This is a genomic window from Microbacterium salsuginis (assembly GCF_012524205.1).
In the GTDB taxonomy this organism is placed as follows: Bacteria; Actinomycetota; Actinomycetes; order Actinomycetales; family Microbacteriaceae; genus Microbacterium; species Microbacterium salsuginis.
On the sequence record NZ_JABACI010000004.1, the window covers coordinates 749128 to 912295 of the forward strand.

The window sequence follows — 163168 nt, forward strand, 5'->3', positions numbered from 1 at the left end:
GGGCTGCAGCGCGGGGTCGCATAGAACGCGCTCATCCGCACGCCGGATGCAGCCAGCCGGTCGAGGTTCGGGGTCTCGATCTCGCCGCCGAACGCACCGGCATCCGAGAAGCCGAGGTCGTCGGCGAGGATGACGATGATGTTCGGTGTGGTCATGCGGCCGTTCCGCCGCTGTCGAGGAGCGCCGAGCGATACGGGGCGATGAACTGTTCGAGCGCACTCCGCTCGGATTCCGAGCATGGTGCGAGGGGCGGCGCCACGTGCGGCGGCAGCAGGCCGAGCATGTCCAGGATGGCCTTCACCGTAGGGACGCCGGGCCGGATGCCGTGCATGCCGGTGAGGGCCGTCGTGATCCGCTGCGCCTCATCTGCTGCGGCGTCGTCGCCCGCGCGGAGGGCGGCGACGAGCCGGAGCGACAGCGCGGGTGCCACATTGCCGGTGCCCGGCACGATGCCGTCCGCGCCGCGGCGCAGCCCCGCCACGAGTGCGGTCTCACCGCCCTGGCTGACGCCGAAGTCAGGACGCGACTGCTTGAGGGCGACGAATCGCTCCAACGTGGCGAGGTCGCCGGAGCTGTCCTTCACGCCGATGACGTGCGCAAGTCCCGCGAGCTGCTCGATGACGGCCGGGCTGATCTCGCTCGTGTAGCGGGGCAGGTTGTAGACGATGACCGGGATGCCGAGTCGTTCGAACCGGCGGTAGTGGTCGAAGATCTCGTCGTCCCGGTGCCGGAAGTAGAAGGGAGGACACAGGGCGACGGCATCCGCCCCCGCATCGACCGCGATCGCGCCGCGCTCGAGCGCCTCCGTCGTCGCGGGCGCGGTGGCATTGACGACGACGACTCCGTCTGGCACGCGCTCGCGCCAGGCGGCGACCATCTGGGCGACGTACGGCGAGAGGCTGCTCGTGGCGAGCAGCGGTCCCTCGCCGTTGCTGCCGAGCAGCATGAGCTTCGTGACGCCGGCGGCGGCCATCGCGTCCAGCAACCGCGTGCTGGTGGAGGCATCCGGCATCCCGTTCTCGTCCAGGCCTGTCACCAGCGGGACGACGAGCCCGTCCAGCAGTTCGGTGCCGTTCATCAGTAGGGCCGCACTTCCGGCAGATCGGGCCACGCCAGCTCGATACCCTCCTCGACGAGCCGCGCCTGGAACCGCGCGAGCTCACCGGCGTCGTTGCGCACTCCGGACGGCGTCAGTCCGCTCTCGAGGCAGTGAGCCGCGAGAAGCCCGGCGACCTCGCCGACGTTCCACTCCACGGGGTGAAGGCGGAAGCACCCGTTGGTGATGTGGGTCGTGCCGATGTTCTTGCCCGCGGGCAGCAGATTGGTCACGCGCTCGGGGATGAGCGCCCCGAGCGGGATCTGGAACGGGCAGCTCGCGACGTCGATGTAGTTGTCGCCGCCCGTCGAGGGGTGCAGGTCGATGCGGTACATGCCGATGCCCACGCTATCCGGGTAGTCGACCGCGCCGGCCTCGCCCCGGACGGCGTACGAGAGGTCCTGCTCGACGACCGTGTACTCCGCGCGGATGCGGCGGGACTCGCGGATGTACGGCGCCTTCGCGAACCCGTCCTGCGTTCCCATGACGTCGGGGCGCAGGCGCAGACCCGGCCAGCCGCGGCCGCCGTCGGGGCGCGGCGCCTCGGTCTGCAGCCAGTAGAGCATGCTCGAGGCCAGCTCGCGGCTGCCGTCCAGATGGCGCTGCTTCTCGTCGTCCTCCACTCCGATGAGACCGCCGTCGAGGTAGTCGATCATCGGCCAGTTGACGATCGTCACCTCGCTGTCGCAGAACCCGGGCTCGAAGACGTCGCGAGACACGATGCGGCGGAACGCCCACAGTTCGCGGTCGCCGGGATCGACGCTCTGATCCGCGACCACCTCGCCGGCCTTCTCGTGCGGCACGAACCGACGTTCGAGCGGCTCGAGCGTGCGCGGGTCCGGAGCGGTGAGGCCGAGCAGCGGCCCGGGCCAGTAGTCAGGTCGGTACGAGCGCCAGTAGTCGTAGCCGGCCGGGCGCTCGATCGTATGATCCTCGCCCTCGCGATACTCCAGCGCGAACACCCACGAGAAGGCCTGCATGTTGTCGGGCTGCGGCGCATCGGCGGCGCTCGGCTCACCCGTCTGCTCGCGCGACTCGAAACCCGTGACGAACTCTGTGCCGGTGAGGGGCAGCAGGTCGCCGAGCTCGGTCGCATCCAGGAAGTACCGGGCCTTCACCGTGACATCGCCGGCGGGTCCGCGCAGGGTCACCCCGGTGACCTCGTCCCCGTCCGTGTCGGCGGCCACCGGGGCGTGGTTGTACAGGACGCGCAGGCGTCCGGAGGTCAGGTAGGGCGAGACCAGGGATTCGAGGACGGATGCCGCGACCCGCGGTTCGTGACAGAGCCGGCTGACGCGTCCGCGGCCGGGATTGAGCTCGGGGTCGGCCATCGCCTCCTCCGTGAGCGGGTACCAGCGGCGGTAGTGCTCGCGGATGCCGTCACGCAGGGCGCGGTACGTGCGAGTCGCCCCGAACCGCTCGATCCAGGGGTGCTCGTCCGGCGGAACGCCCTGGCTCGTCAGCTGACCGCCGATCCAGTCGGTCTCTTCACTGACGATCACCCGAAGCCCGCTGCGCGCGGCGCTCAAGCCTGCCGCCACACCGCCCAGTCCCCCTCCCACGATCAGCACATCGCACGTCTCGACCCCGATTTCAGCCAACGCATTCCCTTTCATCGTGCTCATGTCGCGGCATCCGCTCATGCCTCCGCGCCGGACAGATCCAGCGCGGCGGCCAGCAGATTCCGCGTGTACTCGTGCTGCGGGGCGCCGAAGATCTGCGCGGCGTCGCCGGATTCGACCAGCTCGCCGTGGCGCATGACCACGACGCGGTCCGCGATCTGCCGCACGACACCGAGGTCGTGCGAGATGAACAGCATCGAGAGTCCGTGCTCCTGCTTGAGATCCACCAGCAGGCGCAGGATCTGGGCCTGCACCGAGACGTCGAGCGCCGAGACCGCCTCGTCGCACACCAGCAGGCGCGGCTTCATCGCGAGGGCCCGAGCGATGCTGACCCGCTGGCACTGCCCGCCCGACAGCGCGGACGGCCGACGATCGGCGACACCCGAGTCCAGCCCGACGTCGTCCAGCAATGCGGCCAGGGCCTTCTCGCGGTCACGCCCAGGTGCGATCGCGGGATTGGTGCGCCAGACCTCGTTGATGATCGCGCGCACGCTCATGCGGGGATTCAGCGATGAGCGCGGATCCTGGAAGACCATCTGAAGCTCGCGCTTGAGGGCGGCGGGGCGGCGCGACACCACGTCGAGGGGAGTGCCCCCGAACGTCATCGAGCCCTCTTGCGGATGCTGCAGGCCGACGACGCAGCGGGCGACGGTCGTCTTTCCCGACCCTGACTCGCCGACGAGCGCGAGGGTCTCGTTCTCGCCGAGGGTGAAGGAGACCTCGTCGACCGCACGGCGCGCGGGCGGCGCCCCGGGCTTCTCGCGGCGCTTGCGGCTGAAGTCGACGACGAGGTCGCGGACCTCGAGCAGGGCGCCGCTCATGCCGGCACCTCCTCGGCGAAGTGGCACGCACTGCGGCGGCCGGGACCGACTTCGAGCAGCGCCGGGTCGACGTCGCGGCAGATGTCGCGCGCCATCGGGCAGCGCGGGTGGAAGGCGCAGCCAGTCGGGCGTGCGCGAGGGTTCGCGGGCGCACCGGGGAGCGGGTCGGCGATCGCGCTCTTCGCGCTGACCGACGGCACGCTGTGCACGAGGGCGCGCGTGTACGGGTGCTTCGGTCGTCGCAGGAGCTCGCGCGCGGGCCCGCGCTCGGCCACTCTGCCGGCGTACATCACGACGAGGTGGTCGGCGACGTGTGCCATGACGCGAAGGTCGTGGCTGACCAGGAGCATCGCGGTGCCCTCGTTGTCGCGCAGCGAGCGCAGCAGGTCGAGGATGCGCGCCTGCACGGTGACATCGAGGGCGGTCGTCGGCTCGTCCGCGAGGATCAGCTGCGGCGTGCCGGCGAGTGCGAGCGCGACCATCGCGCGCTGGCGCATGCCGCCCGAGAACTGGTGAGGGTAGTCATCGGCGCGGGCGGCCGGGTCGGGGATGCCCGCGCGGTCCAGCAGTGCGACGGCGGTCCGCTGGGCCTCGGCGCGGCTCGATCCGTTCGCGCGGAGGATCTCGCCCACCTGCTTGCCGATCCGCTGCGTCGGATTCAGGGCAGCGAGCGGATCCTGGAAGATCATCGAGATCTCACGACCACGCACCTTGCGCCGTTCGTCCTCGTTCATGCTCAGCAGGTCGCGGCCGCGGAAGCGGATGCTCCCGCCCGTCGTGGAGCCGGGAGGCAGCAGTCCGAGGACGGCCATGGCCGTCATCGTCTTGCCGCTCCCGGACTCCCCGATCAGACCGGTCGTGGTGCCCGCCTGCATCGAGAACGAGACGTCGTCGATGATGCGCACGGGACCGTCCGCTCCCGGGACGTCGACCGTCAGGTGCTCGACCTCCAGCAGCGGCGGTTCGGTGCTCCGTGCATCAGTCATCGACGATCCCCGTTCCTACTCGGCTGCGATCGTGATGCCGGAGAAGTCCACGCGACCGTCCGGCGCCGGCACGAATCCCTGGACGTCACTGCGCCAGACGTATGCGGTCTCGGGGAACATCGGGAACATGCCCACGGCGTCGCCCCAGATGATCTCGATCGCGTCGGCGTAGAGTGCCTCGCGCTCCTCGACGTCGCTGATCGATCCCGCCTCGGCGAGGAGCTCGTCCAGCTCGGGGTTGCAGTAGCCCATGCGGTTGGCGGCACACGTGTAGAGGCGGCCGAGGTTCGTCGCGGCGTCGAAGCCGGCCGAGCCGATCTGCTGGATGTTGATGTCCCAGTTCAGGGCGAGGAGGTCTTCGAGGAACACGGCCTGTTCCTTCTCGAGCACCTCGACCTGCACTCCGATCTCGGCGAGGTCGGAGGCCACGGCCTTCGTCACCTCGGCGAACTGCGGCTGCGAATACTGGAAGCGCAGCACCGTCGAGTAGTCGAAGCCGGCCTCATCCAGGGCCGCCTTCGCCGCGTCGGGATCGAACTCGACGAGCTCCTGCGGCGCATAGCCGAGGACATTCGGTGCCACGGGAGAATCGGCGATCGTCCCCGTCTCGGGGAACAGGCTCGCGACGATCGTCTCGAAATCGACCGCCTGCCAGATCGCCCGACGTACCTCGGCGTCCGCGAGAGCCGGCGTCGAGCTGTTCATCCACATCGTCAGGACCGCTGCCGTCGGCTCGGTCTCGACGACGAGTTCGCTGTCTTCGCGGAGCATCGTCACCTGGTCATCGGGCATCCCCCACGCGGCCTGGATCTCACCGGTCTGCAGTGCCGTGATCCGTGCCGCCAGCTCGGGGATCGTGCGCAGCTCGAGCGACTCGAGAGTCGGCACCTCGCCCCAGTAGTTCGGGTTGGGCACGAGCTGGAGCGACGAACCGGGCACGAACTCCTCCACAATGAAGGGGCCCGATCCGACCGGCTCCGCGAAGCTCGACTCGTCCACCCCCGCGGGCGTGACGGAGAAGTTCACCAGCTTGCCGAGCAGCGCGGCATCGGAGGCCGGGGGAGTGAAGACGACCGTGCGCTCGTCAGGAGCAGCCACGGTGTAGTCCTTGAAGTTGCCCGCCAGCGGACCGGCCAGCGCCAGGACGCGTTCGAAGGACGCCACGACATCCTCCGACGTCACGGGCGTCTCGTCCGAGAACACGATGTCGTCGCGAAGCGTGAAGGTCCATTCGCTGGCGTCTTCGTTGGCCTCCCATGACTCCGCGAGCTCGCCCTCGAATTCACCGGCGCCCGTCGTCTTGATCAGGTTGCTGTAGATCGACTCGGCCGCAAGGCCGGTGCCGCCGTCCTGCGACAGAGCGCCGTGCGGGTCGAGACCCTCGATCGGGAACTGCACGCCGACGACGAGTTCCTGCTCCTCGGCGAGTGGCGCCTCCGATTCCGCGGGGGGCGTGGCTGTGGTGGTGCACCCGGCGAGCGCGAGGACGGCGATCGCCGCGCCCACGACGGAGAGTGCGGTTCTGGTGCTGTGCATGTCTTTCTTCTCCTTGTGTGACTTCGTTGTCGGGTTCATCTGTGATCACCGCTGGTGAATCGGGCGGTGAGCCGATCTCCGAGGAGTCCTGCGCAGATCACGAGTCCGCTCAGGGCGATGCCGGGAAAGGTCGAGATCCACCACGCGCTGCCGAGGTACGTGCGTCCCTCGGCGATGGTCTGTCCCCACGACACCGAGGACGGCGGCAGACCGAGGCCCAGGAAGCTGAGCCCTGCCTCGGCGAGGACCGCGCCGGCGAATTCCGTGGTGGCGAGGGCGACGATCGGCCCGAGGACGAACGGAGCGATGTGGCGGCCGAGCAGCAGCGGTGTGCGCACCCCGATCAGCCGTGCGGCGTCGACCCACGGGCGTTCGCGCAGCGTCAGGGCGAGCCCTCGGGACAGGCGGGCGAAGCCGATCCAGTTCGCCACCGAGAGCGCGAGGATCACGACCAGCATGCTGCGGTCGAAGACTCCGGTGATGATGATGGCGAGGAGGATGCCAGGGAACGCGAGCAGCACGTCGATCAGGCGCGACACGGTGACGTCGATCCATCCGCTGAAGTAGCCCGCGATGGTGCCCAGCAGCACCCCGATGAACCCCGAGATGGCCACGACGCTGATGCCGATGATCAGGGACGTGCGGGTGCCGTAGACGAGCTGGCCGACCATGTCGCGACCGAGCCCGTCCGTGCCGAGCGGGTAGAAGTCGCCATCGGTGCCGACCGAGCCGGGCGGCAGCAGGCGGTCGCCGACGGACGTGAAGACGGGGTCGTACGCGATCACCAGCGGGCCGATGAGCGCCACCAGCACGTACACCCCGATGATGCCGAGCGGGATCAGACCGGCGGTGGCGCTCATTCGCCGTCCACGGCCCGCGAAGACACTGGTCAATGAGATGGCGGTCATGAGCGCACCAGCCGGATCCTCGGGTCGAGCTGCGCGTAGAGCAGGTCGACGGTGAGATTGAGGACCACGACGATCGTCGCGGCGACCAGGGTCCCCGCCTGGACGATCGCGTAGTCACGATTCGAGACGGCCGACACGAGCAGCGTGCCCAGGCCTGGCCACGCGAACACGTTCTCGACGATCACGGCACCGCCGAGGAGCGCGCCGACCTGCAGTCCGAAGATCGTCACGATCGGGATCGACGAGTTGCGCATCACGTGGCCGGTGAGCACGCGACGCTCCGACAGTCCCTTCGAGCGCGCGGTCTGCACGTACCCTTCCGACATCGTCTCGACGACGCTGCTCCTGGTGATGCGGGTGAGCAGCGCGATGAACGGCGCGGCGAGCGTCACCGCCGGGAGGACGAGGTGGGCCCAGCTGCCGGTCCCCGAGCTGGGCAGCAGCTGCAGCTCGAGTGAGAACAGCAGGATGAGCATGATGCCGACCCAGAACGTCGGCATGGCCTGCAGTGTGAGTGCGAGGCCGGAGATTCCGCGGTCGCGCAGCGAGCCCGGACGAGACCCCGCGAGTGCGCCCAGCACCAGGCCGAGCAGCGCGATGGCCGTGGCGGCGAGAGTGAGCTCGATGGTGGCCGGAAGCCGGCTCATCACGAGCTCGAGTGCGGGCTGGCCGAAGCGATACGAGTCGCCGAAGTCGAGCTGCAGCACCTTGAGCAGATACAGCCCGTACTGCACCGGCAGCGGTGCGTTCAGGCCGAGCTCCTCCCGCAGCGCTTCGACTTCCTCGGTGGTCGCGTCTGGTCCGAGCAGGATGGTCGCCTGGTCGCCCGGCACCATGCGGACGATGATGAACACGAGCGTCACGGCGCCCCAGATGATGAACAGTCCGCTTCCGAGGGCACGGAGCAGGTATCGGGTCACGTGTACACCGAGACGGACGAGGCGAGGGCGATCGAGTTCCCGTCGACCGGTTCGCAGGGCAGCAGCTTCTGCAGCGGCCCCGCGTCGCGGTCCTCGAGAAGAGTGACGAGCATCCGGACGGCTTCCTGACCCATCTCGGCCCGTGGCAGCGCGAGCGAGGTCCAGATCCGGGTGGGCGTCGGGGCGGGCGCTTCACCGAGGAAGGCGACCGAGAGATCGGTGGGGATGCGGATGCCGGCGGTCGCCGCCGCCTGCTCGAGCGCAAGGCCGATGTCGTCGGCCTCGCGGGGCTCCACGAGGATCGCGGTGATACCAGCATCCGTCCATGAACGCAGCAGGTCGGCGTCGATCTCGGATCCGTCCCCGACCTGGTGCACGAGATCGGGGGTGAAAGGGAGCCCGGCTGCTTCGAGACCCTCGCGGTGACCGGTGGCGCGGTCGATGCCCGGCTCGGCGCCCTCGGCGCGGCGCACCAGCAGGATGCGGCTGTGCCCCATCGCCGCGAGCCGCTGCACCATCGTCTTGGTGGCGTCGGCGTAGTCCGCACCGACGTACGAGAGATCGACGCCCTCGACCTCGCGTCGGCCGATGAACACGTACGGGAAGTCTTCGCGTGACAGGCGCGCGAGCTCGTCACGCGCGAGGTGACGACCCAGGAGCACGCATCCGTCCGACTTGAGCAGCCGGTTGGATCCTCCGGCGTAGATGCTGCGCTCGGCCGATCCGCCGGCCGACGTGAACAGCAGCATGTCGTAGCCCAGGAGTGCGGCCTCCGCCTCGACGCCCTGGAGGAACGGGAAGTAGAAGTCCCGCTCGCTCACCGGGAACACGGGCTCGAACGTGTAAAGGCCCAGGATGCGGTTGCCCTTGCCGCGAAGACTGCGCGCGGCGGTGTTGACCGTGTAGCCGAGTTCCGCGATGACGGCCAGGACCGCCTCACGCCGGTCGGCCGACACCTGTGAACCGTGACCGTTGATCACGAGCGACACCGTCGCCTGCGACACCCCCGCACGTCGCGCGATCTCGACCTGTGTCGGACGGCGGCTTCCCTGTCGTGTCCCCAACTGACGCTCCGTTACGTGTGAGAAGAATGCCCGTTACGTATTAGAAAGTGGGCGGTCCTGACTGTATATGAGCCCTCTCCGAGACGTCAAGCGGCGGTTCCGAGCCCAAATCCGATCGAGATTCGCCCTTGCAGGGCTGTTCCGGATGCCGCTACCCTGCCAATCACTAATACGAAACGAAACGCGGACCGGAACGAGCGAAGGAGCTCAGTGAAGCTCGCCACATTCCTGCACGAGGACTCCGAGCGGTGGGGTTTCGTCATGCCCGACCCCGTCACGTCGGCGCCGCGCATCGTCGAACCCGCGCGTGCCGAGGCCGCGCTGGCCCGCAGCGGAGGCGCGACGAGCGGCTACGCCGCGAGCAGGCCGAGCTTCCTGGGCGACTGGCCGGACACTCTGGCGGAGTTCCTCGCGTCGGGTGACGACGGGATGGCCGTGCTCGGCCGCCTGGACCGATTCCTCGAGCGCTTCCTCGCGCAGTCCGACGCCACGCTCCTCGGCACCGTCTCGCACGCGGTCGCCGATGTCGAGCTGCTCGCACCCGTCCCTCGCCCGCGGCTGTGCCTCGGGCTTGTCAGCAACTCGCCGTCGTTCGCCCGCGCCAACCCGCGCATCGGGCACCTGAACCTGTTCCCCGTGGCGCATCAGCGTCCCCAGGGGAGCATCGTCGGTGCGGGCGCCGCCGTGCTGATGCGCAACGGTCATCACGATCCCGTCATGTCGTTCAACGTCGAGCTCGGCGTGATCATCGGCCGGGGCGGGCGCGATATCCCGCTCCATGAGGCGATGCGCCACGTCGCCGGCTACGCGAACGTCACCGATGTGGCGGGCACGTACTACTACGGCCGCGTGCCGGGGAACGCCGGCCGAGGCTACAGCCTGCCACCCGAGTACGGCGACTGGTTCTTCCAGGCGACCGCGTCGTGGGGCGGCAAGATCGCCGACACGCTGTGTCCGGTCGGGCCGTTCCTGGTCACGAAGGACGAGGTCGGCGATCCGTACGACCTCTTGGTGTACACGCGGCAGGACGGGCTCCGGCGCGACCGCGCGCACACGTCCGCGACCATCCTCGGCGTCGAGCGGGTCATCCAGTGGTACTCGTCGTTCGCGACGCTGCAGCCGGGCGACATCCTCCACCTCGGCACGCTGGGCGTCGACGGATTGTCGATCCCGCGCGAGGTGATCGAGAGCCGCGAGGTCGTGATCGAGTCCGAGATCGAGCAGCTCGGTGTGCTGCGCAACCCCGTCCAGGCGGTGCCGGTGGGTGAGCGCGTGCCGTTCGACCAGCATCCGTCGTATGCGATCCGGCGTGCGGCGCAGGAGCCGCCGACGGATGCCGCGACCTGGCGTCCCGGCGACGCCCGGCATGTGTTCACGGCCTTCGGCAATCACTCCGGCGCGCCGGACGAAGGGCTTCCTCGGCTGGAGATCCCCCGCTTCTTCACGGGACCCGCGACCTCTCTCGGCGCGGACGGATCCCGCGTGGTGCTGCCGGCGCGCGCGACCGTGGTGGACGTGACGATCGAGCTCGCGGCGGTGGTCGGCCGGCTCGCGTCGGACGTCGACCCCGGCGAGGCCGAGTCATACCTCGCCGGGTTCGCGCCCGTTGTCTCGCTGTGCGACGAGTCGTTCCGCGACGCCGTCGCCGAACCGGCCCGGTTGGGCGAACGGCACATCCCCGCCGTGTACGGCCGGTGGGGCGACGGGTTCAACGTGGTCGGCGCGGTCCAGCCACGAGCAGGGACGTGGCGCGGCCGCCGCATGAGTCTGGAGGCGGGCGACGCGTCCGCCTCGGGCTCCACCGACGACTACCTCGACGGGGCGGCCGAGCTGCTCGCGACGATCTCGGCGGTGACGACGCTCTTCCCCGGCGACGTGATCCTGCTCGGGCGCACCGCTGCCACGCTCCGGCTGCCGGCGACCGGCGGCATCGTCGCGGGAGAGATCGAGGGCCTCGGACGCGTGGGCACCGAGATCGTCCGAGCCGGTTCAGACGGGCCGACGGGCGGGGAGGCTTCCGCATGACCGCGGGGCGCGGCATCCGTCGGAACCTCCTCTTCTTGCACTGTCATGACCTCGGCCGCTTCCTCGGCACCTACGGCGTGGCGACCGTGTCGACGCCGAATCTCGATGCCCTCGCGGCACGCTCGGCGGTCTTCGACCACGCGTTCGCGACCGCGCCGCAGTGCAGCCCCGCGCGCGCCTCGCTGTTCACGGGGACTTATCCGCAGCGCAACGGCGTGCTCGGCCTGACACATTCTCCGTTCGACTGGGACCTCGCCGATCCGTCTTCCCACCTCGCGTCGCGGCTCAAGGCGGAAGGCTTCCGCACCCACCTGATCGGCGTGCACCACGAGTCCCGTGTGCTCGAAGAGGACGTGGTGGCGCAGCGCCTGGGGTTCGACCGGGTGGAGTCGACCGGCGTCGGAGGAACGCGGGCCGACCGGTCGGGAGCCGTGGTGGCCGACCGGGCGATCGACGCACTGACACGGTACGCCGGCGAATCCGAGCCCTTCTATCTGCAAGTCGGATTCTTCGAACCGCATCGCGCGCCGGATCCTCGGGACTCGCCCGGGGTCGTGGGATTCCTCGGCGACGGCATCGATCCCGATTCGTCGCGCGGCCACACCGTCCCCGGCTACCTGCGCGACGACGACGGCGCGCGCGCCGAGATCGCCGAGCTGCAGGGAGCGGTGCGCTACCTGGACGAGCACGTCGGTCGCGTGCTCGACGCACTGGAGAAGCTCGGGCTCGGGGACGAGACGATCGTCGTCTTCACCACGGATCACGGTCTCGCCCTGCCCCGCGCGAAGTGCACCCTCTACGACTCGGGGCTGGAGGTCGCGCTCATCCTGCACGTGCCCGGAACGGACGCGTGGACCGGTGTTCGCGTCGACGGACTCGTGAGCCACCTCGACGTGCGGCCCACCCTGCTCGAGCTGCTCGGCCTTCGACCCGACGACGACTCGGACGGGTCGAGCCTCGTGCCGGTGGTCGAGTCCGCGGCCGCAGCGCACCGCCACGTCTTCGCGCAGCTGACCTACCACGACTACTACAGCCCTCGACGCTCGGCGCGGTCGGACCGATTCAAGCTGATCGTCAACTTCGACAACGCGCCGAACCCGATGGACGCCAGTCAGTCCTGGCTGCGGCGCAGCTCGCCGCACGACCTGGCCAGGGGCGGCATCCGCACCAGCCGGCTCGTCGAGCTCTACGACCTCGAAGCCGATCCCGGCGAGGAGGTCGACGTCGCCGCGACGCCTGAGAACGCCACCGTCCGCGACGAGCTGGCCGCGGCGATGCTCGCGTGGATGCGCGACGTCGGCGACCCGCTGACTTCCCAGGGGCCGCGATCCCCGCACCATGCCGCGGCCGTGCAGTTCCTGACCACCGCAGGTGCATGAACCACTGAAGGAGAAGTACGAGGAATGTCAACGCTCAGTAGACGCCACGTGATCGGTGCGGCAGGCATCGCCGCTCTCGGTGCGACCATGGCCGGACAGCTGTCCCCCGCACAGTCCGCAGCGGCGGCCGAAGCCACCGCCGACGCGGTGATGGGGACGACTCCGCAGGAGTTCGGTGCGGTCGGAGACGGCGTCGCAGATGACACCGACGCGATCCAGAAGGCGATCGACGCGCAGCTCACGCGCCCCAACAAGATCGTGTTCTTCCCGCCCGGGACCTACCGCATCACGCGCACGCTCGTCGTGCCCGACGTCGAGGGTCTCGGCGGTGACAACTTCAACCGCATCGTGCTCGCCGGCGCCAGCACGATGAGCTCGCGGGTGTCGATCATCGACGTCGACTTCGACGGCACCGGGCTCGAGATGCGGGCGCCGCTCGCCGCCCTGCGGGGCCTCTGCTTCGTCGCTCCGGCGAGCCTCAAGAACACCGTCGCGGTCCAGTCGGCGCGCGACGCCAATCGGGTCGGTGCGAACACCGACGACGTGGATCTCGTGGTGACCGAATGCACGTTCATCGAGTTCTACCTGGCCCTGAGGCATGTCGGCCGCGGGCTCGTGTTCACGAACAACCTGGTCGCCGTCGGGGATTTCGGCATCGACATCTCGTGGCCGACGGCCGGCGTATCCGGTACGGGCGTGCATCTGCTCCCGTACGGCATGCGCAAGTGGCTGATCGAAGGCAACCACTTCCACAGCATGGGCACGGCCATCCGCACCACCGGAGAGAACGCGGCGAGCTTTCGCGGGGCGATCATCGCCAACAACGTGCTCGATATCGGGCGCCGGCTGTTCGAGGGCGGCATCATCAACTCCACGTTCTCAGGCAACGTCGTCGAGAACGGCTCCGGCGGACCGCTGATCAACGTCACGGCCGGGGGCACCAATCTCACCTTCACGGGGAACGTCCTGGGCGGCGGCGAGCCGACGGGAGGCGGGCGGCCGCCGTACTCGATCGCCTTCGACACGGCGGTGCAGGCCCGCAACGTCACGATCACGGGGAACACGTTCAACTGGCTCACGCGTTCGCCGGTGTACTTCGCGGCAGCGGCATCCGAAGTCACCGTGTCGGCCAACTCGTTCGACAACTGGAACCTCGATCAGGACGATCGCTGGGGTGCCGTCCGCATCAACGGCGACGCCACGGATGTGTCGATCCTCGGCAACATCTTCGGGGCGAACCCGGTCGCCGCAGCACCGCCGGTGCGGGTGATCGGGACGATCACGCGTTCCACGATCACCGGCAACACGTTCGAGAACACGGCGGGAGTGCTGTGGGCCGGCGCTGTCGGCGCCGACAACGTCATCGAGCGGCGTCGCGCCGGCGCGATGGAGCAGGAGCTCACGGCGGCCGCCAACGGCGCGCTGATCGTGCGGGCGACGACGACGGGGGCACACCAGGTCGGGGCAGACGCGTACGGTGCGTTCGTGGCGGCGTCCGATCAGAGCGGCGGTGCCGGACCCGGCGTGAAGGGCGGCATGCGCATCGTCCCCGTGAACGAGGTCGGGTCGACCGCCGTCGACCTGCTCTGTTCGACCGACGACGAGAACGGCGTGGCCGCCATGCGCGTGGGCATCACCGGCATCACGCCGACGGCCGACAACGCCCGCGACCTCGGCTCTGCTGAGAACCGCATGCGCACGGTGTTCGCACATGGCGTCCAGTTCGCAGCGGGTCCGAGGCCGCAGCCCGTCGCCGGTGCGATGGCGATGGTGTCCGACGGTGCCGGCGGCAGTGTGCTCGCGGTGTCGGACGGAACCACCTGGCGGCGGATCGTCCTGGGCAACCCGGTATAGCCGCGCTCGCTGCGGCGTGACCAGCGCCCTCGCCCCCGACACCCGTGCGACGGGTTCGGGGGCGAGGTGCGTTCGGCGGAACGCCGAGGCTGCGACTGTTCAGAGGACGATGACGGTGCGCTCGCCCGGTTCGTCGACGTGCGCCCAGGCCTCCTCGACATCTGCCAGTGCGTAGCGGCGCGGCCGTACCACCAGAGCCCCTGATGCGACCGCGGCCGCGGCGTCGGGCAGCTCGTTGCGGTAGACGGACGGCGACACCGACCCGAATCCGCTGCCGCTGATCCGCAGTGCGTGCGAGCGGATGGCGGCGCCGTCGAGAGCGATGGCGTCGCCACCCGTGCTCCCGATGTGCACCCAGTCGAGCACCTGGGCGGGGTCGGTGCGAGCCGACAGGATCGCACGCATCGCGTGCTCGGCGGGCGCACCCCACACATAGTCGAGCACGACATCCACGTCTGCGGCGGAGGCGGCCAGTGCGGTGCCGGTGGCCTCGAGGTCGGAGGTGAGCGGCACGACGTGGTCTGCGCCGTCGTCCACGAGAGCGTCCAGTCGCGCGCGGTTGCGCCCGGCGGCGACGACGCGTCCTGCCCCGAGGTGCTGGGCGACCTTGACGGCCATGGAGCCGGCGTTGCCGGTCGCGCCCAGGACCAGCACCGACTGGCCAGGCGTGAACGGCACGCGGGCTCGCAGTACGACCCACGACGACATGAGCGGATTCATGGTGGCGGCGACGATCGCCGGGTCGGCGCCGCCGGGGACGGGGATCGCGCGGGCGGGGTTGAGCAGGATCCGCTCCGCCAGGGTTCCGGTGTCGCGCGCGATGACGAACGCGAGCGAGCCGTCGGCGCGGCGCACCACGCCGTCCACACCGGGCACCATCGGCAGCCGGTCGGGGCTGGCGTAGTGAAGTCCCGCGGCGGCACCTCGTGTGACGGGGTGCACGCCCACCGCCAGCACGTCGACGACCTCGCCGCCCGCTTCCGGATGGGGTTCGAGGATGGAGCTGTAGCGGGGCGGTTCGCCGTAGGTCTCGACGAGCGCGGCTCGGATGGTGTTCATGGCGTCTCCTGTCGATCGGAAGGGATGAGTGGTCGCGGGGTGGTCGGGCGTGTGCCGGTTCAGGCGGTGGTGTCGCGGGCGTCCGCGCGGTCCGGGAGGGGCATGAGTCGCCGGTAGGTGAGGATGGCGATCGTGATCGTGGTGACATGCATGCACATGAGGACGGCGGCGTAGAGCCATCCGTCACCCGTGCCGGTCGAGACGCCGATGAGGATGTCCGGGATGAACGACACAGCGAGGAACGACGGGACCAGCCAGCGCATGACGCGGCTGGGACGGTTCGCGAACCGGGCGATCAGGTGCCAGCCGACCGCACCGCCGATCGCTGCGACGACGGTCAGACTGAGATAGGCGATCGGCTGCAGCCCGGGTCCGGTGGCGCCGATGGCGCCGCCGACGAGAGCCAGCACGGCGTTGACGGCGCTCGCGAGGACGGCGACGATCGCGATGGACAGTGGGACCGCGACGGTCGGACTGTAGGTGCGGGGCAGTGTCGTGGACATGCTCTCCTCCTGGATCGGATGCCGTCGCGAGACGTTCTGCGACGGTGAATCCAGGCTCGCGGCGCAGCGACGTGCGCGCGTCCCCTCGACGGCGTATCCCGGGTACCGCGCTCGCGGTATTCCGGCTGGGATCAGGAGGCGCCTGGGCGGAGCAGGCCGCTCTCGTACGCGAGGATCACCAGCTGCGCCCGGTCATGCGCGTGCAGCTTCATCATGATCCTGTTCACGTGCGTCTTCGCCGTGTGCGGCGAGATGAACAGATCGGTCGCGATGTCGGTGTTGGACAGCCCGCGCGCGACGAGGACGAGCACCTCGCGCTCGCGGTCGGTGAGCTGGTCGAGCTCCGGCGGCGTGCGCAGCGGCCGGTGATCGGGGGGACTGCCCGGTGCGCGCACGTACTTCTCGATGAGTGCCTTGGTCGCGAGGGGTGAGAGCAGCGACTCGCCGGCGTGGACGGCACGGACGGCGCGCGCGATTTCATCGGGCTCGGCACCCTTGCCGATGAAGCCGCTGGCGCCGGCGCGCAGGGCGGCGAGCACGTACTCATCCTCTTCGAACGTCGTCAGGATCAGCACGCGGGTCTGGGTGAGCGCCGGGTCGCTGCAGATCGATGCGGTGGCGTCGATGCCGTTGAGCTCCGGCATCCGGATGTCCATCAGCACGATGTCGGGCAGGAGGAGCGCCGCCTGAGCGATGGCGGCCACACCGGTGGCGGCCTCGCCGACGACCTCGATCCCGTCGGCCTGGTTCAGGATGCCGGTCACGGCCTGGCGGATGAGCGGCTGGTCGTCCACCACGAGCACGCGGGTCATCAGGGTCGCTCCTTCGCAAGAGGGAGGGTGGCCGCGAGGCGGTATCCGCCCGCTGTCGTGCCGGTCTCGACGACGCCGCGGACCGAGGCGACCCGTTCGCGCAGGCCGATCAGGCCGTGGCCTGCACCGGTACCGCCGACCTCGGCGCGGCCGGCGGAAGGGACAGTGGGATTCGTGACCACCACCGTCACGTGCTCGTCCGCGACCTCGACGAGAACGTGGGCGCGCTGGTCGGTGCCGTGCTTGAGGGCGTTCGTGAGCCCCTCTTGGATCACGTGGTACGCGACGAGGTCGACAGCGCCCGAGACCCGGCCGGGATCGCCCTCCACGCGGAGATGGACCGCCAGCCCGGACCGCGCGAACTGCTCCACCAGATCGTCGAGCCGGCCCAGACCCGACGGCGGCGTCATGGTCTCGGCATCCGGATCCTCGGCGCGGAGGAGGGCGAGCAGATCGCCGATCTCGCGCAGGACGGTGCGGGAGGCGCTGCGGATCGTGCTCAACGCCTCTTGTGCCCGCTCGGGTGACTCCAGCGACGACGACGCGACGCCGGCGTTGAGGCTGATCACCGCGATCTGGTGTGCGACGGTGTCGTGCAGGTCGCGGGCGATGCGCAGGCGCTCCTCCGAGACGCGGCGCCTGGCCTCCGCCTCACGGGTCTGCTCGGCGCGCTCGGCGCGCTCGGTGACCGCGACGATGTACTCGCGCCGGGAGCGGGTGGCGTCGCCGGCCGCCGCGGCGAACGCGACGGCGAGCGTGAACTGCACCATCCGCGGGTCGGAGGCGCTCACGACCGCGCCGAGCACGCTGAGCAGGAACACCGCCCCCGCAGTGATGGCGGCCGCGAGGATCGTGACGCGACGCGTTGACCGGTTCGCGAGCCCGAACATCGCGATGGCGACCGCCAGGATGATGCCGGGAGCGACGGTGCCGGTCACGGCGGCGAGGCCGTAGAGCGCGACGCAGCCCGCGAGGACCGGGATGGGCCATCGTCGCCGGAGGAGAAGCAGAAGGGCAGCGGCGACGACGGCGATCACCGCCACCACCGACGCCGAGCGGGGTGCCTGCTGCGGGCCGTGCAGGAAGGCCGACGAGACGACGAGGAACACCGCGAGAGCGTCTCCCGTCCATCGCAGCACGCGCCTGGCCAGCATCGGTCTTCTCGTCGGCGACCAGGGATCTCGCCCGTCCGTGGTCGCGTTCACGTGTCCAGTGTGGGGCAGTGCAGGGCGGTGCGCATCATCCCGCGGGGGCACATGGGGTACCGCAGCCGCGGTATCGAAGTGCCCGCGCCCGGGGGACGTGCTGCGAACGCGGCCGGACGACGCTGGAGTCCCACCCCGATCCTGAGGAGTCCCATGAGCATCCCGATCATGTCGGTCACCGACGTGCACAAGTCCTACGGCCGCGGCCAGAACCGATTCGACGCCCTCCGGGGCGTGAGCTTCGACGTCCATGAAGGCGAGAGCGTCGCGATCGTCGGCAAGAGCGGATCCGGCAAGTCCACGCTCATGCATCTCATGGCCCTGCTGGACGCTCCCTCGTCCGGCACGATCGAGCTGGAAGGCGTCGACACCGGCACGCTCCGGGGCAGCCGCCTCAACCGGGCGCGCAACCGGACGTTCGGCTTCGTCTTCCAGCAGTTCTTCCTCACCGGCGACACCACGGTGCTCGACAACGTGGTCCTGCCGATGAAGATCGCCGGCTACGGGCGAGCGGAGCGGAGACGCCGCGGGCTCGCCGCTCTCGAGCAGCTCGAGCTCGAGAACAAGGCCGGCAGCAAGGCCGCCGATCTGTCCGGAGGGCAGAAGCAGCGCGTCGTGATCGCCCGAGCGCTCGTGAACAATCCGCGCATCCTCTTCGCCGACGAACCCACCGGAAACCTCGACAGCCAGACCGGCGCCGTGGTCGAAGACATCCTGTTCGCCCTCAACCGCGAACACGGCATCACCCTGATCGTCGTCACGCACGACGAGGACCTGGCCGCACGCTGCGACCGCCGGATCTCGCTCAAGGACGGGCTCGTCGTCCACGACACGATGGCGGTGGCGGCATGAAGGCGCTCGATCTCGTCCGGTCGGCCGTGTCGAACACGTTCCGCTCCAAGACACGGACGACCCTGACGGTCCTTGCCATCTTCGTCGGCGCGTTCACGCTGACGCTCACCAACGGGCTCGGCACCGGCATCAACGCCTACATCGCCGACACGCTCACCGCGGTGGGCGCGCAGGACGTGATGACCGTGACCAAGAACTCCGAGACGGCGGCGGCGTCGGCTGAGGAGGACTCCGGACCTGCCGAGTACGATCCGGATGCCGTCGCCTCCGGCGGCTTCGACGATGCCACCGTCTCGGCGCTGACACCGGCCGACCTCGACACACTCGCCGACGTGGACGGCGTCCTGGACGTTCAGGCCACCAAGTCCATTTCGCCCGACTACATCCAGGCCGGCGAGGGCGACCGGTTCGTGCTGAGCGTCGGCGCGCTCGTGGAGGGGCAGTCCGTGCAGCTGGCCGCCGGTGAGGATCTCGACGACGCGTCGGGCGAGCTGCAGGTGCTGATTCCCGTCTCTTATGTCGAGCCGCTGGGATTCGAGACCGACGAGGCCGCGGTGGGGCAGACGGTGTCGATCGCGGTGACCGACGCCGACCGCGCCCAGCACGTGATCGATGCCATCGTGGTCGGCGTCGCTGAGGAGGCACTGGCATCTCCGGCCGGCGTCTCGGTGACGACGAACGACGCCCTCACGGACGCGTTGTACACGGCACAGGGCACCGGGCTGCCCGCCGACGAGACCGAGAGGTACGCGCAGGCCAGCATCTGGTTCAGCCCCGATGCCACTGATGCTGAGATCGCGGCGCTGAAAGATCGGCTCGCCGACGCCGGTTTCACCGGCACCACCGTGGCGGATCAGCTCGGCGCCGTCACCGCCGTGATCGACGGCATCGTCCTGGTGCTCAACGCCTTCGCGATCATCGCGCTGCTGGCGGCCGGCTTCGGCATCGTCAACACGCTGTTCATGTCGGTGCAGGAGCGCACCCGTGAGATCGGGCTCATGAAGGCCATGGGGATGGCCAGCGGCCGGGTCTTCTCCCTGTTCAGCCTCGAGGCGGCCTTCATCGGCTTCCTCGGCAGCGCCCTCGGCGTGGTCATCGCGATCCTCGTCGGCGGGGTGGTCAGCTCGGCGCTCTCGGGCGGTCTTCTCACCAGCCTGCCCGGCTTGACGCTGATCGCCTTCGATCCGGTCTCGATCGCGCTGATCATCGTGGCGGTCATGGGCATCGCCTTCCTCGCCGGCACGCTGCCTGCGGCCAGGGCCGCGCGCGCCGATCCGGTGACCTCACTCCGATACGAGTGAGGCGGGATGCCGGGCGCCCCAGCGGTTCGGGCGCCCGGCATCCGTCTCCGCATCGCCCATCGAGAAAGGAACGATCATGGCCCTCGCGTCGAGCATCGTCGAGAAGATCCTGTGGTCCCTGGCCATCTCGGTCTTCCTCATCGCGGCCGCGATGTTCACGGTCGTCTACGTCGTCGTGATCGGCGTCGCCGGGCTCGTGCGATGGCGCCGCGCTCAGTCGGAGCGGAGCGCGGCCTCGTGGACGTGATCCCGACGCCCTCGCGACGCTGGCGGCGGTGCTCGTCGAAGCGGTCTCGTCGCCGTGCATGCTGCTCGTGCTGTTCCTGGTCGCGGTCATCGCCGGTGTCGTCGTGGACCGGATGCGTGCGGTGTTCAGGCCAGTGCCGGAGCGTGGCGTGTCTGGCGCCACGCCGACGGCGGCATCCCGACGCTGCGGCGGAACGCGCGGCTGAAGCCCTCGTCGGAGGCGTACCCCAGCTCGCGCGCGATCGTCGACACTGGCAATCCCGATTCGAGCATCCGCTTGGCCGTGCTCATCCGCACTTCGGTGACGTAGCTGGCCGGGGTGCTTCCCACCGTGGCGCGGAAGCGCTCGGCGAACACCGAGCGCGACATCGCACCCACCGACGCGAGCAGTTCGACCGTCCAGTCCCGGCCGGGCTGTTCGTGGATCGCTTCGACGACGCGGTCGAGGAACGGATCCTTCGCAGCGGCGGGCCAGCCCTCGGGTGCGCACCCGTTCTCGGCCCACGCGCGGATCACCGAGAGGAGGACGGTGGTCGCCATCATGCGGCAGATGACGGGGTCGCCCGAGCGCAGAGCAGCGGTGGCGCGGTGCGCGAGGCCCATGTTGGCCGCCAGTGCGGCCGCGGCCGGCTCGAGGCCCGCGAAATCCGTCACGGTGACCACATCGGGAACGACCGTGGCCAGCCCGTGTGCGACGTCGGACAGCTCGAACTCGAAGACGACGAGCGATGCCGAGGCGTCCGGTTCGAGCACGAACCGCCGGCTGCCGAGCGTGATGAGGGCATCGCCGGCGACGAGGCGCGAGCGGTCCCCGGCGGCGGTGGCCCAGATCCGCTGCGACGCGCGATCTACATCGAGGCGGCATCCGTCTCCCAGCGGGGGATGCCCGTGGACCACGCCGTCAGCGACGTAGACGAGCGTCACCGCATCAGCGGCGATCGGCAGCGTGCCGGCGGGCTCGAGCGTCAGACGTCGCGCGATTCCCATGCGCACCTCGATGGACGAGAGCACCTGGGCCAGGGCATCCGAATCGACCACCGTCATGCGTAGCCGCAACGTGCGGGCGGCGCCGGCTATTCCTGGGCGGCGGGGATGCAGTCACCCCTCGCCGACGATGGGGCGGGTGCTTTCGCGCACCAGCAGCCTGTGGGGCGCGACGATCTCTGTGGCCGGGAGCGTAGGGTCTTCGATCCGTGCGATGATCCGGCGAACGGACTCTCGCGCGATGAACGGGGTATCGAGCGAGATCGTGCTGAGCGTCGGCCGCGAGAAGCGCCCTTCCTCGACGTCATCGATGCCGATCACGGCGATGTCCTCGGGTACACGCAGGCCCGCGTCGAACACGGCGCGCATGGCGCCGATGGCGAGCAGGTCGGAGAAGCAGAAGATCGCGTCCGGCGGGGTGGGGAGCTCGAGCAGCGCGCGGGCAGCGGCGTAGCCGTCACTGCGGCTGTAGTGTGCGGCAGTCGTCACGTAATCGGGGCGCCGTTCCAACCCGGCAGCTGCCAGCGCTGTCTCGTATCCGGCCGAGCGTTGCAGCGGAGTCGCGTACTCTTCGAGCGGCTGGGAACCGATCGCTGCGATGCGGGTGCGCCCGATCGCGATGAGATGGTTCACGGCATCTCGCGCGGCGGCCACATTGTCGATGGCCACGTGGTCGTAGCGCCCATCGAACTCGTGCTCGCCCAGCAGGATCAGCGGCATCCGCATCGATCCGTGCATCGCGAGCAGCTCCGACTTGGTGACCAGCGGACTGAACAGCAGGCCGTCGAAGAGCATCGTGCGATCCTCTCCGGTGAGCAGTTGCCGCTCGCGCTCGTGGTCGTGTCCGGTCTGGTCGATCATGACGCGGTATCCCACCTCGGCGGCGGCGTCGATCACGTCACGGGCGAGTTCGCTGAAGTACGGCACGTCGATTTCCGGCACCACGAGTGCGAGCATCCCGGTGCGTCCGGTGCGCAGTGTCCGAGCGACCGGGTTTGGCCGGTAGTCGAGCTCTTCGATCGCCGCCAGCACTCTCGTGCGCATGCGCTCGCTGACGTGGGCATATCCGCTCACCACGTTCGACACGGTGCGCATCGAGACCTGCGCGCGTTCTGCGACATCGCGGAGTGTGGCCGGCATCCCGCCATCCTATCGTTTGCAACGTGTGCAAACATGGGTTACAGTTTGCATACGTTAGCAAACGAGGGTCAGCAGCCGAGCATTGCGAACCGCTGAAGACCACCACGCCTCACCCGAAGTTCCACGCACAGAAGTTCCACACACAAAGGAGTGTCCATGAACCGCCACCCGAGCCGGACCGCTCTCCGCGTCGTCGTGACCGGCAGCTTCGCCGTCGTCGCACTTGCGCTCACCGGCTGCGGCCCCGACATCACGGCCGGCGACGGGTCGGCATCCGACCGGCTCCAGGCACCCACCGCTGAGCAGCCGGCAGGCGAGATCACCATCTGGGACCGCTCAGGCGACCTCTACGAGGTCTTCGACGCGGTGATCGACGACTTCGAGGCGAAGTACCCCGAGATCACGGTGAACCACGAGGCGGTCGACATCAACGCCAAGCTGCAGAACACCCTCATCACCGGCACCGACGTGCCGGATGGCGTGTTCCTCGACGACGCGCTGGTAGGCGGCTACGCCGAACACCTGTGGGACGTCACCGACGTGCTCGAGCCGTACATCGACGACATCGCTCCGCAGAAGATCGACGCCACCACGGTCGACGGCGGCATCTATGGCGTGCCCTTCGACCTCAACCCGGGATTGCTCTACTACAACGCCGCAGCGCTCGAAGCGGTCGGCATCGACGCGGCGACGATCGAGACGTACGACGATCTGCTCGCGGCCGCCAAGGAGTATCAGGCGGCGAAGCCCGGCTCGAAGCCGATCCACCTGGAGCAGAGTCCCTTCCTCGGACAGCTTCAGCTCGAGATGTATGCGAGCCAGCTCGGCACCTCGATCGCGGATTCCGACGGGGAACTGCGCCTCGACAGCGACGAGTACGAGCAGATCCTCACCTTCCTCGACACCGTGCAGAAGGAAGGTCTCGGCACGCGGGCCGAGTACCTCAGCCCGACCGACATCGCCGAGCTCGAGAACGGCAACCAGGTCTTCTACCCCTGGGCGATCTGGTTCGACTTCGCTCCACAGCAGCTGCTGCCCGAGACGAGCGGCGACTGGCGGGCGATGCCGCTGCCGGCGTGGGCGGAAGGTGGCGCGCGCAGCGGCGCGATGGGCGGCTCGTCGTTCGTGCTGCCGAAGGACGGGGAGAACGCCGACCTCGCCTGGCTGTTCTACGAGTTCCTCATGTACGACGAGGCCGGCTACAGCGCGGTCTGGGGCGTCAACGACATCTACCCGACCGGGCTCAACACGTCGATCCCCGCGTACTCGCCGGCAGCCGATCCGTCGAGGCCCCTGTTCGAGCCGATCGAGGCGCTGGGCGGCCAGGACCTGTGGGCCGTCGCCACCGAGGCCGGTGCGCAGATCCCGAGCGGCACGGCGATCCCGTCCTGGTGGAACGGCGCCGTCGACTACCTCGGCAACGACCTGCAGCGGATGCTCGACGGCGACCTGACGCCCGCCGAGGTCGTCAGCAGCTCGACCGACGGCATCCAGACCAACCTCATCGACAGGCAGTGACGGGCTCTCCGAGATGACGACCTCCGCCCTCCCCTCCGCGCTGCCGCAGCGCGCGCATCGCCTCGGCGCGGCGAAGCTGCGACGACGCTCGGCGCCGTACCTCTTCGTGCTGCCGTTCCTCGTGATCTTCGTCGCCTTCAGCGTGTACCCGCTGATCTTCACGGCGCGGCTGAGCTTCACGAACTGGCGGGGCGCCGGTGCCGCGGAGTGGGTGGGCTGGGGCAACTACGCGTACCTCCTCACGAGCGAGGCGTTCTGGAACTCCCTCGGCAACTCCGCCCTGCTGTGGCTGCTGATCGTCCCGGTGCAGCTCGTGCTGGGCGTTGTCGTGGCCGTGCTGCTGAACTCGGCGAAGCTGCGGCTCCGCGGCCTCTACCGGGTCGCGTTCATCGTGCCGTTCGTCACTCCGCTGGTGGCAGTCGCACAGATCTGGGTGGTGCTCTTCGACCAGCAGTACGGGGCGATCAACGCGCTCCTCGGCGCGTTCGGCATCCCCGATATCGGCTGGCTCACGACGAGCGCCTGGGCGAAACCGACCCTCGCGCTGCTCTTCCTCTGGAAGACCACCGGGTTCATCGTGATCATCCTGCTCTCCGGGCTGCAGTCCATCGACCAGTCGATGTACGAGGCGGCCGAGCTCGACGGCGCCTCGCGGTTGCGTCAGCTGTGGAGCATCACGGTGCCGCTGCTGCGCCGCACCATCATGTTCGCCGTGGTGCTGCAGACCCTCGCGGTCTTCCAGATGTTCGCCGAACCGTTCGTGGTCACGCAGGGCGGGCCGTACAACTCGACGACGACTGCGGGCTACTACCTCTACAACCACATCACGCGCGGAGATCTCGGCACGGGAGCGGCGAACTCCTTCCTCCTGGTCATTCTCGTGATGGTGCTCTCGCTCTTCTTCGTCCGGATGCTGCGAGCCAAGGACTGATCATGACCGGCACTCTCCTCCGTCCCGCAGCCACTGCAGCGGCATCCATCCCTCCCGAGCGTCGCCCGCGCAAGACGAGTCCCCGGATCGGCTCGCACGCGTTCCTGATGCTCCTGCTGATCGGGTTCCTCGCACCGGTCGCGTGGGCGATCGTGTCGTCGTTCAAGCAGCCGAACGACATCATCCGCGACCCCCTGGGTTTCGACGTGACGACTTTCACGCTCGACAACTTCACGGCGATGTTCCAGGACGTGCCGATCGCTCACGGGTTCCTCAACACCGCGATCGTGCTCGTGGTCAAGGGCGGCATCACGCTGTTCTTCGCCCCGCTGGCGGCGTTCGCGTTCGCCAAGTACGACTTCGTCGGCAAGAACCTGATCTTCGGCACGGTCCTGGTCACGCTGATGCTGCCGACGATCGTTCTCATCATCCCGCTGCTGCTGGAGATGAAGACGCTCGGATGGGTGAACACATATCAGGCGCTGATCCTGCCCGGCGCGATCGATGCGTTCGCGATCTTCTGGATGCGGCAGGTCATCAGCGCCGTGCCCGACGAACTGCTCGACGCGGCGCGCGTCGACGGCTGCAGCGAGTTCGGGATCTTCTGGCGGGTGATCGTGCCGGTGATCCGCCCGGGCCTCGCGGGTCTGGCCGTGCTCACGATCATGAACATCTACAACGACTTCGTGTGGCCCGTGATCGTCGCGAGCTCCGAGCAGATGGCGACGCTTCAGGTCGTGCTGTCGACACTCGCGCAGAACATCACCGGCAACCGGATCGGCGCCGACTACGCCACCGTCACCGGCGAGCTCCTCGCCGCGAGCTCCATCGCCCTCATCCCCCTGCTGGTGCTCTTCATCGTGCTCCAGCGCCACTTCATCAACGGCATCCTCGCCGGCAGCGTGAAAGGCTGAATGTGTCACTTACCACCACGTCCTCTCCTCTCGAGGCATCCGTTCTCGAGGAGATTCCCCGCCCCGAGTACCCGCGTCCGGATCGCGACCGATCGGAGCGTTGGCTGACGCTCAACGGGCGCTGGGACTTCGAGGCCGACGGCATTCAGGCGCCTATCATCGTGCCGTTCGCTTGGGAGAGCGAGGCGTCGGGCATTCGCCGCCCATGGCTGGAGCGCGGGAGGTACCGCCGCTCCGTGCTGGTGCCAGCCGAGTGGGGCGACCGCCGGGTCGTGCTGAGCTTCGGCGCCGTGCATCACCGTGCTGTCGTGCGGATCGACGGCACGCTCGTCGGCGAGCACGTCGGAGGCTATGAGTCGTTCGAATTCGACGTGACGGAGTTCCTGGTCCCGGGGGTTGCGTCCGAACTCAGCGTCGAGGTCGAGGCGCCGGCCGACAAGCGTCACATCGTTCACGGCAAGCAGCGGTCGATCCCCCGCGACGACTACGACGGAGTCTCGTTCACGCCCACCTCGGGCATCTGGCAGTCGGTATGGCTGGAAGCGCGCGGGCGCACCTACGCGCGTTCGGTGTCGCTGCGCGGAGACAGCCTGACCGGAATCGATGTCGTGGTCTCGGTCGCGGGTGATGCGGTGGCCGGTGCCGTCGTGCGCGCGCGGGCGGGGGAGATCTCGGTCGAGTTGGTGACGGATGCTGCGGGCCGCGCGATCGGACGGATCGAACTCGCGGAGCCACGGCTGTGGCAGCCCCACGATCCGCACCTGTATCAGGTGGAGATCGTCGTCGGAGAGGGCGTGACGGCAGACCGAGTGGTCGCGACGACCGGACTCCGGCGCATCGAGACCCGCGGCGAGGAGCTGCTGCTGAACGGGTCACGGTTGTACGTGCGAGGCGTGCTCGATCAGGGCTACTGGCCCGACACGGGTCTGACCGCTCCGGATGCCGAGGCGCTTCGGCGAGACATCGCCCTTGCGGGCCAGCTGGGCTACAACCTGGTGCGCAAGCATCTGAAGTTCGAGGATCCGATCTGGCTGCATGAGGCCGACGTCACGGGGATGCTCGTGTGGGCCGAGCCGGCCTGCCCCAGCCGCTTCTCGGATGCTGCGGCCGCAGCGTTCGAGGCGCAGTTGCCGGCGATGGTGGAACGCGACGGGAATCACCCGAGCATCGTCATCTGGGGTCTCTACAACGAGGAATGGGGTCTCGACTGGGACATCCCCGGCAGCGCCGCGCGGGCGGATGCCGCGGTCCGCGCATACGACCTGCTGCGTGCGCTCGACGACTCGCGGCCGATCGTGGAGAACTCCGGCTGGGCGCATGTGAAGAGCGACCTCGTCGACTGGCACTACTACGAGCCGGACATCGCGACGTGGAAGCAGGCTGTGGCCGAGCTCGCCTCCGGGGCGCGCGAGACGTTCCCGGTCCGGCTGGGCCCGGACTTCGTCGTCGACAAGTCGTTCTACGGTTCTGACGACTTCGCGCGAAGCGGCGTGCCCATCCTGAACAGCGAGTACGGCGAGGGGTTCACCAGCCTGGAACGGGCTTGGCATCTACGGTGGGAAACACAGGAGCTCCGCCGTCACGACCGGTACTCCGGGTACGTCTACACCGAGTTCTCGGATGTCGAGCACGAGTGCGCCGGGCTGCTGACCGAGGATCGGCGCACCAAGGACTGGGGCGGATGCGTCCCCGCGCATGTGAACGCTGAAACCGTGCTCGTGCTCGACCTCGTTCCCGCCCAGGCGGGAGCCGATCTGGGGCTGCCGGTGGCCGAGTTCGGACTCGACGTGCACGTCTCTCATCATGGGCGCTCTTCCGTCACCGCGACTGTGCACGGAGCTTGGGCAGCCGCCGGGACTCCGGCCGGCTCAGTCCGTGCGCCCGCGGTGTCGTCCGCTGTCGTGACGGCGGAGCCCTTCGAGCTGTCGGATGCCGTGACGCTCGCTGTTCCCGCATCAGCGGGTCCGGGACGGTTCCTCATCTGGGCGACGGATGACGCGGGCACCGTGATCGCGCGGACGTTCCTGGATGCAGCCGACGTCGAGGCGCCGAACAGGCGCGGCGCGCGGGCGGAGAAGTAGCGGACGGGAGGCGGGCGCCGGCGGCTGTTCCGCAGAGTCAGCTTCGGGCGCGGTTGGAAGCGCCGAAGAGGCCTGCTCCGACGACGAGCATCCCCGCGCCGATCACGTACACCAGCTCCACTCCGACGGTGTCGACGAGGAATCCTCCAAGCGCCGCGGCGATCGCGATGGCGCCCTGGAAGCCCACGACGACGAGGCTGCCGCCGGCCTCGAGGCGGTCGGGCATGCGGTGCCCGATCCACGTGTTGACGACGATCAGCCAGGACGCGAAGAAGAAGCCCCACACGAACGCCACGACGGCGATCCCGGCCACCGAGCCCGACAGCAGCAGCATCGCGAGCACCGATGCGGCGATGACGAGCGGCGTGAGCACCGCGAAGAACGCGAAGGAGCGGTCGACGATCATGCCGATGACGATGTTGCCGATCAGGCCGCCCGCGCCGAACAGCGCCAGCAGGAGCACGACGGTTCCGGCATCGACGGATGCCGCCTCCTCACCGATCCGCATGCGTTCGAGTGCGAGCCGGATGTAGGTGTACGCCAGGAAGTGACCGAGCACGACGAGGACGTGGCCGACGAGGCCCAGCGTGATCCCGGGCCGGCGGGCCGTGTCGGCGAGGATCGCGAAGCTCGACGCCGGCGCGGGCGGCACCGACGGAAGGAGCACGCGCATCGCGATCGCGAGCAGCCCCGTGACGACGCCCGCGAGTGCGAAGACGACGCGCCAGTCGAGCATCGTGCTGAGCATGACTCCGATCGGAACGCCCGCGACGGTCGCGAGCGATGCGCCGGCCGACGAGAACATCACGGCGCGACCCAGTCGGTCGGGGCCGGCGATGCGCGCGGCGACCGTGATCGACATCGCCCAGAACGCACTGATCGCCGCGCCCAGGAAGAAGCGGGCGAGCAGCACGATCACGAGGTTCGGGGCGATCGCAACGACGAGGTTCGAGACCGCGGCGGCGACGGCCATCCACGCCAGCAGGGATCGGCGGTCGACGCGAGGGAAGACGAGCCCGACGGTGGGAGCGACGACCAGGCCCACCAGAGCGGTCACGGTGACGGTCTGGCCGGCTTGCCCCGGACTCACACCGAGCCCTGCGGCCATCTCGGTGAGTACGCCGTTGGGAAGGAACTCCGCGGTGACGAGCAGGAAGCTCATCAGCGTCATGGCGATGAGCCCGCCGTAACGCAGCTTCTCAACGGACGACGCGGGGGCGACGGGGATGGAGGCGGTGGTGGGCATGATCCCACCGTCGCATCGACGCGGACGCTCCGCCCGACCGGTCGTCCGCGGCATCCGACCGATCGTCCGCGGGAGGCCGTCCCGTCGGCCGACCGATCGGGCTTGCCTTCGAGCGCGCTCGAACCCCTACCGTGTGGGGCATGACCACGAGCGACGAGACGAAGACCTGGCTCATCACCGGAGCGAGCTCGGGCCTCGGCCTGGCCCTGGCCGAGGCCGCCCTCGAGGCCGGCGAGCATGTCGTGGGCACCGCGCGCCGGGCGGACCGCTTCGATGCGCTCAAGGCCGCATTCGGCGATCGCATCGTCCCGATCGAGCACGATGTGCGTGACACCGCGGGGGCCGCGGCCGTCGTGGCCCGTGCCGTCGACGCGTTCGGACGCATCGACGTGCTCGTCAACAATGCCGGCGCCGGCCAGGTGGGCGCCGCGGAAGAGGTGACGGATGCCGCTCTGCGCGACATGCTCGACCAGCATCTCTTCGGTCCGGCGGCGTACGTGCGGGACGTCCTCCCGCACCTGCGTGCGCAGCGGTCGGGTGCGATCGTGCAGATGAGCAGTCAGGGAGGGCGGATGTCGTTCCCCGGCGTCGGCAGCTACTCCGCCGGCAAGTTCGCACTCGAGGGGTGGTCGGAGGCGCTCGCCGGCGAGGTCGCCCCGTTCGGGATCCGCGTGCTCATCGTCGAGCCCAGTCGTTTTCGCACGGCGTTCAACGCCGCCGGCGTGCTCAGCACGGCCGAGCCGCATCCCGGGTACGACGACGTCATCGGGGCGATCCGAGCCAACATGGCCGACGTCGACGGGGCGCAGGAAGGCGACCCGGCGCGCGCGGCGAGGGTGATCCGCGACGTGCTCGCGCGGCCGGACGCGCCCATGCGTCTGCCACTCGGGGCCGAGGCGGTCCGCAACCTCACCCGGGCATACGAGCGTTCCCTTGCCGACGTCGTGGGGTGGGCCCCGGTGAGCGAGTCAGCCGACTTTCCGGGGCTGCCTCCTGCCGTGCGCGCCTTCTGATCGACGTAGCATGACGCACATGGCCACCGGAACTCTCACCCAAGAACGGTCCGCCCTGTCGGTGACGGCCGCCGCGCAGGTGATCGGCGTCTCGCCTCACACGCTCCGGTACTACGAGCAGCAGGGATTGGTGCGGCCCGCCCGCAACGCCTCCGGTCATCGTGAGTACGGCGAGGCGGACCTGCGACGGCTCGTCTTCCTCACCCGCATGCGGCTCTCGGGCATGACCATGCGGGATCTCACTCGCTACATCGCTCTCGTCGAGGAGGGGGCTTCGACCGTCCCCGATCGCCGGCAGATCATGCACGCTCAGCGTGACCGACTCACGCGCCGGATCCGCGAGCTCACGCTCGCGCTCGAGACCACGGAGTACAAGCTTCGCGTCTACGACGGCCACCCCGAAGGCTGAGCCTGCTTCGTGAGTCTCATGCCATGTGCATGATGTGCTCGCCGCCGGCCGCTGGGAGGATCGCCTCGCAACCGGCGGACGAGGAGACGACATGGCGCTTGACGGAACCACGAAGGCCGGGCTCTCGGCGGAGAACCTCGCGGAGGAGGTCTCGCACGTCTCGACGCAGGATCGGCTGTCGACGCCGTTCGGCGAGTTCGAGTTCTTCGACGGGGTGCCCAAGCCCGCATCCGTGCAGTCGATCTTCGACGGCCTCGATCTGGTGCGTGGGATCACGGCGTTCTTGAACGCCGTTCCCGGCGCCTCTCTTGTCGCGATGAGGCGTGGCCTGCGCGTGGCCGGCGTCGATTCGCCGGACAAGATCGGCTTCACCGACCCGAGGTGCACCTCGACCCCCATCTTCCTCACGCCCAACACCGAAACCACCTACGGAGTCACCTTCCTCGACCTCAAGGCATGGGGACCCACGGTGATCGAGGTGCCGCCCCAGTCGTTGTGCGTGGTCGACGACTTCTGGTTCCGCTACGTCGCCGATATGGGGATCGCCGGTCCCGATCACGGGGAGGGCGGCGCGTACCTCTTCCTGCCTCCGGGGTACGAAGGCGAGCGCCCGGACGGGTACTTCACCTTCGAGAGCCCGACATTCACGAACTTCGTCGTGATCCGCGCCCTCGCAGGAGTGTCCGCGATCAAGCAGTCGCGCATCTATCGATTGAGCGATGCGGATGCCGCGCCTCAGAACACGTTCGTGAACATCGGCGAGCAGGCCTTCAACACGGTCCACTCGAACGACTTCTCGTTCTTCGAGGAGATCGCCCAGCTCGTCGCAGAGGAGCCGACGGCTGCGCTCGACCCCGAGCGAGCGGGCAACCTGGCGTCGCTCGGCATCGCTCACGCGCGGCCCTTCGCACCCGACGAACGCCTGCGGGGGATTCTCGATGACGCCGCCCGGATCGGGGCAGCGATGGCACGAGCGACCCTCTACGCCGCGCGCGACCCGCAGTCGTTCCGCTGGGACGGGTCGTCGTGGAAGAACGGCTTCGTCGGCGGCAGCTACGAGTTCCTGAACGACGGCGCCCGCAACCTCGACGCGCGCACGCTCTTCCACTACGCGGCGACCGTCATCACTCCCGCGATGGCGCACGCGCAGGTCGGAGCGGGGTCGGCGTACCTCTATACGGCCGAGGACGCCGACGGCGCTCTCCTGGACGGCGCCGCCACCTATTCGCTGCGGATCCCGGCGGATCCGCCGGCAAAGAACTTCTGGTCGGTCGACGTGTACGACACCCAGACGCGCTCGCTGCTGCAGTCGGCGCCATTCCCCGCGGTCTCGAGCCTCACCGGAGAGCTTCAGCTCGAGGCGGACGGCTCGTGCGTGCTGTGGTTCGCTCCCGTCGCACCGGAGGGCAAGGAGTCCAATTGGATCCCGACGCTCGCCGGCAAATCCTGGTGGCCGCTGCTGCGGCTCTATGGTCCGCTCGAACCATGGTTCGACATGTCGTGGCAGATGCCCGAGATCGTCCACGAGCAGGACTGAGCCGCTCGGCTCGCGCGGACTCCGACGATTCAGAGGAAAGGACCTTCCATGAGCAATTCCACGTTGGACGAGCTGGGACCTGTCGACTACATCGTCGTCGAGTTCCCGCCCGGCCAGTCCCACTTCACCGGTGAGATGGCTGCCGAGCTGCTCGAGCTCGTCGACGCCGGCACCATCAGGATCATCGACATCCTCGTCCTCACCAAGGATGCGGATGGCGAGATCGAAGCCCTGGAGTTGTCCGAGCTGGAGGACCTGGGCCCGCTCGCCCGACTCGAAGCGGATCTCGCGGAACTCCTCGCCGCCGACGACGTCGTGCATCTTGCCGCCGCGATGGACCCGGGCACGGTAGCGGGTGTGCTCGTCTACGAGAACGTCTGGAGCGCGGGATTCGCCTCTGCGGCTCGCCGTGCCGGGGGGCAGCTGGTCGCGAACGGGCGCATCCCGATCCAAGCCATCATCGCCTCGATCGAGGCCGAGGACCACGCCATGCAGATGGGAGCCTGACATGCTCGGAAGACGAGTCGGACGCGTAGGAGTCATCGGGGCGCCTGTCGCCAGGGCGGCCGTGGTCGGCGCCGCCATCACACCGGGGCCCTCGCCCGTCGCCAAGGCGGCCGCCGTCGGCGCCGCGGTCTCGCCGGGCCGCAACCCGGTGGCGAAGGCCGCCGTGGTCGGTGCGGTCGCGACGCCGCGTCGTCGCCGGATCTAGCCCAGTTCGTCGGCGAGCAGGGACTGGTAGACCTGCTGCGCCTCGGCGTGGACCTTGGCGCCCTTCTCGGTCACGGCGACGAACATCGAGCGACGATCGAAGCCGCACTCCATGCGCTGCACGAGGCCGGCCTTCTGCAGCCGGTCGACGATGCGCGACAGCGCGCTCTGCGTCATCGGCGTGCGCTGCACGAGATCACGCATCAGGCACGGGTCCTGCCGCTCTTCGGCGACCAGGTCGAGGATCTCGAACTCGCTGAGCCCGAGATCGCAGCGCTCGCCGAGTGCCCGCTCGAGGACTGAGGCCGTCGAGAGGTACGCCGACTGCAGCGATCGCCAGCGCTCGACCACATCGTTCTGAGCCATGTCCAACATGGTACCCGCAGAATCGATGTCGGAGCATTACATGCATCAGAATTCAATGTTGACGCAACCTATGACGAAGCATGTATCTTGACCGAGTGACTTCAACGACCCCGCGGGTGATCCCCGCCCCCGCCTCCTCCCCGGCCTCCGGCATCCAGCCCTGGACCACGCGCACGTGGCTGCTGCTCCTCGTCGTCTGCATCGTCATCGCCCTCGACGGACTCGATGTCTCGATGGTCGGCGTCGCGCTGCCCGCCATCGGCACCGAACTGTCGCTCGAGACCGGCACCCTGCAGTGGATGGTCTCGGCGTACGTGCTGGGCTACGGCAGCCTGCTGCTCCTCGGCGGGCGTCTCGCCGATCTGCTCGGCCGGCGCCGCATCCTCCTCATCGCCCTCGCCGTGTTCGCCGCGGCCTCTCTGGCCGGCGGGCTCGTGAGCGACCCGGCGATCGTGATCGCCTCGAGGTTCGTCAAGGGCATCGCGGCGGCGTTCACGGCGCCGGCCGCCTTCTCGCTCATCACCACCAACTTCGCCGAGGGACCGTCGCGCAACCGGGCGATCTCGATCTTCACGACGTTCGCGGCGAGCGGCTTCTCGCTCGGACTGATCGTCGGCGGACTGATGACGTCGCTCAGCTGGCGGTGGACGTTCCTGTTCTCGGTCCCGTTCGCTGTCACCGCACTGGTCCTCGGACTCTTCTTCATCCCGCGGGATCGCGTGGCCAAGACCGGCGGTCACGACGTGTGGGGTGCGCTGACCCTGGCGGTGGGCATGCTCACCCTCGTCTACACGGTCGTCTCTGCGCCCGACGTGGGCTGGAGCTCCGCGCAGACGATCATCGGTCTCGTCGCCGCAGCCGTCGTGCTCGCAGCGTTCGCGATGATCGAACTGCGGGTGCGGCATCCGCTCATCCGATTCGGAATCCTGCGCGAAGGGTTCGTCGCAAGGGCGAACATCAGCGCCATCGCCCTGTTCGGCTCGTATGTGAGCTTCCAGTTCATCCTCACGATCTACCTGCAGTCGGTGCTCGGGTGGCCGCCGCTGAGCATGGCGCTCGCGCTGCTGCCGGCGGGTCTGGTGGTCGTCGCCACGGCGCCGTTCGCGGACCGGCTGATCGACAGGTTCGGCTCGCGGCTGCTCATCACCGTGGCACTCGGCGCGCTCTCGCTCGGCTACCTGCTCTTCCTGAGGGTCGGGACCGATCCCCTCTACGTCGTCGACATCCTGCCGTCGGTCCTGCTCCTGGGCGCCGGTTTCGCGCTGGGCTTCCCGGCGATTCAGGAACGCGCCACCGCGGGGATCTCGAACGACGAGCAGGGTCTCGCCGCGGGTCTCGTGCAGAGCAGCTCGCAGGTGGGCGCCGCGCTCGTGCTCGCCGTGACGACGGCGCTCATCGCCGGCGGTGAGCACACCGCCGATGCCGGCGCCGCGCAGATGCTCGACGCCTTCCGGCCAGGACTCGTGCTGTCGACGGCGGTCGCACTCGCCGGGTTCGCGGTCGCCCTGGCACCGGTGCGGCGAGGCGCTCGACGCAGGTAGGGCGGCAGTCCGAGTCGGGCACGCCAGGACGGCTGCCGTATGTCGGCGGACGCGGGTACCCTGCCGGCATGACCACGGATCAGCGTGTTCTGGACTGGCTGCTCGACTCGGACCCCGCTCTGCGCTGGCAGGTCGAACGCGACCTCGGGGGTGCGCCGCCCGAGGTGTGGCAGGCGACGCGAGCGCGCGTCGCGACGGAGGGTTTCGGCGCCCGGCTGCTGGCCGAGCAGGGCGACGACGGTCAGTGGGCCGGGGGAGCCTTCTTCCCCGCAGGCTTCTTCGGCAGCCCTGAGGCCGAGGAGCCAGGGCAGCCGTGGGTCGCCACGACGTGGGTGCTCAAAGACCTCCGCGAGTGGGGAGTGGATGCCGCGGCCCTCGCCGATACGTCCGACAAGCTCGCCGCGAACAGCAGATGGGAGTACGACGACCTGCCGTACTGGGGCGGCGAGGTCGACGTCTGCATCAACTCCTACACGCTCGCGAGCGGTGCGTGGCTCGGGGCGGACGTGTCGCGACTGGTCGCCTGGTTCCCGGAGCACCGCCTCGCCGACGGCGGCTGGAACTGCGAGGCGGAGGAAGGCGACTCGGTGCGTTCGTCGTTCCACTCCACGCTGAACGCGGCGCGCGGCATCCTGGCATACGAGCGCATCACCGGCGACACGTCGATGCGCGACGCCCGCCACGGCGGCGAGGAGTACCTGCTGTCGCGCCGCCTGATGTTCCGAGCCACGACGGGTGAGCCGGTGGGGGAGTTCGTGAGCCGCTTCGTCTACCCGAACCGCCATCGCTACAGCGCCCTCGCGGCACTGGACCATTTCCGCGATGTCGCCCTGCACGAAGGCACGCCGCCCGACTCGCGGCTCGCCGAGGCGGTGGACCTCGTGCGATCTGCACGGCAGCCGGACGGCACCTGGCTGCAGACCACACCACTCGCCGGCCGCACGTGGTTCGACACCGACGTCCGCGAGGGTCAGCCTTCGCGCTGGCTCACGCTGATCGGCACGCGCGTGCTGGACTGGTGGGATGCCGCGGCCTGAAGCCGCCGGGGGTGGCCGGGCCGCGGCATCCGTCACCCGTCGGGTACCTCGCTACTCGACGAGCTTGCCCGCCACCGAGACCTCGTGCATGAGGTCCGCGATGTGGGCGGGGATCGGCGGGATCTCCTCCCGCACGACGCCGGTCGTCGGCGACCACACGAGGTTGACCTGCAGCTCGGGGTCGAGCTCGGGGTAGTCGCTGCGGTTGTGGCAGCCTCGCGTCTCGCGCCGTTCCAGGGCCGCCTCGAGGGTGGCTCGCGCAGCGAGTGCGGCGGCCTTCAGATCGAACGCGTGGGCGAGGTCGTGATACCCGGCGATGTCGGGGTGCACGCCGATGTCGGCCATGCGCGCCTCGATCGCGTCGAGCTCGGCCAGCCCGGTGAGGAGCCCCTGCTCGTCGCGCACGACGCCCGCGTACTCGGTCATGGTGTCGCGGATCGCACGCTGCAGCGCGCGTACGTTCTCGGTTCCGGATGCTGCGAGCAGCTGTGCGATCTCGTCCCTGGCCTGCTCGACTGCGGTCTTGGAGCGGGTCTGCGCCGGAAGCGACGCGGAGTACTCGGCCGCGGCCTGACCGACGATGCGTCCGAACACCAGCAGCTCGATGAGCGAGTTGCCGCCGAGGCGATTGGCGCCGTGGAGTCCCGACGACGCCTCGCCGATGGCGTAGAGACCGGGCACGTCGGTGGAGTGGTCGGACGAACGCACCCACACGCCGCCCATCGAGTAGTGCGCGGTCGGCGCGATCTCGATCGGCTCCTTGGTGATGTCGAGCATCTGCAGCTCGAGCATCGTCTGGTACACGCGGGGGAGGCGGGTCATGATGACCTCGCGCGGCAGGTGCGACACGTCCAGCCAGACGCCGCCGTTCGGGGTGCCGCGGCCTTCCTTGATCTCGGTGTAGCACGCGAGGGCCACGCGGTCGCGGGTCGACAGCTCCAGGCGCTCGGGGTCGTACCGGTGCATGAACCGCTCGCCGAGGCCGTTGCGGAGGATGCCGCCCTCGCCGCGCGCCGCCTCCGAGATCAGGGTTCCCGCCGCGTTCTCGGGCTCGATGATGCCGCTCGGGTGGAACTGCACGAGCTCGGGGTCGCGCAGCCGGCCGCCCGCTTCGACGGCGAGGCGGAACGAGTCGCCGGTGTTCTCGTCGCGCCGCGACGAGGTCCGACGCCAGATCCGGTTGTGCCCGCCGGCCGCCAGGATGACGGCATCCGCGTGGATCAAATAGCGCGTGCCGTCTTCGAGGTCGAACCCGTACGCACCGAACACCGCGCCGTCCTCGTTCACGAGGATGCGCGTGACGTACACCGTGTCGAGGATGGGAACCTGCAGCTGGGCGGCGCGATTGATCAGGGTCCGCTGGATCTCGAGCCCCGTGTAGTCGCCCGCGAACGCCGTGCGGCGATAGGTGTGTGCGCCGAAGAAGCGCTGCGAGATCCGGCCGTCGTCCTCTCGGGCGAAGGGCATGCCGTAGCGCTCGAGGTCGTCGATGCCCTGGGCGGCGCCTTTCGTGACGGTCTCGACCGTCTCGGGGTTGGCGAGCAGGTAGCTCTCCTTGAGCGTGTCGGCCGCGTGCTGCTGCCAGGTGTCGGCGGCATCCATCGTGCCGAGCGCCGCGTTGATGCCGCCGGCGGCCAGCGATGTGTGGGCATCGGACTTGGGTCGCTTGCCGAGGGCCAGGACGGCGACACCGGCTTCAGCCAGTTCGATGGCGGCTCGCAGCCCCGATCCGCCGGTGCCGATCACGAGGACGGTGGTGGAAAGCTGACGTTCTGAAGTGGTCACCCTTCAACGGTAGGTTCGCATGTTCGATAACTCCAATGCATCTTTATCGTCGCCACGATAGCGGTACGCTATCGTCATGAATCTCGAGCAGCTGCAGAGCTTCGTCACCGTCGCCCGCCTGGGCAACTTCACACGCGCGGCCGAGCAGCTGCACCTCGCGCAGCCGTCGCTGAGCCGCCAGATCTCGGCGCTCGAGCAGGAACTGGGAACTGCACTGTTCCATCGGGCACGCGGCGGCAGCACGCTGACCGCCGCCGGCGAGTCGCTCCTGCCGCTGGCCCGCCGCATGCTGGCCGACGCGGACTCGGTGCGACGTGAACTCGCCGAGATCGCGGGACTCGAGCGGGGGCGAGTGCGCCTCGGCGCGACGCCGACGCTCTGCATCAGTCTCGTCGCCGAGGCGCTCAGCGTGTTCCACGCAGCCCACCCCGGCATCGATCTGCACCTCTCGGAACAGGGGTCGCGGCGCCTGCTGGAGGAGCTGGCCGCCGGCGAGCTCGACCTCGCGCTGATCACGACCTCGGGCGGGGCATCCGTCGATCGCTTCGTCGTGGTGCCGCTGCTCGTCGAAGAGCTCGTCGTGGTCTCGTCGAGCACCTCACCGCCCCTGACGTCGAGCGAGTCCATGCGGCTCGAGCAGGTTGCGCGCCTGCCGCAGATCGTCTTCAGTTCCACCTACGACCTGCGCCGGACGACCGATGCCGCGTTCCGCGCCGCCGGGCTCACGCCCGAGACGGTCATCGAGGGTGCGGAGATGGACGCCGTGCTCCGGTTCGTCGAGCGGGGGATCGGAGTGGCCATCGTCCCGGCGATGGTGCTCATCGATCGACCGGGCCTGCGATCAGTGCGGCTGGCCGAGCCGACGCTCACGCGGACGATCAGCATCGCTCGCACGGCCGATATGGTGCCGTCGATTGCGGTCGAGATCATGCAGCAGACCGTGGCCCGCACCGCGACCGCGCTGGCGGTGCGGGCCGGAGCGACCATGCGACTGGCGGATTCGTGACCTGAGCTACCGGCGGGGTGGCGGCGGCGGCACTTCCTTGGCGGCGATGATGTCGGCCACCGCGATGCGCTCGACACCGCGCTTGCCGTCGACGACGACGGTCTCGGCATCCGCGCTCAGCAGCTCGCCGAGCGCATCGGTCGCCTGTCCGGACGGCAGCCGGTAGCGCACGACCACGCGGTGCCCGGGCGCGGGCAGGTTCACCATGCGCCGGGGGCGTAGTCCTTGAGGAAGACGCCGAAGAGGTCTTCGCCCGCCTCGCCGCGAACGATCGGGTCGTAGACGCGGGCGGCGCCGTCGACGAGGTCGAGCGGTGCGTGGAACCCCTCCTCGGCGAGGCGCACCTTGGTGGGGTGCGGGCGCTCGTCGGTGATCCAGCCGGTGTCGACGCTGGTCATGAGGATCCGGTCGGTCTCGAACATCTCGCGGGCGCTCGTGCGGGTGAGCATGTTGACCGCCGCCTTGGCCATGTTGGTGTGCGGATGCCCCGGCCCCTTGTATCCGCGACCGAAGACGCCCTCCATGGCGCTGACGTTGACCACGTAGGTGCGCCGGGCGCTGCTTGCCGCGAGCGACGCCCGCAGTCTGGACACGAGGAGGAACGGGGCAGTCGTGTTCGCGAGCTGCACTTCGAGCATCTCGAGCGGATCGACCTCGCCCACGCGCTGGGTCCACGAGTTGACGTGATCGAGGTCGGGGATGAGCCCGCCGGCGTCGATCGCGGTGCCGGCTGCCAGGCGCTCGAGCGAGCTGGAACCCGCGGCCATCGCCTGCTCGGTCAGCTCGTCGGCGCGCGCCGCCGCGGCGGCGAGGATCGGGTGGGCGCTCACCGAGCGCTCGAGCGCGCGTGGGTGCTGATCGTTGGTGTGGCCGAACGTCACCAGTTCGGGGAGCGGTCCGTCGGGGAGCGGAGCGAGCTCGGCGTCGACGAGAGGCTGGTAGGCGCCCGGCGAGCGGCGCACCGTCTGGGTGGCGTTGTTGATGAGGATGTCGAGGCTGCCGGCCGCCGCGACGTCATCGGCGAGCCCGATGACCTGCGCGGGATCGCGCAGATCGATGCCGACGACCTTGAGCCGGTCGATCCACTCCGGCGCGTCCGGCAGGCTGCTGAAGCGGCGCACGGCGTCGCGCGGGAACCGCGTGGTGATGGTCGTGTGCGCGCCGTCGCGAAGCAGCCGCAGCGCGATGTACATGCCGATCTTCGCGCGGCCGCCGGTGAGCAGCGCCCGCTTGCCCGACAGATCGGTGCGGGCCTCGCGCTTGGCGTGGCTCATCGCCGCGCACTCCGGGCACAGCTGGTGGTAGAACGCGTCGACGAGCGTATAGGGCTGCTTGCAGATGTAGCACGCGCGCGCCTTGATCAGCGTGCCGGCGACGGGCGCGGTGGTGGAGGTGCTGATCGGGATGCCGCGCGTCTCGTCGTCGATGCGATCCGCCGCGCCCGTGGCGGTGGCCGCGACGACGGCCTTGTCGGCCTGCGCGATCGCCTCGCGGATCTCGCGGCGACGCTCCTTCTTGACGGCCTTGAACATCTTCGCGGTCGCCTGGCGCACCGCGACGAAGTCGGGATGAGTCTCGTCCAGGCCTGCCATTCCGCCGAGGACCCGAAGGGTGGCCTCGAGGTCCGCGGGGTCGATGCCGCTCGGCGGGAGGTCGGAGGAGGCGGAGATCTCGGGAGGCACACGCGATTCTACGTCGGCCGACATGGGCGGAGCCTGTTACCGTGCGACGGTGGGCTCTGCGAACACCGATCAGACCGCGCCGCTGCGGATCCGCGTCTCGGCGGCGGTCATCCTCGACGGCGATGGACGGCTTCTGCTGGTGCGCAAGAACGGGACGACGGCGTTCATGCAGCCGGGCGGAAAGCCCGAACCCGGAGAGACCGCGAGCGAGACGCTCAGCCGCGAACTGGCCGAGGAGTTGGGCATCCGGATCGCCCCGCACGACCTGCGTCCGCTGGGCGAGTTCACGGCCGCCGCGGCGAACGAGCCGGGTTTCGTCGTCGTCGCGGATGTGTTCGCCGCTGACATCGGCGCGCAGCGTCCCCGTGTCGCCGCAGAGATCGCAGAGCTGCGCTGGGTCGACGGGTCGGATGCCGCGACGCTCGAGATCGCACCCCTGGCCAGGGAGAACTTCCTTCCGCGCTGAGCCTGCCGCGACCCACGGCATCGCCGCGCAATGAGATTCGCCATCGAGAGGAATCGCACATGACCACCGGTATCCCCGAGGTGATGAAGGCCGCCGTCTGGGACGGTGAAGAGGCGCGTCTGCGGATCGAGCAGATCCCGACGCCCGCGCCGCTGCGGGGCGAGGTCCTCATCCGGGTGGCCGCGTGCGGCGTGTGCCACACCGATCTGCACGTGCTGAAAGGCGAGGTGGCCTTTCCGGGGCCGGCAGTCCTGGGCCACGAGGTCAGCGGATCGATCGTCGCGATCGGCGACCAGGTCGAGGGCTTTGCGGTCGGCGACCGTGTGATCGGCGCCTTCATCATGCCGTGCGGCACATGCGACCTCTGCCGCCGGGGCCGTGATGACATGTGCTCGACCTTCTTCCGTGAGAACCGCCTCGGCGGCAACCTGCTCGACGGCACGTCGCGGCTGCGCCGTGCGGACGGGAGCCGGCTCTCGATGTACTCGATGGCCGGCCTGGCCGAGTACTCCGTGATCCCCGCAACGGCGATCACGCGGCTGCCGGACGGACTTCCGCTCGAGGAGTCGGCGGTCCTCGGGTGCGCCGCTTTCACCGCCTACGGGGCGCTCGCGGCGTCGGGCCTCGAGCCCGGCGAATCGGTCGCGGTCGTCGCGACGGGCGGGGTCGGCTCGAGCATCGTCCAGCTGGCCTCTCACCTCGGCGCCGCACACGTCATCGCGATCGACGTCAGCGACGACAAACTCGCCGCGGCGACCGAACTGGGCGCGACAGCCGTGGTCAACTCCGCGACGACGGATGCCGCTGCGGGCGTCCATGCGGTCGTTCCCGGCGGTGTCGAGGTCGTCTTCGAGGCGCTCGGGCGCAGCGAGACGTTCGAGCAGGCGATCACGCTCCTGGCCGACGGCGGACGCATGGTCGCGGTCGGCATCGCGGCCGGCGCCGCCGTCGCCCGGGTGCCGATCACCCCGCTCGTGCGCCGCGGGCACACCGTTCGGGGTTCGTTCGGCGCCCGCACGCGGCGCGACCTGCCGCGGGTCGCGGCGCTCGCGGCGGAGGGCGGCTACGACGTCCACCGCGCCGTGACCCGGCGATTCTCGCTGGACGATGCGGATGCCGCCTACCAGGCGCTCGCGCGTGGCGAGATCACCGGTCGCGCGATCATCGTGACCGGCTGAGCCCGCCCGCGTCGACGTATCTCGCCACCGCGAGGCCGGCCTCTTCTCTCGCGCGGATGTCAAGGCCCGTGTCCTATCGGGCCCCGCGACCTACGGTGTGGGCATGAAGCACGTGATGTACGCCGAGAAATCTCTGCTGATGGGCGACGACGTCGCCGACGCGCTCCTCGAGTACGCGCGGCTTCTCGCCGAGACTTCGCACGCCGATACGGTCACCGTGCGGGCTATCGGGATGGACGGGAACACGGTGGATGCGGCGTTCCTGCTCAATTCCACCAGCACGATGATGGTCGAGTCCACCAACTCGACCGTCGTCCCTCCTGACAACGAGGAGGCGGTTCGGTATCTTCAGGGACGTATCGAGCGCATGCAGCGCCCACCGTCGGTGCAGGCGGAGGAGGACGGCAGCTTGTTCCACCATGACGATATCGACCTCCGAGAGGTGTGAGCGTGGGGACACTGATCTACGGCGTCGCCCCCGCGATCGGGATCGACGACTGGGCGCTGGAGCACTTGCGCTTCGTCATCGTGACCAAGCTCCGGCGCGACGAGAGCTTCAGCTTCAACTGGGAGAACGAGCCCGACGTGGACGGAGACGTCTCGCGTGAGAGACCGGGGATCTACGGCACGGTGTGGATCTCGAAGAGCTCCTCGCTGTACTTCAGCTTCGACAAGCCTCGCTCGCGGGAGCTGAACCGGCACTGGCTCGACGCGCTCGCGGCGACCGCGAACAGCGCGAGCGGGCTGCGACTGGTGCCCGAACCCTCCCTACCGGACTGAGCGGCGGCCGGACCCGGCCAGGTCAGCCGGTCGTGCGGAGCTGCCGGGGAGGCGGCCCGCTCGGCTCGCGAGACAGCGAGCCCACCGTGCGGGACAACGCGCCCCGCAACCACACGATCGCGGGATCCTCTTCGTCGCGAGGATGCCAGTACATGCACTCGGTCATCGGCATCCGCAGGTCCTCCGGCATTTCGAAGACCGACAGCCGGAGCGTGCGGGACGCCTTGGCCGCGAGCATCCGGGGCACCAGAGCCACCATCTCGGTGCCCGAGACCAGCAGTGGAAGGGCCGCGAGGCCGAAGAGCCGCGCACCGACGATGTAGTCGACGCCGGCCCGACGGAGGAGATCCTGCAGGTCGTCGTGGTCGGGATCGTTCAGATAAGCGGTCGCATGCGGCACGGCGGAGAGGTCGTCCACCGTGGGCTCCGGCGCCGACAGGACGGAGTTGTCGGGGTCGGCGATGAGCACGAAGTCGTCGGTGAACAGCTCCTGGCTCCGCCCCGGGAGGTGGAAGCCCACCGGACCCACGATGAGATCGAGCTGGCTGTACGGTGCGAGTGTACCGTCGCGCACCGGCTGCGGCGCGAAGTCCACCGAGGCGCGGGGCGCGTCGAGGGCCAGCGTGCGCAGCAGCGGGCCGGCCAGGATCGCGGTCATGTAGTCCGTCGCGCCGATCACGAACCGGCGCTCGGTCTGCGACGGATCGAACGACTCCTTGCGATCTATCACCGGATTCAGCTCCGCCACGGCGTGGGCGACGGCGGGGAGCAGGTCGCGCGCGAAGGGCGTGAGCTGCATCGTGCGCCCGGTGCGCACGAGCAGCTCGTCGTCGTAATGACGCCGGAGCCGCGCCAGTGCCGCGGAGGTCGCGGGCTGGCTCAGGTGCAGGCGCGCGGCTGCGCGGGTGACACTGCGCTCTTCGAGCAGCACGAGCAGCGGGCGCAGCAGGTTGAGATCGAACGCGGGCACGCGGCTCCTCGGAGGTATATATCCATGGCATGGATGTGAGTCATGGCAGATACGAGATTGCGTGGATAGTACCGCGTTGAGAGCATGTGACTTCGGCCACCCGAGGCCGAGACGGCTTTCAATGTCGAAAGAGAGATGTTCATGACGCAGACAGTGACCCCGGACGAGGGGACGGTCGCCTCCTCTCGCAGCGAGTTCCGGCGCGGATGGCCGACGCTGGTGTTCAGCACGATCGGCGCCGGTGTGGGGCTCAGCGCGCTGGGCTACATCCTGGGCACCCTCGTGGTGCCGCTGCAGGAGGAGTTCGGATGGGGCCGGGGCGAGATCAACCTCGCCTCACTGGTCAGCTCCCTCGGGCTGGCAGCCGCCCTGCCCTTCGTCGGCCGGTTCCTGGACCGGTTCGGAGTCAAGCGCGTCGCCCTCGTCTCGATCCCGCTCTTCGTGATCATGCTCATCCTGGTCAGCACCCTCACATCGAGCCTGGCGACGTTCCTCGCGTTCTACGCGCTCGCCGGACTGCTCGGCGCCGGCACCTCCGCAGTCACCTACTCCAAGGCCGTCATCGACAAGTTCGACAAGAGCCGCGGCATCGCGCTGGGCATCGTCGCGGGCGGGCTCGGCACGGCGGGGCTGCTGCTCCCGCCGCTGATGGGCATCGTGATCGCCGGCAGCGGATGGCGTGCCGCGTACCTGACGATGGCCGTGCTCGCCGCGCTGCCGTTCGTGCTCGTGTTCTTCGCGCGCCTGAGCACTCCCGCGGCGGTGGCCGCCGTCGACCGCTCCACGCTGCCGGGCCTCACGATCCGCACGGCTGTGCGCCGACGCGAGTTCTGGAGCCTGTGCGTCGTCTTCTTCCTGCTGGGCTGGGCGCTGCTGACGATGGTCCCGCACTTCGTCCCGCTCCTCATCGACTCCGGCGTCGATCCGGTGCAGGCGGCGTTCCTGTCGTCCTTGGTCGGCGTCGGCACGGTCATCGCCCGCCCCGTGATCGGGTGGCTGTTCGACCGCTTCTACGCGACCTACGTCGCCGTCCCGCTCTTCATCGCGGCGGCGTTGGGATGCCTCCTCCTGCTGTGGGCAGGGCCGGCCGCGGCACCGCTGACCGCTCTTCTGATCGGCATCGGCTTCGGCGCCGAGATCGACCTGATGTCGTACCTGAGCTCGCGCTACTTCGGACCGCGTGCCTTCGGCGCGCTCTACAGCATCGTCTACAGCCTGTTCATGATCGGGAGCGCCTTCGGCCCGGTGATGGCCGGATTCGCCTTCGACGCGAACGGCAGCTATACCGTCCCGCTCATCCTCGCGGCATCCATGATGGCCGTCGCGGCCGTCGTGCTGCTCACGCTGCCGCGGTTCCAGAGGAGTGCGGTCTCGTGACCTCGGCACCCGAACTGCAGCAGGTCGCCGCCGGCGTGTGGGCCTACGTCCAGCCCGACGGCGGTTGGATGGTCAACAACATGGGGCTCGTCACGGGACCCGACGGCGCCACGAGCATCGATACGACCTCGACCGAGAAGCGCATGCGCGACTACCTGGAGGCGGTCGCCGGCGTCACCGGTGATCCGGTGCGCCGAGTGGTGCTGACGCACTCGCATCCCGACCACTGCAACGGCGCCTCGCTGCTGGCCGAGGCCGAGATCATCGCGCATCGCACCGTCGCCGACGACCTGCGACGCCCGCACGCGCTGGCGCCGCACATCTTCGCCCCGTTCGATCAAGGGGCGGCGGAGCCGCGCCTGCCGACGATCCTGTTCGAGGACGCGCTCACGATCGACGCCGGCGATCGGCGGGTCGAGGTGCGTCATCCCGGTGGCCCGGCGCACACTGCGGGCGATGCGTACGTGTGGCTGCCGCAGGAGCGCGTGCTGTTCACGGGCGACCTGGTCTTCCACGGCGGCACGCCGTTCGCCCTGTCGGGCTCGCCCGCGGGGTGGCTGCGGGCACTGGACGAGATGGCCGCGCTCGAGCCCGAGACGGTGGTGCCTGGCCACGGAGAGGTGGGCGGACCGGAGCTGTTCGCACCGGTCGCCGACTATCTGCACTTCCTCATCGACGCGGCCGAGCGGGCCCACCGCGGCGGACTGTCGCCGCTGGAGGCGGCGCGGCGGCTCGACCTCGGCCGGTTCGACGGCCTCCTCGAGAGGGAGCGCATCGTGGGCAACCTGCACCGGGCGCTGGCCGAGCTGAACGGCACCGATGTCGACTTTCCGCAGGCCTGGCAGGACATGTACGACTACAACGGCGGCCGTCCGCTGGAGTGCCACGCGTGACGGCGCCGGCCGGCGCACGGCGCGAACGCCGACCGTATCGACGAACGGAGACCCGCACATGAGAATCGCCCGCTGGACTCATCGGCACGCCGTCGGCGAAGGGTTCGTCGTCGATGACCGCGTGGTGCCCTTCGGGGACGGCGCGACGGTCGCCGACATGCTCGCGGCCGGACTGGATGCCGCGCACGACGCGCACGAGCGGATCCTCCGGGACGACGCGGCCATGTCCGCCGGCATCCCGCTGACCGATGTCGTCCTTCTCCCGCCCGTCGTTCCCGCGTCCATCCGGGACTTCGTCGCGTTCGAGGAGCACGTCGAGGGCGTCTCGGCCGGCGTCGAGGGCAAGAGTCACGTCGCACCGGAGTGGTACGAGGCGCCGACCTTCTACTTCACCAACCCGCACACGGTGCTGGCCTCCGGTGAGGAGCTGCGTTCGCCGGTCACCGAGCGGCTCGACTTCGAGCTCGAGCTCGCCGCCGTGATCGGCGCCGCGCCCGACGGCGCCGAAGCCAACCTCACGCCGGAGGAGGCGGCATCCGTCATCTTCGGCTACACGATCATGAACGACTGGTCGGCGCGCGATCTGCAGGCCCGCGAGATGAAGGTGCGCCTCGGACCGGCCAAGGGCAAGGACTTCGGCACCGTGCTGGGTCCGTGGATCGTGACGGCCGACGAGTTCGACCGGTACGTCGACGACGACGGGTTCCTGGCGATCCGCGCCGAGGTCCGGGTCAACGGCGAGCTGATCGGCGAGGACCTGGTCTCGAACATGGGCTGGCCGTTCCCCGAGCTCGTGGCCTACGCCTCGCGCAACTCACGGGTCGTTCCCGGCGACGTGCTCGGGTCGGGAACGGTCGGCAACGGCGGATGCCTCGGCGAGCTGTGGGGCCGCAACCAGGGGCTCGTGCCGCCACCACTGCAACCCGGCGACGAGGTCGCGATGACGATCGAGGGCATCGGTGAGATCGTCAATCGCGTGGGCGCGCCCGTGCCCGCCCCTGCGATCCCGCCGGCGCGCACGCGGCCACGGGCGCGGACGCGCTGACCGGCGCTGACCGGCCCGCGCATATCGCGCGTGTATCGAAAAGCGCATACGAGGTGACAACGACCCGACGCGTTGGCTGGACTCATGGTCGTCCCCCCTCCCACGCGGTCCGGCAGCCGCGGGATGCTGCCGCCGTCGTTCCTCGTCGGATCCGCCCGCGCGGGGAGTGAAGTCGGTGGCGATCGCCCGTCCCGCCGGCTGGACGTCACCGTCTTCGGGTGCGATGTCGACGAGGCGGTGCTGTTCCGCGAGAAGGCGCCGGCCCTCGGCATCACGCCGGTCATCACCGGCGCCGCCGTCTCCCAAGCGACGATCGAACTCGCGACCGGCAACCGCTGCATCAGCGTCGGCCACAAGACGGACGTCACGAACCCGCTCCTGCTGGCGCTGAGCCGCGCCGGTGTGGAGTACATCTCGACGCGAAGCATCGGCTACAACCACATCGACGTCGCCTTCGCCGAGAGCATCGGCATCCGCGTCGAGAACGTGGCCTACTCGCCGGCGAGCGTCGCCGACTACACGCTGATGCTGATGCTCATGGTGCTGCGTCACGCGGCATCCGTCCTCCGCCGCGTCGCTTCGCACGACTACCGGCTGCCCGAGGTGCGGGGTCGTGAACTCGGCGATCTCACGGTCGGGGTCATCGGAACGGGGCGGATCGGCGCGGCGGTCATCGAACGCCTGCGTGGATTCGGATGCCGCATCCTCGCGCACGACGAGCGGCACACGCCGGGTGCCGATTACGTGCCGTTCGACGAGCTGCTGCGCGAGAGCGACGTCGTGACCTTGCATGCGCCGCTCACCGCTGACACGCGTCACCTTCTGGATGCCCGTCGCATGAGCCTGCTCAAGCCCGGTGCCGTCCTGGTCAACACCGCGCGCGGTGCGCTCATCGACACCGACGCGCTCCTCCACGCTCTGGAGACCGGCCGACTGGGCGGTGCTGCTCTGGACGTCGTCGAAGACGAGGAGGGCGTCTTCTATGCCGACCATCGCGACCGGCCCGTCGAGAGCGAGCGCCTGCGGCGCCTCCAGCGTCTGCCGAACGTGATCATCAGCCCACATGCCGCCTATTTCACCGAGCGGGCGTTGAGCGACATGGTCGAGAACTCGCTCCTGAACTGTCTGCGATTCGAAGGGAGAAACCATGGCTAGAACCCGGATCGGCGTCTTGTTCGGCGGTCGGTCGGAGGAGCATCCGATCTCGCTCAAGTCCGCCCGGGAGGTGGCTGCGCACCTGGACCTCGAGAAGTACGAGCCCTTCTACGTCGGAATCACGCCGGAGGGCGCCTGGCGCCTGTGCGACGGTCCCGACGACGGCTGGGATTCCGGCTCGTCGCGCCCGGTGGTGCTGTCGCCGGATCCCGGGACGCGGGGGCTGCTGGTGCTGGGGGAGAACGGCTACGAGACGGTCGAGCTCGATGTCGTGCTGCCGGTCCTGCACGGCAAGTTCGGCGAGGACGGGGCGATCCAGGGCCTGCTCGAGCTGTCGGGCATCCCGTACGTCGGCTGTGGCATCCAGAGTTCCGCCGTGTGCATGGACAAGTCCCTCGCCTACGTCGTCGCGCGCGCCGCCGGGATCGCCACACCGGACTTCTGGGTGCTGGCGCGGGGGGACGACATCGATCCGCGGGCCATCCGCTACCCCGTGTTCGTGAAGCCCGCGCGCTCCGGGTCATCGTTCGGGGTGAGCAGAGTCACCGGTCCCGGGGAGTTCGGTGCCGCCGTGGCGGAGGCGCGACGCTACGACGAGAAGGTGCTGGTCGAAGCGGCGGTCGTCGGCAGCGAGGTGGGGTGCGCCGTCATGGGGAGCGGCCGCGAGCTGACGGTGGGCGAGGTCGACCGCATCGCGCTGTCCGGCGGGTTCTTCCGCATCCATCAGGAGAGCACTCCCGAGACCGGTTCCGAGAACTCGACGCCGATCGTGCCGGCCGACATCCCGGACTCCTCTCGGCGGCTGGTGCAGGCGACAGCAGAGGCCATCTACCGGGTGCTGGGGTGCACCGGCATCGCCCGGGTCGACATGTTCCTCACCGAGGAGGGAACCGTGATCCTCAACGAGGTCAACACGATGCCCGGCATGACCTCGTACAGCCGCTACCCGCGCATGATGGCCGCGGCCGGCATCCCGCTCTCCGAGCTGCTCGACCGACTAGCGACCGCCGCGATGGCGGGATCCCGGCGATGAACCGCGACTTCGCCTTCGTCGACGAGCTGGTGCCCGGCATCCGGTGGGACGCGAAGTACGCCACGTGGGACAACTTCACCGGCAAGCCTGTCGAGGGTTACGCGGCCAACCGCATCGTCGGCACACGTTCCGTCTGCGAAGCGCTGCGCACGGCGCGGGCGAATGCGGCCGAGCTCGGATTCGGGCTGCTCCTGTGGGACGGGTACCGCCCGCAGCGCGCGGTCGACAGCTTCACGCGCTGGGCGCAGCGGCCCGAGGACGGCCGGACGAAGCCGCGCCACTATCCGAACATCGACCGGGACGCGATCTTCGAGAGGGGGTATGTCGCGACGAAGTCGGGGCACAGTCGCGGCAGCACCGTCGACCTGACCCTCTTCCACCTGGACTCGGGGGACCTGGCCGCCATGGGGGGCGGCCACGACCTCATGGATGCCGTCTCGCACCATGGGGCGCGCGGACTCACACGCGTCGAGTCGGGCAACCGGAACCGGCTGCGTGCCGTGATGGAGGCATCCGGATTCCTCCCTTACGACACCGAATGGTGGCACTACACGCTGCGCGATGAGCCCTATCCCGACACATACTTCGACTTTCCGATCGGGCAGCCGGGGGGCCGAGCATGATCCCGCTGAGCCTGGGCGAGATCGCGCGGATCGTCGGTGGCAGGGTCGAGGGCGACGCCGCGGTGACTGTGACGGCGCCGGCGGTGCTCGACGGGCGGCGCGCAGAGCCTGGGGGGCTCTTCGTCGCCTTCGCGGGGGAGCACGCCGACGGTCACGACTTCGCGGAGCAGGCCGCGCGAGCCGGGGCGGTGCGGTCCTCGGCACCAGGCCCACGGGGTTGCCGACGGTCGTCGCGGGCGATTCGGCGATCGCGCTGCAGGCGCTCGCCACGCACGTCGTGGCGGGGCTTCGCCCGGAGCTCTCGGTGGTGGGGATCACCGGCTCGCAGGGCAAGACGAGCACGAAGGACCTGACGGCCGCGGTGCTCGGCTCGGTCGCCCCGACCGTCGCGACCCTCGGCAACTTCAACAACGCGCTCGGGGTGCCGATCACGATGCTGCGAACCCAGTCGCGCACGCGGTTCCTCGTGGTGGAGATGGGCGCGCGCCGAGTCGGTGACATCGCGAAGCTGACCGGCATGGTCGCCCCCGATGTCGCCATCGTGCTGAACGTGGGCAAGGCGCACCTGGGGGAGTTCGGGTCGCGATCGGCGATCGCGAGGGGCAAGGGAGAGCTCGTGCGCGGCCTGGTGCACGGCGGCACCGCGATCCTCAACGCGGATGACGCGCGCGTGCGGGGAATGCGCGCGCTCACCGACGGGCCGGTGCTCACGTTCGGTCGCGCCGAGGGCGCCGACGTGCGGGTGGAGGGGGTGAGCCTGGATCGACTGGGTCGTCCCTCATTCACGCTTCGGGCGGCGGATGCCACGGCCTCGGTCACGCTGCCGCTCGTGGGCGCTCACCAGGCCCTCAACGCCGCAGCCGCCGCAGCGGCAGTACTCGCTCTCGGGGTTCCGCTCGACCAATCCGCCGTCGCGCTCGCCGCCGCGTCGCTGTCGGGGCAGCGGCTGGATCTGCGGGAGCTCGACAGTGGAGCGACTCTGCTCGACGCCTCCTACAACTCGAGCCCGGGCTCGGTGCGCTCATCGGTCGACGCTCTCGTCTCGATCGCCGGTGCGCGCCGCATCGCGGTGCTCGGCGAGATCCTCGAGCTGGGCGACCACAGCGAGGCCGAGCATCGCTCCGCCGGAGCCTACGCCGCGGAGCGCGTGGACATCGTCGTCGGTGTCGGTGCGAACGTGCGGCCGCTCGCCGAGGCGGCCGGCGACCGCGGCGTCGCGGTGCCCGACAACGCCGCGGCCGTCGACTGGCTGCGCTCGAACCTCACGCCCGGAGACGTCGTGCTCGTGAAGGCCTCCCGCGGCGCCCACCTCGACGAGGTGGTGGCGGCGCTGGTGTAGCCGGGGAGGGTAGTTCACGCGCAGGCGGGTCCTCCGGAAGGGTCGCGCCCGCTTCGCTTCTCGTGTCCTTGCCCCACCCCCTCGCCCGCTGGCACTCTGATCGCCGGATCCGGAAACCGGACTTCGCGCTCATTTCCGGAGCTCGCGCGGCCAGCGCTCCGGAGACAGCGCGAAAGTCCGGTTTCCGGATCCGATTTTCGCGCGGTGCCTCGCGCGGCGGCGGGATGCGTCGCTGCGCACTTCTCCCGCCGGTCCGGACTTGGCAACGTTGTACAACGACGCTACCCTGAAATCCAGAATTGTTGTTGACGAGAACAAATATCCGGAAGGTCAAGGATGACACACCCGACGGACGTCGTGGCGGCTCCCGCGTGGGCTGATCCCACGGCAGACATCGACGCCCGCGTCGAGGCGCTGATGGCCGAGATGACACCCGCCGAGAAGATCGCGCAGCTGGGCAGCTACTGGGCCGACAAGCGCGACTCGACGCAGATCATCGCACCCATGCAAGACGTGCTGTCGAAGGGGCGCCCTCCGTTCGACGAGGCCGTCGCCGACGGCATCGGCCACCTCACGCGCGTCTTCGGCACCACACCGGTGACCGCTCGCGAAGGCATGGGCAAGGTCCGCGATTCGCAGCGCCACCTGCTGGAGAGCACGCGACTGGGGATCCCGGCTGTGGTCCACGAGGAGTGCCTGACCGGCTTCACGACTCTGGGTGCCACGGTGTATCCCGCGTCGATGGCGTGGGCGGCGACGTTCGACCCCGAGCTCGTGCGCGAGATGGCGGACGCGATCGGCTCCGACATGGCCGCGGTCGGGGTGCAGCACGGGCTCTCGCCGGTGCTCGACGTGGTCACCGACTACCGCTGGGGCCGCGTCGAAGAGACGCTCGGTGAGGACCCGTACGTGGTGGGCACGCTCGCGACCGCTTACGTCGAGGGACTCCAGGGCGCCGGCGTCATCGCGACTCTCAAGCACTTCGCGGGGCACGCCACGTCGCGCGGTGGGCGCAACCACGCGCCGGTGTCGATGGGCGAGCGCGAGCTGCGCGACCTCGTGCTGCCGCCGTTCGAGATGGCGGTGCGCGTCGGCGGGGCGCGGAGCGTCATGAACTCGTACACCGAGCTGGATCGTGTTCCCGCGGGCGCCGATCGGTGGCTGCTGACCGAGCTGCTGCGCGATGAGTGGGGCTTCGACGGCACGGTCGTGTCGGACTACTGGGCCGTCGCGTTCCTCAAGTCCAAGCACGGCGTCGCCGAGACGATGGCGGATGCCGGGAGGCTGGCCCTGCACGCGGGCATCGATGTCGAGCTGCCCGACATCGCCGCGTACCGCCTCCTCGACGAGGCGGATCCCGACCCGGCGCGCACCCGGGCCGACATCGACATCGCGGTGCGGCGAGTGCTCACGCAGAAGATCCAGCTCGGGCTGCTCGACGAGGGCTGGGCGCCGGCCGAGCCCGCAGACGTCGATCTCGACAGCGCCCGCAACCGCGACATCGCGCGGCGTCTCGCGGAGGAGTCGATCGTGCTCCTCGACAACGACCGCGGCGCGCTCCCGCTCGACTCCGGCACCCGGCGGATCGCGGTCGTCGGCCCGTGCGTCGAAGACCCGGGCGCGCTCATGGGCGCCTACTCGTACCCGATCCATGTCATGCCGCGGCATCCCGAAATGGGACTCGGCATCGACGCGACGTCGATCCCCGACGCGCTCCGCGCCGCGGCGCCCGGTGCTGAAGTCGTGGTCGAGCGGGGCACGCCGCTCGTCGACCCGGCCGACGACGCGGAACTGGCCCGCGCCGTCGCGGCGGCGGCGGCCAGCGACGTCGTCATCGCGGTCGTCGGCGACCGCGCAGGGATGTTCGGCAAGGGCACGTCGGGGGAGGGATCGGATGCCCCGAGCCTGGACCTTCCCGGAGACCAGGGCCGCCTCGTCGAGGCGCTGCTGCAGACCGGCACGCCCGTCGTGCTCCTGGTGCTGTCGGGCCGGCCCTACGCGCTCGGCGCCTACACCGGCCGCGCGGCGGCCATCGTGCAGTCGTTCATGCCCGGGGTTGAGGGCGCCGGCGCCATCGCGGGTGTCCTCACCGGCACCGTGAATCCCAGCGGACACCTGCCGGTGCAGATCCCGCGCACGAACGGCGCGCTCCCCCACACGTATCTGGCACCCCCGCTCGGCCAGGACGGCGACCGCATCAGCAACCTGTCGATCGCGCCGGCGTTCCCGTTCGGCCACGGTCTGTCGTACACGACCTTCTCGCTCGGCGACGTCACGCTCGACCGTGACGCCATGCCCAGCGACGGCACCGTGGTCGCATCCGTCGCGGTGACCAACACGGGCGACCGTGCCGGCGCGACCGTGGTCCAGCTGTACAGCGCCGATCCCGTCGCGCAGGTGACCCGGCCCGTCCAGCAGCTGGTCGGCTACGCCCGGGTGTCGCTCGAGCCCGGTGCGACGGCATCCGTCTCGTTCGCACTGCATGCCGACCGCTTCTCGTTCACGGGGCTCGAGCGCCGCCGCATCGTCGAGCCCGGCGTCGTGCACCTGACCGCGGGGCTGTCGCTGACCGATGTCACGGCGCCGGCCGACCTCACGATCACCGGCCCGACGCGCGTGGTCGACGATCCGGTGCTCGTGACCGGGATCCAGATCGAGACGGGGGATGCCGCATGACCGGCCTGACGGCGCAGAACTGGCCGATCGCGGCCGCGGCCCTTCCGTTCCCTGGACGCCTGCCCGACGGTCGCAGTGTGACCGAGGCCGGACCCGAGGCGTGGCGCGGACCGTTGACCGACGTGGCAGACGCCGGCTTCGACCGCCTCGACATCACCGACTCCTGGCTGCGCGTCGGGGACCTGACCCCCGGGCGTCTGACGGATCTCAGTGCGCTCGCCGCCGAGGTCGGCGTGGTGCCGACGTCGATCTCGGCGATCCGGTGCAGCGTGATCGACCACGCGAACGGCGAGGCGAACCTCGCCTACAGCCACCGGACGCTGGATGCCGCAGCCTCGCTGGGCATCGAGACGGTGTCGTTCGGTCTGCACCAGGCGCTGACGCCCGCGCAGCAGGAGCAGCTGTGGTTCTGGACCGTCGAAGGTCACCAGGACGATCCCGCGGACTGGGAGCTCGCTGTCGGCAGGCTGCAGGAACTCGGCCGTCACGCGTCGGAGCTCGGCATCCTCGTCTCGCTCGAGATGTACGAGGACACGTTCCTGGGCACCGCCGACTCGGCGGTGCGGCTCGTGCAGGACATCGGCATGGACAACGTGGGACTCAACCCCGACATCGGGAATCTGGTGCGGCTGCACCGTCCCATCGAGCCGTGGTGGGAGCTGGTCGAGAAGACCGTCCCCTACGCGAACTTCTGGCACGTCAAGAACTATGCACGCGACGAAGACGCCGCGCGGGGCGCCTACTTCGCGGTGCCGGCGCCGATGCAGTACGGCCTCATCGACTACCGCCGTGCCTTCGCGTACGCGATCGAGCAGGGCTTCCAGGGCGTGATCTGCGTCGAGAACTACGGCGGCGATGGACTGAGCGTCTGCGCCGACAACCGTGACTACCTGCGCCGGCACGTGCTGCCCAAGCGCGAGGGGTACGCGCTGGGTACCAGCAGGGTGCGCCAGCCGCGCCAGGACGGCGGTGCCGCATGACCCGCATCGCGAACGACGCCGCGGACTTCGTGCCGCAGGCCCTCGCCGGATTCGTCGCCGCCCACGGCGACCTCGTGCGCGCCGTCGACGGCGGCGTCGTGCGGGCGAGCCCGGCCCCGCGCGGCTCGGTCGCCGTCGTGGTCGGCGGCGGTTCCGGCCACTATCCGGCCTTCGCCGGAGTGGTGGGTGCCGGCATGGCGTCCGGGGCGGTCTGCGGCAACATCTTCACGTCGCCGTCGGCGGGGCAGGCTTATCGTGTCGCGAAGGCCGCGCATCGCGGCGGCGGAGTGCTGTTCAGCTTCGGCAACTACGCCGGCGACGTGCTGCATTTCGGCGAGGCCCAGGAGCGGCTGCGCGAAGAGGGCATCGACGCGCGCACCGTGCTGTGCACCGACGACATCGCCAGCGCGCCCATCGATGAGATCCACAAGCGCCGCGGCATCGCGGGCGACTTCACCGTCTTCAAGATCGCGGGCGCCGCTGCCGAACGGGGCGATTCCCTCGATGAGGTCGAGCGGCTCGCGCGCCTGGCGAACCATCGCACGCGCACCCTCGGGGTCGCCTTCGGCGGATGCACCTTCCCCGGTGCCGACGAGCCGCTGTTCACCGTGCCCGAGGGGATGATGTCGATCGGGCTCGGCATCCACGGCGAGCCCGGCATCCGCGACGTGCCGCGCACGAGTTCGGCCGAACTGGCACAGACCCTCGTCGACGCGCTGCTCGGCGATGTGCCCGAGCATCGTGGCGATCGCGTCGCTGTGATCGTCAACGGCCTCGGCACCGTGAAGTACGAGGAGCTCTTCGTGCTCTTCGGGGATGTCTCGAGCAGGCTCGAGGAGGCCGGCATCACCGTCGTGCAGCCCGAGGTCGGCGAGCTCGTGACGAGTCTCGACATGGCAGGGGCATCCGTCACCTTCCTCTGGCTCGATGACGAACTCGAGCCGTTGTGGGCTGCCCCCGCGTACACGCCCGCCTACCGCAAGGGCAGGGTCGAGATCGTGACCGCGGACGCCGTCGACGACGAGGCGGAGGTCGATGTCGACGCCGCGGTGGACGTCGTCGAGGCGTCGCAATGGTCTCAGCACGCGGCGGCGGTGGCGCTGACGTACCTCGAGGTCGTCCGCACGACGATCCACGAGCACGAGACCGAACTCGGCCGCATCGACGCGATCGCGGGTGACGGCGACCACGGGGTGGGCATGCGCACGGGCATCGATGCCGCGACGGATGCCGCGGACCCGGCTGTCGGACTGTCGGCCATGCTCACCGCGGCCGGCGATGCCTGGAGTGAGAAGGCCGGGGGCACGTCCGGCGCGCTGTGGGGTGCGATGCTCCGCGCGATCGGGCGCGCGCTCGATCATGACGATGCCGACCTGCGCCACGCCGTTGCCGACGCCGCCCGCGCCGCGCTCGACGCCGTGACCTCACGCGGCGGCGCGCACGTGGGCGACAAGACGATGGTGGACGCCCTCGACCCGTTCGCGCGCACCCTCGCCGCACGCCTCGACGCCGGCGCCGGCGCCGGCGCCGAGATCGGCGCCGCGCTCCACGCCGCTGCGCGGGCGGCGACCGAAGCGGCGGCGGCCACGTCCGGGTTGCGGCCCGCTCTCGGGCGAGCGCGGCCGCTCGCCGAGAAGAGTCTCGGACACCCGGATGCCGGCGCCACCTCGCTGGCACTCATCGCGACGGCGATCGCCGAGGCATCCACATCCCGCCCCACCCGAGAGGAAGAACGATGACCGAGCCAATGCGGATCGTCGTCGGCAGCGACGACGCCGGCTACGAGTACAAGTCTGCGCTGAAGGCCCTGCTGGAGGCCGACCCGCGCGTCGCGTCCGTGGCGGACGTCGGGGTCGCCGGCGATGAGCACACCGACTATCCCCATGTCGCTGTGGAGGCCGCGCGCCGTGTGGCCGCGGGAGGGGCCGACCGTGCGCTGCTCATCTGCGGCACGGGTCTCGGCGTGGCGATCTCGGCGAACAAGGTTCCGGGCATCCGCGCCGTCACTGCGCACGACAGCTACTCGGTGGAGCGCTCGGTGCTGAGCAACAACGCGCAGGTGCTCACCATGGGCCAGCGCGTGATCGGTCTCGAGCTGGCCAAGCGGCTCGTGTCGGAGTGGCTCGGCTACCGCTTCGACCCGGCATCCGCTTCTGCCGCGAAGGTCGCGGCGATCGATTCGTACGACAACCACGGCGAGACCGGCCACGGCGTCGATCAGAACAGAGAGGCATGCTCATGACCCGGATCGCCGTCGTCGGCAGTGGCTACATGGGCGGTGGGATGGCGCAGGTCTTCGCGCTCGCCGGCCACGACGTCGTCATCTCGGACGTCACCGCCGAGATCGCCGCGTCGAACCTGGAGCGGATCCGCACCGAGACTGAGGAGTTCGAGCAGCAGGGCCTCTTTCCGGCAGGCGCGACCGCGGTGATCGCCGAGCGGATCACCGCCGCGCAGAGCATCGAGGATGCCGTCGCGGACGCCGAATTCATCGAGGAGGCGGTGCCCGAGCGCATCGAGATCAAGCACGAGACGCTTCGCCGCATCTCGCGGGCGAACCCGACCGCGGTCATCGGCAGCAACACCTCCACGATCTCGATCGCGAAGCTCGCCGAGGCCGTCGAGCACGCCGGGCGATTCCTCGGCGTGCACTTCTCCAACCCGGCGCCGTTCGTGCCCGGCGTGGAGCTCATCCCGCACCCCGCCACCGCCGAGAGCGCCATCGTCGCCGCCGAAGAGCTCGTCGCCGGAAGTGGCAAGATCGGCGCCCGCGTGAAGGACGCGACCGGATTCGTGCTGAACCGGCTGCAGTACGCGCTCTTCCACGAGGCGACCCAGCTGGTCGACGAGGGCGTCGCGACGCCGGAGGACATCGACGCGATCGTCCGTTCGACGTTCGGTTTCCGCCTTCCGTTCTTCGGGCCGTTCGCGATCGCCGACATGGCCGGGCTCGACGTCTACGCCTTCTGCTACGCGTCGCTGCAGGGCGACTTCCCGGAGCGCTTCGCGACGCCGGCCATCCTCGCCGAGCGCATCGAGCGCGGCGAGCTGGGAACCAAGACCGGCGGCGGCTTCCGCGCCATCGACCCGGAGCGCATCTCGGAACTGGTCGCGTACCGCAACCGTGCCTACGCGAAGATGAAGGAACTGCTGGACGAGCTCGGCCCGTCGCCGTTCGACGAGCCGGCAGGGGAGGCGCGGTGAGTGTGACGACAGGGCTGGTCGGAGAGCGCAACTGGGCGTCCAACGTCGTCTACGGATCCGAGCGGATCGTGGCGCCGCGTTCGATCGAGGAGCTTGCGGATGCGGTCCGCTCCGCGTCACGCGTAAAGGCCCTGGGCAGTCGCCACTGCTTCAACACGATCGCCGACACCGACGGCGTGCACATCGTCGCTCGGGAACTGCCGGCGGACGTGACGGTCGACAGCGAGCGACGCGTCGTGCGAGTGGCCGCGGGCCTGCGATACGGGGATGTCGCGCCCCGACTCGACCGCGAAGGGTGGGCGCTTGCCAACCTCGCGTCGCTGCCGCACATCTCGCTCGCCGGCGCGGTGGCGACCGGGACCCACGGGTCGGGAGATGCCGTGGCGTCGCTGGCAGCATCCGTCGCCGCCGTCGAGCTCGTGACGGCTGACGGAGAGACGCTCCGATTCGCGCGAGGCGACGCGGACTTCGAAGGCGTGGTGGTCTCACTCGGGGCGCTCGGCATCGTGACCGCCGTCGAGCTCGACATCGTCCCCAGCTTCGACATTGCGCAGACCGTCTACGAGCGGCTGCCGCTGGACGCCGTGCTCGACGACCTCGACGCGGTCACCGGGCTCGGCTACAGCGTCTCGATGTTCCACACCTGGCGCGATCCCGCTGTCGTCGACCAGCTGTGGGTGAAGAGACGAGCGGATGCCGCCGGCACTGCGCCCCACGACGTGCTGGGCGCTGCGCGGGCGACCGTGAAGCGGCATCCGCTGCCCGACGTCTCCGCCGAGAGCTGCACCGATCAACTCGGCGAGCCGGGCCCGTGGTTCGCCCGCCTGCCGCACTTCAAGCTGGAGTTCACCCCGTCCAATGGCGAGGAGCTGCAGTCGGAGTACCTCGTGCCGCGCGGCAACGCGGTCGCCGCCATCTCCGCGCTGCGCGAGCTCGCTCCGCGCGTCGCTCCGCTGCTGCAGGTGTGCGAGCTGCGCACCGTCGCACAGGACGACCTGTGGCTGTCGCCGGCGTACCAGACCGATGTGGTGGGCCTTCACTTCACGTGGAAGCCCGATCAGCCGGGCGTGGAGGCGCTGCTGCCGACCATCGAGGCGGCGCTTGCGCCACTCGGTGCGCGTCCGCACTGGGGCAAGCTGTTCTCCCTCGACGGTGCGGAGCAGCGGATGCCGCGGCTCTATCCCCGCTGGAACGACTTCGCCGCGCTGCGCGAGCGCCTCGACCCCCGTGGAGTCTTCCGCAACGACTTCCTGGCCCGACTCGGACTGTGAACCGGGGCCGCGCGTGCGTCTGGTCGGCTAGGTCGCCGCCTCTTCCTCGTCGGCGGCGAAACCGGCGCGGAAGCGCCGGGCCGACTCCTCGACGTGGCGCCGCATGGCGTATGCGGCGGCATCCGGCTCACGCGCGCCGATCGCGTCGATGATCTGCTGATGCTCCTCGATCGCCTCGGCGGTGATCGACAGGGTGCTGCTGAGACGGAAGAGGTGAACGTGAGGATGGAGCCTGGCGAGCGAGTCGCGGATGTACAGATTCGAGCTTCCGAGCGCGATCGCATCGTGCAGCTGCGCATCGATCTGCGAGAAACGGGCGTACGAGGTCAGGCCGTCGGAGCCTCGTTGCTCATGCAGCTGCAGCATGTCCGCTTCGAGGGCCGACAGCAGAGCGATGTCGTCCGGTGACATCCGTTCGGCTGCCCGCCGTGCGGCCGCGGGTTCGAGGAGCAGACGCACTTCGACCATCTGCTCGAACTGGTCCCGTGTCATCTTCGGCGCGACGCGGTAGCCGGCCAGGTGATTGCGGACGACGATGCCCTCTGCGTCGAGTCGATGCAGGGCTTCGCGTACCGGAGTCTGCGAGACGCCGAGCTCCCGTGCCAAGGCGTCGATCGTGAGCCGATCTCCCGGGCCGAGGTCCGAGGTGAGGATGCGGGACAGCAGGGATCCATAGATCTCGGTCCCCAGCGGGGAGCGCGCGGCGCCATCACGCGGGGAGGCGGAAACGCCCCTGGTGTCCAAGGGCAGGTGCGCGCGATGGGCCATGTTCGTCTCCCGCGATCCGATCTGATCCGATGACTGATGAAGTTCTAGTCTGCCGCACGTTGCACGACCAGCGCCACTACGGAGACAACGCGCGGAACTCGCGGCGCCGCGGAGCCTGGTATTCCTCGAACCTCGAGCTCGGATTGACAAGTCGCGGTCACGCCTCCTACTGTCGAATCAGATCGTATCGGATACGGTCGTTGTTCCAACGGAGGATGCTCGGATGTACGCGGTGCTGCGATCACCTGGAGAGATCGTGTTCGGACGTGGCGCGCGGCGCGCGGTGCCCGCGCTCGTCGCGGCCCGCGGATCGCGTGCCCTGATCATCGCCGACCCGTTCCTCGCCGACTCCGTGGAGATCGGCGAACTGCGGACCGAGCTCGAAGCCGCTGGACTTCGATCGGCGCTCTTCACCGACGTCGTGCCGGAACTGCCCGTGAGCGCGATCCTCTCGGCAGTGCGCGCGGCGGCCGACTTCGAGGCGGACATCTTCATCGCGATCGGCGGAGGCAGCAGCATCGACACCGCGAAGATGGCCGCGGTGGTCGTGGCGCACGGGGGGGACGTTCCCGACTACTACGGCGAAGGCAACGTGCCCGGCCCGATCGCGCCGATCATCGCGGTACCGACGACCGCGGGCACCGGCTCGGAAGTCACCCCCGTGGCCGTCGTGACCGATCCCGCCCGCGAGTCCAAGATCGGCGTCTCGAGCCCGTATCTCATTCCGGCAGTCGCCGTCTGCGACCCCGAACTCACCCTGAGCTGCCCGCCGTCTGTCACGGCCGCATCGGGCGCCGACGCGCTGTCGCACGCCATCGAGTCGTACACAGCCCGCAAAGGCGAGGTGGGAGACCTGGCATCCAGCAGAGTCTTCATGGGCGCCTCCGCGCTGACCGACCTGCTCGGGCTCGAAGCGATTCGCTGTCTGGCGGCAGGCCTGGCTCAGGCTTACCGACAGCCCGACGACATCCAGGCACGTTCTCTGACGATGTTCGGTTCCCTGCTCGCCGGGCTCGCGTTCGGCACGGCGGGAACCGCCGCCGCCCATGCCCTGCAATATCCCATCGGTGCCATCACGCACACGTCGCACGGAGTAGGGGTGGGGCTGCTGCTTCCTCACGCGATGGCGCTGAACGCGCCGGCGCGACAGCAGGAGCTCGCGGACGTCGCTCGCGCGATGGGCGCCGGAGACAAGCCGGTGAACGAACTGGCGGATGCTGCGCCTCGGCTCGTCCGCGAACTGATGACGCAGATCGGCATCCCCCTGTCACTGGAGGAGCTCGGGTTCCCGCGCGATCGTCTCGACTGGGCGGCCGAGCAGGGCACGCACGCGAAACGGCTCGCAGACAACAATCCCGTGGTGCTCACCGTCGAGGCCGCTCGCGCGGTCCTCGAGGCGGCGTATGCGGGCACCCTCAGCTTCGACCCCGAGACGTTGGGAGCATCGCGATGACCATTCTTTCCGCTGACCGTGCCGTGACCGGCACTGCCAAGGCGTTCGCCGTCCTGAACCCGGCCGACGAGTCCGTCATCGCTGCGGTGGCCGATCACGGGCCCGACGACGCCGACCGCGCCGTCGCCGCCGCGAGCGAAGCGGCAGGCGCCTGGGCGGCCCGTCCCGCCCGGGAGCGCGCTGCCGTGCTGCTGCGGGCGTTCGACATCATGATGCAGCGTCAGCGTGAGCTCGCGGACCTGATCTCGCGTGAGAACGGCAAGTCACACGCCGACGCGATGGGCGAGGTCGCCTACGCCGCGGAGTACTTCCGCTGGTACGCCGAAGAAGCGGTCCGCGTGCGCGGCGAGCTCTTCGACAATCCAGCGGGCACGAGCAAGGTGCTGGTCTCGCACGAGCCGATCGGCGTGTGCGTGCTCGTCACCCCGTGGAACTTCCCCGCGGCGATGGCCACCCGCAAGATCGGGCCGGCGCTCGCCGTCGGCTGCACCGCCATCCTCAAGCCGGCGGCCGAGACTCCGCTCACGGCGTTGGCGATCGCCGAGATCCTGGCCGAAGCGGGGCTCCCGGAGGGAGTCCTGACGGTGCTGACGACCAGGTCCGCGAGCGCGGTGGTCGACCGGCTGCTCTCGCACGACAGCGTGAGGATGCTGTCGTTCACGGGATCCACCGAGGTCGGCCGGCATCTGCTCGAGCGTGCGTCGCACCGCGTGCTCCGGACGGCCATGGAGCTCGGCGGCAACGCGCCCTTCCTCGTCCTGCGGGACGCCGACCTCGATGCCGCCCTCGAGGGCGCGATGATCGCGAAGATGCGCAACGGCGGGCAGGCCTGCACGGCGGCGAACCGGTTCTTCGTGCACGAGAGCGTCGTCGAGAGGTTCGCGAGCGAACTGGCGACCCGCATGGGCGCGCTGACGGTGGGCGATGCCGCGGATGCGTCGGTCGACGTCGGCCCGTTGATCAATGAGGCGGGCCGCCGCAAGGTGCAGGAGCTCGTGGACGACGCGGTCGCGCGGGGGGCACGTGTCCTGACCGGCGGCTCGACACCCGACGGTGCGGGCTACTTCTATCCGCCCACCGTGCTGGTCGACGTTCCGCGCGATGCTCGGATCCTGCATGAAGAGGTGTTCGGGCCCGTCGCCCCCATCGCCGCTTTCTCCACGGAGGAGGACGCGATCGGCGTCGCGAACGACACGATCCACGGCCTCGTCTCCTACCTCTATACGGAAGACCTTCGCCGTGGCCTTGCGCTCGCTGCGCGGCTGGAGGCCGGGATGGTCGCTCTGAACCGCGGCCTCGTCTCCGACCCGGCGGCGCCGTTCGGCGGCGTGAAGGAGAGCGGCCTGGGCCGCGAAGGCTCCACCGAGGGCCTGCACGAATACCTCGAGACAAAGTACGTCGCCACCAACTGGTGAACGACGAGGAACCTCACACAAAGGAAGGCAGTAGTCCGATGGATTACCCCGAAATCAAGAAGCTGTACGACGGCCTGCGCGTGTCGGACGTGCGCGACGGCATGGACTGGATCGGTCTGTTCAGCAAGGGCAGCGTCGCGCGCGACATCCGTCCCCTGTTCGACGGCGCCCGCCTGTGCGGTCCCGCACTCACCGTGCGGCTCGTGGCGAGCCACGAGCAGGCGCCGCCGCTGACACCGGACGAGTACACCGAGTGGGCGAAGCAGTACTGGTACAAGGAGAAGCACATCGAGCCGTACGTCAGCGAGATCGTGCAGGGTGATGTGGTCGTCATCGAGTCGCCGTACCTCGGAGTGGGCCAGCTCGGGTCGTGGAACACCCTCAACTTCTTCCTCAACGGCGCACAGGGCGTGGTCTCCAGCGGTGGCGTCCGGGACGTCGACGAATGCCGGCTTCAGAAGGTGCCGATCTTCACGCAGTTCATCGGTCAGACCATGACGCAGGGCCGCATCGAGTATCTCGAGCACAACACCCCGATCACGATCGGCGGTCAGCGCGTGAATCCGCGCGACCTGGTCGTCGGCGACGGCGACGGTGTGATCGTCGTGCCCCACGAGCACATCGAGGAAGTCGCCAAGTACGCGTGGCAGGAAGCCGAGAACGACAAGCGCGGCCGCCGCAAGATGTACGAGCAGCTCGGGTGGGCACTCGACGACACCGTCCAGGTCGACTGACGTCGGACCCGGACGAGAGCGCATTCGAAGGAGATTGCCATGCGAGTCGGATTCATCGGGCTCGGCGACATCGGGATGCCGATGGCGCTCAACCTCATCGACCAGGGATTCGATGTCGTCGGATCAGACCTGGCCGAGGACAAGCGCGCCCGGCTCGAGGAGGGGGGCGGCCGGCTCGCGTCCGACCTGACCGACTTCGCTGACTGCGAGGTCGTCTGCCTCGCCGTTCCCGACGACGCCGTGGTCGAGTCGATCCTGGTCGATCAAGGTCTTGCCGGCATCGTCGCGGCAGGGGCGACCTTCCTCATCCACTCGACGGTTCTGCCGACGACGGTGGAACGACTGGCGTCCGCCGACGGGCGCGTCCGGATCCTGGACGCGCCCGTCAGCGGCGGCGCCGCCCGCGCGCGCGACGGCTCCCTCACCGTCATGCTGGGCGGCGAGCCGAGCCGCGACGCTCAGCGCGTGCTCGACGCGCTCGGCACGACCGTCAGGTGCGGGAGGGTCGGCGCCGGCGCCGCCGTGAAGCTGGCGAATCAGCTCGCGATGCTCGCCTCGCTCCAGGCGCTGTACGAGGGCCTCGAGCTGACCGCCGCCTTCGATGTGGCGGACTCCCTCGTCCTGGACGTCCTCCAGTCCTCGACGGGAGACAGCTGGACCGCACGGAACTGGGGGTTCTTCGACGACTTGGCGAAGGCGTACGACCGCGCCGACGTCGACGTGTCGTACCGGCCGTGGAGCAAAGACCTGTGGGACGTCGTCGCCGCGGCGAGGCACGCCGGCACCCGCGCGCCGCTGGCCGCCCTGTTGTCACAGATCCTCGCCGACGAGGTCGAGGATCACGCCCGGAAGGCGGTCGATCCGTCATGACCCAGCAAGCCATCCTCGAGCAGATCCCCGAGCAGAGCTCGTTCGGCGCCGATACGCTCGCGACCGACCCGGAGCGCAGGCGCGCGATGAAGCGCAATCGCCGGCGCAACGCGCTGTCGGCCTACGGCTTCCTGTCGCCGTGGCTCATCGGAATGGTGGTCATCACCCTCGGGCCGATGATCGCATCGCTGTACCTGTCCTTCACGCGCTACGACTTGATCGGCTCGGCGGACTGGATCGGGCTGGACAACTACGTCCGCATGTTCGAATCCGACCCCCGGTATCTCAAGTCCGTCGGCGTGACGATCATGTACACGGTCCTCAGCGTTCCGGGCATCCTGATCTTCTCGCTGCTGCTCGCTGTCTTCCTCAACCGGGGCATGAAGTTCCTCTCGGTCTACCGAGCGCTGTTCTACATCCCGTCGCTGCTGGGAAGCAGCGTGGCTATCGCCGTGCTCTGGCTGCAGGTCTTCGGTTCGAGCGGGATCTTCAACGCCTTCCTCGGGCTGTTCGGCATCGAGGGCCAGAGCTGGATCGGCAACCCGAGCACGGCGCTGTATACCGTCGTGGCGCTCGCGATCTGGACCTTCGGAAGCACCATGGTGATCTTCCTGGCGGGATTGCGCCAGATCCCGGCCTCGTACTACGAGGCGGCCCAGCTGGACGGCGCCAATCGCTGGCAGCAGTTCTGGTCGATCACGTTTCCGCATCTCACGCCCGTCATCTTCTTCAACGGCCTGCTGGTCGTCGTCAACTCCCTCCAGTCCTTCACGCCGGCCTACGTGATCAGTGGGGGCACGGGGCAGCCGGCCGACTCACTGCTGCTCTACACCGTGTACCTGTACCAGAAGGGCTTCGTCGACTTCCAGATGGGATACGCGTCCGCGATGGCATGGGCCCTGCTGGTCGCCCTCGCCCTCATCACCGGGGGGATCTTCTGGAGCTCCCGCTACTGGGTTTTCTATGGGGAGGACTCATGACCGACACCTACACCATCACCACGGGCCGGCGCCGGCGAGTGAGACTCTTCCCGACCCGGCCGACGAAGAGCCGCGTCCTCGCATCGTGGGCACGGCATGCGGTCACGATCGCCGTCCTGGTGATCATGCTCTACCCCGTCGTGTGGATGATCGATGCCTCGTTCCATCCGAACGCCGAGATCGGCAAGACCTTCCTGCCGTTCACAGGCTCGTACACGCTGGAGAACTACGCCGCCGGCTTCACCGCATCCTCGACGCTGAACTTCGGGGTCTTCTTCGTCAACTCGTTCATCATCGCGGCGCTGTGCGTGGTGGGGAACCTGTTCGCGGCGACGCTCACCGGCTACGCCTTCGCGCGTCTGGACTTCCCCCTGAAGCGGACGCTCTTCGCCCTTCTCATGGTCACCCTGCTGCTGCCGTACCAGGTGACGATCGTGCCGCAGTACATCCTGTTCAACGAACTCGGCTGGCTGAACACCTACCTGCCGCTGATCGTGCCCAAGTTCCTGGCGACCGACGCCTTCTTCATCTTCCTGACGGTCCAGTTCATCCGCGGCCTGCCGCGCGATCTCGATGAGGCGGCTCGCCTCGACGGCTGCGGCAACTTCGGCATCTTCCGGCGCATCATCCTGCCGCTTCTCGGACCGGCGATCGCGACGACGGCGATGTTCACCTTCATCGCCACGTGGAACGACTTCCTCGGTCCCCGGCTCTACATCTCCGACACCAACCTCTACACCGTCCCACAGGGGCTGGTGCAGTTCGTCGACTCGACCGGAGAATCCTCGCTCGGCGCGCTCTTCGCCATGGCGACCCTGTCCATCACTCCCCTCATCGGCTTCTTCCTGGCGGCCCAGCGACTGCTCACTCAGGGCATCGCGACGACCGGCCTGAAGTAGCACCTGCCCGAACACAGAAAGCGAACACATGCACCGGAACATCCGAATCGCGGCGATCACCGCCGTGGCGCTCGCGTCGACGCTCGCGCTCTCCGCTTGCGGCGGCGGCAACGAGGCACCCCCGAGTGCCGAAGGCGAGATCGCCGGCGAGATCCAGTACGCCTGGTGGGGCGGCCCCGCGCGGAACGACAAGACCGAGGCCGTCATCGACCTCTACGAGGAGGCCACCCCGGGCGTCACCGTCAAGGGCACCACCTCCGAGTTCGGCGCGTACTTCGAGAACGCGAGCGTGCAGGCCGCGGGCGGGAATCTGCCCTGCGTGCCGCAGATGCAGAACCGCTTGATGGCGGACTACGCCGATCGGGGCGCGCTGCTGCCGCTCGACGACCTCGTCGAGTCCGGTGCGATCGATGTCTCGGCGATTCCCGAGAGCGTCCTGGACAGCGGTCGCGGATCGGACGGCAAGCTCTACATGATCCCCTACGGCGCCGCGTTCGGCTCGCTGCTGGTCAACGCCACAGACATCGAGGCGCTCGGACTGCCGCTGCCCCCCGAAGGCTACGACTGGGAATGGCTGGCGGACTGGCTGACCGAGATCTCGGAGAAGACCGGCGGCCGAGCGACGGGCATCGTCGGCAACCAGCAGGACGTGCTGGAGGCCTGGCTGCGCAGCCATGACGCCGACTATTACGACGAGGGATCGATCGGGTTCGAGGCCCAGGACGTCGCCGACTTCTGGGACTACGCGGCTGCCCTGCAAGACGCCGGCGTGACGATCTCGGCCGAGCGCGCGTCCGAGACGCAGGGTCTCCCGCTCGAGCAGAACGACTTCAGCCAGGGCACGGTGCCCACGCTCTTCTGGCCCGCCAACGGACTGGGCACCGCGCAGGCGACGATCGATCAGGTCGACCCCGGTCACGAGCTGCAAGCCTTCCCTCTGCCGAGCGGCCCCTCCGGAAACGGCAGTGCGTTCTGGCTGTCGGGCCTGTCGATCGCCGAGACGTGCGAGAACGTGGCCACCGCAGCGGACTTCATCGACTTCTTCGTGAACGACCAGGACGCCGCCCTCGTCTACGCGTCCGACAACGGGGCGAACACGCAGACCGACAACCTGCAGGCCATCCTCGACAGTCCCGACACCACCGCGGCGAAGAAGGCCGAACTGTCGCTGTACCAGACCCTCGCCGATGAAGGCGTCGCGCCCAGCGTGTACAGCAAGGGCTACGCGAGCGTCTTCCAGCAGGCGGTGACCCGCTACTTCCAGCAGGTGTCGTTCGGAGAGATCACCGTCGAAGAGGCGGCCGAGCAGTTCACCGACGAAGCCGAATCCGCGATCGGCTGATCCCGTGGGGGCGGGACCGGACGGTGCCGCCCCCACTGCTGGACCCCGACCCCAAGAGAGTGGACATGCTTCCTGTTGCCCTTGACGGAATGAAAGTCGTCGACCTCACCCAGGTGATGGCCGGCCCCTTCTGCACGATGCTCCTCGCGGACTTCGGCGCGGACGTGATCAAGGTCGAGCCGCCCGGCGGCGGCGACCAGACCCGCCACTCCTGGGGTCGCTCGGGCAAGGGCGAGGACGGGCCGGCCTTCTTCGCGTTGAACCGCAACAAGCGGTCGGTCGTGCTCGACCTGCGCTCCGAGCAGGGACTCGCCGACTTCCGTGCGCTGGTGGCCGACGCCGACGTCGTCGTGGAGAACTTCCGTCCCGGCGTCACGACCCGCCTCGGGATCGACTACGAGTCGGTGACGAAGATCAACCCGTCGATCATCTACGCGAGCATCTCCGGCTTCGGCTCGACGGGACCGTACGCGGACCGTCCTGGGTACGACCTCATCGCGCAGGGCATGTCCGGCGTGATGGGAGTCACGGGGCATCCCGATGCCCCGCCGGCCAAGGCGGGCGTCCCCGTCGCCGATCTCGGCTCGGGGCTGTTCTGCGCGTACGGGATCGTCACCGCCTACGTCCACAAGCTCAGGACGGGCGAAGGGCAGCGCATAGAGACCTCGCTCTTCGAGGCCGCGCTGGGCTTCACGGTCTGGGAGGCCACCGAATACTGGGCCAGCGGTGAGGTGCCCGCGCGGACCGGGTCATCCCACCGCATGTCGGCGCCCTACCAGGCGTTCCGCACGCGCGACGGCTGGATGACGATCGGGGCGAACAACCAGCGCCTGTGGGGGTTCCTGTGCGCGGCGCTCGAGCGGCCGGAGCTCGAGAACGACGAGCGTTTCGCCACGAATCCGCTGCGGATGAAGCGCAAGAAGGAGCTCGCCGACGAGATCGAGTCGGTGCTGATCGAGAACGACACCGCGTACTGGGTGGACAGGCTCCTCGCCGGCGGCGTGCCGTGCGGGCCGATCCTGGCGTACGACGAGGTCCTGCGCGATCCGCATACGCGGCATCGAGAGATGGTCCAGAGCATTCCCCATCCGGTCGAAGGGGAGGTGCAGACGCTCGGCTTCCCGGTGAAGATGAGCCGCACCCCGGCGGCCGCGCGTCGGCACCCACCGCTGCTGGGCGAGCACCAGCAGGAGCTGCTCGGCTCCGAGAGCAGCGAGAGTCCGGCGTGAGCGAGGAGGTCCGCGCGTCGACGGATGCCGGGGTGGTCACGGTCACGTTGTCCAACCCGGGCCGGCGCAATGCGATCACCCGCGACATGTACGCGGAGCTGGAGCGGGTGCTGACGGATGCCGCCGCCGACCGATCGGTGCGGGCGCTGGTGCTGCGGGGGGCAGACGGTGCTTTCGCGGGAGGCACCGACATCCGATGGCTGCAGCAGATCCGTACCGGCCCGCAAGGCGTCGACTACGAAGCAGACATGAGGCGGGTGCAGACGCGGCTGACGGATCTCGATGTTCCGATCGTCTCGATCGTCGAGGGCGCGTGCGTCGGCGGAGGCCTGGTGCTGGCCGCCTTGAGCGACATCGTGGTGTGCACGCCGTCATCGATGTTCGGCTCGCCGATCGCTCGGACGATCGGCAACACGCTGTCGCCGACATCCATCGCGCGCCTGAGCGCGACCTTCGGCCGGCACCGGACCGCCGAGATGCTCTTCACCGCACGGCTCTTCACCGCCGATGAGGCGCTCGCCGCAGGGTTCGTCAACGACGTGGTGGAGCCGGACCGGATCGAGGAGCGCCTTGCCGGCATGCTCGACGCGATCCGGGCCTGCGCTCCCCTCACGCTCCGGTCGTTCCGCATTCTGTGGCGGCGTATGGACGCCGTGCTCGGTGAGATCGAGCACGACGACGTGTATCGCGAGATCTACGGCAGCGCCGACTTCGCCGAGGGCGTCGAGGCGTTCCTCGGCAAGCGCCGGCCGCGATTCGAAGGACTGTGATGACGAAGGTCGACTCCCACCACCACCTGTGGCCGGCGGATGTGATCGGGCGCCAGGATTGGCGACCAGCGGAGGACGAGGTGCTGCGGCGCGCGTTCGACGTCGCCGAGTATCACGCGGCGCTGGATGCCGCCGCGCTCGATGGCAGCATCCTGATGCAGTCCGTCGACGCGATGGATGAGAACCAGCGGCTCGCCGACTACGCGGCCGCAAGCGAGCGTGTGCTGGGCTGGGTGGGATTCGCGGATCTGCCGGACCCGGCGCGGGCGCTCGGCGACATCGGCGCCCTGGTGCGGATGAGAGGAGTTCCCGGCGGCGACAAGCTGGTCGGGCTGAGATGCCTCGTGGGCTCCGATCCCATGAGCTGGACGGCCGAGGCGTCGGGCATCGCGGCCTTGCAGCGCGCCGCAGACGAGGCACTGGTGTGGGACACCGTGCCCATCACGGACGCGCAGACCGATGCCGTGGCCGCGGTCGCACAGCGGCTGCCGCACCTCCGCATCGTCGTCGACCATCTCGCCTCCCCGCCGATGACCGATGACGCGTTCGGTGCGTGGCGCGACCGGCTGCAGCGCCTTGCGGCCCACCCCAACGTGGCCGTCAAGCTCTCGGTCGGAGTCGCGGTGCTGCAGAGGTGGGAACGGTGGGATGCGGCAGCCCTGCGCCCGTACGTGCAGACGGCGATCGAGCTGTTCGGAGCGCGGCGCTCGATGCTGGCCAGCAACTGGCCGGTCGTTCTGCTGCGTGCTTCGCACGCCCAGGCGTGGAGCGGCGTCCTGGAGGCGCTCGGCGATATGGATGTCCAGGACCGCGCTCGCGTGGAGGGCGGCACAGCACTCGACTGGTACGGAGTCACACGATCATGACCGACAAGCTACGACTGGGACTCATCGGCACCGGGTGGGTCGCCAATCAGCACATGGCCGGCGCGAGAAGCGTGGCGGCTCACGACCTCGAGGTGACGGCCGCGTGCGACCCGCGTCGTGACGTCCTCGACGACTTCTGCGACCGCCACGGGATCGGCGCTCGCTTCGCGAGTGCCGGCGAGCTCATCTCCTCAGGCACCGTCGACGCGGTCGTGCTGCTCACCCCGCCGGCGGTGCGCCATGAGGTCATAGACCCCGCGCTCGAGCACGGACTCCACGTCCTCGTCGAGAAGCCGTTCGGTGAGAACGGGCATGACGCCGTGACGTTCACCGAATCGGCCGAGGCCGCGGGAGTGACGATGGCGGTGAGTCAGAACTTCCGCTGGTTCCCGGAGTACGCGTGGTTGAGCGACCGACTCGGACGCACGGATGCCGGCGGTATCGCCTTCGTCGAAGCCCGGACTTTCCAGAATCGACCGCAGGCGCCCGGCGCGTGGCGGGCGGAAGAGACCAAGCTCGAGATGGCCATCTTCAGCGTCCACCTGATCGATCGCGTGCGATGGATCGCCCGGACGCCGCCGGTGTCGGTGCGCGCGGTGACCAGGCGCCGTCGTGGCAGTTCGCTCAGGGGAGAGCAGTTCAGCTCACTGCTCATCGAGTTCGCCGGGGGAGCGGTCGGGACCGTCACGTCGTCGTGGACGAGCAGGACGCTTCCCGTCAACACGTTCCGTGTCGACACCGACCTCGGCTCTGCCTCGGTGGAGCGCACCGCCCCGATGTCCGGAGACGCCACCGGAACGGCGCACTTCGGTGCCGAACCCGAACGCCTGACCTTCGCCGAGACGCAGCCGGGTGAGCACGCCGCGCTGTCGTACGGGTCGAGCCTTCGCGAATTCGCGGTCGCGATCGCTGAGCGGCGAACGCCGCAGCACAGCGCTCGCGACAATCTTCAGACGATGGGCATCATGGAGGCGGCCTACCGCTCGGCGGCACGCGGCGGCACGCCGGTCACGATCGAAGAAGCGCTCTACGGGCATGTCGCCTACGCGTGAGCCCGACCCCGTGCGGGTCGGGCTGGTGGGCCTCGGCAACAGTGGACGCCACTACCACCTGCCGCTCTTGACACGCGATCCTCGGTTCCGGCTGGTCGGCGTCGCGACCGAGAGCGGGGCCGCAGATCCTCACCCCGTCGACGTGCGTGTGCACCGCGGCTGGCGCGACCTGCTGGACCGCGAGCCCGTCGATCTGCTCGTCGTGGCCACACCTCACCACCTGCACCACGAGATCGCCGCGGCGGCGCTCGACCGTGGCGTGAACGTCCTCGTCGAGAAACCCATGACGGTCACCGTCCGCGAGGCGGACGACCTGATGCGGCGGGCGGACCGGGCGGGCGCTGTTCTCGCCGTGCACCACCAGCGTCGCTGGGAAGAGGACTTCCAGGCCCTCCTCGGCATCGTGCGTTCAGGTGAGATCGGTGCGCCGTGGCGTGTGGTCGCGACAAGAGGACATCAGGGCGACTACGTCAACGCGACAGCATCCCGCCCTCACGCCGGACCACGGCCCCTGCGCTGGGCTCGAGAGCGCTCCGCGGGAGGTGGGGTGCTGCGGGTCATCGGTCCGCACCCCGTCGACCATGTGCTTCGTCTCGCGGATCGATCCCCACTGTCTGTTGCAGGTCGGGTCTCGGTGGCAGCGGGCGAGCAGGTCGAACGATGGGCTGGACTCGAGCTCGACTTCGGCGACGGCCTCACCGGCAGGGTGGAGGTCTTCCGCCGGCAGGGGGTGCCAGGTGCGCGATTCGCCGTGTGGGGGGAGGACGGCATGGCCGTCGCGAGCGACGGTGCCGGCGTCGTGGTGCGCCGACATGATGGTGTCGAGCGGGTCGTGAGCGGCCTGGCCAAGCCCGGCATCCTGGGAGGCGAGATCTACGATGACGTCTACGCCGCCATCCGCACCGGCGCCGGCCTCCGGGCGACTGCCGCTGAGGCTCGAGAGGTCGTCCACGTGATCGAACTGTGCGAACGCTCCGCGGCCGAAGGTGGCCGGCCGTTGCCCGCGTGACCGGACCGCATGGCCCAGGCAGAGGAGGGGGCGCCGGTTGCAGACCGGCGCCCCCTCCTTCATGTCAGGATCAGCCCAAGGTCCCCTCCGCCTCGGCAATGAACGCGTCGGCAGCCTCCTCCACGGTCATCTCGCCGAAGGCCACCTGCTGGTAGTAGCGGTTGAGAGCGTCGAGGAAGATGCTCTGGTACGCCTTGCCGTAGACCACGGGCGCGATGTCGGACTCCGCGAGGTAGGCGTAGAGCTCCAGCTCCGTCTTCTTCGATTCGGGAGTGTCTGGGCTCTCGAGAAGGGCCGCGAGGTTCGCGTTGTTCGTGTTGGCGCCGTTGTCGGACTCGTACGCGAGGGCAGCTTCCTCATCGTTGATGAAGAAGTCGATGAAGTCCGCGGCCGTCGCGACGTTGTCGCAGTCCTCTGCGATCGACAGGCCCGACAGCCACAGCGCGTTGCCGGGTCCGCCCTCGCCGCTCGGCATCACGTACGCGGTGAGCGTGGATCCCGGCGCGACACCGTCGATCGTCGCCTGCGCGCTGGAGAGCCCGTTCGCCGGCCAGAAGAAGGCCGCCTGCTGGCCCCGGCTGAAGGGCATCTGCTCGAGCGGCACTCCCATGAGCTCCGACGCGCGCTCGGCCGAGATCGTCACACCCGCCTCACGGAGCTCCTCGCTGTAGTTCCAGAACTCCACCAGATCCTCGCGGTCGAATCCGAGCGCACCGTCCTCGTACAGGTTGCCGCCGCGGCTGCGCACCCAGCCCTCGAGCTGATCGTCGTTCGCGCCGATGAGGTCGATCGAAGGCTGCCCCGCCGTCTCCGTCAGATCGGTGAGCCACTCTGCGAGCCACTCCCAGTCGTAGCCGTTCTCGGGGAGGTCTTCCCCCGCCTGCTCGACCTGCGTCTGATTCACCATGAGTGAGCCGAACGCGGCGCCGTAGGGAATCATGTAGAGCTGGCCGTCTGCGCCGCGACCGCTGTCGAGGACGCCCTCCGGAATCTCCGAGACATCGATCACGCCCTGCTCCACGAGATCATCGAGCGGTCGCAACGCGCCGCGGTCGGAGTAGTCGGCCATCACCCGGTTCTGCATCTGCGGCACGCAGGGCAGGTTCCCGCCCGCAGCCTGAACGCTCGCGCCTTCCCAATACGCGTTGTAGTCGGTGGTGGTGCCCTTGACGGTGACGTCCTCGTTCTGGGCCATGTAGAGGTCGATCACCGCCTGCGTGCGCTCGTTGCGCGCGGTGCCTCCCCACCAGGCGTACTGGATCTCCCCGCCGACCTCGCCGAGATCGGCGGTGGTCGTGGATTCGGCGGCCTCACCGCCGCCGCCACAGCCGGCCAGCCCGATCGTGGCCGCGGCGACCGCCGCCACGGCGAATGCTCGCTTGCTCTTCATCTCATTCCGCTCCTGTCTCCGTTGACATTCCCGGGTGCGTCGTCCGTCTCGACGACGTCGGGCGTCAGTCCACCTGGACTGTCTCGTCGAGCGCCCAGCCGAGCTGCTCGTACATCTTTCGGCGTCCGCGCTTGTCGTTGAGCGCCTCCTGCCACGCATACTTCGCGACTTCTTCGATGTGCTCGTGCGGCACGACGATCACGCCGTCGCCGTCTCCGACGACCAGGTCCCTCGGATTCACGCGCTGACCGCCGATCGTGACGGGCACGCCGTGCTCGAGGTACTCGATGCGGCCCTGCGTCATGGTCTGGCTGATGAACTGGGCGAACACCGGAACCTTCTGCAGGCGGCACTCGTCGACGTCGCGCACGCCGCCGCTGGAGACGACACCCTGTGCGCCCAGCGTCTTGAACGCGAGAGTGTTGTTCGAGCCGAGCTGCCCGACTCCGAGATCCGGAGCTTCGATCACCACGACGTCGCCGCGGGTGATGTCGGCCTTGTACGGAGAGATGTGCTTGCTGCCGTACCAGTGCTCGTAGGCCCATGCCGTGTACTCGTCCGGGGTCCTGGGAGGGGCCTGCTCGTGCGTGGCGACGAGGCGCACCGTCAGGGCCGGCCCGCAGAGGCGCGCGCCTTCATAGAGCGGGCGGATGTCGCGGTGAACGCTGCCCTTGCTGAACAGGCCGACCCAGTCCATGCCGTCCCTGACATCCGAGACGCGGAGTCCCGCGTACAGCTTCTCGATCTCGGTGTAGTCCGTCATCGCACTCCCTGGTATCGCCGTCGACTGGATCCGATCCGATCCAATTTGAAGGTAGCGACAACAAACGACGCCGTCAAGGCTGGGGATGTGGCGCGGAGATGTCACGATCCGGCGAACCGAAGCCACCCGGCTCGGCGCCTGATCCGATCTGATGATGTGAAAGGCGTGGAAGATCGCGCGTTGGCGCGCACCGGCTCGACCGGAGATATGGAGAGCGAGGGCAATATCAGATCGGATTACATCCTTCCGATGAGTGCAAGAAAGCCCCGCGACGCCATTGCGTCGCGGGGCTGACCCCGGTCAAGGTCGCACGGGCCGGTAGACCATGTGTGTCACGAGCGACGTCGGGCGCACCGAGACACGCTCGAGCTGCTGTGGCGGGACTCCGTCGAACACGCGTTCGCCGGCGCCCACCACGCAAGCAGTGACATGAAGCCGCAGCTCGTCGATGAGCCCGGCGGCGAGGTATTCGTTCACCGTCGTGGGTCCGCCCGCGACGGAGATGTTGCCGTCGCCGGCAGCGGCGCGGGCCTGTTCCATCGCGGCGTGGATGCCGTCGGTGACGAAGTGGAAGGTCGTCCCGCCCTCCATCTGGATCGGGTCGTGCGCGTAGTGGGTGAGGACGAACACCGGGCCGTGGTAGGGCGGGTTGGGTCCCCACCAGCCGCGCCAGTCGCGGTCCCACTCGCCTCGGACGGGGCCGAACATGTTGCGGCCCATGATGGTCGCTCCGGAGTCGAGGATCGCGTCGACTTCTGCCTTGTTCTCCTCCTGCGCGTGGAACATCCAGCCGTGCAGCCAGTTCTCGTCGACGTCTCCGAACGGCGCCTCTTCGCGCTGGTTGAGTCCGGTGGCGAAGCCGTCGGCCGAGACGGCGAGGTCGCTGAACACGATGCCCATGATCTGATCCCTTCAACTGGTTGTCGATTGCAACTGGTTGGCAGGCTAGCTCAGACCAGTTGTAGACTGCAAGTGGTTGTTTCGAAGGAGGCCGGCATGGATCACCGTTCAGGGTGCCCGATCAACCTCTCGCTGGAGGTGTTCGGAGACCGATGGTCCCTCATCGTGATCCGCGACATGATGTTCGGCAATCGCCGGCACTTCAACGAGCTGCTCGCGAAATCCGACGAAGGGATCGCCTCGAACGTGCTCGCAGACCGCCTTCAGCGGCTGGTGAGTCTCGGCATGATCTCGCGCGCACCCGACCCGAGCCACAAGCAGAAGGTGCTGTACAGCCTGACCGAGCCGGCGATCCAGCTGGTGCCCGTGCTGGCTCATCTGGGGGCATGGGGCCGCCGGCATCTCCCGGTCAGCCGCGAGCTCTCGGTCCGCGCCGAGCTGCTCGAACGTGGCGGGCCGGAGTTCTGGGACCGCTTCATGGACGAGCTGCGCGAGCAGCACCTCGGCATCCCCCGCCCGCCGGGAGAGCCGTCGGCATTCGGCGAGCTGCGCGCGGCCTACGAGGCCGAACTCGCCAGGGCATAGCCGCCGAGAGCGGCTGTCAGCGGGATGCCGCGACCGCCGGCATCCACTTCTCCAGCAGCGCGAGCGTGTCGGGCGCGAAGCGACGACTCGGGTCCGCGATCATCGCCCGCAGCTCATCGAGCGCCACCCACGCTCCCCACGCGACCTCCTCGGGCTGCCAGCGGATCGGGCCGTCGTAGTCGGCGAGGTACCCGAACGCGTGATACCGGGCCACGTCGTCTTCGTACTCGGCCTCGCCGAGCGGGAGGAGCGCGACACCTGTCACGCCGAGCTCTTCCTCGACCTCGCGCAGCGCCGCGTTCATGGGGGTCTCGCCCGGCTGCAGCACGCCCCCCGCCATCACGTCGTAGTGACCGGGGTAGACGTCTTTGGTCTCGGTGCGCCGGTGCAGGTAGACCTCGCCGGAACCGTTGCGGACCACCACGGCGACGCAGGCATGACGCAGGTTCCGTGCGCGCACGACCGATCGCGGCGCGGTCTCGGTGAGTCGGCCGTCCAGAGCGTAGACCGCGACGATCTCATCCACGACCGGCTGCTCGCTCTCGGGCTGTGCCTCACCGCTCACGGGGTTCCGCCCTCTCATCCGTGTCTGCGACGGTAGCGCACTTCGCCGTCACCGCTTCGTGACCTCTGACAGCACGGCCTCACGCCTGGGAGGCATCGGCTCGACGAGCCGGTGGAGGAAGAGGAGACCGATCGCCGGCATCCCGATCAGGGGGACCAAGCCGATCTGCAGGGTCGTCGTGTCGGCGATCCAGCCGAAGAGGGGGGTGGCCAGGCCGCCGACGCTCACGGTGAGCCCCAGCGTCACCCCGCTCGCCGTTCCGACGCGCTGAGGGAGGTAGTCCTGTGCCAGGGTCACGTGCAGCGAGAACGGCACATAGAGTCCGGCCGAGGCGAGGGCGACGAAGACGTAGATCGCGGGTCCGGGCACCCACACGATGCCGGCGACCGCGACGATCGTCGCCGCGTACGACCAGCGCACGATGGCTATCCGTGGCCACCGCGCGGCGAGGTAGCCGCCGAGCAGGGTGCCGGCGGCGCCGCCGGCGTAGAGGATGAACAGCGCGACCGCTCCGCCGACGGCGCCGTCGCCCGTGCGTTCCGCGACATAGAGGGCGACGAATGCCGACAACCCGACGAAGACGACGGATCGGCACATCACCGCGGCGGTCAGCCGGCCGAAGGAGCCCCAGTCATTCGGCGGCGGCTGCTCGCCCGGGGCCTCCTGGCGCGGCCGGCTGCTGGCCGGCGTTCGCAGGGCGAGGAGGCACACGACCGCCCCGGCGACAGCTGGCACGGCGAGGAGAGGGGACGCCTCCAGTCCGCCGAGCGACATGACGCCGACGACGAGGAGCGGCGCCAGGGCGAACCCGACGTTGCCGCCGAGTGAGAACCAGCTCATCGCCCTCGGATCGGACGGACTGACGGCCCGGACAGCGACGGCGGCCGCCGGGTGGTATGCCGCGACCCCGAAGCCCGAGATGCCGACGGCGATCACGGTGAAGACGTAGACGTCGCCCACGCCGGCCAGGGCGATACCGGCTCCCGCGACCAGCGTGGACGCCGGCAGAAACAAGCGCATCGGCCGTCGGTCGATCACGGCGCCGAAGATCGGCTGGACGACCGAGGAGAGGAGGGATGCTGCGAGCACGATCGTCGCCGCGGCCGCGTAGGTGTACTCCCGCTCGAGCACGAAGAACGGCACGAGCGCGGCGACGGCACCCTGGTAGACGTCGACGAAGGCGTGGCTGATCGAGAGCAGGGCGATCGGGGTCCGGCGCCGGCGAGGGAGCGGATGCGGCATCCTGCCATCGTCGTTCTCCGCAGGCCTGACGGCTTCCGATATAGTGCCGACTTGTGTCGAAGATCCGCCATCGGCCGGCCGCGCCCACCGAGCGCCGGAACGTCGCCCCGCGTCAGACGACGGACGTGCACACACACGACGATCATCAGATCCTCTTCGCCGATTCGGGCGTCCTCGAGGTGATCACCGATGTCGGCACGTGGTTCGCGCCGGCCACGCGCGCGATCTGGATCCCGGCCGGCACGGCGCACTCATGGCGCGCTCACGGCCGCCTGACCGTGCACATGCTCGGCCTGCCGCTGTCGGACAATCCGCTGCACCTGGACTCGCCGGCGGTTCTGGCGGTGTCTCCGCTCCTTCGCGAGTTGCTGCGGGAGCGGACCGCGGACGCGACGGCCTCCACGCCGGAGAGCAGGCGGCTTCACGCCGTGCTGCTCGACCAGTTGCGGGGCTCGCCGCTGGAGCCGATCCGGCTGCCCTCGCCGGCGGACGAGACGCTCGCCCGGGTATGCCGGGCGATGCACGCCGACCCGTCCGACTCGCGAAGCCTCGCTGAACTGGCCGCCGACGTGAGCGTGAGCGAGCGGACGCTGTCTCGTCGATTCCGGTCGCAATTGGGCATGACGTTCCCCCAGTGGCGGACCCAGTTGCGCCTCTTCCACGCCCTGAAGATGCTCGCGTCGGGTGCATCGGTCACCGCGACCGCTCACGCGTGCGGGTGGTCTTCGACGAGCGCCTTCATCGACGTGTTCCGGCGGGCGTTCGGTGTCACGCCGGGCGCCCACCGGCGCGAGTGAGCCGCGCGGACGGCAGGGTCGGTCGAACGACGGTCAGGAGATCCTCGCGGCCATCACGCGCAAGGCATCCGCGAGGTCTGGCCCCGAGAGCGACCGGTCGGCGTCGAGCAGCCATTGGAGCGCGAGGCCGGAGAGCAGCGCCTGGTAGATCGATCCCAGCTTCCACTCCTCGTCTTCGCTGAGTCCGGTGGGGTGGAGGAGCCGGGCCAGCCCGACGCGCGCGCGGGCGAGCGCGGCCGACAGCTGGGTGCGCACCTCCGCGGGGTGGTCGGTGCGCGAGAAGGCCTCGAGCGTCGCCGCCCACAATCCCGGGTGCGCGACCATCGAGTCGACGATGCGCGACCAGACGGTCTCGAAGTGTCCGCCCGCCGGCCCCTCCTGCGAGACCGCGGCGACGGCGGCGTCGACCTCTGCCCCCCACTCCAGCATCGCCTCGATGAGCGCTTCGTTGAGGAGAGCCTCCCTCGATCCGAAGTGGTAGCTGATCGCTCCCATGCTCACGCCGGCGGCGTCGGCGATCTCGCGTGACGTCGGGCGTGTGTACCCGCGCTCGTAGAGACAGCGCTTGGCGCCGGCGAGGAGCGCCTCGCGGTTTCCCATGGCGATCACGATAGGCCAGCGGCTCCCCATCCCCGAGTTGCGCGCTTGCGCAATCAGTTCTACGCTCGGATTTGCGCAGATGCGCAAATCTCGGATCGTCAGGAGGAATGCCATGGCCATAGCCGTCACCGGAGCGACCGGCAAGCTCGGCTCCCTCGTCATCGAGGCGCTGCTGCGCCGGGTTCCCGCCGGGTTCATCACGGCCGTCGCGCGAGACTCCGCGAAGGCCACGCCACTGGCCGACAGAGGCGTGAGAGTCCACATCGCCGACTATGACGAGCCCGGGACCTTCCGTGATGCCTTCGCGCCGGGCGACCGGGTGCTCCTCATCTCCTCCGACAGTGCGGGTGCGCGTCACACCTTCCAGCACACCACCGTGATCGGCGCGGCGAAGGCGGCGGAGGTCGAACTCCTCGCCTACACCAGCGTGCTGGCCGCGCCGGCGGCCACCTATTCGATCGGCCGTGACCATCACGCCACCGAGGAGGCGGTGCGGCGGGCGGGTGTGCCCTATGCCTTCCTTCGCAACGGCTGGTACAACGAGAACTACACCGGCCACCTCGACGCCATCCTCGAGGTCGGGCAGGTCTTCGGCAGCGCCGGCCCGGGTCGCATCGCCGCGGCGGCGCGCGCCGACTACGCCGAGGCGGCGGCGGTCATCCTGACGGGCCCGGTCGAACCGGACGCGATCTACGAACTGAGCGGAGACAGCGCCTTCACGCTCGCCGACCTCGCCGACGAGATCTCGCGTCAGACCGGCAGGCCCATCGCCTCCCCGCATCTCACGCCGGCCGAGTACCACGCGTTCATGGTCGGGCAGGGCGTCGATGCGGCCGACGCGACTCAGCTCGTCGAGGCCGACAGCGCCATCTCCCGCGGCGAGCTCGCCCACGCGAACGGTGATCTGCGCCGGCTGCTGGGTCGCGCCACCACCCCCATCGCCGACTCGGTCGCCGCCGCCCTCGCCGCGATCGGCAGCGTTGCGCGATGAGTCGCGTTGCGTCTATACGTGTCCGGATAATAGCGTGGGCTCGTGACGCAGACCGAGACGGATGACATCGTGAGCCCCCTCGTCCAGGAGGTCGTCGGCGTCCATCGCAGCGGGTCCCACGACTTCAGCAAGCGGTCGCAGCCCTTCGTCGACCTTGTGGAGGGTCTGGGAGTCGAGGGTGACGCCCACTTCGGCGCCACCGTGAAGCACCGGTCCCGGGTCGCGGCCGATCCCTCTCAGCCGAACATGCGCCAGGTGCACCTGATCCATTCCGAGCTCTTCGACGATCTGCGCGGGGCGGGGTACGACGTCGCCCCCGGCGAACTGGGCGAGAACATCACCACGCGCGGCGTCGAGCTGCTGGAGCTGCCGGTCGGCACGCGGCTGACGATCGGGGATGCCGTCATCACCGTGACCGGTCTGCGCAATCCCTGTCAGCAGATCAACGACTTCCGCGAGGGCCTGCTGAAGCACGTCGTGCGGCGCGACGACGACGGGAACGTCGTCCGCCTCGCAGGTGTCATGGGGATCGTCTCGCGGTCAGGACGGGTCCAGCCGGGCGCATCCATCCGCGTCGACCTGCCCCCGGAGCCGCATCACCCACTGACGCGCATCTAGCGTGCCGCGAAGGGTGCCGGCGCTCATGGCGCGGCGGGACCAGTGGCGCGACCGAGGATGAGCGTCGCCGCGTCGGCGAGGACCTGGTTGCGGGTACGGCCGGCGTGGTCGGCGGCGATGAGATGGCGCCCGATGGCGAGACAGAAGGCGGCGAGGCTCCGAGCCTCGACCTCGTCCGGGTCCGGGCAGTAGCTGCTGATCGCCTCCCGGAGCACTTGCATCCGCCGGTTGTCGACCGTGTGGAGACGCTCGGCGACGACCGGGTCGCGGCGCGCCCACGCGCGCACGGCGAGGTCGATCGGCAGCAGCCGGTCGTTCGAGAATGTCAGCTGACCGGCGATGCGGGCCTGGTCCACGATGTCGCCCTCCGCCTTGCGTGCGCGCTCGAGCACGTCGTCGACGCTTTCGCGCTCCCACGCGTCGAGCATCGCCGCCAGCAGAGCGTCGCGATCGTCGAAGTATCCGTAGAAGCCGCCCTTCGTCACACCCAGCGCCCGCGCGAGCACCTCGACGCGCACCGCGTCCACGCCCTGCTCGGCGAGAACGCGCAGGCCCTCCTCGATCCACTTCTCGCGTGGTGTCCGCAACGAGCCCATTCCAACCCCTTCGATCGACCGGTTGTGCGGCAGCGTACAACCGGTGTACATTCAAACTATTCGGCATCGTATAACGCCGGGATGACCATGACACGGCACACCTCGGCCCGTCGGCAGAAGGAGATCTCATGATCACGTGGGCAGGATGGCTCATCGTGCTGTTCGGAACGGCGCACACCGTCGGCGCGCTCACGGTCCTCGGAGCCGGGGAGCACGCCGGCACGTGGCTCACAGGTGGGCTCTGGGACGACAGCCTGTTCACCATGGGGCCCGCGCTGAGCGCGTACTGGCTGAGCATCAACAGCTTCGGCCCGGCACTCATCGTGGTCGGCTTCGTCGTCCTCTGGCTCGCGCGGCGAGGCATCACGCCTCCCGCGTTCATCGGGTGGGCGCTGGGAGGCTGGACGATCGTCGACAACGTGCTCTCCGGTGTCGGTTTCGGGCAGGGCCTGATCGTGCTCGTGGCGGCGGGCCTGCTGGTGGCCGCCGCGTTCCGCGCGAAGCGACTCGACCGCGCTGCCGCCGCCGACAGGCGCCTCGAACCCGTCGCATCGTGACCGCACCCACGACGGTGGCGGCACCGCAGACCGCGGCGCGGCCAGGCGTGCGTCCCGGCCTCGACAAGCAGCCGGACGCCGTCGCCGCCATGTTCGACCGCGTGGCGCCCCGCTACGACCTGCTCAACGTGCTCATGACCGGGGGCTACGTCGGTCGGTGGCGACGGGCCACCACGTCGGCGATCGACCCTCGCCCCGGACAGTGGATCCTGGACGTGGCCGCCGGCACCGGCGCGTCGTCGGTCCCGCTGGCACGGGCCGGAGCCCGCGTGCTCGCGTCGGATCCCGCGCCCCGCATGCTCGAGGTCGGGCGCCGTCGGCATCCGAGCCTCGACTTCGCCGCCGCGGACGCGCTCGAGCTGCCGTTCGAGGACGAGACGTTCGACACGGTCACGATCTCTTTCGGGCTGCGCAACATCGCGGACCCGCCGCGTGCGCTGCGCGAGATGGCCCGGGTCTGCCGCCCGGGCGGGCGCCTGGTGGTGTGTGAATTCTCCACGCCCACATCGCCGCTGCTGCGCGCGGGGCACCGACGGTTCGTCCGCACGATCCTGCCGTTGCTGGGTCGTCTCGCCTCGTCGGATCCGGCCGCGTACCACTACCTCGCCGACACCGTCCTGGACTGGCCAGACCAGCGCGAACTCGCCGCACTCATCGGGCACAACGGATGGCGGAACGTCGAGCATCGCGATCTGAGCGGCGGCATCGTCGCCGTGCACCGCGCGACGCGCCCGGGTCCACGACCCCTCGCGACTCGAACGGAGAACCATCGATGACTCCTCCAGGACCAGCGGCGAGAACGCTGCGGATCCTCATCCGGCTGTTCGCGCTGAACGCCGTCGCCACAGGTCTGGCGTGCGTCGTCTTCGGCCCCGAGCTGCTCTCGGGAGGCGACAGCGTGATCGCGCCGGACCTCGCTCAGGAATTCCGGTTCCTGTCCGTATGGTGGCTCGCGGTCGGTGTCTACCTGTGGATGCTCGCCGCGCGGGCGCACACCGCGACGGCCGAGTTCCGCATGGTGTGCATCGTCCTGTTCGCTTCGGGCGTGGCACGGTGGGTCACCTTCGCCACGCATGGTTGGCCGGCGCCCCTGTTCGTCGTGGTCGCGACGATCGAGATCGTCGCTCCCGCTCCGCTGTGGTGGCTCCAGGCGCGAGTGGCCGCCCGCTCCGCGGTCCGACCCGAGGCGATGGCTTCGACGCCTTCGCCGGGCCATGCGGACCGATCCGTCTCGTAGGCGCGGGGCGCGCGTGGCGCCGCGACCCGCCCGCGCGTACTCGGCGCCCGCGTGGCGCACCGCTCTGCTGCGCGCCTCCGCCATCCGCGGGGACTGGACGAGCCGTCAGCGTCAGCCGGTGACGGCGCATGCGTCCACGGACCCCGCGGTGTGGACGACCGTGCTCTTCCACGAGCCCTCGGCGACGATGACCGCCGTGCTGGCGGTGCGCGACCGCCTGGTGGCGCTGGTGGGGCTGCGGCCGTCCTCGCGCGACAGCTTTCGCGTCCTGGCTCGGACCGGGGACGAGGTGCTCGTCGGCAGCGACGATCGGCATCTCGATTTCCGGGCGTCCGTGCGCCGGACGCGCCACACTGTAGACGTCGTGACGTACGTCGAAGTGCACAACCTGCTCGGCCGGTTGTATCTGGTGCCGGTGCGGATGGCGCATGCGGCGATCGTGCGAGGCATGCTCCGCCGAGCGGCGAAGCGGCTGGATCCGGTATGACCGTGCTGGATCCGGTGTGACTGTGCTGGATCCGATGTGACGATGGAGACCCAGTGAAGACGGATGCCGCAGCGCAGGGCGCGTTCGAACGCACCGCGATGGCCGCTGCATGGGTCGGCATCGCCGTCCTGATCGTGGTGGTCCTGGTGTTCGCGTCGCTGCGGGCCGCCACCGACCTTCCGCTGCTCCTCGGTGCGGAGCATCCTGATCCGGACGCGTTCGAGGCGCGATACGTCGCGGCGCCATGGCTGGCGTATCTGCACATCGTGCCGGGCGTGCTCTATCTGCTCGGCGCTCCGCTGCAGCTATGGCGAGGGTTTCGTCAGCGGCACATCCGCGTGCACCGGCTCGTGGGTCGCATCATCCTTCCCGCCGGCATCGTCAGCGGCATGTTCGCACTCGCGTTCGGCGTGCCGTTCTCGTTCGGCGGGACGTTCCAGTCGCTGGCCACAGCCGTGTTCGGCTCGTGGTTCCTGGTCTCGCTGCTCGTCGCATTCGCCGCCATCCGGTCGGGGAACGTGCGGGTCCACCGGCGGTGGATGATCCGCGCGTTCGCCGTCGGGCTGGGCGTGGGCACGATCCGCCTGTGGATCGGCCTCTTCGTCGCGCTCACCGACATCACGATCGTCGACACCTTCGCCCTGGGCTTCTGGCTCGGGCTGGGCACCAACGTGCTGTTCGGTGAGCTCTGGCTGTGGTGGCGCGGCGATCCCGGGTCCCCGCGAAGGCAAGGACCCTCATGAATCCTCTCCGTCCGCTCGTCGTCGCCGCGCAGGGCTGGTGGGTGCGCCGCACGATCCACCTCCTGCCGCCCGCCGGCGGGCCGGCGTCGGGTCTTGTCGGCGATTCGCTCGCCGAGCCGCTGCGAATCGCCGTGGTGGGAGAGTCCACGGCGGCAGGCGCCGGTGTCGCGGTCCATCAGGACGGATTCGCCGGCGCGCTGGCGCACGGCCTCGCCGAATCGACGGGACGGGCGGTGCTGTGGAGCGTCGTCGGACAGTTCGGCGCGACCGCACGGCGCATCCGGCATCGGCTGATACCGCAGCTCGGCCCGCGATACGACCTGGTGGTGCTGCTCGCCGGCGCCAACGACGTGCTGAGCGGGCGGTCGGCGGCCGAGTGGCGTGCGGACCTGACCGCGATCCTCGACCTCCTCGCGCTTCGGTCCGGGCGGACGATCGTGGTCGGCACACCCCCGTTCGCTTCGTTCCCGTCGCTGCCGCGCACCCTCCGGCGTCACCTCGCCGAGTCCGGGCAGGCGCTGGACGAGGTGGCTCGGCAGGTGTGCGCGACTCGAGAGGATGCGGAGTGGATGCCGTCGGCAGACGATCAGGTCGGGCCCGACTTCTTCGCCGCCGACGGCTTCCATCCCTCCGCGATCGGCTACCGCCGCTGGGCCGAACTCGTGCGGGAGAAAGTCGAGGCGTCCTCGCTGGCGGCCGCACCGCCGGCCGCCGGCGAGCCCCGACCCGTCACCGCGAGCGAATCGACTCCGTGAGCACACGCCCGTCAGCGCCCGCCGGACCCTCGAATCCGAGGAGAGCCGCGATCGTCGGGGCGACGTCGATGTGACGCGGGTCCTGCGGGGCGGCATGCGGACGCACGCCGGCTCCGGCGATCACGAGCGGCACGTGCAGCTCCCGCGTCGTGCCGTGCGCCCCGGCGGGGTCGGCCGGTGTCGCTCCGAGCGACCACCCCGCCTCGGGCTCGATCACGAGCTCGCCGTGCTTGGCCGACATGTGCATCGCCTGCTGTTCCGACTTGTCGTACACCGCGGCGACGTGCGGGAGCGCCGACACCGCCGTCTCGATCGCGGCAGCGGCCACGGCATCGCCGGCCGCTGCGCCGACGAGATGCAGCGAGCCCACTCCGCCCACCACGACGACCGCGTCGGTCTCGGGCTGAGGCGCCTGACCGGAGGAGAGCATCTCGGCGTCGTAGCCGGCCGCCTCGATCGCGGCGAGGAGCTCGTCGCGCATCCCTTGCGTGAAGGTGCCCATGCCGTGGTCGCCGGTCACGACGAAAGCGGTGCGTCCGTAGATGCCGGCGTCCTTCGTCGCCTGCACGAGCCGGCCGATCTGGGCATCCACCTCGGCCAGGGCCGCCGGCATCCCCTCCGCCTCTGCGCCGTCGGCGTGGCCGAGGGCGTCCAGGCGATCGCAGTACACCGCGATCAGGTCGGGCACGCCCGCCGTCTGCACCGGCACTCCGCCGCTCATCACGGGCTGTCCGTTGATCACGGCGATCGCATCGTCGGCTCGCCGGGCGCAGTCCCCGCCCGGCTGGGTGTACAGGCCGTTCGCGTCGCCGAAGGTCACGCCGTAGTTCTGCAGGATGAACCACTGGGCCGACATCACGGTGCCGCCCTGTTCGCGGATCGCCTGCGCGATCGTGGGCACGGCGAGATCCCGCTGGGAGCTGCGTGCCACGCCGGTGGCCGTGTCGAACCAGAAAGCGGTGTTGCCGTGGGTCGCCGGCCACGCGCCGGTGGCGATCGAAGACCACGAGGGGTTGGTGATGGAGGTCATCACTCCCGTCGAGACGCTCAGGCTTCCCCGCTTGGCGAGCGCCTCGAGGTTCGGCATCGGAGCGCGGTCGAGGTACTCGACGTCGAAGCCGTCGAGGGCGATGAAGACGACGTGCTCCGCGGGCGGGGGCGCCGATGCGGCCTCGGCGGAAGCGTCGCCTCGAGCAGCGGCCGGGAGCGCTCCGGCGCTGAGCGCCGCGACGGCGAGCAGCGCGGCGGCGAGGCGGGCGGGGTGGCGGAATCTGGCGGTGGAGCGCATCTTCGGTTCCTCTCGCGAGTCGGCGGCGGGGCCCCGGCGTGCCCGGGAGCCGACTGCCTTCGACGCTGACGGCGGGGAGGCCGCGCAGGCAACAGCCTCCTCGCCGCGTGCAAGGAATCACCCATCGCGGCCCCTCGCGTGCGGGGAATCCGCCACACCGGCCGGAGGTCCTCGAAGGGTCGACGGTTTCTTGCGCCACGACCGCTGCCCGTGTCGATCCCTCGCAATTCGGCGCGTGGCGCTTGGCCGGGGCCGCGGCATCCGGATTGTGTGCTCGTCGTAGGCACGACGTGAGGAGTGGCACATGGCGGATGCGGCAGACGCGGCAGGGCGAGGTGCGGGGCTCAGCCGCCGCGGGTTCCTCGGTCTCTCGGCGATCGGGGTCGGGCTCGGGCTCGGCGGCACCGGCTGGGGACCGTGGCCGGGTGGTGCGGTCGCGGCGCCGCGTGGCGCAGGGGATGCCGCGCTGAGATTCGTCGTGCTCACCGACACACACGCGAACCCGGAAGAGGCGGCGCGAATGGAGAACCTGCGCCGGGTCTTCGCCGCCGTCGATGCCGAGCAGCCGCAGTTCGTGCTGCACTGCGGTGACATCACCGACTACGGCAGCGACGAGGAGTTCGCGGCCTACCGTGCCGCGATTCCGGACGGACTGTGGGATCGGGTGCGGCACGCGCCCGGCAATCACGAGATCCGGTGGGACACGAGCGCGCGCGAGCGCTTCCAGCGCTGGTTCGGGCCGACGAGCTACAGCTTCGATGCCGGTGGGGTGCACTTCGTCGCGCTCGACCCGACCCAGGCGCTGCAGGAGCCCGGCCTGTTCGGGGACGATCTCGAGCGGCTCCGCGAAGACCTCGATGACGTGGGCGACACGCCCACGGTCATGTTCCTGCACTATCCCCTGGCAGGACGCAACTACTACGTCAACGACGCCGACGCGTTCCTTCGAACGATCGATCCCTACCCGGTGCGGGGCATCTTCGCCGGTCACATCCACCGCAACGAGATCGACCGCTTCAACGGGCTGACGCAGGTCGCCGCGGTCGCCACCCGCAGCGGACCCTTCTACCTGCGCGTCACGCAGGTCGACGACGGCGACGGTCGCCGTCTGCTCGTCGAGCAGGTCACCCTCGGCGCGACCGACGCGGACGCGGCGACCGTGCAGCTCATCGGCGAGATGCCCCTCGATGCACCGCCCGCGGGCGAGGACCCGATCCGCATCGCCGCGCGACCGGGCGACGCGGCCATCGCGCTGACGGCGGTCGCCGGCCACGACGCCGGCGCCGTCGAGGCGCGTGTGCACCCCCAGGCGGTGTTCGGCGCGGTCGACGACGGCGTATGGACCCCGCTGTCGCCGCGGGGAGCCTCGTGGCATGGCGACCTCGACGCGAGCACCCTCGCCGCAGGAGTGCATCGCGTGCAGGTGCGGGCGACGGATGCCGCGGGCGGACGCCGCTACGACACGACCGAGATCGACCGCCGCGGTGCGACGCGCGCTCGGCCCGCGTGGGAGCTGGCGATCGGGGGACAGCTGCAGGGCGCGCTCGCCGCGCACGAGGGCACGGTCGTCGCCACGTCGACCTCGGGCCGCGTCGTGGCGATCGAGGTCGAAGGCGCCTCGCGCCACCGTCGCCGGTGGGCGGCCGACCTCGGACCCGCGCACCGCGGAGCCGCGTTCACCACCGACGGCGCCCTGGTCTGCGTGCCCGGCGCCGACCACCGCCTCACGGCGCTCGACGCCCGCACCGGCGACGTCTCCTGGATCAGCCGCTTCGACAAGCCGGTGATGTCGACGCCCGCGGTCATCGCCACGGGCGAGGGCGACCGCATCCTGATCGCCGCGGAGGACCGGCTCCGAAGCCTCGATGCGCACGGGCGCACGCTGTGGGAGGCATCCGTCCCGGTGCGCACCGCGGGTCGTGCTGCCAGCGACGGCGCGCGCGTCTTCGTCGGCGCCGGCGACGGTCGCGCATACGCCTACGATCTCGCGACCGGCGCGCCGCTGTGGTCGTTCCTCACCAACGAGCGGCCGGACTCGTACCGGCAGCTCATCTACGGTCCGTGGGACGACTGGATCGAGGTGCTTCCGACCGGGGCGGTGCTCATCAGCACCGTGACGCACGCCATCGCCGTCGACCCCGCGACGGGCGCCGAGCTCTGGCGCGTCGCCGGCAGCCACATCTTCGCCCCCAGCCTGATGCTTCCCGACGGCGGTCTGCTGCTGACGACGGAGTGGGGCGTCGTGAGCGTCGTCGACCCCGCGACAGGCGCTCCGCGCTGGAGTGCGCAGGCGGTGCCGCGGGTGGTGAACGCCGGCCCGGCGCTCGACCCGCGCGATGGCACCGCGTGGCTGGTGTCGGTGGGCGGGCTGCTCGCCGCGATCGATCCCGTCGCCGGCGCGGTGGCGGTGGACCGGCAGCTGTTCACCGCCAACACGTTCGCCACTCCCGTCGTGGTGGGCGAGCAGCTCATCGTCGGCGCCCAGGACGGGGTGCTCCGCGGCCTCACGGTCTGAGCCTCACGGTCTGAGCCTCGCGGGCTCGTCAGCCGACGGCGGCGAGCTCGCGGGTGCGTCCGGCGCGCTTGAGCGAATGCAGGGCGACGGCGACGTCGGCGTGCTGCAGCCCGGGCAGTCCCCCGATCGTCTCGGAGATGAAGCCGTACAGCGCCGCGTCCGAGGTCAGCGCGACCTCGCCGCAGAGGTTGCGGTCTCCGGTCGTCGCCGAGATCATCAGCATCGACGGATGCTGTGCCAGCAGCTCGCCGGCGCGGCTCAGCTGCGTCGGGTTCACGCTCAGAGCGACGAACGCGTTCACCGTCAGTCCGATGCGTTCCGGCTCGACCACCGTGCGCATGCGGAGCGCGCCCGACGACATCATCGCCTCCGCGCGCCGCCGCACCGTGACAGGGCTCGCATCGCACAGCTCTCCGAGGCGCTGCCACCCGAGCCGGCCGTCGGAGGCGAGGGCGGCGGCGATGCGCTCGTCGAGGGCGTCGGTCTTGACGCGGCTGTCGGGCAGCGGGTCGCTCCACGGGTCGAGGCGCTGAGCCCGCAGCTGCTCCACGACGTCGGGAGGCAGCAGATCGGGCAGCCAGCTGTGCGGCGTCGCGAAGCGCCGGATGACCTGGTTGCTCCACACGGCCAGCACGCCGTCGAGCGCCGGCAGCTGCTCGAGCGTGATCGCCAGCAGATGGTCGTTCGAGGTGTAGCTGATCTCGGCGATGCAGTCGACGCTTCCGGTGAGCAGCTTCACCGATCCGCACTCCGGCCAGGTCGCCAGCCGCTGCGCCGACCGGTGCGCTTCGCCGGGCCGGCAGCGCAGTCGCACGAACAGCGACCGCGATCGCCCCGTCGCCTCGCCGTCGAGCACGCCGATCACCCGCGCGGTGCCGTCTCGCACCAGGCGTGCGACTCTCCGGGACGCGGTCGCCTCGGACGTGAAGACGGCCTCGCTGATCTGCGCGTTCGTGGCGCGCGGATTGGCGAGGAGCGCGCCGGTGATGCGCAGGTCGAGGTCGTCCACGCAATGCACCATACATTCAGGAGTAGCGTCAAGATAGGTGCTTTGTTGCATTCTCCGGCCCGATCTCATCGAGTTTGCTCGCAAACGGGCAGGATCGCAGCACCGCGAGAGCACCGACGCTGCGCCGGTCTCGCCCCCGTTCCGGCGCTCGTCGCCACGAAGATGAGGAGTGATGCATATGACCCGATCGTCCACCGCGCGCATCGCGGCCCCCCTCGCGGCGATAGCCGCGCTCGGCCTGCTGGCCGGCTGTTCCGCCGATACGAACGGCGGGGGCGGCGGCGGCGAGCCTTCGGCCGAAGACCAGAGCGTGGTCTTCTGGACTCCGCAGACCACGCCCGAGCGACTCGCCGCCCAGGAAGCGGTCGCCGCCGCATTCACCGAAGAGACCGGCATCGAGGTCGAGGTCGTCCCGATGGCGGGAGCGGATCAGGACCAGGCGCTGGTGACGGGATCCGCCACCGGCGACGTGCCCGATGTCATCCTGCACGCGTCGCCGCAGACGGGCGCCTGGAGCTCCCAGGGCCTGCTCGACACCGAAGCAGCCACCGCGACCGTGGATGCGCTCGGCATCGACACCTTCAACGAGCACGCCATCGAGGCCGTCACGATCGACGGTGAGATCTCGGCGGTGCCCAGCGACGGCTGGACCCATGTGATCGCCTACCGCAGCGACCTGCTCGAGCAGGCGGGCGTGGAGGTTCCCACCACCGTCGAGGAACTGGCCGACGCCGCCACGACGATCAAGGAGGAGCTGGGCATCACGGGGCTGGCCTTCGGCACCCAGGCGGGGACGGCGTCAGCGACCGAGGGGATCCAGTCGATCTTCCACAGCGCCGGCTGCGAGCTCGTCACCGACGGCGAGGTCGTCATCGATTCGGATGCCTGCACCGACGCCGCCGAGCAGTTCCTGCGCCTGCGCAACTCGTCGGTGGCCGGTGACTTCGATGTCACGAGCGCTCGCGCCGCGTACATGAACGGCGACGCCGCGATGCTGCTGTTCTCCACCCACATCCTGGACGAACTGGCCGGCCTGGACGAGGCGACGCCCGCGACGTGCCCCGAGTGCGCCGAGCAGCCGGCCTTCCTGGCGGAGAACACCGAGTTCGTGACCGTTCTGGGCGAAGACGACCCGGCGCAGTTCGGCGCCATCCTCAGCTACGGCATCCCGACCGGTGCCAACGTCGAGGCCGCCCAGCAGTACATCGAGTACGTGCTGGACGCCGGCTACGTCGACACCCTCGCGGTGGCGACGGAGGGCCGCATCCCGCTGCGCAACGGCACCGCCGACAACCCGACCGAGTTCATCGAGGCGTGGGGCGGCCTGGGCATCGGACCGGCACACGAGCTCACCTCGGTGGAGATCTACGGCGAGGAGTTCGTGAGCGAGATGGAAGAGGGCATCAACGCCGTCTCGCTGTGGGGCATGGGAACGCCCGACGCGACGCTCGCCGGACTCGTCTCCAGCCAGGGCGTGCTCGCCGGTCAGATCGAACAGCTCTACAACGGCGTGCCCGCGGCCGACGTGACAGCCGCGATGAAGGCGGCCGTCGAGGAGGTTCAGGCGGGCCTGTGAGCAACGCCGTCACGCGTCACCGCTGGGGGCGGCCTCTCAGCCGCTCCCAGCGGGACAACCGCAACGGGCTGCTCCTGACGACACCCACGCTCGTCGTCGTGGTGCTGGCCTCGATCATCCCCCTGATCCTCGTCGTGGTCTTCGCCTTCAGCGAGATCCGGCTGGTCGACATCCCGCGTCTGGGGACGGAGCCGATCGAATGGACGCTCGACAACTTCCGTCGTGCGCTGAGCAACCCGTCCTTCTGGCAGGCACTGGGCACGACGCTGCTCTACGCGTCGCTCACGATGGTCGGCTCCGTCGGGGTCGGACTCGCACTGGCCCTGGCCCTGCGGCGTCCGTTCCGGGGCCGGGGCATCGTCCGGGCTCTGCTCCTCGTGCCGTACGTGCTGCCGATCATCGCCGCCGTGACGATCTGGCAGACGATGCTCAATCCGCAGTACGGACTGGTCAACGCGTTCGGTCGCGAGGTGCTCGGCTGGGAGCAGTCGATCGGCTTCCTGAACACCACGACCGCGCAGGTGTGGGGCATCCCGATCCCGCTGTCGCTGCTGGTGGTCGTGGTCTTCGAGATCTGGACGTCGGCGCCCCTGTCGTTCCTGTTCATCACGGCCCGACTGCAGGGGGTCTCGCCCAGCATCGAGGAGGCCGCCGCCCTCGACGGGGCGAACGGGAGGCAGATCCTCGGCCGCATCGTGATGCCGCAACTGAAGGGCGTGATCCTGCTGCTGTGCCTGCTGAGGTTCATCTGGACGTTCCAGAGCTTCAGCGAGGTGTATCTGCTCACCGAGGGCGCCGGGGGCACGCAGGTCATGGCGCTCAAGGTCTACACCGAGCTGGTGACCAGGGCCGACATCGGCAGCGCGGCCGCGTACGGCCTGCTCATGTCCGTCGTGCTCGTCTCGCTCCTGGCCGTCTACGTCGCGCTCTCGCGGAGAAAGGTGGATGTCGAATGAGCCGCCGCCGCTCTTCGCTCCGGCCGCATCCGGTATCCACCGCCGGGCGGTTCGTGTTCATCGCGCTGGCGCTGATCTTCGCGCTCGGGCCGGTGCTGTACGGCTTCCTGCTGTCGCTCCGCCCGTTCAACGCGATCGTGCAGGAGCCGCTGAACCTCATTCCGTCGCTGGGCGAGATCGACTTCTCGGCGTACACGACGGCGATGCTCGATCCCGAGCAGGGCGGGTTCGGGCTGGGCCGGTTCGTCATCAACTCGCTCGTGGTGGCGCTGTGCACCATCGTCCTGTCGATCGTCGTGTCGATCCTGGGCGCGTACGCCGCTGCCCGGCTGCGGTACCTCGGCAGGGGCGTCGTCAACGCGATCATCCTCGGGGTCTACCTCTTCCCCGGGATCGTGCTGTCGGTGCCGCTGTTCGTGCTGCTGGCCAAGGCCGGTCTGACCGGATCGCTGGTGGGACTGTTCCTGGTCTACGTCGCAACGACCGTCCCGGTGTCGATCTACATGTTGCGCAACTACTTCCAGGCGCTGCCCGAGAGCATCGAAGAGGCCGCGATCGTCGACGGCGCGTCGCTGTGGCAGATGCTGCGCAGCGTCGTGCTTCCCGTCGCGCTCCCCGGCGTCGTGGCGACCGCGGTCTACGTCTTCATGATCGCGTGGAACGAGTACTTCTACGCGCTTCTGTTCCTCGTGCAGGACCGTGCACTGTGGACCGCGCCGCTCGGCATCTCACAGCTGGCCGACTTCAACGTCCCCGTGACCGTGCTGCTGGCCGGCGCGCTCGCCGTCACCGCGCCGGTGGTCGTGCTGTTCTTCATCGCGCAGCGCTACCTCGTCGACGGACTCACCGCAGGAGCCGAGAAATGACCCGACCGCAGCGCCTCGTCGTGATCGGCGCGGGCGGACGAGGCCGCGACGCCTACGGCCGCTGGGCGATCGAGCACCCGGACCGCGCCACGATCGTCGCAGTGGCCGATGTCTCGCCGGTGCGCCGATCGGCGCTGGCGGCGGAAGCGGGCGGCGCCGCCGAATACGGCGACTGGCGCGACGCGGTCGCCGACCTGGGCGCGCTCGCCGCCGACGGCGTCATCATCGCGGTGCCGGACGCGCTGCACGTCGACGTCGCGACGGCCGTCGCCGACGCGGGCGTCCCGTTCCTGCTCGAGAAGCCCGCCGCGCCGACTCTTTCCGAGCTGGCACGTCTGGCCGGCCACGCGCGCCGCACGGCTTCGCGCCTGGCTGTCGGCCATGTGCTGCGCTTCACGCCGTTCTGGCGCTCGGTCAAGCGCATCGTCGACTCGGGCGCGATCGGGCGCACGATGACGATCGAGGTGCGCGAGAACATCGGGTTCTGGCACTTCGCCCACTCGTACGTGCGCGGAAACTGGCGCAACACGGCCACCTCGAGCGCGATGGTGCTGACCAAGACGTCGCACGACCTCGACCTCATCCGCTGGATCGCCGGTGCCGCGCCGGTGAGCGTGTACAGCATCGGCGAGCTGACCTGGTTCCGCGCCGAGAACGCGCCTCCGGGCGCGCCGGAGTTCTGCCTCGACGGATGCCCGGTCGCCGCCAGCTGCCCCTTCTTCGCACCGCGCTACTACGTGGACGCCCTCGCCGACGTCACAGGCCACCCGGTGCATCTCCTCGGCGCCGACATCTCGCCGAGCGGCCGGCTCGCCGCGCTGCGGACCGGGGACTACGGGCGCTGCGTCTTCCGCAGCGACAACGACGTGGCCGACCACCAGCAGACCTCGATGATGTTCCCGGGCGGCGTGACCGCGACGCTCACCGCGTCGGCGTTCACGGCCGAGAACACGCGCAACGTCACGATCACGGGCTCGGCGGGGCAGCTGACGGGCCACATGGAGAGCGGCGAGATCGTGGTCGACCTGTTCTCTCCCACGGCATCGCTGCCCGAGGGGCTGCCCCTGGCGGCACACGACGTGGAGGTCAAGCCACCGATGAACCACGAGCGGCATACCGTGCGGGTGCTCATGCCGAACGCCGACCTCGGCGATCACGCCGGCCATGCGGGTGGTGACGCGGCCCTGATGTCGGAGTTCGTCGACGCGCTGCGCGACGGCACGGTGGGCGAGGGCGAGCTGTCGTTCGAGACCGCGCTCGACAGCCACCTCATCGCCTTCGCGGCGGAGGAGTCCCGGCTGACGGCCGGGCGGATCGATTTCGCGGCGTGGGTCGCGCAGCTCGGCATCGCCGATGCGCCCGTGCCCGCCCACGAGAGGCCGACCGTGTCATGACCGAGCCCGCCTTCGCCGACGCGCTGCGCGGCCTCATCTCGCGGATGGGGGGCGATGCGAGGGGCGTACGGATCGAGCCGCACGAGAGCCGGACGGATGCTGCCGCCGCTGCCGCCTTCGACGCATCGGGCGGGATCCTCACCCTCCAGGGGACGGACCTCGTCGCCGCCGCGAGCGCGCTGGCCGCGTACCTGCGCTCCCAGGGCCGCCGCATCACGTGGGAGACACCGCGACTCGAGCCGGCGTGGGATGGGTGGCCCGATGCCCCGAGGACGACCCTGCGTACGCCGTTCGCGATCCGCTACCACTTGAACGTGGTCACGCACGGGTACTCGACGCCCTTCTGGGACTGGGACCGGTGGGAGCGCGAGCTGGACTGGATGGCGCTGCACGGGGTGACGCATCCGCTCGTGCTCACCGCCTACGAGGTCGTGCTGCACGAGACGCTCCGGCGCGCGGGCGTCGACGAGAACGAGGCTGCGGCCTGGATCGGCAGTGCGCCGCACGTGCCGTGGATGTCGATGGGCGGCATGCACGACTTCGGCGGACCGCTCCCGGCGCGCTGGGCGGAGCGCCGGCTCGACCTGGCGCGGAGGATCCTCGCGCGGGCACGCGAGTACGGCATGACGCCGGTCCTCCCCGCGACGGGCGGGCACGTCCCCGCGGCGATCGCCGGCGCGGCTGCCGCGGACATCGAGTGGCAGGGGTGGCGCACTCCCATGCTCGACCCGTCGTCGGCCGAGTACACGGCACTGATGCGAACCTTCCTCGAGGTCCAGCGCGAACTCCTGGGTGATCCCGGAGCCGATCCGGTCTTCGCCGTCGACCCGTACATCGAGTCGCTCCCGCCGTCCGGCGACCCCGCCGCCCTCGCGGCGGCGGGCCGCGGCATCCATCAGGCGCTCGCGGCGGTGCACCCGACCGCGACGTGGCTGCTGCAGGGCTGGCCCTTCCACTACCACCGCGGGTTCTGGACGCCCGAGCGGGTGGCCGCCTACCTCTCCGCGGTGCCGCACGACCGGTTGCTTCTGATCGACCTGTGGGGCGAGCACGCTCCGATGTGGCGTGAGGGCATGCACGGGCGGCGCTGGATCTGGACGGCTGTGCACAACTTCGGCGGGCGCTTCGCACTCTTCGGCGACGTGCGTGGGCTCGCGCGCGACATGTCGGAACTCGCCGAGCTGCGACCGGAGCGTCTGGAGGGCGTCGGCCTCGCGCCCGAGGCGATCGAGAACAACACCGTCTTCTACGAGGCCGCCGCCGACCTGGTGTGGGGTCCGCGCGACGCCGACGCATGGCTCGCGGACTTCGCGCGGCAGCGCTACGGACTCGACGACGACGACGCCCGTGAGGCGTGGCGCCTCCTCGGCGACACGCTCTACGGTCCTGGGCGCACCCGCTCGATCCCGTCGCCGGTCATCGCCCGGCCGTGGAGTGCCGCCGCTCCCTTCGCCGGCCAGCGCCTCGCCGGCGAAGCTCTGCCGGAGCCGGCACGGATGTCGGCGAACATCGATGCCGAGAACGACCCCGCCGTGCTCGGCGACCTGCCGTCGATCGCCCGCGCCGCTCGCCTCCTCATCGGACTCGGCGACCGCTCACCGCAGCGAGAGCCGCTCGAGCGCGACGTCGTCGAGCTCACCGGACATGTGCTGGCACAGCAGGCGCGGCAGCACATCCGCGGCGTCCTCGCCGCATACGCGGCCCGCGACGCAGACGCAGCGCGCGGTCACGCCGAGCGCCTGCGCGCCGATCTGCTCGCCCTCGATGCGCTTGTGGCCACACGCCCCGACTCCCGCGTGTCGACATGGGTCTCGGAGGCTCGCTCGTGGGGCGACACCCCGGACGAACAGGACGTCATGGAGCGTGACGCGCGGAGCCTGGTCTCGGTGTGGGGGCACCAGACGAGCGGTCTGCACGATTATTCGGGCCGGCACTGGGCCGGGCTCATCCGGGACCTCTACGTGCCGCGGTGGGCCGCGTGGACCGACTGGCTCACCGAGGCGATCGACCGCGGCGGTGAGCCGGACGAGGCGGTCCTCCGGCGGCGCATCGTCGAGATCGAGGAATCCTGGCGCGCTGCCCGCGGGAGCGCCGACGAGTCGGGGAGCGACCCGCTCGACGCAGCGGCACGGGTCCTGAACAGCATCGGATACTGAGAGCCAACCGCCGGAGCGATCCATGAGCAGCCGCCCGAACGTGATCCTGATCGTCACCGACCAGCAGCGCTGGGACACGCTGTCGTGCGACGGCGGGTTCGTCCAGACCGCGAATCTCGATCACCTCGCGGCAGCCGGAACGCTCTTCCGGCGTGCGTACTCGTCCACGCCCTCGTGCACCGCGGCGCGGGCGTCGCTGCTCACCGGCCGCGATCCGTGGAGCACCGGCATCCTGGGCATGGGCGCCGGACAGCCGCCGCTGGCAGGCCTCACCGACACCTTGCCCGAGGTGCTGGCGCGGGCGGGCTACCAGACGTTCGGCGTGGGCAAGATGCACTTCACCCCGCAGCGAGCGCGATACGGATTCCACGAGACCGTCATCGACGAGTCGCTGCGGGTGCAGGACGAGCGCTTCGTCTCGGACTACACCGCGTGGTTCGAACGGAACGCGCCGGCGGACGTGCGCCAGGCAGACCACGGACTCGACTTCAACTCGTGGATGTCACGGCCGTTCCACGCGCCCGAACATCTGCATCCCACGACCTGGACCGTGACCGAGTCCATCCGGTTCCTCGAACGCCGCGATCCGACCAGGCCGTTCTTCCTGATGACGTCGTTCGCGCGGCCGCACTCCCCGTACGACCCGCCGGCGTTCTACTACGAGCACAATGCCGAGCGCGCGAGGGCGGGTGCCATCCCCGATGCCGCGGTGGGCCCCTGGGCGTCGGTGCACGATGTCGGCGGTCCCGAGGCCGCCGACGTGAACGCCTGGCGAGGGCGTCGCTCGGGCGACGAGATCCGTCGAGCGCGGGCCGGCTACGCGGGGCTCGTCGAGCACATCGATCACCAGATCGGGCGGCTGATGCGATTCCTGCGGGACCGCGGACTCGACGCCGAGACGTTGATCGTCTTCACCTCCGACCACGGCGACATGCTGGGCGACCATCACCTCTGGCGCAAGACGTACGCATACGAGGGCTCCGCTCATGTGCCGCTCATCGTGCGCCTGCCGGCTGCCCTTCGCGCCCGGGGCGATGCGCGCACCGCTGATTCGCCGGTGTGCCTGCAAGACGTGATGCCGACCATCCTCGACGCGTGCGGCCTCGAGGATCGGCCCGAGATGGAAGGCCGCAGTCTTCTGCCGCTCATCCGGAACGAGGACGTGGCGTGGCGCGAACGCGTCCATGGTGAGCATTCGATCTGCTACGACGCTTCCCAGGAGATGCAGTATCTGACGGACGGCCGCTGGAAGTACATCTGGTTCCCGCGGCACGCGGACGGTGCCCCGGGCGAGCAGCTCTTCGATCTCGACACCGACCCGTATGAACGGCACGACCTGGCCCGCCGTCCCGAGCGCGCCGACGAGGTCCGGCTGTGGCGCACCCGGATGGCCGAGACGCTCGCACGGCGGAACGCGGGTCTGGTTTCCGGGGGACAGCTCGTTCCGCAGCACGGCAGGCCGCCGCTGGTGTCGCCTGCGGCAGCGGAACGACTCGCGACGCTCGTCTGACGATCCCGCCGGCGCGGCCTGCCGCCCAGTACAGTGCAAGCGCGACGCAGATCGCACCGGGGGAGCTGTCTGGAAGGAACGTCCATGTAAGCCGTCATCGAGGGCGCCATCACGCTCGTGCTGTCGAACTTGACCGTCACGCTGTTCCTGCTGGGGCTGCTGACGGCGGGAATCGGGATGCTGCGCACCCGGCGCCGCCGCGGCAGGCTGACCGCCGCAGACGTCTGGGAGAAGCTTCTCAACCACTTCCTGCTGCTGTCGGTCGGGATCAGCTACCTCTACAACTTCGTGATGCACAGTGTGTTCGGCGACTTGACCGCCGAGATCATCGGCTGGGATCAGAGCCCCTTCCAGCTCGAGGTCGCATTCGCCAGCCTGGGCTTCGCCGCCGTCGGATTCCTGGCGTTCCCGCGGCGCCAGGGCTGGATGGTCAAGCTCGCCGCCCTCCTCGGCCCGGCCCTGTTCCTGTGGGGAGCAGCGGGTGGACACATCTACCAGATCGCCACGGCCGGCAACCAGGCGCAGGGCAACGCGGGCAGCATCCTGTACACCGACATCCTGCTGCCCGTGGCCGGCTTCGTCTTCCTCTGGGGCTACGTCGCGGCGACTCGCCGCGAGCGAGAAGCGGAGCCGGCTGACGTCGTGCTCGAGGTGGCAGAGGCCTGATCGGATCCGCCGAGGGATAGCCCTCGTTCGACGAGGCAGCTAGCCTCACGCTCATGGCACCCATGGGGGACGACGGCATCGAGACCGTGCGGGCGATGCTCGGAGCGAAGGCGCGCCCGGTCGGGTGGCTCGAGCGCAGAGCGCGGATCGCCGAGGTCGGCGGGGCATGGCCGCTCGCCGACGACATCGAGCTCGAGACGGTCGATGCGGGTGGCGTGCCTGCGGAGTGGTCCCGCGCACCCGGTGTCGGAACGGCGGGGGTGCTGCTGTTCCTGCACGGCGGAGGCTACTGCTCGGGTTCCCTCGCCAGCCACCGGACGATGGCGGCCGAGGCGGGCCGCGCGGCCGGTCTGCCGACCCTGGCGGTGGACTACCGCCTCGCACCGGAGCATCCGTTCCCGGCGGCGACCGACGACGCGGCGACGGCCTGGGAGTGGCTTCTGGCAGAGGGGCACCGGCCGGACGAGATCATCGTCGGCGGCGACAGCGCGGGTGGCGGGTTGAGCCTGGCGCTCTGGCAACGGCTCGTGCGTTCCGGACGTTCCGGACCCGCGGGGCTGTGGCTCGTGTCGCCGTGGACCGACCTGACCCTCTCGGGGGCGTCCATCGACGACAACGACGCCGTCGATGCCCTCCTGCACCGCCCGTACCTCGAAGAGCTCGCGACGGCGTACGTGCCGCCGGATGTCGCGCGAGACGATCCCCGGGTGTCGCCGCTGTTCGCCGATCTCGCCGGGCTGCCGCCGACGCTGGTGCACGTGGGCACCGACGAGACACTGCTCGACGACGCCGTCCGGCTGGTCCGGGCCGCGGCCCTCGCCGGGGCGGACGTCCGGTTTCACGTGTTCCCTCGGATGATCCACGCCTTCCCGCTGTGGAACGCCGTGCTGGCAGAGGCGCGTCGCGCGCTCGCCGAGTTCGGGGATTTCGCCCGGGCCCGACTGCGCTGAGGGCTGTCAACCGAGGCCTGAAGTGCCCTTCGTGCCCGCGCCGGCGTCGCGGTCGCGCACCAGCGACGGCAGATGGTGGTCGAGGAAGGTCAGCACGACCGCGATCATGATGCCGATCACCAGGACGATCGCCGAGTTGCGGACCGACTCGGCGAAGCCGATGGTCGTGACGTCGAGGAACGGATACGGGTACCACCCGGTGACGGCGCCGTGGATGAACGTGTACACCAGCCACAGCAGCGGCCAGATGAACGCGTAGGCGGTGGTCGACCACGTCATGCGCGGGCGCGGACCGAAGATGAGCCAGCCGATGAGGGTCGCCCACGGCGAGATGTAGTGGAAGCCGATCGTCGCGACGAGCGCCCATCCCTGCGGGTCGACGAGCGGCGCGAGGATCGTCTCGTAGACCAGCCCGGTGATGATGATCCCGAGCAGGGCATCGAAGCGCAGCACCCGCCAGAGCTTGCCGTCCCGGAAGATGTTGAGCGCCAGGGCGATCGACGTGCCGAGCACGAACAGGTTGCTCTGGATCGTGAAGAAGCTGAAGAGGCGCACGAGACGCGTCCCGATCGGGCCGGTCGCGTTCGCGCCGGAATTGGCGTCCTGGCCGCCGGTCAGGATCAGCACGATCTGGATGACGAGCGCGATCGCGACGACGACCGCGATCGTGCCGAACCAGATTCGGGCGACCCGCTCCCGGACATGTGTGGACTCAGTTGTCGCGATCGTCGCGCTCATGGCGTGGCCCCCCAAGGTCGTATGCGCCCGCGCTCATGCTAGTGGCGCCGCTAGGGTATGCGCCATGGACGTCGTCTGGATCGTCGTCGGGGTGCTGCTGCTGGGTGTCACGCTCCTCGACGCTTTCCTCGCGGTGCTCAACTACGACCAGTCGGGTGTGTTCGTCGACCGTCTCGTGCGCGGGCAGTGGGTGCTGCTGCGCGCGGTGACCCGGCGGGTGGGACGCCGGTGGCGGCCGCTCGTGCTGCGCCAGGTCACCGGCATCCTGATCCTCATCACGATCCTGTGGTGGGTCGCAGGAGTCGTCTTCGGGTTCGCGTTCGTCTATCTCGGGGCGATGGGGATCAGCGGCGCGATCACGACCTCGACCGGCGTCGCCCCGGACTTCCTCGGCGCGCTCTATCTGAGCCTCGGGCAGTTCGCGACGGTCGGCGTGGACAACATCGGACCGAGCGTCGCCTGGATGAACCTCATCACGGTCGCCGAGGCGATGATGGCCGTGGTGATGCTCTCGTTCATCATCACGTTCCTGGGCAGCGTGTACGGCGTGATCCAGTCGCTGCAGTCGCTGTCCGCCAACTTCTTCCGGGCGGGCCGGGGTATCACCGACCCGATCGATTCGCTCACCCCCTTCTTCCTGGACGGACGGTCGCGCTGGCTCGATGGGCAGCTGGACTCGATCCTCGGATCGCTCAGCGCGTACGCCGACGGCCTGGCACAGAACCGGGCGGCGTACTACTTCCAGAGCGGCCGCGACCAGTTCTCGCTCCCGTTCTCGCTCTACATGACTTCCGGCGTCATCGGCGCGCTCCGCTGGGGTCTTCCGACGGGGAGCGACCCGTCCACCGAGCCCGGCGTCGTGCGGCTCACCGACGTGTTCGAGGACTTCCGCGCGCGTCTGGAGCAGGCTCTGCGGCTGTCGCCAGAACCGACTCCCGCGCCGGTCTCGCGGTCGGAGTTCGACCAGATCGTCGACGCCTTCTCCGGCCCCGGCACGAGCGCGCCCCTCGATCCCTGGGTCGTGCGCTTCCTCACGGTGGATCGGCGCATGGCCCAGCTGACGCGATCGGATGCCGCGATCGATCGCGCCGATGCGCACGAGCGCTACACGGCCTGGCTGCCGTTCGAGTTCCAGGCGCAGGCGCTGCTGGCGGCGGTGGCGCGCGACCTCGACTACCAGCCGATCTACCGCCGGACCGCGGCGGTCGACGGCGGCGCATATGAGCTGCTGCCCGCAGACGTCGCGCCGGCCGCGCGCGTGCGGGAACCGTCGCCGCGCCGCCGCCTCACGTCGTGGATGAGACGGCGCGCACTGTTCGTCGACCCCGGCTTCGTGCGACTGAGCGGCGCCGCACGGACCCTCGCGGCGGTCGCCGTCGCCGTCGCCGTCGTCGTCCCTCTCGCGCAGCTGACCGGATCGAAGCCCGTCTACGGGGCCGTGCTCGCGGGGCTGATCGCGCTGTTCGCGTCTCCCGCCGCGGTCGGCGCGCCTGCGGGCACACGCCGCTGGCTCGGGATCGTCGCGATCGTGCCGACGGCGGCGGGGGTGGCGCTGGGTTCGCTGCTGCCGCGAGACCCCGTCGTGACGGTGGTCGCGATCGCGCTCGTCGCGGCGGCCGCCGTGTGGCTGCGACGGTACGGCACCCGCGCCGGCGGTCTCGGGCAGCTCGGGTTCATCGCGTTCTACTTCAGCCTGATGCTGGGGCTCGGCGTCGCGAACCTGTGGGCGGGACTCGTCGCGGCCGGAGTCGGCCTGGTGTGCAGCTGGGCGGCGAATCTGCTGCCCGGACCCTCGCTGCACCGCCGGCTGAGCAGCGGCATCGCCGCGGTCAGCGAGCGCACCGGGTCGCTCCTGGGCACGATGCTCGATCTCGTGTCGTCGGGGCGTCACGACCCACGGCTGGTGCGCATCCTGCGGCACGAGCTGGCGTCGCTGCAGGCGGCGGCCGAAGTGACCGCCGGGCGCCTGGATGGCGCGGTCACTCCCGGACTGCCTGCCGACCGCGCGCTGGCGCTGCGCGTGAGGATCTTCGACGTGCAGCTCGCGGCCGAGAACCTCGCCGCGCTCGTCCCGGTCGTCGGCGGCGTCGCCCTCACGATCGATCAGCGGGCGACCCTGTCGGGCGAGCTCGCCGACGCGCAGACTCATCTCGCCTCGTACCTGCCTCGTCCCGGTCGTGACGCGCCTCCGGCCTCGCCGCCTCCGCCTCTGGCCGACGCGCCATCTCCGGCCGGCTGGCCGGTCGACGCCCGCCGCACCCGTGCGGCGATCGCCGAGCTGCGGGCCGCTGTCGATCGGCTCCACGACGTGGGCCACCACGCGGAGGCCGCCGTCGAAGAGAGCACCGAGTATCCGGATGCCGCGGCCGCCGCGGCCGGCGGCGCTCCGACGACCGCGGGCAAGGGGCGGCCGACCGTCGCGTCCGGACGGCTTGCGGTCCAGGCGGGCATCTCCACCGGGCTCGCGCTCCTGCTGGGAAGCTTCGTGTCGACGAGCCACCAGTACTGGGCCGCGATGCCGGCGTTCTCGGTGCTGAGCGGTTCGGACGGCGAGACCAGGACCAAGGCCGTGCAGCGGGTGCTCGCCACGCTCGCCGGCGCGACGGTCGCTTTCGGGCTCGCGATCCTCGCCGGCCATTCCCCGGCCGTCGCCTTCCCGCTGCTGATCGCGAGCGCCTTCTTCATCGCGTTCCTGCGTCCCATCGCCTCGGTGTGGACGGTGTTCTGGCAGACGATGCTGCTGGCGACGATGTACGACGTGCTCGGCACGCTCAGCGTCGAGACCATCCAGGTGCGCGTCGTCGAGACCGCGATCGGCGCGATCGTCGCGGTCGTGGTCTCGGCCGTCATCCTTCCCACTCGCACCAGGGTCCGGCTGCGTCAGGGCATGGGCGCCGTCGTGGGCGCCGCCCGCTCAGTGGCGGACGAGCTGTTCGCGAAAAGGGCGGACGGCACACCCGCGCGGGGCGACTCGGGCGTTCGCATCCACGGCGCCGTCCAAGATCTCACCGCCCTCGAGACGCTCGCCCGGCCGGTGCGCCGCAACCCGGGCTCGCTGCGCCGCCGCGGCATCGAGGCCCAGCTGACCGCGCTGTGGTCGGTGCTGTACTACGAGCGTCGCGCCTGGGCACAACTGCGGGATCTCGACACCGATGCGATTGCGGGCGTCGACCTGCCTCGGCTCGCGCTCGCGACGTCCGACAACTTCGCCGCCGTCGAGGCGGTGTTGTCGGGGGAGCTCCCGCTGCGGCTCCAGCAGGCCGAGCAGCTGGATGTCTCCGGGCCCGGCACCTCGGATGCCGCACGCCGCTGCGTGCTTCTCGTGGTGCGGCTGAATCAGGCGCTGCTGTCGCTCATCGAGGCCATCCGGCCGGGGACGGTCGCGGCGATGACGACGGCACATCCCGCCTCGCAGGTCGTCGAGTCCAGATGAACCTGGAAAAAACTTGCGGTCCATGCCTCGCCAGACATGCGACGGCCATGCCAGTATGACTCGTGGGGAGTCCCGTTCGGGGTGGCCGGGACCCATGATGCAGGAGTTGACATGGATCTGTCTCCGCGCGAGATCGACAAACTGCTCGTCTATCAGGTCGCGGAGCTGGCGCGACGCCGCAGGGATCGCGGCACCAAACTGAACGTCAGCGAAGCGCAGGCGCTCGTGACCGAGGCGATCCTCGAAGGTGCGCGCGACGGCAAGACCGTCGCGGAGTGCATGGAGCTGGGCAAGACGATCGTCACGGTCGACGAGTGCATGGACGGTGTGCGCGAGCGCATCACGCTGCTGCAGGTGGAGGCCACCTTCCCGGACGGCACGAAGCTCGTGTCGTGCCACGACCCCATCGGCGGCTGAGCCGTGGGCCCAGCCACCGCCGTGCGCGTGGTCCTCGTCGGCGGGCATGAGAGCTCCGATGGCGCCGACCTCGTCCGGTTCGAAGACGTCGGCGAGCGTGTGAGCGTGGCGGCGCCCGGCCGCGGACTGCACAACGCCCTCACCGCGTTCCTCGACGACGGCGAGACAGTCGTGGTGCTGCCGATGACCTTCGGCCGCAACCCGACGATGGTCGCCGACACCGCGAAGACGCTCAAATGGCTCGCGCCGCGGCATCCGGGTCGTCTCGCGCTCGCGGCGCCGTTCGGACAGCCCGACCATCTCATCGCCTGGTTGCGCACCGCTGCCAACCGCGCGCGGTCGGTCGACATCGACACCGCGCTGCTGATCGTGGCGCCGCGTTCGAACACGTTCGACGAAGCCGAGCTGCATCGCATCGCCTACCTGGTCGCTGCGCACGGCGCGCTGCCCGAGGTCGCCGTGGCGATCGCCGACGACGCCGACACGCTGTCGGGTGCGGTGCAGCGGCTGCGCCGGCTCGGTGCGACGCGCGTCGCCGCGGTTCCCGCCGGCTTCGCAGAGAGCCTGCCGGTGACGGATGCCGAAGACCTCGCTCCGCTCATGAGCCACAGCGCCGTCCGGCGCGTGGTCCGCACCCGCGTCGCTGATGCGCTGACCGCGCTCGCCGCGGGGAGCGACGGCATCGACCAGGGCCTTGCCGCGGACCACGGTCACGGTTACGCGCACTCCCACGCCTTCGAGGAGAGCCAGGGCCACGGCCACTCGCATTCCCATCCGCACCCCCACACCCACGCGGACGGCGCGGCGCACACCCACGGACATCCGCACGAGCACCACCCGCACGAGCACCACCAGCTTCAGCACTGAACCGGCAGCCGGAAGAAGGAACATCATGGTCAGCAGAAGGCCGAAGTATCTGCACGGTGACGACGCCATCGAGATCAACCGAGGCCGCGCGTCGGCCACGCTGCGAGTCACGAACACCGGCGACCGGCCGGTGCAGGTGGGCTCGCACTTCCACTTCTTCGAGGTCAACCCCGCGATGCGGTTCTCACGCGAGCAGGCGTGGGGGATGCATCTCGACATCCCCGCCGGCACGGGCGTGCGGTTCGAACCGGGCGAGACCAAGGAGGTGACCCTCGTCGACTTCGCCGGCGCACGTCGGGTGGTCGGCTTCAACGGACTGGTCAACGGCGGGCTCGACTCCGCGCAGACCCGTGCCGCCGCGCTGCGGCTGCTGACCGAGCGGGGCTTCGAGAACGGCGAGCCGACCACAGCGCCGGCCGCAGGAACTGGATCCGACACGACGAAGGCGAGCAGCTGAAATGGCCGTCATCCCTCGCAAGCAGTACACCGACCTGTTCGGGCCGACAGTCGGCGACAAGGTGCGGCTCGCCGACACGAATCTCGTGATCGAGATCGAGAAGGACTACGCGGCCGACAGCTACGGCGACGAGATCGTCTACGGCGGCGGCAAGTCCGCCCGCGACGGCATGGGCGCCGATCCTCTCGCCAGCCAGACGCAGGGTGCGCTCGACCTCGTCATCACGAACGCCGTGGTGATGGACCCGATCATCGGAATCGTCAAGGCCGACATCGGCGTCAAGGACGGACTCATCGTCGGCATCGGCAAGTCCGGCAACCCGCAGACCCAGCACGGCGTCGACCCCAGGCTCGTCGTCGGCCCCGGCACCGAGGTCATCGCGGGCGAGCACCTGATCGCCACCGCCGGCGCGATGGACCCGCACGTGCACTTCATCTCGCCGCAGCAGGCATACGCCGCGCTGTCGAACGGCATCACCACGCTCTTCGGCGGCGGCACCGGTCCGACCGACGGCACGAACGGCACCACGTGCACGCCGGGGGCATGGAACATCCACCGGATGCTGCAGGCCTGGGACGAGCTGCCGGTCAACGTCGGCATCCACGGCAAGGGCAACGGATCGCTCCCGCAGGCGCTGATCGAGCAGATCGAAGCAGGCGCCGGTGGGCTCAAGGTGCACGAGGACTGGGGGAGCACGCCGGCCGCGCTCGACCAGGCGTTGCGCGTCGCCGACGAGTATGACGTCCAGGTCGCGATCCACACCGACAGCCTCAACGAGGCCGGCTTCGTCGAAGACACCATCTCGGCGATCGACGGTCGCACGATCCACACGTTCCATACCGAGGGCGCGGGCGGCGGGCACGCGCCCGACATCATCAAGATGGCCGGGCAGAGCAACGTGCTGCCCTCGTCGACCAACCCCACCCTGCCGTACACCGTCAATTCCATCGACGAGCTGCTCGACATGGTGATGGTGTGCCACCACCTGTCATACGACAGTCCAGAAGACGTCGCGTTCGCCGACTCGCGCGTGCGCGCCGAGACCATCTCTGCCGAGACCGTGCTGCACGACCTCGGCATCATCTCGATGTTCTCGTCGGACTCGCAGGCCATGGGACGCATCGGCGAGTCCGTCACCCGCGCCTTCCAGACCGCGCACCACTGCAAGGACAAGCGCGGCAAGCTGCCCGAGGACGCGGAGGGCAACGACAACTTCCGGGTGCTGCGCTACCTCGCCAAGGTCACGATCAACCCCGCGATCACACACGGGATCTCGGACTACGTCGGCTCGCTCGAACCGGGCAAGATGGCCGACATCGTGCTGTGGCCGATCGACACGTTCGGCGCCAAGCCGAAGATGGTGATCAAGGGCGGGCTCATCAACTGGGCGCTCATGGGCGATCCGAACGCATCGCTGCCGACGCCGCAGCCGGTGTACTTCCGGCCGATGTTCGGCGCGCTCGGTCAGACGCTGCACCAGACGCGCGCGACGTTCGTCTCGAAGGCCTCGATCCAGAAGGGCGTGCCCGAGCAGCTGGGGCTGAAGAGCCGCATCCTGCCGGTGACCGGAACCCGCTCGATCGGCAAGGACGACATGGTCCGCAACAGCGCCGCGCCGGTCATCGAGGTCGATCCCGAGACGTACAAGGTCACCGTCGACGGAGAGCCCGCTCACATCGAGCCGGCCCAGTCGCTGCCGCTGACGCAGCTGTTCTACCTGGTCTGACCGCATGACGGCAGCGCACGAGGAGTCGCCGGTCGCCCGGCTGCTGGTGAGCCTGCAGCTGAGCGACTCGGCGTTCCCGAGCGGCTTCTACACGATGTCGCACGGTCTCGAGGGGTTCCACCAGCAAGGACTGGTCCGCCCAGCCGGCGTCGGCGACCTGCTCGCGGATCTGCTCACGTCGGCCGTGGGGCCGGGTGATGCCACCGCGCTCGCGCGCGCACACGAAGCGGCCGGCGCGCGGGATTGGGATGCCGTCGCCGAGGTCGACAGGATCCTGTTCGCGTCGAAGCTCAATGCCGAGCTGCGCGTCGCCAGCACTCGCAGCGGCCGCCAGCTGGCGGACATCGCGAGCGAGGCGTTCGCGGACGGGCCGGGTGCGGACGACATCGCCGCGTGGGCGAAGCGCGTGAAGGCGAAGGAGTCGCCCGGGTGCCAGCCGGTGGTCACGGCCGTCTGCTACGCGGCCACGCGCGTGCCGATCGTGGAGGCGGTGGCATCCGACCTCTTCGCGTTCGCGGTGAGCTTCGTCGGAGCCGCGCTGCGACTGCGGCTCACCGATCACCGAGGGGCGCAGGTGCTGCTGCGCCGCGCGCAGCCCGTCATCGAGACGGTCACGCGGGACGCGATCGCGCGGCCGTTGCGCGACATCGGCGGTTTCGCCCCCGTCGCCGACATCATGTCGGCGGGCCACGAACGCGCCGAGGCCCGCCTTTTCACCAGCTGATCGGCGCCGGCGCACCGCCGGCGTCCCTACGAGAGGAAGCATCGCGACATGAGCGAAAAGGTTCTGCGGGTCGGTATCGGCGGGCCCGTCGGCTCGGGCAAGACGGCGCTCACCGAAGCCCTCGTTCCCATCTTCCTGGCGGCGGGCCGGACGCCCGGCGTCATCACGAACGACATCTACACCCAGGAGGACGCGCAGCACGTACGGCGCGAGCTCGCCGGCATCCTGGATCCGGAACGCGTCGTGGGCGTCGAGACAGGTGCCTGCCCGCACACCGCCGTGCGGGACGACCCCACCATGAACCTGGCGGCGGGTGAGGAGATGCTCGAGCGGTTCCCCGACATCGACACGCTGATCTACGAGTCCGGCGGCGACAACCTCACGCTCACCTTCTCTCCGGCGCTCGCGGACGTGTTCGTCTTCGTGCTCGACACCTCGGAGGGAGAGAAGATGCCGCGCAAGCGCGGTCCCGGCATCACCGAGAGCGACATCCTCGTCATCAACAAGATCGACATCGCGCAGTACGTGCGCACCGACCTCGGGGTCATGGAGCGCGACGCGCATCTGGTGCGCGGCGGCAAGCCGGTCGTGCTCACGAATTCGCTCGACGGCACGGGCGTGCACGAGCTGTTCGACACGATCATGGCGGTGTGGCACGCGTCGAAGGGTGAGCTGGTCGCGTGAGCGCGGTCGCGCCGGTGCTGACGGCGTCGGATGCCGGCGTCACGGTCGCGCCTGCGCTGTACGGCGGTCCTCGGCTGCAGCCGGCCCATTTCGAGCCGGCGCATGTGCCGTCGGAGGTGGCGCGGTACGGCACCGAAGCGCACACCCTGCCGGTGGGCAGTCCCGGCAAGGTCGGCGTCCTCGAGCTGGAGTTCGCCCTGCGCGGCGCAGGCGACGCACGTCGCACCGAACTCGTGCACCACTTTCAGAAGTCGCCGCTGCAGATCATGCAGCCGCTGTACTACAACGCAGCCCGGCCCGACATGCCGTACACCTACCTGATGACGGCGGGCGGTGGCATCCTCCATAACGATCGCCACCGCACCGACCTCGTCTTCGGGCCCGGCACGTCGGCCCACGTGACGACGCAGGCGCACACCAAGGTGTACCGGATGGAAGCGGGCTACGCGACATCGCTGGTGAATCTGGAGGTCGGCGACGGCGCGTACGTCGAGTACCTGCCCGACCCGCTCATCCCCTACGTCGATGCCCGCTTCTACCAGCGCACGGCCGCGACCGTCCATCCGGACGCGACCCTGATCGTAGGAGAGACCATCTATGCGGGCCGGCTCAGCCGGGGCGAGCGCCACGCGTACGCGGTGCTCGCGAGCGACCTCGAGGTGACCCGGCCCGGTCCCGGGGCCCTGCCGGTCGCGTTCGACCGCGTGCGTCTCGTGCCACGCGACGGGCGGGTCGGCGGGCCCGCCGTGCTGGGAGGCCGGGATGTCGTCTCGAGCCTGTACGTGGTCACGCCGCGCGTGCCGGCTCGAGAGGTCGCCGACGCCCTGCACGACGCCGTCGGCGCGGTGCTCGCCGATTCGCCGGATCAGGCGGCGCGCGCGGGAGTCAGCGTGCTGCCGCACGACGCCGGGGCGTGGCTGCGGTTCGTCGGCGACGACACCGTGACCTCCGCGGCGGTCTCGACGGCGGCGGCCGCGGCGATGCACGAGCTGATCACGGGATCGCCGGCGCCGGCGATCCGCAAGTGAGCCGGAAGGGGACCGTGGGATGAGCACCGTCGCACTCGGGACCGGACGTACCTGGGCGTTCGGCCTGGTACGCGGGTCGTCGCAGATCTACTTCCAGCAGAACCTCGTGAGCGGACTGCTCGTGCTCGCGGCCTTCTTCGTCGCCGATTGGCGGATGGGACTGCTGGCCCTGCTCGGTGCGATCGGCGGCATGCTCGGCGGCCGCGCGGTCGGCTACCGTCGTGGCGACATCTCCACCGGCATGCAGTCCTTCTGCGGCACGCTCGTCGGAGCCGCGGTGTTCGCCGCACTCGGCGGCGACGCGTGGTGGTCGTACGTGCTCGCCTTCGCCGGCGGCCTCGCCACCGGGCCGGTGACGCGGCTCGTCGACGTGCTGTTCACCCGCACACCCCTCAAGCGATACCGCCTGCCCTACACGACGGCTCCGTTCGTGATCGTCGCGACGGTGATCTCGCTGACCACGACCGCACTCGCGGCGCCGGCTGCGGCATCCGATCTTCCTGATGATCCGGTGCCGGCGTTCCTGCTGTCGATCCTCACGAACGTGTCGCAGGTGGTGCTCATCGACGATCCGCTCTGCGGGGCGCTGATCCTCGTGGCGCTGTTCGTCGCCGGCTGGCGCGTGGGACTCGCGGCCCTGATGGGCAGCGTGGTCGGCTCGTTCGTCGCCGTGGCGCTGGGCGAGCCGTGGAGCGAGATCGCCAACGGCCTGGCGAACTACTCCGGAGTGCTCACGGCGATCGCGCTGTCGGTGACGTTCCTGAAGAGCTCGACCGCGTCCTGGCTCTATGCGCTGCCGTGGGTCGCGGTGACCGCGCTGGTGACGCTGTTCATGCACCGCGCGGGACTCGTGACGTACACGTGGCCGTACATCCTCACGACGTGGGTCGCCCTCGTCGTCGCGTCCTACATCCGGGGATTGACCCGACCCGACTGATCGGGCGCCGGGATGCCGGTGTGCTCGTGGGCCTCGGTGTGCTCGTGGGACTCGGTGTGGTCGTGGGTCTCAGTGTGATCGTCGGTCTCGGTGTGATCGTGGGCGAGCGGCACGCCGTGGGAGGGGGCTCGGAACAGCAGCTGCAGCCGTCCGTCGCCGGCGCGCACGGCGTCGACGCGGATGCCGTAGACCGGCTCGAGCACCGCCGCGTCGAGCACCGCTTCGGCGTCACCTGCGGCGACGACCCGCCCGCGGTCGAGCAGCACCAGACGATCGCAGTACCGCGCGGCGAGGTTGAGGTCGTGCAGCACGACGATCGTCGTCACGGCCAGTTCGCGCACGAGCCCGAGGATCTCGTGCTGAAAGTGGATGTCGAGGTGATTCGTGGGCTCGTCCATCAACAGGTGCGTCGCCTGCTGGGCCAGCGCCCGCGCGATGAGCACCCGCTGCCGCTCGCCGCCGGACAGGTCACCGAGGTCGCGGTCGGCCAGGTGCTCGGCCCCCACGCGTCGCAGGGCGTCGGCGGCGATGTCGACGTCGGCCGCGGATTGGCGCTGCAGCGCACCCTGATGCGGCGATCGCCCGAGCAGCACGGTGTCCGCCACGGTGAGGGGCAGCTCGCCGTGGGCTTCCTGGGTCACCACCGCGACCGTGCGGGCCAGAGCGCGCGGCGAGTAGGCGCCGACCCTTGCACCGTCCACGGTGATGTCGCCCCGGTCGGGGGTGAGCGCGCGGTAGAGAGTGCGCAACAGCGTGGTCTTGCCGCTCCCGTTCGGCCCGATCAGGCCGACGACCTCGCCCTCCGCGGCCGCCAGTGCGACGTCGCGTAGGACGGCGGTGCCATCGTAGGCGTGGCTCACGCCCTCGGCCGAGATCATGAGCCGAACCGTTCCACGATGAGCTCGAGCCCGGTGACCGACAGCGGTGTGGGCGGCTCGGTGAAGTTGAACAGCTGCGGCAGCACGTCGCCGTCGCGGAGTGCCCGCAGCGCCTCGCTCCCCGGCAGGCTCGCGATCGCGGCGGCCACGCCGTCCTCGTCGCCCTGGTGGAGGAGGACGAGCACGTCGGGGTCCCGCGCGATGAGCTCCTCGACGCTCACCTCGAACACGCGCTCCGCCGTGTCGGAGAACACGTTCTCGAACCCCGCCGCGGTCAGCTGCGGCTGGGCCATCGATCCCCGCCCGTAGGCGTAGAGCGGACCGCCGCCCACCGAGGGATAGAGCACCGCCGCCGAGCGGGGCGCGGCATCCGCCGTCTCGGCCTCCACCGCGGCGACGCGAGCCTGCAGCTCACGCACCACAGACTCGGCCTCGTCCGACCGGTCGAAGATCCGGCCGTACATCCGCACCTGGTCGTACAGCGTGTCGAACGACGCGTCGCCGACGCCTGACGGGCAGTACACCGGATGGATGAGCGCATTCACCCCGCTGTCGCGGAGGGCCTCGCGCGTCACGCCCTCGGGCAGGCCCAGTGCGAGGTCGGGTTCGTGGGCGAGGACCACTTCGCTGGACATCGTGAGGTGTCCCGAGGTGTCGATGTCGTCCGAGAGGGAGTCGATCGCGTCGATGCGGGCGGTGAGGTCCTCGTCGTAATAGCCGCTCGGGAACGACCCCGCGCGGGCGACCACGCGGTCGAGCACGCCGAGCCCGTCGAGGATCGTGACCGGTGCGCTCTCGAGCAGGATCACGCGCTCGGGAGCAGCGTCGAAGACCACGTCCTCGCCGCAGTTGGTCACGGTGAGGGGGTAGCGGGTACCGCCGCCCGGCGCGGCGTCGTCTGCCCGTGGCGACGATGTCTGCGCGCACCCGGCGAGGGTGACGACGATCAGCGTGAGGGCGGCGGCGAGCAGGCGACGGGGGCGTTGCACGATTCTCCTCGGACGGTTCAGCGTCGTCGCGCGTACATGCGGCGGACGAGGACGAGCAGGAAGGGAGCGCCGACGATGGCGGTGAGGATGCCGATGGGCAGCTCGCGCGGCTGCATGACAGTGCGGGCGAGGGCATCCGCCCACACCAGGAACAGCGATCCGAGGAGCGCCGTGACCGGCAGCATCCGGGAGTGCACCGAGCCGACGAGCCGTCGCGCGAGGTGCGGGACGACGAGGCCGACGAACCCGATCGCTCCCGCCGCCGCGACCACGGCGCCGGTGCACAGCGAGACCATCACGAGCAGGACCACCCGGGTGCGGTCGGGCGCCACGCCCAGCGTGAGGGCCGTCTCGTCGCCCGCCGCGATCGCGTCCAGCCGGCGTCCCGTCACGAGGAGCGCCCCGAGGGTCACGGCCACGACGACCAGCACCACGACCAGGACGGCATCCCATCGGGCCAGGGCGAGAGAGCCCAGGAGCCAGAACATCACCGATCGCGAGCCCTCGGCCGAGTCCGACGCGAAGATGAGGAAGCTCGTCGCGGCTGACAAGGCGTAGCCCACCGCGACGCCCGCGAGCATGAGGCGGATCGAGGTCACGCCGCCGCCGGTGCGCGCGATGAAGTACACCAGGAGTGAGGCGGCGAGCGCTCCGAGGAACGCGCTCGCCGGCAGTGCGTACTCGCCGAGCACGGCACCGAAGCCGAAGAGGATCGCCCCCGCGGCGCCCGTCGACGCACCGCCCGAGATGCCGAGGACGTACGGGTCGGCGAGCATGTTGCGCACCATCGCCTGCAGCGCGGCGCCGCACAGTGCCAGGCCCGCACCGACGGCGATGCCCAGCAGCACGCGCGGCACGCGGACATTCCAGACGATCGCCTCCTCGGCGGACGTCCATGCCTGCTCGGCGGGGAAGCCGAACACGTGGTGGCTGACGATGGGCACGATCGCCCCCGGGGCGATCGGCACCGGGCCGATCCCGATCGCGAGAACGGCCGAGGCGATGAGGGCGATCGCGAGGCCGGCGGTCCACAGCGTCGTCCGGGTGCGCGTACCGCGTGCGGCTCTCGCGAGGGTCATGTGCTCGCGCGGCGCGACCTCGACGATCGTCCTCACGGCTGCTCCCCCCGGCTCGGTCCGCGGTAGGTGCGACGGTATCGCATCCCGACGACTCGGGGGGAGTCAGGCGCCTTTCCTGCTCACGCGGCTCGGGTCAGGGCGGCGTTCACGGCGGCGGCCGAGTACTCGCGATCGACGACGAGAGCCGCCAGGCCGACCGTCGCCGCCCGCGGGCCGAGCGTCGACACGCTGACGGTCAGATGCCGGGTCGCGCGCGGCAGTGAGCGGGGGTACAGCGATTCGCGCACGCCCGCCAGCAGCGGCGCCGAGGCGAGCATCCCGCCGAGCACGACATCGGCGGGGTTCAGCAGCGAGACGACCGTCGCGACGACCTCGCCGATCACTCGCCCAGCCGCCTGTGTCAGGCGGGCGGCATCGGGGTCGCCTCCGGCGAGGTACCGCCCGACATCCGATGCCGAGCTCGCGGGCTTTCCGAGGTCGGTGAGGGCTCGGGCGACGGCTCGGCCGGACGCTGCCGCGGCGAGGCATCCGTGCGCTCCGCACTGGCACACGAGGTGGTCGTACCCCGCGATCTTCACGTGGCCGATGTCGCCCGCGCCGCCGTCGGTTCCGCTGTAGACCTGCCCGTTGAGCACGATCCCCGTCCCGATGCCGGACGAGACCTTGATGAAGCACAGCGACCGGGAGTCGGGGTGCGCCCTGCGCTGCTCGCCGAGCGCGGCGGCGTCGGCGTCGTTGGCGACGAGCACCGGCACCCCCAGCGCGTCGCCGAGGTGATCCGAGATCGGATAGGCATCCCAGCCCGGCATGATCGGCGGCTGGCTGGGGCGTTCGGTCTCGGGGTCGATGGGTCCGGGCACGCTGATGCCGACCGCCGCGATGCGGTCGATGCGTGGAGTGTCGTCCCGCAGCTCACGTGCCGCGGCGGCGATCGCGTCGAGCGTGTGGTCCGGCCCGTCGGCCACGGCCACGTCGATGCGCTGCTCGGTGAGGACGCGGCCGGCGAGATCGGTGAGCGACACGGTGGTGTGGGTGGTGTCGACGGATGCCGTGATCACAGCCGCGTGCGAGGGATTGAACTCCAGGCGACGAGACGGCCGTCCACCTGTCACCCGGTCGGCGCCCGTCTCGACGATGAGCCCCGCGTCCAACAGCGCGTCGATGCGGCCGGCTACCGTCATCCGCGACAGTCCGGTGAGCTCGAGCACCTCGCCGCGGGTGAGCGCGCCGTGCTCGCGGATCAGTTCCAGAACATCGCCGGATCCTGGCATCGGGTGACTCCTGTCTCGCCGTTCGAGTCTAATTATGCTTGACAGTTAGACATAATGCATCTAATTTCTGTACATATCCGGTCGCGGAACCGCGTCCGCAATCGCAAGATCAAGCGCAAGGAGGCGTACGGTGAAGATCCGTTCCACAGCAGTGACCATCACGGCGGTCTGCGCGGCCGCGCTCGTGCTGACGGGCTGCACGGCCGGCGGTGACGGCGGGGATGACGCCGAAGGCATCACCTTCTGGCTGCAGGAGGACCTGCCCGACCGGGTGGCGGCGACGGAGGACATCGTCGCGGCATTCGAAGACGAGTCCGGCGTCGACGTCGAAGTCGTCTCTGTGGCAGAGGACCAGTTCGCCCAGCTCATCACGTCCGCCGCGGCAGCAGGAGACCTGCCCGATGTGATCGGCGGCATCTCACTGCCCCAGGTGCGCACGCTCTCGGCGAATGAGCTGGTCGACACGGATGCCGTGGGGGCCGTGGTCGATGCGCTTGATGCATCCACCTTCTCGGAGCGGGCACTCGAGCTCACCGCGGACGGCGACGCGCAGTTGGCGGTGCCCAGCGAGTCGTGGCTGCAGATGCTGTTCTACCGCACGGACCTGTTCGAGGCCGCCGGGCTGGACGCCCCGGACAGCTACGACAAGATCCTCGAAGCGGCTCAGGCTCTCAATTCCCCCGAGCTGGCCGGCTTCGTCGGGGCGACGGCACCGGGCGATGCGTTCACCGAGCAGACCTTCGAGCAGGTCGCACTCGGCAACGGCTGCGAGCTGGTCAACGAAGACGGCGAGATCGAGCTCGACTCCGCGCCGTGCGTCGAGGCGTTCGGCTTCTACGGCGACCTCACGAGCAACTACTCGGTTCCCGGTGCGCAGGATGTCGACACCACGCGCGCGACGTACTTCGCCGGCGACGCGGCGATGTTCATCTGGTCGAGCTTCGTCCTGGACGAGATGGCCGGCCTTCGCGAGGACGCCAAGCCGAACTGCCCCGAGTGCGCCGCCGACCCGGCCTTCCTGGCCGCGAACACCGGTGTCGTGACGTCGATCTCGGGGCCGGACGGCGACAGCCCCGCGCAGTTCGGTGAGATCACCTCGTGGACCATCACCGACGGCGCCAACGTCGAGGACTCGCAGGCGTTCATCGAGTTCATGATGGGCGACGGATACGAGGACTGGATCGCGATCGCTCCCGAAGGCAAGGTGCCGGTGCGGTTCGGCACCGCGGACGAGCCGACGGTGTTCTCCGACGCATGGGCCACGCTGCCTGCGGGCGTCGACACGAAGGCACCGCTGTCGGACTTCTATTCCGCCGAGGTGCTCGAGGCCGTGGCGGCCGGGCCCGAGGACATCGCGCGCTGGGCGATCCCGCAGGGGCAGGGCGACCTGCTCGGCGCACTCCAGGGCGAGCAGCCCGTCGCCACGGCGGTGAGCGAGGTGTCACAGGGTGCCGACGCCGAACAGGCAGCTGCCGCCGCAGCCGAGGCGGCGCGATCGGTGCAGGAGTCGATCCAATGACTCAGCTCGCCGGGGGTTCGGGCCTGGCCGGCCCGCCTCCGGTTCCGGGCGACGTCGAGGACGCGCGGGCGGGGGAGCACCTGCTCCCCGCCCGGCGCGGCCGGTCGCGTCGCAGCCGCGAGGAGAATCGCGCGGGACTGCTGCTCATCAGTCCGACGCTGGTCATCATCACGGTCGCGGTCATCATCCCGATCGTGTGGGCCATCGCCCTGGCCTTCCAGCAGGTGCGGCTCCTCAACATCCGCGACACCGGCATCATCGGCGAGTACACGCTCGAGAACTTCATCGAGGTCCTCACCTCGCCCGGGTTCTTCGGCGCGCTGTGGACGACGATCGTCTATTCGGTGTGCGGCACCGCCCTGGCGATCGGCATCGGGCTGATCGCCGCGCTTGCTCTGCGCAAGCCGTTCCGCGGCCGCGGGCTGATCCGCGCGTCACTCCTGCTGCCGTATGTCGCTCCGGTCGTCGCCGCCACGTTCGTCTGGTCGACGTTGCTCAATCCGCAATACGGGTTCGTCAACTGGTTCGGCACCACCCTGCTCGGCTGGGAGGAGCCCGTCGCCTTCCTGTCGCAGAGGTGGCTGCCGGTCTCGGTCTTCGGCTGGCAGATCGAGGTGCCGATCGCGCTCGTGACGGTGATCTGCTTCGAGGCGTGGCGGTCGTTCCCCTTCGCCTTCCTCTTCCTCACGGCCCGGCTCCAGGCGGTGCCGGACGTTCTCGACGAGGCCGCCCGGATCGACGGGGCCACGCCGACGCAGCGCTTCTGGCACATCCTGTGGCCGCAGCTGCTGCCCACCATCGCGGTGCTGAGCGTGCTGCGCTTCATCTGGACGTTCAACAACTTCGACGACATCTACCTGCTGACCGGCGGCGGTGCGGGCACCGAGGTGGTGTCGGTGCGCGTCTTCGACTACATGACCGCGCGGGGCGACATCGGTGCCGCAGCGGCGCAGGCGCTCGTGTTGGCCGCGATCCTGGCCGTCCTCGTCGGCATCTACCTCAAACTCTTCGGACGACAGGAGGAGCAGGCATGAGCGTCGCGACTGCCGGTAAGACGGGGACGACGGCCCGGCGGGGCGTGGGACGCGACCGTTTCGAGAACGGCCTGTTCGCAGTCCTCAAGCCGATCGTGATCGTGCTGCTGCTGATCGTGGCGGTCTTCCCTTTCTATTACATGGTGCTGCTGAGCTTCCGGTCGCTCGACTCGCTGCTGCAGAACCCCGGGGCGCTGTGGATCTCGATCGAGGAGCTCGACCTGGCGACCTACCTCGAGGTGCTGGCACCCGTCTCGGACGGCGGCCAGGGCTTCGTCGTCTTCATGCGCAACTCGCTGCTGGTGGCACTCAGCACGGTCGTGCTGACGCTGCTCGTGGCGATCCCCGGCGCCTACGCCGTCAGCCGGCTGCGGTTCTTCGGTCGGCGGCAGGTCTCGGCGCTGTTCCTCGCGGTGTACTTCTTCCCCGCGATCCTGCTGGCCGTCCCGCTGTTCGTCTTCTTCACGCAGTTGGGGCTCCGGGGATCGCTCGTCGCGCTCGTCGTCGTCTACGTGTCGCAGGTCGCGGCGGTGTCGATCTACACGCTGCGCAACTACTTCGCGACGGTGCCGGTCTCGCTCGAAGAGGCAGCGGCGATCGACGGATGCGGGCGGCTGCAGACCATGTGGAAGATCAGTCTTCCGCTGGCCATGCCGGCTCTCGTCTCCAACGGGCTCTTCATCTTCATGATCGCCTGGAACGAGTTCCTGTTCGCGCTGCTCTTCCTCGTCGAGAAGCGCGACTCCTGGACCGTGTCGCTCGGTCTCTCGCAGCTGTCGGGAAGCATCGAGGTGCCCACGACCGTGCTCATGGCCGGATCGGTCATCCTGACCCTCCCGATCATCATCCTGTTCTTCGCGTCGGAGCGTCTTCTCGTCGGCGGTCTGACCGCGGGCGCCGAGAAGGGCTGACGCGCGGCATCCGTTCGTCCACCCATTCCATCCGTCGTCATCGCCCCGAAGGAGCGCAGGCTCGTGCCGCACATCGTCCAATTCACCGAACCCCGGCGGGTCGAACTCGTCGAGACCGATCCCGCACCGCTCGTTCCCGGCTCGGTGCGTGTCGCGACCTGGTACTCGGGGATCTCGGCGGGCACCGAGCTCACCGCTTACCGGGGGACGAATCCCTACCTCACGTCGACGTGGGACGCGCAGCACCGCCTGTTCGTCCCGGGTGAGCCGAGCTTCGGCTACCCCGTCCAGGGCTGGGGCTACTCCGAGGTGGGCCAGGTGGTCGAGGTCGCCGACGATGTGACGTCCCTGCGCCCCGGCGACGTCGTGCACGGCATCTGGGGCCATCGCAGCGACGCGGTGCTGCCGGCATCCGCTCTGGAATGGCGACGGATGCCGGACCAGGCCGATCCGCTGCTCGGGACCTTCGCGCGGGTCGGGTCGATCGCCCTGAACGGCGTGCTCGCGGCGGATGTGCGGCTGGGCGAGCGCGTCGCCATCTTCGGGCAGGGCGTCATCGGTCTGCTCGCGACCCGGCTGGCCACACTCTCGGGCGGGCGGGTGTACGCGGTCGACACCGTGGCAGGACGTCTGGCGATGGCCGAGAGCTTCGGTGCGGTGGCGTCGATCGACGCGCTCCGCCCCGGTGGGGCCGGCGCCCACATCCGAGAGCTGACCGGGGGCGGAGCCGACAGCGCCATCGAGCTCTCAGGCTCGGATCGCGCGCTCCATGAGGCGGTGCGCTGCGTGGTGGTCGAGGGCCTGGTCGCGGCATCCGGCTTCTATCAGGGCGGGGCGGCCGAGCTGCGCCTGGGTGAGGAGTTCCACCACAACCGCGTGCGCATCGTGGCGAGTCAGATCTCGGGAGTTCCGGTCGGGATGGGAGGGCGCTGGGACCAGCCCCGCCTGGTGCGCACGGTGATGGAGCTGATCCTCTCGGGCGCCGTCGACGCCGGCGCGCTCGTGAGCGACGTGGTGGCCGCCCCGGACGTGGCCGGCGTCTTCGAGCGGCTCGACGCGGGCGATCCCCAGATCCTCCAGGCTGTCCTGCGGTTCGATGCCGCACCGGAGCGCGCCCGATGACGGATCTGCCCGACTACCGGCCGCGGATCCCTGCGCAGCCCGCACGCGTCGGGCTCGTGGGCGCCGGCGCCATCGCCCGATCCGCGCACCTGCCGGCATACGCGGCGTGGCGGATCCCCGTCGTCGGGATCGCCTCCCGCACCGCCGGACATGCCCGGGCACTGGCGGCGGACTTCGGCATCGCGACGGTGCACGAGACCGTCGACGACCTCCTGGCGGATCCCGACATCGACGTGGTCGACATCGCAACGGGACCCGCCGGACGGCTCGATCTCATCGAAGCCGCCGTGCGCAGCGGCAAGCACGTTCTCGCGCAGAAGCCGCTGAGCGTCGACGCGGCCGAACTCCCGCGGCTGCGCGCGGTCCTCGCGTCGGCCCGTGAGCGAGGACTGCGGGTGGCGGTCAACCAGAACGCGAGATGGGCGCCCGCGTGGCGACTGGCCACGCTCCTGGTGCGCAGCGGAGCGGTGGGCGAGGTCGTCGGTGTCACGCACCTGCACGACAAGCCCCTGCCGCCGCTCGCGGGCACCGCGTTCGACGATGTGCCGCACATGCTCATCGCCGACTACCTGGTGCATTGGATCGACATCACCCGCTGCTGGCTCGAGGGCGCTCATGTGGTGTCGGTCACGGCGCAGGACTCACGGGTGCCGGCTCAGCCCGACGCAGCACGCAACCCGTGGCACGCCGGCATTCAGATCGGGACGTCCACGGGTGCCAGCGCGTCCCTCCGCATCGTCGGCGATGCCCGCACGCAGTCCGGCGGCTGCCCCTTCTGGATCCACGGCACCGAGGGCACGCTCCGTGGCAGCGTGCTGCTGGGCAGCGACTTCCTCGAACTCGAGCGGGGCGATGCGCGAACCCGGTTCCCCCTCGAGGGCCAATGGTTCACCGACGGGTTCGCCGGCGCGATGGGAGAGCTGCTCACCGCCGTGGCTGAAGATCGTGAGCCCGAGAACGCCGCCGAGCACGTGCTGGCCACCGTCGAACTGGGCCTGGCCGCCGTGGCATCCGCGGACGCAGGCGGCGTCCCCGTGCATCCGATCGACCTCGTCCTCACGCGCGCCTCCGACGGAAAGGCCTCCACGACATGACGATCATCGACGAAGTGCCCGTCGCGCCGTCCGCACGTGTCTACGCGGAGGGCTGGCAGAGCTGGAGTCCCACCGCCTGGTATCACCGGGACGCGCCGGCGCATCGACCGGACGAGCCGTGGCAGCACCTGATGCGCTTCCGCCCCGGCACGCCGCTTCCCGACGCCGGGGTGCAGGGCGAGGGCCTGCTGGTGGTGGATGCGGGAGAGGGCGCTCCGGCGCGCGTGTACGCGAGCATGGACGCGTCGACGCATGTGCCGACGATCCGCGCGCACTGGCAGGGGGATCGTGTGCTGGTGCACGCGGATGACCCCGTCGAGCAATGGACGACGGATGCTGCCACCACTGCAGGCGACGACGCTCTGGCGGCGTTCGGCGAGCGCTTCGGCGCGGCGGCCGGCGCCCGTGCCGAGGCATCCGTCCCGCGTGTCTGGTGCACGTGGTACCGGTACTTCGAAGAAGTGACGGCCGACGACGTGCTCGAGAACCTGCGAGCCATCGACGAGAGGGATCTCGCGGTGGACGTCGTGCAGATCGACGACGGCTGGAGCCTCGGAACGGGGGAGTGGACGAGGCCGAACCCCCGGTTCGGCTCGCTGCCGGCGGCCGTCGACGCGATCCGCGAGAGCGGCAGGCGGGCGGGCCTCTGGCTGGCGCCGTTCTCGGTCGGCGCGCGATCAGATCTCGCCCAGCAGCACCCTGACTGGCTGACCGGACCCGCCGGCTACAACTGGGGCGACGACCTTGTCGGACTCGACCTCACCCACCCGGGCGTACGGGACTATCTGACCGAGGTCTTCACGGCCGTCCGCAGCCTCGGCGTGGATTACCTGAAGCTGGACTTCCTGTACGCGGGGGCCGTTCCCGGAGGGCGGCACGCTGAGGACGCCACCCCGATCGCCGCCTACCGCTCGGGCCTCGCGCTGATCCGCGACATCATGGGCGAAGAGGCCTACCTCCTCGGCTGCGGTGCTCCCATCCTTCCCAGTGTGGGTCTGGTGGACGCGATGCGGGTCTCGCCCGACACCTTCCACGAGGGCGGCGAAGACGGGTCGCAGGGCCTGCGCGGGCGGATGTCGCTCGAAGCGAGGGCATGGCAGCACGGCCGGCTGTGGACCACCGACCCGGACTGCCTCGTCGCCCGCCCGGCATTCACGCTGCGCGACGAATGGGCGGACGTGGTGCTCGCGGCGCCCGGCATCCGGGGGTTCTCGGACCGGATCGCCGAACTCGACGCGCACGGGCTGCGGCTCGTGGAACGACTGCTGAAGGAGCCCTCCGCATGACCGTTCCCGATTTCGCCGTCCTGCGCGATCGGCTCGAGCCTCTGGTCCGCGAGCTCTACCCGGGCGCGGTGGACGAGGTTCTCGACGCGCTTCTCCGACTCGCGCAGCGGTGGGCGCCGCAGCTCGGTCCGGTCGGCAAAGGGCGACCGGACGAGGCCACGGCGTACCTGATCACTTACGGCGACGCGTTCCGTCGCGAGGGCGAGGCCCCACTTCACACGCTGGCGGAGGTGCTGCGGACGCATGTGCGCGACGCCGTCACCGATGTCCATCTGCTTCCCATCTATCCGTGGACCTCGGACGACGGTTTCGGTGTCGTCGACCATCGCGAGGTGAATCCCGAACTCGGGACGTGGGGCGACATCGCCGACCTGCGGGCCGACCACGCACTCGCCCTCGACTTCGTCGCGAACCACCTGTCGAGCGCGAGCCCGTGGTTCGTCCACTGGCTTGCGGGTGATCCTCGCTACGCGGGGTACTTCCTCGAGCCGGGGCCGGAGTTCGACACGTCCCACGTCGTGCGACCGCGAACGACGCCGCTGACGCACGAGTACGTCCGGCCGGACGGAACCGTCGCGCACGCGTGGACCACCTTCGGCCCGGATCAGGTGGACGTCGATCCGAGCACGCCGGCCGTGCTGCTCGATCTCACCGATGTGCTGCTCGGATACGTCGCCCACGGCGCCACGACGGTGCGTCTGGACGCGATCGGCTTCCTCTGGAAGCAGTCGGGCACGACCTGCATCCACCTGCCGCAGACCCACGCGATCATCCGGTTGTGGCGAGTCCTCGTCGACGCCCTCGCCCCTGGCACGCTGCTGCTCACCGAGACGAACGTGCCGCATGCCGACAACATCACCTACTTCGGCGACGGGTCGGACGAAGCGCACATGGTCTACCAGTTCGCACTGCCTCCCCTGGTCCTGCATGCCTTCGTGACGGGCCGGGCGACGGCGCTGACGGAGTGGGCGTCGCGGATCGGTCCGGTCAGCGACACGGCCACGTGGTTCAACTTCCTCGCGAGCCATGACGGGATCGGCATCCGGCCGACGCAGGGGCTGCTCGGCGACGACGATCGGAAGCTGCTCGTGGAGCGCACCCTCGCTCGCGGCGGCCGCGTGTCGATGGCGCGCCACCCCGACGGGTCGGAGGGCGTGTACGAGCTCAACACGAACTTCCTCGATGCGCTCGTGGCGCCGGGGGACCCGGATCCGGATGCCTCGGCCGTGGTCCGCGGTCTCGCCGCGCATGCCATCCTCCTCTCGCTGATCGGTGTGCCGGCGGTCTACTACCACTCGCTTCTGGGGTCTGGTCAGGACCGCGCGGGCATGGAGGAGAGCGACATCGCGCGTCGCATCAACCGTGAGGTGCTCGACGCGGACCGGCTGGCGGCGGAGCTCGAATCCTCGCCGCGGCGCTCGGGCATGCTCGAGGGGCTGCGCCGGCTGTTCGAGCTGCGGCGCACGCTGCCCGGGTTCTCGCCGTTCGCCGATCAGGCGGTCGAGCACCTCGATGCGCGGGCGTTCGTCGTCCGACGTGCTGCGGGCACGCCCGACGAGATCGTCGCCGCCGTCAACGTGAGCGCCGAGACGGTGCAGCTGCCTCTGGCGGGCGCCGATGTCATCTCTGGCCGCCAGGTCGAGCGGCTCGAGCTGGAGCCGTTCGGGTTCGCATGGCTGAGACCGTCCGCACGACCCTGACGCTCGCGCGGACGGCCTCTGGTCTCACGCGCCGGACGCCAGCCAGGAGCGTGCCGAGAATGCGCCGAAGGCGACCGAGAACTCCTGCTTCGCAGGGCGGCCTCCGCCGTGGAACGTGACCTCGGCGGTGACCTCGCCCGGCGCCAGCACCTCGCTCTCCGGAGCGAACACCTCGGTGTGAGTGGAGCCGGGCGGGATCGACGCGATGCGGCGGCTGCCGTGAGGGGTACTCAGGCTGGCCGAGACCTGCCGTGACCCGTCATTGGTGATCTCGACCACGAGCTCTGCCGCGGATCCGTTGCGGCGCGGCTGCACCGAGAGCATGCCATCGGCGACCTCGGTCCCGAGATCGGCGCCCACGAGGTCCAGACCGTAGTAGACGCGGGGGGCTCCGTCGAGCGTGACCGTCGCATAACCGGACGATGCGAGCACCTCCGTGCGCTGCCCGATCGAATCGAGCTGGGTCACCGTGCTGTCCGTGGCGGGCAGCGAGACCTGCGTCTTCGTCGGCCACGGATCGACCCACACTTCGGGCGCCGGGAAGTGCCAGTCCGCCGGGTCGTGGTCAGCGTTGAGGAGATAGCCGTCGGAGCGATTCCACAGCACGGCGGCGTGACCGGTGGGAGTGTCGAAGAGCAGACCGCGCGAGTGCTCGTCGCCGAGGTCTAGCCAGCCGAGGAACGTCGACGAGTCCAGCACCGCGGCCGCATTGGCGAAGGCCAGGAGCGAGGGCTTGGCGCTCAAGTCCCGGTTCATCAGGCCGAAGTGGTACTCGACGTTCTCGGGATTGGCCACCTGCGGGTTTCCGAGCACGCTGTCGTGGAACTGGTACCAGCAGACAGTGCGGATGCCCTCAGCCCTCGCGAGGGCGAGTGTCAGGAAGATGTTCTCGGCCGCGTGCCGGTACGTGTCGTTCCACCACGCGTTGGGACGCGTGCAGGCGTAGGCCTCGGTCAGCCAGATCTCCTTCTCGCCGTGCTGGGCCATGATCGCCTTCAACTGCTTCAGGCCGCCGTAGAAGTTCCAGTACTTGCCGGTGGCTCCCGCTTCCCACTCCTCCCCGCCGGGGACATAGTCCGGCGTGAAGTTGCCGCGACCCGGGTGGTAGGCGAAGGCGTCGATCATCTCCCACCCGCCCCCGGCGATGAAGTTCTCGACCCAGGGCTTGTCCATGCCGGCGAGACCGTTGTTCATGATCTTCACCGTCGCTCCCGTCGCGGCGGCGCGGTCCACCACCGGCCGCAGTGCCTTGTCGATGTACGCCTGCGCCGCGACGCCGGTGTTGAACGGCCGGTTCAGCTCGTTCCCGACCTCGAAGTACTGCGCGCCTGCCGCGACGGCCGTGCCGAGGTTCGTGGCCGCCCACTGCGCCGCCACGGCGTCGGTGACCTCGAGCGAGGGCTGCAGCTCGATGTTGTGGAGGATGCCGCGCGCGTCGTACTCCGACGGAGGCAGGCCCGGCCCGCCGTCATAGGCGATCCGCACCCAGCTGATCCCCACGCGCTGCCACAGGTCGAGCAGTGCCGTGCTCGACGGACGCAGCAGCCAGGGGTAGTTGGCGATGCCGAACATGCTCTCCGCGCTCGGGTCGAGCGAGCGGGGCGGCAGCACTGCAAGGGTGGTGCGGGCGAACGCCTCGTCGCCTCCGCGCGTCGCCGCGACCTCGGCCAGCGCGATGCCCTGCCCCGGTGCCGGGACGGTGAACGTGTGCTCTGCGGTGCTCGCGGCGGCGATGCTGAGGGTGACCGTCTGCGCCGCCAGCTGCCCGCCGTTGAAGTCGCGAACCCACCAGCTCACATCGACGGCGCCGTCCTGATCGCTCCCGTTCGCCACAAGAGCGGTCACCGACATGGTTTCGCCCGCCTGCCAGATGTTGAAGTCACGGTCGGTCCGCAGCTCGATCCCGAGCTCCTGCCCCAGTCCGATGGTCGCCGTCGCCGCTGGGCGGGTCGAACTGAAGAAGAAGTCGGCCTCACTGCGGTGACCGCCGGTGGGCAGCGGCACTCCGGGCGAGTGGATCCAGGTCGCATTCGTCCACGCCGGACGCGACCGGTCCAGGAGGAACATGCCATGCAGGTCGCCCCACGTGGAGACATGCGCGATGCCGGCGGTCACCTCATAGGGGATTCCGCCCCGATCGTCTCGAACCCACTCGGTGACCGCGACGAACTCGTCCGGCTCGGTCGCTCCCAGGATCGCCCGGCTGAAGAGGAAGCCGTCGGGCAGCAGCGTCGGTGCTCCCTGCACGTCCCACTCGAGGTGCGCGTGGTTGGCCGACACCGTGATCAGGCCCACGACCGACGTCGGTCCTGCAGCGGCGGCGAAGGTGTACTCCATGCGGATCGCCGGCGCCCCCTCGGGTGTGGTGACGAGGGTGGGAGTGCCGCCCGTGGAGACGTGGATGCCCGAGACGGTGTCCTTGACCTGGAAGCGCGATCCCTGAGAGCGGACGACTCCCGAACCGTCGCGGATGGCGATGCGGCCGCCGACGCTCGCGAGGACGCTGATGCCCGTCGCGGTGAGGGTCACATCGCCCACGGCGGCGTGGGCTTTCGCGGAGCCGAACTCACTGGCGGCGAGGACGCCGGCGGCGAGGGTGGCGCCCAGGAAGGTTCGGCGGGTGAGGCGGGGTCCATGACTGCGGTCTGACGTCATCGTCGCTCCTGAGGGGTGAGGGTACGAATCTGCTAATGCGTATCTGCAGATCCTGCGGCCCCATCCTGGATTGCCGTCAATGCACCTGTCAAGCAAAGTTGAGTTTTTTGCGAATGCGTATTAGCTTCCTGCCAATAGGCATTATCAGCAACCGGGAGTGCACATGGCATCGAAGCCGCGCAAGGTCACTCAGCGAGAGATCGCTGAGATCGCAGGAGTGAGCCAGACGACGGTGTCGATGGTTCTCAACGACCGCGACGGGTCGAATGTGCGGATCCCGGAGGCGACGCGGGCTCGGGTCAAGGAAGCCATCGAGAAGTCGACCTACGTCGCCGATCCGGCCGCGCGCCGCCTCGCCGGGCTCGACAACCACATCATCGGGGTCTTCACGTACGAGGCTGCGCTCTCGCCCGAGAGCATGGACTTCTACGGCCCGCTGCTGAACGGCCTCGAGCGGGCGGCCGAGCGCGTCGGTTGCGACCTGCTGTTCTTCACCAGCTCTCCGGTCGAGAACGGCGCACGCAGCCTGTTCCACCGGAAGACCCGCCTGCGGCTGGCCGACGGCTGCATCCTCCTCGGTCAGCAGATGGAGGGCGACGACCTCGCGCGACTGGTCGACGAGCAATTCCCCTTCGTCGCCGTCGGACGCCGGGACGAGACCGACGCTCTCGTGCCGTATGTCGGGCTCGACTACGTCACTCCGACCACGACGCTCATCCAGCGGGCCGCAGACCTCGGACACCGGCGCGGCATCTACGTCCACCACGACCGGCAGAGCCCCACGGCCACCGATCGACGCAACGCCGTTCAGGCCGCTGATGAAACCGGGCTTGTGAAGTTCGACTACCTGACCGACGCCGACCTCGGCGCGCTCCCCGAGGTGATGCGCGGCGCGACGGTGATCTTCGCGGAAGATGCCTTCCTCGCCGAGGACGTCATCCACGCGCTGACCAAGACGGGGGTGAGCGTTCCCGCGGGGGTCTCGATCGCAGCGTTGGCGGAGGTGCGTGGGCATCGGGCCGCCGGCGGCGCGCTCACAGGCTTCCACGTCCCTCGCGAGCGCGTTGCTGCAGAAGCCCTCGAGCTTCTGCAGCAGTTGGTGTCGACCCCCGCCGACGACTGGCCGCTGCTGGACCGGCAGCGTCTGCTGAGCGCCGAGGTCGAACTGGGCGAGACGTTGGTCGGCCGGAGCGACGCGTGACCCTCGAAATCGAAGTCGCCGTCGTCGGCGGCGGCGTGGGTGGCGTCGCGGCCGCCCTGGCGCTCCTCGATCGCGGTCATCGTGTGGTGCTGACCGAGGAGCACCCGTGGCTCGGCGGCCAGCTCACCTCTCAGGCGGTGCCGCCCGACGAGCACATCTGGGTCGAGCAGTTCGGCGTGACGGCTCGGTACCGCGCACTCCGCGACGGGATCCGCCAGTACTACCGCGACCACTATCCGCTGTCCGAGCAGGCGCGTGCCGATCGGCAGCTGAACCCGGGTCGAGGGCGGGTGAGCAGGCTCTGCCACGAACCCCGCGTCGCGGTCGCCGTGATCGATCAGCTGCTGGCGCCGTACCGCTCGAGCGGCCGGCTCGTCGTGCTGCAGCACGTGGTGCCTGTGTCGGCGGACGTGGTCGCCGACGTCGTACGATCCGTCACCGTCCAGGACACCCGCGACGGGTCGCAGGTCGTCATCTCAGCGGAGCTCGTGCTCGACGCCACCGAGACGGGCGACCTGCTGCCGCTCACCGGCACCGAGTATGTCGTCGGTGCCGAGGCGAGATCCGAGACCGGCGAGCCCAGCGCCCCGCAGGTCGCGGACGCGGAGAACGTGCAGTCGATCGCGTGGTGCTTCGCCTTCGACCACGTCGACGGCGATCACACCATCGAACGCCCCGCCGACTACGACGAGTGGAAGCGATTCGAGCTGCCGTTCTGGGGTGCTCCGATGCTGTCGTTCGTCGCGCCCAATCCGCGGACCCTCGAGCCCGAGGAGCGCACGCTCGACGTGAATCCGGAGTTCGAGCGCAACGGTGACCCGCGGTTCGATGCGGGCGACAGCGATCTGTGGACGTTCCGCCGGATCGCGGCGAGACAGACGTTCCGCGACGGTTTCGCGTCGAGCGACATCGTCCTGGCGAACTGGCCGCAGCTGGACTACGTGGGCGGGTCGATCATCGACACCGCCGAGCGGGAGCGTCATCTGGCGGCGGCCAAGGCGCAGGCGCGCGCGTACTTCTACTGGCTGCAGACGGATGCCCCCCGACCGGATGGCGGTTTCGGCTGGCCCGGCCTGCGACTCCGCGGTGACGTGCTGGGAACGGAGGACGGCTTCGCCCAGGCTCCCTACATCCGGGAGTCGCGTCGCATCCGAGCGCGTCGAACTGTGCGCGAGCAGGACATCTCGGTGGCAGTACGCGGGCACGCGGGGCCGGCGACCTTCGACGATTCGGTGGGCGTCGGCATGTACCGCATCGACCTGCATCCGTCGACCGGCGGCGACAACTACATCGACGTGGAGTGCGCGCCCTTCGAGATCCCCCTCGGCGCTCTTGTTCCCGTCCGCACCGTCAACCTGCTGCCGGCAGCGAAGAACATCGGCACCACCCACATCACGAACGGGGCCTACCGGCTCCACCCCGTGGAGTGGAACATCGGCGAGTCCGCCGGCGAGCTTGCGAGCTTCTGCCTCGAACTCGCGATCCGCCCGGGCGACGTCGTGGACGACCCCGTGCTCACCGCCCGATTCCAGGCCGGCCTCACCGCGGCCGGCGTCGAGCTCCACTGGCCCGAGATCCTCGGCTACTAACAGAAGGAAGAACCATGAACACAGCAAGGAAGCTGTTCGGCGTCGTCGCGCTGACGGCGTCGGTCGGTCTGGCCGCGGCGGGATGCGCCGCGTCACCGCCTGCTCCGGCGGAGACGACCGCTGCGCCCGGCAGCGTCGATCTGCGCATGACGGTCTGGACCTCGAACGAGGATCACCTGGCACTGTTCGACTCGATCGCGGAATCGTACGCGGCGGATCACCCCGAGATCGGCTCGATCACGTTCGAGAGCCTGCCCTTCGGTGACTACAACACCACCCTGACCACGCAGATCGCGGGTGGCAACTCTCCCGACCTCGCGTGGATGGGCGACCTGTCGGCAGACCTCATCGCCGCCGGCGCGCTGGTTCCGCTCACGGATGCGCTCCAGGCGACCGAAGGCTGGGACTACGACGACCTGCTGGGCAGTGTCACCGCCGAGTACTCGGTCGATGACGAGCTGTACGCGTACCCGTTCTCGAACTCGCCGTTCGCGCTGTACGTCAACACCGACCTGCTCGCGCAGGCCGGGCAGACCCTGCCGGCGGATCCGACGTGGGACGACATCTCGGCGATCGGGTCTGCGGTGAACGCCGCGACGGGTAAGGGCGGCTTCGTCATCCGCGACTTCGACTTCTCGTCGTGGAACACCCTCGCCACCGTGTGGACCGGCTGGGGAGCGTCCGCATGGTCTCCCGACGGCGAGACCTGCACGTTCGACAGCCCCGAGATGACCGACGCCTTCCAGTTCCTCCACGACGCGGTGTTCGTCGACAAGTCGATGCCCGGCCCGGGGACCACGGCCGACTTCTTCGCGGGAGATTCCGCATTCACGATCGCGCAGGTCTCGCGCGCATCGCTTCTGGACGGCTCGTTCGCGTACGACGTGGTCCCCCTTCCGGCCGGGCCGGAAGGCGAGTACTCGGTGATGGGTCAGGCCGGAGTCGGCGTCCTGTCCTCGAGCGCACACACGCACGAGGCGACCGACTTCCTGGCCTACCTCACCAATCCTGAGAACGCGGCTCTGCTCGCTCAGTTCTTCCCGCCGCCGCGTGAGTCGCTGCTGACCGGCGAGAAGCTCGCCGAGAACAACGCCAAGCTGACGGCCGAGCAGCTGCAGAGCGTCGTCGTGGACCAGATCGCCGAAGCGGTGACGCTGCCGAACCACGCGAACCCGGCCGAGATCGCTCAGAAGGCCAAGACGGCGCTCGACGCGATGTGGGTGCCGGATGCCGACGTCGCGGCCGTCCTCGGTACCGTGTGCGACGCCATCCAGCCCGTGCTCGCGGACTGAGATGACGGGCTCGATCACCCTCACCCGGGAGGCGCCTTCGGGCGCCTCCCGGGTGGCCCCGGCGCGCGCTCGACGGCGATTCTGGTCGACGCGTCGGCGGGACGCGCTGACCGGCTACCTCTTCGTCAGCCCTCAGCTGATCGGGGTGGCACTGTTCGTGCTCGTGCCGGTCGCCCTGGCCATCTGGTACAGCCTCAACGACTGGAACATCTTCACGGGCGACCTCGCGTTCGTCGGCCCGGACAACTATGCCGCGCTGCTCGACGATCCGCAGCTGCCCGCCGTGCTGGCCGCGACGGCGGTCTTCTCAGGCGGCGTGGTCGTCCTGAACATCGTGCTCGGACTCGCGCTGGCGGTGATGCTCAACCGGCGATTCCGCGGCGTGACGCTCTTCCGCACGCTGTTCTTCTCGCCGGTCGTGGTCTCGGTCGTCGCGTGGACTCTCGTATGGGGCTTCCTGCTGCAGGACAACGGCGGCATCAACGGCGCGCTCGCCGTCTTCGGCATCGAGGGCCCGAACTGGCTCCAGCACGGTGAGACCGCAATGGTCGCCGTGATCTTCACGCAGGTGATCCGCAGCGTCGGCATCAATATGGTGCTGTTCCTCTCGGCCCTTCAGGGTGTTCCCGGTGAGCTCTACGAGGCCGCGCGCATCGACGGCGCCGGGAACGCCGCGGTCTTCTTCCGCATCACATTGCCTCTCATCTCGCCCACGCTCCTCCTCACCGCGATCATCACGATCGTCGGCGCGCTTCAGGCGTTCGCTCAGATCGCCGTCCTCACCGGTGGTGGGCCGGGCCTGTCGACGACCGTGCTCGTCTTCTACGTGTTCCAGCAGGCCTTCGAGTTCAACGACATCGGGTACGGCTCGACCCTGGCGCTCATGCTGCTTTCGTTCGTGATGCTCCTGACGATCCTGCAATGGCAGCTCCGCCGGAAGTGGGTGTTCTATGAAGACTGAGATCCTCACGGTGGCTCCGGTCCCGCGGCGAGCGCCTCGGCATCTCGGGCGCCGCATCGTCCTCGTCCTCGCCCTGGCGGTGCTCGCGATCCCGTTCGTCGTGCCCACGGTCTGGATGATCGCGTCGTCCTTCAAGCCGCTCAGCGAGATCTTCCAGTCGCCGCCGACCATCTTCACCGCCTCGCCCACGTGGGCGGCGTACGTCGAGGCGTTCACGTTCCAGCCGTTCGCCCGCCAATATGCCAACAGCGTGTACATCGCGGTCGTCGTGACGCTCGTGACGATGCTCGTCTCGAGCCTGGCGGGATACGCGTTCGCGAGGGTTCGATTTCCCGGTCGCAACGTGATCTTCCTCGTCGTCCTGGTCGGGCTCCTCGTCCCGAGCGAGGTGACGATCGTGCCGCTGTTCCAGATGTTCAAGCAGGCGGGCCTCGTCAACACGCACTGGCCGCTGATCCTCGTCACGGCGCTGGCGGCACCATGCGTGCTGGCCACCTTCATCATGCGGCAGTTCTTCATCGCCCTTCCCGTCGAGCTCGAAGAGGCTGCGCGCCTGGACGGCCTCAGCCGCGTCGGGATCTGGTGGCGCATCTGCATGCCACTGGCGAAGCCGGCCTTGTCCGCGGTCGCCATCCTGACGTTCCTGGCCTCGTGGAATCTCTACCTGGAGCCGACGGTGTACCTGACCTCTCCCGAGCTCTTCACCCTTCCGCAGGCGCTGACCCGCTACACCGACGCCTACGGCGGCGAGATGTGGAACACCCAGCTCGCGGCCGCGACGATGACAGTGGTGCCGATGCTGATCGTGTTCCTCATCGCGCAGCGGCAGTTCGTCGAAGGCCTGGCGCACTCGGGGCTCAAGGGATGACCTCACGGAACGAGAAGGCGTGGTGGCGTTCCGCCGTCGTCTACGAGGTCTACGTGCGGAGCTTCCGGGATGGGAACGGCGACGGCGTGGGAGACCTCGCCGGCGTGCGGGCGTCTCTGCCGTACCTCGTCTCGCTGGGCGTCGACGCGCTCTGGTTCACGCCCTGGTACCGGTCACCCCTCGCCGACGGAGGCTACGACGTGGAGGACTACCGGGCGATCGACCCGGCGTTCGGCACGCTGGAGGAGGCCGAATCGCTGATCCGGGAGGCGCGGGATCTCGGCATCCGCACCATCGTGGATCTCGTGCCGAATCACGTCTCGGAGCGGCATCCGTGGTTCGTCGAGGCCCTCGCCTCGCCGGCCGGATCCGACGCGCGTGGCCGATTCTGGTTCCACCCCGGCCGAGGCGAGAACGGTGAGCTGCCGCCGACGAACTGGAAGAACAACTTCGGCGGCGGGACGTGGACGCGCACGACGGATCCCGACGGGTCTCCGGGGGAGTGGTACCTGCACCTGTTCTCGCACGAGCAGCCCGACCTCAACTGGAACCATCCCGATGTCGTGCGTGAACACGAGGAGCTGTTGCGATTCTGGTTCGATCGAGGAGTCGCGGGCATCCGCATCGACTCGGCCGCGCACATCATGAAGGATCCCGCTCTGCCCGAGGATGACGGCACGCATGAGCCGGGACGGCACCCCAATCTCGATCGGGACGAGGTTCATCCGATCTATCGTCGCTGGCGGGCCATCGCCGACTCGTATGACGAACCCCGTGTGCTGATCGGCGAAGTGTGGATCCCCGACGGCGACCGCTTCGCCCGCTACCTCGCCCCGGACGAGTTGCATACGGCGTTCAATTTCGACCTGATGACGCGCGCCTGGGAGGCGGGCGAATACCGCGACTCGATCCGCCGGATGCTCGACCTTCACGCGGCTTCGAGAGCGCCGTGCACGTGGGTCCTCTCCAACCACGATGTCACGAGGCCGGTCACGCGCTTCGGCCGGGACGACACGTCTTTCGCCTTCGAGTCCAAGCGCTGGGGCGTGTCGACGGACCTCGAGCTCGGTCGGCGTCGAGCCCATGCGGCTGCTCTCCTCATCGCGGCGCTGCCCGGTTCGCTCTACATCTATCAGGGCGACGAGCTCGGCCTTCCCGAAGTCGAGGATCTCGACCGCGCCGAGCTGCAGGACCCGATGTACTTCCGTACCGGGGGCGAGAGCCCTGGACGCGATGGATGCCGGGTCCCGTTGCCGTGGAAGGGGCGGGAGCGCCCGTTCGGCTTCTCTCCCGCCCCAGGAACCGCGACCTGGCTGACGCAGCCCGAGGATTGGGCGGGCTACGCGGTGGAGGCGCAGGAGTGGAATGTCGCCTCGACGCTCTCGCTCTACCGGGCGGCGCTGCAGGCCAGACGCGACATGCCGGATCTTCGTGGTGACGACTTCGAATGGCTCGATTTCGGGCCGGAGGTCATCGCGTTCCGGCGGGGCGGTGTCGTGTCCCTCACGAACTTCGGCGCATCCCCGCTGTCGCTGCCAGACGACGTGAACCTCTTTCTCGCGAGCGATACCTCCGCGCCAGGGACGGTCGCCACCGACACCACGGTGTGGGCCTATCTCAAGAGGACTGCCGCTCAGGTGCGGTGACCTCAGACGGATGCCGCCGCGCGGTGCCGCACGTAACCCCACGTCGCGAGGCCGAGCAGCGGGCCCCACGCCCAGAACGGCAGCATCAGCGCCGTTCCGACCGGCACGGCGCCGGTCAGCGCGAGGCTCAGCGACTGCACGCCGCCCGCCGTGAAGAGCGCGGCGACCGTCGCGGCCGGGACGGCCGCCAGCGCCACCGGCACCGGCCGGCCGCCGACACGGGGCACCCATCGCGGTACGCGCTCGCCCCACGGCAGCACGAGTCCCAGTGTCAGGACGGCACCGGTGAGCATCGCCGCTCCGAGCATGAGACCGACGACCTGGATGTCGGGGTTCGCCGTGAAGGCGTCGCGGCTGCCGCCGAAGAGCGGCCACGGCGTCAGCCACGACGCGCGCGCGACGACATAGGGCACGGCCATGGCGGCGCCTGCCACCGTGAACGCGACGCGGTGCCGCTGGACGAACGCGCCGGCGCGCGCCGCGCGCCGCGTGATCAGGCTGAGCGCCCACAGGGTCCATACGCCGACGAACGCGGTGAGCACGAGCGAGCTCGCGAACCGCGCCGGGTCGGCGGCCACCGCTTCGACGTAGCGCGCGTAGAACGACAGCACGGGGAACACGCCGAGCGCACCCAGCGCGGCCACCCCGGCGATGGCGGCCGCCAGCAGCACGGCGAGGACCGGCCGGCGTCGAGCCAGCAGCGGCACGAGCGCCACGACTCCGATGGGCACGAAGAACGCCAGCGTGTAGCCGGCGATGACGATCCCGTCGAAGCCGAGCAGGACGATCGCGGTGACGCCGACCGCGATGAGAACGACGACCGGTGCGACCAGGCCGTCTCGCGCGCGGCCGCTCAGGAGCAGGATGCCGGTGGCCAGGGCGATCGCGGCGGCGGTCGCCTGGATTCCGGCCGCGACGAACGCCGCGGTGACGTCTCCGAACCAGGTGGCGAGCAGGGTGCCGCCCGCGTCGTACGGACCGGCCTGCGGAGCGACGAGCCACACCAGGGCGGCGGCGAGCACGACGGTCGCGATGACGGATCCCGTCCACGCGAGCGGGCGGATGCCGCGAGCGGTGCGCGGCGGCGGAGCGGTATAGGTGGTGGCGGTCATGGATCGAGCGTCTCTCGCATCGACCCGCGCATGCCTCACCCGGGTGAGGGGATGAGGGTCACCCGGTCGGGTGAGATCCGGGCTCGACGATGCCGTGCTCGTAAGCCCAGATGACCACCTGGATGCGATCGGCCAGCCCCAGCTTCGCGAGGATGGCCTTGACGTGGGTCTTGACGGTGTTCTCGGTGAGGTACAGGTCGCGGCCGATCTCGGCGTTGGAGGCGCCGCGTGCGAGCTGGCGCATGACGTCGCGCTCGCGCGGGCTGAGGGCATCCAGTGCCGCCCTTCCCGAAGCTGCGCTCGCCCGCTGCCGCACGTGGCCCAGCAGCGTCGCGGTGGCCCGCGGCGAGACGGCCGCATCGCCGGCCGCGACGCTGCGGATCGCTTCGGCGAGCGCGGCGGGCCGCGCGTCCTTGGTGAGGAACCCGCTCGCGCCGGCCTGCACCGCGGCGAAGACGTACTCGTCGATGTCGAACGTCGTCAGCACCAGCACCCGGGTGCGCGGGCTCGCGCGCAGCACCTCGGCGGTGGCGCGGATGCCGTCCATTCCCGGCATCCGGATGTCCATCAGCACCACATCGACCTGATGTGCGCGCACGCCGGCGACGGCCGCCGCGCCGTCGGCCGCGGTCGCGACGACCTCGATGTCGTGCTCGGCGCCGAGCACGGTGGCCAGGGCGTCACGCAGGAGCTCCTGGTCGTCGGCGAGCAGGACCCGGATCGGACGGCTCACGTCTCGTCTGTCAGCGGCATCGTGATCCGGATGCTCCATCCCTGCCCCCTCTCGATCTCCAGGGTGCCGCCGGCGAGACGCACGCGCTCGGCCATGCCGACGAGTCCTCTCCCCGCTCCGCCCGCATCGCGCGGGCCGGTGCCTCCGTCATCGGTCACCGACAGCACGACCTCGTCGTCCCGCCAGTCCAGCGCGACGGATGCGGCAAGCGGCGGCTCGACGTGTCGCACCACGTTCGTCAGCGCCTCCTGGGCGGCGCGGAAGAGCGCGACCTCGGCATCCGGCGCGAGGGTGCCGGCGCGACCCGTCTCGCGGAATGAGATGCGGTGTGCGGGGGATGCGGCACCCTCGGCGAGCGCGGCGATGCCCGGCAGGCCCGCCACCGGCTCGATCTCGTCGGGCGAGTCCAGCAGCCGCAGCATTCCCCGCAGCCCCTGCATCGCCGATCGCCCGGTCTCGGCCACCCGCTCGAGAGCCGCCGTCTGCGGCGGGCCGGGCGGCAGCACCCTGGCCGCCTCGACCTGCGCGATCATGACGGCGAGGCCATGCGACACGACGTCGTGCAGGTCCCGGCCGATCCGGGTCCGTTCCGCCGCGAGGGCGTCGTCCACCTGTTGCCGGGCCCATGTGGCCGCGGCCGCACGCCGGCGTCGGGCGTCGCGTCCGAGCAGCCATCCGGCCGCCACGACGGCGGCGAGCGCGACGCCTTCGAACACGATGCCGAGCGGCTGCGATGCCGCGTTTGTCATCGCGTCGACGGCGGCGATGATGCCGGCCCCCGCGATGCCGACGACGAGGGCGGCAGCAGCGGTCGTCCTGTCCTGTGTCGAGGCGACCTGCCATTCCAGCAGCACGAACACGGCTGCGGACGGCACGAGCGCGGCGCTCGACATGCCCGCGACGCCGGTGGCCGCCAGCGCCAGCATGACCAGCGCGCCGATCGCGAAAGCGGTGCGCGGGAAGCGCACGCACAGGAAGCCCGCGATATGGAGCACCCCCGCCAGCAGCCCGACCCGCAGGGCGATGGCCGTGCCGTGCTCGGGGGCCACCACCTGCACCAGGAGGGCGATCGTCAGCGGCAGGGCCAGCGCGCACAGCAGCGTCGCCGCCACGACGGGTGCCACCCAGCCTCGCGCGGGCGCGCCGGCGCGCCGCTCCGACCCAGAGCTGCTCATGAGGCCAGTCTTGCGCGCGCTGCGCCGGAGGCACCTCCCCCACGAGGGTGAATCGCAATACTCTGAGCCCATGCGGCAGAGCGAGCTCGATGTCGGGGATGTCGGTCAGGTGGCCCGGACCGGCGCTGTGCCGCCCGGCCGCGACATCGACGAGCTGGTCGCGGCGGCGCACGCGCGCGGCCTGCGTCATGCCGAGGGCACCGTCGCGGACTACATCCCGATCCTGGCTCAGGTCGATCCCGAGCTGTTCGGGCTGTGCGTCGTCGACGTCGACGGGGGAGTCCACGAGGTCGGCGACACCGGGGCGCGCTTCTCCATCCAGTCCATCTCGAAGGCGTTCGTGTACGCGCTGCTGTGCGACGCCCTCGGTCACGAGGAGGTGTTCGACGTCGTCGGCGTGAACAACACCGGCGCGGCCTTCAACTCCGTCGTCGCGATCGAGCTGAACGAGGGGCATCCGGGCAATCCCATGGTCAACGCGGGTGCGATCGCGACGACCGCGCTCATGCCGAGTGCAACCGCCGAAGAGAAGTGGGAGGCCGTGCGCAACGGACTCTCGCGCTTCGCCGGGCGCGGGCTCGAGGTCGACGACGACGTCTACCGGTCGGAATCACTCACCAACCAGCGCAACCGGGCCATCGCGCAGCTGCTCGAAAGCTACGGCAGGATCCGCTCCGACCCCGCCGAGGCCGTCGACGTCTACACGCGGCAGTGCTCTCTCCTCGTGGACGCCCACGACCTCGCCGTCATGGGCGCCACTCTGGCCGACGGCGGCGTCAACCCCGTCACGGGCGAACGTGTCGTCTCAGCCGACGTCTGCCGCGACACCCTCGCGGTACTGGCCGCGAGTGGTCTGTACGAGCGCTCCGGCGAGTGGCTGTTCGAGATCGGGCTGCCCGGCAAGTCCGGCGTCGCCGGGGGCCTTGTCACGGTCGCGCCGGGAAAGGCGGGCATCGGCGCGTACGCGCCGCGCCTCGACAGCGCCGGCAACAGCGTGCGCGGCCAGATCGGCACCGCTTATCTGTCCCGCGCACTGGGCCTGAACATCTTCGCCTCCGAACCCCACTGAGTCCTCGCCTCCGACCACTGAGTCCTCACCTCCGACCCCCACTAAGAGGAGACCTCGCATGACGACCACGACGGCCGACCAGGCCCCCGTCCAGGAGGCGCGCGCGTCCTGGATCCCGATGATCGGGCTGTTCCTCGCCCAGATCCTGATGTCCTACAACGTCTCGGCGCTGCCCGTGTCGCTCGGCGGCATGGTCGAGACGTTCCGCGTGCCACCGACCGATGTGAGCACGGCCATCGTCACCTACGGTCTCGTCGTGGCCGCGCTGGTCATGGTCGGTGCGAAGATCGGACAGCGGGTGGGCTGGGTGCTCATGTTCCGCATCGTCGTCGGCCTCTTCGCCGGCTCGGCGATCATGATGGTGTTCGGCCCCTCGGTGGGATGGGTGATCGCCGCCCAGGCGGTGGCGGGGGCGTCCGCGGCGATCATCGTGCCGTCGCTGGTCGCTCTCATCGCCGAGAACTATCACGGCCGCCAGCAGGAGACGGCGATCGGGTCTCTCGGTTCGGCGCGGGCGCTGGCCGGCGTCAGCGCGTTCCTCATCGGCGGCACCCTCGCAACCCTGGTCGGGTGGCGTCAGGTCTTCGTCGTCGTGCTGGTGATCGCGATCGCGGTGTTCGTGCTCAGCTTCCGGCTGCGCGGCGCGCCGGGCAATCCCGGCATCAAGATCGATCTGGTCGCGGCGCTCCTCATCGGTCTCGGCATCGTCGCGCTCACACTCGGCGTCAACAACCTCAACAGCTGGGGCTTGCTCGCCGCGCGCCCCGATGCCCCGTTCGACATCCTCGGGCTCTCGCCGGCGCCGTTGCTGATCCTCATCGGACTCGTGCTGGTCCAGCTCTTCTTCCTGTGGACGCGGCGTCGCACCAAGGCGGGCAAGGTGCCCCTGGTGAGCCTGTCGGTCTTCGGCTCCAGCCGCGAACGGGCAGCGGTGTACGCGATGTTCATCGTCGTGGCGCTCGAAGCCGCCCTGAACTTCACCATCCCGCTGTACATCCAGATCGTGCAGGGCCGCACGCCGTTCGACACCTCCCTCGCGATGCTGCCGTTCAACCTCACGGTCTTCTTCACCGCGATGCTGGTGGTGCGGTTCTACCGGCGCTTCTCGCCCCGCACGATCGGGATGTTCTCGTTCGGCTTGACCACGGTGGCGCTGGTGTGGCTGGCGTTCGTCGTGACGAACAACTGGGAGACGCTGCCCACGATCCTGGGGCTGTTCGTCTTCGGCGTCGGGCAGGGTGCCCTGGTGACCCTGGTGTTCAACGTGCTCGTCACCGCATCGCCGAAGGAGCTCGCCGGCGATGTCGGCTCGGTGCGAGGCACGACGCAGAACCTCGCGTCGGCCGTCGGCACCGCCGTCGCCGGTGCGCTGCTGGTGGGGATGCTCAGCGTCAACGTGATCTCGTCGCTGGCCGAGCATCCCGAGATCCCGCCGGAGCTGGCGTCGCAGGTCGACCTCGACCGCGTGAACTTCATCAGCAACGAGCGCCTGCACGAGGCGCTCGAGCAGACCGACGCCACGCCGGCGCAGGTCGATGCCGCCGTGGCCCTCAACGAGGAGGCGCGGTTGAGTGCGCTCAAGCTGGGGCTGCTGATCCTCGCGGGCGTCAGCGCCCTGGCGATCGTGCCGGCGAGCAGACTGCCGAATTTCCGGCCGGGAGAGATCCCGGAGTCCGTCGCCACCGGCGCCACGGACTGACAGGGCCAGAAGGGGACGGATGCCGCGGCATCCGTCCCCTTCTCCATGCCCGGAAAAAACTTGGTACTCGGTGTTGCCAAGTACCAGTACCTAGTGTTACCGTTTAGTGGTAGTCAGCAACACAGAGTAGATCGGAGGTGACTGCGATGGGCAATCAGATGACGGAGATGCTGAAGGGCACTCTCGAGGGCATCGTGCTTGCGATCCTGGCCGAACGCCCGGCGTACGGCTACGAGATCACAGCGCGTCTGCGCGACCAGGGCTTCTCGGACATCGTCGAGGGCACCGTCTACGCCCTCCTGGTGCGCATCGAGCAGCGGGGGTTCGTGGACGTGGAGAAGGTCCCGTCCGAGAAGGGACCGCCCCGCAAGGTGTACTCGCTCAACGCGAGCGGGCGCGAGCAGCTCGAAGAGTTCTGGGGAACGTGGAGCTTCCTCTCCGAGCGGATCGAACAGCTCCACAAGAACAACAACAACCAGGCAGAAGACAACCACCGCCAGACCGAGAAGGAAGAGAACTGACATGGCCGCGAAGTGGATCGAGACCCTCACCGGATCGCTCGAGCAGAAGAAGCAGTACAAGCAGTACAAGGCCCGCATCAACGCGCTGCCTGAGCCGTACCTCACCGTCGCCAAGGCGACCGACCGCTACCTCATGTACGCGGGAGGCGGATTCACCGACGGCGACACCATGATGACGATGTTCGGCGACTTCGCCGACCTGTGGGAGCGCGCGGCCGCCGACGGCACGCCGGTGCGCGACATCGTCGGCGAGAACCCCGTCGAGTTCGCCGAGACGTTCGCCGCCGCCTACAGCGGCACCCAGTGGATCGACAAGGAGCGCGCTCGCCTGAACAAGGCCGTCTCCGACGCAGAGAAGGGAGAGCAGAAATGACCACCGCTGCAGCCATCCAGGTGAAGGGCCTGGAGAAGTCGTACAAGGACCTGCACGTGCTGCGTGGCGTCGACTTCGACGTCGCGCGGGGCAGCATCTTCGCCCTGCTGGGCTCGAACGGCGCCGGCAAGACCACGGTCATCCGGATTCTGGCGACGCTGTTGAAGGCGGATGCCGGAACCGCGGTCGTCCACGGCTTCGACGTCGCCGGGCAGCCCGCCGACGTGCGGGAGTCGATCAGCCTGACCGGCCAGTTCGCCGCCGTCGACGAGGTGCTCACCGGACGCGAGAACCTCGTGCTCGTCGCGAAGCTGCGCCACCTCAAGAACCCCGGCGGAGTGGCCGACGACCTGCTCGCCCGCTTCTCGCTCACCGATGCCGGCGGCCGCAGGGCCGGGACATACTCCGGCGGCATGCGCCGCCGGCTCGACATCGCGATGAGCCTCATCGGCAACCCGCCGGTGATCTTCCTCGACGAGCCGACCACGGGCCTGGACCCCGAGGCGCGCCTCGAGGTGTGGGGCGCGGTCAAGGAGCTCGCGCGGGGCGGCACCACGGTGCTGCTGACCACGCAGTACCTCGACGAGGCCGAGCAGCTCGCCGACCGGATCGCGATCCTCCACGAGGGCCGCATCATCGTCAACGGCACGCTGGCAGAGCTCAAGCAGCTGCTGCCGCCGGCCCAGGTCGAGTACGTCGAGAAGCAGCCGAGCCTCGAGGAGATCTTCTTCGCGGTCGTCGGCAACCGCACCACCGGATCCGGCGCCACCGTCTCGGCGCCGGCCACCACCGACACGAGTAAGGAGCGATCATGAGCGCCACCACCCATTTCGCCGGAGACACCGCCGTCCTGACCGGTCGCTCGCTGACGCACATCCTGCGCAGCCCCGACACGATCATCACCACCGCGGTGACCCCGGTCGCCCTGATGCTGCTGTTCACCTACGTCTTCGGCGGGGCGATCGACACCGGCCAGGGGTCGTACATCGACTACATGCTGCCCGGCATCCTGCTGATCACGATCGCATCGGGGATCGCCTACACCGCGTACCGCCTGTTCCTCGACATGCAGGGCGGGATCTTCGAGCGGTTCCAGTCCATGCCGATCGCACGGTCCTCCGTGCTGTGGGCGCACGTGCTCACCTCGCTCGTCGCGAACGTCATCTCGCTCGTGATCGTGGTCGGCGTCGGGCTGCTCATGGGATTCCGCACCGGTGCAAGTGTGCTGGACTGGCTCGCGGTCGCCGGCATCCTGATCCTGTTCACGCTTGCGCTGACGTGGATCGCCGTGATCGCGGGGCTGTCGGCCAAGACGGTGGACGGCGCGAGCGCGTTCTCGTACCCGCTCATCTTCCTGCCGTTCATCAGCTCGGCCTTCGTGCCCACTGACACGATGCCGGCACCGGTGGCCTGGTTCGCCGAGAACCAGCCGGTCACGTCGATCGTCAACTCGCTCCGCAGCATCTTCGCGGGGGAGCCGGTCGGCAACGACATCTGGGTCGCACTGGCCTGGTGCGTCGGCATCCTGATCGTGGCCTACATCGGCGCGATGGCGATCTACCGCAAGAAGATCAGTTGAGCGTGACCCTTCGCGGCACGGTCGAAAGCCCCGCGGTCCCTGGATTCAGGGATCGCGGGGCTTCCGCGCGTGCCGGCGCGGGCGTTGCGCAGACGTCGACGCACAGCCCTGCGCCGGGGCGTTCTCAGAGGTTGCCGCGCGCTTCCGGATCGTCTGCGAGCCGGTCCGCCTCGCGCGCCACGGACTCCTGCTCGGCGTCACTGAGCGGCGGGAGGCCGACTTCATCGGCGGGAATGCCCGCATATGGGTCGGCGCCGGGGAACTCCTGATCGAACGAGCCCGCGATGACTCCCCCGGGAGGGACCTCGTCGCCGGCGGCGCCCAGCACCGTGTCCTCGCCCGGAGCCTGCTCCGGAACGTCGTCACCGAGGTGCTTACGATGCCACTCTTCGCTCATGATCTCTCCCGCCAGTGCAGACCAGCGCTGCACCGGTCATCCTCGAGGCGGTGAAGACGTGGGCGAGATCGTAAGTCGCCGGCATGGTCCACCGAATGTGGATGAAGTCTACGACGTCCGATCGGAGGCATGCGCCGCGGTGGGTGCGAAGCATCTGGTAACGTTGCCACACGTCGGCCGGACCAACGCCACACACAGAGGAGTGCAAGCGTGACAGACGACGTCATCGGCGTGGGAATCGCCGGCTTCTGGCATGTCCACGCGCCGGATTACGCGCGCAACGCGACGGAGCATCCGGCGACGAGGGTGGTGGCGGGCTGGGATTCCGATGACTCCCTGGCCGCCGACGGCGTCGCCGGTCTCGGCATCGAGCGTGCGGCTTCGCTGGACGAGCTGCTTGCGCGGCCGGATGTCGACGCGATCACCGTGACGACGGCCACCGCCGACCACACCGACGTCATCTCCCGCGCGATCCGGGCAGGCAAGCACGTCTTCACCGAGAAGCTGCTGGCGCCGACGGTCGCCGATTCCGAGGCGCTGGCCGCAGCCGCCCGCGACGCCGGAGTCGCCCTCGTGGTGTCTCTGCCCCGGCTGTCGGAGCGCGAGATCGTCGCGGCATCCGGTCTCGTGGACTCCGGAGTCCTGGGAGAGATCACGTACGCCCGGGTGCGCATGGCGCACGACGGCTGGCTGGGCGGATGGCTGCCCGAGCGCTTCGCCGACCCGGTCGCCGCCGTCGGAGGGGCGTTCGCCGACCTCGGCTGCCACCCCGCCTACCTCGTGCAGCGGTTCCTTGGCGCGCGACCCGCGCAGGTGACGGCCGCCTACGGCAGCGTCACCGGGCGCGCCGTCGAAGACAACGCGGTGGTCGTCGCCCGCTACACCGACGGTGCGCTCGGCGTCGCGGAGGCCAGCTTCGTCACGACTCCGGGAGCGTTCGCGTTCGAGGTGCGCGGCACCCGCGGCTCGCTGCTGTACGGCTTCGGCCGGGAGGAGCTGATCGGCAAGGGCGGCGAGCTCGGCGACGACTGGACGCCGGTGCCGCTCCCCGAGGCCGCCACGGCACCCTTCGACCTGTGGGTCGACGCGATCCGGGGCGGCGCGGACACCGCCGACAACGTCCGGGCGGCGATCGAACTGACGCGGTTCGTCATCGCCGCCAACACCGCCGCCGCGACGGGCGCGGCGGTCGACATAGACATAGACATAGACACAGACACAGACACAGACACCGACACCGACACAGAAGGACGGTCATGACGGTCAGCGAAACCCGCAAGGTGCGGATCGGACTCATCGGCGCAGGTGACATCGCCGGCGCGCACGTCGCCGGCTATCGCCGCAACCCCGACACCGTCGAGTTCGCCGCGATCGCCGACCCGGTGCGCGCGAACGCCGAGAAGCGGCGCGGCGACGACGAGGGCGTGCGGATCTACGCCGACTACCGCGACATGATCGCAGCGGGCGGGCTCGACGCCGTCGACATCTGCCTGCCCCATCACCTGCACGCCGACGCCGTGATCGCGGCCGCGGATGCCGGCCTGCACGTCCTGTGCGAGAAGCCCCTGTGCCTGAGCCTCGACGAGGCGGCTGCCATCACCGCCGCGGTGGAGCGCAACGGTGTGACGGTGATGTGCGCGCACAACCAGCTCTTCCAGCCGGCGGTCGCCGCCGCCAAGGAGCTCGTCGAGAGCGGTGCTCTCGGACGCGTCTTCGAAGTGCGGACGACCGACAGCTTCTACAACGACTTCACCGTCGAGAGCATGGGGTGGCGCGCGCAGGCGGCCACCGCGGGCGGCGGCGAGCTGATCGACACCGGATACCACCCGCTGTACCTGCTGCAGCACTTCGCCGGCGGCACGCCGGTCGAGGTCGCCGCGATGCTCTCGCGCCACAGGCTGGAGTTCATGGAGGGCGAGGACTCGGCGCAGGTGCTGGTGCGCTACGACAACGGGGTGGTCGGCCACGTGACCACGAGCTGGGCCTACGAGCCGGCCGTGGGCACCGAGAAGTTCTCGCTCGTCGGAGAGAAGGGATCGCTCAGCTCTGACGGCACCACGCTGATCTCGCGCGTGCGCGGCGAGGAGCCCGTGACGACGACGTTCGAGCCGGTGCACGAGTTCGCCGCAGAGGTGGCGCACTTCGCCGAGTGCATTCTCGAGGGTCGCCGGCCGATCCAGACGCACGTCGAGGGCATCGACGTGCTCGGGGTGATCCTGGCGGCCTACGAATCGGCGACGACCGGCTCGATCGCCGCCGTGCGCGCCGTCGAGAATCCCGCGGCGGTCTGAGCCCGGCCGCGCGGGCGCTCAGCTGCCCGGCACCAGCGGAGCGGCGTGCGCGCTCGGTGCCGCGGCATCCGGAACCGACGCCGCCTGGACGATGATGCGTGCCAGATCATCCGGACGCTCGATCTGCGGCCAGCGGCCCGCGGGCATGTCGACCAGCGTGACGTCGTGCAGGAGCTTGAGCTCTCGCGCCGGGTCGATGTTCGCGGCCGTCCACCGCCGCACGTCGTCGGCGGTGAACTCGGTCGCGACGATCGTGACGGGAACGGCGAGGCGGCGCTCGTCGGTGAGCTTCTGCACCTGATCCAGCACGTGGTCGGCGTCTTCGCGGATGCGGTCGTGCCATCCCGACAGGCTCGCGTCGACCGCGCGGTAGCCGGCCGTGTTCGTCGTGGTGCCGCGCGCGTCCAGCGTGAAGCCGCTGAGGACGTGCGCTCCGTGGGCGCTGGGGAGCCCGCCCACGTAGACCGCGGCGGCCACGCGGTCCACCCGGCGATTCAGAGCCGCGTGCACGAGCCCGCAGGCCTGCGCCTGACCGACCAGCATGACCTTGCCGGTGCAGCGATCGATCGCGGCCACGATCTCGGCGACGTGGTCGGCGAGCATCGTTCCGCTGCGATCCGCGGTGCGCGAGTCGAGACCGCGGAGCGTGAGGGCGTGCGGTGTATGCCCGGCCGCCGTCAACGCCGTCGCCACGTCGTGCCATGCCGACGCGCCCATCCACAGTCCCGGAACGAGAATGACGTCCATCCCACCTCCATGCGCTCGACGCCGCGATTGCGCCGAGAAGCCATGGTCACCCGGCCGCCCCGATCATCCCGAGGGGCTTGCTTCCCCGTCGGCACTGTGCAAGCGGTTGTCCGGACCGCCTCAGGACCGGGAGGTGCTCAGCCGGCCCCGACGGCCAGGGCGTCCTCGCAGCCGAGCAGCAGCACGCCCGCGCTCCACGCGTGCGACAGCGTCAGGAGCATCCCCTTCGGCTGGAAGCACTCGGTCTGGTAGTACCGCTCGGTCACCATGCCGCGATAGGCGTTGAAGTCGCCGTCGAACCGGGCGACGAACTGCCGGAAGCACGCCAGCGTCTCGAGGGCGCGCTCGCGATAGTGCGGGTCGCCCGCGGCGTCGGCGAGCTCGAGCAGCTCGCGCGTGCAGACGAGGCCGTAGGCGTGCAGATGCTGGTTGGATGCCGAGGCCTGATCCGCGCCGCGAGTGCCGAAGTCGTAGATGCCGAGCATCGTGCTCGGGGCGAACTCCACGTCGTACGTGTAGCGGAAGGTCAGTGCGAAGTCGGCGGCCCGCCGGGCGAGGTCGAGCCATTCATCGTCGCCGGTCGCGCGGTGCAGCGCCATGTAGGCCATGACGGCGACGTAGCCGTCCTCGCTCGTGACGGCGAGGTCGACGTCTTCGGGAGCGCCGTGCAGGTACTCGTCGAGGACGAACCGGGCGTAGTAGCGGCCGGCGCGCTCTGCGGCATCGAGGTAGCGCTCGTCCCAGGCTGCCGCCTCGACGAGCGCGCCTACCCACGCCAATCCTGCTGAGCCGCTCCACGACAGCACCTCGCCGGTCTCGGCGTGGTGGATGCTGCCGAGGTTGCCGTCGTCGCGCTGGCGAGCCACGACGACGTCGAGGTTGGATCGCGCGACCTCCCGCCATCGCTCTCGGTCCGCAAGCGCACTCGCCCGCACGAGGAACTGCGTCGCCTCGCCGAGCGTGCGGCTGTGCAGCCCTCTTCGATGCGTCGTCCAGCTCTGCGTCCAGCCCTTGTCGCGGTACCACACGCCCCACAGCGTGCCGCTGGGCGAGAGCTCGGCGGTGCAGAAGTCGATCACGTCGAGCGCGGCGTCGCGCAGGGCCGCGGCATCCGTCCGCTCCGCGTGGCGCAGCATGGCATAGGCCCACGGGATGCCCGAGACCCAGCCCACGTGCATCGCCTGGCGGTCGACGGACTTGCCGTCGCGGCCCGAGACCTCGCGGTCGAATCCGACCGTCTCGAGCAGCACGCCCGGGTCGGGGTCGTAATGCCAGCGCAGGAGTCCCTCGGCGCTCAGTGCGGCGGCCGTCGGCACATCGACCCACGGCCGCAGCGGAGCGGACGGGGCGGATGCTGCGTGCAGGGCACGCAGCACGGGGGCGTAGTCGTGACGATCCGGGCCGAGCACGTGCACGCGCACCGAGAGCTCGACCGCATCGCCGGGCTCGAAGCGGTGGCGCAGCACCTCGGCGGCCCGGGGCTCCCCGTCGCCGTAGTAGGTGACGGGGAACTCCCGCGCCGGGAAGGTGGCGCTCAGTTCCGCGCCGCCCTCGCGCAACGCGAAGCCGAGGCCGGTGAGTCCCAGACCGGTGGCCGCGTCGACCGAGAGGGCGAGGCCCGCCGCGCCCGCCGAGGGCCATACGAAGACGGCCGGGGTGGCGGCGCGGTCGGAGCGGAAGTGCCATTCGTCGCTCACGAACGCGGCATGCTGCGCGGGTGTGTCTGCGTGGGCCTCGAACCGCGGATAGAGCCGGTCGTTGGCGACCGGGCGGTTCTCGCCGTAGAAGAGGCCCGGGATGAGCCACCACGGGTCGCTCGCGTCGTCGATCCGGACGGTGACGCGGACGGCCGCCTCGACCGGCGCCGCGCCGCGGAAGCGCACCGTCACGCGGTGCATGTCACCATCGACGGTGACGGCGACGTCGAAGTCGGCGGCGTCCGCATCGAGGATCGCCACCGACGGCGTGGTGCTCACGCCGGTTGCTCCCCGAGTGCCCACTCGAGCAGGTCCACCTCGACGATGTCGCCCTTGGGATCGAGTGGCACGCGGAACGTGCGCACCTGGTGCGGCCGGAAGTCGGCGTCGATCGTCCGACCCACCAGCGGCAGGTCGAGGTGCGCCGACGCGGCCTCGCCGCGCGTCTCGACCGCGCGCACGATGAGGTCGGCCGGGCCGCTTGCGGGCACGTCCTCGCTGCCCTTGACCGCCGTCACCATGACCGCGCTCGCGCCGTCGTCGGCGAAGCTGCCGCGCGGCGGCAGATCGCCGTCGTGGAACGACTCGAGCTGCGCGCGCACCGGCGCGCCCAGCACCGCCGCGCGCCGGGTCGGCTGCGCCGCGCGCCAGTCGCCCGCGTGGGGGACCAGCTCGAGGCTGAAGCGCTGGATGCCCTGATCCTGGAAGGAGTAGACGCCCTCCGGGTCGAGCAGCCTCGGGTCGTGCCACGAGTAGACGGGGCTTCGCACCGCGGTGATGCCGATGCTGGGCGTCTCGCCACCCGCCGAGCCCGCGGGCGAGACGTCCCAGCCGTGCTTCGTGGTGGCGATCACCGTGAGCCCGGCGGCGGCGCCGTCGACGGTGCCGGTCAGATCCACCCACGACTGCGCCGGCTCTTCGGCGCCGTCGACCGGGCGCTGGATCGTCCCGTACGGGATCTCATAGGTCGCCGAGGGGTCATCGAGGCCGACCGGGAAACGCAGCTTCAGCAGGTGCGCCTTCTCGCGCCAGTCGATCGTGACGTCTACGCGCACGGCGGGCGCGTCGTGGGCGAGGAGGTACTCCTCGACCAGCGTGCTGGCGCCCCACGACTTCTCCACCCGCACGCGGGAGCGCAGCGGGCCGGTCTCGCGCACGACGATGCGGTCGAGCGTCATCGCGGCACCCGGCCACGCGTAGGAGATGACACGGTGGCCCCACGTGTCGGTCGGGTCGTCGCACACCGCCGTGCGCGGCTGACCCCGCGTGCCGGCGAGCGGGTCCACGCCGCTGGCCTTGTCGAGCAGCGACACGACGTCGCCGGTCTGCGGGTCGAGCTCGAGCCGCACGTGGGCGTTCTCGATCACCGTGCCGTCCTCGGCCACCGACAGCCCGGTCCCGGTAGGCAGGGCGGGCCCCGGCAGCATCCGGTACAGCGCATAGCCGAGTGCGGGCACGTCGGCGCGGAAGGTCACCGCGCCGCGGCTCAGGTCGCCGGTGGTCGCGGTGGACTGGGTCGCCTGCGAGACGACGGGCGTGCCCTCGTGGTCGACGATGCGCACGCCGTTGCGCTGCGCCCCGTACTGCATGTCGACGTCGACCGACACCGGCCACGGGTGCGGGTTGAACACCACGACCGGCTGGGTGGCTTCGTCGAGCGGGATGTCGATGCGGCGCGCGATGCGATTGTGCGCGCGCGTGATGATGCGCTTGGAGATCGCGACCGCTTCGCCCAGCTGATCACGGGCGTCGTCGTACGACGGCTCGATCGCGGAGCCCGGCAGGATGTCGTGGAACTGGTTGAAGAGGATCTGCTTCCACGCCCGCTCGAGGTCGTCGCGAGGGTAGTCAGCGCCCGTGAGCGCGGTGTCGATGACGGCCCAGCGCTCGGCCGAGAGCGCGGCGTGCTGGGCGCGGCGCTGCCACGACTTGATGCCGGAGTGCGACGAGTAGCATCCCGGAGCGTGGTGCTGCAGGTCGTCGCGCCGCACCGTCAGCGCGTCGAGGAACCCCTCGCCGCGAGAGAGCATCTCGTCGAAGTACGCGCGCGGTGACGACATCGTCATCCTTCCGAAGCTTCCCATGCGGTCGTAGCGATGGATCGACTCGATGTTCGCCTTCGTCGGCCCGCCGCCGTGGTTGCCGACGCCGTAGAACACCATCATCTCGCCCAATGCCCGGTCCAGCTGCGCGAGCGACTTCTCGGTCTGCCCTGACACGTCGCCCGGCGGGCTGCAGTACTCGAACGGGATGCGATAGGCCAGCACGCGCGAGCCGTCGGCGGACTCCCAGTGGAACAGCGTCTCGTCCAGGTCGCCCTCGTGCGGGCCGGGGCGCAGGAAGCAGTACGAGTCCATGCGCTGACCCCGCAGGATCTGCGGGAGCGAGGCGCTGTGGCCGAACGGATCGACGTTCATGCCGACACTGGCGATCTTGCCGAAGCGCGACTGCAGGTAGCGCTGCCCGTAGAGCCCCTGCCGCGCGAACGACTCGCCCATCGGGGTGTTGCAGTCCGGCTCCACCCACCACCCGCCGACGTTGACCCAGCGGCCCTCGGCGACACGCTCCTGAATGCGCGCGAACATCTCGGGGTCCTGCTCCTCGACCCACGACAGCAGCACCATCTGGTCGCACGTGAAGACGAAGTCGGGGTACTCGTCCATGCGGTCCAGGGCGCTGGCGAACGTGGCGCGGGCCTCTTGGTACCCCTCCTGCCACGGCCACAGCCATACCACGTCGAGATGGGCGTTGCCGATCATGTGGAGCGTGCGGTCGGGCGTCGCGGCGGGGCGCGACGCCGGCGCCATGTCACGCGGCTGGGCGCCCGAGGGGGCGTTGGCGATCGGGGCGTGGTCGTTCACGCGAGCTCGGTCGGTCACGCGGGCTCCTCTCCAGCCGCCCAGGCATCAAGGATCTCCGACAGCGCGTGCAGAAGGAAGGTGTGCAGCTCCTGGATGCGGGGCGTCTCGCTGGACGGCGCGAGGAAGACGTGATCCGCCAGGGCGAGCGAGGGCCCGCCGTCGCCGCCCGCGAACAGCAGGGTCGTGGCGCCGTTGGCGCGCGCCGCAGCCAGCGCGTTGACGACGTTCGCCGAGCGTCCGCTCGTCGTGAAGGCCGCGACCACGTCGCCCGGCTTAGCGAGCGCCTGCACCTGACGCGAGAAGATGTCCTCGAAGGCGTAGTCGTTCGCGATGCACGTCGAGACCGTGGCATCCGTGGTCAGGGTGACCGCGGGGAGCGGCCGCCGGTCGCGCTTGTAGTGGCCGATGACCTCGCCGGTGAAGTGCTGGGCGTCGGCGGCACTTCCGCCGTTGCCGAGGGTGTACAGCGTGCCGCCGCCCGCGAACGCGTCGATCAGCACCGCGCCGACGGCGCGGACGTCGTCCAGGAGCGGCCTGGCCTGCTGGGCGGTGCGGATGTGGGCGTCGAGCTGTTCTTCCAGCCAGTCAGACACGGGCGGCCTCCACGAGGTCGAGGGCGAGGGCGCCGGCGCCGACGACGCACACCGCGTCGCCGAGTCCGGCAAGGGTCACGAGCGCACGCGCGGCGGCGGGCGGCATGGCGGTGTCGCGCACGGTGTCGCGCACCGGGTCGAGCAGGATCGAGCCCGATCGCGTGACGCCGCCGCCGAGCACCACCACGTGTGGCTCGAAGACGTTCACGAGGTCGGTGACGGCCTGGCCGAGCAGGTCGGTCGTCTCTTCCCAGATCTCGGTGGCGAGCGGATCGCCCGCGGCCGCGGCGGCCGAGACGTGCTCGGCACGCACCAGCGGGAGTTCGCGCAGGGTGGACGGGCGGTCGCTCGCCGCGAGCAGCTCGTGGGCGCGCACCGCGATGTTCGTCCCCGAGGCGTAGGCCTCGAGGCATCCGTTCCTGCCGCATTCGCAGCGCCGGCCGCCGGGCCGCACCATGAGGTGGCCGAACTCGCCGCCGTTGCCGGCCGCGCCGCGGTGCAGCCGGCCGTCGATGATCGACCCGCCGCCGACGCCGGTCGAGAGCGTGAGGTAGAGCGCGATCTCGGCGCCGCGTGCGGCGCCGAACCGGTGCTCGCCCAGCACGGCGGCGGTCGCGTCGTTCTCGACCACGGCCGGGACGCCGAACGCGTCGGAGGCCATCGCGACGATCGGGATGTCGATCCACCCCGGCAGATGAAGGGGGCCGGTCAGGATGCCGGCGGCGGCGTCGAGCGGCCCGCCGCAGCTGATGCCCACGGCGTGAGGCGCGCCGATCCCGGCGGCGGCGATGCTGCGTGTGCCCATGTCGAAGAGGTGGGCGATGACGGCATCGGGACCGCGGTGCTTGTCGGTGGGCTCCGAGAGGAAGCCGTGCGTGAGCCCGTCGGGCGTCACCATCGCGACGGCGAGCTTCGTCCCGCCGATGTCGAGCGCGAGCACGGGGTGCTTCGTTGCCATGGGGTTCCTCCGGCCTGCGCGACGCGCTTCTGCGCGCGATGTGACATCGTTCCCACATAGTATCAACACCGACGCGTGCGTCGCCACTGCCGCCGGCCGATCCGAGGAGGACACGATGCAGAGCCCCGCCGAGCGCCCCGATGTGCTGGTGATCCAGTGCGACTCGCTGCCGCCCGATCTCGTCGGCGCGTACGGGGATCCGAACGGCGCGACCCCGCACATCGACGCGCTCGCGGCCCGGGGAGTGCGGTTCGATGCCTCCTGCAATGCACCGCTGTGCACCCCGTCGCGTGCGTCGATGATGACCGGGCGGCTGGCGAGCCGGCTGGACTGCTTCGACAATGCCGGCGAGTTCTCGGCGGAGCATCCGACCCTCGCGCACGCGTTCGGCGCGCGGGGCTATCGCACGGCGATCGTGGGCAAGATGCACTTCATCGGTCACGACCAGCATCACGGCTTCGATGAGCGCCTCGCGCTCGACACCGACTACAGCAAGGGGCACGACCCTCGGCTGTACGCACTCGCCTACGACTGGGACGCACCGAGCGCGGGCAATCCGAACAGTCCGCAGATGATGGGCGAGTCCTACCTCGGGGCCGAGTCCGCCGAGGCTTATCGAGAGCGCTTCCGGCGCGAGCTGCACGACGAGCGCGACGATCGCATCCACGACGAGGCCCTCGCGTATCTCTCGCGCGAACATGACGCCCCCGTGTTCGCGGTCGTCTCGTATCACGCGCCGCACAACCCGTTCTGGGCTCCCGACGAACTCGTCGCACGGTTCGACGGTGCGATGCCGAGGCTCCGGCCCGAGACCCTGCCCCCGGCGGGCGTCATGGATCGGTGGCTCAACGACTTCCACTACGTGCCCGATGTGCGGGCCCGGCTCATGGAGCCCGGCAACCTGCGGTGGATGTACGCGACCGTGTACGCGATGCTGCACGACCTCGACCGCCGGGTGGGCGAGCTGCTCGCCGCGCTGCCGAGGCCGGAGCGCACGGTCGTCGTCTTCGTGAGCGATCACGGCGACATGCTCGGAGATCGCGGGATGCTGCAGAAGCGCACCCTCTACGAGCGCTCCGTGCGCGTACCGCTCATCGTGAGCGGACCGGGCATCGCGCAGGGGGCGAGTCCCACCGGGCCGGTGAGTCTCGTCGACCTCTTCCCCACTCTCGCGTCGCTCGTGGATGCTCCGCTTCCCGCCGACCTCGACGGCGTCGATCTCAGGCCCGCGCTGTCTGGCGGCGACGTGCCACAGCATCCGGTCGTCGCGGAGTATCACGGCGAGGGCGTGCACGCACCGTGCTTCCTGCTGCGCGACGGCTCACTCAAGTACGTGCTCGTGCACGGCCACGAAGAGCACCTCTACGACCTCGACGCAGATCCCGGGGAGCGGCGCGATCTGGCCGGCGCGCCGGAACACGCCGAGACCTTGGCCCGACTGCGCGCGCAGCTGCTGGCGATCGTCGATCCCGCGGAGGTCGAGCAGCGCGCTCGCGCATCGCAGCGCCGCCGCGCGTTCCTCTACCGGGCGCACACGGCCCGGGCTGCGGCGCTCTCCCCGGCCCCGTAGCGCCCGCTTCCCACGCCCCTCCCCGACGTTCGTTCGTCACCTGTGTACGCCGAAACGCCGATTTCGCGTACACAGGTGACGAACGAACAGGAGGGGGTGACGTGAGGGGCTCAGCGAGCGGGAGGTGGGGCGATCGAGCCGCGGTCCACGAACTGCGTCGGCATCACGATCGTGCGCACCGGCGACTCGGGGGCGTCGATGCGCTCGAGGAGGGCCCGCATCGCGGTCGCTCCGAGGGCCCCGGCATCCTGCATCCGCGTCGACACCCCCGGCTGCACCATGGTCATCCACGGCGCATCGTCGAAGCCCGCGAGGCTCACGTCCTCGGGGATGCGCAGGCCGAGAGCGGATGCCGCGCGCCAGGTACCCTCGGTCAGCACGTTGTTGGCCGCGAACACCGCCGTCGGTCGGTCGGGGCGCGACAGGATGCGCTGAGCGGCGGCCATCGCCTCTTCGGCATCCCAGCCGGCCTGCACGATGAGCGACTCGTCGACGCGGACCTTGCGCGAGGCCAGCGCGTCGAGGTATCCGCGCTGGCGCTCCTCACCGGTCGTCCACTCGGTCTCGTCGATGAGGAGCGCGATGCGCTCGTGCCCGGCGGCGAGCAGACGGCTCGTGGTGTCGCGCGCAGCGGCGCGGTTGTCGACGACGACGGCATCGGTCTCGTCCGCGTCGAAGCGGCGGTCGACCTCGATGAGGGGCACGCCGACGCGGCTGAGGAAGGCGCTGAGCTCTCGCGAGACGGGTGTCGCGATGACGCCCGACACCCGCGATCCCACGAGGGTCTCGGCGGCCTCGAGTTCGTCGGACTCCTCGCCGCGCAGGTCGACCATCACGAGCGTGCGCCCGTGAGCGCGGGCCTCCTCGCCGATCCCGGAAGCGAGCTCGGCGTAGAAGACGTTGCGCAGATCCGACACGAGCACGCCGACCGACCGGCTCGTGCGCTGCTTGAGGCTGCGGGCGGTCACGTCCACGACGTAGCCGATCTCCTTCGCCGCCGCGCGGACCCGCTCGCGCACCTCGGGTGCGGCGTAGCCGTTGCCCGAGAGCGCGCGAGATGCGGTGGACCGCGACACACCCGCGGCGTCGGCGACCTCGCGGATCGTCGGACGGACGACGGGTCCTCGTCGCGGTGTCTCGCTCACGCCGTGCGCTCCTCGACGTCGACCAGGGCTTCGGCGTGCTGGCCCAGCCGCAGGTCGCCGATGGCGACGTCGACCGCAAGTCGCTGCCTGCGCCCCGGGGACGCAGGTGTCACGGTCAGCTGCACGGTGGACTCCTCGCCGGGTCCGAGCTCGAGGGTCAGCTCGGGGACGGACGAGCGCCAGCCTACCGGCACCACCGGCGTCAGCCGTGCCAGGGCGGACGCCGCCAGCGGGTTGCGCACGCGCACCGTGTACTCGAGCGGCTCGCCGACGCCGGCGCGGCGACGGTAGGGGAGCAGCCGCGCGGTCTGGCCGTCGGGCCCGATCGAGAGGTCGTCCAGTGGCAGCAGCCGCCGGTGGATGTCGTCGACCAGCTGCGCGGAGTCGGTCAGGTAATCCAGGTACTCGTCGTCGACCCAGCGGGGATCCCAATGCCCGCTCGCCATGAGCCCGGGCCCGATCCGGCGGTACAGGCTCGCACTCTGCGCGTAGTCGCCGAGGCGGAAGAGGTTGCGGTACTGGTAGTTCATGATGTCGCGGCGGCCGTCGCGCCCGCCGAGACCCTCCTGCTGGTCGCCGGTGAACACGACCTTGACTCCGTCGACGTCGAGCTCATAGGCCACCGCGTACAGCGTGTGTCCGGGTTGGGCGTGGGCGGTGAACGTGTACTCGTTCCACGAGAAGGGCTCGCCCAGGCGCAGCACGCGGTCGGCGACGATCGGGTCGTACCACTGGCACGGCAGGTCCTCGAGCCACGGGTCGGCCATCGTCGGCGCCACGTTCTCGGGGATCCACAGCTCGGTGCCCTCGACGTCGCGGAGCAGCGGCATCCCGGCGATATGGTCGTCGTGGTAGTGCGTGGGCAGGGCGACCGAGATCCGCGTCACTCCGTACAGCTCGCGCAGAGCGGGGATCGACGCGAGCCACGGCCGGCGCGACGCGCGCTCCTGACCGGGCACGAGACCGGTCGTCATGTCGTAGCCGTAGTCGACGATGAGCGCCTCGCCGGTCTCGGACAGCACGACGTACGAGCACGACATCGCCGTGCGGTTCAGGAGCAGGTGCGGGGTCAGGGCGACGAACGGATCCTCCAGTCGCGCGCGGAGGTCCCACGGATACGACCGGCGGGAGTCCACGTACTCCTGCATCACCTGGGCGAGCAGCTCGAGGGCGTGGTCGGGATCGTGCATGATCTCGCCGTGCGAGGGCGCGATCGCCGACAGCCGGTACCGGTGCAGGAGCAGGGCGCTCAGCACCGTCATGGCCGGGCCCTCGTTCTGGGTGTAGGACCACTGGGTCGCCGCCAGCGACCACACCTTGCCGGGCGCGTAGACGAGGTCGCCGGTGAAGGCGAGGCGCTCGCCGTCCCGATCGAGCAGGTAGGTCACGGAGCCGATCGTGTGGCCGGGTGTCGGCAGCACCAGCAGTCGCACGCCGGCGGCCTCGAGCTCGCGGTACTCCGGCACGCTCGCGTGGACCGGCACCGACTCGAGCAGCGAGAAGCGGTCCTGGCGCAGGTTGTAGTCGTTGTCGAGTTGGCGCCCCTCCCACATCTCCTCGACCCGGTCGAACAGCTCGCGCTCGACCGGCGGCACATGGATGCGGGCGCCGTGCGCGACCGCGCGCGGCAGGCCCTGCCCCTGGTCGCGGTGGTGGTGGGTCATCAGCACGTCCGTGATGCGACGGATGCCGAGGGCCTCGAGGTGATCGAGCGCCAGACCCGAGCCGAAGTCGATCGCCACGGCATCCCGCTCCCCCGCGGGGGCGTCCGGGTCCACGAGCAGGTACACGTGGCATGTGTCGGCGATGCGCCACACACCGCGCGCGATCGCCGTCACCGTCATGCGAGGGTCTCCCGGTACTCGTCCCACGTGCGACCGATGGCCGCGAGGTGCTCCGGGTCGATCGGCTCATCCTCTCGCACGCGCTCCAGGTAGTACAGCGCGGGGACGCCCAGCAGCACTTGGGTGCGGGCGTAGTCGAGCCACTCCTCGCGGTTGGGCATCGGCCACTGGTCGGTGTCGACGGGATGCCCCGGCAGGACGTTCGCGACGATCTCGTGCCGTGCGCGCAGCTGGGCTGCCACCGAGACCGGCGCGCCGGTGACGTCGTGCTCGAGCACGTCGTTCGTGCGGACCATGTCGGTCACGGCACCGAAGGACGGGTGGACGGTGTGTGTGATCACGAGGGCGTCGGGCTTGATCCGCTTCGCGGCGGCATGGATGCGGCTCACCAGCCGGTGCAGCGCCGCAACGCCCCACACGCCGTCGCTTGCGGCGCCCGAGCGCAGCATGGCGCCGCTCGGGGCGCGCTGCGTGAAGTCCACCTTGAAGCCGTCGGCGTCCAGTCCCTCGACCGAGAGCAGTCGCTCCACGATGGCGTCGAGGCGGGCCAGGTACGCCGGGCTTCCCGGGTCTGCCGCGATCGGCCGGCCGGCGGCATCCGTCACGCACTCCTCGGCGGGGAGCCCCGCGGGATCCCACGCCTTGAACCACAGCAGCACGCGGCGGCCCTCGGCATGGCGGCGGTCGATCCAGCCGCGCAGGTCGGGCCACGCGTCCGTGTCGGGCTCGGCGGTGCCGTACTGCGCCTGCCACCGGTCGTCGATCACGATCGTGCCGGGATCGAGGGATGCTCCGGCCAGCGTCTCGAGGAACTCGTCGTAGATCTCCTGCCGGCACAGGTCCGGCGCCGGCGCACCGCCGCGGGCGACCTGGGCGCCCCAGCCGCAGAAGATCGGCTCGAGCCACCACGGCGTGGGCTGCGGCGCCGTGGCCGTCGCGAACCCCGCCTGGACGAGGTCGTCACGGTGGGCACGGAGCGCGTCGCCGGGGGTGGCGACGGGGCGGATCACGATGGTGGGCGATCGCCACACGCCGTCGGCGCCGGTGTCGACGGGCGTGTGCCCCTCGTAGGCCAGCCGAAGCAGGCCTCCGCCGTCGACCGGATCGAAGCGCATCGTGGTGAAGCCGAGCTCTTCGACAGGGGCGCGCAGCCACGTCGCGAGCCACGGACCCGGACCCGGCGAGAAGGCGTCGGTCGCGGGGTCGCGGCCGAAGGCGAGCGCGAGCGGGGGCGGCGAGAAGATGCCGTTGAGGCGTCCGGGGTCGGCGTCGCCGACGACGCCGAGCGAGGCCGCCGACCAGACCGGGCGCACGAAGGCGACCGGCTCGGTGGGACTCGGGACGTACAGCGACTGCGCGTCGAAGCCCGAGCGGAAGGTGCCGCTCGCGCCGGTGGGCAGGATGCCGTCGCCGCCGAGGATCGTCACGTCGGTGAGGATGCCGGCGCCGCGGGCCTCGAGCGTGATCTCGACCGAGTCGTGAGTGCAGCGCAGTTCGAGCGCGCGTTCGCGCCACGCCGGCGACGCGCTGCGGATCGTGACGACGACCGCATCGGCTTCGGTGCGGACCTCGGGTTCGGACAGGCTCATGCTCTCGTCGCGCGCGTCGCGCGTGTGCACACTCGACAGCGCGCTCAGGCGCAGCCAGCGGGAGCCGTCGCCGTCGGCCAGCTCGAGGTATGGGGAGCGGACGAGCCCGGCCGCGCCGGTGCGCCACGACAGCGAGTAGCCCGTGCCGCGGACCGTCCGTCGGTCCTTGTCACTCGTCAGCGAGGGGAGCGAGGTCATGCCGGCAGTCTATGTGATAACGTTCCCAGGTGCTCGATGACGACGCCATTCTCGACCCGATGCCCGTCCTCCCGCAGCCCCGACGCGCCGAATGGCGCCCTGGTGCGTGGCCCCTGGCCGACCTGGTGGTGAGGGAATCCACGGTCGCCGATCTGCCCGCAGAGGGCTACCGGCTCGAGGTGGCCGAGGGGCGCGCCGCGGTCGAGGCATCCGGTCCTCGCGGCTTCCGCCATGCGCGCGCGACGCTCGAAGAGCTCGCTGATGCCAACGGTGGTCACGTTCCGGACGCGGTGATCGACGATGCCCCGGTGCTGCGCCGGCGCGGCATCATCGAGGGCTTCTACGGCGAGCCGTGGTCGCATGAGGAGCGCCTCGCGGCGCTCCGGCTCGCCGGGCGCCTGAAGCTCAACTCCTATGTCTATGCGCCCAAGGACGACCCATGGCACCGCGAGCGCTGGCGCGAGCTCTATCCCGCCGATGCGCTCGAGCGCCTCGTCGAACTCGCCCGCGAAGGTGCGGCTCACGGGGTGGACGTCGTGGTGGCGTTGCACCCCGCCGGGTCGATGGTCTTCGCCGACGATGCCGAGCACGAGCTGCTCGCCGCCAAGGCGACGCAGCTGCTGGATGCCGGCATCCCCTCGGTCGCTCTGCTCTTCGACGACGTGCCCATGACGCCGACGAACGACGCCGACCGCGAGCGGTTCGGCGATGACGGGGCGGGGATCGGCACGGCGCATGCGCTGGCCGCGACGCGATTCCTGGCCGATGTGCTGCGGCCCCGGCAGGCCGACGCCGAGCTGCTCGTCGTGGCGACGGATTACGCCGGCACCGGCGCCTCGGACTACCGCACCGCGTTCGCGGCCGGGCTGCCGGACGACACCTACGTGTGGTGGACGGGCCGCGACATCGTCGTCGGCGACATCACCCGTGCCGACATCGATGCGGCGGCCGGCGTCTTCGGCGACCGGCTGCTGCTGTGGGACAACTTCCCGGTCAACGACTTCGACCGCGGCCGGGCGTTCCTCGGTCCGCTCGTCGGGCGCACCCGCGAGGTCGAGGGCTCCGCACTGCACGGCGCGTGGACCAACCCCATGGTCGAGTTCGCGCCCGGCTGCTTCGGCATGGCGGCGTTCGCCGACTGGGCGTGGAATCCCGCGGCGTACGATCCGGATCGCGCCGCCCGTGCCGCGCTGCGGATCGTGGCGGGGACGGATGCCGCGGCCCTGGCCCCGCTCGTGCGCACGCTGTCGTCGTGGCCGCCGTCGGCGCCGATGGACCCCGCGCTCGCGGACGCCGCGGAGGCCGCTCTCACGGGCACGGACGGTGCGAGCCTGCGCGCTCGGCTTGAGCAGTTCGTCGCCTTGCGCGACCTCACTGTCGACCGAGAGCCCGCGCGTTCGCTCCGGCCGTGGCTCGAGGCGGCGAGCGACATGGGGGCCGCCGGGGTCGCGGCGCTCGATTTCGCCGCCGGGGCGGCCGACCGCGCGGACGTCGAGTCGGCGCTTGCGCGCGCCGAGGCGCACACCGCCAAGGTCGCGACCGACGTGGTTCCGCCCTTCGTGCGTGCCGTGCTGGAGCGCGCGGGCGCCTGACGCGGCGGGCTCGCGGCTCGAGCACAGGATCTGGCGCGCAGCGCCCTGCGGGCGGACAATGAGCCATGACCGCGGATCCGCCGGTCGACGCCGATGTCGACGAGGGCACGCCGCTGACGGCGCGCGCCGAGTCCGACGCGGCGCTCGCACGACGGGCTCAGATCCTCGCGACCGAGCACTGGGGCCTGCTGGCCGCTCGGGGCACGGCGCAGTCCGAGGTCCTGACGCGCATCACCATCTACCTGACGCTCGTCTCGGCCGGTCTGGTCACGATCGGGCTGCTCTCGCAGGCGACGCGGTTCGGCGGGTGGTTCGCCGGGGCGGCCCTGGCGATCCTCGGCTTCCTGGCGCTCGTCGGGCTCATGACGTTGACGCGCGTCTTCAACGTGGCCGAAGAAGACCTCATGTACGTCGTCGCGATGAACCGGCTGCGCGGCGCCTACGCCGATCTCGATCCGGCCGTGGAGCGCTACTTCCTCTCGGCCGTCGCCGACGACCTTCCCGGCATGGAACGCACGTATTCGTTCCTGAGGCGGCGCAGCTTCAGTCACCTGTTCGGAAGCTCGGCGATGCTCATCATCGTCGTGAACGCGTGCGTCGTCGGACTGTTCGTCGGGGGATGCGTCGCGACCGGTGGCGCGGACATCGGCTGGGCGATCGCCGCCGGTGTGCTGATGGGAGTCATCGTGGTCGTGGGCTTCGCCCTGTACGGACAATGGACCTTCCAGACCGCCTGGCGCAATCACCGGCCGCTGCGGCGCACGACGGAAACCGCATCGGATGCCGCAGCCGCGGTCGACACCGCGCTGTAGGCGGTCAGTGGAAGGGACAGCGCGAGGGCGTGCCCGCCATGCGGACGCGGCCGCCCGAGCGGGGCATCGTGGGCAGGCGCCGCCGGTTGACCTCGAGGCCGGAGTCGAGGACCGTGACGCGAGGATCGCTCAGTGCCGAGACGGCCGCGGCGAGCCCGGCGATGGCGAGCTTCTCGCCCGGACAGCGGTGCCCGGTCGCCACGTCGGCCCCGCCATGGGGGATGAAGGCACGCAGCGCCTCGTAGTCGTCCACGCCATGGAAACGCTCGGGATCGAATTCGCCGGGACGCTCCCACGAGTTGTCGTCGGTGTTCGTGCCCAGGAGGTCGAGGACCACCCTGCCTCCGGCATCCATCCTCCGGCCGCCCAGCTCGACCTCGGCCGTGGCCCATCCGGGCAGCATCGGCACGAACGGGGCGGTGCGCCGGATCTCCTGCGCGAACATCGTCGCGAGCGGGCCTCCGACCAGGGATTCGCGCTCGGCCGCCTCGGCCGCGATGCGCTCGCGCCACTCCGGCCGGTCGTGCAGTTCTTTCGCGGCGAACGCGACGAAGCGGGCGACCGCGATCATCGGCCGCATGCTGTTCTGCAGTTCGACGCCCGCTTCGCGTGCCGGCAGCAGGGCGCCCTCGCGGTCGCGGTGCCACGCCCACGCTCCGAGCGCGGTGCCGGCAGGCGCGATGAGCGAACCCCCACGGACCGCCTCGATGAGACGTTCCGCGTGACGATCGGACCAGACGCGGTTGAGTTGCGCCAGCGCGAAAGCGGGTGAGTAGGGAGCTCCGAATCCATCGACGATCTGCGCGAGCCGCGCGGCCCAGCGCGTCTGCGCGGCGCGGGTGCCTGGAACCCCCGCCCACCTCATCACGGCACGGCCGAAGGCGCCGACGGCGGCATCGTAGGCCGACCGGGTGCCACCGCGAATCCACTCGTCGAGCTCGAGACCCCACTCGTTCTCGAGCAGCGGCACGAATCGCTGGACCTGTGCGTCGTCGTAGGCGACGTCGACGAAGGTCGCTTTGCGGTGGCGGTGGTCGGAGCCGTCGAGGCTGTGCACCGATCCGTGGCCGAACAGCGTCTCCTGCACGAAAGCGGGCATGGCGCCGTGGCGAGCGATGCGGGTCTCGTCGTAGAAGAGGTCCACGCCATCCACTCCGCGCACGAGGAGTGCGTCTCTCCCGAGCAGACGCATGGGGGCGGAGCGGGCACCCCTTTCGACGCGCCGCCAGATCGACGCGCCGAAGTCGTAGCCGCGGGTCAGGAGCGAGAGGGAATCGTCGACGGTGATGGGCATGTCGCCACCGTCTCAGGTGTGGGCTCGCGTCTCCAGGGGGTGCGATTCCGCCGACCCCTGTGCTACGACGACGATTCAGCGCGGGGCTTCCGCTGCGCTGTCGCCGGGGTGAGGAAGCTCCACTCGCGCCTCATGGTTTCCGCCGCACCGCGTGGTGCCGTCGATCCGTTTCCCAGTCGAGCTCGACGTGGCCCTCTGAGAGCGCCGTGCCGTCGATGTCGAGTAGCCGGAATCCGAGCTGACGCCGAGTGTCGAGCATCGTTGCCGCCCTCAGGCGGCCGCGTTCACGGGGATGATGGTGGGATGTCTCGCTTCGGGTCGCTCCACCATGTCGAGCTGCAGACGGCGGATCTTGCCGCCGCGATCCCTCAGTGGGACTGGCTGCTCGGCGAGCTCGGCTACGTGCGCTTTCAAGACTGGGACGGTGGACGCAGCTGGCGGAACGGCGACGCGTACATCGTGGTCGCGCGGGCACCGCGTCCGGGGTCGCATGATCGCCGGGCCCCGGGATTGAGTCACCTGGCGTTCCACGCGGGGTCTGAGGCGGACGTCGATCGAGTCTGGCAGGCCTGCGTCGAGCAGGGATGGAAGCAGCTCTACACGGACACGCATCCGTGGGCCGGTGGTGATGAGCACTACGCAGCGTTCCTGGAAAACGGCGACCGATTCAAGGTCGAGCTCGTCGCTTCCGATCCCGCGCGCTGACACTCGGCGGACCCGCACTCGATACCTCTGAACCGCGACCTCACATCTGAGCGCTCGCGGTGGCGCGCCGTCCGCGCGCGCCGGTTCAGGTGCGTAGGGCGATGTGGTCGCGTTTGCGGGTGGGGGATTTGGTGGCGGGTCGCCATTGTCGCGTGTGGTCCCACCAGGAGGGTCCGCGGACAGAGGGGATGCCGTCTTGCATGCGGATCTGCCAGTTGCCGGTGTCGAGGGTGCGGTGGTGGAACCAGCACAGCAGGACGCCGTTGTCGGTATGGGTGGGCCCGCCCCGTGAGTGTTCGGTGACGTGATGGATTTCGCACCATTGCGGG

At 69.9% G+C, this 163168-nt stretch carries 151 protein-coding genes and 1 pseudogene (1 of these 152 cut by a window edge); 101 read left to right on the forward strand and 51 right to left on the reverse strand.

The annotated features are described in order from the left end of the window. The 9 genes in view from HF576_RS15250 to HF576_RS15290 are tightly spaced (at most 44 nt apart) and all read right to left on the reverse strand, a layout consistent with a single transcriptional unit that may run on beyond the window. A protein-coding gene (locus HF576_RS15250) for an arylsulfatase (RefSeq protein ID WP_168913631.1) crosses the window boundary here: on the reverse strand, positions 1–155 show its beginning. 1399 nt of this gene lie to the left of the window's left edge; 155 of the gene's 1554 nt are visible here — the first part of the coding sequence; it begins with the start codon at positions 153–155; the stop codon falls past the left edge of the window. After that, on the reverse strand, positions 152–1078 hold the full coding sequence (locus HF576_RS15255) for a dihydrodipicolinate synthase family protein (RefSeq protein ID WP_168913632.1): 927 nt from the start codon (positions 1076–1078) through the stop codon (positions 152–154). Before HF576_RS15255 ends, HF576_RS15250 begins: the two co-directional genes overlap by 4 nt. Further along, positions 1078–2697, reverse strand: coding sequence for an FAD-dependent oxidoreductase (locus HF576_RS15260; RefSeq protein ID WP_240948918.1), 1620 nt, complete (start codon positions 2695–2697; stop codon positions 1078–1080). Before HF576_RS15260 ends, HF576_RS15255 begins: the two co-directional genes overlap by 1 nt. A 38-nt stretch (positions 2698–2735) precedes the next feature. Then, positions 2736–3539: an ABC transporter ATP-binding protein gene (locus HF576_RS15265; protein ID WP_168913633.1), complete on the reverse strand. Its 804-nt coding sequence runs from the start codon at positions 3537–3539 to the stop codon at positions 2736–2738. After that, positions 3536–4525 (reverse strand): ABC transporter ATP-binding protein, encoded by a 990-nt coding sequence (locus HF576_RS15270; protein ID WP_168913634.1) that lies wholly within the window; start codon positions 4523–4525, stop codon positions 3536–3538. Before HF576_RS15270 ends, HF576_RS15265 begins: the two co-directional genes overlap by 4 nt. 15 nt (positions 4526–4540) lie before the next feature. Then, a complete protein-coding gene (locus tag HF576_RS15275) occupies positions 4541–6061 on the reverse strand; it encodes an ABC transporter substrate-binding protein (protein WP_168913635.1) in 1521 nt (506 codons plus the stop codon). A 35-nt stretch (positions 6062–6096) separates the two neighbouring features. Further along, complete coding sequence (locus HF576_RS15280) at positions 6097–6921, reverse strand: ABC transporter permease (RefSeq protein ID WP_240948919.1); 825 nt, start codon at positions 6919–6921, stop codon at positions 6097–6099. Between the two features lie 44 nt (positions 6922–6965). Next, positions 6966–7889 (reverse strand): ABC transporter permease subunit, encoded by a 924-nt coding sequence (locus tag HF576_RS15285; protein ID WP_205835262.1) that lies wholly within the window; start codon positions 7887–7889, stop codon positions 6966–6968. Further along, positions 7886–8953: a LacI family DNA-binding transcriptional regulator gene (locus tag HF576_RS15290; RefSeq protein ID WP_168913637.1), complete on the reverse strand. Its 1068-nt coding sequence runs from the start codon at positions 8951–8953 to the stop codon at positions 7886–7888. The genes HF576_RS15285 and HF576_RS15290 overlap by 4 nt, the downstream gene beginning before the upstream one ends. Positions 8954–9163: 210 nt before the next feature. On the opposite strand from HF576_RS15290, the gene HF576_RS15295 reads away from it, so the two are divergent. From HF576_RS15295 to HF576_RS15305, 3 genes are read left to right on the forward strand one after another with little or no spacing between them, the layout of a single operon-like run. Further along, positions 9164–10978 carry a fumarylacetoacetate hydrolase family protein gene (locus tag HF576_RS15295; protein ID WP_168913638.1) on the forward strand — a complete coding sequence of 605 codons (1815 nt, stop codon included), beginning with the start codon at positions 9164–9166 and terminating at the stop codon, positions 10976–10978. After that, a complete protein-coding gene (locus tag HF576_RS15300; RefSeq protein WP_168913639.1) occupies positions 10975–12357 on the forward strand; it encodes a sulfatase family protein in 1383 nt (460 codons plus the stop codon). Before HF576_RS15295 ends, HF576_RS15300 begins: the two co-directional genes overlap by 4 nt. A 24-nt stretch (positions 12358–12381) precedes the next feature. Further along, positions 12382–14211, forward strand: a complete 1830-nt coding sequence (locus tag HF576_RS15305; RefSeq protein WP_168913640.1) for a glycosyl hydrolase family 28-related protein — start codon at positions 12382–12384, stop codon at positions 14209–14211. A gap of 99 nt (positions 14212–14310) precedes the next feature. Here the strand turns inward: HF576_RS15305 and HF576_RS15310 are convergent, their stop codons facing one another. From HF576_RS15310 to HF576_RS15325, 4 genes are all read right to left on the reverse strand, one after another. Further along, positions 14311–15270 carry a zinc-binding dehydrogenase gene (locus tag HF576_RS15310; protein ID WP_168913641.1) on the reverse strand — a complete coding sequence of 320 codons (960 nt, stop codon included), beginning with the start codon at positions 15268–15270 and terminating at the stop codon, positions 14311–14313. Positions 15271–15329: 59 nt separating this feature from the next. After that, positions 15330–15773, reverse strand: a complete 444-nt coding sequence (locus HF576_RS15315; protein WP_168913642.1) for a DUF6069 family protein — start codon at positions 15771–15773, stop codon at positions 15330–15332. A gap of 131 nt (positions 15774–15904) precedes the next feature. Then, positions 15905–16585 (reverse strand): response regulator transcription factor, encoded by a 681-nt coding sequence (locus tag HF576_RS15320; RefSeq protein ID WP_168913643.1) that lies wholly within the window; start codon positions 16583–16585, stop codon positions 15905–15907. Continuing rightward, positions 16585–17790: a sensor histidine kinase gene (locus tag HF576_RS15325; protein WP_343234302.1), complete on the reverse strand. Its 1206-nt coding sequence runs from the start codon at positions 17788–17790 to the stop codon at positions 16585–16587. Before HF576_RS15325 ends, HF576_RS15320 begins: the two co-directional genes overlap by 1 nt. Positions 17791–17943: 153 nt before the next feature. On the opposite strand from HF576_RS15325, the gene HF576_RS15330 reads away from it, so the two are divergent. From HF576_RS15330 to HF576_RS15340, 3 genes are all read left to right on the forward strand, one after another. After that, positions 17944–18642, forward strand: a complete 699-nt coding sequence (locus HF576_RS15330) for an ABC transporter ATP-binding protein (RefSeq protein ID WP_168913644.1) — start codon at positions 17944–17946, stop codon at positions 18640–18642. Continuing rightward, a complete protein-coding gene (locus tag HF576_RS15335) occupies positions 18639–19943 on the forward strand; it encodes an ABC transporter permease (protein WP_168913645.1) in 1305 nt (434 codons plus the stop codon). The genes HF576_RS15330 and HF576_RS15335 overlap by 4 nt, the downstream gene beginning before the upstream one ends. A 76-nt stretch (positions 19944–20019) precedes the next feature. After that, on the forward strand, positions 20020–20190 hold the full coding sequence (locus HF576_RS15340) for a hypothetical protein (RefSeq protein ID WP_168913646.1): 171 nt from the start codon (positions 20020–20022) through the stop codon (positions 20188–20190). A 125-nt stretch (positions 20191–20315) separates the two neighbouring features. On the opposite strand, the gene HF576_RS15345 is transcribed toward HF576_RS15340, so the two are convergent. Together HF576_RS15345 and HF576_RS15350 are read right to left on the reverse strand one after the other, a co-directional pair. After that, positions 20316–21233, reverse strand: coding sequence for a helix-turn-helix domain-containing protein (locus HF576_RS15345; protein ID WP_168913647.1), 918 nt, complete (start codon positions 21231–21233; stop codon positions 20316–20318). A 54-nt stretch (positions 21234–21287) separates the two neighbouring features. Continuing rightward, on the reverse strand, positions 21288–22313 hold the full coding sequence (locus tag HF576_RS15350) for a LacI family DNA-binding transcriptional regulator (protein ID WP_168913648.1): 1026 nt from the start codon (positions 22311–22313) through the stop codon (positions 21288–21290). 156 nt (positions 22314–22469) lie between these two features. Between HF576_RS15350 and HF576_RS15355 the strand changes: the two genes are divergently transcribed. From HF576_RS15355 to HF576_RS15370, 4 genes are read left to right on the forward strand one after another with little or no spacing between them, the layout of a single operon-like run. Beyond that, complete coding sequence (locus HF576_RS15355; protein WP_168913649.1) at positions 22470–23831, forward strand: ABC transporter substrate-binding protein; 1362 nt, start codon at positions 22470–22472, stop codon at positions 23829–23831. A 13-nt stretch (positions 23832–23844) separates the two neighbouring features. Beyond that, entirely contained in the window at positions 23845–24762 is a 918-nt protein-coding gene (locus HF576_RS15360; RefSeq protein WP_168913650.1) for a carbohydrate ABC transporter permease, read from the forward strand. 2 nt (positions 24763–24764) lie between these two features. After that, positions 24765–25676, forward strand: a complete 912-nt coding sequence (locus HF576_RS15365; RefSeq protein ID WP_168913651.1) for a carbohydrate ABC transporter permease — start codon at positions 24765–24767, stop codon at positions 25674–25676. Positions 25677–25678: 2 nt separating this feature from the next. After that, complete coding sequence (locus tag HF576_RS15370) at positions 25679–27757, forward strand: glycoside hydrolase family 2 TIM barrel-domain containing protein (protein ID WP_168913652.1); 2079 nt, start codon at positions 25679–25681, stop codon at positions 27755–27757. Between the two features lie 37 nt (positions 27758–27794). Here the strand turns inward: HF576_RS15370 and HF576_RS15375 are convergent, their stop codons facing one another. Next, the gene (locus HF576_RS15375) at positions 27795–29003 is read right to left on the reverse strand and encodes an MFS transporter (RefSeq protein WP_168913653.1); all 1209 of its coding nucleotides are present in this window, start codon (positions 29001–29003) and stop codon (positions 27795–27797) included. Positions 29004–29143: 140 nt separating this feature from the next. Here HF576_RS15375 and HF576_RS15380 point away from each other — a divergent pair, with 140 nt between their 5' ends. The 5 genes from HF576_RS15380 (at position 29144) to HF576_RS15400 (ending at position 32674) form a co-directional block, all read left to right on the forward strand. Beyond that, the gene (locus HF576_RS15380; protein WP_168913654.1) at positions 29144–30016 is read left to right on the forward strand and encodes an SDR family NAD(P)-dependent oxidoreductase; all 873 of its coding nucleotides are present in this window, start codon (positions 29144–29146) and stop codon (positions 30014–30016) included. Between the two features lie 19 nt (positions 30017–30035). Continuing rightward, on the forward strand, positions 30036–30425 hold the full coding sequence (locus tag HF576_RS15385) for a MerR family transcriptional regulator (RefSeq protein WP_240948920.1): 390 nt from the start codon (positions 30036–30038) through the stop codon (positions 30423–30425). 91 nt (positions 30426–30516) lie between these two features. Next, a complete protein-coding gene (locus HF576_RS15390) occupies positions 30517–31962 on the forward strand; it encodes a DUF1254 domain-containing protein (protein WP_168913656.1) in 1446 nt (481 codons plus the stop codon). A 48-nt stretch (positions 31963–32010) separates the two neighbouring features. Further along, the gene (locus HF576_RS15395) at positions 32011–32469 is read left to right on the forward strand and encodes a DUF6325 family protein (protein ID WP_168913657.1); all 459 of its coding nucleotides are present in this window, start codon (positions 32011–32013) and stop codon (positions 32467–32469) included. A gap of 1 nt (position 32470) precedes the next feature. Then, on the forward strand, positions 32471–32674 hold the full coding sequence (locus HF576_RS15400; RefSeq protein ID WP_168913658.1) for a hypothetical protein: 204 nt from the start codon (positions 32471–32473) through the stop codon (positions 32672–32674). Here HF576_RS15400 and HF576_RS15405 read toward each other — a convergent pair. Beyond that, a complete protein-coding gene (locus HF576_RS15405) occupies positions 32671–33039 on the reverse strand; it encodes a MarR family winged helix-turn-helix transcriptional regulator (protein WP_240948921.1) in 369 nt (122 codons plus the stop codon). The two genes, HF576_RS15400 and HF576_RS15405, sit on opposite strands and share 4 nt — an antisense overlap. A 95-nt stretch (positions 33040–33134) precedes the next feature. Here HF576_RS15405 and HF576_RS15410 point away from each other — a divergent pair, with 95 nt between their 5' ends. After that, positions 33135–34580: an MFS transporter gene (locus HF576_RS15410; RefSeq protein WP_343234303.1), complete on the forward strand. Its 1446-nt coding sequence runs from the start codon at positions 33135–33137 to the stop codon at positions 34578–34580. Between the two features lie 68 nt (positions 34581–34648). Further along, complete coding sequence (locus HF576_RS15415) at positions 34649–35617, forward strand: squalene cyclase (RefSeq protein ID WP_168913661.1); 969 nt, start codon at positions 34649–34651, stop codon at positions 35615–35617. Between the two features lie 51 nt (positions 35618–35668). Here HF576_RS15415 and HF576_RS15420 read toward each other — a convergent pair whose 3' ends face one another. Further along, a complete protein-coding gene (locus HF576_RS15420; RefSeq protein ID WP_168913662.1) occupies positions 35669–37402 on the reverse strand; it encodes an FAD-binding protein in 1734 nt (577 codons plus the stop codon). A 76-nt stretch (positions 37403–37478) separates the two neighbouring features. On the opposite strand from HF576_RS15420, the gene HF576_RS15425 reads away from it, so the two are divergent. Beyond that, complete coding sequence (locus HF576_RS15425) at positions 37479–38408, forward strand: LysR family transcriptional regulator (RefSeq protein ID WP_168913663.1); 930 nt, start codon at positions 37479–37481, stop codon at positions 38406–38408. A 6-nt stretch (positions 38409–38414) separates the two neighbouring features. Here HF576_RS15425 and HF576_RS15430 read toward each other — a convergent pair whose 3' ends face one another. Then, on the reverse strand, positions 38415–38615 hold the full coding sequence (locus HF576_RS15430; protein WP_168913664.1) for a putative acetyltransferase: 201 nt from the start codon (positions 38613–38615) through the stop codon (positions 38415–38417). After that, positions 38609–40114 carry an SDR family NAD(P)-dependent oxidoreductase gene (locus tag HF576_RS15435; protein ID WP_168913665.1) on the reverse strand — a complete coding sequence of 502 codons (1506 nt, stop codon included), beginning with the start codon at positions 40112–40114 and terminating at the stop codon, positions 38609–38611. Before HF576_RS15435 ends, HF576_RS15430 begins: the two co-directional genes overlap by 7 nt. Before the next feature lie 25 nt (positions 40115–40139). Between HF576_RS15435 and HF576_RS15440 the strand changes: the two genes are divergently transcribed. The 4 genes from HF576_RS15440 (at position 40140) to HF576_RS15455 (ending at position 42514) form a co-directional block, all read left to right on the forward strand. Then, entirely contained in the window at positions 40140–40556 is a 417-nt protein-coding gene (locus tag HF576_RS15440; RefSeq protein ID WP_343234304.1) for an NUDIX hydrolase, read from the forward strand. Between the two features lie 59 nt (positions 40557–40615). Further along, positions 40616–41734, forward strand: coding sequence for a zinc-binding dehydrogenase (locus HF576_RS15445; protein WP_205835263.1), 1119 nt, complete (start codon positions 40616–40618; stop codon positions 41732–41734). A gap of 103 nt (positions 41735–41837) precedes the next feature. After that, positions 41838–42182 (forward strand): hypothetical protein, encoded by a 345-nt coding sequence (locus HF576_RS15450; RefSeq protein WP_168913667.1) that lies wholly within the window; start codon positions 41838–41840, stop codon positions 42180–42182. A gap of 2 nt (positions 42183–42184) precedes the next feature. Beyond that, a complete protein-coding gene (locus HF576_RS15455) occupies positions 42185–42514 on the forward strand; it encodes a DUF7882 family protein (RefSeq protein WP_168913668.1) in 330 nt (109 codons plus the stop codon). 22 nt (positions 42515–42536) lie between these two features. Here the strand turns inward: HF576_RS15455 and HF576_RS15460 are convergent, their stop codons facing one another. After that, the gene (locus HF576_RS15460) at positions 42537–43484 is read right to left on the reverse strand and encodes a LysR substrate-binding domain-containing protein (protein ID WP_168913669.1); all 948 of its coding nucleotides are present in this window, start codon (positions 43482–43484) and stop codon (positions 42537–42539) included. Between the two features lie 141 nt (positions 43485–43625). Here HF576_RS15460 and HF576_RS15465 point away from each other — a divergent pair, with 141 nt between their 5' ends. The 14 genes and pseudogenes from HF576_RS15465 to HF576_RS15525 all read left to right on the forward strand — a co-directional run bounded on the left by HF576_RS15465 (position 43626) and on the right by HF576_RS15525 (position 59080). Then, entirely contained in the window at positions 43626–44861 is a 1236-nt protein-coding gene (locus tag HF576_RS15465) for an MFS transporter (RefSeq protein ID WP_168913670.1), read from the forward strand. Continuing rightward, positions 44858–45754 (forward strand): MBL fold metallo-hydrolase, encoded by an 897-nt coding sequence (locus tag HF576_RS15470; RefSeq protein WP_205835264.1) that lies wholly within the window; start codon positions 44858–44860, stop codon positions 45752–45754. Before HF576_RS15465 ends, HF576_RS15470 begins: the two co-directional genes overlap by 4 nt. 58 nt (positions 45755–45812) lie before the next feature. Continuing rightward, a complete protein-coding gene (locus HF576_RS15475; RefSeq protein WP_168913671.1) occupies positions 45813–46799 on the forward strand; it encodes a fumarylacetoacetate hydrolase family protein in 987 nt (328 codons plus the stop codon). Between the two features lie 84 nt (positions 46800–46883). Next, positions 46884–47954: a D-isomer specific 2-hydroxyacid dehydrogenase family protein gene (locus HF576_RS15480; RefSeq protein WP_240948922.1), complete on the forward strand. Its 1071-nt coding sequence runs from the start codon at positions 46884–46886 to the stop codon at positions 47952–47954. Beyond that, positions 47947–48987 (forward strand): D-alanine--(R)-lactate ligase, encoded by a 1041-nt coding sequence (vanA, locus tag HF576_RS15485; protein WP_168913672.1) that lies wholly within the window; start codon positions 47947–47949, stop codon positions 48985–48987. The genes HF576_RS15480 and vanA overlap by 8 nt, the downstream gene beginning before the upstream one ends. Beyond that, positions 48984–49610, forward strand: coding sequence for a D-Ala-D-Ala dipeptidase VanX (gene vanX, locus HF576_RS15490; protein ID WP_168913673.1), 627 nt, complete (start codon positions 48984–48986; stop codon positions 49608–49610). The genes vanA and vanX overlap by 4 nt, the downstream gene beginning before the upstream one ends. Further along, positions 49607–49753 (forward strand): annotated as a pseudogene (locus HF576_RS20875) (UDP-N-acetylmuramoyl-tripeptide--D-alanyl-D-alanine ligase); the annotation flags it as partial. The gene vanX and the pseudogene HF576_RS20875, both read left to right, overlap by 4 nt. A gap of 74 nt (positions 49754–49827) precedes the next feature. After that, complete coding sequence (locus tag HF576_RS15495) at positions 49828–50949, forward strand: UDP-N-acetylmuramoyl-tripeptide--D-alanyl-D-alanine ligase (RefSeq protein ID WP_205835265.1); 1122 nt, start codon at positions 49828–49830, stop codon at positions 50947–50949. A gap of 336 nt (positions 50950–51285) precedes the next feature. Next, positions 51286–53625 carry a glycoside hydrolase family 3 N-terminal domain-containing protein gene (locus tag HF576_RS15500; RefSeq protein ID WP_168913674.1) on the forward strand — a complete coding sequence of 780 codons (2340 nt, stop codon included), beginning with the start codon at positions 51286–51288 and terminating at the stop codon, positions 53623–53625. Continuing rightward, positions 53622–54605 (forward strand): sugar phosphate isomerase/epimerase family protein, encoded by a 984-nt coding sequence (locus HF576_RS15505; RefSeq protein ID WP_168913675.1) that lies wholly within the window; start codon positions 53622–53624, stop codon positions 54603–54605. Before HF576_RS15500 ends, HF576_RS15505 begins: the two co-directional genes overlap by 4 nt. Then, the gene (locus tag HF576_RS15510) at positions 54602–56344 is read left to right on the forward strand and encodes a dihydroxyacetone kinase family protein (RefSeq protein WP_168913676.1); all 1743 of its coding nucleotides are present in this window, start codon (positions 54602–54604) and stop codon (positions 56342–56344) included. Before HF576_RS15505 ends, HF576_RS15510 begins: the two co-directional genes overlap by 4 nt. Next, on the forward strand, positions 56341–56847 hold the full coding sequence (locus tag HF576_RS15515; RefSeq protein WP_168913677.1) for a ribose-5-phosphate isomerase: 507 nt from the start codon (positions 56341–56343) through the stop codon (positions 56845–56847). The genes HF576_RS15510 and HF576_RS15515 overlap by 4 nt, the downstream gene beginning before the upstream one ends. Next, positions 56844–57809, forward strand: coding sequence for a 3-hydroxyacyl-CoA dehydrogenase family protein (locus tag HF576_RS15520; RefSeq protein ID WP_168913678.1), 966 nt, complete (start codon positions 56844–56846; stop codon positions 57807–57809). The genes HF576_RS15515 and HF576_RS15520 overlap by 4 nt, the downstream gene beginning before the upstream one ends. After that, positions 57806–59080: a D-arabinono-1,4-lactone oxidase gene (locus HF576_RS15525; protein WP_425523012.1), complete on the forward strand. Its 1275-nt coding sequence runs from the start codon at positions 57806–57808 to the stop codon at positions 59078–59080. Before HF576_RS15520 ends, HF576_RS15525 begins: the two co-directional genes overlap by 4 nt. Before the next feature lie 27 nt (positions 59081–59107). On the opposite strand, the gene HF576_RS15530 is transcribed toward HF576_RS15525, so the two are convergent. Then, on the reverse strand, positions 59108–59848 hold the full coding sequence (locus HF576_RS15530) for a GntR family transcriptional regulator (protein WP_168913679.1): 741 nt from the start codon (positions 59846–59848) through the stop codon (positions 59108–59110). A gap of 223 nt (positions 59849–60071) precedes the next feature. Here HF576_RS15530 and HF576_RS15535 point away from each other — a divergent pair, with 223 nt between their 5' ends. The 12 genes from HF576_RS15535 to HF576_RS15590 all read left to right on the forward strand — a co-directional run bounded on the left by HF576_RS15535 (position 60072) and on the right by HF576_RS15590 (position 72467). Beyond that, positions 60072–61301: an iron-containing alcohol dehydrogenase gene (locus tag HF576_RS15535; RefSeq protein ID WP_168913680.1), complete on the forward strand. Its 1230-nt coding sequence runs from the start codon at positions 60072–60074 to the stop codon at positions 61299–61301. Continuing rightward, positions 61298–62716 (forward strand): NAD-dependent succinate-semialdehyde dehydrogenase, encoded by a 1419-nt coding sequence (locus HF576_RS15540; RefSeq protein ID WP_168913681.1) that lies wholly within the window; start codon positions 61298–61300, stop codon positions 62714–62716. The genes HF576_RS15535 and HF576_RS15540 overlap by 4 nt, the downstream gene beginning before the upstream one ends. A 38-nt stretch (positions 62717–62754) precedes the next feature. Further along, positions 62755–63450, forward strand: a complete 696-nt coding sequence (locus tag HF576_RS15545; RefSeq protein WP_168913682.1) for an RraA family protein — start codon at positions 62755–62757, stop codon at positions 63448–63450. Between the two features lie 39 nt (positions 63451–63489). Further along, the gene (locus tag HF576_RS15550; RefSeq protein WP_168913683.1) at positions 63490–64320 is read left to right on the forward strand and encodes an NAD(P)-dependent oxidoreductase; all 831 of its coding nucleotides are present in this window, start codon (positions 63490–63492) and stop codon (positions 64318–64320) included. Continuing rightward, on the forward strand, positions 64317–65300 hold the full coding sequence (locus HF576_RS15555; protein ID WP_168913684.1) for a carbohydrate ABC transporter permease: 984 nt from the start codon (positions 64317–64319) through the stop codon (positions 65298–65300). Before HF576_RS15550 ends, HF576_RS15555 begins: the two co-directional genes overlap by 4 nt. Next, positions 65297–66199: a carbohydrate ABC transporter permease gene (locus HF576_RS15560; RefSeq protein WP_168913685.1), complete on the forward strand. Its 903-nt coding sequence runs from the start codon at positions 65297–65299 to the stop codon at positions 66197–66199. The genes HF576_RS15555 and HF576_RS15560 overlap by 4 nt, the downstream gene beginning before the upstream one ends. A 28-nt stretch (positions 66200–66227) precedes the next feature. Then, on the forward strand, positions 66228–67541 hold the full coding sequence (locus HF576_RS15565) for an ABC transporter substrate-binding protein (protein ID WP_168913686.1): 1314 nt from the start codon (positions 66228–66230) through the stop codon (positions 67539–67541). An 89-nt stretch (positions 67542–67630) separates the two neighbouring features. Further along, the gene (locus HF576_RS15570; RefSeq protein WP_205835266.1) at positions 67631–68770 is read left to right on the forward strand and encodes a CaiB/BaiF CoA transferase family protein; all 1140 of its coding nucleotides are present in this window, start codon (positions 67631–67633) and stop codon (positions 68768–68770) included. After that, on the forward strand, positions 68767–69540 hold the full coding sequence (locus HF576_RS15575; protein WP_168913688.1) for an enoyl-CoA hydratase-related protein: 774 nt from the start codon (positions 68767–68769) through the stop codon (positions 69538–69540). The genes HF576_RS15570 and HF576_RS15575 overlap by 4 nt, the downstream gene beginning before the upstream one ends. Further along, entirely contained in the window at positions 69540–70406 is an 867-nt protein-coding gene (locus HF576_RS15580; protein WP_168913689.1) for an amidohydrolase family protein, read from the forward strand. The genes HF576_RS15575 and HF576_RS15580 overlap by 1 nt, the downstream gene beginning before the upstream one ends. After that, on the forward strand, positions 70403–71458 hold the full coding sequence (locus HF576_RS15585; protein ID WP_205835267.1) for a Gfo/Idh/MocA family protein: 1056 nt from the start codon (positions 70403–70405) through the stop codon (positions 71456–71458). The genes HF576_RS15580 and HF576_RS15585 overlap by 4 nt, the downstream gene beginning before the upstream one ends. Then, complete coding sequence (locus HF576_RS15590; RefSeq protein ID WP_168913690.1) at positions 71442–72467, forward strand: Gfo/Idh/MocA family protein; 1026 nt, start codon at positions 71442–71444, stop codon at positions 72465–72467. The genes HF576_RS15585 and HF576_RS15590 overlap by 17 nt, the downstream gene beginning before the upstream one ends. 70 nt (positions 72468–72537) lie before the next feature. Here HF576_RS15590 and HF576_RS15595 read toward each other — a convergent pair whose 3' ends face one another. The 3 genes from HF576_RS15595 to HF576_RS15605 form a co-directional block, all read right to left on the reverse strand. Beyond that, positions 72538–73857 (reverse strand): ABC transporter substrate-binding protein, encoded by a 1320-nt coding sequence (locus HF576_RS15595; RefSeq protein WP_168913691.1) that lies wholly within the window; start codon positions 73855–73857, stop codon positions 72538–72540. A 64-nt stretch (positions 73858–73921) separates the two neighbouring features. Further along, positions 73922–74620 (reverse strand): RraA family protein, encoded by a 699-nt coding sequence (locus tag HF576_RS15600; protein WP_168913692.1) that lies wholly within the window; start codon positions 74618–74620, stop codon positions 73922–73924. Between the two features lie 300 nt (positions 74621–74920). After that, the gene (locus HF576_RS15605) at positions 74921–75520 is read right to left on the reverse strand and encodes a dihydrofolate reductase family protein (protein ID WP_168913693.1); all 600 of its coding nucleotides are present in this window, start codon (positions 75518–75520) and stop codon (positions 74921–74923) included. Positions 75521–75616: 96 nt separating this feature from the next. Between HF576_RS15605 and HF576_RS15610 the strand changes: the two genes are divergently transcribed. Next, positions 75617–76105, forward strand: a complete 489-nt coding sequence (locus HF576_RS15610; RefSeq protein ID WP_168913694.1) for a winged helix-turn-helix transcriptional regulator — start codon at positions 75617–75619, stop codon at positions 76103–76105. Between the two features lie 16 nt (positions 76106–76121). Here HF576_RS15610 and HF576_RS15615 read toward each other — a convergent pair whose 3' ends face one another. Together HF576_RS15615 and HF576_RS15620 are read right to left on the reverse strand one after the other, a co-directional pair. Beyond that, the gene (locus tag HF576_RS15615; protein WP_343234305.1) at positions 76122–76670 is read right to left on the reverse strand and encodes an NUDIX hydrolase; all 549 of its coding nucleotides are present in this window, start codon (positions 76668–76670) and stop codon (positions 76122–76124) included. Positions 76671–76718: 48 nt separating this feature from the next. Next, positions 76719–77912 carry an MFS transporter gene (locus tag HF576_RS15620; protein WP_168913696.1) on the reverse strand — a complete coding sequence of 398 codons (1194 nt, stop codon included), beginning with the start codon at positions 77910–77912 and terminating at the stop codon, positions 76719–76721. 53 nt (positions 77913–77965) lie between these two features. On the opposite strand from HF576_RS15620, the gene HF576_RS20800 reads away from it, so the two are divergent. Then, positions 77966–78709, forward strand: a complete 744-nt coding sequence (locus HF576_RS20800; RefSeq protein WP_168913697.1) for a helix-turn-helix domain-containing protein — start codon at positions 77966–77968, stop codon at positions 78707–78709. A 33-nt stretch (positions 78710–78742) separates the two neighbouring features. Here HF576_RS20800 and HF576_RS15630 read toward each other — a convergent pair whose 3' ends face one another. Continuing rightward, the gene (locus HF576_RS15630; RefSeq protein ID WP_168913698.1) at positions 78743–79309 is read right to left on the reverse strand and encodes a TetR/AcrR family transcriptional regulator; all 567 of its coding nucleotides are present in this window, start codon (positions 79307–79309) and stop codon (positions 78743–78745) included. A gap of 112 nt (positions 79310–79421) precedes the next feature. Between HF576_RS15630 and HF576_RS15635 the strand changes: the two genes are divergently transcribed. Further along, entirely contained in the window at positions 79422–80300 is an 879-nt protein-coding gene (locus HF576_RS15635) for an NmrA family NAD(P)-binding protein (protein WP_168913699.1), read from the forward strand. A 42-nt stretch (positions 80301–80342) separates the two neighbouring features. Next, positions 80343–80918 carry an MOSC domain-containing protein gene (locus HF576_RS15640; protein ID WP_343234306.1) on the forward strand — a complete coding sequence of 192 codons (576 nt, stop codon included), beginning with the start codon at positions 80343–80345 and terminating at the stop codon, positions 80916–80918. Positions 80919–80941: 23 nt separating this feature from the next. Here the strand turns inward: HF576_RS15640 and HF576_RS15645 are convergent, their stop codons facing one another. Further along, the gene (locus HF576_RS15645) at positions 80942–81514 is read right to left on the reverse strand and encodes a TetR/AcrR family transcriptional regulator (protein ID WP_168913700.1); all 573 of its coding nucleotides are present in this window, start codon (positions 81512–81514) and stop codon (positions 80942–80944) included. A 128-nt stretch (positions 81515–81642) separates the two neighbouring features. On the opposite strand from HF576_RS15645, the gene HF576_RS15650 reads away from it, so the two are divergent. From HF576_RS15650 to HF576_RS15675, 6 genes are read left to right on the forward strand one after another with little or no spacing between them, the layout of a single operon-like run. After that, positions 81643–82071, forward strand: coding sequence for a hypothetical protein (locus HF576_RS15650; RefSeq protein ID WP_168913701.1), 429 nt, complete (start codon positions 81643–81645; stop codon positions 82069–82071). Next, on the forward strand, positions 82068–82847 hold the full coding sequence (locus tag HF576_RS15655) for a class I SAM-dependent methyltransferase (protein ID WP_343234307.1): 780 nt from the start codon (positions 82068–82070) through the stop codon (positions 82845–82847). Before HF576_RS15650 ends, HF576_RS15655 begins: the two co-directional genes overlap by 4 nt. Then, positions 82844–83308 carry a DUF4345 domain-containing protein gene (locus HF576_RS15660; RefSeq protein WP_168913702.1) on the forward strand — a complete coding sequence of 155 codons (465 nt, stop codon included), beginning with the start codon at positions 82844–82846 and terminating at the stop codon, positions 83306–83308. The genes HF576_RS15655 and HF576_RS15660 overlap by 4 nt, the downstream gene beginning before the upstream one ends. A gap of 13 nt (positions 83309–83321) precedes the next feature. After that, positions 83322–83795: a DUF2867 domain-containing protein gene (locus HF576_RS15665; protein WP_168913703.1), complete on the forward strand. Its 474-nt coding sequence runs from the start codon at positions 83322–83324 to the stop codon at positions 83793–83795. Between the two features lie 53 nt (positions 83796–83848). After that, positions 83849–84538, forward strand: coding sequence for a DUF2306 domain-containing protein (locus tag HF576_RS15670; RefSeq protein ID WP_168913704.1), 690 nt, complete (start codon positions 83849–83851; stop codon positions 84536–84538). Further along, positions 84535–85293 carry an SGNH/GDSL hydrolase family protein gene (locus tag HF576_RS15675; protein ID WP_168913705.1) on the forward strand — a complete coding sequence of 253 codons (759 nt, stop codon included), beginning with the start codon at positions 84535–84537 and terminating at the stop codon, positions 85291–85293. The genes HF576_RS15670 and HF576_RS15675 overlap by 4 nt, the downstream gene beginning before the upstream one ends. On the opposite strand, the gene HF576_RS15680 is transcribed toward HF576_RS15675, so the two are convergent. Next, positions 85268–86581: an alkaline phosphatase family protein gene (locus HF576_RS15680; protein ID WP_168913706.1), complete on the reverse strand. Its 1314-nt coding sequence runs from the start codon at positions 86579–86581 to the stop codon at positions 85268–85270. The genes HF576_RS15675 and HF576_RS15680 overlap by 26 nt on opposite strands. 304 nt (positions 86582–86885) lie before the next feature. On the opposite strand from HF576_RS15680, the gene HF576_RS15685 reads away from it, so the two are divergent. After that, entirely contained in the window at positions 86886–89096 is a 2211-nt protein-coding gene (locus HF576_RS15685; RefSeq protein WP_168913707.1) for an outer membrane protein assembly factor BamB family protein, read from the forward strand. Between the two features lie 28 nt (positions 89097–89124). On the opposite strand, the gene HF576_RS15690 is transcribed toward HF576_RS15685, so the two are convergent. Continuing rightward, the gene (locus HF576_RS15690; RefSeq protein WP_168913708.1) at positions 89125–90105 is read right to left on the reverse strand and encodes an AsnC family transcriptional regulator; all 981 of its coding nucleotides are present in this window, start codon (positions 90103–90105) and stop codon (positions 89125–89127) included. A 178-nt stretch (positions 90106–90283) separates the two neighbouring features. Between HF576_RS15690 and HF576_RS15695 the strand changes: the two genes are divergently transcribed. The 8 genes from HF576_RS15695 to HF576_RS15730 all read left to right on the forward strand — a co-directional run bounded on the left by HF576_RS15695 (position 90284) and on the right by HF576_RS15730 (position 100179). Beyond that, complete coding sequence (locus HF576_RS15695; protein WP_168913709.1) at positions 90284–91681, forward strand: ABC transporter substrate-binding protein; 1398 nt, start codon at positions 90284–90286, stop codon at positions 91679–91681. Then, a complete protein-coding gene (locus HF576_RS15700; protein WP_168913710.1) occupies positions 91678–92637 on the forward strand; it encodes an ABC transporter permease subunit in 960 nt (319 codons plus the stop codon). The genes HF576_RS15695 and HF576_RS15700 overlap by 4 nt, the downstream gene beginning before the upstream one ends. Beyond that, positions 92634–93503 carry a carbohydrate ABC transporter permease gene (locus HF576_RS15705; RefSeq protein WP_168913711.1) on the forward strand — a complete coding sequence of 290 codons (870 nt, stop codon included), beginning with the start codon at positions 92634–92636 and terminating at the stop codon, positions 93501–93503. Before HF576_RS15700 ends, HF576_RS15705 begins: the two co-directional genes overlap by 4 nt. Beyond that, positions 93500–94897, forward strand: coding sequence for a Gfo/Idh/MocA family protein (locus HF576_RS15710; protein WP_168913712.1), 1398 nt, complete (start codon positions 93500–93502; stop codon positions 94895–94897). The genes HF576_RS15705 and HF576_RS15710 overlap by 4 nt, the downstream gene beginning before the upstream one ends. After that, the gene (locus HF576_RS15715) at positions 94894–97053 is read left to right on the forward strand and encodes an alpha-N-acetylglucosaminidase (RefSeq protein WP_168913713.1); all 2160 of its coding nucleotides are present in this window, start codon (positions 94894–94896) and stop codon (positions 97051–97053) included. Before HF576_RS15710 ends, HF576_RS15715 begins: the two co-directional genes overlap by 4 nt. Before the next feature lie 22 nt (positions 97054–97075). Next, positions 97076–98563: an arylsulfatase gene (locus HF576_RS15720; RefSeq protein WP_168913714.1), complete on the forward strand. Its 1488-nt coding sequence runs from the start codon at positions 97076–97078 to the stop codon at positions 98561–98563. 117 nt (positions 98564–98680) lie between these two features. After that, entirely contained in the window at positions 98681–99229 is a 549-nt protein-coding gene (locus HF576_RS15725) for a DUF6790 family protein (protein WP_205835268.1), read from the forward strand. A gap of 53 nt (positions 99230–99282) precedes the next feature. Next, a complete protein-coding gene (locus tag HF576_RS15730) occupies positions 99283–100179 on the forward strand; it encodes an alpha/beta hydrolase (RefSeq protein WP_168913715.1) in 897 nt (298 codons plus the stop codon). 6 nt (positions 100180–100185) lie between these two features. Here HF576_RS15730 and HF576_RS15735 read toward each other — a convergent pair whose 3' ends face one another. Next, on the reverse strand, positions 100186–100917 hold the full coding sequence (locus tag HF576_RS15735; RefSeq protein WP_168913716.1) for a Pr6Pr family membrane protein: 732 nt from the start codon (positions 100915–100917) through the stop codon (positions 100186–100188). Positions 100918–100981: 64 nt separating this feature from the next. Here HF576_RS15735 and HF576_RS15740 point away from each other — a divergent pair, with 64 nt between their 5' ends. From HF576_RS15740 to HF576_RS15780, 9 genes are all read left to right on the forward strand, one after another. After that, positions 100982–104350: an FUSC family protein gene (locus HF576_RS15740; protein WP_168913717.1), complete on the forward strand. Its 3369-nt coding sequence runs from the start codon at positions 100982–100984 to the stop codon at positions 104348–104350. 111 nt (positions 104351–104461) lie between these two features. Beyond that, a complete protein-coding gene (locus HF576_RS15745) occupies positions 104462–104767 on the forward strand; it encodes an urease subunit gamma (protein WP_168913718.1) in 306 nt (101 codons plus the stop codon). A 3-nt stretch (positions 104768–104770) separates the two neighbouring features. Beyond that, positions 104771–105634 (forward strand): sirohydrochlorin chelatase, encoded by an 864-nt coding sequence (locus tag HF576_RS15750; RefSeq protein ID WP_168913719.1) that lies wholly within the window; start codon positions 104771–104773, stop codon positions 105632–105634. Between the two features lie 25 nt (positions 105635–105659). Then, complete coding sequence (locus HF576_RS15755; protein ID WP_168913720.1) at positions 105660–106091, forward strand: urease subunit beta; 432 nt, start codon at positions 105660–105662, stop codon at positions 106089–106091. Between the two features lies 1 nt (position 106092). Then, the gene (gene ureC / locus HF576_RS15760) at positions 106093–107817 is read left to right on the forward strand and encodes an urease subunit alpha (RefSeq protein WP_168913721.1); all 1725 of its coding nucleotides are present in this window, start codon (positions 106093–106095) and stop codon (positions 107815–107817) included. A 4-nt stretch (positions 107818–107821) separates the two neighbouring features. Next, positions 107822–108541: an urease accessory protein UreF gene (locus HF576_RS15765; RefSeq protein WP_168913722.1), complete on the forward strand. Its 720-nt coding sequence runs from the start codon at positions 107822–107824 to the stop codon at positions 108539–108541. A gap of 48 nt (positions 108542–108589) precedes the next feature. Beyond that, positions 108590–109225, forward strand: a complete 636-nt coding sequence (gene ureG, locus HF576_RS15770; RefSeq protein WP_168913723.1) for an urease accessory protein UreG — start codon at positions 108590–108592, stop codon at positions 109223–109225. After that, positions 109222–110253 (forward strand): urease accessory protein UreD, encoded by a 1032-nt coding sequence (locus tag HF576_RS15775; RefSeq protein WP_205835269.1) that lies wholly within the window; start codon positions 109222–109224, stop codon positions 110251–110253. The genes ureG and HF576_RS15775 overlap by 4 nt, the downstream gene beginning before the upstream one ends. A gap of 19 nt (positions 110254–110272) precedes the next feature. Then, positions 110273–111190, forward strand: a complete 918-nt coding sequence (locus tag HF576_RS15780; protein ID WP_168913724.1) for an urea transporter — start codon at positions 110273–110275, stop codon at positions 111188–111190. Here HF576_RS15780 and HF576_RS15785 read toward each other — a convergent pair. The 4 genes from HF576_RS15785 to HF576_RS15800 all read right to left on the reverse strand — a co-directional run bounded on the left by HF576_RS15785 (position 111160) and on the right by HF576_RS15800 (position 115407). Continuing rightward, positions 111160–112068, reverse strand: coding sequence for an ABC transporter ATP-binding protein (locus HF576_RS15785; RefSeq protein ID WP_168913725.1), 909 nt, complete (start codon positions 112066–112068; stop codon positions 111160–111162). The genes HF576_RS15780 and HF576_RS15785 overlap by 31 nt on opposite strands. Beyond that, positions 112065–113057 carry an ABC transporter substrate-binding protein gene (locus HF576_RS15790; protein WP_168913726.1) on the reverse strand — a complete coding sequence of 331 codons (993 nt, stop codon included), beginning with the start codon at positions 113055–113057 and terminating at the stop codon, positions 112065–112067. The genes HF576_RS15785 and HF576_RS15790 overlap by 4 nt, the downstream gene beginning before the upstream one ends. 17 nt (positions 113058–113074) lie before the next feature. Then, a complete protein-coding gene (locus HF576_RS15795; RefSeq protein WP_343234309.1) occupies positions 113075–114172 on the reverse strand; it encodes a FecCD family ABC transporter permease in 1098 nt (365 codons plus the stop codon). Between the two features lie 83 nt (positions 114173–114255). Then, on the reverse strand, positions 114256–115407 hold the full coding sequence (locus tag HF576_RS15800; RefSeq protein ID WP_168913727.1) for an ROK family transcriptional regulator: 1152 nt from the start codon (positions 115405–115407) through the stop codon (positions 114256–114258). 130 nt (positions 115408–115537) lie between these two features. Here HF576_RS15800 and HF576_RS15805 point away from each other — a divergent pair, with 130 nt between their 5' ends. The 7 genes from HF576_RS15805 (at position 115538) to HF576_RS15835 (ending at position 124073) form a co-directional block, all read left to right on the forward strand. Beyond that, complete coding sequence (locus HF576_RS15805) at positions 115538–116926, forward strand: extracellular solute-binding protein (RefSeq protein ID WP_168913728.1); 1389 nt, start codon at positions 115538–115540, stop codon at positions 116924–116926. Next, positions 116923–117960 carry a carbohydrate ABC transporter permease gene (locus HF576_RS15810; RefSeq protein ID WP_168913729.1) on the forward strand — a complete coding sequence of 346 codons (1038 nt, stop codon included), beginning with the start codon at positions 116923–116925 and terminating at the stop codon, positions 117958–117960. Before HF576_RS15805 ends, HF576_RS15810 begins: the two co-directional genes overlap by 4 nt. Beyond that, on the forward strand, positions 117957–118871 hold the full coding sequence (locus HF576_RS15815; protein ID WP_205835270.1) for a carbohydrate ABC transporter permease: 915 nt from the start codon (positions 117957–117959) through the stop codon (positions 118869–118871). The genes HF576_RS15810 and HF576_RS15815 overlap by 4 nt, the downstream gene beginning before the upstream one ends. A gap of 63 nt (positions 118872–118934) precedes the next feature. Next, complete coding sequence (locus HF576_RS15820; protein ID WP_168913730.1) at positions 118935–119993, forward strand: zinc-binding dehydrogenase; 1059 nt, start codon at positions 118935–118937, stop codon at positions 119991–119993. Further along, positions 119990–121087, forward strand: a complete 1098-nt coding sequence (locus HF576_RS15825; protein ID WP_168913731.1) for a Gfo/Idh/MocA family protein — start codon at positions 119990–119992, stop codon at positions 121085–121087. The genes HF576_RS15820 and HF576_RS15825 overlap by 4 nt, the downstream gene beginning before the upstream one ends. Beyond that, a complete protein-coding gene (locus HF576_RS15830) occupies positions 121084–122373 on the forward strand; it encodes a glycoside hydrolase family 36 protein (protein WP_168913732.1) in 1290 nt (429 codons plus the stop codon). Before HF576_RS15825 ends, HF576_RS15830 begins: the two co-directional genes overlap by 4 nt. Next, positions 122370–124073 (forward strand): alpha-amylase family glycosyl hydrolase, encoded by a 1704-nt coding sequence (locus HF576_RS15835; RefSeq protein WP_168913733.1) that lies wholly within the window; start codon positions 122370–122372, stop codon positions 124071–124073. The genes HF576_RS15830 and HF576_RS15835 overlap by 4 nt, the downstream gene beginning before the upstream one ends. Before the next feature lie 24 nt (positions 124074–124097). Here HF576_RS15835 and HF576_RS15840 read toward each other — a convergent pair whose 3' ends face one another. Beyond that, the gene (locus HF576_RS15840; RefSeq protein WP_205835271.1) at positions 124098–126728 is read right to left on the reverse strand and encodes a hypothetical protein; all 2631 of its coding nucleotides are present in this window, start codon (positions 126726–126728) and stop codon (positions 124098–124100) included. 163 nt (positions 126729–126891) lie between these two features. Between HF576_RS15840 and HF576_RS15845 the strand changes: the two genes are divergently transcribed. From HF576_RS15845 to HF576_RS15870, 6 genes are read left to right on the forward strand one after another with little or no spacing between them, the layout of a single operon-like run. Beyond that, positions 126892–127929, forward strand: coding sequence for a LacI family DNA-binding transcriptional regulator (locus HF576_RS15845; RefSeq protein ID WP_168913734.1), 1038 nt, complete (start codon positions 126892–126894; stop codon positions 127927–127929). After that, on the forward strand, positions 127926–129518 hold the full coding sequence (locus tag HF576_RS15850) for an FAD-dependent oxidoreductase (protein ID WP_168913735.1): 1593 nt from the start codon (positions 127926–127928) through the stop codon (positions 129516–129518). The genes HF576_RS15845 and HF576_RS15850 overlap by 4 nt, the downstream gene beginning before the upstream one ends. 14 nt (positions 129519–129532) lie before the next feature. Continuing rightward, a complete protein-coding gene (locus tag HF576_RS15855) occupies positions 129533–130810 on the forward strand; it encodes an ABC transporter substrate-binding protein (protein WP_168913736.1) in 1278 nt (425 codons plus the stop codon). A 1-nt stretch (position 130811) separates the two neighbouring features. Further along, positions 130812–131771 (forward strand): carbohydrate ABC transporter permease, encoded by a 960-nt coding sequence (locus HF576_RS15860; RefSeq protein WP_168913737.1) that lies wholly within the window; start codon positions 130812–130814, stop codon positions 131769–131771. Then, a complete protein-coding gene (locus tag HF576_RS15865) occupies positions 131761–132639 on the forward strand; it encodes a carbohydrate ABC transporter permease (protein ID WP_168913738.1) in 879 nt (292 codons plus the stop codon). The genes HF576_RS15860 and HF576_RS15865 overlap by 11 nt, the downstream gene beginning before the upstream one ends. Next, positions 132636–134285 carry a glycoside hydrolase family 13 protein gene (locus HF576_RS15870; RefSeq protein WP_168913739.1) on the forward strand — a complete coding sequence of 550 codons (1650 nt, stop codon included), beginning with the start codon at positions 132636–132638 and terminating at the stop codon, positions 134283–134285. The genes HF576_RS15865 and HF576_RS15870 overlap by 4 nt, the downstream gene beginning before the upstream one ends. Positions 134286–134287: 2 nt before the next feature. Here HF576_RS15870 and HF576_RS15875 read toward each other — a convergent pair whose 3' ends face one another. Genes HF576_RS15875 through HF576_RS15885 form a run of 3 tightly spaced genes read right to left on the reverse strand, consistent with a single transcriptional unit; the run spans position 134288 to position 137305 of the window. Further along, positions 134288–135397, reverse strand: a complete 1110-nt coding sequence (locus HF576_RS15875; RefSeq protein ID WP_168913740.1) for a hypothetical protein — start codon at positions 135395–135397, stop codon at positions 134288–134290. 58 nt (positions 135398–135455) lie between these two features. Beyond that, positions 135456–136130 (reverse strand): response regulator, encoded by a 675-nt coding sequence (locus HF576_RS15880; RefSeq protein WP_343234310.1) that lies wholly within the window; start codon positions 136128–136130, stop codon positions 135456–135458. Further along, entirely contained in the window at positions 136127–137305 is a 1179-nt protein-coding gene (locus HF576_RS15885) for a sensor histidine kinase (protein ID WP_168913742.1), read from the reverse strand. The genes HF576_RS15880 and HF576_RS15885 overlap by 4 nt, the downstream gene beginning before the upstream one ends. 70 nt (positions 137306–137375) lie before the next feature. Here HF576_RS15885 and glsA point away from each other — a divergent pair, with 70 nt between their 5' ends. The 6 genes from glsA to HF576_RS15915 all read left to right on the forward strand — a co-directional run bounded on the left by glsA (position 137376) and on the right by HF576_RS15915 (position 142546). Further along, entirely contained in the window at positions 137376–138374 is a 999-nt protein-coding gene (glsA, locus tag HF576_RS15890; protein WP_168913743.1) for a glutaminase A, read from the forward strand. 58 nt (positions 138375–138432) lie between these two features. Further along, a complete protein-coding gene (locus HF576_RS15895) occupies positions 138433–140073 on the forward strand; it encodes an MFS transporter (RefSeq protein WP_240948925.1) in 1641 nt (546 codons plus the stop codon). A gap of 146 nt (positions 140074–140219) precedes the next feature. Next, positions 140220–140594: a PadR family transcriptional regulator gene (locus HF576_RS15900; RefSeq protein WP_168913744.1), complete on the forward strand. Its 375-nt coding sequence runs from the start codon at positions 140220–140222 to the stop codon at positions 140592–140594. A gap of 1 nt (position 140595) precedes the next feature. Continuing rightward, the gene (locus HF576_RS15905) at positions 140596–140967 is read left to right on the forward strand and encodes a DUF1048 domain-containing protein (RefSeq protein WP_168913745.1); all 372 of its coding nucleotides are present in this window, start codon (positions 140596–140598) and stop codon (positions 140965–140967) included. Further along, entirely contained in the window at positions 140964–141782 is an 819-nt protein-coding gene (locus HF576_RS15910; protein ID WP_168913746.1) for an ABC transporter ATP-binding protein, read from the forward strand. The genes HF576_RS15905 and HF576_RS15910 overlap by 4 nt, the downstream gene beginning before the upstream one ends. Beyond that, on the forward strand, positions 141779–142546 hold the full coding sequence (locus HF576_RS15915; RefSeq protein WP_168913747.1) for an ABC transporter permease: 768 nt from the start codon (positions 141779–141781) through the stop codon (positions 142544–142546). The genes HF576_RS15910 and HF576_RS15915 overlap by 4 nt, the downstream gene beginning before the upstream one ends. 124 nt (positions 142547–142670) lie before the next feature. On the opposite strand, the gene HF576_RS15920 is transcribed toward HF576_RS15915, so the two are convergent. Continuing rightward, the gene (locus HF576_RS15920) at positions 142671–142976 is read right to left on the reverse strand and encodes a hypothetical protein (protein WP_168913748.1); all 306 of its coding nucleotides are present in this window, start codon (positions 142974–142976) and stop codon (positions 142671–142673) included. Positions 142977–143153: 177 nt separating this feature from the next. Between HF576_RS15920 and HF576_RS15925 the strand changes: the two genes are divergently transcribed. Both HF576_RS15925 and HF576_RS15930 read left to right on the forward strand, forming a co-directional pair. Then, on the forward strand, positions 143154–144203 hold the full coding sequence (locus HF576_RS15925) for a Gfo/Idh/MocA family protein (protein WP_343234312.1): 1050 nt from the start codon (positions 143154–143156) through the stop codon (positions 144201–144203). Continuing rightward, entirely contained in the window at positions 144200–145234 is a 1035-nt protein-coding gene (locus tag HF576_RS15930; RefSeq protein ID WP_168913750.1) for a Gfo/Idh/MocA family protein, read from the forward strand. The genes HF576_RS15925 and HF576_RS15930 overlap by 4 nt, the downstream gene beginning before the upstream one ends. Before the next feature lie 18 nt (positions 145235–145252). On the opposite strand, the gene HF576_RS15935 is transcribed toward HF576_RS15930, so the two are convergent. From HF576_RS15935 to HF576_RS15955, 5 genes are all read right to left on the reverse strand, one after another. Then, positions 145253–145981 (reverse strand): alpha/beta fold hydrolase, encoded by a 729-nt coding sequence (locus HF576_RS15935; protein WP_168913751.1) that lies wholly within the window; start codon positions 145979–145981, stop codon positions 145253–145255. Positions 145982–146118: 137 nt separating this feature from the next. Further along, on the reverse strand, positions 146119–147957 hold the full coding sequence (locus HF576_RS15940) for a hypothetical protein (RefSeq protein ID WP_168913752.1): 1839 nt from the start codon (positions 147955–147957) through the stop codon (positions 146119–146121). Next, positions 147954–150557, reverse strand: a complete 2604-nt coding sequence (locus HF576_RS15945) for an alpha-mannosidase (RefSeq protein ID WP_343234313.1) — start codon at positions 150555–150557, stop codon at positions 147954–147956. The genes HF576_RS15940 and HF576_RS15945 overlap by 4 nt, the downstream gene beginning before the upstream one ends. Beyond that, positions 150554–151132, reverse strand: coding sequence for an SIS domain-containing protein (locus tag HF576_RS15950; RefSeq protein ID WP_168913753.1), 579 nt, complete (start codon positions 151130–151132; stop codon positions 150554–150556). Before HF576_RS15950 ends, HF576_RS15945 begins: the two co-directional genes overlap by 4 nt. Further along, positions 151125–152090 carry an ROK family protein gene (locus HF576_RS15955; RefSeq protein ID WP_168913754.1) on the reverse strand — a complete coding sequence of 322 codons (966 nt, stop codon included), beginning with the start codon at positions 152088–152090 and terminating at the stop codon, positions 151125–151127. Before HF576_RS15955 ends, HF576_RS15950 begins: the two co-directional genes overlap by 8 nt. Before the next feature lie 115 nt (positions 152091–152205). On the opposite strand from HF576_RS15955, the gene HF576_RS15960 reads away from it, so the two are divergent. Further along, entirely contained in the window at positions 152206–153660 is a 1455-nt protein-coding gene (locus HF576_RS15960) for a sulfatase-like hydrolase/transferase (protein WP_168913755.1), read from the forward strand. Between the two features lie 110 nt (positions 153661–153770). Here HF576_RS15960 and HF576_RS15965 read toward each other — a convergent pair whose 3' ends face one another. Genes HF576_RS15965 through HF576_RS15975 form a run of 3 tightly spaced genes read right to left on the reverse strand, consistent with a single transcriptional unit; the run spans position 153771 to position 158436 of the window. Then, positions 153771–154805 carry a substrate-binding domain-containing protein gene (locus tag HF576_RS15965; RefSeq protein WP_168913756.1) on the reverse strand — a complete coding sequence of 345 codons (1035 nt, stop codon included), beginning with the start codon at positions 154803–154805 and terminating at the stop codon, positions 153771–153773. Then, positions 154802–156649 carry an MBL fold metallo-hydrolase gene (locus HF576_RS15970; RefSeq protein WP_168913757.1) on the reverse strand — a complete coding sequence of 616 codons (1848 nt, stop codon included), beginning with the start codon at positions 156647–156649 and terminating at the stop codon, positions 154802–154804. The genes HF576_RS15965 and HF576_RS15970 overlap by 4 nt, the downstream gene beginning before the upstream one ends. Further along, a complete protein-coding gene (locus HF576_RS15975) occupies positions 156646–158436 on the reverse strand; it encodes an alpha-galactosidase (RefSeq protein ID WP_168913758.1) in 1791 nt (596 codons plus the stop codon). Before HF576_RS15975 ends, HF576_RS15970 begins: the two co-directional genes overlap by 4 nt. A 29-nt stretch (positions 158437–158465) precedes the next feature. On the opposite strand from HF576_RS15975, the gene HF576_RS15980 reads away from it, so the two are divergent. Further along, the gene (locus HF576_RS15980; protein WP_168913759.1) at positions 158466–160028 is read left to right on the forward strand and encodes a beta-N-acetylglucosaminidase domain-containing protein; all 1563 of its coding nucleotides are present in this window, start codon (positions 158466–158468) and stop codon (positions 160026–160028) included. 65 nt (positions 160029–160093) lie between these two features. Then, complete coding sequence (locus HF576_RS15985) at positions 160094–160840, forward strand: hypothetical protein (RefSeq protein ID WP_240948926.1); 747 nt, start codon at positions 160094–160096, stop codon at positions 160838–160840. Positions 160841–160844: 4 nt separating this feature from the next. Here the strand turns inward: HF576_RS15985 and HF576_RS15990 are convergent, their stop codons facing one another. Next, entirely contained in the window at positions 160845–162134 is a 1290-nt protein-coding gene (locus HF576_RS15990; RefSeq protein WP_168913760.1) for a cytochrome P450, read from the reverse strand. 303 nt (positions 162135–162437) lie between these two features. Between HF576_RS15990 and HF576_RS15995 the strand changes: the two genes are divergently transcribed. Then, complete coding sequence (locus HF576_RS15995) at positions 162438–162839, forward strand: VOC family protein (RefSeq protein WP_168913761.1); 402 nt, start codon at positions 162438–162440, stop codon at positions 162837–162839. 85 nt (positions 162840–162924) lie between these two features. Here HF576_RS15995 and HF576_RS16000 read toward each other — a convergent pair. After that, on the reverse strand, positions 162925–163168 hold a 244-nt coding region (locus HF576_RS16000), incomplete at its 5' end, for an HNH endonuclease (RefSeq protein WP_168913762.1).

What these genes read in the sequence shown, in the direction of transcription:
- HF576_RS15645 (WP_168913700.1), bottom strand. Translation starts at nt 81,514, where the DNA reads ATGGGCTCGTTGCGGACACCACGCGAGAAGTGGATCGAGGAGGGCCTG.
- HF576_RS15450 (WP_168913667.1), top strand. Translation starts at nt 41,838, where the DNA reads ATGAAGCACGTGATGTACGCCGAGAAATCTCTGCTGATGGGCGACGAC.
- HF576_RS15635 (WP_168913699.1), top strand. Translation starts at nt 79,422, where the DNA reads ATGGCCATAGCCGTCACCGGAGCGACCGGCAAGCTCGGCTCCCTCGTC.
- HF576_RS15975 (WP_168913758.1), bottom strand. Translation starts at nt 158,436, where the DNA reads ATGACCTCGCTCCCCTCGCTGACGAGTGACAAGGACCGACGGACGGTC.
- HF576_RS15900 (WP_168913744.1), top strand. Translation starts at nt 140,220, where the DNA reads ATGGGCAATCAGATGACGGAGATGCTGAAGGGCACTCTCGAGGGCATC.
- HF576_RS15510 (WP_168913676.1), top strand. Translation starts at nt 54,602, where the DNA reads ATGACCCGCATCGCGAACGACGCCGCGGACTTCGTGCCGCAGGCCCTC.
- HF576_RS15810 (WP_168913729.1), top strand. Translation starts at nt 116,923, where the DNA reads ATGACTCAGCTCGCCGGGGGTTCGGGCCTGGCCGGCCCGCCTCCGGTT.
- HF576_RS15745 (WP_168913718.1), top strand. Translation starts at nt 104,462, where the DNA reads ATGGATCTGTCTCCGCGCGAGATCGACAAACTGCTCGTCTATCAGGTC.
- HF576_RS15960 (WP_168913755.1), top strand. Translation starts at nt 152,206, where the DNA reads ATGCAGAGCCCCGCCGAGCGCCCCGATGTGCTGGTGATCCAGTGCGAC.
- vanA (WP_168913672.1), top strand. Translation starts at nt 47,947, where the DNA reads ATGGCTAGAACCCGGATCGGCGTCTTGTTCGGCGGTCGGTCGGAGGAG.
- HF576_RS15480 (WP_240948922.1), top strand. Translation starts at nt 46,884, where the DNA reads ATGGTCGTCCCCCCTCCCACGCGGTCCGGCAGCCGCGGGATGCTGCCG.
- HF576_RS15930 (WP_168913750.1), top strand. Translation starts at nt 144,200, where the DNA reads ATGACGGTCAGCGAAACCCGCAAGGTGCGGATCGGACTCATCGGCGCA.
- HF576_RS15350 (WP_168913648.1), bottom strand. Translation starts at nt 22,313, where the DNA reads ATGCCGGCCACACTCCGCGATGTCGCAGAACGCGCGCAGGTCTCGATG.
- HF576_RS15380 (WP_168913654.1), top strand. Translation starts at nt 29,144, where the DNA reads ATGACCACGAGCGACGAGACGAAGACCTGGCTCATCACCGGAGCGAGC.
- HF576_RS15845 (WP_168913734.1), top strand. Translation starts at nt 126,892, where the DNA reads ATGGCATCGAAGCCGCGCAAGGTCACTCAGCGAGAGATCGCTGAGATC.
- HF576_RS15785 (WP_168913725.1), bottom strand. Translation starts at nt 112,068, where the DNA reads ATGATCTCGGCCGAGGGCGTGAGCCACGCCTACGATGGCACCGCCGTC.
- HF576_RS15840 (WP_205835271.1), bottom strand. Translation starts at nt 126,728, where the DNA reads ATGACGTCAGACCGCAGTCATGGACCCCGCCTCACCCGCCGAACCTTC.
- HF576_RS15660 (WP_168913702.1), top strand. Translation starts at nt 82,844, where the DNA reads ATGACTCCTCCAGGACCAGCGGCGAGAACGCTGCGGATCCTCATCCGG.
- HF576_RS15580 (WP_168913689.1), top strand. Translation starts at nt 69,540, where the DNA reads ATGACGAAGGTCGACTCCCACCACCACCTGTGGCCGGCGGATGTGATC.
- HF576_RS15605 (WP_168913693.1), bottom strand. Translation starts at nt 75,520, where the DNA reads ATGGGCATCGTGTTCAGCGACCTCGCCGTCTCGGCCGACGGCTTCGCC.
- HF576_RS15550 (WP_168913683.1), top strand. Translation starts at nt 63,490, where the DNA reads ATGCGAGTCGGATTCATCGGGCTCGGCGACATCGGGATGCCGATGGCG.
- HF576_RS15395 (WP_168913657.1), top strand. Translation starts at nt 32,011, where the DNA reads ATGAGCAATTCCACGTTGGACGAGCTGGGACCTGTCGACTACATCGTC.
- HF576_RS15985 (WP_240948926.1), top strand. Translation starts at nt 160,094, where the DNA reads ATGACCGCGGATCCGCCGGTCGACGCCGATGTCGACGAGGGCACGCCG.
- HF576_RS15430 (WP_168913664.1), bottom strand. Translation starts at nt 38,615, where the DNA reads ATGGTGAACCTGCCCGCGCCCGGGCACCGCGTGGTCGTGCGCTACCGG.
- HF576_RS15905 (WP_168913745.1), top strand. Translation starts at nt 140,596, where the DNA reads ATGGCCGCGAAGTGGATCGAGACCCTCACCGGATCGCTCGAGCAGAAG.
- HF576_RS15990 (WP_168913760.1), bottom strand. Translation starts at nt 162,134, where the DNA reads ATGCCCATCACCGTCGACGATTCCCTCTCGCTCCTGACCCGCGGCTAC.
- HF576_RS15335 (WP_168913645.1), top strand. Translation starts at nt 18,639, where the DNA reads ATGAAGGCGCTCGATCTCGTCCGGTCGGCCGTGTCGAACACGTTCCGC.
- HF576_RS15270 (WP_168913634.1), bottom strand. Translation starts at nt 4,525, where the DNA reads ATGACTGATGCACGGAGCACCGAACCGCCGCTGCTGGAGGTCGAGCAC.
- HF576_RS15715 (WP_168913713.1), top strand. Translation starts at nt 94,894, where the DNA reads ATGACCGAGCCCGCCTTCGCCGACGCGCTGCGCGGCCTCATCTCGCGG.
- HF576_RS15400 (WP_168913658.1), top strand. Translation starts at nt 32,471, where the DNA reads ATGCTCGGAAGACGAGTCGGACGCGTAGGAGTCATCGGGGCGCCTGTC.
- HF576_RS15405 (WP_240948921.1), bottom strand. Translation starts at nt 33,039, where the DNA reads ATGGCTCAGAACGATGTGGTCGAGCGCTGGCGATCGCTGCAGTCGGCG.
- HF576_RS15885 (WP_168913742.1), bottom strand. Translation starts at nt 137,305, where the DNA reads ATGAGCAGCTCTGGGTCGGAGCGGCGCGCCGGCGCGCCCGCGCGAGGC.
- HF576_RS15390 (WP_168913656.1), top strand. Translation starts at nt 30,517, where the DNA reads ATGGCGCTTGACGGAACCACGAAGGCCGGGCTCTCGGCGGAGAACCTC.
- HF576_RS15570 (WP_205835266.1), top strand. Translation starts at nt 67,631, where the DNA reads ATGAAAGTCGTCGACCTCACCCAGGTGATGGCCGGCCCCTTCTGCACG.
- HF576_RS15895 (WP_240948925.1), top strand. Translation starts at nt 138,433, where the DNA reads ATGACGACCACGACGGCCGACCAGGCCCCCGTCCAGGAGGCGCGCGCG.
- HF576_RS15475 (WP_168913671.1), top strand. Translation starts at nt 45,813, where the DNA reads ATGAGAATCGCCCGCTGGACTCATCGGCACGCCGTCGGCGAAGGGTTC.
- HF576_RS15340 (WP_168913646.1), top strand. Translation starts at nt 20,020, where the DNA reads ATGGCCCTCGCGTCGAGCATCGTCGAGAAGATCCTGTGGTCCCTGGCC.
- HF576_RS15555 (WP_168913684.1), top strand. Translation starts at nt 64,317, where the DNA reads ATGACCCAGCAAGCCATCCTCGAGCAGATCCCCGAGCAGAGCTCGTTC.
- HF576_RS15780 (WP_168913724.1), top strand. Translation starts at nt 110,273, where the DNA reads ATGAGCACCGTCGCACTCGGGACCGGACGTACCTGGGCGTTCGGCCTG.
- HF576_RS15650 (WP_168913701.1), top strand. Translation starts at nt 81,643, where the DNA reads ATGATCACGTGGGCAGGATGGCTCATCGTGCTGTTCGGAACGGCGCAC.
- HF576_RS15730 (WP_168913715.1), top strand. Translation starts at nt 99,283, where the DNA reads ATGGCACCCATGGGGGACGACGGCATCGAGACCGTGCGGGCGATGCTC.
- HF576_RS15765 (WP_168913722.1), top strand. Translation starts at nt 107,822, where the DNA reads ATGACGGCAGCGCACGAGGAGTCGCCGGTCGCCCGGCTGCTGGTGAGC.
- HF576_RS15535 (WP_168913680.1), top strand. Translation starts at nt 60,072, where the DNA reads ATGTACGCGGTGCTGCGATCACCTGGAGAGATCGTGTTCGGACGTGGC.
- HF576_RS15310 (WP_168913641.1), bottom strand. Translation starts at nt 15,270, where the DNA reads ATGAACACCATCCGAGCCGCGCTCGTCGAGACCTACGGCGAACCGCCC.
- HF576_RS15755 (WP_168913720.1), top strand. Translation starts at nt 105,660, where the DNA reads ATGGTCAGCAGAAGGCCGAAGTATCTGCACGGTGACGACGCCATCGAG.
- HF576_RS15800 (WP_168913727.1), bottom strand. Translation starts at nt 115,407, where the DNA reads ATGCCAGGATCCGGCGATGTTCTGGAACTGATCCGCGAGCACGGCGCG.
- HF576_RS15365 (WP_168913651.1), top strand. Translation starts at nt 24,765, where the DNA reads ATGACCGGCACTCTCCTCCGTCCCGCAGCCACTGCAGCGGCATCCATC.
- HF576_RS15315 (WP_168913642.1), bottom strand. Translation starts at nt 15,773, where the DNA reads ATGTCCACGACACTGCCCCGCACCTACAGTCCGACCGTCGCGGTCCCA.
- HF576_RS15280 (WP_240948919.1), bottom strand. Translation starts at nt 6,921, where the DNA reads ATGAGCGCCACCGCCGGTCTGATCCCGCTCGGCATCATCGGGGTGTAC.
- HF576_RS15720 (WP_168913714.1), top strand. Translation starts at nt 97,076, where the DNA reads ATGAGCAGCCGCCCGAACGTGATCCTGATCGTCACCGACCAGCAGCGC.
- HF576_RS15685 (WP_168913707.1), top strand. Translation starts at nt 86,886, where the DNA reads ATGGCGGATGCGGCAGACGCGGCAGGGCGAGGTGCGGGGCTCAGCCGC.
- HF576_RS15870 (WP_168913739.1), top strand. Translation starts at nt 132,636, where the DNA reads ATGACCTCACGGAACGAGAAGGCGTGGTGGCGTTCCGCCGTCGTCTAC.
- HF576_RS15740 (WP_168913717.1), top strand. Translation starts at nt 100,982, where the DNA reads ATGGACGTCGTCTGGATCGTCGTCGGGGTGCTGCTGCTGGGTGTCACG.
- HF576_RS15995 (WP_168913761.1), top strand. Translation starts at nt 162,438, where the DNA reads ATGTCTCGCTTCGGGTCGCTCCACCATGTCGAGCTGCAGACGGCGGAT.
- HF576_RS15540 (WP_168913681.1), top strand. Translation starts at nt 61,298, where the DNA reads ATGACCATTCTTTCCGCTGACCGTGCCGTGACCGGCACTGCCAAGGCG.
- HF576_RS15705 (WP_168913711.1), top strand. Translation starts at nt 92,634, where the DNA reads ATGAGCCGCCGCCGCTCTTCGCTCCGGCCGCATCCGGTATCCACCGCC.
- HF576_RS15610 (WP_168913694.1), top strand. Translation starts at nt 75,617, where the DNA reads ATGGATCACCGTTCAGGGTGCCCGATCAACCTCTCGCTGGAGGTGTTC.
- HF576_RS15675 (WP_168913705.1), top strand. Translation starts at nt 84,535, where the DNA reads ATGAATCCTCTCCGTCCGCTCGTCGTCGCCGCGCAGGGCTGGTGGGTG.
- HF576_RS15915 (WP_168913747.1), top strand. Translation starts at nt 141,779, where the DNA reads ATGAGCGCCACCACCCATTTCGCCGGAGACACCGCCGTCCTGACCGGT.
- HF576_RS15860 (WP_168913737.1), top strand. Translation starts at nt 130,812, where the DNA reads ATGACGGGCTCGATCACCCTCACCCGGGAGGCGCCTTCGGGCGCCTCC.
- HF576_RS15620 (WP_168913696.1), bottom strand. Translation starts at nt 77,912, where the DNA reads ATGCCGCATCCGCTCCCTCGCCGGCGCCGGACCCCGATCGCCCTGCTC.
- HF576_RS15520 (WP_168913678.1), top strand. Translation starts at nt 56,844, where the DNA reads ATGACCCGGATCGCCGTCGTCGGCAGTGGCTACATGGGCGGTGGGATG.
- ureC (WP_168913721.1), top strand. Translation starts at nt 106,093, where the DNA reads ATGGCCGTCATCCCTCGCAAGCAGTACACCGACCTGTTCGGGCCGACA.
- HF576_RS15275 (WP_168913635.1), bottom strand. Translation starts at nt 6,061, where the DNA reads ATGCACAGCACCAGAACCGCACTCTCCGTCGTGGGCGCGGCGATCGCC.
- HF576_RS15815 (WP_205835270.1), top strand. Translation starts at nt 117,957, where the DNA reads ATGAGCGTCGCGACTGCCGGTAAGACGGGGACGACGGCCCGGCGGGGC.
- HF576_RS15710 (WP_168913712.1), top strand. Translation starts at nt 93,500, where the DNA reads ATGACCCGACCGCAGCGCCTCGTCGTGATCGGCGCGGGCGGACGAGGC.
- HF576_RS15425 (WP_168913663.1), top strand. Translation starts at nt 37,479, where the DNA reads ATGAATCTCGAGCAGCTGCAGAGCTTCGTCACCGTCGCCCGCCTGGGC.
- HF576_RS15830 (WP_168913732.1), top strand. Translation starts at nt 121,084, where the DNA reads ATGACGATCATCGACGAAGTGCCCGTCGCGCCGTCCGCACGTGTCTAC.
- HF576_RS15500 (WP_168913674.1), top strand. Translation starts at nt 51,286, where the DNA reads ATGACACACCCGACGGACGTCGTGGCGGCTCCCGCGTGGGCTGATCCC.
- HF576_RS15330 (WP_168913644.1), top strand. Translation starts at nt 17,944, where the DNA reads ATGAGCATCCCGATCATGTCGGTCACCGACGTGCACAAGTCCTACGGC.
- HF576_RS15595 (WP_168913691.1), bottom strand. Translation starts at nt 73,857, where the DNA reads ATGAAGAGCAAGCGAGCATTCGCCGTGGCGGCGGTCGCCGCGGCCACG.
- HF576_RS15585 (WP_205835267.1), top strand. Translation starts at nt 70,403, where the DNA reads ATGACCGACAAGCTACGACTGGGACTCATCGGCACCGGGTGGGTCGCC.
- HF576_RS15865 (WP_168913738.1), top strand. Translation starts at nt 131,761, where the DNA reads ATGAAGACTGAGATCCTCACGGTGGCTCCGGTCCCGCGGCGAGCGCCT.
- HF576_RS15935 (WP_168913751.1), bottom strand. Translation starts at nt 145,981, where the DNA reads ATGGACGTCATTCTCGTTCCGGGACTGTGGATGGGCGCGTCGGCATGG.
- HF576_RS15300 (WP_168913639.1), top strand. Translation starts at nt 10,975, where the DNA reads ATGACCGCGGGGCGCGGCATCCGTCGGAACCTCCTCTTCTTGCACTGT.
- HF576_RS15855 (WP_168913736.1), top strand. Translation starts at nt 129,533, where the DNA reads ATGAACACAGCAAGGAAGCTGTTCGGCGTCGTCGCGCTGACGGCGTCG.
- HF576_RS15265 (WP_168913633.1), bottom strand. Translation starts at nt 3,539, where the DNA reads ATGAGCGGCGCCCTGCTCGAGGTCCGCGACCTCGTCGTCGACTTCAGC.
- HF576_RS15445 (WP_205835263.1), top strand. Translation starts at nt 40,616, where the DNA reads ATGACCACCGGTATCCCCGAGGTGATGAAGGCCGCCGTCTGGGACGGT.
- HF576_RS15910 (WP_168913746.1), top strand. Translation starts at nt 140,964, where the DNA reads ATGACCACCGCTGCAGCCATCCAGGTGAAGGGCCTGGAGAAGTCGTAC.
- glsA (WP_168913743.1), top strand. Translation starts at nt 137,376, where the DNA reads ATGCGGCAGAGCGAGCTCGATGTCGGGGATGTCGGTCAGGTGGCCCGG.
- HF576_RS15415 (WP_168913661.1), top strand. Translation starts at nt 34,649, where the DNA reads ATGACCACGGATCAGCGTGTTCTGGACTGGCTGCTCGACTCGGACCCC.
- HF576_RS15630 (WP_168913698.1), bottom strand. Translation starts at nt 79,309, where the DNA reads ATGGGAAACCGCGAGGCGCTCCTCGCCGGCGCCAAGCGCTGTCTCTAC.
- HF576_RS15600 (WP_168913692.1), bottom strand. Translation starts at nt 74,620, where the DNA reads ATGACGGACTACACCGAGATCGAGAAGCTGTACGCGGGACTCCGCGTC.
- HF576_RS15515 (WP_168913677.1), top strand. Translation starts at nt 56,341, where the DNA reads ATGACCGAGCCAATGCGGATCGTCGTCGGCAGCGACGACGCCGGCTAC.
- HF576_RS15320 (WP_168913643.1), bottom strand. Translation starts at nt 16,585, where the DNA reads ATGACCCGCGTGCTCGTGGTGGACGACCAGCCGCTCATCCGCCAGGCC.
- HF576_RS15590 (WP_168913690.1), top strand. Translation starts at nt 71,442, where the DNA reads ATGTCGCCTACGCGTGAGCCCGACCCCGTGCGGGTCGGGCTGGTGGGC.
- HF576_RS15970 (WP_168913757.1), bottom strand. Translation starts at nt 156,649, where the DNA reads ATGACGGTGACGGCGATCGCGCGCGGTGTGTGGCGCATCGCCGACACA.
- HF576_RS15565 (WP_168913686.1), top strand. Translation starts at nt 66,228, where the DNA reads ATGCACCGGAACATCCGAATCGCGGCGATCACCGCCGTGGCGCTCGCG.
- HF576_RS15825 (WP_168913731.1), top strand. Translation starts at nt 119,990, where the DNA reads ATGACGGATCTGCCCGACTACCGGCCGCGGATCCCTGCGCAGCCCGCA.
- HF576_RS15360 (WP_168913650.1), top strand. Translation starts at nt 23,845, where the DNA reads ATGACGACCTCCGCCCTCCCCTCCGCGCTGCCGCAGCGCGCGCATCGC.
- HF576_RS15255 (WP_168913632.1), bottom strand. Translation starts at nt 1,078, where the DNA reads ATGAACGGCACCGAACTGCTGGACGGGCTCGTCGTCCCGCTGGTGACA.
- HF576_RS15530 (WP_168913679.1), bottom strand. Translation starts at nt 59,848, where the DNA reads ATGGCCCATCGCGCGCACCTGCCCTTGGACACCAGGGGCGTTTCCGCC.
- HF576_RS15735 (WP_168913716.1), bottom strand. Translation starts at nt 100,917, where the DNA reads ATGAGCGCGACGATCGCGACAACTGAGTCCACACATGTCCGGGAGCGG.
- HF576_RS15465 (WP_168913670.1), top strand. Translation starts at nt 43,626, where the DNA reads ATGACGCAGACAGTGACCCCGGACGAGGGGACGGTCGCCTCCTCTCGC.
- HF576_RS15545 (WP_168913682.1), top strand. Translation starts at nt 62,755, where the DNA reads ATGGATTACCCCGAAATCAAGAAGCTGTACGACGGCCTGCGCGTGTCG.
- HF576_RS15835 (WP_168913733.1), top strand. Translation starts at nt 122,370, where the DNA reads ATGACCGTTCCCGATTTCGCCGTCCTGCGCGATCGGCTCGAGCCTCTG.
- HF576_RS15385 (WP_240948920.1), top strand. Translation starts at nt 30,036, where the DNA reads ATGGCCACCGGAACTCTCACCCAAGAACGGTCCGCCCTGTCGGTGACG.
- HF576_RS15875 (WP_168913740.1), bottom strand. Translation starts at nt 135,397, where the DNA reads ATGACCGCCACCACCTATACCGCTCCGCCGCCGCGCACCGCTCGCGGC.
- HF576_RS15560 (WP_168913685.1), top strand. Translation starts at nt 65,297, where the DNA reads ATGACCGACACCTACACCATCACCACGGGCCGGCGCCGGCGAGTGAGA.
- HF576_RS15305 (WP_168913640.1), top strand. Translation starts at nt 12,382, where the DNA reads ATGTCAACGCTCAGTAGACGCCACGTGATCGGTGCGGCAGGCATCGCC.
- ureG (WP_168913723.1), top strand. Translation starts at nt 108,590, where the DNA reads ATGAGCGAAAAGGTTCTGCGGGTCGGTATCGGCGGGCCCGTCGGCTCG.
- HF576_RS15435 (WP_168913665.1), bottom strand. Translation starts at nt 40,114, where the DNA reads ATGTCGGCCGACGTAGAATCGCGTGTGCCTCCCGAGATCTCCGCCTCC.
- HF576_RS15955 (WP_168913754.1), bottom strand. Translation starts at nt 152,090, where the DNA reads ATGGCAACGAAGCACCCCGTGCTCGCGCTCGACATCGGCGGGACGAAG.
- vanX (WP_168913673.1), top strand. Translation starts at nt 48,984, where the DNA reads ATGAACCGCGACTTCGCCTTCGTCGACGAGCTGGTGCCCGGCATCCGG.
- HF576_RS15355 (WP_168913649.1), top strand. Translation starts at nt 22,470, where the DNA reads ATGAACCGCCACCCGAGCCGGACCGCTCTCCGCGTCGTCGTGACCGGC.
- HF576_RS15345 (WP_168913647.1), bottom strand. Translation starts at nt 21,233, where the DNA reads ATGACGGTGGTCGATTCGGATGCCCTGGCCCAGGTGCTCTCGTCCATC.
- HF576_RS15505 (WP_168913675.1), top strand. Translation starts at nt 53,622, where the DNA reads ATGACCGGCCTGACGGCGCAGAACTGGCCGATCGCGGCCGCGGCCCTT.
- HF576_RS15680 (WP_168913706.1), bottom strand. Translation starts at nt 86,581, where the DNA reads ATGCGCTCCACCGCCAGATTCCGCCACCCCGCCCGCCTCGCCGCCGCG.
- HF576_RS15375 (WP_168913653.1), bottom strand. Translation starts at nt 29,003, where the DNA reads ATGCCCACCACCGCCTCCATCCCCGTCGCCCCCGCGTCGTCCGTTGAG.
- HF576_RS15695 (WP_168913709.1), top strand. Translation starts at nt 90,284, where the DNA reads ATGACCCGATCGTCCACCGCGCGCATCGCGGCCCCCCTCGCGGCGATA.